Source organism: Bradyrhizobium frederickii, from assembly GCF_004570865.1.
Classification (GTDB): domain Bacteria; phylum Pseudomonadota; class Alphaproteobacteria; order Rhizobiales; family Xanthobacteraceae; genus Bradyrhizobium; species Bradyrhizobium frederickii.
This window is the reverse complement of the sequence record NZ_SPQS01000003.1, coordinates 167,673-394,550: the sequence shown is the minus strand read 5'-3', so window position 1 is coordinate 394,550 and position 226,878 is coordinate 167,673. Positions and strand designations below refer to the sequence as shown.

Here is a 226,878-nt window from a genome sequence, read left to right as displayed (position 1 = left end):
CGCGGCGGCGGCGACCATTATCGCGGCGACTACCGCAGGTACTGAGACGATTCCGGCACGGACATCGCACCGGCTCGCGCCCCGCGCGAGCCGGTTCTATTGCGCCAGCGCCGGATAATCGCGCTGGACGGCCTCGCGGACCCAGCCGGCCTGAATCGCGCGAAACAGGATCTGCGCGGTCTTGGCGTCGTCGGCCTTCATGCAGAGGTCGACGATGCGGCGGACCGCATCGTCGCGCATCAGATCGTCTGCGATCTTCATCGCAATCTCCATCGCGACGCGGGCGGCACGTTCGTAGCGCTCACGCTCGCGCTCGGCAGTCCGTGCGGAGCCGCCGACGGCCTCCGCGCCCGCTCTGGCAGCCTCGCAGATGTGACGAATGCGCTCCGCCGCCTCGATATCGCCGATCGGCCCCTGGATCGGCTCATCCCAGATGTCGGCCGGCTGCCGCCTTGCGAACCACTTCATTGCCCCCACCATTGGTCTTCGTAGGCTTGCGCCGTCAGGACGTGCGGCGCGGCCCGATCGCCTCGAACTGCGCCTTCTGCTCGTCGTTGAGCGTGGCGTAGAAATCATCGAGCGCCGCACGCACCGACTTGATCCCGTCCAGCATCGCATCGAGCCGCTTGCGGATCGTGGCCATGCGGGCCGGCGGTGTCATCACCTCATTGGGCTCGCAGGCCGCCTTGAGCGATGCGCTGACCTTGGCGCTGGTATCCTGCAGCACCTGGAGCGCCGCGCGCTGGGTGTCGCTGGGGCGAAGTCTTTCCTCGATCGTGGCGCCGGGCCAATCGAATGCGGCGGGCACACTGCAGGTCTGCACCGACGATCCGCCCGCATTGTTCGCACGACGCTGATCCTCGGCCAGCGCATTGAAGCGCGCCTTCTGTTCGTCGTTGAGCGAACCATAGAACTGGTCGAGCGCGGGCTGGACCAGATCGACCGCCTTCTGCATCGCCTCGATGCGCTGCTGCATCGCCGCGAGCCGGCCGGGGGCCGTGGCGGCGGCCTGCGTCGGGCAGGACGTGCGGATCAGCGCTGCCGCGTCGACGGAGGCGTTGCCGAGCGCATCGAGAGCGGCGCCCTGCGCATCGGTCGGCTGCACCGCGGATGCAATCTGATCGATCGGCAGCCCGGCGATGGCACGGTGGTCACTGCCGCAGAGCTGATCGAGCGGCGCGCTGCGGGCCCGCCGTCGTCCCTGCGGCTGCTGCGGCAGATAGGCCGACAGGCGATCATAGCCGTAGGGGCCGAATATTCCGGCATAGATGTCCGGATAGCCGTAACCCCAGAAGCCGAGCCCGTCGCCCCAGATCGTGTAGTCGTAGAGGTCGTTATAGGCGAACGGCCAGAACAGCGGCCCGACCCAGCCATAGCCGCCCCCCGCATGTTGCCACCATCCGCTGCTTGCGCCGCTCCAGCCGGCCAGTGCGGCCGCCGCGGCGAGCTGCGCACGCGCCGCCGGATTGCTGATCAGCCGGCCATTGCGGAATGCGCCGGCGTTCAGAGCGTTGCGGAAGTGCGCCGGCCGGATCGCGGCATTGCGGATCTGCCCGAAATTGGGGCCGCCGCGTCGGGCACCGCTGGTAAACCGCATGCCGCGATGATGGCCGCCGCCATGCGCGTGGCCATGGCCACGGAAATGGCCGCCGCCATGATGGCCGCCACCGTGATGGCCGCCGCCGTGCCCGCCTCCATGGCCCCCGCCATGTCCGCCCTTCGCCAGCGCCGCGCCCGCCAGCATGCAGGCAAGTGCCATCGCGGCAATTCCAACGACCGGTCGCACCATCGCACCCTCCCGCGCAAAGCCCTGCCATCCAGGCATCGGAAATTGGCGGGAATTGGAACCAGCAGGATTGCCGAAAGTTCCCGGTCTCCCCGCGGGGGCCGCGCTACGCCTCCGGCACGATCTTGCCGGGGTTGAAGATGTTGAGCGGATCGAGCGCCTTCTTCAGCGCCCGCATCGCATCGAGCGCCTCGGGGCCGAGCTCCGCCTTCAGATATTTCTGCTTACCCTGTCCGATGCCGTGCTCGCCGGTGCAGGTGCCGTCCATCGCCTGCGCGCGCTCGACCAGGCGATGCATGAATTCTTCGCCGCGAGCCATCTCGTCCGCGTCGTTGACGTCGCAGACCAGCGAGCAATGGAAATTGCCGTCGCCGACATGGCCGACGATCGGCGACAGCAGGTTGAGCCGCTTGAGATCCTCCTCAGTTTCGCTGACGCAATCGGCAAGCCGCGAGATCGGCACGCAGACGTCGGTGGCGACCACGCCGATGCTGTCACCGGGCCGCAGCGCCTTCACGGACCAATAGGCATCGTGCCGCGCCTGCCACAGCTTGGTGCGATCCTCGGGCTTGGTGGTCCAGGAGAAATCGCCGCCGCCGCACTCCCGGGCGATCTCGCCGAACGCCTTGGACTGCTCGGCGACCTCGATCTCGCTGCCGTGGAATTCCATCAGCAGCAGCGGCGTCTCCGGCAGCGTCAGCTTGGAATAGACGTTGCAGGCCTGCACCTGCGCGGCGTTGAGCAGCTCGATGCGCGCCACGGGAATGCCGGTCTGGATCGCCAGAATGACGGCCTGACAGGCCCCGTGCACGCTCTCGAACGACACCGCGCCCGCCGCGATCGTCTCGGGGATGCCGCGCAGGCGAATGGTCAATTCCGAGATGATGCCGAGCGTGCCCTCGGCGCCGACGAACAGATGCGTCAGGTCGTAGCCCGCGGACGACTTCTTGGCGCGCGTGCCCGTGGTGATGATCTCGCCGTCGCCGCGCACCACCTTCAGCGCCAGCACGCTGTCGCGCATGGTGCCGTAGCGCACCGCGTTGGTGCCGGAGGCGCGGGTCGAGGCCATGCCGCCGAGCGAAGCATCGGCGCCGGGATCGATCGGGAAGAACAGGCCCTGGTCGCGCAGATGCTCGTTCAGCGCCTTGCGGGTCACGCCGGGCTGGATCACGCAGTCGAGGTCCTCGGCATGCACCGCGAGTACCTTGTTCATGTCGCGCAAATCGATCGAGATACCGCCGGCGGGCGCGTTGACCTGGCCCTCGAGCGAGGTGCCGGTGCCGAAGGCAATGACCGGCACGCGGTTCTTGGCGCAGATCCGCACCACGTCCTGGATGTCGGCGGTCTCCTGCGCCATCACCACGCCGTCGGGCGGCTGGTTGGGAATCCAGGTGGTGGTATGGCCGTGCTGCTCGCGCACGGCCTGCGAGGTGATGAGGCGGTTGCCGAAGCGTGCGGCAAGCTGCTCCAGCGCGCTCGCGAGGGCTTTCGGCTCCGGCCGCGGCGGATTATTGGTGATGGTCGTACCCACGGAATTCCTCCCGAAAGAAGAACCGTGGCAAAGGACATAAAACCGGTCAAGTCAAGCGACCGGACGCATAGCTGGAAGGAAACATGCCGGAGACCGCCGCCCTGACGCCCAAAGCCGAGCCGTTCCGCGCCTCGATCATGCAGATCGAGCCGCAATGGATCGACTATAACGGCCATCTCAACATGGCCTATTACAACGTGATGTTCGACCGCGCGATCGACCAGCTCTGGAGCGAGCTCGGGATCGGGCCGACCTACATGAAGGAGCGAGGCGGCTCGACCTTCACGGCCGAATGCCACGTGCGATATTTGCGCGAGATCCACCTCGGCGATCCCGTGCAGATCCTCGTCTGGCTGCTGGGGGCCGACGACAAGCGGCTGCACACGTTCGAGGAGATGCGGCACGCGAGCGAAGGCTGGCTGTCGGCCACGTCCGAGAACATGTCGCTGCACATGGACATGAATGCGCGGCGCGTCGCGCCGTTTCCGCCCGATATAAGCGAGCGCATCGCTGCGGTCACCAAGGCCCACAGCGTCGTGCCGCGGCCTGAGGGCATCGGCCGGAGCGTGGCGATGCCCGCGAAGCGGTAGTTTCAAAGCGCTGCCGCAGCGTTATGGCCGCGGTCTGAGCGCGCGCCTCGCCCTTCGAGACGACCGCGGAGCCTGTCATCGGGCCGCGCCTTTGCGCGGACCCGGTGGCGGTCTCCTCAGGATGAGGCTAAGCAGCATTCGCGCTCTTCGAGACTGCTGCCGCACACTCTGCCTCATCCTGAGGGCCCGCCGAAGGCGGGCGTCTCGAAGGATGCGCCGCGGGGAAAGCGCTATATCCTGTTGCGGCCGCGCGCCAGGCCGACGACGGCCGAGACCAGGAACAGAACGATCGCGATGAAGAAGATGATCTTGGCGATCTCGATCGAAGCGCCGGCGACGCCGCCGAAGCCCAGGATGCCGGCGATCAGTGCGATAACCAGAAACGTCACAACCCAGCCTAGCATGGTCAAACCCTCGTCTTGATGTTGTCTGCGTCCGGCGCGGCTCGCCGCACCACCTGCCCAGACAATCTCAAGGCGGGAACGATGGTTCCGACCCCGGCAGGGAGGAAATTCGCAAGGCGCGCGGGAACAAATTGGCCCGCCGCGCACGTGGAAAACCTCTTTTCGGCGCCCCATATAGGCACCATCCCTGTTAGAAGGCTCCCTTCCGCCACCCCGCGGTGCCATCGTGGGGCCAATGATTCGCATGACCGAGCCGAGCAAGATCACCAGCGTACCCGATCACCAGCCCGCAGCCGGCGGCATCGCCGCGCGTGCGCGCGCCTCGGTGGGCCCGAAATATCTGTCCGGGCTCAATCCGGAGCAGCGCGAGGCTGTGGAGACGCTGGACGGCCCGGTCCTGGTGCTGGCCGGCGCCGGCACCGGCAAGACCCGCGTGCTGACGACGCGCATCGCCCATATCCTGAGCCAGGGCCGCGCCCGTCCCGCCGAGATCCTGTCGGTGACCTTCACCAACAAGGCCGCGCGCGAGATGAAGCACCGGCTCGGCCAGATGCTCGGCCACGCCGTCGAGGGCATGCCGTGGCTCGGCACCTTCCACTCCATCGGCGGCCGCATCCTGCGTTTCCATGCCGAGCTGGCGCAGCTCAAGTCGAACTTCACCGTGCTCGACGTCGACGACCAGGTCCGATTGCTGAAGCAGCTACTTCAAGCCGAGAACATCGACGACAAGCGCTGGCCGGCGCGCATGCTCGCCGGACTGATCGACGGCTGGAAGAACCGCGGCCTGATGCCCTCGCAGGTGCCCTCGGGCGAAGCCGCCACGTTCGCCAACGGCAAGGGCGGCAAGCTCTATGCGAGCTACCAGGAGCGGCTGAAGATTTTGAACGCAGCCGATTTCGGCGATCTCCTGCTGGAGAACATCCGCATCTTCCGCGAGCACCCGGATATCCTCCGGCAGTACCAGCAGCGCTTCAAGTACATCCTGGTCGACGAGTACCAGGACACCAACGTCGCGCAATATCTGTGGCTGCGGCTGCTGTCGCAGGCGCCGTCTTCTCCTTCCTTCGCCTCTCCCCGCGTGCGGGGAGAGGCTGACGCACCCGGCAGCGCAATTGCGCGCCAGAGTGCGGCGGGTGAGGGGGACTCTCCGAGCACCGCGCTCGTGGAGACTCCCCCTCATCCCGACCTTCTCAGTGCGAGCGAAGCTCGTCACGGCCCCGCATCCGCCTTCGCCAAGGCTTCGGCGGACATGAGCGGGGAGAAGGAGAAAACCAAGAACATCTGCTGCGTCGGCGACGACGACCAGTCGATCTATGGCTGGCGCGGCGCCGAGGTCGACAACATCCTGCGCTTCGACCACGATTTCCCCGGCGCCAAGGTCATTCGCCTGGAGCGCAATTATCGCTCGACCGGCCACATCCTCGCCGCCGCCTCGCATCTGATCGCACACAATGAAGGCCGGCTCGGCAAGACGCTGCGCACCGAGGACCAGGACGGCGAGAAGGTCACGGTCACCGGCTCGTGGGATTCCGAGGAGGAAGCGCGCGGCATCGGCGAGGAGATCGAGCAGCTGCAGCGCCGCGGCGAGAAGCTCAACGAGATTGCGATCCTGGTGCGCGCCTCCTACCAGATGCGCGAGTTCGAAGACCGCTTCGTCACGCTCGGCCTGCCCTACCGCGTCATCGGCGGCCCACGCTTCTACGAGCGCGCGGAAATCCGCGATGCGCTGGCCTATTTGCGCGTCATCAACTCCCCGGCCGACGACCTCGCCTTCGAGCGTATCGTCAACGTGCCCAAGCGCGGCCTCGGCGATGCCACGGTGCAGATGTTGCACGACCACGCCCGCAAGCGCCGCATTCCGCTGTTCGAAGCGGCCCGCGCCGTGGTCGAGACCGACGAGCTGAAGCCGAAGGCACGCGGCTCGCTTCGCGACGTCGTCGCCCAGTTCGACCGCTGGCGCGCCCAGCGCGAGGTCACCGCCCACACCGATCTCGCCCAGATCGTGCTCGACGAGAGCGGCTATACCGAGATGTGGCAGAAGGACCGCTCGGCGGACGCGGCGGGCCGGCTGGAGAACCTGAAAGAACTGGTGCGCTCGATGGAGGAGTTCGAGAACCTGCAAGGGTTCCTCGAGCACATCTCTCTGGTGATGGATCGCGAGGGCGGCGCCGAGGAGGATGCGGTGTCGCTGATGACGTTGCATTCGGCCAAGGGGCTCGAGTTCGACAATGTGTTCCTGCCCGGCTGGGAGGAAGGCCTGTTTCCGAGCCAGCGCACGCTGGACGAACAGGGCCGCGCCGGCCTGGAAGAAGAGCGCCGGCTCGGCCATGTCGGCCTGACCCGCGCGCGCCGCCGCGCCATGATCTATTTCGCCACCAACCGGCGCATCCACGGCACCTGGTCGACCACGATCCCGTCACGCTTCCTCGACGAATTGCCGGCGGCCAATGTCGAGATCACGGAGTCGAAGGGCGGCTCGGCCTGGGGCGGCACCGGCGGCTACGGTGCCTCGCGCTTCGACGACATGGAGGCGTTCGGCTCCAGCTACACCACGCCGGGCTGGCAGCGCGCCCAGGCCAACCGCAACCGCGGCGGTGGCCGCTCTGGCGGCGGCTTCGAGGACGAGACCGCGACGTTCTCATCCTCCTCATCGGCCGGCCCCGATTTCGGCAGCTTCTCCTCGCGCCGTCGCGGTCCCCTGACGATCGAGGGCGAGCTGGTCGCCAAATCGACCGGCACGACGTCCGAATTCTCGCTGTCCGACCGCGTCTTCCACCAGAAGTTCGGCTACGGCCGCGTCACCAAGATCGACGGCAACAAGCTCACCATCGCCTTCGACAAGGCCGGCGAGAAAAAGGTCGTGGACAGTTTCGTGCAGCGGGCGTGAGGCCCGATTTGGCTCAGTACGTCGCCATCATCGAGGATACCGATCCGGACGAAGCCGTGAGCCTGTGGTTTCCCGACCTGCCCGGCTGCATCTCCGGCGGAGACGACGTCGAAGAGGCCCTGGAGAATGCGCCCGAGGCGCTGGCGTTCTACGCGCAGGAGCTGAGCGCGGACGGCCGCCAGCTTCCCCCGCCACGGACCCTGGACGAGCTCAAGGCCGACCCGGAATTTGCGGACGACCTCAGGAACCACACGGCCGTCCTGATCGAATGGCCGGCCCGCTCCGACGCCGCCGAGTGAGGACTGTTCGCCGCACTCCCCTAGCCTTCGACGGTCCTCCCCCGAACAGGTCTTGACCATCGCGAACTTCCCCGTATCAGATAAAGCCATGGTCCGGGGCTCCATCACACTGATCTTGCTGGCATTGGGGATGCCGTCGCTCAGCGCGGCGGAGACCATGAGCTTTGGCGATTCGATCGGGCTTCTGGCCAAGAGCTGCGGTGCGGAAATCGTCGCCAATTGCCGTGGCGTCAACCCGGATTCGACCCGCCTGAAGGAATGCCTGTCGCGCAACCGCGACGTGCTCTCGCCGCAATGCGCGAGCGATTATCTCGGCGCCTTCGACGCCATCCAGAAGCGCGTCGCCGCGCGCGTCACGGTGGCGAATGCCTGCCAGCGCGAGATCGTCAAGGTCTGCGGCGGCTCGACCAAGGAGACCAGCAAGTCGGTCCCCTGCCTGGTCTCGACCCCCAAGGGCATCAGCAACAACTGCCTGAAGGCCGTCGACGAGGCGGGGTACCGCTGATGCGCGCGACGAGGCTCTTCATGGCCCCGGCTCTTGCGTTCGGCCTCGCTCTGCTCGCGGGCGCAGCCGGCGCCCAGACCGCGGCGCCGACCCGCGACGACATCGTCGGCAAGCTCAACCATTTCGAGGAGCCCGCCGAGGTCGATCTTCCCGCGCTGAAGCAGCAGGTGATGGAGCGCGCCAAGGCCAGGATCAAGAACGATCCGGGTCCGGTGAACCGGCCGCTGATCGCGCCCGATCTCGCCAAGCTGCCCGCCTTCAACGCGCAGATCCAGTTCGATGCCGACACGCCGATCATCCAGCCGGCCTCCTACCAGACCGTCGGCCGCATCGCGGACGCGCTGGTTCATTCCTCGCTGCTGCCCTACACGTTCCTGATCGTCGGCCATGTCGAGTCCAATTCGAAGACGCGCGAGGCCAATGCCATCCTGAGCCAGCGCCGCGCCGACGCGATCCGCGACGTGCTGGTAAACACGTTCAAGATCTCGACCAAGCGGCTGCATCCGATCGGCCTCGGCGAGGAGCAGTTGCTCGACCGGGCCAAGCCGACGTCGGCCGTCAACGGCCAGTTGCAGATCCTGACCTATGCCAAGCTGCCGGAGGAGGCGCCACGTCCGGCGGCGCCGGCGCCTGCGGCGAAAAAGCCCGCCAAGAAGCGCTGAGCGGAGACGGCTTCGCGCCTTTCGGAACCTTTTGAAATCCCGATCGTTTTGGTGCCTGTCCAGTACGCACCAATACGGCTTTGCGCGACAAGAGTGCCGGTTTGTGCACCGCCCGGTCCAGTGCTATAGCGACTGTTCGCCCTTCCCGATCCCGTGCTGCATGAGACCAAAATGGGTGGCTTTTTTCAGCGCCAACTTGCCGTTTACGTCGAGTACCATCGCGATCCCCGGAACACGGCGATGCATGTGGTCGGTATTCTCCTGTTGTTCACCGGCGCGGTGCTGCCGCTGACGCTGGTCAGGCTTCCGCTGTTCGGTTTCGATGTCAGCCTGGCGGTGATCCTGGCCTTGCCGGTTCTGATCTATTGGCTGCTGCTCGACGTGGCGCTCGGGATCGGCATTCTGGCGGTCTCCATCGTGCTGTTTTCGGTTGCGACCAGCATCGCGGCGCAGGTCAGCACCGCGACGATGTGGGCGATCTTCGCCGCGCTGGTGGTGCTCGGCCTCGCCGCGCAGACCATCGGCCACAAGGTTTTTGAGGGCCGCGAAGCCTCGCTGTTCACTTTTCCTTCGCATCTTTTGCTTGGGCCGATGTTCGTGATGGCAAAATTGTTCATTGCATTGGGCTTCCGTCGCGACCTTGCCGCGATTCTGGCGCCTCTTCCGACCAATTCCCTTTCAACCCGACAGCTCTAGAAGCGAAACAGCAACCTTCTGCATGGCTCTCGTCCTGGTTACCGGTGGCAGTGGCTTCATCGGACATCATCTCGTCGAAGCGCTCCGCGCCCGTGGGCAGCGGGTGCGTGTTCTCGACGTCCGTGCGCCGGCGGCGGCGAACCCCGACGTCGAACACGTCCACGGCTCGGTGCTGGACGGCGCCGCGGTCGATGCTGCGCTCGCCGGGGTCGATGAGGTCTATCACCTCGCCGGCCTGCCCGGCATGTGGGTCGCCAACAAGCAGGACTTTCATGAAGTCAATTGCCGCGGCACCGAGATCGTGCTTGCGGCCGCAATGAAGCGCGGCGTGTCGCGCTTCCTGCACTGTTCGACGGAATCGATCCTGTTCCCCTATTCCGACCTCAAAGGCGTTCCCGCCGAAGAGGCGCTGCAGCCGGCCGACGCCATGCCCGGCGCCTATACGCGCTCGAAGTCGCTCGCCGAGCATTGCGCCGCCAAGGCTGCGGCCAGCGGCTTTCCGCTCGTGATCGGCACGCCGACCATGCCGATCGGCGCCGCCGACCACAATCTGACGCCGCCGACCGCGATGCTCTGGTACTTCCTCCAGAAGAAGGTGCAGCCGCATCTCAACTTCCTGGTCAACCTCGTCGACGTTCGCGACGTCGCCATGGGCCTGGTGCTGACCATGGAACGCGGCCGCCACGGCCAGCGCTACATCCTCGGCGGCGACTGCGTTCCGCTCGGCAACATCCTGCGGATGATGTCGGCGATGAGCGGCCGCCGCCAATACCCGGTAATCGTGCCCGGCAAGCTCGCCGAGCTCTCCGGCATCGTGCTCGAATATCTGGCCAACAACTTCACGCGCAGGCCGCCCAACGGCACCGCCGAGGGCGTGCGCATCGCGCTCGCCGCGAGCGATCTTTCAATCGGCAAGGCGCGCACCGAGCTCGGCTATTCGCCGCGTCCGATCGAGCCGGTGCTGCGCGAAACCATCACCCACCTGCTCGCCCGCAACGGCCAGCAGCCCACCGGCGCCATCGAGCATCGCGCGCTGTCCTCGCGCGCGGGCTGAAACCGCCGCCCAACGCAAAGAACCTTCATGTCCTTCGATTTCAGCAAGCTTCTCTCTGTCGCCTGGGGTGGCTGGACCACGACCTGGCCGACGCAACTGCTCGCCCTGATCTGGCTGGCCTGGCTGGCCAGCTGGATCGGCGCCTCGTTCTGGCAGGGGCGCACGCAGAAGCAGGTCATGACGCTGGAATCCGGCCGCTATCGCATCCCGATCCTGGTCGGCGGCATCCTGTTCACGCCGTGGACCGCGGAAGTGCTGAACGAGAAGCCGCTCTGGGTGTTCAGCAACACCGCTGTCTACATCACGGCGCTGATCGTGCTTGCCGGCATCTCCTTCACCTGGTGGGGACGGCTGCATCTCGGAAAGTTCTGGTCCAACACCATCACCCACAAGGAAGACCACCGCGTCGTCGACACCGGCCCGTACGGCATCGTGCGCCATCCGATCTACACCGGTCTGATCGCCGGCATGCTGGCCACCGGCATCGCGGTCGGCACCGTGACCGCGATCCTCGGCGCGATCCTGATCTCGCTCGGCATGTGGCAGAAGGGCCGGATGGAAGAGGTGTTCCTCTCCAAGGAGCTCGGCGAAGACGCCTACGGCGCCTATTGCCGCCGCGTGCCGATGATCATCCCGTTCCTCTCGCCGCGGTAAGCGGGCAGTCGCCCAACCAGCAGCGCTGCTACTAGCTCCGTCATCCTGAGGTGCGAGGTTTGCGATGCGCATGCATCGCGAGCCGAGCCTCGAAGGATGCACGGCCGAGATGTAGCCGGGCCCGGGATAAATGGGCGCGGTTGGAACATTGCGTCAAGGAACCGCCCCTCCTCCCGCCCGTTAGCCCCTCGACACCTGCAACATTTGCAGAGCATCGAGCCATGTCGGATGCCTACGATTACTTTCGCGAGCACGCGATCGCCGCCCTGCGCAAGGCGCGGGCGCTGCCGCCTGGGCGGACGAAGCAGAAGCAGCGCACGGTCGCGCGGGTCTATCATCTGCTGTCCAGGGAGGCCGCGCTGGCGCCGAACATCCATCACCTCGACGATTTTCGCACGGCACGGCAGCTCGAGCGGCAGATCGGCCGTTGATCTCCGGGCACTCCTCGTCGCCGCTCGTCCCATGCAAATTCGATCGGCTGCCATTCCGCGGGAATAGGCCCTGGCGGCAGCCCGCACCGGTTGACGTCTGCCCCGTCAGCCAGTTGGATGCGCGCGCAAACAGGGGCTCCTCATGACCTTCTCCAGCATCTTCGCGCAGTTCGTCGCGATCCTCGGCGGCATGGCGCTGCAATGGCGCAAGATGACGGGCACCGAGCCCGCGCCGGCCTGGGGAGAGACCCCCGCCATTCCCGAAGCGAAGCCGCAGGGCGCGATCCCGACCTTGAAGATGCCGACCGCGCGCGGCTGGAGCGAGGGCCGGAAGCCGACCGTCGCGCCGGGTCTCAAGGTCAATGCGTTCGCGACCGGCCTCGACCATCCGCGCTGGATCGAGGTGCTGCCCAACGGCGACGTGCTGATCGCGGAGGCGACGCAGATCGCGGGCGCCCCGCGCAACGTGTTCCACTATGCGATGCAGGCGACGATGCGCCGCGCCGCCGCGCTTGGCGTGTCCGCCAACCGCATCACGCTCTTGCGCGACAAGGACGGCGACGGCGTCGCCGAACACCGCGGCGCCTTCATGGAGAACCTCAACCAGCCCTTCGGCATGGCGCTGGTCGGCGACAGCTTCTATGTCGGCAACACTGACGGCGTGATCGCGTTTCCCTATGTCGCGGGCGCCGACCGCATCACCGCGCCGGGCAAAAGGCTCACGACGTTCAAGCCGGGCGGACATTGGACGCGCAGCCTGCTCGCCAGCCCCGACGGCAAGAAGCTCTATGCCGGTGTCGGCTCTCTCAGCAACATCGCCGAAATGGGCATGGAGGTCGAGGAAGGTCGTGCCGCGGTGTACGAGCTCGACCTCGTCGCCGGCACGCATCGCATCTTCGGCGCGGGCCTGCGCAATCCCGTGGGCCTTGCCTGGGAGCCGAATACGAATGTGCTCTGGACCGTCGTCAACGAGCGCGACGGGCTCGGCGACGAGACGCCGCCGGACTATCTCACCTCGGTGCGCGACGGCGGCTTCTACGGCTGGCCCTATTGCTACTGGGGCAAGACGGTGGACGACCGCGTGCCGCAGGATCCGGCGATGGTCGCCAAGGCGCTGCAACCGGACTATGCGCTCGGCGGCCACACCGCTTCGCTCGGCCTGTGCTGGATGCCCGCAGGCACCCTGCCCGGCTTCGGAAACGGCATGGTGATCGGCCAGCACGGCTCGTGGAATCGCAGCAAGCTGTCCGGCTACAAGCTGGTGTTCGTCCCGTTCGAGAACGGCAAGCCGTCCGGTCCCGGTCGCGACATCCTGTCGGGCTTCCTGTCACCCGACGAGAAGGAATCCTATGGCCGCCCGGTCGGCGTTGCGATCGGCCCCGACAAGAAGTCGCTGCTGATGGCCGACGACGTCGGCAACGTGATCTGGCGCGTGGCGGGCGGCTAAGACGAATGGTTCGAGGCCAGCGCCGCGGCATTTTCGTCCCGTCATCCTGAGGTGCGAGGCAAGGGCGCACCGCGTCCCATGGTGAGCCTCGAAGGATGCACGGCCGACTTGCTGCAGCCGGGCCGTCACCCTTCGAGGCTCGCCGAAGAGGCGAGCACCTCAGGATGACGGTGATAGGCGCGCCGCCATGGGCGGATCGCGCCTCACCCTTCACGTCCCGACGCACAGCGTGGCGCGCTGCTTGCGCAGCAGCGCGATCACCGACAATGCCGTGATCAGCCCGGTCTTGGGATTCTCGGACGGGATATTCTCGATGCCCATAGAGAACCGCGCCGAATCCGCTTCGACCTCGATGCGGTGAACGTTGCGCGTCACGGTCGGGTCGGCCCAGACCTGGATCCGGGTCCGATCGGGCCCGATGCCCGCCAGCGACAGCGCAACGGCGACGTTGACGTTCGCCGGAAAGCCCTTCGCCGCTTCGCGCGCGCTGCCTTCGAACAGCTTGAGCGGCTCGCGCAGATTGTCGATGTCGATGTTGTTCTGCACGATGAACGGCGCGCCCTTCAGCCCGTCGATCGGCTTGCGCGTCACCATCTGGACCGAATGGATGGTGCCGATCGCGGCGGCGTTGACGGCATCGAGCCCGATCAGCGCGCCGGTCGGCACGATGATGCGGCCGCCGTTGGCGCGGGCGAGATCGACGAGATCGAAATTGTCGAGCAGGCCGCCGACGCTGACCACGACCGCGGCCTTACCGCGCTTCACCGCCGGCTCGACGATGGAACGCAGATGATTGCTCGGCGCGCATTCGACCACGATATCGGCGGCCTCGCCGAGCTGCTCGATCGGCAGCACTTGCGGCGGGCGGCGCAGGCCGCCGATGAAAGCCTGATGCTTGGCGGGATCGCGCACGGCGACAGCCGACAGGGCTAGCCCCTCGATGCCCCGATCGAGCGCGGTCGCGACCTTGGTGCCGATCGAGCCCAGGCCCGCGATGGCAACCCGCAATGCGTTGGAGGCTTTCTGTCCGGACATAGCATCCTGCTTTCTCGTTGGCTGATGTCATAGCGCAACATTTTCTGTATAAGCCAGCCCGAATTGGTTTGCCTTGCCAACCCGCCGAGCCTGGCCGCGGCCTGGACTGATCCCCTGCCGCGAACCGCTGATGTTTCCCGATGGAGGTCCTTATGCGTACTCATTCGATCGCAGCCATTCCCGCCGACGGCATCGGCCCCGAGGTGATCTCGGCCGGAATCCGCGTGCTGGAGGTTCTCGCAAAGCGCAGCGGCGATCTCGCCTTCAACGTCAAGACGTTCGACTGGGGTTCGGACTATTACAAGAAGCACGGCGTCATGATGCCGGCCGACGGCCTCGCTGAGCTGAAGAAGTTCGACGCGATCTATTTCGGCGCGGTCGGCGCGCCCGATGTGCCCGATCACATCACGCTGTGGGGCCTGCGCCTGCCGATCTGCCAGGGCTTTGATCAATACGCCAATGTGCGGCCGACAAAGATCCTGCCCGGCGTCGCCTCACCGCTGCGCAATGTCGGCGTTGGCGATCTCGACTGGGTGATCGTGCGCGAGAATTCGGAAGGCGAATATGCCGGCATGGGCGGCCGCGCGCACAAGGGCCTGCCGGAAGAGGTCGGCACCGAAGTTGCCGTGTTCACCCGCGTCGGCGTCACCCGCATCATGCGCTATGCGTTCCAGCTCGCGCAGTCGCGCCCGCGCAAATTCCTGACCGTCGTGACCAAGTCGAATGCCCAGCGCCATGGCATGGTGATGTGGGACGAGATCGCCGCCGAGGTCGCAAGCGAATTCCCTGACGTGACCTGGGACAAGATGCTGGTCGACGCCATGACGGTGCGCATGACGCTGCATCCGAAGAGCCTCGACACCATCGTCGCGACCAATCTGCACGCCGACATCCTCTCCGATCTCGCCGGTGCGCTGGCGGGAAGCCTTGGCGTCGCGCCGACCGGCAATATCGATCCGCAGCGCCGCTTCCCCTCGATGTTCGAGCCGATCCACGGTTCGGCCTTCGACATCACCGGCAAGGGCATCGCCAACCCGGTCGCGACCTTCTGGACCGGAGCGCAGATGCTCGAGCATCTCGGCGAGAAGGACGCCGCCATGCGGCTGATGGCGGCGGTCGAGCGCGTCTGCGCGGCCGGCGTGCTGACGCCCGACGTCGGCGGCACGGCAACGACGAAGGAGGTCACGGACGCCGTGATCGACGCGATCCACGGAACGAATGTTTGAGAACGCCCTGCGTCATGGCCGGGCTTGTCCCGGCCATCCACGATCTTTCGTGCGGCACCGAGAACGTGGATGCCCGGGACAGGCCCGGGCATGACGAATTAGGAGAGATCGCCCGCCCCATAAGCACCGCTTTTGCAGTGGCAAAGCGCCCTACTTCCGCTTCGCCGGAGCCGGCGGCGGCGCCGCCATTGCGGCTGCGGGCTCGGGCGGCGTCAGGTGGCGCGGGACGATGATGGTTTGCCCGGGCGAGAGCTGTGCGTTCTCTGCAAGCGAATTGCTCTGCGCGAGCGTCCACAGCGGCACGCGGTTGGCGGCGGCGATGCTCTCCATGGTGTCGCCGCGGCGCACCGGGACTCGCACACCGGAATCCCACAATTCGACCAACGTATCCGCAGGCACGAGATAGCGCAGCGGCACGGCATCGGCCTGGGTCTGCGGCGGAATGCGCGGCAGCCGCGTCACCATCTCGACGATCTGGCGATGGATGTCGTCGGACTTCTCGATATTGATGTGCGAGACGCGCGCGTTCTCCTTCAGGTCGTAGCTCGCGTAATGGCCGCGAAAGCCGGGGACCGCGACGACATCGCCGCCACCGAGGACGCTGTCGGACAGGAAGATGTTGATGAAGCGCTCGACATTGAGCGGCACGTCGCCGGTCGCGTGCGCGGGATCGATGGCGATGACGAGGCTGATCGGGATGTTCTCCTTGGCCGCCATCTCGGAGATGACGATCGAGCACAGCCCGCCCATGGAGTGGCCGATCAGCACGATCGGCGCCGCCTGCTCCTTGTAGCTGGCGATGACGCGATTGCCGATGAGCCGGCACAGGGTGAATTCATAGACGTCAGCGGAAAAGCCGGCCTGGGTCAGTTTCTCGCCGAGCCGGTCCATGCCGGTCGAGAAGATCGGCCCCATGGCGCCGCGAAACAGGTAGACCTTCGGCGGCGGCAACGGCTCGAACGGCGGGGGCGGCGGCGCGGCGGGGGCAGCCGCGGTGGCCTTGGCCTTGGCTGGTGAGGCAACGGCCGTGCCGGTGCCGAAGGCGAGCAGTGCAACGGCTGCCAGCGCGAGGAGTCGCCTCAGATCAATCATCAGTCCAGCAGTCCCACCGCGGGAGGCAGAGGCCTCCCCCGTGGCTTCATGACCGCGGATTTGGCGGATTTTGCGGCGCCGAAACCGAGCCGATTTGCCTCAGTTCCTCGCCGGAGCGGTCGCGGCCGCCGCGCGCGCCTGCCCCGGAGCGCCGCGTTCGGCGACCGGCAAGGCCGGAGCGCGCGAGCGCATGATCGCGGCGTCGATCTCGGCGATGACCCGGCGCTGGATCGCCTCATTTTTGTCGATCGAGATGTGGCCGACGCCGGAGCCGCGCACATCGACATTGTCGAGCTTGCCGCGAAGGCCCGCCGCGGCCCGCACCGGCTCTCCGGGACCATCGCCGATATAGATGTTGATGTAGCGCTCGGCGCCGGTCGAGAGCTTGGTCTTGAACACGGAGTCGAGACCAATCGCGAGCTTCACGGGCACGCCGAGCTGGTTGAGCTTGGCGATCATGTCGGGCAGCGCGGTCGCGCCGGAGGAATGGCCGACCAGGATGATGGTCTTGAGGCGGCCGGCCTTGTAGGCGGTCGCGGCCTCGTCGGCGAGCGAAGACCAGGACACGAAATTGGCGACGGTCACCGGAATGCCCTGCGCCTGGAGCCTGGCGCCGATCGTGTCGAGCCCGAGCGAGAAGATATTGAGCACGCCGCGGAGCAGATAGACGTGCGTGGTCGCGGCCGCGGCCTGGCTCGGCGCGGCCCTGGCAGGGGTCGGATTGATGGCAACAGCTGACAGCAGGACCAGGCCCACCGCCCATACACGGAGGGCGGATAATCGGCTGGCGCCGGCGGTGTGACGGCCGTTCGGTCTCATCGATGTTTTCCCTGGGGACATACGCTTCGCGATTGGCCGGAATCGTAGCCATGGCCTGCTCGCACACGCAACAAAGAGCCGCGTGAGCGACAATCTTAGCCGCAAGCAGTGACCATCGCGCAACACTTGCCTGAAACCTGCCACTGAAGGGCCTGTTTTGAGACCATTTTTCTCCGGGGAATTGCGGGCAGGCAAGTGCGTTCCTATTTCAGGGCTCCGCTGACCTCCCTCCGGGACCGGTCCGGCCTCCCCTCCCCAACCTTTGCCCCTCAGCCTCGCGGCCATCATGTCCTCCATCATCTCCGTCGCCAATCTGTCGAAGACCTATGGGTCCGGCTTCAGGGCGCTCAAGAACGTCAATCTCGATATCAAGCGCGGCGAGATTTTTGCGCTGCTCGGGCCCAACGGCGCCGGCAAGACCACGCTGATCTCCATCATCTGCGGCATCGCCAATCCGAGCGAGGGCCGCGTGCTCGTCGGCGGCGAGGACATCCAGACCTCCTACCGCAAGGCGCGCTCGCTGATCGGCCTCGTGCCGCAGGAATTGCACACCGACGCGTTCGAGAGCGTGTGGGCGACCGTCAGCTTCTCCCGCGGCCTGTTCGGCAAGCCGAAGAATCCTGCGCACATCGAGAAGGTGCTGAAGGATCTCTCGCTGTGGGACAAGAAGGACAACAAGATCATCACGCTGTCCGGTGGCATGAAGCGCCGCGTGATGATCGCGAAAGCGCTGTCGCACGAACCGCAGATCCTGTTCCTGGACGAGCCCACCGCGGGCGTCGACGTCGAGCTGCGCAAGGGCATGTGGGAGGTGGTGCGCACCCTGCAACAGTCCGGCGTCACCATCATCCTCACCACGCATTACATCGAGGAAGCCGAGGAGATGGCCGACCGCATCGGCGTCATCAACAAGGGCGAGATCGTGCTGGTCGAGGACAAGACGACCTTGATGCAGAAGCTCGGCAAGAAACGACTGACCCTGCATCTGCAGGGCAGGATCGCCGCGCTGCCGGAAAGCCTTCATCATTACGAGCTCGAGCTCTGCGATAACGGCGCGACGCTCGTCTACGACTACGACACCCAGGGCGAACGCACCGGCATCACCAGCCTGCTCGGCGATCTCCGCACCGCCGGCATCCGCTTCAACGATCTCGACACGACGCAATCGTCGCTCGAGGACATCTTCGTCGACCTCGTGAGGACGTCATGAACCATCGCGCCATCCGCGCCATCTACCTGTTCGAAATGGCGCGCACCTGGCGCACGCTGCTGCAAAGCATCGTCTCGCCGGTGGTCTCGACCTCGCTTTATTTCGTGGTGTTCGGCGCCGCGATCGGCTCGCGCATCAGCCAGGTCGAGGGCGTCAGCTACGGCACCTTCATCGTGCCGGGCCTGATCATGCTCTCGGTGCTGACGCAGAGCATCGCCAACGCCTCGTTCGGGATCTACTTCCCGAAATTCACCGGCACGATCTACGAGATCCTGTCGGCACCGATTTCCTACTTCGAGATCGTGCTCGGCTATGTCGGCGCCGCCGCGACCAAGTCGATCATTCTGGGCCTGATCATCCTGGCGACCGCCGGCCTGTTCGTGCCGCTGCATATCCACCATCCCATCTGGATGCTGGCCTTCCTGGTGCTGACGGCGGTGACGTTCAGCCTGTTCGGCTTCATCATTGGCATCTGGGCCGACGGCTTCGAGAAGCTGCAGATGATTCCGATGCTGGTGGTGACGCCGCTGACCTTCCTCGGCGGCAGCTTCTATTCCATCGACATGCTGCCGCCCGCCTGGCGCACGGTGGCGCTGCTCAACCCGGTGGTCTACCTGATCTCGGGCTTCCGCTGGAGCTTTTACGAGATTGCGGATGTCAGCGTCGCCGTCAGCATCGGCATGACGCTGGCGTTCCTGGTGATCTGCCTGGTGGTGATCTGGTGGATCTTCCGCACGGGGTATCGGCTGAAGAATTGACCCGTGATTCCGGAGCCGCAGGCGCCAGGGGCGACCATGACCCACGCGGGAGCCGGCCGGATGGTTGCGCCTTTGTAACGAATTGTCGGCGTCGAACGCGCGTCCGGCTCGCGAAAATGTCAGCGCCGCCGCGCGCGGCGCGGCACAAAGCGGCCTTGCTTACGCCCCGCATCGCGTTAACGATGGGCAGGCAGGCCGCTGGAACCAAAGCCGGATTGCAGGCATATTGCACGCCGGGGACGGAGAGCCGCGGCGGCTAGCGAGAAGAGGCCGGAGGCCAGGATTCAAATGCGTTTCCAGATGCGTTCATTTTTCATTGCTTTGACGTCCATGATGGTTTTGAGCGCGGGCACCGCGCAGGCCAAGGTCGAGATCACCGTCGACAAGGACAATCAGCAGATGACCGTCGCGGTCGATGGCGTGGCTCGCTATCGCTGGCAGGTATCGACAGGCATCCCCTCGCGCGAGACGCCGAATGGCGCGTTCCGCGCCTTCCGCATGGAAGAGGATCATTATTCCAAGGAATTCGACGACGCGCCGATGCCGCACGCGATCTTCTTCACCAAGGTCGGCCACGCCATCCACGGCACCGACTCGGTCGGCCGGCTCGGCTCGCCGGCGTCGCATGGCTGCGTGCGGCTGTCGCGTCAGAACGCATCGACACTCTATGCGCTGGTGCAGCAGCAGGGCGTGCTCAACACCACGGTGACGCTGTCCGGATCGGCGCAGGTGGCCTTGGCGCGCAATCCGCGCGGCCGCGCCAACGCCGCGGTGGCCCGCGCTCCCCAGCAGCCCGCCGCCGAGGAGCAGTACGCCACAGCGGGCGATCCCGTGAACCTGATGCCGCCGGCGCAGCCCGCCCGCCGCTACGTGCCGCAGGACGACAATTACATCTATCCCGCCGACGGCAGCGACTCCGTCGCGCGCTATCCGGCTCCGCGTACGGCCACCCGCCCGCTCTATGACGCGCAGGTCTATCAGCAGCAGCCGCGTCCCTATTACGACCAGGGCTACGGCCAGCAGGGTTATTATTATCAGCCACAGCCCCGGCAGGTTTATCAGCCGCGCGGCTATTACTATCAGAACTGACGCGATCGCACATCCATCGACCTCACCGGCCGAGGCACCATGCCGTCACGCGCCGCAACGATCCTGACCGTGCTCGCGTTTCTCGCTGCAGGACAAGCCATTGTAGGACCAGCCATTGTAGGACGAGCCTTGGCCTTCGATCTCGAGGCGCATCGCGGCGGGCGGGCGCTGCTGCCGGAAAACACCCTGCCCGCCTTCGCTGGCGCGCTGTCGATGGGCGTGGACACGCTGGAGCTCGACGTCGGCGTCACCGCGGACGGCGAAATCGTCGTGTCGCATGAACGCGGGCTCAATCCTGATCTCACACGCCGCGCCGACGGCGCTTACATCACTCCGCCGGGCACGCCTTTCGTCAAGCTGCGGCTGGACCAGGTCAGGACTTATGACGTCGGCCAGATCCGGCCGGACAGTGCTTACGCGAAACAATTCCCCGACCAGCGCGCGGTGCCGGGGACGCGCATTCCGACCTTGCGCGAGCTGTTCGCGCTGGGACGAAAATCCGGCAACGCGCGTGTGCGCTTCAACATCGAGACCAAGATCGACCCGAACCATCCGGACGAAACGCTCGATCCGCAGGCCTTTGTCGCGAAGCTGCTGGGCCTGATCGAGACCGAGGCGTTTTCCGACAGGGTCATGATCCAGTCGTTCGACTGGAGGACCTTGCAACTGGTCCAGCAGCAGGCGCCCAAGATACCGACGGTGTACCTGACGCTCCAGCGCGGCTCGGCTCCGACGGCGGCGCTGGACAAGGCGACGAACTGGACGGCCGGCTTCAATCCGGCCGATCACGGCGGCTCGCTGCCGCGGACGATCAAGGCGGCGGGCGGCACGATCTGGTCGCCCTATTTCGGCGATGTCACCGCTGCGCTCGTCGCGGAGGCCCACGGGCTCGGATTGCGCGTGGTGGTCTGGACGGTCAACAAGCGCGAAGACATGACGCGGATGATCGAGCTCGGCGTTGACGGGATCATTTCCGACAGACCCGACTTGCTGCGGCAGGTCGCCGGCGAGAAGGGAATCGCGTTGCCGGCGGGGACGCCGGTCGAGCCGTAAGACGGTCTCGTGTCCCGGACGCGGCGCGGCATGAAATGACGCGACGCTGAGCCGGGACCCAGGACGCCGGGGCACGGGATTCGTCCGGGCGACGGAGCTTCCCTACTCCCCGTCCCGCCAGCGCCGATAAAGCGCGCCCAGGATGTTGGAATAGTCGTCGGTCCAGACCCGCACCCTGTCATCGGCTTCGGTCTGCTCCCACGACTTCGAGGCGGCGAGCCGGCCGATGTCGGCTTCCTCCCGCGCCGAGATGACGACGTCGGTCGAGAAGATGTAGTCGCCATCTCGCCCGGAATCCTCGTTGAAGACCCAGCTCTTGAGATCGTTGGCGTCGGCGATGCCGACCACCACGGTCTCGAGATCGAGATGCCGGTTGGAGACGTGCATCACCACGGCGCCGTGTGGCGCGAGCTTGTCCTTGTAGATCTTCATCGCCTCTTCGGTGGCGAGATGGATCGGGATCGCATCCGACGAATACGCATCGACGATGATGAGGTCATAGGCGCCGTCGGGCTCCTTGGCGAAGGTGAGGCGCGCATCGCCGATCACGGGCTTCATGTCCGGCATGCAGCTCGAGATGTAGCGGAAATTTCTGGGATCGCGCGCGGCATCGACCATCGACTGGTCGATCTCGAAGAATTTCCAGTCCTCGCCAGGCGCGGCGGCACAGGCGAGTGTGCCCGAGCCGACGCCGATCGCGGCGACCTTGAGCGGTGCGCCCTTGCGTTCGCGGATGGCGCTGACGGCCTGACCGATGCCGCCGTCCTTGTGATAATAGGTGATCGGCTCGGGACGGCCGGCGACGGGCGTGCCGTCGTTGTTGCGGAAGCGCTCGGCGCCGTGAATCGTGGTGCCGTGCATCAGCACATGGAAGTACCCGCCGGGCGCCACCACGATCTTGTGCACGCCGAAGAAACTGCGCACCGTCGTGACGCGGCCCTCGTCCGCGGGATAGACGCGGATCAACGCCAGCGCGAGCACGACGGTGGCAAAGATCTTCCAGCGGCCGGCATTGAGCATCAGTGCCAGCAGCGCGGCGAGCACGCCGACGCTGCCGGCGACCCAGACGCGGTGATCCTCGAACCAGGTCGAGAGATTGCCGGTGGCGTATGACGGTGCGACCAGCGCCACCGCGAGCGCGGCGAGCGCCAGCCAGTACCATTTGACGACTCCGGCAAGCCGTTCGTTCGCAATCGGCCGGCACAGCGCGGCAAGCGCGACCAGGATCGGATATTCGGCGATCCACGAGAAGGTGAAGGGGGCGAGGAGACCGGCAAAGAGGCCGCCGACCATGCCGCCGAACGACAGCGCGACATAGAATCCGGTGAGATATTTGGCGGCCGGACGGGTCCGCGCCAGCTCGCCATGGCAGGCCATGGCGATGACGAAGAAGCACAATTGATGGCCGCCGAGCGTCAGCAGCAGATTCTGTTCGCCGCCGAAGGCGAGCAGGACGACAACGCCCGCGATCGCGACCGGCTGCAGCATCAGCATCCATTTGTGCGGCAGCAGCGGCCGCGACTGGAACACCACGACCCAGGTGAGCAGATACAGCGACAGCGGCAGCACCCACAGCAGCGGCGCCGCCGCAACGTCGGTCGAGATATGCGCGGTGACGGCGATGAGCAGGCCCGAGGGCACCGCGGCGAGGAAGATCCACCGCAGCCGCGTCAAGAACCCCGGCGCCGGCGCATTCGCGTCCTCGGTTTTCGCGTCGACCACTGCCAGTTTCGGCGAGCGCAGCAGCAACACACCGCAGGCGGCGATCAGGAGAATCAAGAGGGCATAGCCGCCGGTCCAGAGCCGGTTCTGCGTGTGCAGCGTGAACACCGGCTCCAGCAGGAACGGATAGGACAGCAGCGCGAGGAAGCTGCCGATGTTGGAGGAGGCATAGAGGAAATAGGGATCATGTCCGGCGGGGTGACCGGTGCGGACGAACCAGGCCTGCAACAGCGGATTGTTGGCCGCGAGCGCAAAGAACGGCAGGCCGATCGAGACCACGAACAGGCCGAGCAGCCAGAACGCATAGCCGGAAGCCGGCGGCTCGCCATAGCCGGAGGCGATGCCGAGCGGCAGCGTGGCGAAGGCCGCGATCAGCAGCACCAGATGCACGGCCACCGGCACGACGCGGCTCCTCGCCTGCATCAAGAGATGCGCATACGCATAGCCCGCCAGCAGCAGCGACTGGAAGAACACCATCGCCACCGACCACACCGCCGGCGAGCCGCCGAGCCGCGGCAGCACCATCTTCGTGAACAGCGGCTGCACCGAGAACAGCAGCAGCGCGCTGACGAAGATCGCGGCGGTGTAGACCGTCAGCACCAGCCGGTTGCGCGAGGCGGACGGCTGCTCCGTGGCGGCGGGTTGCACGATCGAATCCATGGAAGCTCCGGCTCAAAACCCGGCGGGCGCCGGACGCGCGCAATGGAGCACAAGGCGCCTGAACGGGCAATAAAGGGGGGTGTGATGTTGCAGCGTGAATTGCTTGATATAGAGATGTCATTCCGGGGCGATGCGGAGCATCGAACCCGGAACCTCGAGATTCCGGGTTCTCGCTTCGCGAGCCCCGGAATGACGGTAGACTGGGCCTTGCATCTTCATGACCGAAACCGACGTCGTCATCATCGGCGCTGGCCATAACGGCCTCACTTGCGCGGCCTATCTCGCGATGGCCGGCCTGCGCGTGCGCGTGGTCGAGCGCCGCAAGGTGGTCGGCGGTGCCGCGGTCACGGAGGAGTTTCACCCGGGATTCCGCAATTCGGTGGCGGCCTACACGGTGAGCCTGCTCAATCCGCAGGTGATCCGCGACCTCAAGCTCACCGAGCAGGGCCTGCGCATCGTGGAACGGCGCGCCCAGAATTTCCTGCCCGCGCCCGATGCCAGCTATCTCCTCGCCGGGGAGGGCCGGACGAAGGCATCAGTCGCACGACTGAGCGCGCATGACGCAGGCGCGCTCGACGGGTTTTCACGCGAGCTGGAAGAGATCGCCGACGTGCTCAGGCAGTTCGTGCTGCGCGCGCCGCCGAACCTCGTCGAGGGTTTTGGCACGGCGGCGTTGCGCGAAGGCGTCAACGCCTGGAAGACCGCCAGCATCCTGCGCGGCCTCACGCTGGAACAGAGCCGCAGCCTGCTCGATCTCTTCACCCGCTCCGCCGGCGAGATGCTGGATGAGCGCTTCGAGCATGATCTGGTCAAGGCGCTGTTCGGCTTCGACGCCATCGTCGGCAATTATGCCAGCCCCTACGCCGCCGGCTCGGCCTACGTGATGCTGCATCACGCCTTCGGCGAGGTGAACGGCAAGAAGGGCGTCTGGGGCCATGCCATCGGCGGCATGGGCGCGATCACGCAGGCGATGGCGCGCGCGGCGCGCGACCGCGGCGTCGTGATCGACACGGATGCCGGCGTGCGCGAGGTGATCGTGGAGCGCGACCGCGCCGCCGGAATTGTGCTGGAGAACGGCGAGGCGATCCGCGCGAAATATGTCGCGGCCAATGTCAATCCAAAGCTGCTCTACACGCAGCTGATCGCGGCCGAGGCGCTGCCTGCGGACTTCCTCGCCCGCATCCGGCACTGGAAGAACGGCTCCGGCACCTTCCGGATGAACGTGGCGCTGGATCGCCTGCCCTCGTTCACGGCGCTGCCGGGCGAAGGCGACCATCTTTCTTCCGGCATCATCCTGGCGCCGAGCCTTCCCTACATGGACCGCGCCTATCTCGATGCGCGCTCGCGGGGCTGGAGCCGACAGCCCGTGGTCGAGATGCTGATCCCCTCCACGCTCGACGACACGCTGGCGCCCGCGGGAAAGCATGTCGCGAGCCTGTTCTGCCAGCACGTCGCGCCGGAGCTTCCTGATGGAAAGTCGTGGGACGACCATCGCGAGGAGGTCGCCGATCTCATGATCGCGACGGTGGACGAATACGCGCCGGGTTTTGCGGCGAGCGTGCTCGGCCGCCAGATCCTATCTCCGCTCGACCTCGAGCGGCAGTTCGGCCTCGTCGGCGGCGACATCTTCCACGGCGCGTTGACCCTGAACCAGCTGTTCTCGGCACGGCCGATGCTGGGCCATGCCGATTATCGCGGGCCGTTAAGAGGCCTCTATCATTGCGGCTCAGGCGCCCATCCCGGCGGCGGCGTCACCGGTGCGCCCGGCCATAACGCCGCGCAGGCGATCCTGAGGGATCACCGCTCGCTGTTCGGAAGCCGTGGATAGATCTGGGGATCCCTTGTGGACAGGTTGTTGAACGGTCTGTGGACAGGCCGCGGATGCTTGGGACCGGAGCATCGCAACGGCCGGGGGAAACGCAGTGGAAAATCGGAGGGACAATTGCGGGAAAAACCGGTGGATAGGGTGCCGGTGAGCAGCGGACAAGCTGTGAATATCAAAGCGCCAGCAGGAAATGACCTCGCCCGCCAGGGGGAATTCCCCTCGCGGGCGGTGATCAGGTCAGCCCAGAAGAAAAAGCAGCCCCCGCTGGGAAATGGAGGCGGAAATTACTTCAGGTTGGTGCTAATCGACGTGAACTTGTCGTTCATGGTGCTGCCCAGGCTGTTCACCACGGTGATGATCGCCAGGGCGATGCCCGCGGCAATCAGACCGTATTCGATCGCCGTGGCACCGGATTCATCCGACCAGAACTTCTGGATTATGCTCTTCAAGACTCGCCTCCGTTTCAATTCCAAGCTGTGTTGGCTTAATTCAACACCCGAGAATGTACGGGGGCGCAGCCTTCAGCCGGGTTAACCCGGGAACTGCAACTTGCGCGGAAAATTGGCGGCAAAAATCCCAAAAATTCAACTCAACGGAACCCTGAATGCAGCCTGCTCCAACCCATCGCGCCAGCTTTTCAATCGGCAGCGAGGCCGACGCCCGGCGCGTCGTCGACGTGCTCACCGAGGTGTTCTTCGAGGGGGATGCGGCGGTCGCCGCCTTCGAGCGGCCGGACGGACAATGGGACGTCACGCTCCATTTCGCCGAGGCGCCCGATCAGCCATGGCTGCGCGAACTTATTGCAATTTCAGCGGGAAATGAGATCGCCGCGACGCTCGCCTTCGATACTGTCGAGGCCAAGGACTGGGTCAGGGCCAGCCTGGAGGATCTCGTCCCGGTCCCGGCCGGGCGCTTCGTCGTGCACGGCAGTCATGACCGCGACCGCGTGGCACCGAACAAGCTCGCGATCGAGATCGAGGCGGCGCTCGCCTTCGGCACCGGCCATCACGGCACGACGCGTGGCTGTTTACTGCTGCTTGACCATGTCCTGAAGAGTTCCCGCCCGAGGAACGTGCTCGACCTCGGCACTGGGACCGGCGTGCTGGCGATCGCTGCGGCGAAGGCGCTGCATCGCGCCGTGCTCGCCTCCGACATCGATCCGCCCTCGGTGCGGGTGGCCTCCGAGAACGCCTGGCTGAATGAAGTGGGCAACCATGTGCGGGTGATCCGCGCGACCGGCTTCGCCGCGCCGGATTTTGGACGGGCCGGCCCGTTCGACCTGGTGCTGGCCAACATCCTTGCCAATCCGCTGAGGCAATTGGCGGGCCCGATGGCACGGCATCTCGCGCCCGGCGGACGCGTCATCCTCTCCGGCCTGCTGACGCATCAGGCCCCCGCCGTGATCGCCGCCTATCGCGCCCGCGGCCTCGTGCCGTTGAAGCATCTGCGGATCGAGGGGTGGAGCAGTCTGTTGCTGCGGAAGGTGGGATAGCCAGCACAGGTGCCTTAGGCGGGCAAAGCGACTTGTCCGCCACAGCTCGAAGGGCGACGGCGAAAGCGAGCCCACCATGACGTTCGCAAATCCGGGAAAGATGGCGGGCACGGCGCTTCGCGCCTTTGCTCGCCCTACGGCATCAGCAATGCCGCTACTCCGCCGGCTTGTCGTCGCGGTGCGCCGTACGCTCGACCTGCAACGCGCGCTTGGCGCGGCGCTCGGCGATGCGGTTGATCATCTGGCTGATGACGCTGCGCGGCTTTTTCGGTGCCGACGCCGTCGGGGCTCGGCGCGCCGGCGGCGAAATCTTCTCAAACGTGAATGCTGGCATCGTGTGTCCCCTCGCCGTTGAGATGAACCACCTGCTCGAATTTCGCTGTCATCCGGACGAAGCGCGGCTGCCGCATCCTTTACTCCACTCAATTCAAGTGGAACCATTCAAGCACAGTCCATGCCACATGCGACGTAAATGCGTCCAGATTGCGGACTCATCCCCATGATCCTAAAGTGATCCACCATGTTCGAAGCACACTTCCAGACATTCGAGGAGCCGGAGGCCGGCGTCGCATTGACGGCACGGCTGGCCGCACTTCGCGAAGAACTCGCCCGTCGCAAGCTCGCCGGATTCGTCGTTCCGCGCGCCGATCAGCAGCAGAACGAATATGTGCCGCCGTCGGAAGAACGGCTGGCCTGGCTGACCGGTTTCACGGGCTCGGCGGGATTCGCGGTGGTTCTGACGCAGGAGGCCGCATTGTTCGTCGACGGCCGCTACACGCTTCAGGCCGCCAAGCAGGTCGATGCAAAGGCCTGGGTCGTGGAATCGCTGATCGACCCGCCGCCGGAGAGCTGGGTGTCGGCGCATCTGAAAGCCGGTGACCGCCTCGGATTTGATCCGTGGCTGCACACTTTTGCGGCAGCCGAGCGCCTGTCTGCCGCCTGCGCCAAGGCCGGCGCCGAGCTGGTTGCCGTCGACAGCAATCCGATCGATGCGATCTGGCAGGACCGCCCGCAGCCGCCGCTCGCCCCCGTCGCCGTGCACGGGCTCCAGCATGCCGGCATCACGGAAGCCGAGAAGCTGACGCAGATCAGAAGCGAGATCGGCAAGCTCGGCGTCGACGCGCTGGTGCTGTCCGACAGCCACGCGGTCGCCTGGACCTTCAACATCCGCGGCGCCGATGTCGCCCATACCCCGCTGCCGCTGTCCTATGCGCTGGTGCCGAAAGACGGGCGTCCCACCATCTTCATCGATAACCGCAAGCTCTCCAACCTGACGCGCGACCATCTCGAGCAGTCCGCCGACGTGCGCGAGCCCGACGCGATGGCGCCGACGCTGATGGCGCTCGCCAAAGGCGGCGGGTCGATCGCACTGGACAGCGCCACGGCGGCCGACGCGCTCAGCCGGCTTATCGCGGGCGCCGGCGGCAAGCCGGTGCGCGGCAGCGATCCGATTGCGCTGCTCAAAGCGGTCAAGAACGCGACCGAGATCAAGGGGACGCAGACGGCGCATCGGCGCGACGCCCTGGCGCTGGCGCGCTTCCTGGCGTGGGTCGACCGGGAAGCGCCAAGCGGCAAGCTCACCGAGATCGACGCGGTCGAGGCGCTGGAGACGTTTCGCCGCGACACCGGCGCACTGAAGGACGTTTCGTTTCCCACCATCTCCGGCACCGGCCCGAACGGCGCCATCGTGCACTACCGCGTCACGCGTAAGAGTAACCGGCGCATCGCGCCCGGCGACCTCTTGCTGATCGATTCTGGCGCGCAATACGAAGACGGCACCACCGACGTCACCCGCACCATGGCCGTGGGCGAGCCCACGAACGAGATGCGCGACCGCTTCACCCGCGTGCTGCGCGGCCATATGGCGATCGCACGCGCGGTCTTCCCGGACGGCACCACCGGCGCGCAGCTCGACACGCTGGCACGGCAATACCTCTGGGCCGCCGGCGTCGATTTCGAGCACGGCACCGGCCACGGCGTCGGCAGCTATCTCTCGGTGCACGAAGGGCCGGCGCGCATTTCGAAGCTCGGCACCACGCCGCTGAAGCGCGGCATGATCCTCTCCAACGAGCCCGGCTACTACAAGACCGATGGTTTCGGCATCCGCATCGAGAACCTCGAGCTGGTCGTCGCCGCCGACATCAAGGGCGCCGAGAAGCCGATGAACGCGTTCGAGACGCTGACGCTCGCGCCGATCGACCGCCGGCTGATCGACGCCGCGATGCTGAGCAAGGATGAGCTCGACTGGCTCAACGCCTACCATGCGCGCGTCCGCGCCGAGGTCGGGCCGGCGCTCGACGAGGCGACCCGGGCCTGGCTCGATCAGGCCACGGCGGAGCTGAAGGCCTAAGCTCGTCATCGCGCATGGCACCACGCGATTTGCGCAAGGCTGCATCCCCAACACAGCTGTCATTCCCCGCGAAAGCGGGGAATCCAGTACGCCGCACCCCCTCGGGTCAACCGCGACCGTCTCGGCGTACTGGATCGCCCGGTCAAGCCGGGCGATGACACCGAATTTGTGGCGTGAAGATCGCGCCCAATGGGTCGCCTCACGCCGTATCATAACCATCCCGGAATCCGTATAGCCGCATTCCGAAATGCCGATATCCGCCTTGCGTAACGACGTTACAGTCGGTTCGAATTCAACGAGACGAGCACGCATGCACGGCATCATCAGCAAGCCGCCGGAAGGGACGCGCAACCTCGCGACATCGCGCGGGGTGCTGCTGCTGCTGGTCGTGATGACCGGGATCGCGCCGATCTCGCTGTACATCCTGGTTCCGGCGCTGCCGGTGCTGGCGACGAATTTCGGCAGCGACATCTCCATCGCGCAGATGACGGTGTCGCTCTACATGGTCGGCATCGCGTTGTCGCAGCTGATCATGGGACCGCTGTCCGACCGGTTCGGACGGCGCCCCGTGCTGCTCGGAGGGTTGGCGCTGATGGTCGCGGCCAGCGTCGGCTGCATCTTCGCCGAAACCCTGCCGCAGCTGATTGCAGCCCGCTTCTTTCAAGCCCTGGGCGGCGCTTCCGGCATGGTGATCAGCCGTGCCATCATCCGCGACATCTATGAGCGCGACCGCGTCGCCTCGATGATCAGCCTGGTGGTCGCGGCGCTGATGATCGGACAGATGGTTTCACCGCTCACCGGCGGCCTGATCGAGACGGCGTTCGGCTGGCGCGCGATCTTCTACGCCATCACCATCGCTGCGGTCATTGTCGCCGTCGGCATCGCCCTGGCGCTGCCCGAAACGCGCCGCGGCCGCGCCGGCGGCGGCGGCTTCCGTGGCGACGTCGGCATCCTGATCAAGAGCCGCGCCTTTGTCGGCTATGTGATGTGCCAGGTGCTGGCCTCACAGATCATCTTCACCTTCGCGGGCGGCGGCCCTTATATCGTGGTGACGCAGATGGGCCGAACCAGCGCCGAATACGGCGCCTGGTTCGCGACAACGGGATTTGCATTTCTCGTCGGCAACCTGCTCTGCGTGCGCTTTGCGCCCAGGCATTCGCTGGAGAAGTTGATCTGGTTCGGGCTCGCACTCCAGCTCTGCGGCAGCCTGCTGAACCTGCTGTGGAGCTTTACCGGGTGGAACGAGGCCCCAAGCTGGCTGTTCGGCACGCAGATGATCGTCATGGTCGGCAACGCCTTCGTGATGGCGAATTCCGCCGCCGGGGCGATCAGCATCCGTCCTGAAGCGGCCGGCACTGCCTCGGGCGCGATGGGCTTCCTGCAACAGGGCATCGGCGCGCTGATGTCGCAATTCGGCGCCTATCTCGGCGGCCACTCCGCAACGACGCTGCCGCTCACCTCGGCGGTGCTCGCGATCTCGCTGCTCTGCGCCTGCGTGATGATCTTCGTCGTCCCCCGCCGCGAAGTGACGGTGAGCGAGGCGCTGATCGAGCAGGCGGAAGAGGAAGAGAGCGGGATGATGTAGCGGTTGCCGTAGGCGACGGCCTTCAAAGCGTACTCGCTGTCATCCCCCGCGAAAGCGGGGGATCCAGTAAGCCGCGGCCTACCGGTTCAATCACAGCTGCCTCGGAGTACTGGATCGCCCGGTCAAGCCGGGCGATGACAGCGAAATAAGAGGAGAAGAAAGTGCCCCTCACTCCCCGATCAGCTTCAGCCACTCGTCCTCGGTCAGCACCTTGACGCTGTGCTTGTTGGCCTCGGCGAGCTTCGAGCCGGCGCCCGGACCGGCGACGACGAGATCGGTCTTCTTCGACACCGAGCCCGACACCTTTGCCCCCAAACGCTCTGCCGTGGCCTTGGCCTCGTCGCGCGTCATCTTCTCCAGCGATCCGGTGAACACCACCGTCTTGCCGGCGACGGCCGAATTGCTCCTCGGCTTCTCGGCGTCGACGATCTCGACCTCCCCGGTCAGCCGCTCGACGATGCCGCGATTGTGGCTCTCGCCGAAATAATCGGCGATGCTCTTGATCACGGTGTCGCCGATCTGGTCGAGCGCATCCATCTCGGCCATCGCCTCCTCGTCGCCCTTGGCGACCTTGAGGCAGGCATCGTGGAAGGCATCCCAGGAGCCGTAGCCGCGCGCCAGCGCCAGCGCCGTGGTCTCGCCGACATGGCGCATGCCGAGCGCATAGACGAAGCGCTCCAGCGCGATTCTGCGCCGGCTCTCGATGGCGCCGAACAGATTGCGCACCGAGGTCGCGCCATAGCCCTCGACCTCTTCGAGCTTGAGCCTGGAATTGCGCTTCTCCAGCGTGAAGATGTCGGCGGGCTCCTTGACCCATCCCTCGTCGAAGAAATACTGGAGCTGCTTCTCCCCGAGACCGTCGATGTCGAAAGCACGGCGCGAGACGAACAGCTTGAGGTGCTCGATCTTCTGATAGGGGCAGGCGAACTCGCCAGTGCAGCGGGCGCGCGAGCCCTCCTCGCCCGCCGCCGTCTCCTCGCGCACGACGTCGGTGTGCAGCGGGCATGGGCACTTCTTCGGGAAGTGGAATTCCTTGGCTCCCTTCGGCCGCTTGTCGAGCACGACATCGACCACCTGCGGGATGACGTCGCCGGCGCGCTGGATCACGACGGTGTCGCCGATCCTGATGTCGCGCCCCTCGCGCAGCACCTCGCCCTTGTTGCCGATGCCCTTGATGTAGTCCTCGTTGTGCAGCGTGACGTTCTGCACGATCACGCCGCCGACACCGACCGGCTCGAGCTTGCCGACCGGCGTGAACGAGCCGGTGCGTCCAACCTGGATCTCGATGTCGCGCAGCACCGTCATGGCCCGCTCGGCCGGGAATTTGTGCGCGATGCCCCAGCGCGGCGTGCGCGAGACGAAGCCGAGCCGCTCCTGCCAGTCGATGCGGTCGACCTTGTAGACGACGCCGTCGATGTCATAGTCGAGCCTTGCGCGCTGCTCCTCGATCGCATGATGGAAGGCGAGCAGTCCCTCGACGGAATGACAGAGCCTGGTCAGCGGGTTGGTCTTGAAGCCGCAGCGCTCGAACCAGCCGATCATGCCGCTCTGCGTCTCCTCCGGCATCGCGCTCATCTCGCCCCAGGCATAGGCGAAGAAGCCGAGGGGACGCGAGGCGGTGATGGTCGGGTCCTTCTGCCGGAGCGAGCCCGCGGCCGAGTTGCGCGGATTGGCGAAGATCGTGCCGCCTTCGGCCTTCTGCCGTTCGTTGAGCGCGAGGAACGCCTTCTTGGTCATGTAGACCTCGCCGCGCACCTCGCAGATCTCGGGGACGTTGCGGCCCTTCAGCTTCTGCGGCACGTCTTCGAGCGTGCGGATGTTGGCGGTGACATCCTCGCCCACCGCGCCGTCGCCGCGCGTCGCCGCAGTGACGAGCTCGCCGCCTTCATAGCGCAACGACATCGAGAGGCCGTCGATCTTCGGCTCGGCGGAGAAATCGACCTTGCCGTCATCGAGCTTCAGGAAGCGCACGATGCGCCCGATGAAGTCGCGCACGTCCTCTTCGGCAAAGGCGTTGTCGAGCGACAGCATGGGAACGGAATGCCGCACCTTCTTGAAGCGCCCCGACGGCGCGGCGCCCACCTTCTGCGAGGGCGAGTCCGCGCTGACGAACTCCGGGAAACGCTTCTCGATGGCGTTGAGGCGCTGGCGCAGCGCGTCGTATTCGGCGTCGGTGACGGTCGGCGCGTCCTCCTGATAATAGCGCTCGTTGTGCCCCTCGATCTCGAGCGACAACCGCATATGCTCGACCTTGGCCTGGGCCTTGGTGAGATCGGCGACGTCGCGAAGCGGTTTCGATTTTGCTGCTCTGGCCATGGGTGCTTGGATACGACGGAGCGGGCGGGAGGGTAAAGTCGGTAGAACTCTCGTGCCCCGGACGCAGCGCAGCCCTTCTTCAGCGGTGCGCTGCAGAGCCGGGGTCCACGGGGCGGCATTCTGGGTCCCGGCTCGCGCTACGCGCGTCCGGAACACGGCTTAAGCCGTGGCCGCCTTCAGCAACCTCTCCGCAGCCGCCCTCGCCTCTGCCGTGATCTCGGCACCGGCCAGCATGCGGGCGATTTCCTCGCGGCGGTGGTCGGCGGCGAGCGCATTGACGCGGGTGGCGACGCGCTTGCCCTTGTCGAGGGCGTCCTTGGAGATCAGCAGATGCTGGTCGGCGCGGGCCGCGACCTGCGGGGCGTGGGTCACGGCCATCACCTGAACCTTGCCGGCCAGCCGCGCCAGGCGCCCGCCGATGGCGTCGGCGACCGCACCGCCCACGCCGGTGTCGATCTCGTCGAACACCAGCGTCGGCGCCGAACCGCGGTCGGACAGCACGACCTTGAGCGCGAGCAGGAAGCGCGACAGCTCGCCGCCGGAGGCGACCTTCATCAGCGGCCCCGGCTTGGTGCCCGGATTGGTCTGAACCCAAAACTCGACGCGGTCGAAGCCTTGCGGCCCCGGTGCGGCCTCGTCGGTCTCGACCTGGGTCATGAACTTGGCGCGTTCGAGCTTGAGCGGCGCGAGCTCGGCGTTGACCGCCTTGTTGAGCTTCTCGGCCGATTTCTGCCGCGCCAGCGACAGTTTCTTGGCGGCGGCGGCATAGCGGCTATCTGCCTCGATCGCGGCCTGCTCCAGCTTCTTCAATTGCGAGGCACCGGCATCGATCAGCACGACGTCGGCGGCATATTTGGCGGCGAGCGCGGCGAGCCCGTCGACCGGCGTCGAATATTTGCGGGAGGCGGCGCGCAATGCAAACAGCCGTTCCTCGATGCGTTCGAGCTCGGCCGGATCGAAATCGGTTGCGGCGAGCGCTGCCTGGAGATGCTGGTCGGCCTCCTCCAGCGCGTTGATGGCGGCGTCGATCGCCTTCACGGCCGGCTCGACCAGCGCCGGCGAATTGACGCCGCGGCGCTCCAGCCGGCGTACCGCGGCCGAGAGGGCTGCGACCGGCGAATGGTTGCCGCCGACCGCCTCCTGCGCCTCGCGCAGATCGGAGGCGATCTTCTCGCCCTGCATCATGGTGCTCCGGCGATGGGCGAGTGAGGTCTCCTCGCCGTCCCTGGGCGCGAGCTGCTTCAGCTCGGCGGAGGCATGGCGCAGATAATCGGCCTCGCGCGCGGCGCGTTCCATGCCGGCGCGATGCTCCTCCAGCGCGGTGTTGGCGGTCCGGCGCGCGTCCCAGAGCGCCTCGACCGCGGCGACGTCCTTCTCCAGGCCGGCGAAGGCGTCGAGCAGGCGGCGATGGGTGGCGGCATCGACCAGCGCGCGCTCGTCGTGCTGGCCGTGAATCTCGACCAGGGCGGCGCCGACCGCCTTCAGCGTCTGCACGCTGATCGACTGGTCGTTGATGAAAGCGCGGGTGCGGCCATCGGCGAGCTGCACCCGGCGCAAGATCATCTCGCAAGATTCTTCAACGCTCGTGTCGTCCAGCCCGTTCTCGGCGAGAATCTTCGCCGCGGGGTGATTCTTGGGGACATCGAACACGGCGGTGACCTGCCCCTGCTCCGCGCCGTGACGCACGAGGCCTGCATCGCCACGGCCGCCGAGCGCCAGCGCAAAGGCATCGAGCAGGATGGATTTGCCCGCGCCGGTCTCGCCGGTCAAAACCGCGAGGCCCGCCGCGAATTCGATATCGAGCCGTTCGATCAGGACGATGTCGCGGATCGATAGACGCGCCAGCATGGAACCAAATTTCCTAGCCGAGGCCCATCTTCTTGAAGGTCTTGCTGATCCAGGACCCCTGATTCTCGCTCGGCTCGAGACCGCCGGATTTTACAAGATTATAGGCGTCCTTGTACCAGCGGCTGTCAGGAAAATTGTGGCCGAGCACGGCCGCCGCGGTCTGCGCTTCCCCGACGATGCCGATCGCCATATAGGCTTCGGTCAACCGGTAAAGTGCCTCCTCGACATGACGGGTGGTCTGGTACTGGGTGACGACGGCCTTGTAGCGGTTGATCGCCGCCGTGTAGTCGCGCTTCTGCGCATAGTAGCGGCCGACGTTCATTTCCTTGCCGGCAAGCTGATCGCGCGCACCTTCAATCTTGGCCTTGGCGGACGTTGCGTATTCCGAGTTCGGATATTTGCGCACCACCTCTTCCAGCGCGGCGATCGCCTTCTCGGTACGGGTCTGGTCGCGGCTGATGTCCGGGATCTGGTCGTAATGAGAGGCCGCGATCAGATATTGCGCATAGGCCGCATCCGGACTGCCGGGATGCAGCGTGACGTAGCGGGTGGCCGCGCCGATGCAGCCGTCATAGTCACCGCCCTGATAGGACGCATAGGCGGACATGAGCAGCGATTTACGGGCCCAGTCGGAATAAGGATGCTGGCGGTCGACCTCTTCGAACTTCTTGTTCGCCGCCTTCATGTCCTTCTTCTCGTTCATGAGGTACAGGCCCTCATTGTAGATCTTGTCGGCGGGCTCCTCGACGAAGGTGTCGTCCTTGGCGGTGAACTTGTCCCAGAGCGAGCCGGTGCCGCAGCCGGCAAGCGGCAGCGCGAGCAGCATGAAGGTGACGGCCTGAAGCAGCCCACGAGCTCGCAAGGAGATCGAGAAATATCCGCGCGTCATACGCTGTGCCGACATGAGTTTAAGCCCTGACGCCCTGTGGTGCGGTGCCCGCCAGCCCATGACCCCGTCACGGGCGCGATATGGTGCCGTGGTGCCTGCCATGCGACCACGCCGATGGATCCGAAAAGCGATCTCTGACCAACCGGATAGGCAGGCATTTCGCCCGGATTAAGGCGAACTTGCCGCAATCCTAGCCGATCATGGTTACCAGGAGTTTCCCGGGGGGTGTGCCGCGGCCAAAGGCCCGCGGCAACAGCCTGTTCAGGACACGTCCGGCCCGTAGGCCGCGGCGACCCGGCCGCCGACGATACCGCGGCCGACTTCGCCCACGGGACGCGTGGTACGGCGGACCGCCTCGCCCTCGACCACCCGCCAGGCGGTCCGGTCAGCCAGCAACGCGGTCAGGACGGCGTGGTTGAGCTTGTGGCCGCCACGCACCGAGCGGTAGGCGCCCAGCAGCGGCAGACCGGCCAGCGAGAGATCGCCGATCACGTCCAGCACCTTGTGGCGGGCACATTCGTCGGCGTAACGCAGGCCCTCGGTGTTGAGCAGCCGCTCGTCGTCGAACACGACGGTGTTGTCGAAGGAGGCGCCGAGGGCATAACCCGCGCTCCAGAGCCGCGCGACATCGGACATCAGACCGAAGGTCCGGGCCCGGCCGACTTCGCGGCGGAAACGTTCCGGGCTGAGGTCGAAAGTGTAGCTCTGCTGGCCGATGACGGGGTTGGTGAAGTCGATCTCGACCTCGACGCAGAACCCGTTGGCATGGGGCCTGATTTCGCCGAAGGAATCGCCGATCTTGACCGAGATCGGCTTCAAAACCTGAATGAAGCGGCGCTGTGCCGGCTGGGTCACGATGCCGGCCTGGTCGATCGCCGCAATGAAGGCTGCGGCGCTGCCGTCCATGATCGGCACTTCCGGACCGTCGATCTCGATGGTGGCGTTGTCGACACCCATCCCCCGCAGTGCAGCAAGCACGTGCTCGGCAGTGGAGACCAGCGGACCGCTGCGGTCGCCAAGGACGGTGGCGAAGTCGGTCGCGATCACCTGATCGGCCGTCGCCTGAACTTCGCGATCACTTCCCTCGAGGCCTGTCCGGATAAAAACAAAACCCGCGTCGACAGGCGCGGGCCCAAGCGTGAGAGTGACGGGAAGACCGGAATGAACGCCCACGCCTGCCACCGAGGCTTGCGCACCAAGCGTTGTTTGCCGGCTAAATTTCATCAGGAACCCGCCCCACTACGACCCACTGCGACTTATACGAGACCCACTTGGCCGGCCAGTGCCGGCGCCCGCGAATCCGTATCCCCAAGTCACGCCAAACCATAGTCACTGCCTGAAACAGCGCCAACTCACGCTTTTTTACCGATTGTTACCCCAAACCCGCCGTATTCGCGCCAAGGCTTAACCAAATTGCGCCGAGCTTTTGGGCCGCTGCCGGCAATTCTACCGAACATCCGAATGCGTGATTAATGATTTAAAATCAGTTGCTTGGCTGCACAATCCGGGCATGCACGGGACAAAAGGAAAGGTCCCGGCAAGCTTGTTGCCGGGACCTCTTTTCGTCTGCCTTATTGTAACAATCCTCAGGTCGCCTGCCGCCGCAGGAAGGCCGGGATATCAAGATGGTCGTCGCCCTGTGGCGCCGGCGCAACAGGCGCGGGACGGCCATGCATGTCCAGGCCCTGCGGAGCGGGCCGCCGGGCATACTCGGATACCGGTTCACTCGATGCGATCTGCTGCGCCACGGACTTCTGCGGACGGCGCTCGGGCAGTGGCGGCATCGCGGGGCCGGCGGTGCGGGCCGCGACCGGCGGCTCGCTTTCCTCGTCGCGACGGCCGAGGCCGACATTGGCGAGGCGCTGCAGCAACGACAGGCGGCTCTTCTGCGGCGCCTCCTCCTCGACCTCACCGCGAGCCTGGCGAAGCTCGGCCTGGGCCGGCATCGGCAGCTCGTCGATGCGCGGCATCCGCGGCGCACGGACCGGGCGCTCGGCCTGCGGCGGGATGAAGGTCTCGGGCGTCATCGGCTCCTGCATCGCGACCGGGGCCTGCTCGGGCTCCGGAAACAGGGTCGGCTTCTGCGCGATCGGGCGCACGGTGACGTCGCCGTAGGTCTGCATCGGCGCCGGGGACTGCGGAACGTCCGCAACGGCAGCCGCGATGGCGGCGAGCGCGGCGCGCTCGACGTTCGGACGGGGCGCCATCGGCGCGGCACCGGCTTGAGCCTGGCCTGCGGCCGGGATCTGCGCTTCCAGCTTCTGGGCGCGCTCGGCCATGCGCTGATTGTCGGCGCGGAGCCGCGCGGTCAGGTCGGCGAGACGGCTCTCGGCGGCCGCGGCCGGAGCTGCGGGCGCCTGCTGCGCCTGCGGGGCCGGGTTTGCGACGGGGGCGGAGGTGGCCTGGCTGTTGCGGGCGATCGCGGCCTGCTCGATGCCGGTGGCGACGACCGAGACGCGGATCAGGCCGTCGAGCGCTTCGTCGAAGGTCGCGCCGACGATGATGTTGGCGTCCTGGTCGACTTCCTCGCGGATGCGGGTGGCGGCTTCGTCGACCTCGAACAGGGTGAGATCCTTGCCGCCGGTGATGGAGATCAGGAGGCCCTTGGCGCCCTTCATCGAGCTATCGTCGATCAGCGGGTTGGCGATCGCGGCTTCCGCGGCGGTCAGCGCGCGCTTGTCGCCGGAGGCTTCGCCGGTGCCCATCATCGCCTTGCCCATCTCGCGCATGACGGCGCGGACGTCGGCGAAGTCGAGGTTGATGAGGCCTTCCTTGACCATCAGGTCGGTGATGCAGGCGACGCCCGAATAGAGCACCTGGTCGGCCATCGCGAAGGCGTCGGCGAAGGTGGTCTTCTCGTTGGCGACCCGGAACAGGTTCTGGTTCGGGATGATCAGGAGCGTATCCACGACCTTGTGCAGCTCGGCGATACCGGCTTCGGCGGTGCGCATGCGGCGGCCGCCCTCGAAGTGGAACGGCTTCGTGACGACGCCGACGGTGAGGATGCCCATGTCCCGCGCGGTCTTGGCGATCACGGGAGCCGCACCGGTGCCGGTGCCGCCGCCCATGCCGGCGGTGACGAACACCATGTTGGCGCCCGAGAGATGGTCGCGCAGCTCGTCGATCACCTCTTCCGCCGCAGCGGCGCCGACGTTCGGCTGCGAACCGGCGCCCAACCCTTGCGTGACCGCGGTGCCCATCTGCACGATGCGCTGCGCCTTCGACATCGTCAGCGCCTGCGCGTCGGTGTTGGCGACCACGAAGTCGACGCCCTGAAGGCCGGCCGTGATCATGTTGTTGACGGCGTTGCCACCGGCGCCGCCGACGCCGAACACGGTGATCCGGGGCTTCAGTTCGTGAATATCAGGAACATTGATGCTGATGGTCATGGTTGCCTCTCGATCACGCGCGCGTGGGTTCGCCCCGGCCGGCGGCCGCGGGAGTTGGTGAAAGTCGGGAATTGCGGAAATGAATCATCAGAAGCCCTCGCGTAGCCATCGTCCGACCTTTCCGAAATAACCGCCGGTCCCTGTCTTGACCTGGTGCCGCGTATGCCGCGGTTCGACATGTTCGAGGTGAACATATTGCGGGTAGACGAGGAGTCCGGCCGGCACCGCAAACGCGGCGTTCTTCGCCTCGTTGGGCAGCCGGCCGAAGCCGAGCGGACGTCCGACCCGCACGGGCCGGCCGAGAATCTGGGTGCCGAGCTCGACGAGGCCGGTGAGCTGCGAGGCGCCGCCCGAGAGCACGACGCGGCCGTTGGGCTCTGAGGCGAAGGGCGAATCCTTCAGCTTGTCCCGAACCATTTCGAAGACTTCCTCGGCACGGTGCTTGACGATGTTGGCGATGGTGGCGCGAGAGACGATCTGCGGCAGATCCTGCTCGTCACCGGCTGTCGGCACAGACATCAGCTCACGCGAGTCCGATCCGCCGGTGATGACGGTCCCGTATAACGTCTTGATTCGCTCGGCATCGGCAATGGTCGCGGAGAGTCCGCGCGCGAGATCCATCGTGATGTGTTGCCCGCCGACCGCAAAACCCGCCGCATGCACGAAACGGCCGCCTGAATAAACGGCAATCGTGGTGGTGCCGGCGCCCATCTCGACGACGGCAGCGCCCAGATCGGCCTCGTCGTCGGTCAGCACCGACAGGCCGGCGACATAAGGGCTCGCCGCCATGGCTTCGACATTGATGTGGCAGCGTTCGACCGCCAGCATCAGGTTCCGCGCCACGGTGGCGTCGCAGGTGACGACGTTCATGTCGACGCCGAATTGATGGGCAACCATGCCGCGGGGGTCGCGGATGCCCTTGACGCCATCGAGCGTGTAGCCGACCGGCAGCGCATGCAGCACGGTGCGGCCCTCGCCGGTGGCATGACGCATGCCGGTGGAGGTGACGCGGCTGACGTCGGCCTGGGTCACGGCACCACCCCGGATGTCGGCGGCGGCCTCGACCAGCTGGCCGGAAAGCCGGCCGCCGGAGACCGAGAGCAGCACGGACTCGACCCGCACCTTGGCCATCTTCTCCGCGAGCGCGACGGCCTGGCGCACCGCCTGCTCGCATTCACCGAGATCGATCACCGCGCCGGACTTCATGCCGCGCGACTGGATCTGGCTGTAGCCGATCAGTTCCACCGCATGGGTGCGGCCGCGCAGCGCCTCGCTCGGCGGCGACGGCTTCAGCCGCGCGATCATGCAGGCGATCTTGCTGGTGCCGATGTCGAGGCAGGCGACGAGGCCGCCGCGCTTGTGCGGCATCTGGCGCGTCTTCGGCGTCTGGGTGCGATCGAGACCGGTCATGCGGAATCCCCGGCCTTCTTTTTCTTCTTGTCCTTGAACAGATCTTCTCGCGCCTTGGCGGCGTCCTCGGACAGCTGCACCACCAGCCGATCGGGCAGGCGCATGTCGACGGCGACGATGTCGCGGGAGAACAGCCTGTCCTCCTTGTCGAGCTTGGACAGCATCGCGAGCGCCTTGCCGACGTCCTGCTCGGGCAGACGGATGTCGAGGCCGTCCTTGAGCCTCAGATTCCAGCGCCGCTCGCCGACGTAGATCGCGGCTTTCGTCACCGCATTGACCTGCGGATAGCGCGCCAGCAGCGCCAGGAAATCGCGGGCCTGAGTCTCGGCGCCCTTGCCGACCACGAGCGGCAGCGACAGGAAGCGGCGAGAGACGTAAGGCTCGAGCACGGCGCCGTCGTCGGCGATGACCGAGAGCCGGCCGGCCTCCTGCCACAGCGCGAACGCCTTGCGCTCGGTGAGCTCGATCATGAGCTGGCCCGGATAGAGCTTCAGCACGGTCGCATCCGCGATCCAGGGATTGGCCTTGAGCTTGTCGCGCACCGCGTCGGCATCGAGGAACAGCAGGGAGGACCGGCCGCTGACGCCGCCGATCGCCAGGATCTCGTCCTGGGTGAGCTGCTTGCGGCCGTTGATCACGACGGAGGTGATGCGGAAGCCGGCGGAATTGGCCAGCGCGTTGCGGGCATCGCTGACCGCGGTGATGAAATCCTGGAGATGGCCGCCCTTGACGATGCCGAAGCCGCAGCTGCCGATCAGCAGCAGCACGGTCATGCTGATCCCGACCCGGCGCGGCAGATAGCGCTCGACCAGCGCGACCACACGCGGCGGCGGCTCGCGCTCGACGACGGCCCTGGCCCTGGCCTTGGTCTTGATCTTGTCCTTGGCGGCGGCGCGCGCCTCGGCGCGCTTGTCCTGCAGCCACTCGCGCAGAAGCACGACCGCTCCGACAGCGGCCGCCTTCAGGTCAGCTTGGGGCCTCAGCGATCTGAAAAGGGACCGGGTGAGGCTTCCTGCTCCATCCATTGCACGAGCTCGTCAACAGTTTGCCCGCGACATCGCGCGGATCCTGGCGAACATGACGTCCTGGACGTGCCGGGCCGGGTGCTGGTCTTCAGCAGAAGAAAACCTCTCCCCTTCAAAGCGTTCGCTGGAGGTGACATCACCCGCGACAGCTCACGCGCCGGCAGCCAAAGCGCCATATGCGCCGCCAGCGTTAACCTTCGGACGTCCTGGTAAACAAAAGGTAAAATTCGTTAACGACGTGCGCATTTTGCCCCGTTATGTGAGGCTGTTATGCCGCGATATCCGGCATTTTACCGGTTTTGGGCGCCAAACCGGCCCGTTTCGCCGATCCGGCCGTTAACCAGTCCTAATTATTTCCGGACGCCCCGCTCCGCGAGCTCCACCAGGTCGCGCAGGAAGTCGACGAATGCGATGCCCTCGGCTTTCAGCGCCTTGGGGTAGAGCGAGGACTTGGTCAGCCCGGGCAGCGTGTTGGTCTCGAGATAGACCAGGCCCCTGTCCGAGACGATGAAGTCCGACCGGGAATAGCCGGTGCAGGACATCGCGCGGTGCGCCAGCATCGCCTGCGCCTTCAGCGCGGCGGTGATCTCGGGTGCGAAACGGCCGGGGCAGATCTCCTGAGTCGACTTCAGGAGATATTTTGCGGCGTAATCGAAATTGCCCTCGCCCGGAATGATCTCGATCGGCGGCAGCGCGATGATGGAGCCATCGGTGCGCTCCAGCACGCCGCAGGTCGCCTCGACGCCGGCGATGTAGGGCTCGATGACATAATCTTCGTGCTTGGCGGCGTTCCGGACGGCGACGAGATCCTGCTTGGCGTTGACGAAGATCAGGCCGTAGCTCGAGCCGTCGCGCGCCGGCTTTGCGATCAGCCTGCCGTATTCGGCAAAGGCCTCGTCGATGTCGTCGAGCGCAATGTTTGCCGGCGGCGTCACGCCGCCGAGGGCGGCAAACCGCTTAGCCGCGAACTTGTCGAAGGCAAGATGCGAGGAGGCCGAGCCCGAGCCGGTGAAGGGCACGCCGCGCGCCTCGCACATCACCTGCAATTCCCCGTTCTCGGCACGCCCGCCATGCAGGCCGAGCACCAGCACGCGCCCCTCGGCCTTGGCCTGGTCGAGCGCCTGCTCCAAGGGGATGCCACGCGTGCCCGGCTTGAACTCGTCCTCGAACGGGCGAGCATGCTCGAGCAGTTGCTTGGACTGCACGACATGCACCTTGTCCTCGATGTCCCACCACCAGAGATCGGCCTCGGGCAGCGCCTGATGCAGCGCCTGGGCCGAGGCGACCGAGACCAGACGTTCCCGGTTGGAGCCGCCGAAGAGGATGGTGATGCGCATGGTCATAGCCCGAAATCTCTCCATTTCGTCATTCCTGGGCGCGACGAAGTCGCGAGCCCGGAATCCATTTCTCCACCGTCTCTGCGGCCCAATGGATTCCGGGTTCTCGCTTCGCGAGCCCCGGAACGACATTCACGCGGACACCCCGATCCGCTTGATTTCCCAGTGTAGCTCGATTCCGGAATTCGCCTTCACCCGTTCGCGCACGGTCTCGCCCAGCGTCTCGATGTCGTGCGCGGTGGCATCGCCGGTGTTGATCAGGAAATTGCAGTGCATCTCCGAGACCTGCGCGCCGCCGACACGCAGGCCCCGGCAGCCGGCGGCGTCGACCAGCTTCCAGGCGGAATGGCCCGGCGGATTCTTGAAGGTGGAGCCGCCGGTCTTCTCGCGGATCGGCTGCGCCGTTTCGCGATGGCTTTGCACCTCCGCCATGCGCGCGCGGATCGCCTCCGTGTCCCTGATCTCACCGCGAAAGCGCGCCGAGGTGAAGATGATGGAAGGATCGACGCCGCTGTTGCGGTAGACGAACTTCATGTCGGCATTGGAGAACACGTGCTTGGCGCCGTCGCGCCCGACACCCCTCGCCTCGATCAGCACGTCCTTGCTCTCGCCGCCATTGGCGCCCGCATTCATGCGCAAGGCGCCGCCGATCGTGCCGGGAATGCCGAAATAGAATTCGAGCCCGCCGATATTGGCGGAGGCTGCCACTTCCGCCACCCGCTTGTCGAGTGCGGCCGCGCCCGCGGTGACGACATCGCCGCTCGCGCTCACCTCACCAAAGCCGCGCGGCGCCAGGCGGATCACGATTCCCGCGATGCCGCCGTCCCGCACGATGAGGTTGGAGCCGACGCCGACGACATAGACCGGAATGTCGGGTGAAAGATGCGCGAGGAAGTAAGCGAGATCGTCCTCGTCCGCCGGCGTGAACAGCACCTGCGCCGGGCCGCCGACGCGAAACCAGGTGAGCTCGGCGAGCGATTGGTTGGCGAGCAGCCGGCCGCGCAAGTCTGGCATCGCGGCTTTGAGAGCGGGCGTGATGTCGGGGAAGCTCATGCCGCAAGCCCCAAGCGAAGTCGGAGTTTGTGGCTACCCCTCTCCCCAACCCTCCCCCGCAAGGGGGGAGGGAGCCTGACGGGCGTGCTCACCTCACCTGGTATTACAGCTACAGTCTGATGCTTTGGGAGAGTGAGGGACGCACGGGCGGAAGGGTTCCCTCCCCCCTTGCGGGGGAGGGGTAGGGAGAGGGGTAGCCACACGGGCGGTGCTCGACGATGACGCGACATTCTCTCGATCACCCCAGCGCCTTCAATTCGCCCGGCAAGGCATAGGCCCATTGCGTGATGTTGCCGGCCCCGAGGCACACGACGAGATCGCCGGACTTTGCCAGTCCCTTGACGATGGCCGCGAGCTCCGAAGCCGCCGGCAGCGGGATCACTTCGCGATGGCCGTGGGCGCGCAGACCTTCGACGAAATGGTCGCGGTCGATGCCCTCGATCGGCACTTCGCCGGCGGCATAGACGTCGGCCACGATCACCGCGTCGGCGTCGTTGAAGCAGGTGCAGAATTCCTCGAACAGCGATTGCAAACGGGTGTAACGATGCGGCTGCACCACGGCGATCACCTTGCCGGTGTAGGAATCGCGCGCTGCTTTCAGCACGGCTGCGATCTCCACGGGGTGATGGCCGTAATCGTCGATGACGGTGACGCCGTTCCACTCGCCGGTCTTGGTGAAGCGGCGCTTGACGCCGCCGAAGCCGGCCATCGCCGTGCGGATCGCCTCGTCCGACACACCGAGCGCATGCGCGACCGCAATCGCCGCCGTCGCGTTGGAGGCGTTGTGCCGGCCCGGCATCGGCAGCGCGAGATCGGCGATCTCGTGCATGGTGCCGGCCTTGCGGTCGCGGATCACGACCTTGAACTTCGAGCCGCCGCCGCCCGCGGTGAGATCGACCAGCCGCGCATCGGCCTGCGGATTCTCGCCGTAGGTGATGATGCGGCGATCCTCGATCTTGCCGACGAGGCTCTGCACCACGGGATGATCGATGCACATCACGGCAAAGCCGTAGAACGGCAGGTTCTCGACGAAATGGCGGAAGGCGTCCTGCACGGCCTCGAAGGTCTTGAAGTGGTCGAGATGCTCGGGGTCGACATTGGTGACGATCGCGACATCGGTCGGCAGCTTCAGGAATGTGCCGTCGCTCTCGTCGGCCTCCACCACCATCCAGTCGCCGGCGCCGAGACGCGCGTTGGAACCGTAGGCGTTGATGATGCCGCCGTTGATGACGGTGGGATCGAGTCCGCCGGCGTCGAGCAGCGTTGCAACCATCGTCGTCGTGGTGGTCTTGCCGTGGGTGCCGGCGATGGCGACGCAGCTCTTCAGCCGCATCAGCTCAGCCAGCATCTCGGCGCGGCGCACCACGGGAATGCGACGTTCGCGCGCCGCCATCAGTTCCGGATTGTCGCGCTTGATCGCGGTGGAGACCACGACCACCTCGGCGCCGTCGACATTCTCGGCCTTGTGGCCGACCGAGACCTTCGCACCCTTCTTGCGCAGACGGTCGAGATTATAATTGTCGGAAGCGTCGGAGCCCTGCACGGCATAGCCGAGATTGACCAGCACCTCGGCGATCCCGCTCATGCCGATCCCGCCAATCCCGACGAAGTGGATGGGTCCGATCTCGCGCGGCAGTCTCATGGCTGTATCTCTGTCTATTCCGGCTGCGGCCGCAACATCGCCCCTGTCGTGGCCGGCCAGCGGCGAATCTCCTCCACTTCATGCAAGACCGGGCGGATCGGGACAAGCCCGGTGCGGCCTCCAAACGAGGTAATTTCCCGCTTGGATGCCCCATTTTGGCCGGTTTCGCGGACCGCGAGGCCCGCGCTCGGAGCACGGGGACCCAAGTCGCCGCTTCGGTCAGAGGGAGGCGGTTCGCGCGGCCGCCTCATCCTGGAGATCGAGCACGCGAAGATAGTTGCGCAGGCGATTGGCCTCGAGCGCGCCAATGAGCTTGTTCTGATGATACGGCAACAGGAGATCGGCGAGCGGCGCGCTCCACGACGCGTCCAGATCGAAGATCACGCCGAGCCCGAATACGGCCGGGACCTCTGCAAAGCCGAGCTCGCGGCCGCCCCTGAGCGCCTCGGCCAGAAAGTCGTCGATCGCCGTCATCACGCCGTTGCGCGCACCGCCGGAGACCTCGGCAAACGCGAACTGGCCCATGCCGCGAAAGCCGCGCCCTTTGATGAGGGCTGCCTGACCGGGAACCGCGCCGGCGTCGAAGCTGTAGGCATGGCGATAGTCGGGTGGAATTCGCTCGGGCGCATAGTAGAAATCGCGCCGACCACACGGCCAGCCGATGTCGTGCACAAAGACCAAAAGCGGCTTGCCGGCGCGACGGCTGATCGCATCGATGTGGCCGAGCTCGTTGTAGACCGTGTACCAGTTGTGATCGCCATCGACGACCCAGGCATCGGCCTCGTCAACATCGGCGAACGCCTCCAGGCTGGTTTTTGCAAGATGGCGAACGTCCGGACTGATCTTCAGCCACTCCATGAATTCGTGCTTCGGCGCGGGATCTATGGCGGTGAGGCGGCCGCCGCACCCACGACAATGCGCGGCAAGAAAAGGCGACATGCCACCATATTCCGAGCCGATCTCGACGATCTCGCGCGCATCCGCGAGCCTGAGCGCCTCGAGGACCAGATCGGAAAACTCCGCGAGGGAGTGAATCAGCAGGCCTGCCACCAACAAATCCTCCGCCGGGCACGAACGTGCCGCGCGTGCGACCATCGAGCCGAGCGACCCATGTGCAAGCTTGAACGGCGCCGACGCTAAATTCCGGCGGTCTTCACCACGAGGTCCGCAAGCCTCTCGGCCGCATCGAGCCGCCCCGCCCCCTTCGCGGCCGCAGCCATCGCGGCGAGGCGCGCGGGCTCGGCGGCCAGGCCGGAGATTTCGGACGCCAACCGGTCGGAAGTGAACTCGGTCTGCGGGATGCGGATCGCGCCATCGACCTTGACCAGCACGCCGGCATTGGCGAACTGGTCCTGGTCGATCGAGCCCGGCAACGGCACCAGGATCGAGGGCCGGCCGATCGCCGCGAGCTCGGCCACCGTGCCGGCGCCGGAGCGCGATACCACAAGATGGTTGGAGGCGAGCCGCGCCGGCAAATCGGTGAAGAACGGCGCGAGCTCGGCCTTGATCTTGAGCTTGTCGTAGACGGCCCGCACGCGGCTCATGTCCTCTTCGCGCACCTGCTGGGTGAGGACGAGGCGGCTCCATAGCGCAGGCTCGAGCCGCTCGATCGCACCGGGCACGATGTCGGCCATGATGCGCGCGCCCTGGCTGCCGCCGACGACGAGCAGGCGCAGCGGGCCGTTCACCTCGGGCGCGGCATATTTCACCGCCGCGGCCGCGAGGATCGCCGGCCGCATCGGCGTGCCGACGGTCGTGGTCTTGCCCGCTAGCGCGGGATCGCGGTCGAGCACACCGGGCAAGGAGGTTGCGATGGCGCGCACGCGGCTCGACAGGAACCGGTTGGCGCGGCCGAGCACCGCGTTGGCGTCGTGGATGATCCCGGGCACGCCGGCGAATTTCGCCGCGACCAGCGGCGGCAGCGTCGGATAGCCGCCGAAACCGACGACGGCGACGGGCTTCAACCGCTTGATCAGGGCGTAGGCTGACAGCGTGCCGGCCGCGAGCGTCAGGCCGGCATAGGCGAGTTGCAGCGGATTGCGGCCGCGCGCGGTCTCGCTCGCCACGACGTCGATCATGTCCTTGCTGAACAGCCCGCTATAACGCAGCGCGCGCTCGTCGGTGACGAGGCGGACGCGATAGCCGCGCCGGATCAATTCGACACCGAGTGCCTCGGCCGGAAACAGATGGCCGCCGGTGCCGCCCGCGGCGAGAAGAATCAGGGGGGAATTGTCCATGGTGAGGGAGTTTTACAGGCTGTCAGCGGTCATTGCGAGCCGCAACGACGGTGCCCGCGCCCCGGGAGCAGCGCAGCGCGCCGCCGTTTGCGGCGTGGTGCGCTGCTGAACCGGGGCCCATGGTTGCGGCATTCTGGGTCCCGGATCTGCGCTTCGCTGGTCCGGGACACGAGCGCGGTTACGCGTAGCTGCGCATCGCCTCGGCGTGGCCGCTGGCTTCGACCTCGGTGCGCGGGCGGAGCCGCGTCAGCGCCAGCATCATACCGACGCCATAGGCGAGCGACACGATCGAGGAGCCGCCATAGGAGATGAACGGCAGCGTCATGCCCTTGGCCGGGATGAGCTGGAGGTTGACCGACATGTTGATCGCCGCCTGCACGCCGAACAGAATCGCAAGACCCGAGGCGGCGAAGCGCGAGAACATGTCCTCATTGGCATAGGCGCGCGACAGCGTACGGATCACGACGAAGGCGAACAGCGCCAGCATGGCCAGGCACAGGATGATGCCGAACTCCTCGGCGGCGACCGCGAACACGAAGTCGGTATGGCTGTCCGGCAGGCTGCGCTTGGCGATGCCCTCGCCCGGTCCGAGCCCGAACCAGCCGCCGTTGTAGAAGGCCTCCATGGCGGTATCGACCTGGAAGGTGTCGCCGGAGGCCGGATTCATGAAGCGCCTGATGCGCCCCGCCACGTGCGGGACGAACAGATAGGCGCTGAACAGACCGGCCGCGCCGAGACCTGCGAGGCCGAACACCCAGATCATGCGCATGCCCGCGATGAAGAACAGCGAGCCCCACACCATCAGGACCAGCATGGTCTGGCCGAAGTCGGGCTCCATCACCAGCAGCGCGACCAGCATCATGAGCAGCACCAGCGCCATCGTGGTCGCCGGCATCTCCGGGCGCCTGGTCGATTCCGCGAACAGCCAGGCGGCGATCACGACGAACGACGGCTTTGCGATTTCGGACGCCTGGATGTTGACGCCGAGCAGCGTGATCCAGCGCCGCGAGCCCTTCACCTCCGGGCCGATGGCGAGCGTCAGCACGATCAGGATGATGCTCGCCGCGAAGATGATCAGGGCCGAGCGGCGGATCGCGCGCGGCGACAGGAAGGACACCCCGAGCAGCACGATGCAGGACGGCAGCAGGAACAGCACGTGGCGGCTGAAGAAGTGGAAGGGATCGAGCCCGATGCGGGTCGCAACCGGCGGGCTCGCCGCCAGCGACAGGATCACGCCGGTCAGCATCAGCGCCACGATGGCGCCCATCAGCGGCTTGTCGACGGTCCACCACCACTCGGAAAAGGGGGTGCGTTCTTCACGGGAGAGCATGGGCGACCGCTTTCGGACAGAGGTCCGTCCATTGGTCGCCGAGGTTGGTTACCGGGGGGTTAACATGATGGATCAAGTTGTAGAGAGTCTCGTGCCCCGGACGCAGCGCAGCGCGCCGCCCCTTTGCGGCGTGGTGCGCTGCAGAGCCGGGGCCCATATCGCGGCAGTGTGCAGTGTATCGTGTAGCGGCCTGGGTCCCGGCTCTGCGGAGCGTCACTGCGTGCCGCACCGCGTCTGGGACACGCGACCTCTCACACCACCGGCTTTACGCCCGGCAGCGCCTGCACCAGCTCGCGGAACTTGGTGCCGCGGATCTCGAAGTTGCGGTACTGGTCGAAGGAGGCGCAGGCGGGCGACAGCAGCACGACGGCATCGTTGAGGCCGGAGGCTTCCGCATCGCGCGCGGCGTGCTCGACGGCGACGTCGAGGGTGTGGCTGATCTCGTGCGGCACCTGCGCGCCGAGCGTGCCGGAAAATTCCGGCGCGGCCTCGCCGATCAGATAGGCTTTCCGGATGCGCGGGAAGAAGCCAGTCAAACTGGTGATGCCGCCGGCCTTCGGCTTGCCGCCGGCGATCCAGAAGATGTCGGCAAAGGACGACAACGCATGCGCGGTGGCGTCCGCATTGGTGCCCTTGGAATCGTTGACGAACAGCACGTTGCCGCGGCGGCCGACCTGCTCCATGCGGTGGGCGAGACCAGGAAAGCTGCGCAGGCCGTTTTGCAGCACCTCCAAGCTGATGCCCATCGCGAGCGCGGCAGCGGCGGCGCAAGCCGCGTTCTGCGCGTTGTGCTGGCCGCGCAGCGAACCGATGCCGCCGAGCGCGGCGACCTCGCTGCGGGCGCCGCCCGCGGTGCGCACGATATTGCCGTGCTCGACATGGATGCCTGATGCCAGCGGGTTCTTGACGGAGATGCGCACCACGTTCTTGCCGGCACGGTCGAGCCGGTCGGCGACATCACGGCAATAACCGTCATCGACGCCGACGATCGCCGTGCCGCCGTCCTGCACGCCGGCCACGAGGCGCTCCTTCACAGCGGCATAACGTTCGATGGTGCCGTGGCGGTCGATATGGTCCTCGCTGACATTGAGCAAAATGCCGACCGAAGGATCGAGCGAGGGCGTGAGGTCGATCTGGTAGGACGACATCTCGATGACGTGGACGCGGCCCATGCGCGGCGGCTCCAGCGACAGGATCGCGGTGCCGATATTGCCGCCCATCTGGGTGTCGTAGCCTGCGACCTTCGTGAGGTGCGCGATCAGCGCCGTCGTGGTCGACTTGCCGTTGGTGCCGGTGATGGCGACGAAGGGCGCGTCCGGCGCATGGCGCCGCCGCTCGCGGCAGAACAGCTCGATGTCGCCGATCACCTCGCAGCCGGCCTCGCGCGCCTTCAACACGCTCCAATGCGGCACCGGATGAGTCAGCGGCACACCGGGCGCCAGCACGAGGGCTGCGAAATCCGCCCAGGACACGCTGCGCAGATCGGCGGTGATGAAACCGGCCTGCGCGGCCTTGGCGACGTTCTCGGCATTGTCGTCCGCGGCGATCACCTCGGCGCCGCCCGCTTTCAGCGCGTGGCAGGAGGCGAGCCCCGAGCCGCCGAGGCCGAACACCGCGACGGTCTTGCCGGCGAAGGAGGTGATGGGGATCATCGAGCGATCACCGCAGCTTCAGCGTCGACAGGCCGGCGAGCGCCAGCATCACCGAGATGATCCAGAAGCGGATCACGATCTGCGGCTCGGTCCAGCCGAGCTGTTCGAAATGGTGATGGATCGGCGCCATGCGGAAGATGCGTTTTCCGGTGAGCTTGAAGGAGACCACCTGCACGATGACGGAGACCGCCTCCAGCACGAACAGGCCGCCGATCACCGCGAGCACGATCTCGTGCTTCACCGCGACCGCGATCGCGCCCAGCATGCCGCCGAGCGCGAGCGAGCCGGTGTCGCCCATGAAGATCGAGGCCGGCGGCGCATTGAACCAGAGGAAGCCGAGACCGGCGCCCAATAGCGCGCCGCAGAGCACCGCCAGCTCGCCGGTGCCGGCGACATATTTGATCTGGAGGTAATCCGCGAACACCGCGTTGCCGGCGAGATAGGCGATCATCGCAAAGCTCGCGGTGGCGATCATCACGGGCACGATGGCGAGGCCGTCGAGACCGTCGGTGAGATTCACCGCGTTGCCGGCGCCGACGATGACGAAGGCGCCGAACACGACGAAGAACCAGCCGAAATGCAGCACGGTGTCCTTCAGGAACGGAATCGTCAGCGCGGTCGACGCGGGATCGCGGTTCAGCCGCACCAGCGCGTAGCAGGCCACCAGCGCGATGATCGCCTCGATCAAGAGGCGAAGCTTGCTGCCGAACCCGGTCGTGGTCTGCTTGGTCACCTTGAGGTAATCGTCATAGAAGCCGACGAAGCCGAAGCCGAGCGTCACCGCCAGCACGATCCAGACATAGGGGTTGAGCGGATTGGCCCACAGCACGGTGCCGACGGTGAGGCCGGACAGGATCATCAACCCGCCCATCGTCGGCGTGCCCTTCTTGGCGAGATGCGATTGCGGACCGTCGGTCCGGATCGGCTGGCCCTTGCCCTGGCGGATACGCAAATGGTCGATGATCCAGGGCCCGAACAGGAACACGAACAGCGCGCCGGTGACGACGGCGCCGCCGGTGCGGAAGGTGATGTAGCGGAAGACGTTCAGGAAGGTGCGAACGGCACCGAAGCCCGGAAATGTGTTGGAGAGCTCGATCAGCCAGTAAAACATTCAATCGGTCCTATGGCGCCAATGCGCGCGGTTTTGGCCTGGATCTTGGCTTCAACGTGCCTCACGCGCATTCGCTGGTCTTCATCATGGGTCGCGCGCCCCCAGGGAAACCGGATGGCTTCGCGCCGCAAAGGGTAGGATTCGGGAACGGCGCCTTCCAAGCAGTTTACGCCTTCGCCTGCAAGGCGGCCACCAGGCCCGGCACAAACTTGTTGACCCAGAACATCTTCTTGCTGCCCTTGACAACGACCACATCGCCTGCCTGCAGCAGATTTGCGACCTCGTCCGGCTTCAGCGTGGCCGGATCGTCGTGCCAGCCGAGGCCCTTGCCTGACGGCAGCACATCGTAGAGGTGGCGCATCAGGGCGCCGACGCAGTAGACGCCGTCGATCCCGTCGAGGTGCTTGGCAAGGGCGGTGTGGTAGTCTGGCGCGTCATCGCCGAGCTCCAGCATGTCGCCGAGCACCGCAATGCGGCGGCCGCCGGTCACATGGCGGGCCTGCAGGCTTTGCAATGCGGCAGCAACGCTGGCCGGATTGCCGTTGAAGCTGTCGTCGATCACGGTGATGCCGCCGACCGCCTGCTCGACGCCGCGGCCGGTCATGATGCCGACGCGGTCGAGCTTGATCGCGAGCGTCGCCGGATCGAGATGGGCCGCGCGGATCGCGGCGAGCGCAGCCAGCGCATTCTGCACGCGATGCGGCGCGCCCGGCGTCAGGCTGAAGGCGATCTCCTTCTTGCCGATCATCGCCACGACCTGCCAGCTCTCGCCATGGGGCGCGTGCGCGACCTCATGCACCTCGGCATGCTCGCCGAAGCGCACGACCTTGCCTTTCCATTCGGACGCCTTGAGTCCGGCGGGCAGCACCAGCACGCCGTCCTCGGGCAGGCCGAGCGCGATCGAGACTTTCTCGTGCCTGATAGCTTCGAGCGAGCCGAGCTTCTCCAGATGCACGGGCTGGACGTTGACGACCAGCGCCACCGTCGGCCGCGTCAATTCGCTGAGCCGCGCGATCTCGCCTTTCTGGTTCATGCCCATCTCGACGACCCAGAGGCTGGCGTTGGGCCGCGCGTTGCACAGCGTCAGCGGCACACCCCAGAAATTGTTGAAGCTCGAGGGGCTGGCATAGGCGCTCGGATAGGCCGCCAGAAACTCCTTGGTACTGGTCTTGCCCGCGCTGCCGGTGAGCCCGATCACCGGCCCGCTGAAGCGCTCGCGCGCGGCGCGTGCGAGCGCCCAGAGGCCGTCGATCAGCGTGTCCTTGACGACGATCTGCGGAATGCGGATGCCGGCGATCTCGTGCGGCACGATCATCGCGACCGCACCGGAGGCTTCCGCCTTGTCCGCGAATTCCCAACCGTCGCGCGCACTGGCGAAGGCCGAGACGAAGCCGCCGCTCGGCGTGCCGCTCAGCGCCACGAACAGGCTGCCTGGTTTCACCAGGCGGCTATCCTGCGTGACCAAATCGATCGGAGTGTTCGGGAACGATCCGTCCGCGCCCAGCGCGCGCGCCACTTCGGCAACCGTCCATATCGGCGCGCTCATGCAATCCTCGACGCTAATGCGGCGGCGACCGCCTCGTGATCACTGAAGGGCAAGATCTCTTTGCCCACGATCTGCCCGGTCTCGTGGCCCTTGCCGGCGATGAGCAGCGCATCGCCCTCCTGCAATTCCTCGATCGCGGCGCGGATGGCCTCAGCGCGGTCGCCGATCTCACGGGCGCCCTTGGCGGTCGCAAGGATCGCGGCGCGGATCGCTTCCGGCTTCTCGCTGCGCGGATTGTCGTCGGTGACGATGACGCCGTCGGCGTTCTCGGCCGCGATCTCGCCCATGATCGGACGCTTGCCGGCATCGCGGTCGCCGCCGGCGCCGAACACGACCACCAGCCGGCGCTTGGCATAGGGCCGCAGCGCCTGCAGCGCCTTCGCCAGCGCATCGGGTTTGTGCGCATAGTCGACGAAGATCGGCGCGCCGTTGCGCTCGCCGACGCGCTCCAATCGTCCCTTGGCGCCTTCGAGATGCTCAAGGCTTGCGAACACGTCGGCTGCATCGCTGCCGGTGCCGATCGCAAGCCCCGCCGACACCAGCGCGTTCTCGATCTGGAATTCGCCGACAAGCGGCAACCGGATCGCATGGCGCTTGGCGCGGTGTTCGAGCGTCAGCCATTGCGAGAAGCCCTCGACCACGGCCTCGCTGAGACGGATACCCTCGCCCGCCCCGTCGCCGTTGCGGCCGACCGCCATCACGCGCAGGCTGCGCGCCTTCGCAGCATCGATCGCTTCCGCCGAGCAATCATGATCGGCCGAGATCACCGCCGCGCCGCCCGGGGACACGAGCTCGCGGAACAGGCGGAGCTTCGCGGCGAGATAATGCGCGACGGTCGGATGATAATCCATGTGGTCGCGCGACAGATTGGTGAAGCCGGCCGCCGAGACGCGCACGCCATCAAGGCGATACTGATCGAGCCCATGCGACGACGCCTCGAAGGCAAGATGTGTGACGCCCTCACGCGCGATTTCGTCGATCTGCCGGTGCAGCGCGATCGGATCCGGCGTCGTCAGCGAGCCATAGATGGTGCGCTTGGGCGAGACGAGGCCGATGGTGCCGATGCTGGCGGAAGCATGCCCGAGCCGCTCCCAGATCTGGCGGGTGAAGGCTGCGACCGAGGTCTTTCCGCTGGTGCCGGTCACGGCCGCGATGGTCGCCGGCTGGGCGGGGAAGAAGTTTGCAGCGGCCAGCGCCAGCGCGCGGCGCGGATTGGTCACGGTGACGAACGGCACCCTGCTGCCATCAGGGGCATGGTCACCGACCACGGCCACGGCACCCGCTTCAATCGCAGCATCGATGAAGCGCGCGCCGTCGGTCTTGCTGCCCGCCAGCGCGAAGAAGACATCACCCGGCTTGACCGCGCGGCTGTCGAGCGCAAGGCCGGTCACGTCGAGCGCGGCGGCAGCGGGCTCGATCGCGGCATCATTGCCCAGAATATCCTGACCCAGGAGGTCGCGCAGCTTCATGGTCTTCCAGTCGACATGCCCTGCCGGAAAGCCGAATCCAGGGGAAAATCCCGACTCAGCCGCGGCGATGGCTCACCCCGTTGATTACTGGGTTGTCCTGGATGCTGCAAGAATAAGGCGCTCCGCAGGCGGCAGGTCGAACCGCGGCTCGACGCCCAGAAGCGGCGCGATCCGCTCGATCACCTTGCCGCCGGTCGGCACCGCGTTCCAGCCCGAAGTGATGAAACCCTTCGTTTCGGGAATCGCCTGCGGCTCGTCCAGCATGATCAGGATCTGATATTTCGGATCGTCGCAGGGCATGATCGCGGTGAAGGAATTCAGCACGCGCTTCTTGGCATAGCGGCCGTTGATGACCTTTTCGGACGTGCCGGTCTTGCCGCCGACGTAATAGCCCTTGACGTCGGCGGTCTTGGCGGTGCCGATCTCGGCGTTGAGCCGCATCAGGAACCGCATCTTGTCGCTGGTCTCCGTCTTGATGACGCGCTTGGCGATCGCCGCGGCTTCGGATTCGCTGCGCTTCATGAAGGTCGGCGGAATCAAATAGCCGCCGTTCACCAGCGCGTTGATGCCCATCACCGCCTGGAGCGGCGCCACCGACATGCCCTGGCCGAACGCGATGGTGACCGTGTTGAGCTCACCCCAGCGTCGCGGCACCAGCGGCGCCGCGCTTTCCGGCAGCTCGGTGCGCAGCCGCGTCAGCTGCCCCATCTTGGCGAGGAACGCCTTGTGGGCCTCCACGCCCTGGCTCAGCGCGATCCGCGCGGCGCCGATGTTGGACGAGAAGGTGAACACTTCCTTGGTGTTGATGAAACGTCCGAGCGGGTGGCTGTCGTGGATGGTGAACTTGCCGTAGTGCAGGTTTCCACGCGCGTCCCACGACGAGTTCAGATTGACCTTCCCGGAATCGAGCGCCATCGCCAGCGTGAACGCCTTGAAGGTCGAGCCCATCTCGTAGACGCCGGTGGTCAGGCGGTTGATGCGGTCGGGATCGTGCGCTTCCTTCGGATTGTTGGGGTCGAAGTCCGGCAAGGACACCATCGCCACGAGCTCGCCGGTCTTGACGTTCGAAACGATGCCGGAGGCCGCCTTGGCGTGGAACTTGTCCTTGGCCTTCAGCAGCTCGTCGCGCAGCGCGTGCTCGACCCGCAGGTCGATCGAAAGCTCGATCGGCTTCTGCAGCCGGTCGGTGGCAAATCCGGCGCGGTGGAGATCGGCGAGGCCCTGATTGTCGAGCCACTTCTCCATGCCGGCGATGCCCTGGTTGTCGATGTTGACGAGGCCGATGAGGTGGGCGACCTCGTTGCCGGTCGGATAGACGCGCTTGTTCTCGCGCAGGAAGCCGATGCCCGGAATGCCGAGCTTGTGAATCGCCTGCTGCTGCTGCGCCGTGACCTCGCGCTTGAGCCAGACGAAGCCCTTGCGCGTCCTCAGGCGCTCGCGCACCTCGGCCTCGTCGAGGTCGGGCACGGTCGCGGTGAGAAGCTCGATCGCCTCGTCCTTGTCGATGATGCGGCGCGGCTCGCCGAACAGGCTCGCCGCCTTGACGTCGGTCGCGAGGATCGCGCCGTTGCGGTCGACGATGTCGGGCCGTGCGGTCGCAACCACCTCCTGCGAGGCCGCTCGACGCGCACTGTGGGCATCGGCGCCGATCGCGAACATCACGAGCCGGCCGCCGATCAGGGCGTAGACCGAGGCGAAGGCGAGCATGGCGAGACCGACCCGCGCGCGCGCCTTCGCGGCGCGGTCGACGTTGCGCCCGTAGAGCAGGCTGCGGATCAGACGCTGCCGCCAGGGTTCTGCGGGTTTGGGCGGAGTCGCAGCGCTCATTGCTTGTCCTCGGGCTGAGGCACGGAGCCCGTCACAGTGTCAGGATCGCTGGCGGCTTCGATCGTGTTGAGCATGGCCCCGATCGGATCGGGCTCGCCCGGCCTGAACATCCGCGGCGGACGCTCCGGCAGGTTCTTCAGCGAGTCATATTGCGTGCCGTTGACCGGCCTGAGCTGCAGATGCCGGTCGGACAGGCCTTGCAGCCGCAGTGGCGCATCGAGCTTGGCCCACTCGGACCGTAGCGCCGCGATCGCGTCGCGCTGCTCGCGGATCTCCGCATGCAGCCGCAGCACCTTCTCGGTGCGCGCGGTGGAGTCCATCTTGATCCGGTAGACATAGGCCGCCGCGAAGATCAGCGCGCCGATGACGAGGAGGTGGATGATGCGCATGCGCTACCCGCCCCTCATCACGTCGGAGAGTCTCGGCCAGGACGATTGCTCGCCATCCTGATGCGCCGGCGCCGAGGTGCGTTCGGCCGCGCGCAATTTCGCGGAACGCGCCCGCGGATTATGCGCGACTTCGTCGTCGCCGGCGACGATGGGCCGCCGCGTCAGCAGCTGGAAGCTCGGCGGAACTTGCGCCACCTCCGGCAGATGCCGCGAGCCGCCGCCGGTCTTCGAGCGCTCGGAGAGGAAATTCTTGACGATGCGGTCTTCCAGCGAATGGAACGAGACCACGACGAGGCGGCCACCCGGCGTGAGCACGCGCTCGGCGGCGGCCAGCGCGGTCTGCAGCTCCTCGAGTTCCTCGTTGACGAAGATGCGCAGCGCCTGAAACGTCCGCGTCGCCGGATGAATGTCGCCGGGCTTCGAACGCACCACCCTGGCGACGAGTTCGGCGAGCGCGCGCGTGGTCGTGAACGGCGTGTCCTTCCGGTCGGCCACGATGGCGCGGGCGATGCGGCGCGAATGCCGCTCCTCGCCGAGCTGATAGATGATGTCGGCGAGATCGCCTTCGGAGGCACGGGCGACCACGTCGGCCGCGGTCGGCCCCGATTGCCCCATCCGCATGTCGAGCGGACCGTCGAGGCGGAACGAGAAGCCGCGGCCGGCCTGGTCGAGCTGCATCGAGGACACGCCGACATCCATCACGACGCCGTCCACGGTGTCGATGCCCTGTGCCGCGCAGACGTCGGCGAGATTGGAGAAGCGGTCCTCGACCAGGGCCAGCCGGCCGGCGGAGCGTTCGACCAGTTCCGCACCGCCCGTGATCGCCGTGCGGTCGCGATCAATGGCGATGAGCCGGGTTCCCGGCACCTCCAGGATCGCACGGCTATAGCCGCCGGCACCAAACGTGGCGTCGACATAAATGCCGCCATCGCGCGGAGCGAGATGGGCGATGGCCTCGCGGCCAAGAACGGGAATGTGCGGGGCCGAGCTCATGCGCCACGCCTGCCGAAGGCGCTGCCTGACGTCCAAGCGAGATCGGGGACGAACCAGCCCATAACGCCTCGAATCATTCCGCGTCGCGGCGGTTCCACGACAAAGCCCCAGTCCGGCATGGTTACCGAGCCCCGTCGTCCCGGGCCGCAGACCGAGTGTTCCCAGCGGAATTTGTCGGGCAGCCATGGGATTTCGAGCCAAAATACGCTTTGGCCGCCTCCGGACGCGGGTCGGCTCTTCATCTCTCAGTAACGGCCCTTAGCGTTAAGAAAGCGTTGATCGGCTCGTTACAAGTCGCAAAGGTGAAGCGGCGGTGATGCTTCTTCCACACACATGCGCAAAATGCATCCGTTAACCGCGCCGCGCGATTGCGCGCGGTGGAGGGTAAAGGAATAGTAAAGAGAAGGGCTTGGCCCATTCGCGTCCGACCTGAGTTTTCCATGCCGCCGTCCGGTTCGTCCACACCGCCTGGAACTGATTCGAAGCGCCAGCGCGTTCTCCCGGTTCCCAAGGCCGCGGCGAACATGCGGACGTTCGAGCCGGACTCCTCGATCGTCTCCGACATCATCCCTTCGCCGAACTACGGCGAGCGCAGCAAGGGACGGCAGCCCGACATGATCGTGCTGCACTACACCGGCATGCCCGATGTCGAGGGCGCGCTGGCGCGGTTGTGCACGGCCGGCTCCGAGGTCTCGGCGCATTATGTCGTGCTGGAGGACGGGCGCATCGTGCAATGCGTGCCCGAGACCAAGCGCGCCTGGCACGCCGGCGTGTCGTCCTGGGCCGGCGAGGACGACGTCAACTCCTGCTCGATCGGCATCGAGATCGTCAATCGCGGCCACGACTGGGGCTATCCGGAGTTTCCGCTGCGCCAGATCGCCGCCGTGATCGCGCTGTGCCGCGGCATCATGCTTCGCCGCAAGGTGCCGTCCCACCGGGTGCTCGGCCATTCCGACGTCGCGCCCGCGCGCAAGAAGGACCCCGGCGAGAAGTTCCCGTGGCACTCGCTCGCCAATTCCGGCGTCGGTCACTGGGTCACGCCCGCCCCTGTCGTGCGCGGCGAGACGCTGATGCTCGGCACCATCAGCGACGAGGTGCTGAGCCTGCAGCAGGCGCTCGCCAGATACGGCTACGGCGTGCCGCTGACCGGCAAATACGACGCCGCGACCATGGAAGCCGTCACGGCCTTCCAGCGCCATTTCCGCCCGGCGCGGCTCGATGGCGTCGCGGACCACTCGACGCTGTCGACATTGCAGGCGCTGCTGGCGAGCCTGCCGACGGAAGGGACGACCGTCGCGTCGAAGTGACGGGGTAGACCACGCAGTTCACTCTCGTGTCCCGGACGCGCGAAGCGCGAGCCGGGACCCAGCCGGCGAGACGAGTCCGCTGCGGCGAGATGGGCCCCGGCTCTGCAGCGCACCGCCAAGAGGGCGCTGCGCTGCGTCCGGGACGCAAGCGCCCTACCCCATCTCCCTCATCCTTCGCGCATACAGCCGCCGCAGCGGCTCGAGCTGCGTCGCCTCCGTCGCCGCGCGGTAGGCCTCGCGCGCTTCGACGTTGCGGCCAAGCCGCCGCAACAGATCGGCGCGCACCGCGGGCAACAGCTCGTAGCCGCGCAGCCCGCCTCGGGCACTGATCGCATCGACGAGATCGAGCGCGCGGGCCGGCCCATCGACCATCGACAGCGCGGCCGCGTGGTTGAGCTCGATCACGGGCGAGGCACCGATGCGCAGCAAGACCCCGTAGAGCCCGGCGATTTGCCGCCAGTCCGTCTGCTCATAGCTCGGCGCGCGAGCATGCAGCGCGGCGATCGCGGCCTGCACGGCGTAGGGTTGCGGCGGGCCGGGCACGCGTAGCGCGTCGTCGACCAGGCGCAGCCCCTCCTCGATCTGCGCGCGATCCCACAAAGCGCGGTCCTGCTCTTCGAGCAGCACGATGTCGCCGGCCACGGTCTCGCGTCCCGCGCGACGCGCGTCGTGCAGCAGCATCAGGGCCAGCAAGCCCTTGATGCCGGCGCGATCCGGCATCAGCCGGTCGAGCAGGCGGGCGAGCCTGATCGCTTCGATCGCGAGATCCGGACGCATCAAATCTGCACCCGACGTCGCGACATAGCCCTCCGTGAAGACGAGATAGATCACCGCGAGCACGCCCTCGAGCCGCGCCGCCAGCGCCTCGCGCTCCGGCACCTCGTAGGGGATCCCGGCGAGTCTGATCTTCTGCTTGGCACGAACCAGCCGCTGCGCCATCGCCTCCTCGCCGACGAGAAAGGCCCGCGCGACCTGTGCGGTGGAAAGGCCGCAGACGGTGCGCAGCGTCAGCGCGACCTGAACCTCCGGCGCGAAGGCGGGATGGCAGCAGGTGAAGATCAGCCGCAGCATGTCGTCGTCGAGCAACAGCGGCGGCTCGTCGGCGGCTTGCGCGTTCAGCTCCAGCTCATGCATCAGCGCCCGCTGCTTGCCGCGGAACACCGCCTGGCGGCGGATGCGATCGATCACCTTGTGCTTGGCGACATTGACCAGCCAGGCGCGCGGATTGTCGGGGACCTCGCACGCCGCCCAGCGTTCCAGAGCGACGGCAAACGCATCCTGAAGCGCGTCCTCGGCGAGATCGAAATCGCCGACGAGACGGATCAGCGTGGCCAGCGCCCGCCCCGCCTCGTCGCGGAAGATTCTTTCGATCTCGTAAGGGGTCATCGAATGATGCTTTGCACGTCATCCCGGGGCGGGAGGCAGTCGCGAACTCTGGTGCGCAATTGCGCACCTGAGAATCTCGAAATCGCGGCACGAGATTTCGGATGCTCGCTACGCGAGCCCGGGAATGACGGCTTCGCCGTCACTTGTCGTAGACCCAGATCGGCCGCACCTCGATCGAACCGACGCGCGCGCTCGGAATTCGCGCGGCGATCTCGATCGCAGCGTTGAGATCCTTGGCCTCGATCAGATAGTAGCCGCCGAGCTGCTCGCGCGTTTCCGCGAACGGACCGTCGGTCGTCAGCGTCTTGCCGTCGCGCACGCGCACCGTGGTCGCGGTCGTGGTCGGGCGGAGCCGATCGCCGGCCTTGAAATTGCCGCTCCGGATGATGGATTGCGTAAAGGCCTCATACTCCGCCGACATCTTCTGGCTTGTTCCCGTGTCAATCTTCGCGTACTCGACCTCGTTCTGGTAGATCATCAGCAGATATTGCATCGCTTCACTCCTGTTGTTCGGCTGTGTCGCCGACATCCAGTCGAACGGGGCACGCTCCAGACGACATCTTCAGGATAAATTATTTGCAGGCCGTGCGCGCGGCGATATCGGCTTGACGGGACCGTCACAAATGCCCCATGCATGCCCCCGTCAGTCGGCCGGACGGCCGCTCCGGCAGGTGCCGAAAGGCCGCCGGGGAGGAAAGTCCGGGCTCCCTTGACATGCGGTGCCGGATAACGTCCGGCGGGGGTGACCCCAGGGAAAGTGCCACAGAGAACGAACCGCTTCCTCCTCGGAGGAAGTAAGGGTGAAAAGGTGCGGTAAGAGCGCACCGCGGCTACGGCAACGGAGCCGGCATGGCAAACCCCACCGGGAGCAAAACCGAATAGGGACGGCGTAGCGGGCTGTTCGCGAAAGCGATAACGCCGCGGGGCGATGTCAGGCCCGCCGTCCGGGTAGGTTGCTCGAGGCCGTGTGCAAACACGGTCCCAGAGGAATGGCCGTCACGTATCGTCCGCGCAAGCGGGCGGTGCCCTACAGAACCCGGCTTACAGGCCGGCTGATATCTTGCAACGAGGGGTTCGGCGCCAACGCGCCGGGCCCCTCACCATTTTGGCCGAGCACGTCGCCCTCAACGGCGTCATTCCGGGGCGCGCGCAGCGCGAGCCCGGAATCCATCGCGCGGCAGAGTTGGTGGAAGAATGGATTCCGGGCTCGCGCCTTCGTCGCGCCCCGGAATGACGAGCGAGAATTAGGCGACGATCTCGTCCAACACCGCCATCAGCGCCTCCGGCGCGGTGACATTCGGGGCATGACTGGCGTCGAGCTCGAAATAACGCCATCCCTTCTCGTTCTTCGTGCGCGTCGCGAATTGCCCGAACACATCGCCCGGCGGGATGCGGGTGCAATAGATGTAGCTGCGCGGGATCGTCGGCTCGCCATGTTCGAGCCTCAGCTTCGTCTCGAAGCACTTGATGGGCATCGGCACCCGGCGCGCGTTCAGCCAGTCGAGATCGGGCTGCGGCGTATCCGGCGGCGGCGGGTTCGGCGGAATGCGATAGCCGTCGCCAGAAGCTGCCGCCCTTCGCATCGGCTCCCGCCCACCCTCGTTGAGATCGAACAGCGACTGGCCGTCGCGTGGCACGAAAGCATCGAGATAGATCAGTTGCCTCACGCGCTCGCGGGCGCGGTCGGCGACACCGGTCGCGACCATGCCGCCATAGCTGTGGCCGAGCAGCACGATGTCGCCGAGATCCTCGAATTTGATGACGTTGAGGATGTCCTGAATGTGCGTGTCGAGATCGATCGCCGGGCTGGCGAGATGCGCACGTTCGCCGAGGCCCGTATAAGTCGGAGTCACCAGGCGGTGACCGGCTTCAGCCATCAGCGGATGCACCTTCTTACAGGCCCATCCGCCGGACCATGCGCCATGACAGAGCAGGAAGGTCTTCGCGCGTGCGGCCATCGGCGTTTCCATCGTTGCTGTTTCGTCGATGGAGTGTAGCGACCGGCCGCGTGATGTAAACGCCGCCTCAGGCGGCGCGGGTGTCGGCCTTCACCAGCACAGGCGCGAGCTCGCCCGCCTCGCGCCGCTGCTTGCCCGTCTCGAATCCGTGCATGCCGAGCTGCCATTGCAGCCCGACGATGGCGCCCTTGGTCGGCTGCAGCAGTGCGAGCGAGGCGAACAGCGTCACCGGAAGCCATACCGCCAGTTGCAACCAGACCGGCGGCGCATAGGCGGTCTCGACCGCGAGGATCGCCGGCACCACGAGATGGCCGACCACGACCATCACGAGGTAGGCGGGAAAGTCGTCGGCACGCTGGTGGAACAGCTCCTCACCGCAATGATCGCAACTATGGGCGACTTTCAGGAAACGGCCGAAGAGATCCCCTTCGCCGCAATTCGGGCACTTGCCGCGAAAGCCGCGCCACATCGCCTTCCCAAGAGAGACTGAACCGGCCGCCATGACCACACCTCTTCCTTTTCGACGATCCATACAATAATAGGCTGTATCCATACATTCAAAGGATACGGACCCAAATTGCATGGATTGGATCCCGACAATCTCGGAGCTGTCAGGCCCGCGCTACCAGCGCATCGTCGATGCCATGGAGGCGGACATCGCCGCCGGCCGGCTGGTGCGCGGCCAGCAATTGCCGACCCAGCGCGCGCTGGCCAAGGCGCTCGACGTCGATCTCACCACGGTGACGCGCGCCTACACCGAGGCGCGGCGCCGCGGCCTCATGGAGGCGCGGGTCGGACAGGGTTCGTTCGTGTCGGAGACCAGCGCGCGCCGCGCGGTCGACCTGCCGCATCCCGTCGCGATCGATCTGTCGATGAACGTGCCGCCGCATCCGCTGGAGGCACAGCTCGACGAACGCATCATCGCCGGGCTGGAATCCATCCGGGCGCAATCGGGCCTGACGGCGTATCTCAACTATCAGCCGCCCGGCGGCAGCGCGCATGAGCGCGAGGTCGCGGCGCGCTGGATGCGCGCGCGAGTGCCGCACGCGCATGCCGACAGGCTCGTGGTCTTTCCGGGCGCGCAGACGATCCTGTTCAACCTGCTCGCGCACCTTGCGAGGCCCGGCGATGTCGTGCTGACGGAAGCGCTGACATTCCCCGGCATCAAGGCCGCAGCCGCGCAGCTCGGCATCAGGCTCGTCGGGATCGCCATGGATGATGGCGGCATCCTGCCCGATGCGCTGGCAAGGGCCTGCCGCGCGCACAAGCCTAGGGCCGTCTATCTCATTCCGACGCTGCACAATCCGACCACCGCGACGCTTTCTCCCGAACGGCGCGGTGCCGTCGCAAAGATCATCCGCGACGCCGACACGATCCTGATCGAGGACGACGCCTACGGCCTGCTCGACCGCTCGGCATCGCCGATCGCCAATCTCATTCCCGAGCGGACTTATCTTGCGACCACGCTGTCGAAATGCATCGCACCGGCGTTACGCGTTGCCTATCTGGTGACGCCCGATGGCGGCGCGCAGCGACAGATGCGTACGTCTCTGCAGGCGACGGTGCAGATGCCGGCGCCACTGATGGTCGCACTGGTGACGCATTGGATCGAGACCGGCGTTGCCGATCGCATCATCACCGCCATTCGCAACGAAGCAGTCGGCCGTCAGCAGCTCGCGCAACGCACGCTGAAGGGCTTCCAATTCCTGGCGAGGCCGGCAGCGCATCATCTGTGGCTGCGACTGCCCGAGCGCCGGCCCGATGTGGCCGCAGATCTCCTGCGGAACGGACTTGCGATCGTCGCCGCCGACGCCTTCACAGTCGGCGGGACACCACCGCAGGCGGCCCGGGTCTCGCTGGGGGCGGCCCGGAACAGATCTGAATTGACGGCAGCGCTGCGCATCCTGGTCGGCGCGCTGCAGAAGCCCGCCGACACCAGGCAGATCGTCTAGATCATCGACGATGACGGCGATGGCCGGAGCGCACGATCGTCGCCGCGACGTAGGGCTGTAGCGAAAGCCCGACGCGCCGCAGATCACGCTTGCATGCGGGATGGATTGACTTGCACGGCAGCATGCGTGCTATGCGGGCGACGGCGATCAACTTTCGGGATCGCCGCGGCGAAGGACAATCTGTTGGAAACGCTCACCTACGTCATGCTGCTCCTCGGCGCATTGGCCGGCGGCTTCGTCTCGGGGCTGGCGGGGTTCGGCACGGCGCTGATGGCACTCGGCATCTGGCTCTACGTGCTGCCGCCCTCGCTCGCGGTGCCCCTGGTGCTGATCTGCTCGGTGATCGCGCAGACCTCGACGCTGCCTTCGATGTGGAAGAGCTTTGACCTCTCGCTGGTCTGGCCGTTCCTGATCGGAGGGCTGCTCGGCGTGCCGCTGGGGACCATGATGGTCGCCTCGGCCGATCCCAAAGTGTTCAAGCTGAGCGTCGGCATTTTAATTCTGGTCTTTTCAAGCGCGATGTATCTGAACAAGAGGCCGCTCGCGATCACGTTCGGCGGCCGCTTCGCCGACGGCGCGATCGGCTTTGCCGGCGGTATCCTTGGCGGCCTCGCCGGATTATCGGGTCCGCTGCCGATCCTGTGGGCCAACATCCGCGGCTGGAACAAGCACGAGCGGCGCGGCATCTTCCAGCTCTTCAATTTCACGGTGCTTGCCACCGCGCTGGTGCTGCAGACCGCATCGGGTCTCGTAGAGCTCAAGGTGGTCTGGCTCGCGCTGGTCGCCTTTCCAGGCACCTTGATCGGCGCCTGGGCCGGCGCACGCGTCTATCACGCCCTCAACGACAAGCATTTTGGCGATGTCGTGCTCGGCCTGCTGTTCCTGTCGGGCCTGACCCTGGTCTGGAACAGTCTCGGCGCGCTCTAGCTCCTCCCAGCGAAGAACAAGCTGTCGTCACACCGGCTCGCGGGCGAGAGGCGCAACGGGTTCGGGGCTCCCCTGCTCTGGGCCCTTCTCCTTCGGCGCCAAACTCAGACGCTTGTTGAATTCGCGGTGCAGCAGCCACAGGCTCAAGCCGGCCTGCAACGTGGTCGTTGCGACCGACAGGTACCAGACGTGCTCCATGCGAAAGCCCGGCAGCGTCGAGAGCCAGATCGCCGGCAGCGAATAGGTGAACACGCGCGTCGCCGAGCTCAGGAGCACCGGCTTGGTGTTGCCGAGGGCCTGGAACATGCTCGAGCAGGTGAAGATCAGCCCCTGCGCTACCATGTTGAGCGAGATGATCCGCAGGAACAGATAGGCGATCTCCATGGTCTCGCGGTCGTTCGAGAATCCGCCGAGCAGCAAATCCGGCTCCACCTGCGCAAGGGTCATGAAGCCGGCCATCACGAGCGTGACGATCAAGGCGGCCTTGACGAAGGTTTCCCGCACGCGCGCAGCGTTGGCTGCGCCGAAATTCTGGCCGGCGATCGGCCCGGCCGCCAGCCCGACCGCAAGCGCAGGCATGTTGATCAGGCCGAGCACGCGCTGCCCGATGCCGAAGCCCGCCTGCGCCGCCGCGCCGAAATCGCGCAGCACGTAGTAGACCACCGCCATGAAGATGAACATCATCGCGAACTCGCCGCCGGCCGGCAGGCCGACATTGAGAACGCGCATGAGATGACGCGGCTGTGGACGCCACTGCGCCGGATTGAAGGCGACATAGCGCTCGACCTTGCGGAAATAGACAAGCAGCATCAGCGCGCCGACGGCGACCGCGATCGAACTCGCCAGCCCTGCGCCGGCAACGCCGAGCGCATAGCCGGTGCCCCATCCCGAGATCAGCACCGGCGCCAGCGCGATGTTGATGACGACGGCAAGCGTCTGCACCAGCATGACAGGACGAACGATACCGGTGGCACGCAGCGCTGATCCCATCACCTGGGTCGCGAACTGCAGCGCGAGCGCCGGCATGAACCACAGCAGGTAAGTGGTCCCGGCCTCGATCGTGGCTTGGTCCGCCGCGATCGCACGCATATAGGCGCGCGACAGCGCAGCACCTGCGATCAGGGTCAACAATCCGAACAGCACCGACAGCACCATCGCCTGGTTGAAGATCAGGTTTGCATCCGCCCGGTCCTTGCGTCCCACGGCATGCGCGATCAGCGCCACCGCGCCGACGCCGAGCACCTGCATCAGCCCGTTGACGAGGAAGCCGGCATTGCCGGCCGCGGCAACGCCCGCGACCGCGGCGTCGCCCAGGCCCGACACGAAGTAGAGGTCGACCAGCTGGCAGATCATGATCGTGACCATGCCGACCATGATCGGAGGGGCCATGGCCAGGATGTGTCTCACGATGGAGCCGTTCGTCAGGTCTTTCATGTCGTTCACCTATGGCGGCGCGACGTCGGGACCTTCGCCCCGTCGCCGCGCGCCTCACTCCGCTGCGATCTGTCCGAGCTCCACGACCTGTCGCTCGAACAGGCCGCGATAGACGCCGTCTTGCTTGGCTGCGAGCATCGCATGCGTGCCTTGCTCGACGATCTCGCCTCGGTCGAACACCAGAATGCGGTCGAGGCTCCTCACCGTCGACAGCCGGTGCGCAATCACGATCGAGGTGCGGCCCTTCATCAACCGCTCCATCGCCTGCTGGATCAGCGCCTCCGATTCCGAATCGAGGCTCGACGTCGCCTCGTCCAGGATCAGCACCGGCGCGTCCGCCAGGAACGCACGCGCCAGCGCCACGCGCTGCCGCTCGCCGCCCGACAGTTTCACCCCGCGCTCGCCGACCAGCGTGCCGTAGCCCTTTGGCAGGCGCAGGATGAAGTCGTGCGCGTTCGCCAGCCGCGCCGCCTGCTCGATTGCCTCCAGGCTGGCACCGGGCCGGCCATACGCGATGTTCTCCGCAAGCGTGCGGTGGAACAGGATCGGCTCCTGCTGCACGATGGCGATCTGGCTGCGCAGCGATTGCTGCGTGGCGCGCGCGATGTCCTGCCCGTCGATCAGCACGCGGCCACCGCTGACGTCGTAGAGCCGCTGCACCAGCTTGACGAAGGTGGTCTTGCCGGAGCCGGAGCGGCCGACCAGGCCGACGCGTTCGCCGGCGCGGATCCTGACCGACAAGCCGTCGTACAGCGGCGCACGGTGGCCGCCATAGTGGAACGTGACGTCGTCGAACACGATCTCGCCGCCCTCGATCGCGATCGGCCGCGCATCGGACGCATCCGCAATCCCGATCGGCTCGTCATGGATCGCCACCAACTCATCCATGTCGTTGACCGAGCGCTGGAGGTTGTTGATGTGCATGCCGACGTCCCGCAGATAGGCATGGATGACGTAATAGCTCGTCAGCACATAGGTGACGTCGCCGGGCGAGGCATGCCCAGACATCCACAGCAGTACCGAGCCGCCGATCACGGACCCCCGCAAGCATAACAGCAGCGAGAGCTGCGCCATGGACGTGTAGTTGTAGCGATACCAGGTCCGCCGCACGCGCACCCGCCAGCGGTTGATGACGCGGGCGAGCCGCGCCTCTTCGCGCATTTCGGCGCCGAAGGATTTCACCACCGCGTTGCAGGTCAGCGCGTCCGCCAGCGTGCCGCCGACCTTGGTGTCCCAGGCATTGGAGACGCGTGCGGCCGGCGCGATGTAACGCGTCGAGAACACCACCGTCGTGATGACGTAGAGGATCGCCCCGATCGCGATCACCAGGCCAAGCGAGGCCCAATGCAAGCCGAGCAGGATCATCGAGCCGACCAGCACCAGAAGCGAGGGCGCCAGCGCCATCAGGATGGTGTCGTTGAGCAGGTCGAGCGCCCACATGCCACGGGTGATCTTGCGCACCGTGGAGCCTGCAAAGGAGTTCGCGTGCCAGTCGGTCGAGAATCGCTGTACGCGCGTGAACGCGTCCTGCGCGACGTCGGACATGATCTTCAGCGTGAACGGCACGATCGCCTGCAGGCCGACGAGCCGCAGCACCATCGAAGCCGCGCCCAGCGCCACGATGGCGCCGAATGCCACCAGCGCCGCGTGGCGCGCCTCGGGATCCGACGGGCCGCGCGTCAGCGCATCGACCAAGTGTCCCGAGAACACCGGCATGAACAGATCGGCGACGGTCGCACCGAGGAGGCCGCCGGCCACGATCAGGCCGCGCCCCGGCTGCTTCAGCCAGTGCCGGAATACGAAGGGCAGCACCACCCGAATGGCGGCGGGTCTCTTGGACAGAGCGGTCATGACATCATCCGGCCGCACGCGCGGGCCGGCTCCATCGATGGACACAGGCCGGCCGCGAGGGCCGAAACGGCGTCACTCAAAACTGACTTTGACTTGGGAAGCGGAGCGATCGGGACGCCAGGTCGAAACCTTGGCCCAATCGAAGCTGGCGGAAGAGGCCTCTAGCAGGCCGCGTACATACCGAACCAGATCATCATCGAGCGCGGGCGTACGATCTGCGAATGCGACGAAATCATGCAAATCCCTCCCGGTTCGATTGAATGAGGTGCGCTTTATAGATGTGTCGCTCGCGCTTTGCAACGGGGCCGGTGCGAGATCACGGACGAGTGTTGCAAATTAGTGCGCATCGCCCCCGGCACCGAACGGCGACGGCGGCCTCTTCAGCAGCATCACCAGCAAGCTGAGAGCGAGATAGAACAGCGTCAGGATGAAGAAGGCATCGCCGAAGCTCATCACCACGGCCTGGCGATGAACCAGCTGGGAAAGCTGCTTCATCGCCATCAGCGTGGAATCGCCAAGCCCCTGAAACTTCTGCATGAACATGCTCAGGGTTTCGGTGGCGGTCGCGTTGCCCCAGGTCACGCGCTCCTGCAGGCGGCTGATGTGAAGGTCGGTGCGGTCGTTGAGCACGGTGTTGATGACGGCGAGGCCGAGCGCGCCGCCGAGATTGCGCATCAGGTTGAACACGCCGCTCGCGTTCTTCACCTTGTCGGGTGGCAGGGTGCCGAGCGCAACGTTGTTGGTCGGGACCATTGCGAACATCATGCCGACGCCGCGCAGGATCTGCGGCACCAGCAGTTCATAGAAATCGTAGTCCCGCGTCATCCAGGTCATCTGGTAGGAGCCGAGCGCGAACACGACGAGGCCGAACGCAATCATGTAGCGCATGTCGACTTTCGCCATGAGCCGGCCGACCAGCGGCGCGACCAGGAACATGGTGATGCCGGAGACGAACATGGTGTCGCCGATCATCAGCGCGCTGTAGCCGCGCACCTCGGCGAGATAGCGCGGATAGATGTAGGTCAGGCCATAGAGCCCGATGCCGATGCAGAACTGCAGCGTACAGCCGACAGCGAAATTGCGGTCGGTGAAGGTGCGCAAATTGACGATCGGCTCGGCCGCGGTGAAGACGCGCCAGAAGAAGGCGATCGCCGAGAGCCCGCAGATCCAGGCGCAGATCGCCACCGAAGTGTCCTGCATCCATTCATATTGCGGGCCTTCCTCCAGCACGTATTCCAGCGTGCCGAGGAAGCCGGCCATGAACAAGAGGCCCCACCAGTCGAAGCGGTCGAGCAGCTCGAAATGCGGCTCGTCGAAATCGACCAGCGCCAGCACGCCGACGGTGATGCCGATGCCGGGCACGACGTTGATGAAGAACAGCCAGTTCCACGACATCAGGTCGGTGATGTAGCCGCCGACCGTCGGTCCGATCGTGGGTGCGAGGGTCGCGACCAGCCCGATGATGGGGCCGACGATGTGGAATTTCGATCGCGGGAAGACGGTATAGGCCGATGCGAACACCGTCGGGATCATGCCGGCGCCCAGGAATCCTTGCAGCGCGCGCCAAAGGATCATCTCCTCGATGGTGGTGGCAAAGCCACAGAGCAGGCTCGAGGCGGTGAAGCCGGCCGCCGAGATCGCGAACAACAGCCGCGTGCCGAAGGCGCGCGACAGGAATCCCGACAACGGAATCGCGATCACCTCGGCGATCAGATAGGCGGTCTGGACCCATGAGACCTCGCTGGAGCTTGCCGACAGGCCGGCCTGGATCTCGCTGAGGGACGCCGAGACGATCTGGATGTCCAGGATCGACATGAACATCCCGAACACCATGATGATGAAGGCGAACAGCCGCTTCGGCGCGATGCGCTCCGACGCCGGGTCCGCCATCATGGCAGGTGAAGCGGTGGTGGAGTCTGCCATCGTGTCAGCTCGGAATCCTGCCAGCCGCGGGGTCGGTGCACCTCTCCCGCCTGCGGGAGAGGTCGGCGCGCAGCACCGGGTGAGGGTTCTCTCCGCTTGGGGACTGTCCCATTGCGGAAGCACCCTCTCCCCAGCCCTCTCCCGCAAGCGGGAGAGGGAGCGCGGCATCGCTCGGGGCTGGCGTCATCGCAGCCGCGCCTACTGCGGATGGACCGCGGGATCGTCGAGATCGACCTCGCTGTCGGCGTCGGCCGCGCCCTTGTTGGTGTCGACGGTGGCATAGACCGACATGCCGGCACGGAGCAGGTTCTGCTTGGCTACCGACTTCGGCACGCGGATGCGGACCGGCACGCGCTGCACGATCTTGGTGAAGTTGCCGGTGGCGTTGTCGGGCGGCAGCAGCGTGAACACCGAGCCCGCGCCCGCCGCGATGCTGTCGACCACGCCGGAGAACTTGCGCATGCCGTAGGCGTCGACCTTGATCGTCACCGGCTGGCCGGGACGGATGCGCTTGAGCTGCGTTTCCTTGAAATTGGCGTCGATATAGACGTCGTCCAGCGGCACGATGTTGCCGAGGCGCTGACCGACCGCGACGAAGTCGCCGGTGTTGACCAGGCGATTGGAGAACGTGCCGTTGACCGGCGCACGCACCGCCGTGAAGCTGAGATCGCGCTCCGCCTTGGCGAGCGTGGTCTTGAGCTCGGCGAGCTGGGCCTGCGCTTCGGCCTGCTGCGCCTTGGCGACATCGACATTGCTGACGGCAACGTCGTAGGCCGCCTGCGCGGCCTTGACCGCGGCGGCCCCCTGGTCGCGTCCGGCTTCCGAGCTCTCGAACACTGCACGCGAGGCAAACCCCTTGGTGCTCAGCGCCTGCTGGCGCTCGTAATCGAGATCGGCGCGTTTGAGGCCCGCTTCGGCCGAGACGAGCTGGGCCTTGGCCTGCGCGACCTGGCTGTCGAGCGCGGCGACCTGGCGGCCGATGCGATCGATGGTGGCCTGCTGGGTCGCGATCTTCGTTGCTGCCGCATCGACCGCGATCTTGTAGTCGCCGTCGTCGATGCGCAGGACGACGTCGCCGGCGCGTACCGGCGTGTTGTCGCCGGCGAGGATCGCGGCGACGTGTCCGGAGACGCGCGCGCCCAGCATGGTGTTGTTGGCGCGGACATAGGCGTCATCGGTGGAGACGTAGAAGCGGCCGACCAGCGTGTAATAGCCGGCGTAGCTCGCGGCGGCGAGCGCGAGCGCCAGACCGACGCCCATCAGGACGAATTTGCGCTTGCCGGATTTGGGAGAACCGGCAACGGGTGCGTCCGGTGCAGGTGCGGCCGGCTTGTCGGCCACGGGCTTCTCCGGCGCCTCGGCGGGGCGGCGCTTGGCCTCCTCGGCCTTTTGATCGCGCAGTTGCTCGGCAAGCGGAGCAGAGTTCTCGATCGCAGCGTTACCGGCGGCGTGCTCCGCCGCTTCCTGGCGAAGGACTCGCGCAGCCTGGTCTCTCGATGCCGCCATCAAGGCCTCCCAAAAAAGGCGATCGAGGACGGCCGGCCCGAAGCCCCATTTCCTGTCGCTGATCTCAAATATCATTGACCGAACGGTTCGGTCAATCTATATAATAGTTCCGAGTAGGACCCTACTGGTCCGAATCCTTATTTGCATCTCACCGTTCAGCACCTTGTCCAGAAAACTTCCGAGACCCTAAACCAATGGTTGTAGCCGACCGCGACCATCTGCACGTCATCCAGGAGGAGGACGGCTCCAAACGTCGTCAGATCCTGGACGGTGCCCGCAAGGTGTTCATGAATCTCGGCTTCGACGGCGCCAGCATGGGCGAGATCGCGCGCGCGGCGCAGGTCTCCAAGGGCACGCTCTACGTTTACTTCGCCGACAAAACCGCGCTGTTCGAGGCCATCCTCGAGCAGGAGGCGCTGCAGCACGGCCAGGTCGTGTTCAATTTCGATCCCGCGCGCGATGCCGAGACCACGCTGAAGGAATTCGGCCTCGCCTATCTTCATCTGGTCTGTCGGCCCGGTGGCGGATCGGCGATCCGTACCGTGATGGCGATCGCCGAGCGCATGCCCGATGTCGGCCGCCGCTACTATGCGCGCGTGCTGGACAAGAGCATCAACCGCCTTTCCGGTTATCTCAACGCCCGCGTCGCCTCGGGCGATCTCAGGATCGACGATTGCGATCTTGCCGCCTCCCAGTTCATGGAGCTTTGCAAGGCCTCGCTCTTCCTGCCCTTCGTGTTCCAGGCCGCCCCCGCACCGTCGGAACAGCGCATGAGCGAGGTGGTCGGCAGCGCGACGCGGATGTTCCTGGCGGCCTATAAGGCGACGTGACGGCCAGCGGGCCGCGCGTTGCGCAGGCCGGTCCGGCAGCATTATATTGCGGTCATGTCTCGTGATCTTCGCCCGCCGGTCGATATCCTCCATTATGAGATCGTCCAGGAACAGGCCTCGGCGCTCGGACGGATGGGCCGCGCACTCGAACAGAGTCTCGCGCGTTTGCGCGAATTCGACGCTGCTCACGCACCCTCGGAGGTTCCGGCCTCAATGCAACCGGCCAGGCGCAAGCTGGTGATGGAAGCTGGCCACGCGCTTTGGATGTTCGTCGTCCAACGTGAGGCGTCCGGCTTGCGCGACAGTCGCCATATCATGCGCACCTACAACGTCCCGGGCGAGGTGCAGCGCTGCATGGGGCTGGCCCCCGCACCGTCAAGCCGGCCTCGTAGATCGTAGCCTGCACGGAGCGAAGCGGAATGCGGCAACAATTTTCCCGGACTGCGCTTCGCTCCATCCGGGCCACGGGTGAAACGCGCCACTACTCGTCGATGTACTCGTCTTCCTCGTGCTTGCGCGCCATGCTCCTGCGCGCCCCCAGTGAACCGGTCACCGATAGCTCGCGCGCACTCGCATAGGGTCTGCGCGACTGCGCGCGCGCGGCGACCTCCTCGCCGGACGCGGCGGCGGGCTGGCAGATCAGGCGGCGACTGGCACGGCGCATCAGATCGACGTGGATGTGATCGTAGTGATAGACGTTCGACCCCGGCGCCAGAACGGTCGTGAAATGCGCGCAGGCTCCCGATTGCACGTCGCGCAGGAAACCCTGTTCCTCCGGCATGCCGCGCCAGCCGTCCTTGATGGTGACGCGGCGTCCGTCGGCGAGCACGAAGGCGGAGATGTCGAGCGCGTTGCCGAAGGCGTGTTCGGAGATGTGAGCACGCGAATTGCCGTTCATGCCGCGGCAGGAATAGGCGGAGATCTGCTTGATCTCGGCGACCCGGACGCCGAACCAGCGCATCGCCGAAGGCTGCACGGTGTCGGCGAGCCAGCGATCGAGCTCGGACACGATCGGGCAGGCCAGCGTCGCGGTCGGCTTGATCGCGACCGGACCGACGGCCGTGACGGAATTGCCCTGGGCGGGGCCGAGGCGCGGCAGCGGTTGCTGCGCAGGCGCCTGCGAGTAAGGCGCCGGCCGGGCCGGATAGCTCGGCGCATTCATGTAGCGCGCCGCGCCCTCGGCATCGGTGCCATCGGGCGGCAGGTCGATCTCGTCCTCCTGCGCCGCCACGCCCGGTGCGTTCAGCGACATCGGCCCGGACGAAGCACCGTAGCCGGCGGGTTGGCGCACCGCGCTTTCGGGATAGTTCGGCCGTTGCGGAATGGACGACGCCGGGTAATTCTGGCTCTGCGGATAATTCGACCGCGGCTGCGCCACCGGCCAACGCGGCTGGCCGCCGATGCTGCCGGGCGGGCGCAGCTCCTCGTCGGCAAAGCCGTAGCTGCCCGAGGCTTCGCCGATGGCCGCGACCTTCAGCGGAAACTCGGCGCCGCACATGCCGGGCCCGGAAATCGGGTCGATGCGGACGAGATCCGGCCCCTCCTTCACCGCGCCCGATTTCAGGCATGCGGCTTCCGCCTCGGCCCGCCACGGTTCACGTTCGGCCTGGAAGAAGCCGCGTCCGCAACCCGCTAGCGAAACAAGGACGATGGAGCCGACGAGATACAAACGAACTCCGCGCGTCATGCACGCACGTTCGGTGAATTTACTTAAAGACTCTTCAACACGTTGATTTCAGTGTTCTTTAACCATGCGGGCTCGTCCGCGCCGCCACCCGGCAGGAACCGAGCGACAGCAGGGCTGACTTTATTGAGACGAGACTCTCTGTTAACCATGATGCTCGCGCGCAGACTGGCGCGCGTAGAGGGAGCGACCTCATGACGTTCGCCGGGAAACTGAGCGTAGTCACCGCCTACCTCGCCATGGCCTTCGTCGGCGCCATCGTGCTCGGCATGATCTAGCAGCTCATCAAGCGCATCGAAGGCGGCTTCCCCTTCTCCCCTTGGAGGAGGTGGCGCGAAGCGTCGGATGAGGGGTTCTATCCTCGCGCGCCGGCGTTCGCTGACAGACCCCTCGCCCTGCAAGAAGATGAAAGAGACAATCCGGCGCGACGCTACGACCGTGCACTCAATTGCCGCGAGGTCGTGATCAGTTGCTCGCGCGGCGCCTCGACCCGCGTCCAGTCGTTGCCGGAGCACCAGAAACGCCAGAGCGCACAGGCCTCGACGTGCAGCCTGCCGGAGCTCTTCAGGGTCATCGTCGCGTAATAGGTGTTGCCGCTGGAGCGGCTGTAGATGCTGCCGGTCCAGACCTCGTGCGATTTCGGCTTCATGTTGACGAGCACGCTCTCGCCCCGGTTCGAGGCCTCGGTCAGCGCGTAACCGCACAGCCCGGGCCCGCAGCGCTCGATGCGGACCGTGCCCTTGGCGCCGTTGCTCTCCCATTCGCCGAGCGGCGTATGGGCCTGCTCGCCGTCGTTGCGCTGTGCGACCGCCACGGTCTGCTTGATCTCGGGGCTCGGGACAGGCGGCGGCTCCATGCGCGGCGGATCGAGCGTCACGGATTTCTGCAGATCGACGCGCGGCACCTCAGCGCGCGGCGGATTGGAATCCGGCGCCTCAGCTCTTGGCAGCTCCGGTCTGAGTGTCTGCGGCGGCACGACGGGCTGCGATGTCGTGGCGGCCAGCGTCGGGGCTGGAGCAGCCGGCGGCGGCGCGACCACGGTCGCCGGCGGCGGCCGAACCGAGATGGCCGGAGCGACCGGCGGCGTCTGGACAATTGGCGCCGGCGGCGGGACCGGTCTCGTCGCGGCGTCTTCCACCGGCCGAAAGCTGCGATTGGACGAGATCGACACGCAGGATGTGGATCGGCACGTTCTGGGCGCCTCGACATGGAAGCGATGGCCGCCAATCGAGATGGAATAGGAACCGGCCTCGGCCGCCGGCGCGATCGCCATCAGCGCGATCAATGTGCCAAGCGAAGTCGCAAGCCGTTGCATCGCCCTCTCCCTCAATGTCGCGACGACCTTACGCAGAGGAATTGCGGCTGAATGTGCGCTGCCTCACCCAAAGGGCGCGCCGCCGTTGTGACCCCCGTCACAGAACACCGGGCCGGTCCGGCATAGGGTCGAACCACGCTTCATCCACCGGCGACTTCAGTCCATATCGGGACCGCGCCATTTTCGGAGGTTGTCATGAACAAGCTCACCGTCGCCGCCACCGCGCTCTTCCTGGCCTCGACCGCCGCTGCCCATGCCGGTGGCAATACGATCTCGTTCCAGATCGAGGGCCAACACATCCGGATCGAGACGCCGCGCAACTGCGCCTCGCTCAACTGCGTGACCATCGTCGCACCGGGCCTGTCGGACAAGCCGATCAAGCTGAACAACATCAACCTCAAGGGCCTCGGCGGCTCCAAGGATGATGACGTCGACACCACGCCGGCTCCGGCGACGACCGCGCAGCCCGCGCCGGCTCCGGTGCAGCAGCAGCCCTTGCCGCAGGCGCCGGTTCAGGCGACCGCACCGGCCGCACCAATTGTCGCCCCCGCCGCGCCCGCGTCGACCGTTGCTGCCGCGCCGTCCGTCGATACGACGACGCAGCCCGCGCCCCTCGCGGCGCCAGCTCCCGTTACTGCGCCCGCTCCGGTGGCGGCTGCTCCCGCTCCGGCTCCGGTGGCCGCCGCGCCTGTGGCCGCACCGAACTCGCCGATCGGCGTGTGGGCGACCGAAGAGGGTAAGGGCAATGTCCGCGTCGAGCCGTGCGGCGCCAATCTGTGCGGCTATGCCGAGAAGACCAACGAGCGCATCCTGATCAACATGAAGCCCGAGGGCTCGAAGTGGAGCGGCCGCATCCACGATCCCAATTCCGGCCGCAACTACGACTCGACCATCGCGATGAAGGGCCCGAATGCGATGCGCGTGCAGGGCTGCGCCTTCGGCGGCATGTTCTGCGGCGGCCAGACCTGGAAGCGCGTCAGCTGACGCGCGGAGCGCGTTAGCTCCGACACATGCGCTATCTTCGTCATGCCCGGGCTTGTCCCGCCTGCGCGGCCGAAGCCGCTTCGGCGAGGCGAAGGCCCGGGCATCCACGTTCTTGGTGCCGCGCGTCGAGACGTGGATGGCCGGGTCAAGCCCCGCCATGACACTGGAGAGATAGCGAGTCCCGTTAGCATCGCGCACGCTACAACAGGCGCGCGCTTGTTGTCCGGCACACGTTCATCCGCCATTCAGGTCCCCCCGGCTGAAATCGGCCGATCTCGCCTCGCGTTCTCACCGGGACTTCCTCGTGACATCAATGCTGGCTTGGCGCCGCTTCGTGTTCGCGCTTGCGCTGCTGGCATTGCCGCTGGCGGGCGGCGGCATGGCGCATGCATCCGATGCAATCGAGCTTGCTCAGGCGCAGCCGCAAGGCCAACCGGCGCCAGCACCTGCCCCGACGCCCTCGGCCTCCCCGACGCCGGCTACGGACGCACAAACCACCGCCGTCGAGCCGATCGGCAACGTCGCGACCGTCACGGGCATCGCGACCGTGATCCGCGACAAGAACTCCTATCCTTTGCGCGTGCGCGACGACATCTATCTCAACGACGTCGTGCAGACCTCGTCGAACTCCTCGCTCGGCATCACCTTCAGCGACGCGACCACGTTCAATCTGTCCGCCAGCTCCAAGATCACGATCGACAATTACGTCTATGAGGACGGCGGCAGGCAGAACTCCGGAATCTTCGACATAGGCAGGGGCACGGTCGCCTTCGTTGCGGCGGCAGTGGCGAAGACAGGCAACATGAAGATCACGACGCCCACGGCGACGCTCGGCATCCGCGGCACCACCGGCGTCGTGGAGGTGCCCGAAGGCGCGGCCGCGAGCGGCGCGCGCAACGTCAACATCAAGCTCTATCCCGACGCCGACGGCCGCGTCGGGCACATCGACGTCGACGACCGCACCAGCGGCACGCGCCTCGGCGCGCTGACGCAAGGCGCCAGCGGCTTTGCGATCCGGCCTGGCGCGGGCGGCATGCGCTTTGCCGCCGTGCCGATCACGATTCCCGCACGGCAGATCGCGCGCGACCGCGGCTTCGTCAGCCAGGTCCATCTGGCGCAGACCACCGGCCGCCAGATCGTCACCGAGCAGCGCGACTTCCGCCGCGCCAATCCAGGCGCGCTCAGCCGCATCCCGCCGCCGGCGCAACCGCCGCAGCAACAGCAATTGCGACCGACGACCGCGCCCGGACAGCAGCCGCAGCGCCCGAACGGCCAGGACAACCGTCCAGGTCAGCAGCAGCCGGGCGCGCCGGGCCGGCAAGGCGCCCAGCCGCCGCAGCGGCAAGGCGGCGCGGTGCAGCCGGGGAACCCACGTGCGGGCCAGGGGCCGCAGCGAGGCCAGCAGCAACAGGGTCAACCGCAACCCGGTCAGCAGCAAGGTGCCGGACGTCCAAGTGCACCGCGCACGGAACAGAACACGGCTCCCAGCGGCACGCCGCAAACCCAGCCGCCGCGCCGTGGACGAATTCAGCCCGGAGGAATCGTGCCACCGCAGTCGCCGAACACACAGCCGCAACTGCCGCGTACCGGCATGCAACCGGGCCAGCCGCCCGCGGCTCAACCGCCAAGCTTGCAGCGCCCCGGCGGATTCCAGCAGCGCCTCCCGGCCGCACAGCGCCCGGCAGCTCCGCGCAAACCGGCGCCAGCCCCGAAGGAGAAGGAGCGGCGGTGACAGTGCCGCCCCTCACCCTGAGGAGCTTGCGAAGCAGGCGTCTCGAAGGACGAGGCCACAGTCGGGCCGCATGGTTCGAGACGCGCGCGATGCGCTCCTCACAGGGTCAACGTCAAGCACGCCGCTCTATCCTCCGTGGAAGGAGCTCAGGCTCTTACAGGTCCGTCAACTCGCGGATGTCTCCAGACTCGCAAGCGGCGTGACTCAAGACTTCACGCCTCGCCGCGCAGCCAGGCCTTCACCTTTTGCAACAGGCCGTGCCGCAACTCCTCGACGGAGACGGCTTCGGCGGGTGTCAGCGTCTGCAAGGCCGCATCGATGTCATCGGCCGATTGCGCCGGCGATGGCGCCAGCCCGGCGGCAAGCGCGATCGGGCCGGCCTGGGTCAGGAACGCGCGTTCATATTCGCGCGACAGCCGGCCGATCGCATCGTCCAGCGAGAGCCAGTCGACCGCCTTGATGTCATTCGTCAGCTTGCGGACCGGCCCGCCCTCGGCCTCCATGCGCCAGAAATGCACGACCTTCAAGCGTCCGCCGGACTGGTAGGCGAGCGTGCCGAGGAATTCGTGCACGGCGACGTCGTGGCCGGTCTCCTCCAGCACCTCGCGATGCGCGGCCTCTTTCGGCGTCTCGCCGTCGTCGAGCTTGCCCTTGGGCAGGACCCATTCGTTGCGCTTGCGTTGGCGCACGACCGCGATCAGCGGCGTCGAACCACGCCGCAGCACGATACCACCCGCCGCCATCACCGGCGCCCGCGCCATCACCAAATCCGTCGTCGTCGAATCGTCCCCACCGACGATATAGGCGGCGGGGACGGCGGATTGAAGGCTACTTTCTTCTGAGCAGCGCCTGGCCGGCACGGATGCGCGTGCCCTCGGCGATACCGTCGCAGAAGGTGAAATCGCCGGGCGCCAGGATGATGATGGTCGAGCCGTGCTCGAACCAGCCGAGCTCCTCGCCCTTGGCCACCTTGACGTCGCAGGGGAAATTGACCGGGCCGCGCGTCTGCGCGTTCAGCACCCTATCGAGGAAATGCAACCGGATGCTCGCGACCAGGATCGCTGCGACCGGCACCAGCGTCACGGCCTCGCCGGTCGAAAGATGCGTGCGGATCACCGCGCGCTCGTTCTTGCAGAACAGCCGCTCGACCCGCTTCAGGGCGATCGGGTTGACGTTCCAGACGTCGCCATGGATCAGCGTGACGCCCTCGATCTGCGCATCATAGGGCGCATGGAAGCGGTGATACATGCTCGAGGTCAGCCGCAGCGTGACGAAGCGGCCGTTGCGGTGCCGGTCGACCAGCGCGGAATCGCCGACGAGGTCGAGCAGCGAATAGGGCGCGCCCTTGACCTGGAATAGCTCGGTGTCGGCGATCCTGCCATGCGCGCCGACGATGCCGTCCGACGGGCTGGCGACGATGGAAGGGTCCGGATCGAACGGCCGCAGGCCCGGCTTCAGCTCCCGCGTGAAGCAATCATGCAGGCTCCTGAAATGGGTCTTCTTCGCCTCCGACAGATCGAGGTCGGAGAACAGCTTCCACAGCGCGATCGAGACGTCCCGCACGAAGGGATTCTCGATCTTGGAGAACCAGCCCATGAAGCGGGTCAGTGCCGCGCGGGGGATGCGGTTGGTCAACAGGAAGTTGATGTCTTCCTGCTGGGTGAAAGAGGCGATAAGGGCTTTGACTGTCATGAATCTGTCAGCTCACAGTATTAGCGCTTGTTGTCATGGAAACGACACTCCCGATTCTCTCGATGTCCGTGGCCGCCGCAGCGTCCGCTGCCGCCGTCTTCCCGAAGATCAAGGCGCGGGTCGAGTTGTCCCGCGCCAAGCACCGCTCGCTCGCCGGACACTCCAAGATGTCGCGGCGGGTGGCAAAGCTGCTCCCGTTCTACGAGTTCGGAGAGAACGACTACTTCGCGTGCGACGGCGCGCCGGCGAACATCGCCGCGCAGCGCAAGGACGGCTTCTTCCGTCTCGCCGCCCTCTACGCCGAGCGCTACCCGAAGGGCCGCGCGATGACGAAGGAGGCGGCGGACAAGATCTCCGACCTGAACTTCACCGAGAGCTATCGCGTGCCGTTCCAGTTCACGCGCCTGGTCCGCGAGCATCTGGGCACCTCGACCTTCGTGGAATCCTCCAGCGGCGTCACCGTCACCGATGTCGACGGCAACACGTCGTACGATCTCACCGGGTCCTACGGCGTCAACATCTTCGGCAACGACTTCTACAAGGAGTGCATCGAGGGCGCCGAGAAGCGCGCGCATGCGCTCGGCCCGGTGCTCGGCCCCTACCATTCCGTCATCCTCGACAACGTGACCCGGCTCTGCCGGATCTCGGGCCTCGACGAGGTCTCGTTCCACATGTCCGGCACCGAAGCGGTCATGCAAGCGGTGCGGCTGGCGCGCTACCATACCAAGCGCACGCATCTGGTTCGTTTCGCCGGCGCCTATCACGGCTGGTGGGGCGACGTGCAGCCCGGCGTCGGCAACCCGATTCCCGCGCACGAGACCTACACGCTTGCCGAGATGTCGGAGAAGACGCTGCATGTCCTGCGCAAGCGCCGCGACATCGCCTGCGTGCTGGTCAATCCGCTGCAGGGCCTGCACCCCAACGCCAACGCGCCCGGCGATTCCGCGCTGGTCGATTCCTCCCGCGGCGGCAATTTCGACCGCGCCGCTTACACCGAATGGCTGAAGAAGCTGCGTGAGGTCTGCGACCAGCGCGGCATCGTGCTGATCTTCGACGAGGTCTTCGTCGGCTTCCGTCTCGCCGCCGGCGGCGCCCAGGAATATTTCGGCGTCAAGGCCGACATGGTGACCTACGGCAAGAGTCTCGCCGGCGGCCTGCCGGTCGGCGTCGTCTGCGGCAAGCGCGAGCTGATGCGCCGCTTCCGCGACGACCGTCCCGCCGATATCTGCTTCGCCCGCGGCACGTTCAACTCGCATCCCTATGTCATGACGGCGATGGACGAGTTCTTGAGCCGCCTCGCCAGCCCGAATTTCCGCGCGGTCTATGAAGGCCTCGACGAGACCTGGAACGGCCGCTGCGGGAAACTCAACCGGATGATGGAGGACGCCGACCTGCCGGTGCGGTTCGCCAACTTCTCCTCGATCTGGACGGTGAAATACACGACGCCCTCCCGCTACAATTGGATGCTGCAATATTATCTGCGTGCCGAAGGTCTGGCGCTGAGCTGGGTCGGCACCGGCCGGTTGATCTTCAACCTGAACTACACCGACGCCGACTTCGCCGAAGTCGCCGAACGCTTCGTCCGCGCGGCCGCGAAGATGAATGCCGACGGCTTCTGGTGGCACGACGGCGTGCTCACCAACAAGCAGATCAAGCGGCAGATTCTGAAAGAGATGCTGGCCAAGCGCTTCGGGCGCTGAGGCTTCATACTCCGAAGCCGTCATGGCCGGGCTTGTCCCGGCCATCCACGCGTCTCCGCACGATGGCTTCAAGACGTGGATGCCCGGGACAAGCCCGGGCATGACGTAGACCATAAACATTCGCGACCTGGGCAGGGGCCGTATCAGGCGTGCTGCTCTTCGAGCGTGGGCTCGCCGATCAGGCCCAGCGTGTGCTCGGGGTTGAGGTGCAGGCCGGGATCCATCAGCTCGCCGCGCATCAGCGCCAGCGGAGCCTTGTGATACAGCATCAGATCGTGGAACGGATCGGTCAGGATCTTGGTCATCCAGACGAGGCCGGTCTCGACGTCGCGGATGAAGAACAGGTGCACGGTGCGGAACAACAGGCCGCCGCCGCCGACCACGAGCCAGATCTTGGCGACCTGCCGCGTGAAGTCGGTCGCGCCTTGCCACGGCGTGAACAGGCCGAACAGGGTCGGATCGAGGAACAGAACCAGCGGCGAGGCCGCCCAGATCGCCATCAGCACGACCTTGCGCTGCAGGTTGTAGCCGACCTTGATCTCTTCCTTGTATTCGTGCGTCGCCTGGTTGACGTGATCGTAGGTATGCGGCTCGAAGAAGAAGTGGCCGGCCTGGCGCGAGGTCATCGAGACCAGCCAGCCGACCAGCGCGGAGACGACGGGATCGACAAACAGCCAGACATAGGCGAACAGGAAGCTCAGCGCGCTGACGAAGTGCAGGCTCTGGTTGATGCGGCTGTGGTGATAGTAGCGATGGTCGTCCCAGCGCTGGATCCGCAGCTGCTCGAGATAATTCTTGATCATGCTCTTCCCCAAAATGCTTTCCGCTACGGGGTTAAAGGGATTCGATGTACGCCGTGTGACAACATCATCTTGTCATGTGATGGCACGCAGCGGCGCGATGACGCACGACACTTGCCTCGAGGTCACGCCGCCTTGGCGACGTCGACCTTGCGGAAGCGCACCAGCGAAAAATGACCGAGCGGCGGAATCAGGCGGCGTTCGGCGAGCTCCATGCCGTGAGCTCCGGCCAGCCATTTCGTGTAACGCGACCAGGCGAACTCGGCGGTGCGGAAGCCGAGCGGACGCACCACCGGCTGCAGCTTCTGCTCGATGAAGCGGCGCATGCCGGCATCCGCGCTGACGCGGGTGAGGATGATGAGCTCGCCGCCCGGGCGCAGCACGCGGGCGAATTCGTCGAGCGCCTTTTCGGGGTTCGGCACCGCGGTGACGACATATTGCGCCATCACCACGTCGAACGAATTGTCGGGGAATTCGAGCTTCTCGGCGTCCATCACCGCGAGGCCCTCGACATTCTTCAGCTTGCCCTCGGCGACGCGCTGGCGCGCCTTGTCGAGCATCGCTTCCGAAATGTCGGTGCCGAAGACGCGCAAATGCGGCGCGTAGAGCGGCAGCGAGATGCCGGTGCCGACGCCGACCTCGAGCACGCGACCGCCGATCTTGTTGGTGGCCGCGATCGCGGCCTGCCGGCCCTTGGCGAACACGCCGCCGAACACGAGGTCGTAGACCGGGGCCCAGCGGTCATAGGCCTGCTCGACCGTGCCGCGGGTGAGGTCGAGCTGCTGGGTGCCGTCAAGGTTCATGATCTTAGCCATCGATGAGGTTCTCGCTGTGGTTCTAACGAAAGTTCAACCGCGCACCGGCCGCCGCGCCATGCGAGGCGAGGCGCGCAAGGCGCGGCTGGGCTGAAGTGAGGTCAGGTTGCCGACGAACTGGCGCGCGCTGTTCTCCCAGGAACGCTCCAGCGCGAAGTTGCGGCAGGTCTCGCGCGACATGGTGAGCGCGCGCAGGCAGGCGCTGCGCAAATCGTGGTCGATCGCGCCGATCGGATGATCGGCGATGACGTCCTTCGGACCCGTGACCGGAAACGCCGCAACCGGCGTGCCGCAGGCGAGGGCTTCGAGCTGCACCACGCCGAACGTATCGGTCAGGCTCGGAAACACGAACACGTCGGCGGCGGCGAGATGTGCGGTGAGATCGCCCCCCTTCTTCTCGCCGAGGAAGACGGCATCGGGATATTTTCTTTCGAGCGCCGCCTTCTGCGGGCCGCCGCCGACGACGACCTTGGTGCCGGGCAGGTCGAGCGAGAGGAACGCGTCGAGATTCTTCTCCACCGCGACGCGGCCCATGGTCATGAAGATCGGACGGGGCAGATCGAGCCTGGCCGGAGAATCGGGATGAAACAGCTCGGTGTTGACGCCGCGGGTCCAGAAGCCGAGCCGCTTGAAGCCGCGCTCGGACAGCTCCTGCCGCAGCGACGGCGTCGCCACCATGGTCATGGCGGCGGCATCGTGGAAATAGCGCAGCACGGCATAGCCGACGCTTGCGGGGATTCCGGTCCGCACCGCGACGTATTCCGGAAAGCGCGTCGTGTAGGAGGTGGTGAAGGCGAGCCGGTTGCGGCGGCAATAGGCCCGCGCCGCCCAGCCGATCGGGCCTTCGGTCGCGATGTGCAGGGCATCCGGCGCCGCGGTCTCGATCCGCCGCACGATCTCCTTCGCCGAAGGCAACGCAAAGCGCAGGCCCGGATAGGTCGGCAACGGCCAGGACGGAAAGCCGTCCGGGGTCAGGAAGTCGATCTCGACATCGAGGGCCTTGGCCGCATTCGCCAGCGAAGTCAGCGTCCGGACCACGCCGTTGACCTGCGGATGCCAGGCGTCCGTCGCAATTAATACCCGCATGGGAAAATCCCGAGAGTTTGATGATTCTCGGTTTCCGACCATCAACGAAGGATATTTCAGGCGTGTGACGTCATAGAAGTGTCGGCCCGTCGTTTTGTTCGTTAACGGGCGCCTGCGGCCACGAAACTGTCATGAAACAATTCTTGCCGCGGTGAAACCGTTTTCGGTTTTCCGCGCAAATGTCCCGAAACGTTTTGCCGTTAGTGATCTTCGCAACGGAGCACCGCAACGGTGCCGCGGTGGCCGAGACCACCGAGCAAACAGGGGCGATCACATGTTCAATCCGGACACGTTCAAGACGTTTTCGCGCGCCGTTGCTATTGGCGCAGTCGCGGTCTCCGCCATCGCGTTCGCAGGTGCAGCCAAGGCGGCGCCAGTGCAGATCTTCCCCTTCTTCCAGCCGCTGCCGCCGATGGCCGCGCCGCAGCCGTTCCAGCCCTATCAGCCCTATCAGGCGCCGACCTATCAGACCGAGCCGTCCGAGGATCAGGACGCCGTCGAGATGCCGGCCCGCTTCCGCCGCCAGACCGTCGCTTACGCGACGCGCGAAGCGCCGGGCACCATCATCATCGATACGCCGAACACCTATCTCTATTACGTGCTCGGCAACGGCCAGGCGCTGCGCTACGGCATCGGCGTCGGCCGCGACGGCTTCACCTGGTCCGGCATCCAGTCGGTGACCCGCAAGGCCGAGTGGCCCGCCTGGACGCCGCCGCCGGAGATGATCGCCCGCCAGCCCTATCTGCCCCGCCACATGGCCGGCGGCCCCGGTAATCCGCTCGGTGCGCGCGCCATGTATCTCGGCGGCACCATCTACCGCATTCACGGCACCAATGCCCCCGAGACCATCGGCAAGCGCGTTTCGTCCGGCTGCATCCGCATGACCAATGACGACGTCACCGACCTTTATTCCAGGGTCAACGTCGGCACCAAGGTCGTGGTGCTGCCGATGACGGAGCGCCGCGCCGAGCTCGGAACCGCGACGCGCTGAACCGGCAGGACATTGTGACGCAAACGGCCCCGGAACCCGCCGGGGCCGCTTTCGTTTGCCCTCGGCATGTCGGCGCGCTTGCTGCGGCGCGGGTGCCTGATGGAGGCGCAAATGCAATCACGCCTGCAATCCTTGCCGTATCAGTGGCTGCACGCGATCGCCGGCGCCACCACACTGGCGCTGCTCGTGTCCGCGCCCGCCTCGCTCGCGCAGCAGCCTGCGGGCGATCAGGCAGGCAAGCAGGCCTTCAACAATTCCTGCCGCACCTGCCACTCCATGAAGGAAGACGACAACCGCCTCGGCCCCAACCTCAACAAGATCGTCGGCCGCAAAGCCGGCTCGCTGCCGGACTACAGCTACTCCTCGTCGATGAAGGAAGCCGGCTTCGTCTGGGACCAGGACAAGCTGACGCGCTTCATGGTCAAGCCGGACGAGGTGGTGTCGGGCAACAAGATGCAGCCCTATGGCGGCGTCTCGGCAGAGGAAGCGGCAAAGGTGGTTGCGTATCTCCAGGCGGCTTCGCAGTGACGGCCCAGTTTGGTTTCCGGTGATTGCGGCGCATCCTTCGAGACGCCCGCCTGCGGCGGGCCCTCAGGATGAGGGTTGAGTGTGTGGCTCGCAGTGCAGGAATTGAGCCTCATCCTGAGGAGCCGCGTCAGCGGCGTCTCGAAGGACGAGGCGGGCGCGAGGGCTCGCCGCCTATTCCCGCCGTCCCGCCATCAACCGCAGCCACGCCGACGAATGAAACGCGCTCATCAAGAGATACATCGGCACCATGCCGCCGAGCAGCGATCCCTGCCCGGCGGCGCACAACATGTCGGCCGGCCCACCCCCGGCCATGGCCGTCAGCACGGCCATGATCGCGAAGGTCGGTGTCGCCGCCAGGGACAGCCACCTGGCAAGGTGGCGTGCCGCCACAACGCCATTGCGGCCGGCGCCGGCCATTGCGCCGACGGGGCTAGTCACGTCCTTGCGCCGCCTCCTGGCGGAACGCCTTCTCGCCGGCGTCGGAGATCTCGACCCACTTCTTGTCGGGCGCGGCGCCCTCCGTGTAGCTGTCGTGCCAGTTCCACCATTTGTAGGTCGGCGTCTGCGGATAGCCCTTCGGCGAGTCCTCCCAGACCTCCTGACGGCCGAGCGGCGTGATGTCGAGGTAATTCCAGGTGCCGCCCATCTGCTCGTCGCCACGGCTCTTGACGAAATAGGTGCGGAAGATGCGCGTCCCGTCGCGGTAGAACACGTTTGTCCCGTGCCATTCGTCGACGCCGAAATCGGCGTCGAAACTGTCGGTGATGGTGACCCACGGCATGGTCCAGCCCATCCGTTGCTTCAGCCTGATGATATCGGCCTGCGGCGCGCGCGAGGCGAACACCAGCGTGGTGTCGCGGGCATTCAGATGCGCGACGTGGGCGACCTGGTCGGCCACCATGGAGCAGCCGCGGCAGGCGTGATCGGGCCAGCCGAACACGCCGGGCTCGAAGAACGCGCGGTAGACGATCAGCTGCCGCCGGCCCTGGAACAGGTCGACGAGACTGAGCTTGCCGCCGGGCCCCTCGAACGCATAGGTTTTGGAAACTTCCATCCACGGCATGCGCCGGCGCTCGGCGGCCAGGGCGTCACGGGCACGGGTATGCGCCTTCTCCTTCACGAGCAGTTGCTGACGGGCGGCCTCCCAGTCCTGCGGCGACACCACCGGAGGTGTCTGCATCACGGACTGTCCGTTATTCGGTTCGTTCTGGGCTAATGTCATCATGACTCTCCAAATTCTTCGCTTGGGCGATCAGCCTGCGTGTTGCGGAACCGCCCGCCCCCCACCGCACATTGGCCGTCGACAACGATTTCTGGCACCGCGCGGTTGCGCGGTGGGAGTAACAAGTGTGGCGGGATTTGAATGGAGTCGCTGATCACGGCCGCCGCGCGCGCGTTGGAGGCGGGCGATCCGCTCGGTGCCCTGAACCGCGTTGCGCTGCGCAACGACGCGCCGTCGCTGGCGCTGCGCGGCATCGCGATGGCGCAGCTCGGCGACCTCGCCAAGGCCAAGTCGCTGCTGCGAAGCGCTGCGCGCGCGTTCGGGCCGCGCGAGGCGGTGGCGCGGGCAAGATGCGTGGTGGCCGAAGCCGAGATCGCGCTGGTGTCGCGCGACCTGAGCTGGCCCGACAAGACACTCGCCGCGGCGCGCGCGACTCTCGAAAAGCACGGCGATCTCGCCAACGCGGCGCATGCCGGCCACATCGCCGCGCGGCGTCTTCTCCTGCTCGGACATATCGAGGAGGCGGAGCGCACGCTCGCCGGTCTCGCCCCCTTCCCGCTCCCGCCTGCCTCACAAGTCGTTCGCGAGCTCGTGCTGGCCGGCATCGCCATCCGGCGGCTCCGATCGGAGGATGCGCGCGCAGCGCTCGCGCGGGCAGCCCGCGCAGCACGGCAGGCCGCCATCCCCGCACTCGCCGCCGAAGTCGAAAGCGCGAGCCGCGTGCTCGACACGCCGGCGGCGCGCCTGATCACGCGCGGCGAGGAGCGGCCATTGCTGCTTGCGGAGGTCGAGCAGCTGGCGGCATCCGAGGCGCTCGTGGTGGACACGTTCCATCATTCGGTTCGCAGGCGCGGCACCGTCGTGCCGCTCGGCACCCGGCCGGTGCTGTTTGCCCTCGCCCGCATCCTGGCCCAGGCGTGGCCTGCGGATGTCTCGCGCCAGACGCTGATCGCAACCGCGTTTCGCGGCAAGCATCTTGATGAATCGCATCGCGCGCGGTTGCGCGTCGAGATCGGCCGGCTCCGCACCAAGCTCAAACCGCTCGCAGACGTGAACGCGACGAAGCAGGGATTTGCGCTGGCGCCGCGCAGGACGCGCGACATCCTCGTGCTGGCGCGGCCGGTGGATGAAAAGCACGCCACCGTCCTCGCTCTCCTCTCCGACGGCGAGCCGTGGTCGAGCTCGGCGCTCGCGCTGGCGCTGGGAACGAGCCCACGCACAGTGCAGCGGGCCCTCGACGAGCTGGCGCGCGCGAACAAGGTGCAATGCTTCGGGCACGGACGGGCGCGGCGCTGGATGACGCCGCCGGTCCCGGGTTTCCCGACAGGCTTGTTACTCCCCACGCCGCTCCTGAAGACGTAACGTTAGGACCACATCACAGGGAGCAAAGCAGATGAAGCGTTCAGCCGCCGAGATCATCAGGGAGTACGGGCCGTTTGAGGGCGTCGAGGCCGTGCATGGGGTCACCTATGACGGCAGCCATGTCTGGTTCGCATCCGGCGACAAGTTGAACGCGGTCGATCCGGCCAGCGGCAAGGTCGCGCGCTCCATCGATGTCGCCGCCCATGCGGGAACGGCATTCGACGGGAGATACCTGTTCCAGATCGCCGAGGACCGCATCCAGAAGATCGATGCGGCCTCTGGCGAGGTGCTCGGCACCATCCCGGCCCCCGGCGGCGGCGGCGATTCCGGCCTTGCCTGGGCCGAGGGCTCGCTTTGGGTCGGACAATATCGCGAGCGCAAGATCCATCAGGTCGACCCGGAAACCGGAAAGGTTCTCCGCACCATCGAGAGCAAGCGCTTCGTCACCGGCGTCACCTGGGTCGATGGCGAGCTCTGGCACGGCACCTGGGAAGGCGAGGACAGCGATTTGCGGCGGATCGACCCCGAAACGGGAAAAGTGATCGAGCAACTCGACATGCCCGACGGCACGATCGTGTCAGGCTTGGAGTCCGATGGCGGCGACCGCTTCTTCTGCGGCGGTGGCACTAGCGGCAAGGTGAGAGCGGTCCGGCGCCCGCGGCAAAGCTAGTCCTGCGTCCTGCGTGACCGCGCGGCGACGGTGCCTTCTCAGCCGTTAACCCATTCGCCGCAATTCCACCCCACCGGTGCGCTCTAGCGCCCTGCTCGCTCGCCCTGTAGAATCCCGGCCGGGGCGGCTTGGGGGATTGATGCGACTTTCGTTGAATCTGAAGACCATCCTGGTCGGCATCGCCGTGCTCGCGGCGTCCTTCTTCATCAGCCTGAAGGCGATGGACCTGCTGTCGCCGCGCGCGACGAATTCCGCCCCGCCGGTCGCACAATTGCCGCCGTTGCCGCCCGCCGCCAAGAGCTCGATCGTGATCGCGCCGGTCGCCATCGCGCTCTCGGCGATCCGCGAGCAGGCCGAGAAGGCCGCGCCGCGCAATTTCGCCGGCAAAGCCGACAACCCGATCTCGCAGATCCTGGAGAACGCCGACATCGGCTGGTCCGCCGTGCGCGGGCCGATGGCCGCGGCCGGCGACAAGGACGTGCTGACGATCTCGACGCCGCTCTCCGGCAAACTGAACGTGACGGGCTCGCTGTCGGCGAAGGCCACGGGCGCGCTCGGCGACGCGCTCGGCAGCGTGCTTGGCGGTGACGCCGCGAAACGGATCGGCGCAGTCAACATCAAGAATTTGAACGCCAGCGCGGAGATCAAGGGCAACGTGGTCGTCACCTCGCGCCCGAAGCTCGCAGCCAATTGGCATCTCGAGCCAAATCTCGGCGCCCAGGTCAACCTCGGCGACACCAACCTCAATGTCTCCGGCGCCAAGGTCAACGTGCCGGCGCAGGTGAAGCCGCTGATCGACAAGAATGTCGGCGAGCAGATCAACATCGTCTCCGAGCGCATCCGCAACGATCCGAGCCTGCGCGAGAATGCGAAGCTGCAATGGGCCAAGGCGTGCCGCTCGATCCCGCTGCAGGGTTCGGGCGCCTCGGCCGCGCTGCCGCCGCTCTGGCTGGAGATGAAACCGATCCGCGCCATCGCCGCGCAGCCGCGCGTCGACGCGCAGGCCGTGACGCTGCTGTTGGGCCTGGAAGCCGAGACGCGCGTCACCTCGACGCCGACCAAGCCGAACTGTCCGTTTCCCGACAAGATCTCGATCGTGCCGCCCACCGGCACCGGCGTGAACATCGGCGTGCCGATCGACGTGCCCTTCACCGAGATCAACAAGCTGATCGCCGCGCAGATGGTCGGCCGCACCTATCCCGAGGACGGCTCGGGCCCGGTCGACGTCACCGTGAAGAGCGCCAACGTGATCCCGTCGGGGGACCGGCTGCTGATCTCGCTGCTGGTGCGCGCCAAGGAGAAGAAGAGCTGGCTCGGCCTCGGCGCCGAAGCGACCGTGCACATCTGGGGGCGCCCGGTGCTCGACCAGGCGCAACAGACGCTGCGGCTCACCGACATCCAGCTCGCGGTGGAGTCCGAGGCGGCATTCGGCCTCTTGGGCGCCGCGGCGCGCGCCGTGGTGCCGCAGATGCAGCAGGCGCTGCTGCAGAAGGCGACACTCGACCTGAAGCCGATCGCCGCCAACGCCCGCGAGAAGATCGCCGCCGCAATCGCCGATTACCAGAAGAGTGAGGACGGCCTCAAGGTCGATGCCAAGATCGACAGCCTGACGCTGGCCGACATCGCCTTCGATTCCAAGACCTTGCGCGTGGTCGCTGAAGCCGGCGGCTCGCTGAATGTGTATGTGAGCAAGCTGTCGGGGATGTAGCGCGCTTTCACTCGCTCTCACGGCTATCGCATTTTGAGAGCTTTTCCCTGCAGCCATCCTTCGAGACGCCCGCTTTGGGCGGGCTCCTCAGGATGAGGACGGAGCGAGGGGCAGCAGTTTCAAAAGGGCACTCACGCCGATTAGCCTCATCCTGAGGAGGCGCGTAAGCGCCGTCTCGAAGGACGAGGCGCGCGCGCAGGCTGCCGCCCCGGGCCATATGCGATAGCCTACACTCGCCGGAAGCGCACGCCTCTTCATCGGTCGGCCCGCTGGCATTCTCATCGGAGGATGCTAAGCTGCCCCCAGCCACCTCGAACGAGGTGCTGACAAGCATTGTAGCGGCAAGCCGAGGACAACATGGAAGCCGGCATGGTGACGCCCGCGCCGGCATTGGTGCGCTTTTCCGGCATTCAGAAGACCTATGATGGCGAGCACCTCGTGGTGAAGAACCTCGACCTCGACATCAGGAAGGGCGAGTTCATCACCCTGCTCGGCCCGTCGGGCTCGGGCAAGACGACCACGCTGATGATGCTGGCCGGCTTCGAGGTGCCGACCCATGGCGAGATCTATCTCGCTGACCGGCCGATCAAGACCATGCCGCCGCACAAGCGCGACATCGGCATGGTGTTCCAGAACTATGCCTTGTTTCCGCACCTGACGATCGCCGAGAACATCGCCTTCCCGCTATCCGTTCGCAAAACGAGCAAGGCGGACGTGCAGGAGCGCGTGGCTGCGGCGTTGCGCATGATCAAGATGGAAAACCTGGCGCACCGGCGGCCCGGACAGCTGTCCGGCGGCCAGCAGCAGCGCGTGGCGCTGGCCCGCGCGCTGGTCTTCAATCCGCAGCTCGTGCTGATGGACGAGCCGCTCGGCGCCCTCGACAAGCGCCTGCGCGAGCAGATGCAGCTGGAGATCAAGCAGTTGCACGAGACGATGGGCATCACGATCGTCTACGTCACCCACGATCAGAGCGAAGCGCTCACCATGTCCGACCGCATCGCCGTGTTCAACGACGGCATCGTGCAGCAGATCGACAAGCCCGACGCGCTGTACGAGCACCCGGTCAACAGCTTCGTCGCCCATTTCATCGGCGAGAACAACGTGCTGGCCGGCACCGTCGAGACGGTCGACAAGGACTATTGCCGCGTCGCGCTGACCGGTGGCGGCGCCGTCACCGCCCGGGCGGTCAACGTCTCGGGCGCGGGCGCGTCCACCGCGCTCTCGGTGCGGCCGGAGCGGATCGCCATTGTCACGGACGACAGCTCCAGCGACGGACCAAACCGCCTGCCGGCGAGGGTGCAGAACACCATCTATCTTGGCGACCACGCGCTGGCCGTGCTCGACGTCGCCGGCAACGGCGAGTTCATGGTCAAGCTTCAGCCGGGCGCACATGGCAGCCTGAGACATGGCAAAAGCGTGTTCATCACCTTCCGCCCAGAGGATTGCCTCGCCCTCGATCCGGTCTGATCCAACGCACGCGGACTTGAAGTACGCAACCTCAACGCAACTCGCACGAAGAAGGAACCAAGACCATGATGAAGCGCAAGATTGGCAGGATTGCTCTGGGTTTCGCCGCGGCGCTCGGTGCCAGCGCTGCGCTGGCGACGGTCGCACAGGCGCGTGACCTCACCGTCGTGTCGTGGGGCGGCGCCTATCAGGAGGCCCAGAAGAAGGTCTACTTCGAGCCGTTCAAGAAGGCGGCCGGAATTGCCATGAACGACGAGTCCTGGGACGGCGGCGTCGGCGTGCTGCGCGCCAAGGTGCAAGGCGGTGCCGCCACCTGGGACGTCGTCCAGGTCGAGAGCGACGAGCTCGCGGTCGGCTGCGAGGAAGGGCTGTTCGAGAAGCTGGACTATACCAAGATCGGCGGCGAGGCCGCCTATATCCCGCCATCGGTCAATCCGTGCGGCGTCGGCGCCATCCTCTACGACTTCGTGCTCGGCTACGACAAGGACAAGCTGAAGGAAGCCCCGAAGGGCTGGGCCGACTTCTTCGACACCAAGAAGATTCCGGGCAAGCGCGCCCTGCGTCAGGGCCCGAAGACCACGCTGGAAATCGCGCTGATGGCCGACGGCGTCGCACCGAAAGACGTCTACAAGGTGCTGGCCACCGACGAGGGCGTCGAGCGCGCCTTCAAGAAGCTCGACTCCATCAAGGGCGACATCGTCTGGTGGAAGGCCGGCGCCCAGCCGCCGCAACTGCTCGCCTCCGGCGAGGTGGCGATGACCTCGGTCTACAATGGCCGCATCGACACCGCGAACAAGAACGAGAAGAAGAACTTCGGCATGGTGTGGGACGGCGCGCTGTTCACGCTCGACAGCTGGGTCATCCTGAAGGGCAGTCCGAACAAGGACGCCGCCTACAAGTTCCTGGACTTCGTCGGCAAGGCGGAGAACCAGGCGAAACTGTCGGAGAACATCGCCTACGGCACCTCGAACAAGGACGCGGCCGGCAGGCTCGCCCCCGCCGTTCTGAAGGACCTGCCGACTGCGCCTGACAACATCAAGAACGCGGTCGAGATCAACGTCGCCTTCTGGCTCGAGAACATCGACCGCCTGACCGAGCGCTTCAACAAATGGGCCGCGAAATAGCGCCTTGCCGAATAGGTAAGAGATGCGTGGCGGACGACTCGTCCGCGGCGCATCCTTCGAGACGCCCGCCTGCGGCGGGCCCTCAGGATGAGGTCTGAGTCTGTGGCAGCAACTTTGCAAGCAGCGATGTCGATGAGCCTCATCCTGAGGAGACCGCGAAGCGGTCGTCTCGAAGGACGAGGCGCTTGCCCAGGCCACTCCAACAGGCCCTCTCCATGACGACAGCGTACCTGACCGGCGCCAATACCCAGACCGAGGTGCCGCTCAAGCGCCGATTGAGGCGTGCGGAGCGGACGCGCCAGGTCAAGGCATTGGCGCTGGTCGCGCCGCTTCTCGTCTTCCTGCTCTTCACCTTCGCCGGGCCCATCGCCGGCATGTTGTGGCGCGCGGTCGATGACAGGGAGGTGCGTCAGGTTCTGCCTCAAACCATAGCTGCTCTCGCCGATTGGGACGGCAAGGACCTGCCGGACGAAAAAGCCTATTCAGCACTGGCAAGCGACGTGCTGGCGGCGCGCGCCGCCGGCACCATCGCCATCGCGGCGAAGCGGTTGAACTACGCGCTGAACGGTTTTCGCACGATCCTGACCAGCACCGCCCGCAATCTGAAGGCCGCGCCCGAGCCCGGCACCGCCAAGGAGACGCTGAGCAAGATCAATCCGGCCTGGCGCGAACGCGCCACCTGGACGACGATCAAGGACGCCAGCGGCCCCATCACGGGCTTCTACCTTCTGGCGGCGCTCGATCTCGTGCAGAACGTGGACGGCGCGATCGTCGCGGCCCCGCCGGACCAGGCCATCTACCGCAGCCTGTTCGTCCGCACCTTCGTCATCAGTCTCAGCGTCACCGTCCTCTGCCTGATCCTCGGCTTCCCGGTCGCTTACCTCTTGGCGACGCTGCCGCAGGGTAAATCGAACCTCCTGATGATCTTCGTCCTGCTGCCGTTCTGGACGTCGCTTCTGGTCCGCACCTGCGCCTGGATCGTGCTGCTGCAGAGCAAGGGCGTCGTCAACGACAGCCTGCACTGGCTTGGCATCATCGACGAGCCGCTGCGCCTGATCTACAACCGTTTCGGCGTCTGCGTGGCCATGACCCACGTTCTGCTGCCGTTCATGATCCTGCCGCTGTACAGCAGCATGAAGGCGATTTCGCCGGCTTACTTGCGCGCCGCCGCCTCGCTTGGCGCACCGCCGGTCACCGCCTTCCTGCGCATCTACCTGCCTCAGACCCTGCCGGGGATCGGCGCGGGAAGCCTGCTCGTCTTCATCCTGGCGCTCGGCTATTACATCACACCGGCCCTGGTCGGCGGCGCCGCCGACCAGATGATAAGCTATTTCATCGCGCTCTACACCACCGACACGGCCAATTGGGGCCTCGCTTCGGCGCTCGGTGCCGTGCTGCTGCTCGCCACCATTCTCCTGGCGCTCGTCTACGGCAAGCTGGTGCAGGGCCAGCAGGTCACCGGAGGCATGAAGAATTGAGCGACAATTCCGCCCTGCGCACGCCCAGCCAACGCATCGCGTGGACCGCGACCATCGTCGTCTCCACGCTGGTGTTCGTCTTCCTGATCGCGCCGATCCTCGCGATCATGCCGCTGTCCTTCAGCTCGGGCTCCTACCTCACCTATCCGCTGCCCGGGCTGTCCTTGCGCTGGTACGAGGACTTCATCACCTCGCCGCGCTGGATGAATGCGCTGAAGAACAGCGTGATCATCGGCGTCGCCTCGACCGCACTGTCGATGGTGCTTGGCACGCTGGCCGCGCTGGGGCTGGCGCAGTGGAAGAGCCGGTTCAAGCCGCTCGTGCTGGCTTTCGTGCTGTCGCCGGTCGTCGTGCCCGGCGTCATCACCGCGGTTGGCCTGTATTTCTTCTTTGCGCCGATCGGACTGACCGGCAGCTATCTCGGCTTGATCCTGGCCCACACCGCGCTGGCGACGCCCTTCGTGGTGATCACGGTCGGCGCGACGCTGCAAAGCTTCGACACCAACCTGGCGCGCGCCGCCGCCTCGCTCGGCGCCTCGCCGCTCGAAGCGTTCCGCCGCGTGATCCTGCCGCTGATCCTGCCCGGCCTCGCCTCGGGGGCGCTGTTCGCCTTCGCGACCAGCTTCGACGAGGTGGTGATCGTGCTGTTCATGGCGGGGCCCGAGCAGCGCACCCTGCCGCGCGAGATGTTCAGCGGCATTCGCGAGAACATCAGCCCAACCATCACGGCCGCGGCATTGATCCTGACCAGTGTGTCGGTCATCCTCCTCGCCACCATGGAAGCCCTGCGCCGCCGCAACGAGCGGCTCAAGGCCGGCGGCTGAGCGGAGGGTTATCGTTCCCTCTTCCCGCAAGCCGGGCGACGCAAAAAACGACACGACAGCGCGCCCGGTGAAAACCGGGCGCGCTTCGTTCAGATGGCTAGAAGCCCATTACTCCGAATACTTGAACTGCGGCATGTTCTTCAGCTCGTCCTTGCTGGCGTTGAACACGGCGTGATCCGGATACCATTTCGACGCGGACGACGTCGTGGTCGCGGCGGGCTTGTCGGTGCCGGTGGCGGCGCCGGTGGTCGTCGTCGTCGCGGGCTTGGCGCCCGGGTTCGTGCCGGTGCCGGTATAGGCCACGGCCTCGTTGACGAACTTCAGCTTCTCGTAGGGCACGGCGACCAGATGCTCGCCGAGGCCGAGGAAGCCGCCGACGCCGATCACGGCGATCTTGATGTCGCCGTTCTTGTCCATCAGCAGGTCGTTGATGGTGCCGATGTTCTCGTTGGCTTCGTTATAGACCTTCAGGCCGTCCATCTTGGACGTACGCCACTGGCCGGACGCCGTGGTCGTAGCCGTGGACGTCGTGGCGGAAGGCGCCGCCTTGTCGGTGGTGGCGGTCGGTGCTTGCGCGAACGCAACGGTCGTAAGCAGTGCGGTGCCGGCAAGACCGGCGACGATCGACTTCATCATGTTGTCCTCTCCTTCAACGAAACTCGTGCGGAGAAAACAGCGCTGACCACGCGCAGTTCCGTGCACGCCGCAATTTCGTCGCGTTGCGCGCGCGCACGCGCGGCTGTTCCTGCGTCACTCAGGAACATATTGCGATGCACGGTTCCCCGCCGACGACCGTGCGCCCTGGGTGAAGCACGATCGCGGCGAGGAGCCGCGCCGACCCGCGTCGCTCGGGGTCAGCTCTTGTGGTCGATCAGAAGATCTTGGCGGGTTTCGCCACTGACCACGCCACGGTACGGTTAACGGCCTTAACGAGAGCTTGCCGCTGCGCGACGGCGCGATTGCGGCCTGTTGCGGCAAGCCGGGCAGAAACAATCCGAAACAAAAATCCTCGCCATTTGGCCCGAATCTTGGACAAACAAAGGGCATGGCCATTCCCAATCCCAACATCCTCGTCGTCGAGGACGACCGCGAAACCCGGACGTTGATTGCGAAGTACCTGCGCAACAACGCCTGCAACGTCACCGCCGTGAGCGATGGCCGCGAGATGTCGCGCGCCATGGCCGATCACCGCGTCGATCTCATCATTCTCGACGTCATGCTGCCCGGCGAGGACGGCCTCAGCCTGTGCCGCAAGGTACGCGCCGAGGGACAGACGCCGATCATCATGCTGACCGCGCGCGGCGAGGACGTCGACCGCATCGTCGGCCTCGAGATGGGCGCGGACGATTATCTGCCAAAGCCCTTCAACCCGCGCGAGCTGCTCGCCCGCATCAACGCGGTGCTGCGCCGCCAGGCCGCGGCGCAAGCGGCAAGCTCGATCGAGGGCGCCTCCACGCTCACCTTCGAGGGCTGGCACATCGATCTGCGGCTGCGCGAATTGCGCAATCCGGAAGGTGCGCGCGTCGCGGTGACCAGCGCCGAATTCGATCTCTTGCGCACGTTCTGCGAACGGCCGGGCCGCGTGCTGTCGCGCGACAGCCTGCTCGACCTCACGCAGGGACGCAACACCGGCTCGTTCGAGCGCTCCATCGACGTGCTCGTCAGCCGCATCCGCCGCAAGATCGAGCCCAACCCGGCCGATCCCACCCTCATCAAGACGGTGCGCTCCGGCGGCTATCTGTTCACGCCGCGAACGCAGGTCGCAAACCTTCAAGCGACAGGCCTTCAGGCGGCAAGCCCTCAAGCCGCGAGCACTGAAGCGGTCGCAGCGCCCCTGAGCAATTGACGGGGACGCCGACGATGAAGCCGTTCGGGTTCTTTCACCTCAAGGGGATCGGCGGGCAGATCGCCGCGCTGGTGCTGGCTTCGACCGTCGCGCTCCATCTCGTCGTCACCACCGCCTTCCTGATCAGCCGGCCGGACCGCTCCGACGCGCCGCCGGACGGCGCGCATCAGCTGACCGATGCCGCGCTGCTGCTCGGCGCGGCCGAGGCCGGCGAGCGCCCGCGCCTCCTCGCCGATCTCGCGCGCGCCTTCCCCAAGCTCGGCATCGAAATGCTCGCCCCTGGCACCGCAAGTGTCGAGGAGAGCGACAATCAGCCCCTGCGCGGGATGCGCCGCCATCTCGGGCGCGGCTACAAGGCGGTCCAGCTTGCCTCGCGCGGCTCCCAATCCCGCATCGGCGTCGAATTGCCCGACGGCACCATGATCGCCGGGCATGTCGACGGCGGGCCGCGGCCATGGTTCTGGGGCGCGCCCTGGCTGATGGCGCTGATGACCGCCTTCATCTGCGTCACCGTGCTCGGCCTGTGGGCGGCGCGCGCGCTGGCCGCGCCGCTGTCGTCATTCGCCAAGGCCGCCGAGAATTTCAGCCTGGACGGCGGGGCCGAACCGCTGCCCGAGCGCGGTCCGGAAGAGATCCGCTCGGTGGCGCGCGCCTTCAACCGCATGCACGAGCGGATCGCCCTGCTGATGTCGGATCGCACCAGGATGCTGGCCGCGATCAGCCACGATCTGCGCACGCCGATCACGCGGCTGCGGCTGCGTGCCGAGTTCATCGAGGACGAGGGCCACCGCAAGCGCATGCTGATCGACCTCGACCAGATGCGCGCGATGCTGGAATCGGTGTTGTCGCTGTTGCGCAACGACCGCAAGGTCGAGGCCGCGACGCTGGTCGACATCGCGAGCACGCTCCAGCTCATCGCCGATCAGTTCGGCGACATGGGCCATGTCGTGCGTTACGACGGGCCCGCATCCGCGACCGCCGCCGCGCGGCCCGACGATCTGCATCGCGGCGTCACCAACCTCGTCGAGAACGCGGTGCGCTTCGGCGCCGAGGTGACGATCCGCCTCGACGTCTTGGGCAGCAGGTTGGTCATCGACGTCGAGGACGACGGCCCCGGCATTTCGGATGCGCGCAAGCAGGAGGTGCTGGAGCCGTTCGTCCGGGGCGACGATGCGCGCACCATGGACGAATCCACCGGCTTCGGGCTCGGCCTGTCGATCGCGCGTGCCATCGCGCTCGCCCATGGCGGCGAGCTGTCGCTGCACGACCGCGTCCCGCACGGACTGATCGTGCGGATGCAATTGCCGCTCTGGCAGCAGCCCAGGCTCGCCGCCTAATGCATGATCCGGAAAAGTGCGCAGCGGTTTTCCGAAACGATCATGCTTAAACAACAACCTAAAGCGCGATGACGATTCATCCTAATCGCATCGCGCTTTAGGCGCTTGCTTCACCTCTTCCCAGCGGGGAGAGGTGAAGACGACCGTGCTACATGGCGGAACGTCCTACGCCGCGAGCGGCGGGTGCTCGACGGCCGCCTCGTCGTAGACCGCCACCGCCTCGAAGCGATAATTGCAGACGTGGCAGGTCCAGAGATAGGAGACGCGGCCCTCGCCCGGCTCGATCCAGTCGGGCCGCGGGATCGGCGTGCCGCACTGGGCACAGGGATTTTGCCTGGGGGTGTCGCTGAGGATTGCTTTCGTCATGGCACCTCTCCCGTTTTGCAGCGTTTTCTTATTCGCTTTCGCGCGCCCGCGCGAATAGACAGGCTTGCTGCCGCGAGCGGGCATCCGCCTGAGGGAACCCGTAACCCGCCATTGCGTCGTCACAGTGGCCCTGCGCCGCAAAATCGCCATTGGCGGCGTTTGGTCACATCATCGCCGCGTTCGGAAGGCCTAACGGCGGCCGGGCGCGGGTCACACCAAGGGCCTCAGGAATATCTGATGAAAATTTTACGCATTGCCGCGCTGCTCGCGGCCGGACTGACATTGCCGCAGGCCGCGTTCGCCGGCCAAGCCGAATATGCCGAGATGGTCGCGGCCCACGCCCGTGCCAACGGCGTGCCGGAAGCGCTGGTGCACCGCGTGATCATGCGCGAGAGCCGCTATCAGCCCCACCTCGTCGGCCGCGGCGGCACCATCGGCCTGATGCAGATCAAGCTCGCGACCGCCCGCGGCGTCGGCTACACCGGCGACGCCGCCGGCCTGCGCGATCCCAACACCAACCTCACCTATGCCGTGAAATACCTCGCCGGCGCCTATCGCGCCGCCAATGGCGACCACGCCCGCGCCGTGCGCTATTTCGCCGGCGGCTATTACTACGCCGCCAAGCGCCAGCGGCAGGAAGCCGTGCAGGTCGCAAACATCGGCGAGACCAATATGGGCCAGCCGTGGCTCGAGCCGAACGGCAATCCGCAGCCGATGTTCGGCAACGTCCCGCACCGAAAGCTGGCTCAGCGCGTCCGCAACGCGCGGGCGCAGGCCTCGAAGTAACTCCCGTGTCCCGGACAAGCGGCAGCGTGCAACGCTGCTGCGCAGAGCCGGGACCCAGTGCTCTCTCCGCAAATGGGCCCCGGCTCTGCAGCGCACCACTGCGTGATGCGCTGCGTCCGGGGCACGTCGGGTTCCCAGCAACACGCGTTGACCGCCCCGCCCCACTGTCCTACATTAGCACCGTTCCGAGGGGTGCTCCGAGGAGGAGCTGAGATACCGCTAAATGGGCAATCCTGCCCAGGACCGCGGTGACCCTTTGAACCTGATCCGGGTCATGCCGGCGAAGGGACAGGGATGTTGCAGAAGACCAAGCGACCGGATTCCCCGGTATCCATCATCGGCGCAGGCATCGCGGGAGCTTGGCAGGCCCTGCTGTTCGCGCAGGCCGGTCATGCCGTGACCTTGCACGAGCGCGGTGACGAGGCGATGACGGACGCCACCAGCCATTGGGCCGGCGGCATGCTCGCGCCCTATTGCGAGGCGGAAATCGCCGAACCCATCATCAGCCGCCTGGGGCTGCGCTCCCTCGACATCTGGCGGCGCGAGCTGCCCGACACGCCGTTCAACGGCTCGCTCGTCGTCGCCCATCCGCGCGAGCGCAACGACTTCGAGCGCTTTGCGCGCATGACCGAGGACCACCGCCGGCTCGACGCCGCCGGCCTCGCCGAGCTCGAGCCATCGCTGGAAGGCCGCTTCCGCGACGCGCTGTTCTTCCCGGCCGAGGGCCATGTCGAGCCGCGCCGCGTGCTGCCGCAGCTGCATGAGCGCATCCGCGCCGCCGGCGGCACCATCAAGTTCGAAAGCGACGTGACCGCGAATGATCTCGCCAAGGACCCTGACCGCATCGTGATCGACTGCCGCGGCCTCGGTGCCCGCGACGAGCAGAGCGAGCTTCGCGGCGTCAAGGGCGAGATGATCCTGATCGAGACGGCCGAGGTGCAGCTTGCGCGCCCGGTGCGGCTGATGCATCCGCGCTGGCCGCTCTACGTGATCCCGCGCGAGAACAATCTGTTCATGCTGGGCGCGACCTCGATCGAGTCCGAGGACACCGGCGTCAGCGTCCGCTCCGCGCTGGAGCTCCTGGGCGCAGCCTACACCGTGCACCCGGCGTTCGGCGAAGCCCGCATCGTCGAGTTCGGCTCGGGGCTTCGTCCCGCTTATCCCGACAATCTGCCGCGCATCGGCATTCGCGGTAGGACGATCTCCGTCAACGGCCTCTACCGCCACGGCTTCCTGATCGCGCCTGCGCTCGCCGAGCTGACGCTCGCCTATGTCGAGCGCGGCCAGATCGACAATGAGGTGATGCAATGCGGGTGATCGTGCCATGCGTTTGATCGTCAACGGCGAGCAGCGCGAGGTGAACGCGGCCAGCGTCGATGCGCTGCTCTCCGAGCTCGACTACGAGGGCACCCATTTCGCGATCGCGCTCAACTACGACGTCGTGCCGAAGAGCCGCTGGGCCGAGACGAGCTTGAAAGCCGGCGACGAGATCGAGATCATCACGCCGCGGCAGGGAGGGTGAGCGGGATGCTCTCACCAAGCACTCCGCTGTCATCGCCCGGCTTGACCGGGCGATCCAGTACGCCGCGGCTTCACGTTTCTAGCCGCGCTGCCGCGGAGTACTGGATCCCCGCCTTCGCGGGGATGACAGCAACATCTGGGCTGACACCGTCCTTCAAGGAGACACCTTCAACATGGTGACCTTCTACGGCAAGACCTTCGCCTCGCGCCTTTTGATCGGCAGCGCGCTCTATCCCTCGCCGGCGATCATGCAGGAAGCGATCCGCGCCTCCGGCGCCAGCATCGTCACGGTGTCGCTGCGGCGCGAATCCGCGGGCGGCAAGACCGGGGATGCGTTCTGGAAGCTGATCCGCGAGCTCGACGTGACAGTGCTGCCGAACACCGCGGGATGCCGCACCGTGCGCGAGGCGGTGACCACCGCCAAGCTCGCGCGTGAGCTGTTCGGCACCAATTGGATCAAGCTCGAGGTCATCGCCGACAACGACACGCTGCAGCCCGACGTCGTCGGCCTGGTCGAAGCCGCCGCAATCCTGATCAAGGACGGCTTTGAAGTGTTCCCCTATTGCACCGAGGATCTCTCGGTCGCCAACCGCCTGGTCGATGCCGGCTGCAGGGTGGTGATGCCGTGGGCAGCGCCGATCGGCAGCGCGAAGGGCATCACCAATCGCGATGCGCTGAAGCTGATGCGCGACCGGCTGCCCGACATCACGCTGGTGGTCGATGCCGGCCTGGGCGCGCCCAGCCACGCGGCGCAGGCGCTGGAGCTCGGCTTTGATGCCGTGCTGCTCAACACCGCGATCGCAAAGGCCGCGGACCCGGTCGCGATGGCCAAGGCCTTCCGCCTCGGAATCGAGGCCGGCCGCACCGCCTTCGAGGCCGGGCTGATGAACGCCCGCGACTTCGCCTCCCCCTCCACCCCTGTCGTTGGGACCCCGTTCTGGCATGCCGTATCCTGATCGATTCTATCCCGTCGTCGACAGCCTGGCGTGGGTCGAGCGCCTGACCAGGCTCGGCGTCGGCACCATCCAGCTGCGCGCCAAGGAGCTTGACGACGGCCAGGCCTTGCAGATGGTCACCGACGCGCTGGCGATCACCCAGGGCACGCAAGCCAAGCTGGTCGTGAACGATTATTGGCGCGCCGCGATCGTCGCCGGCGCCAAATATCTGCATCTCGGCCAGGAGGATCTCGCCGAGGCCGACCTCAAGGCGATCCGCGAGGCGGGCCTGTCACTTGGCATCTCCACGCATGACGATGCCGAGCTTGAAACCGCGCTCGAAGCCAAGCCCGATTACGTCGCCCTCGGCCCGATCTTCTTCACCACACTCAAATCGATGCGCTTCGAGCCGCAGGGCATTCCGAAGATCACCGAATGGAAGCAGCGCATCGGCGATATCCCGCTGGTCGCCATCGGCGGCATCAAGTTCGAGCACGCCGCGGAGATCTTTGCCGCCGGCGCGGATTCGATCGCGGTGGTCAGCGACGTCACGCAGAACCCCGACCCGGACGCCCGCGTGCGGCAATGGCTCGGCCTGTCGCAGGAGGCGGCGTGATGCATGTCCGGCTCTCCCTAAATACTCCGCCGTCATCGCCCGGCTTGACCGGGCGATCCAGTACGCCGCGGCTTCTCGGCTCTGGCCGCACCGCCTCGGAGTACTGGATCCCCGCTTTCGCGGGGATGACAGCTGGAATCGACGCCCGCGCAGCGAAACTAACGAATTAAGGAGGATCCCATGAACATCCGCTCCAATCCCGACAAGACCGTTCCCGCCGTCACCACCGGCCCCCTTCCCTCCTCGCGCAAGATCTTCGCGAGCCCCGACGCCGCGCCCGATCTGCGCGTGCCCCTGCGCGAGATCATCCTGTCCGAAGGCGCGGGCGAGCCCAACCTGCCGGTCTACGACACCTCGGGCCCCTACACCGACCCCTCCGTGACCATCGACGTCAACGCCGGCCTTGCGCGCAATCGCAAGCAATGGGTGCTGGAGCGCGGCGGCGTCGAGGAATATGAGGGCCGCCAGGTCAAGCCGGAAGACAATGGCAGCGTCTCCACCGACAAGGCCGCGCGCGCCTTCTCGGCCTATCACAAGCCCTTGCGCGGCCTCGACGGCCACAAGATCACCCAGCTCGAATTCGCCCGCGCCGGCATCGTCACCAAGGAGATGATCTACGTCGCCGCGCGCGAGAATCTCGGCCGCAAGCAGCAGCTCGAGCGCGCGGAAGCCGCGCTCGCCGACGGCGAGAGCTTCGGCGCCTCCGTGCCCGCCTTCATCACGCCGGAGTTCGTGCGCGACGAGATCGCGCGCGGCCGCGCCATCATTCCCTGCAACATCAATCACAGCGAACTCGAGCCGATGATCATCGGCCGCAACTTCCTGACCAAGATCAACGCCAATATCGGCAACTCCGCGGTGACCTCGTCGGTCGAGGAGGAGGTCGAGAAGATGGTGTGGGCGATCCGCTGGGGCGCCGACACCGTGATGGACTTGTCGACGGGCCGCAACATCCACACCACGCGTGAGTGGATTCTGCGCAACTCGCCGGTGCCGATCGGCACCGTGCCGATCTACCAGGCGCTGGAGAAGTGCAACGGCGATCCGGTGAAGCTGACCTGGGAGCTCTACAAGGACACCCTGATCGAGCAATGCGAGCAGGGCGTCGACTATTTCACCATCCACGCCGGCGTGCGCCTGCAATACATCCACCTCACCGCCAGCCGCGTCACCGGCATCGTCTCGCGCGGCGGCTCGATCATGGCGAAGTGGTGCCTGGCGCATCACAAGGAAAGCTTCCTCTATACGCATTTCGACGAGATCTGCGACCTCATGCGCAAGTATGACGTCTCGTTCTCGCTCGGCGACGGCCTCCGTCCGGGCTCCATCGCCGACGCCAACGACCGCGCGCAGTTCGCGGAGCTGGAGACGCTCGGCGAGCTCACCAAGATTGCGTGGGACAAGGGCTGCCAGGTCATGATCGAAGGCCCCGGCCACGTGCCGATGCACAAGATCAAGATCAACATGGACAAGCAGCTCAAGGAGTGCGGCGAGGCGCCGTTCTACACGCTGGGACCGCTGACCACCGACATCGCGCCGGGTTATGACCACATCACGTCGGGCATTGGCGCTGCCATGATCGGCTGGTTCGGCTGCGCCATGCTCTGCTACGTCACGCCAAAGGAGCATCTCGGCCTGCCCGACCGCAACGACGTGAAAACGGGCGTGATCACCTACAAGATCGCCGCCCACGCCGCCGACCTCGCCAAGGGCCACCCCGCCGCGCAACTGCGCGACGACGCGCTCTCCCGCGCCCGGTTCGAATTCCGCTGGACCGACCAGTTCAACCTCGGCCTCGACCCCGACACCGCGAAGAGCTACCACGACGAGACCCTGCCGAAGGAAGCCCACAAGGTCGCCCATTTCTGCTCGATGTGCGGCCCAAAGTTCTGCTCGATGAAGATCACCCAGGACGTGCGCGACTACGCGGCGACGCTGAACGATCCGAACAGCGTCGGCATGTCGATGGCCGGCACCGCCGAAGACGGCATGGCCAAGATGAGCGCGAAGTTCAAGGAGATGGGCTCAAGCGTGTATCTCGATGCGGAGAAGGTGAAGGAGAGTAATCGGGTGTTGTGAGGGCCCTCCGTTCTTCATGCCCGGGCTTGACCCGGGCATCCATCTAGAAGGCCGGGCGGACAGCCCGGCTTTTTTGCGAGACGTCGCTTCAAAGAACCATGTTCTTCAACAATGGCTGCTGCCCTTTGACAGCGGACGAGCATTCCGCTTCCCAAGGGAAACGCCGATCGACGTCCTGCCAGATGACCTGGAGACAGGGGAATGCGAGCCGGGATTTCCAGTAGAACCAGATCGCGGTGCCGAGATACTCGGGATAGGCCGCGAACGGCACCTGCCAGAAGCCGAGCTTGTAGTCGTTCTCCAGCATGTCGTCGGAAATGTCGCCGTCGGCGAATTTCTGACCAGACGCCACCCGATCGCGAATGAGATTGATGATGGCCGACGCATTTTCGGAACTCTGGCCGAACATGATGAGCTCGGGGTGGCCATAGTTCAGATACAGGCCAATTGAAAAGGCAAATGGTGGACTGGCGCCAGGGATGCCAACGATATGACAACCAAAATCGCGGACGTTGCGAAGAATGACCTTGTCCGCTTCGTGCTCTGGCTCGGGCCAATCGAATTGATCTTGCATCCTTTACCCCGATGAGGCTGGCGGGCATGCCTCACGCATCTTGCCCAACCTACCGCAACAGCGTGAAGGATAGATAGAACACTCGTGGGGCGAACGAAACGCACGACAGCTTTAACTGCCAGTTCCACGCCACGGACCCGCAACTTGTCTGATACCACCTCCCACCGGCTCCCCGACCAGCTCCATCCCAACCTCCGCCTCGTCTTCGTCGGCACCGCCGCCTCGACGCGCTCGGCCGAGCTCGGGCACTATTACGCCCATCCCGGCAACCGCTTCTGGCGCGCGCTCCATGAGGCCGGGATCACGCCGCGGCGCTATCAGCCGAGCGAGTTCGCTAGCCTGATCGAACTCGGGATCGGCTTCACCGATCTCTGCAAGACGGGCGCGGGGATGGATCACCAGATCGCGGCGGAGACGATCGACGTGCCAGGCTTCAGGGCGAAGATGCAAACATATCGGCCGCGGACGATCGCGTTCACGAGCAAGAAGGCGGCGAGCTTGTTTTACGGCCGGCCGTCGCGCGCGATTGCGCTGGGGCGGCAGGCACGGGATGAAAGCTGGCCGGAGATCTTCGTGCTGCCGTCGCCGTCGGGTGCAGCCTCCGGGCATTGGACGCTGGAGCCGTGGCGGGAGCTGGCGGCGTGGATCAAGTCGTAGGGTGGGCAAAGGCGCTCTTGCGCCGTGCCCACCATCTCTCGGCACGATCCGGCAGAACCGTGGGCACGGCGCGCGAGAGGCGCGCCTTTGCCCACCCTACGGCAGCTCGCTTTACCGCATCGTGATCGCAAGGCCGCTGAGATCGGCGTTCGCCATCAACCCGACCTGCGTGCCCGACAGCTCCAGCACCGCGCCCTTCTGGTTGGTCAGCACGATGGCGCGGGCGCCGGCGCCGACGGCAAGGCCGGCACCGGCGGCGCCGTAGACTCCGGCGACGTCGGAGGGGCGGTTGATGTTGCTGACGCGGCCGCGCAGCACGGTCTTGGAGCCGCCGAACACGAGGCCGTAGTCGAGGCCGCCGGTCGAGAGCCCATAATTGCGGCCGCGGAAGTTGAGGACGCCCGAGCCGCCGGAGCCGCCGATGATCCAGCCCGCCTTGTAGATCGTCAGCGTCACGAAACCGCTGTCGGCCTCTGCCGCGGTCGAAAGTCCGGCCAGGGCGGCGATGGCGACCAGCGCGGCGCGGAAGGTGGATGCGAGCTTCATGGATGTCTCCGGGGGCTGTCTTTTAGGGGGAATCGAATCAGTCGCGGCGAATCTACCCGATCGATCGGGGCGGCAACATGATGGGGTGAGGCGCAAGGTGCGCCCGGTCGGCTCCCTCGCCCCGTTCTTGCGGGGAGAGGGCTGGGGTGAGGCGCTCTCTCCGCATAAGCGGTGACAGCGGGACTCGCGGAAGCTCCCCTCACCCGGAATCTGCTCACGCAAATTCCGGCCTCTCCCCGCACGCGGGGAGAGGCGAACTTCCGCGACACTGCCGCCATTGTGCCAGCGCTTTGCCCGACGGGTCAAAGGTCTACTTCCTTATTTCCGAACTCATTGACACGCCTCTTTTTTTCTACTGTGCATGGGGTTGTTTTCGCATTTTTCGGTTTGAGCGCCCCGCGCCTGCCGCTACGCTTCTGGCGTCAACGACCGTCCGAGGTGATCCCATGCCGATCCAGCATTTCGCGCCCCCGCCGCACGTCAAGGCGCCGCCGCTGTCCTTTGCGACGCGGGTCGGCGATCTCCTGTTCATCTCGGGCATTCCCGGCTTCGATGCCCATGGCGCGCTGCCGGACGGTTTCGAGGCGCAGTTCGCCAATGTCGTCGTCAACATCAAGCGCGTGCTGGACGAGGCCGGCGCCACCTTCCGCGACCTCGCCAAGGTCAACGTGCTCTTGACCCGCGGCTCCGACGTCGCCGCCATGAACGCGCTCTATGCCGGCGCCTTCGGCCCGCCGCCCTACCCGGCGCGCACCACCTGCGTGGTGCAGGCGCTGCCCGATCCGAAGATGCTGATCGAGATCGAGGCGGTGGCCTCGCTGGCGAAGGGCTAGCCCGAACGGCGGGCGCCCGGCTGACATATCTGTGATCGACCGCCGCCCGGCTTGCCAGCCGCACTGTTTTGCCGCACCAGTTTTGCTCTCACCTTCCCTTCAGGAGATATTTCATGCGTCGCGTTCTCGCCCTCTGTGCCGTTGCCGGAATTTTTAGTTCCGTGTTCGCCGTGCCCGCGTCCGCCAAGATCGGCTATTACGTGATCCGCTGGGACAACACCGGCATCTGCCAGGTCTGGAACGAGGACCTGCAGGTCAAGCCGTTCCAATGGGGCGTGTCGACCTACAAGGTCGTCAGCAAGCCGGTCCCGACCTTCCAGCAGGCGTCCGACCTCCAGATCAAGTTGCGCGGCGAGCGCCGCTGCACGCTCTAGGCTCGCCGCGACAGACGCGGATCTCAAGGGCGGATCGCGCGGGCGGTCCGCCCTTTTCCTTTTGCGGGACCCGCGCATTTTCGTCCGATACCGGCCATCTCCCGCGCGCGTTCGTTGAACCTGATCGGCAGGCGGAACTACTCACATCTTGTCCGGGGCGCATCCACCAAGAGCGTCCGGCACCAGCCCTCCCCGTCATTGCCGGGAGGCGCATCACATCATTCATTTGAGGAGCTGATCATGCGTCGTATTTCCCTGCTGTGCGCTGCCGCCGGCCTCGCCGTCACCGCCTTCGTCGCGGCGAGCCCCGCCGAGGCCAGCTATCACCTGATCCGCTGGCAGGACACCGGCTTCTGCCAGATCTGGGACGAGAGCATCCCGACCACGCCGTGGCCGGCCGGCTATCATCGCGCCAGTGCAAGCGTACCGACCTTCATCGACGCGCTCGCGGTGAAGGACGCCGCGCTCAAGAGCGGCAGCTGCACCTGGTAAGAATTCGATCGGCGGACGAAGAGCCGGGCAAGGACGCGGGCATGCGTCCTTGCCCGGTTTGATTTCCGAGATGTCGTTGGGTGGGCAAAGCGACTTGTCCGCCGTAGCTCGTAGAGCGAAGGCGGAAGCGTGCCCACGAATGCCTCTCGTGACGAACATGGTGGGCACGGCGCGTCGCGCCTTTGCCCACCCTACGAGATATCGCCAAGCACGCTCACGCGTCCTTGTGCGCGCCGGGATGGATCAGGAGATCGCGCGCGGCGGCGAGGTCGATGAAGGCTTGCGCGCTGCCGCCCTGGTCGGGATGCATGCCCTTGGCCGCGCGGCGATAGGCCTGGTTGATGTCCTCGCAGGTCAGCTGCACCGCGAGCGGCAGGCCGAGCACCTTGCGCGCGCGGTCCTCCCTGGACATCTGCTTCGGCATGGCGTTGCGGCGGCCGAAGCGCGGCGCGGTCAGATCATGGACGACCTCGAGCACCACGCCGAGACGGCGCTGCGCCGCCAGCGTGACGCCGTGATCGTCATTGTCGACCGCCTGGCGCAGCACCGGAAGCGCCTGCTCCGCCGCCTGACGCAGCGTGGCGTCGACGCTCGACCGCGCGATCTCGGCCACGAGCCGGCCCGCCTCGGCGAAGTCGGCGGATGGCGCCGACCGCAGCCGTTCAAGGGCGAGTTTCCAGGAGTCGAGCCGTTCCATCATGCGCGCAACGTTTAGCAACCAAGATCAGTATGCCAAGGCTGCCGTTTCCGACCCCTTAATTTCGAGTTAGCGTTTCGTGAAACTTGTAAACGAAATCGGGAGGAAAATGTCATGGCATTGCTTGCAAACCACGTCGCCGTCGTCACGGGCGCCGGTTCCGGCATCGGCCGCGCCATCGCCGCCGGCTATGCGCGCGAGGGCGCGCAGGTGGTGCTGCTCGACGTCAACGCCGAGACCGTCGCGGAGGCCGCGCAGGAGATCCGAAAATCGGGCGGCAAGGCCGAGAGCTTTGCACTCGACGTCACCAGGCGCGAGGATTGCTTCGCGCTGGCCAAGCAGGTCGAGGGCAAGGTCGGGCAGGTCTCGATCCTCGTCAACAATGCCGGCATCACCCGCCGCAACGCCTTCACCGCCGAGACCGAGACGGTGGCGAAGGACTGGAACGACATCATCGCGCTCAACCTCAACGGCGTCTTCAACATGACGCAGGCGTTCCTCGCCCCCTTGCGGGCCAGCAAGGGCCGCATCGTCAATATCGGCTCGATCCAGTCCTTCGTGCATCTGCGCACGCCGAGCTCGGCGGCCTACACCACCTCGAAGCACGGCGTGCTCGGCTTCACCAAGGCGCTCGCGGTCGAGCTCGGCAAGGAGGGCGTGCGCGTCAACGCGATCGGGCCGGGATTCATCGAGACCAACATCAACGCCAATGTGCGCGCCACCAATCCGGCGCTGGTGCAGGCCTTCGTCGACCACACCCCGCTGGCGCGCACCGGCAAGCCCGAGGATATCGTCGGACCCGCGCTCTTCCTCGCCTCGGACCTGTCGGCCTTCGTCACCGGAACGATCGTGATGGTGGACGGCGGCTATCGGACGGTGTGACGGAGAACGCTTTCACCACATACACGGTGTCATCACCCGCGAAGGCGGGTGATCCAGTATTCCAGAGACGCCAAACATCCCACGAGGGGCCGCGGCGTACTGGATCGTCCGCTTCCGCGGACGATGACACCGTACTTGTCGCGCGAGATAGGCCCGCATCGCGATGCATCCTGCGCCAATCGCGGCGGCTTCGAGGCATTCTTGGGGTCAATTGGTGGGCTCGCTCCCGATTAACCCTTCATTAACCAAACAGGACCACCGTGAAATTACGGCTTGGGGGTCGTTTGTTCTCGATCCGCTTTCAACGATGGAAGCGGGCGTTGATCGGGGAGTATATCGATGACCACTGTTCACGTCGCTGCGTCCGGGCCGGGCGCCCAATTTCTTGCCCCCAACCAGATCGTTCCAATGCTGATCGGCGCCACTGTCGGCGAGGTCGAGCGCGAGCTCGTGCTGCAGACGCTGGCACGCTGCGACGGCAACCGCACCCGCGCCTCGCGCGTGCTCGGCCTGTCGGTGCGCACGCTGCGCAACAAGATCAAGCTCTACGCCGCCTCCGGCATCGACGTGCCCGCCTATCAGGATTAGCGCGCGAGCACGCGCCGCTGGATCAGTCTGCCGGCGATCACCGCGAGCGCGATCACCGCGACCGAGCCGGCGATCAATTCGATCGCACGGAGGAAGAAGGCGGTCATGACGGCCCATGACGGCTGCGGCTCGTCGGCGAATGCGACCGGCACGATGTCGGGCACAAGCAGGCGAGCGAGGCCGATTGCTGCCACCAGAACGGCGGCGAACAGGCAAAACACTTTCCACGCTGCGCGCATCGGTCGCTCCTCGCAATGGGTGTGGCCGCGTGCGATCGATGGCACGAGGCGTCGCGCCGCAGATTGATGTTGGTCAAGCTTGGCACGACGCGCGGGCGGAATTGCTGCTGTCGTCAAACGACGCTAAGTAACTTGCTTCCGGTCAAGGGAGCAGCGGCGTGGCAGACGATCAGGGACGACGGCAGGGACCTCAAGGGCCGCGCGGACGACCGGGCGAGCCGGGACGGCCGGGACCGCAGGGTCACCCGGGCCGGCGCGGCCCCGATGGCGCGCGCGGCAAGCCGGGTCCGCAGGGCAAGCCGGGACCGATCGGAAAGGCGGGACCGCAGGGCAAGCCCGGTCCGCAAGGCAAACAGGGCGAAGCCGGGCCGCGCGGGGCGGTCGGCGCGCAAGGTCCCGTCGGACCGCAGGGGCCCGCGGGGCTCCAAGGCCCGCGCGGCGAGCCGGGACCAGCCGGTCAATTGCCTTCGATCGAGCAGGTGCTGCCGTGGCTCGAACAGCTGTTCGACGCCTGGGACGAGCGCCGCCGCCAACGCGAGCGCGAAGCCGCCGAGCGCGAAGCGCTGGAGGCCGCCGTGCACGAGCCCGATGAGGCCATCGTCGACGACGAGAGCGACGATGGCGATGGCGACGGGCACAAGAAAAAGAAGAAAAAGAAACACAAGGACTAGCCGAGCGCTCATGCCCCGGACGCCGCGCTGTGGAGCGGCACTTCGCACCGCGTCCGGGACGCGAGCCGATCAGGACGCGCCGGACGCGTCATCCTTGCCCGGCAGCAAGCCCATGCGCTCGAACTGCCAACGCATGGCGCGATACCAGAGATAGCCGACCGCCGCGCCGCACAGCGCGAGGATGATCACGTCGGCGCTCGAGAACGAGCCGCTCCACCACATCATCCACGCTGTCCATAGCAGCGTGAAAACGATGGCACCTGCTTTCAGAGGAAGAAGGGGGCGGCTCATGATCGTGCTCCGGGTTGTCAAAACCCCGGCCGACATCATTGCAAGGTCAGACGCTCCATACCGTGAGCCAGATCACGGAACGAGGCGCCGGCGCTCCTAAAGCGCTGCGCACTTTTCCGGATCATGCTTTAACCGAAGCGCAGCCGCGAGCGCTCCCTGGCCCTCTCCGCCTCGATCTCGCGGTCGCGCGCCGGCGCATGGGTGTGCAGCGAGCTCAGCAGTTTCCGCGCGGCCTCCGAGACCTCCGCCACCGCACGGTCGAACGCCGCCTCGTTGGCCTGCGACGGCTTGTTGAAGCCGGACAATTTTCGCACGAATTGCAGCGCGCTGGCGTGGATCTCGTCCTCCGTCGCCGGCGGCTCGAAGTTGAACAGCGTCTTGATGTTGCGGCACATGCAGGCCTCTCTCCGGATGTTTCCATGAAGACGATCGGCGGAGCCGAAATCCTACATCCTTCCCGGCATTTCTGCTAAGTTCCGTCGCAACGCGGCCGCTGACGACGAGCCGCAACGGGGAGAGAGACATGAAGGTGCTTTGCGCGGCGCTATCGATCGTCCTGTTGTCCTTTTCGATATCGGCGACGGCCGCCGATTATCCCGCCCCCAAGCAGGGCGACTGGATTGCCAAGGATTTCAAGTTCCACACCGGCGAGGTCATGCCTGAGCTGAAGCTGCATTACACCACCGTCGGCGAGCCCTCAGGCCAGCCGGTGCTGGTGCTGCATGGCACGGGCGGCTCGGGCACCGGCATGCTGGGGCCGTCCTTCGGCGGTGAACTGTTCGGCCCTGGGCAACCGCTCGACGCCGCCAAGTACTACATCATCCTTCCCGACAGCATCGGCCACGGCAAATCGTCGAAGCCGTCCGACGGCATGAAGACGAGCTTTCCGAAATACAATTACGACGACATGGTCGAGGCGCAGTACCGCCTGGTGACGGAGGGCCTCGGCGTCAAGCATCTGCGGCTCGTCATCGGCAATTCGATGGGCGGCATGCATACCTGGCTGTGGGGCGAAAAATATCCGAACGCGATGGACGCGCTGATTCCGATGGCCTCGCAGCCGACCGAGATGGCCTCGCGCAACTGGATGATGCGGCGGATCATGCTCGACACCATCCGCAACGATCCCGACTACAATGGCGGCAACTACACCAGCCAGCCGCGCATGATGAAGTACGCCGTCACGGCCTACGGCATCGCCAGCATCGGCGGCACGCTGGCCTATCAGCAGCAGGCGCCGACCGCGGCCAAGGCGGACAAGATGGTCGACGACCGGCTGGCGACGCCGATCACGGCGGATGCCAACGACTTCGTCTACCAGTGGGAGTCCTCACGCGACTACAATGCCGGCGAGAAGCTGGAGGCCATCGAAGCGTCGCTGCTCTTGATCAATTCCGCCGACGACGAGCGCAATCCGCCCGAGACCGGCATCACCGACGCGGCGATGAAGCGGGTCAAGAACGGCAAGCTGTATCTGATCCCCGCAAGCACCGAGACGCGCGGCCACGGCACCACGGGCAATGCCAAATTCTACGCCGAGCAGGTCAGGCAATTGCTGCAGACCGCGCCGCAGCGGACGATGTAATACGAACAGCAAGACGGCATGTCGAAATCTCGCTTTCGCAAGGCTGCACTCGCATTTCCCGGCGTCATCGAGGGCGCACATCACGGCCACGCCGACTTCCGCATCGGCAAGCGCGTGTTCGCGACGCTGGGTTATCCCGATGACACATGGGGCATGGTGAAGCTCACGCCGGACCAGCAGACCATGCTCGTCGACGCCGAACCGGAGCTGTTTCGTCCGGTCCCCGGCGCCTGGGGCAAGAACGGCAGCACGAATGTAAAACTGGCAAAGATCGATCCGGTGACATTGCGGAGCGCGCTCGAGATGGCCTGGCGCAACGTTGCACCGAAATCGCTGCTCGCGTCGATCGAGACGCGATCGCGAAGCTGATACCGCATCGCATCATGTGCGGCGCCCAGGGGCCGCATATTATTTGAGCATGCAATGCGCTGACGGCTCGGGCTTAATCGCGTCAACGATACGAATCGGAACGCGACGGAGGATCGCATGCGCAGGCTCGCATTGTGCGTTTGGCTGGCCGCGATGACGGCGCTGACGAGCGCTGCGTTCGCGTTCGACAACGGGCAATACGACCACGTCCCGCCCGACATCCGTGCCTGGTTCAAGAGCGTGATCGCGCCGAACGGCGTGCCCTGCTGCGACATCTCCGACGGCCATCGCACCGACTACGATGTGCGTGGCGGCGCCTATTGGGTGCCGATCGAAGGGCAATGGATGGAGGTGCCCGGACGCGCGGTGATCCGCGATCAGGGCAATCCGGTCGGTCAGGCCGTTGTGTGGTACGTCCACCACCGCGGCGCCATCATCATCAGCTGCTTCGTGCCGGCGGATGCCGTGTAACGCGTCTTGATCGATTCCATTGGCTGGCGGCGGCCCGATCGGATAGGTTGCCGCCAATCCGTGCGGAGGTACCCCGTTGACCGATCTTTGCGCCGAAGACCTCGCCGCCATCTATGCCAAGCCGAGCCCGCGCGTGATCGCGAAAGCGCGTCCGGCGATCGACGCGCATGCGAAGAAGTTCATCGAGATGTCGCCGTTCTGCGTGCTCGCGACATCCGGAGCGGACGGCAGCGTCGATGCCTCGCCGCGCGGCGGCGGCGTCGGCTTCGTCCACGTCGCAGGTCCGGGCCAGCTGTTGATGCCCGACCGCTCCGGCAACAACCGGATCGACAGTTTCCGCAACGTCGTCGAGGGCTCGGGCTCCGTGCAGCTGCTGTTCTTCGTTCCCGGCATCGACGAGACGCTGCGCGTTGGCGGCCGCGGCACGCTGTCGGCCGATCCGGATCTGCTCGCCTCGATGATCGAGTTCGGCAAGCCGCCGCGCGCGGTGCTGAACGTTGCCGTCAGCGAAGTCTATTTCCACTGCGGCAAGGCGCTGATGCGCTCGAAGCTATGGTCGTCGGACAAGGTGGAGCGCTCGGTGATGCCGAGCATCGTCACGGTCATTCACGACCAGACCGGCCTCGGCGAACCGGCGAGCCAGGAGTCCGTGGAAGAGCTCTACAAGACGCAGTTGTGAGGGCCGTTACAATGGGATGTCGTCCCGGACAAGCGCAGCGCAGATCCGGGATCCATAACCACAGGGAGTGGTTTGACGAAGATTCGGAGTGACCAGCCTCACGCCGCAACGGCACCCTGTGGTTATGGGTCCCGGCGTTCGCCGGGACGACACCGAGTGTAGGGCCGCGTTAGCGCGTCGAATTAATGCCCCTCGCCCTCGAGCCCGCCGACGTGCTTCTGGGTGTAGAGTTCGAGGCCGATGCGGCCGATCAGGTCGAGCTGGGTTTCGAGGAAGTCGATGTGATGCTCCTCGTCGCTCATCAGCTTCTCGAACAGGTCGCGCGTGACGTAGTCCTTGGCGCCGTGACAATAGGTGGCCGCTTCCTGGTAGAGCGCCCGGGCGCTCATCTCGGCGGCGAGGTCGCACTCGATGATCTCCTTGACGTTCTGCCCGATGCGCAGGGGATCGAGCACCTGCATGTTCGGGAAACCGTCGAGGAACAGAATGCGCGCGGTGAGCTTGTCGGCGTGCTCCATCTCCTCGATGGACTCCTTGCGCCAGACCTTGGCCATGTCGAGGAGGCCCCAATTGTCGAGAAAGCGGTAGTGCAGCCAGTACTGGTTGATCGCAGTCAGTTCGTGACGCAGCGCCTTGTTGAGATAGTCGATAACTTTTGCGTCGCCCTGCATGATTCACTCCAGCTCTTGCATTCCAACTCGGGCCTAAACCGAATTTAGAACGTTTCTAAGTCAGTTTGCGGATGAGGGCAACTGGCTACCGAGACGCAACCGGGGAAAAGCTCTGCCGATCCGGCGGGAAGAGGTCAGCAGGCCGCGAGGGCGAACTGGGCCTGCTCGGCCGTCTCGTCATTGGCGGCCATCGTGTGGCTGTGCGGGCAGCCCGTACAGCAGGACTGGGCGCAGGGGCCAAGGGCTTCGTCGATGATGGTCTTGATCGTCCGCGCACAGCGGCCGCATTCGGCGCTACAGCCGAGGCACCCATAGACCTGCTTGGCATGGCGCACGGCATCGTCGGACTCGGCGACAGCGGCGCGGATGTCGTCATCGCTCAGCACGTTACAGGAACAAACGATCATGGAAGCGATAGGCCCTTCGGTGATGCGTCATCATCGATATTTAACGGGCCGGCCGGATGCAAAAGGAAAAACCGGTATTTCAAGCTATTCCAAACTGGCCCACGAACAGCCTAGAACGGCTTCAAAACCCGGCGTTGCGCTGAATCAAGATTAGAGCAGATCTAGTCGCCGCCGCCCCCACCACCGTCGCCGCCACCTCCACAATCCCCGCCTCCGCCGCCGCTATCGCTGCTGGAACAAGTGCCGCTATCGGTCGAGTTCCCCGAACTGTCGCCGGAAAACCAGCTTCCCAGCGAGAACCCGTCATTGGTCCCGCTGTAGGAGGTGTCGCTGCTGCTCCCGCCGTCGCCACCAGCCCCGGCGCGCGAGCGTCGGCGGCGGTTCTGGAGGTGGGTCAACCAGCCATAGCCAATCGCAAAAACGATCCCGGCGGCGATCAATGCATTTGCCATCGCGTTGCCCATCGTCGCCTCCCTGGCAGAGCCCCGGTTCCTATGAATTGGTAGCGCCCGGCAAAGGTGCCGTTCATTGATCATTCGGACGAAGTATGGAACTCTGCCCAAAAGGGTTCCAGCGTGTTTGTACGAAAGGTCAAGCCAATGAAGAAATTGCTCCTGGCGGTCGCGGCCGTCGCCACCCTGGCCGTTACCGCCGGAACTCCGGCCCAGGCCCAGCGCGGTGTCGCCGCGGGCGTAGCGGCGGGGATCATCGGCGGCGCCATTGTCGGCGGCGCGCTGGCCTCTCCGTATTATTACGGACCCGGCCCGGGCTATTACGAACCCGGCTATTACCCGCCCCGCTACTATGCGCCGGCTCCCGGCTATGTCGCCGACGGCTATTATGGCGGCGGCTGCGTCTGGCAGAAGCAGCGTTTCTGGGACGGCTATGGCTGGCGCGTCCGCCGCGTCAGGGTCTGTGGCTGAGCCGCCTTGAACCGGTTCACTGCGACGGCTTTCAGCTGCACCGGTTCACTACCGATGCGCTGTTCATCTCGGGGCCTGAAAAACACCGCTTTTTCTCGTCACAGCTCCGTGCGCGTTTACCGTGGATTGACCATTTGCGCGCTTCCTAGCCCGACGGCCAATTCCATCAGAGTGTGCGTGAACCTTTGAAACCCGGGCGCCTCTAACCAGAGGAACCCATCTCCCAGGAGAGCCCTGAGCATGAAGAAGACTCTAGTTGCCGCCCTCACGGTTGCGACGGTCGCCGGTTCGCTGGTCACCGCCACGCCACCCGCGAAAGCCGGTGACGTCGGCGCCGGCATCGCGGCCGGCCTGATCGGCGGCGCGATCGTCGGCGGCGCCATCGCCTCGAGCCGTCCCGCCTATGGCGGTCCCGTCTACATCGCCGAGCCCCCGCCGCCCGCGCCCTGCTACTGGCGTCGTGAGCGCTATTGGGATGGCTACGGCTGGGTCAGCCGTCCGGTTCGCGTCTGCTACTGATCTGATCGCCCTGGCGCAGGCGCGCCGCGATCAGGAAGCCCGGCCGAGCGCATCGGCCGGGCTTTTTGTTGCTCCCGCTATAAAGCAGAGTGTGTTTGGTTGAATCGATGCGTGCGGAGAACTCAGATCACCTCTCCCGCAGGGACAGGTAATCGCCCGCGCCGATCGAGCCTGACCCCATCATGCTTCAGCGCGCTGCCTGGATCGAGCGCAGCACCTCTTCGCTCGGCCAGCAATCAACCTTGAGGCCGGCCGACTTCTGATAGGCGCCCAGCGCCGCGCGCGTCTGCATGCCGGCCTTGCCGTCGATCTTGTCCTTGTAGAGCCCGATCCGCGTGAGGCCGCGCTGCATCGTCTCGACATCCCTGGTGCGCAATTGCTTGGAGGCCGACCAGGGCGTTGCGAACGGCTGCGGGTTCGTCATGCGATCGCTGAGATGGCCGACGAACAGCACATAGAGGTCGGAGAAATTGTATTCCTTGATGACGAAGTAGTTCTTGGTGGTCAGGAATGACGGGCCGTAGATGCCCTCGGGCTGCAGCAGCGAGGCCGGCTGTGCCTGTTCAGTAGCGCTCAGCTTCTGCCCACGCACCGGGACAAAACCTTCGCGCAGCCACTGGCCGATCGGCTTCGTCACCTCGGGCACGCCAGCGGTGCAATCGACCTTGGCGGGCGCCTGCACCTCGTAGGCCCAGCGCACGCCGCTCTGCCAGCCCTTGTTGACGAGCTGCTGCGCGGCCGAGGCCAGCGCATCCGGGACCGAGTGCCAGATATCGATGCGACCGTCGCCGTCGAAATCGACGCCGTGCTTGTAATATTCGGACGGCAGGAACTGCGTGAGCCCGGTGGCCCCCGCCCAGGACGAGCGCATGTCCTTGCGCGTCACCACGCCCTCGCCGAGGATCTTCAGCGCAAGGATGAACTCGGTGCGGTATTGATCCTTGCGCCGCCCGACATAGGCCTGCGTCGCCAGCACGCGGACCAGATCGTAAGGCAGCGTGTAGCGGCCATAATCGGTCTCCCGGCCCCAGATTGCGAGCATCATTGTTGCCGGCACGCCGGACTTCTTTTCGATCTCGCTCAGCGCGGCGCGATATTTTTGCAGCAGGCGCTGCCCCTCGCCGGCCAGCCGCGCGATCGAGGCTTCCCTGACGTAGTCGGCCGGCACTTGCACGAACTCGGCCTGCGACGGCGCGCCGGTCGCAGGCCGGCCCGGCAGAAGCAGGTCGGGCAGCTTGTAATCAGGCTCGAGCCCGCGCGTCTCTCGCTCGAACGTCGTGCGCGAGACGCCTTCGGCCTGCGCCTCCGGCCACAGCGAGGCGATGAACTGGGTGAAGGCGGCATCAGTGGCGCGGGCGGACGACCAGCCGCAGGTGACCGCGATCACCGCAGCGATGAGCGCCCGCCGCATCATGCCGCCATCACCGCGTCAGCTTCTTGTACTTCATGCGGTGCGGAATGATGCTGTCCTGGCCGAGCCGGCGCATCTTGTCCTTCTCGTAGTCCTGGAAGTTGCCTTCGAACCATTCGACATGGCTCTCGCCCTCGAAGGCCAGGATGTGGGTCGCGATGCGGTCGAGGAACCAGCGATCATGGCTGATGATGACGGCGCAGCCGGCGAAATCCTCCAGCGCCTCTTCGAGCGCGCGCAGCGTGTCGACGTCGAGGTCGTTGGTCGGCTCGTCGAGCAGCAGCACGTTGGCGCCGGACTTCAGCATCTTGGCCAGATGCACGCGGTTGCGTTCACCGCCGGAGAGCGCACCGACCTTCTTCTGCTGGTCCGCGCCCTTGAAGTTGAACGACGAGCAGTAGCCGCGCGAATTCACTTCCTTCTTGCCGAGCAGGATCAGCTCGTTGCCGCCGGAGATTTCCTCCCACACGGTCTTCTTGCCGTCGAGCGCATCGCGCGACTGGTCGACATAGCCGAGATGCACGGTCTCGCCGACCGTGATCGTGCCTGAGTCCGGCTTCTCCTGGCCCGTGATCATCTTGAACAACGTGGTCTTGCCGGCACCGTTGGGGCCGATGACGCCGACGATGCCGCCGGGCGGCAGCTTGAAGTTGAGATTGTCGATCAGGAGGCGATCACCGAAGCCTTTGCTGAGCCCCTCGAAATCGACCACGTTGGCACCGAGCCGCTCGGCAACGGGAATGATGATCTGCGCGGTCTGCGTCTGCTTCTCGCTCGCCTGCTTGAGCAGCTCCTCATAGCGCTGGTAGCGCGCCTTGGACTTGGCCTGGCGCGCTTTCGGCGAGGATGCGACCCATTCCTGCTCGCGGGCGAGCGTCTTCTGGTGCGCGGCGTCCTCGCGTCCCTCCTGCTCCAGGCGCTTCTGCTTCTGCACCAGCCAAGACGAGTAATTGCCCTCATAGGGGATGCCGCGGCCGCGGTCGAGCTCGAGGATCCAGCCCGTGACGTTGTCGAGGAAGTAGCGGTCGTGGGTCACGATCAGGATCGCGCCGGGATAGTTGCGCAGGTGTCCTTCCAGCCACGACACCGACTCGGCGTCGAGATGGTTGGTGGGCTCGTCCAGCAACAGGAGTTCGGGCTGGTCGAGCAGCAGCCGGCACAGCGCGACGCGGCGGCGCTCACCGCCCGAGAGCTTGGTGACGTCGGCATCATCGGGCGGACAGCGCAGCGCGTCCATGGCCTGGTCGACCTTGCTGTCGAGATCCCAGAGGCCCTGGGCCTCGATCTCGTCCTGCAGCTTGGTCATCTCGTCGGCGGTCTCTTCCGAGTAGTTGACCGCGAGCTCGTTGTAGCGGTCGAGGATCGCCTTCTGCTTGGCGACGCCCCGCATGACGTTCTCGCGCACCGAGAGCGCAGGGTCGAGCTGCGGCTCCTGCTCGAGATAGCCGACGCGGGCGCCCTCGGCGACCCAGGCCTCGCCGGTGTATTCCTTGTCGAGCCCGGCCATGATCTTGAGCAGGGTCGACTTGCCCGAGCCGTTGACGCCGAGCACGCCGATCTTGGCGTCCGGGTAGAACGACAGATGGATGTTATCGAGCACCTTGCGGGTCGGGTAGCTCTTGGTCAGGCCCTGCATGAAGTAGATGAACTGGCGCGCCATCGGTCCCGAAAACCTTCGATTTGAGGAAATTTGCTTCGCCAGCGATGTAGCGATCCCGTCCCGAAAGGGCAACGTTTTCCATCCGTTCACCACGGGTGATTACGGACCGGACACCATCTCGCCCCTGATCCGGACAATTGAAACTATCTTTTAATGAATTAGGCAAAAGCTCGGTTTCGCGCGGAAACAGCGCCACCCGCCAGAATGAACGGGAGCACAGCGAGGCCGCATCATGGCTCTGATCGAGACCCATTCTCTTCCTGTTCCGGCAGAAGCCGGCCACGTCTCCGACTTCGCCTCGGAGATCAAGGGATTCTGGAAGCGCTTCTTCGCCACCGCCTTCAATCCCTACCGGCCCGAACTGCACTACATGCGCGGCCCCGGCCCCGCCTGGCGCGCCAAGCACGGCATGAATGCGCCGTTCCGCCTGAAGCCCCGCGACCTCTAAAGCGCCCGCTCTGCTGTCGGATTTTTGAAGACGCAGGCGGCTTGCGCGCTGGTGCGATTGCGCGCAACCATGGCCCGGTTCCGACGACGGCGCTGGCCCGGCGCCCTCACCTCTCGCCATGGATGAACGCTGATGAGCCGGCTGCGCTGTGCAATTCTCGATGACTATTTCAACCTCGCGCTCGACGTTGCCGACTGGCAGAAACTGTCCGACCGCGTCGACGTCACCGTGTTCAGCCATCCCTTCGCTTCCGAACGGGCCGCGGCCAGCGCGCTGGCCGACTTCGAGATCATCTGCGCGATGCGCGAGCGCACAGCATTCCCCGGGAGCCTGTTCGAGAGCTTGCCGAAGCTGAAGCTGCTCTTGACCTCAGGCATGCGCAACGCCGCGATCGACCTGGAGACCGCCAAGGCGCGCGGCATCGTCATCGGCGGCACGCAATATTCCCGCGATCCCACCGCGCCGCTGACCGTGGGCCTGATCCTGGAGCTGACCCGCGGCATCGGCCGCGAGAATGCGCGCATGCATGCCGGCGAGCCCTGGCAGACCTTTGCCGGCGTCGAGATCGAAGGCATGACGCTCGGAATCGTCGGACTCGGCAAGCTCGGCAGCAAGATGGCCGGGATCGCCAAGGCGTTCGGCATGAACGTGATCGCCTGGAGCCCGAACCTGACGCCGGAGAAATGCGCGGGCACCGGCGTCGGCTACGCCACCAAGGAGGAGCTGTTCGCCAAGGCCGATATCGTCACCATCCATGTCGTGCTGAGCGAGCGCTCGCGCGGTCTCGTCAGCCGCGAGGATTTGGCCCGGATGAAGCCGACGGCGTTCCTCGTCAACACCGCGCGCGGGCCGATCGTGGACGAGCAGGCACTGCTCGAGGCGTTGCAGCAGCGCAGGATCGCAGGCGCCGGCCTGGATGTGTTCTCGGTCGAGCCGCTGCCGGTCGAGCATCCCTTCCGCAAGCTCGACAACCTCGTGCTGACGCCGCATCTCGGCTACGCCACCAAGGACGGTCTGGGCATCCATTACAGCCAGATGGTCGAGGCGATCGATGCCTTCACCAAGGGTGGCGAGTTGCCGCGCAGGCTGGCCTGAAACGACAATGGGCGTGCCAAGGCACGCCCATTGCAGTTCGCACTCTATCTCGCAGCGTTCAGCGCACGGTCACCGGCGCGGGCAGCGGCGGGACCACCGTCGGCTGCGTGCCCGGGACAGGCCCTGCCTGGGCGGCCATCGGAGCCGGACCGGCAGCAGCACCGGACGCTGGCGCGGCCGACGCGGTCGCCGTTCCCGGCGGCGGGCCGCCCGGCATCACGACCACGCGGGTGCCGACCTTGACGCGATCGAACAGGTCGGAGACGTCCTCGTTCAGCATGCCGATACAGCCCGACGAGACGAACTTGCCGATGGTCGAGGGCTGGTTGGTGCCGTGGATGCGGTAGACCGTCGAGCCGAGATACATCGCGCGCGCGCCAAGCGGATTGCCGGGGCCGCCGGCCATGAAGCGCGGCAGATAGGGCTGGCGTTCGATCATCTCGGTCGGCGGATGCCAATCCGGCCACTCGGCCTTGCGGGTGATCTTCTGCACGCCGGTCCAGGTGAAGCCGTCGCGGCCGACGCGCACCCCGTACCGGATCGCGCGGCCATTGCCGAGCACGTAGTAGAGATAGGTGTTCGGCGTATCGACCACGAGCGTGCCGGCCGGCTCCTTGGTCTGGAACGAGACCTCCTGGCGGCGCAGGTTCGGCGGCAGCTGCACCGGCGCAGCATCGGGCTGCTCCTCGGGCGGCAGCGCGGCCAACGTGATCGGCCTTCCATCGGCGCCGACGGGCGGCTGGCCGGCCTGGACCGTTCCGGTGGCGGCGGGACCGCCGACGGCCTCCGGCGGACGCAGGCCATCATTGACAGGAGCCTGCTGGCCTGGACGATCGGCGTAGATCACCGGCGGCGGACCGGCGGGGCGGCCGTAGCGGGGATCATCGGGCGACATCACGGGGCCCTGCGGCGGCGCGGCCGAATAGACCGGCGCGCCAGCGGGGCGGCCATAACGCGGATCGTCCGGCGACATCACCGGGCCCTGGGGCGGGGCTGCCGAGTAGACCGGGGGCGCGCCGAGCGGGCGGCCATAGCGCGGATCGTCGGCCGGGCCGGGCGGCGGCAACGATGCATGCGGCATCGCGTCGTCGTCATCGTCGAGCGCGTCGAAATTGGGCGTGCGGTCGCCGGGCCGATACTCGGCCGGGGCGCCGTAGCCCGGCACCTGCTGGACCGGATAGCTCTGAGCCTGCGCGAGCGAGGTTCCCGCCGCAGCGACTGTTGCGGCAGCGCATATCGTCAGAAAATGTTTGATCATCATCGCTCTTGTATAGTCCCCAAGCCCGACCGGCCCGTTAACGGCCAGATGACGGAAGATAGCGGCACATTCAAGACATATCAGGCTTATTTGAGCCGGATTTGCCGTTTTGTGATCCGCAAGACTACCGTTGCCCCGTTGCATCACGGGGCGAAAATCGCTTCGCGCCCCGGATTGCCTGACACATCGGCACCGAATTTAACGGAACGGGTCGAAATCGTTGCGGTATGTTCGAATCAGCCTGATTCGCCGCCGATTTGAGCTCCCGCTCCCCGCGCGGCGAACACGGCAAACAGTACCGTCACCGCGTTCAGATGGCTCATGGGCCCTGGCACCCCACGCCGCCGGGGCGGAAATTCGCAACCCTTCGATGCTTCCCGGCTTTCGCTTCCTGTTTGCCGCGATCCTGCTGTCAACCTCCATCCTGGTGTTCGGCCTGGGCGCCGCCGCGCTGCTGCGCGCGAGCCACGAGCAGTATGTCAGCAACCCGTCCTGGCGGAACGGCCCGCAGGAGCAGATGTTCGCGCAAGCTTCCGAGCCTGCCCAGCCGGTGCTCGCGGTCCTCCGCGCCGAGCCGGAGATCACGGCCGAACCCGAGCCGTCGGTCCGCGACCAGGTGCCGACCATTGGACTGCCGGTAACCGAGCCGGAGCAGGTCGCCGCGCTGACCGCGGCTGACGTCCCGACGCAGGCCGCTGCGCCTCCGGCGGAAGCGGCGGCCGTGGAGCCGGCCAAGTCCGCGACCACCGCGGACGCCACTGCGCCCGCCCCGGCCGACACGCTCACCCAAGCCGACACGACGGCCTCGATTCCCGACGCCAAGCCTGACTCTCAGCCTGCCGCTGTCGCGACCGCCAGCGAGCCGGCACCGGTCGATCCCAGTGCCGCCCTCGTCTCCTCGGCGCCCGAGGTCGCTTCAAGCAAGCTGGCCGCGCTGAACGATCCGGCGACGACGGCCGTGAAGGACGCGCCGGCGAAGGCCAAGGTCGATAGCAAGGCCGACGACAAGGCGACCAAACGCAAGGCGAAGGCGAAGAAGCCGCACCGCGTGGCGCGGCGCCCGCCGCCTCAGCAATTGCAGCAGCAGCTCGATCCGTTCGGTCAGCAGCAGCCGGCGTTCGCGACGACGACCGCGCGCACGCGCTGACTCTCTTCCTTCGCCTCTCCCCGCTCGCGGGGAGAGGCCGGAATTCGCGCGGAGCGCGGATTCCGGGTGAGGGGGACTCTCCGCGAATCTCGCTGTCACCGTCCCCGTGGAGACTCCCCCTCACCCCAACCCTCTCCCCGCAAGCGGGGCGAGGGGGCGCACCGCCATCGCGGCGTTACGCCGGCCCGGTCGCGATGGCCGGGCCGCCCTCCTGGCCCCATTCCGACCAGGAGCCGTCATAGAGCGCGGTGTCGGTGATCCCCAGGCGGTAGAGCGCGAGCGTCAGCACGCCGGCGGAGACGCCGGAGCCGCAGCTCGTGACGATCGGCGCATCGAGCTTGACGCCGGCGCCCGTGAAGGCGGCGCGCAGCTCCTCGAGCGACTTCATTGTGCCGGTCGCGGCGTCGAACAGCAGATTATACGGCACGTTGCGGGCGCCCGGGATGTGGCCGGAGCGGATGCCCGGACGCGGCTCGGGCGCGCGGCCCTCGAAACGGTCGGCGGCGCGCGCGTCGATCACCTGCTCGGCACGGCTTTCGACATTGGCGATGAGCTGCTGCATGCTGCGCACGCGCTTCGGGTCAAAGCTCGCCTTGAACGTCGCCGGCTTCGGCTTCACCTCGCCGCTCTCGACGGGGCGCCCCTCGGCGCGCCATTTCTTCAGGCCGCCGTTGAGGATGCGCACGTTGCTGTGGCCGAACGCCAGGAACATCCACCACGCGCGCGGCGCGGCGACCCAGCCGCCGGCATCGTAGAGCACGACGGTGTCGCTATTTCCGACGCCGAGATTGCCGACGTCGCGGCCGAACTGCTCGGCGCTCGGATACATGTGCGGCAGCGGGTTGGAATGGTCCGACACCGCATCGACGTCGAAGAACACAGCGCCCGGCAGATGCCCGGCGAGATAATCGTCCTTCGGCAGCGGCAGCACGCCCGGCAGCTTGAAGCTGGCGTCGAGGATCTTGACGTTGGCCTCGCCGATATGGGCGGCGAGCCATTCGGTGGAGACGAGGGGGTCGGTGGCGGTCATTCGCTATTTCCTTGTCATTCCGGGGCGTGCGCAGCACGAACCCGGAATCCATCGTGCGGCTGAGTCAGTGGATGAATGGATTCCGGGTTCGCGCTACGCGCGCCCCGGAATGACGGGTGGGGGGAGCGAGGCTCACCCCTTCTTCTTCGGCTCCCACTTCTCCGTCGGGCCGCCGGCATCGCGCCAGGCGGCGTAGCCGCCGGCGATGTGGGCGACGGGCTTGAGGCCCATGTCCTGCGCGGTCTTGGCGGCGAGCGCGGAGCGCAGGCCGCCGGCGCAGTGGAAGACGAACTTCTTGTCCTCCTGGAAGATCGGCTTGGCGTAGGGACTCTGCGGATCGATCCAGAATTCGAGCATGCCGCGGGTGCAGGCGAAGGCGCCGGGAATGCGGCCGTCGCGCTCGATCTCGCGGGGGTCGCGGATGTCGACGATGACGACGTCGCCGTTCTTGGAGATCTCGATGGCATCCTTGGCGGTGAGCGTCTCGATCTCGGCATTGGCCTCGTCGATCAGCGCCTTGATGCCGCGCGTGATGTTTTGGGGCATGTGGTTCTCCCTTCTCGTTGTCATTCCGGGGCGATGCGCAGCATCGAGCCCGGAATCCATTTATCTACACGGACTGCGGCCCGATGGATTCCGGGCTCGCGACTTCGTCGCGCCCCGGAATGACGACGGGAGGCATCAGTGCGTCAATTCCTTCATCGCAGCTTCCAGCCCCTCGATGGTGATCGGATACATGCGGCCCGCGAAGATGCGCTTGATGATGGTGGTGGATTCCGAATAGTCCCAGTGCTTCTGCTGCACAGGGTTCAGCCACACTGCATGCGGATAGGTGCGGATGATGCGGTCGAGCCAGACCGAGCCGGGCTCCTCGTTGACGTGCTCGACCGAGCCGCCGGGCACCATGATCTCGTAAGGCGACATCGAGGCGTCGCCGACGAACACGATCTTGTAGTCGTGCGGATATTTGTGCAGCACGTCCCAGGTCGGAGTGCGATCGGTGAAGCGGCGCTTGTTCTGCTTCCACACGCCTTCATAGAGGCAGTTGTGGAAGTAGAAATACTCCATGTGCTTGAACTCGCTCTTCGCCGCCGAGAACAGCTCCTCGACCTGCTCGATATGCGCGTCCATGGAGCCGCCGATGTCGAAGAACACCAGGAGCTTCACCGCGTTGCGCCGCTCGGGGCGCATGTGGACGTCGAGATAGCCGTGATTGGCGGTCTCGCGGATCGTAGTGTCGAGATCGAGCTCGTCCGGCGCGCCGGTGCGCGCGAATTTGCGCAGGCGCCGCAGCGCCACCTTGATGTTGCGGATGCCGAGTTCGACATTGCCGTCGAGGTCTTTGAACTCGCGCTTGTCCCACACCTTGACGGCGCGGTTGTTGCGGTTCTTCTCCTGGCCGATGCGGACGCCCTCGGGATTGTAGCCGTGGGCGCCGAACGGCGAGGTGCCTGCCGTGCCGATCCATTTCGAGCCGCCCTGGTGGCGGCCCTTCTGCTCCTCGAGCCGCTTCTTCAGAGTCTCCATGAGCTTGTCCCAGCCCATGGCCTCGATCTGCTTCTTCTCTTCTTCCGTCAGGTATTTCTCGGCGAGCTTCTTCAGCCATTCCTCGGGGATCTCCGCCTTCTCCATGGCATCCAGGAGGTTCTCAAGCCCCTTGAACACCGTGCCGAAGACGCGGTCGAACTTGTCGAGATTGCGCTCGTCCTTCACCAGCGAGGCGCGCGACAGGTAATAGAAATTCTCGACCGTGTAGTCCGCAAGGTCGGCGTCGAGCGCCTCCATCAGCGTGAGGTATTCGCGCAGCGTCACAGGGACCTGCGCGTCGCGCAGAGAGGTGAAGAATTGCAGGAACATGGGCGACAGATTGCCCGTCGGGGGACGAACGTCAAGAGGCGCTCCACCTCTCCCCGCGGGGGAGAGGTGAGCTGCGCCGATGGATCGATCGGGCGATTCAGCGTGGACCCGGGTGCTTTTTGCTCTAGAATTGGCACCCTCACGGGGTTGTTTTGGGGACGTATATGGGAATTCTCGCAGCGCTCATCATCGGGGCGATCGCAGGCTGGCTCGCGGGCAAGATTGTCCACGGGGCGGGATTTGGGCTGGTCGGCAACATCGTCGTCGGCATCATCGGCGCGCTGGTTGCGAGCTGGGTGCTGCCCCAGCTCCACATCCAGCTCGCCTCCGGCACGGTCGGCGCCATCGTGGACGCCACCATCGGCGCGGTGATTGTGCTCGTCATCCTTTCGCTGATAAAACGGGTCTGAAAGCCTGACCGAACCAGGAACGGCCGCCATGTGCGGCCGTTCGCTTGTCGTGACCAAGGCAACGAAATTGGCATTGCCTCACGACGACGACCAACAAGGACGCGCGATGAAATTTACCGGCACCAAGGACTATGTTGCGACCGACGATCTCAAGGTGGCCGTCAACGCCTCGATCGTGCTGGAGCGCCCGCTGCTCATCAAGGGCGAGCCCGGCACCGGCAAGACGGTGCTGGCGGAGGAAGTGGCGAAGGCGCTGAACGCGCCGCTTCTGACCTGGCACATCAAGTCCACCACCAAGGCGCAGCAGGGCCTCTACGAATACGACGCGGTGTCGCGCCTGCGCGACAGCCAGCTGGGCGATGCGCGCGTGTCCGACATCAGGAACTACATCAAGCGCGGCAAGCTGTGGGAGGCCTTCACCGCCGAACAGCGCCCGGTGCTCCTGATCGACGAGATCGACAAGGCCGACATCGAATTCCCCAACGACCTCCTGCTCGAGCTCGACCGCATGGAATTCCATGTCTACGAGACCGGCGAGACGATCAAGGCCAAGCAGCGCCCGATCATGATGATCACCTCCAACAACGAGAAGGAGCTGCCGGACGCCTTCCTGCGCCGCTGCTTCTTCCACTACATCAAGTTCCCCGACGCCGACACGATGGGCCGCATCGTCGACGTTCATTTCCCCGGCATCAAGAAGCGCCTGGTCGAGGAAGCGCTGCGCATCTTCTTCGAGGTCCGCGAGGTCCCCGGCCTGAAGAAGAAGCCGTCGACCTCGGAGCTGCTGGACTGGCTCAAGCTGCTGCTCAACGAGGACATGAGCGTCGAGCAGCTGCGCGAGCGCGACCCGCGAAAACTGATCCCGCCGCTGCACGGTGCGCTGCTCAAGAACGAGCAGGACGTGCATCTGTTCGAGCGGCTGGCGTTCTTGAGCCGACGGGAAGTGTGAGCGCGAGCTCGCCTGTGATAGCTCGGCTGCATCCCCACCACCGGTGTCATGCCCCGGCTTGACCGGGGCATCCAGTACGCCGCAGCTTCTCGGCTCAATCACAACCGCCTCTGGAATACTGGATCGCCCGGTCAAGCCGGGCGATGACGGCGAGTGCGGGGTTGCAGACACGCCTTCGCAGCCTCGCGGCGCATTTCGCCCGAGCTTTGTTTGCATCCTCGCCCCAAAGAAAGAGGGCGCAGGGAAGGCCGGGTGCTGACCTCGCACCCGCGGTCTGCTGCGCAAAAGGTGCACGCAGAAAACCGCACAGCAGCATACAGGTGTGGCCAATCACTCGGCCTTCCCTGCGCGATGGTCGGACGGCTTATGCCGTGCTCTCCCGGGAGCCGAACTTTCCTTCTGGCCTCCCTCGCCCCGCGAATTGGATGATGCCGTCTGCCCGGTCGGGCTCGCGCACACCTCCGCGGACAGCTTGACCGTAGCAACGACGGCCAGGACCACACGGTTTTGCCGTACGCACGGCTCGCCCTTTCGCCGCAGTTTTCCCAGCCCTGTCGACAAAGCCGGAAACTTACAAGCGAGACGGAGCCTAGCAGCGCCGTTCGTCACACGCGGGGTTCAGGCTCACAGGGACTACCCGCCCTGCCCGTCCCATCTCGTGCCGACGCTGCCGCGTCCACCGCAACCCGGCCCGCGTTTCGAACGACTCGCGAACCGCCCCTCTTCCTCGGGCCGGGCTGTGTCGATCTATGCCGCAATTCCGAATTTCGGTAAAGTGGAATATTTTTGCGCGGAGGGATTGACGCGGTGGCGGGTGTTTTGCCCGACGGGCTACGGGCCGTGAAGCATCGCGGCCCACTCCAGAGCCGGAAGCACCGTGCCGACGAGCAGGCCATATGAAAAGGCCTTTTGAATTGGTGTGCCCCGAGGAAACCATCCTATTCCTCCCATGAAGTACATGACCGCCCAAAGGCCGGCAAACAGGGTCCAATCCCGCCAGCCCACGCGCAGCAGCAGGCCGACCGGAATAGCGGTGCAGAGAAATACGAGGCCGCAGAAGGCAATTTGGCCAACGGATTGCCGCTCAGTGCCGGATTGGGGCATTTCGCGTTCTGCCTATCGATGAAATGCGTGGGGCGGATTCGCCCAACAAAGATATCACGCCACCGCCGCGTCCGGAATCCTTGCGGCTTCCATCGGCTGCTTACCGCGGATCAGGTCCGAGGCGCGGTCGGCGATCATCATGGTGGAGGCGTTGAGGTTGGCCGAGATCATGCGCGGCATGACGGAGGCGTCGATGACGCGGAGGCCTTCAAGCCCGTGCACGCGGAGCTGGTCGTCGACCACCGCCCAGGTGGACTCCGCCGGGCCCATGCGGCAGGTGCAGCCGGGGTGGAAGGTGGTGGTGCCGCGCTCGGTGGCGGCGTGCAGGAATTCGTCGTCGGTGTTGACGTTGGGGCCGGGGAAATCCTCGTAGGCGTAATAGGGCGACAGCGGCGCGGACTTCAGAAGCTTGCGCGCCAGCTTCATGCCGCCGACGATGACGCGGCGGTCGAGCTCGGCATCGAGATAGTTGGTCTGGATGATCGGCGGCGCGAACGGATCGTTCGAGCGGATGCGGACATAGCCGCGGCTCTCCGGGCGCTGCTGCCAGGAGGCCACGGTCATGCCGGGCTCGTCCTCGAGCTGGCCCTGCACGCCTTCCTTGTAGGACGCCGGCGTGAAGGTGAGCTGCAGGTCGGAGCTTTCGGCGCTCTCGCCGGAGTGCCAGAAGCAATAGACCATGGTCGGCGACAGCGAGAGCAGGCCGCGGCGCGCGGTCGCCCATTTCAGCGCCTCGATCCACAGCGAGAGGCCGCGGCGGAGCTCGTTGATGGTCTTGATATCCTTGACGCGCGCCACCGTGCGCGGGGCGTAATGGTCCTGCAGGCCCTCGCCGACAGGCAGCGCGTGACGCACGGCAATGCCGTGCCGTTGCAGCAGATCGGGCGAGCCGATGCCGGAGAGCTGCAGGAGCTGCGGCGAATTATAGGTGCCGCCGGACAGGATCACCTCCTTGTTGGCGCGCACCTCTACCGGCGTGCCGCCGCGGCCGCCCTTGCTGTAGCGCACGCCGACGGCGCGCTTGCCTTCGAAGATGATCTCAGTCGCGTGCGCATGGGTGCGCACATGCACGTTCGGCCGCTTCATCGCCGGCTTGAGGAACGCGGTCGAGCCGGAGACGCGCAGGCCCCTCTCGATGGTGCGCTGGCAATAGGAGACGCCTTCCTGGGTCTTGCCGTTGTAATCGGGGTTGCGGGGAATGCCGAGCGAGACCGCGCCTTCCATGAAGGCTTCGCAGAGCGGATCGCGCCAATCCATGGTGGTGACGGTGAGGCTGCCCTCGCGGCCGCGATAGGTGTCCTCGCCCTCGCCGACGCGCTTCTCCAGCCGGCGGAAGTAAGGCAGCACGTCGGCATAGCCCCAGCCGCGATTGCCCATCTGCGCCCAGGTGTCGAAATCCATGCGCTGGCCGCGATTGTAGATGTGGCCGTTGATCGAGGACGAGCCGCCGAGCGTCTTGCCGCGCGGCGCATAGATGCTGCGGCCGCCGGTCCAGGGCCCGGGCTCCTGCTGGTAGGCCCAGTTGATGCTCTTCATGTGGAAGGTCTTGATGAACCCCGCCGGCAGATGGATGTAGGGATGCCAGTCGGACGGCCCGGCCTCGAGCACGCAGACGCTGACGTTCGGGTCTTCGCTGAGCCGGCTGGTGAGCACGCAACCGGCGGAGCCCGCGCCGATGATCACATAATCAAATCTATCCATGGTGGCGTCCTTAGCGCGCGATGATTGCCGAACGGATGGTGCCGGCCACGAGCTCGCTCCAACCTCTCCCGCTTGCGGGGGAGGTCGGCGCGAAGCGCCGGGTGGGGGCTCTCTCCACGCGGGGAGTCCCACCGCGGAGGCACCCCCTCCCCAAACCTCCCCCGCAAGCGGGAGAGGGAGCGCAGTGCGGCCGCGGATGCACCGAACCAATCACGCTCATGACTAGCGCGGCTTGTCGTTGAGCTGGAATTCCAGATGCGCCTGCACCGTCGGCCATTCGGCGGCGGTGATGCTGTAGACCACGGTATCGCGCAGCGTGCCGTTCGGCGCGATCTGGTGGCTGCGCAGGATGCCGTCCTGCTTGGCGCCGAGGCGCTCGATGGCGCGGCGGCTCTGGTGGTTGAAGAAATGCGTACGGAACTCGACCGCGATGCAGTTCAGCGCCTCGAAGGCGTGCCGGAGCAAGAGCAGCTTGCACTGCGTGTTGAGCGGGCCGCGCTGCGCGCTCTTGCCATACCAGGTCGAGCCGATCTCGACGCGGCGGTTCGTGGCATCGATGTTCATGTAGGTGGTCATGCCGACGATGTTGCCGCCGGCATCGAACACCGTGAAGGGCAGCATCGAGCCCGCGGCCTGCAAGGCCAGGCGGCGGTCGATCTCCTTGCCCATGTTCTCCGGCAGCGGGATCGCGGTGTACCAGAGCTTCGAGAGCTCGCCGTCCTTGACGGCCTCGACCAGCCCCGCGCGATGATCATGCGACAGCGGCTCGAGACGGGCGTGCTGTCCGCGCAGGGTGACGGGATCGGGCCAGGGCATTGCTCACTCCATAGTAGGGGCCGTCATTCCGGGGCGCGACGAAGTCGCGAGCCCGGAATCCATAATCACGGTTCAGGGTTATGGATTCCGGGCCTGCGTGCTGGCGCACGCATCCCGGAATGACGACCGATGTATTGGCACACTTCGTCCAGATACATTCACTTATTCAAAAAATTCAACGGCAATCCGCCGCGCGGCCAGTCTATGGCGACCAGCTCGCCCTTGCCCGATAGCGTGATGTAGGCGGTCTTCAGCTCGGGGCCGCCGAAGGCGATGTTGGTGGTGACGCGGTCGCCGGTCGGGACCTGCTCCACCAGCGTGCCATCGGGCGCGATCACCGAGATGCAGCCGGAAACGAGCGTGGCGACGCAGACATTGCCGCCAGCCTCCACCGCGAGCGAGTCGAACATCTGGTAGCCGCCGAGGCCGCAGATCGGCTTGCCCCGCTCGCCGCGATAGATCGGATCGCGCGGCTTCAGCGTGCCGGGCGCCGAGAGCTCGTAGGCCCACAGCCGCCCGGTCGGCGTCTCCGCGATGTAGACGGTATTCTCATCCGGCGACAGCCCGATGCCGTTCGCCGGCAATATGCCGTGCACGATCTCGACCAGCTCGGTCATGCCGGGCTTGAGATAATACATGCCGCCGACGTCCATCTCGCGCGCGCGGCGCTTGCCGAGATCGGAGAACCACAGGCCGCCCTGCTTGTCGAACACCAGATCATTCGGCCCGCGCAGGTCATGCGCGCCGCATCTGGTCACCACGGTCTCGACCTTGCCGGATTGCAGATCGACGCGCTGGATCGAGCCGCCGAGATAGTCGTCCGGCTGCGGGCCGGGCATGATCATGTTGCGGGTCGGGATCCAGGAGAAGCCGCCATTGTTGCAGATGTAGATCTTGCCGTCGGGCCCGAGCGCGGCGCCGTTCGGGCCGCCGGGAATCTTCGCGACGATCTCCTTGCGGCCGTCAGGATGGACGCGGGTCAGGCGCTGGCCGCGGATTTCCACCAGCACCACCGAGCCGTCCGGCATCACGACCGGCCCTTCGGGAAATTCGAGGTCGGTGGCGAGAACGCGGACGTCAGGCATTGTGAGACCCTCCCGGCTTGTTATGACTTGCACGGGATGTCCGGCACGGCTCCACACGCAAGCTTTGCCTGCGGTTATGGCAAAGTCGCCGCGGCTTGCCAAGCAAGCGGGACGGTATGCCAGCGTTGCGGAAGCTCTACTCCCTCACCGGCAGCCAGATCTCGAAGCCGCCATTGCCGGTCGCGGGATCGAAGGCCTCGTCATAGCGCTCGAAGTTCGGCGCGTCCGCGGCCTCTAGACCCGATGCCGGCAGCCACTGATTCCAGATCGTGTTGACGGTGCGGCGGATCGAGGCGACGTGATCGGTATGGGTGAACACCGCATAGCGCTGCCCGGGAATGCGGATGCGACCGAAACGGCGCGGCAGGTCGGAGAAATCGGCGACCTCGACGCCGGCGATGTAGTCGAAATTGCCGGCATCGTCGCCATTGCAGCAGACGCCGTAAGCGACTTGATCTTTCCCTTGGCCGACACGTGCGGGAATGTCGGCGACCTCCTGATGGAAGCGCCGCCACAGGCCCGGGATCATGGCGCCGTTGTCGCAGGAGATGCGCTCGGCTGGACCGGCGACGAGAAATGCCTTCACGGTTTCGAAACGCGGCGGGGCGAGATGGTCGAGCATGGTGGAATCCATGAGGATCGGCTCCTGAAGCTTGAGGTGGCTGACGCACGTTGCCGCCCTCACCGCTTCGGGCGTGGCACCGAACTGGTCGCGGAACGCGCGGGTGAATGCTTCGTGCGAGCCGTAATCCGCCTCCAGCGCCAGCGACAGGATGTCGGGCGCGCCGTTCGCGAGGCTGCGCGCGGCCTCCGTCAGCCGGCGGGCGCGCACGTAGCGGATCACCGGAAGGCCCGTGGCTGCGGCAAACGCCCGCACGATGTGGAACCGCGACACGCCCGAGACCGCAGCGATGTCATCCAGCGTCATCGGCTCGGCCAGATGGGTCTCGATATACCAGAGCGCGCGCTGCGCTGGATTCATGGCGGCTCAACCCTCGTTCGAAGCGCGGCCATGATGCGCATGCCATCGGCCGCTCCGCTTGATCGGCATTGCTGTCCCGGCATGAGGATAGACCGGGAATGGCCACTGGCAACGCCCGGCGGTTCACGGTTACATTCCCAGGGAACCGCTCACCAGAAGGCACGGAGGAACCGCGTCATGGAAATCACCGATGTGCGGGCGCACCATATCCGCATCCCCTATGACGCCGGTGCCGCCAGCTTCCGCCAGGGCGCCTCCGCAATCACCGCCCTCGACATGGTGCTGGTCGAGGTCTTGACCGATGCCGGACTGACCGGCTGGGGCGACGCTTTCGCCTATGTCTGCCCGCGCACCACGCGCAGCGCGGTCGAGGAGATGATCGCACCGCAGGCCCGCGGGCTGAAGCTGCCCGATGCCGCCGGCATCCCCGCCGTCATGGAGCAGATCCAGCGCAATCTGCATCTGTTCGGCCGCTACGGCATCACCATGTTCGCGATCTCGGGGCTCGACATCGCGCTCTGGGACCTTGCCGCCAAGGTCGAGGGCGTGCCAGTGCATCGCCTGCTCGGCGAGACCAGGCGCACGGCCATTCCGGCTTACGCGAGCCTGCTGCGGATCGGTACGCCCGACAACATCGCCGCCGAATGCCGGAAGGCGCTCGCGCTCGGCTATGGCGCGATCAAGCTGCACGAGACCACGGCGCCTGCGGTGTTCGCCGCACGCGAGGCGATCGGACCAAGCATTCCGCTGATGGTCGACATGAACTGCCCGCTCACGGCCGCGCAGGCGATCGCGTTTGCGCAGACGTGCCGCGACGCGCTGCCGATGTTTCTGGAGGAGCCGGTCTGGCCGCCGGAGGACTTTGCCGCGCTGGCCGAGGTCCGCAGCAAAGGCGGGCTCGACATCGCCGCCGGTGAGAATGCCTGCACGGACTATCAATTCCGCCAGATGATGGAGGCGGGCGCGGTGAGCCACGCCCAGCCCTCGGTGACCAAGGTCGGCGGCATCACGGAATTTGTGAAGGTCGCGGCGCTCGCCGATCGGCGCGGCGTCAAGATCGTGCCGCACTCCCCGTATTTCGGGCCGGGCCTGCTCGCGACGCTGCATCTGCTGGCGACACGCGACGACGGGCTCGTGGAGATATTCCATCTCAAGCGCGAGGCCTGCCTCTGGGGCGGCCGCGCGGATGCCGATGCCACCGGCCACGTCGCGGTGCCCTCGGGACCCGGGCTGGGCTATGAGCCCGACCCCGGCGTGATCGAGCGATATCGCGTGACGTGATGGCCAAGCTTATTTCGCGGCGTCCTTGGCCGGCGGCACGTCCTGCTTCTTCTTCAGATCCTCGGCCGTCTTCGCTTGGGCGGCCTGGAGATCGAGAAGCGTCTTCTGCAGGCCGGCGAGGTTCGTCTTCAGCGCGTCGATCTGACGGTTGGCGGCGTCCAGCTTCTGCTGATGATCGAGATTGAGCTTGGTGATCGTCTTCTGCAGGAAGTCGACATTGCTCTGCAGGCAGGAGGTGCGCCGCTCCATGGTCTTCTCGACCGTGCAGATCTCGATGCCGGGCACGTCCTGCGCGTGCACCGGCGCATGCGCCAGCGTTGCGAGCAGCAACATCGCGAAACAAATGCCGGCACCTCGAAGCAGCATGAAGGTTCCTCGTCCGATCGATCACGGCAATGTGCGCTGTTTGCGCACAGCCGGCAAAGGCTACCACACTCGTACCGCATTCTCGCGTTGAGCTTGCGCCGTTCCCTCGGACGGGGAACGATGATCCGCATGCGGAAGAAGTGGGCGCTCTTTCCGCGGCTTTGTTTAGGGGAGATTTTCGGAATGGCAACGCGCGATAGACGACTGGCGGAATTCGACGGCGCCGGAGAACCGCCGCCGGGCCTGGCGCTCGAAGTGCTGTGCGAGGACCATAGCGGAACGTATCAATTGCCGTTCGCCTGCCGCTATGTCGAGGGACGCTGGCAGAACCACGAAGCCGGCATTGCGGTCGAGGCCACCGTCATCGGCTGGCGCCTGCCGCGCGTGAAGCAGCGCGGGGCCGCCTGAAACCCATATCTGTTCCAAAATGCAACGGCGCCGCGCTCCGCCTTAACGAATGGAACGCGGCCCGAACGAATCGCGTCCGAATCAGCCGGTTGGCCGTGTACGCACCTGTTCACGGCTAGATGTCGATGCGGCTGTGCAGGTGCGTACAATATCTGTGCGGCGGGGCGAACGGCCTCGGCCGCGCGGGAGCGCCAAAGGTTAATCCTGACAAGGGGATAGCCGGCTCAGGCCGATCCGCCCGGTACCGCCCCCGAAACAGGCAAGGCCGCACTCGCCTGCCTAATATTCGACCTCGAGCTCCTCGATCTCGGCGGGCTCCTCCCGCGCCGCTGCGATCCATTCCTGCATCTCGGGCATCGCCATGATGGTGTCGGCATAGGCCTGCAGCTGCGGCTCCAGCTTGACGTCGTAGGTGACGAAGCGGGTCACCACGGGCGCGTACATCGCATCCGCCATGGTGCGCTGCGCGCCGAACAGGAAGGGGCCGCCCGACCGCTCCAGGCAGTCGCGCCAGATCGACGAGACGCGGTCGATATCGGCCTGCGCACGCGACCAGATCTTGAAGCCGGGAAAACGTCCCTTCAGATTCACCGGCAGCGAAGCGCGCAGCGTGGTGAAGCCGGAATGGATTTCGCCGCAGATCGAGCGGCAATGGGCGCGCTGGATGCGGTCATCGGGCAACAAGCCGGCCGACGGCATCACCTCGTTGAGATATTCGGCGATCGCCAGCGTATCCCAGACCACGGCGCCCTCGTGCCGCAGGCACGGCACCAGGATCGACGAGGACAGCAACAGGATCTCCGCGCGCGCCGACGGATCGTCCGGCGCGGTGACGATTTCCTCGAAATCGAGCCCGGAGAATTTCGCCAGCAACCAGCCGCGCAGCGACCAGGACGAATAATTCTTGCTGCTGATGGTCAGTGTCGCCTTTGCCATATGGCCCCTTCCCTGATCCCGCTCTCCGCCGGCCCGCGGACGTGCCCTGTGCCTGCCGTGAGGTGAACAGCAAGCGACGTGCCAATTTTGCGGGCGGCCCGGCCGCCGGTTTGGCGTCGTTATTGCATGGCACCGCGGGACGGGGTGGGCGTTTCAGTTATGATGTCGATGAATTATCAGGCCTTTCAGAACCACATGGACCTGACGGCGCCGTGGCGCGCGGGGGCCTCGTCTGCGCTCAGGTTTCTCAACCTGGTGCCGCAGGGCATGTCGGATCAGCTCGTTGGCCGGCTCTCGGCCGCGCTGGAGCTGATCTCACGCTCGACCCTGACGTATCACCGGCCGGCCTACGGCATCGAGCGCGTGATGGTGGGAAATCGCGAAGTGGCCGTCGCCGAGGAGATCGCCTACGCGACGCCGTTCGGCTCGCTGCTGCACTTCAAGAAGGACGGCGTCGGCGAGCAGCCGCGCATGCTGCTGGTGGCGCCGATGTCCGGCCATTTCGCCACGCTCTTGCGCGGCACCGTGCAGACGCTGCTGCAGGACCACGACGTCTACATCACCGACTGGCACAATCCGCGCGACATTCCGCGCAGCGAAGGCCGCTTCGGGCTCGACGACTACACCGAGCATCTGATCGAGTTCCTAGGCCAGCTCGGGCCGCGCCCGCACATGGTCGCGATCTGCCAGCCCTCGGTCTCGGCGCTCGCGGCCGCCGCGATCATGTGCGAGGACAACCATCCCTCGCGCCCGGCGACGCTGACGCTGATGGCCGGCCCGATCGACACCCGCATCCAGCCGACCCGGGTCAACGAGTTCGCCAAGAGCAAGCCGATCGAATGGTTCGAGCAGAACCTGATCAACTACGTGCCGGTGCAATGCCGCGGCGCCCTGCGCAAGGTCTATCCCGGATTCGTGCAGCTCACCGCGTTCGTCTCGATGAATCTCGAGCGCCACATCAAGCAGCATCTCGACCTCGCCAACCACATCGCCAAGGGCGAGAAGGACAAGGCCGCGACCATCAAGACCTTCTACGACGAATATTTCGCCGTGATGGACCTGCCGGCCGAGTTCTACATCGAGACCGTGCGCGACGTGTTCCAGGAGCACCTGTTGCCGCAGGGCAGGCTGATGCATCGCGGCCGTCCCGTGAACACCAGGGCGGTCAGCCGCATGGGGCTGATGACGGTCGAGGGCGAGAAGGACGACATCTGCTCGATCGGCCAGACGCTCGCCGCGCAAGATCTCTGCACCGGCGTACGCGCTTATCGGCGCGTCCACCACATGCAGGCCGGCGTCGGCCATTACGGCGTGTTCTCAGGCCGGCGCTGGAACAACGAGATCTATCCGCTGTTGCGGGATTTCGTGCACGTCAATTCGTGAGCGTCATCCCCTGCCCCAAGACGCCCGGCCAGGGGAAGCGTCACGTGCCTCATCCGCCTGCGTGAGCAGCTCCCTGGCTTCAACGAACTCCGGAAGATTTCGCTCCGCCCCGAATTCAGCGAGCACGGGATCGAGCACCCGGGATATCGCATCCGCTCGGCCATTTGTCTTGTGCAGCCGGGCAAGTTCGAGCGCGCTGCGCAGCTCGAAAGTCCTGGTCTGCTGGTGTCGCGCGATTTCCAACGCTCGCTTCAGGGCATCTTCGGCACTGGATCCGTCATGGCGCGACAAGAGTTTACCGCGGACACGATGCAGCTCGGCATCAAGCCAATGCTGGCCGGACTGGCCTGTCCCGGCGATCAATTCGTCCAGGATGTCCAGCCCGGTCTCGACTTCGCCCAGCTCCGCATTCGCTACGGCGACATGCATCCCCCAAAACGGTTCGCAGAGATAGCAATCGTTCTCGCGCAGCGAGGTCCAGCCGTGACGCATGTCCGCCAGTCCAGCCATTCGGTCGCCGGCACGCCACTTGGCCAGGCCATTCAGGTAGGTGCCCGCGGCCACGTATAGCGGCATCGTGTGGTCGCGCGCGAGACCGAGCGCCAGGATCGTCTCTGTTTGCTGCAACATGCCCCCGCATACCCCGTCGAACACCGCGCGATGAACCAGCGCATTGGCCTGGGACAGCGCTCGTTTTTCTGCCGGAGCACCCACCGCTTCCGCGGCGAGCTCGCGCGCACGAGCGGTGCTGCCCAGCGGCCAGAGCACCAAGGCAAGAAATCTCATGATCACGAACGGCAGATCCAGCGCCGAAGCCCTGAAGGTGGCGGGATCCGGCTCGGCACCATAGATCGCCAGCGCGCGCTCGAGATGCGTTCTCGCATTCAAGTAATCGCCGGCGAACCAGCAGGTGACGCCGCCTGCCCAATGGGCAACGACGGCGGCCACCGGCGAGTCCGGTCGTCGGTCAGCGGCGCTCCTGATGGCGTCCGCCAGCTCCCGCATCGGAGCGAGTTCGCCATGCGTCAGGCAGGCATTGAAGAGTCCCGAATGCACCGGCGCCAGCTCGACGGGATCATCGATGTCGGCTGCGAACTGGCGCGCACGCGTCCATGCCGCGACCGTTTCGGGCGCACTATGACCGAGGCTGCCCCTGAGTGCACGACCATATGCGATTTGAAGATGCAGCCTGCTCATCATCCGGCGCGGCTCGTCAGGCAACTGATCGGCGATCGCAATGGCCTTGCCGAGATGCGCGATCGCCTCGGAATAGGCCGAGCGTTTCAGTGCCTGCTGGCCCGCCTTGCGCCACCATTCGAGGGCGGCCTCGCTCAGCCCCGCCTCAGTGAAGTGATGCGCCAGGACTTCCGGCTCGGTCTCGGCAACGGCTGGAAAGTTCTCGCGCAAGATCTCGCCAATTCGGGTGTGAAGCACTTGCCGTTTGCTCTTGAGCAGGCTCTCGTAGGCCGCTTCCTGAACGAGGGCGTGCTTGAAACTATAATTTGCCTCGGGCGGAGTGCCACGGCGCAGGAGTAATTCGGCCTCTTCAAGCTGTTCCAGCGCGGCGCTCAGGGTCAGATCATCGCGTCCTGCCACGGTCTTCAGCAGCGCGTACGAAAAGTCGCGGCCGATGGCCGCGCCTATCTGTGCCACCTCCTTGACCGGAGCGAGCCGGTCGAGCCGTGCCATCAGCGAATCCTGCAGCGTCGCGGGGATGGCAAGCGGCGGCAGCGGACTGTTCAGCCGGTAGCGTCCGGCATCCTCGACGAGCAAGCCGGACTCCAGCACCATCTTGGTCAATTCCTCGACGAACAGCGGGATGCCATCGGTCTTGTCGATGATCTGCTTCATCATCTCGCGTGGCAGCTGGCGGCCGACGACCACCTGCTCCACCAGCGCGCGCGTGTCCTGGCGGTCGAGCCGGTCGAGCCGCAACAGACTGACATTGGCAAGGCCCGACCAGGAGGGCTCGAACTCCGGCCGGGATGTCATGAGCACAAGTATCGGCAGGGCCCTGATCCGATCGACCGCGAGATCGAACAATTCGAGCGTCGTGGCATCGGCCCAATGCATGTCCTCGCAGATGAGCAGCAGAGGCTGGCCTCGCGCCAATCCCTCAAGCTGATCGAGAAGGGCGGCAAACGTCTGTCTCCGCTGCTGCGCCGGGCTCAAGCCGAGGGGCGGATAACGGTCGCCAATGGGAATCGAAAGCAGAGCCGCGATCAGCGGGGTTGCTCGGGCGACCTGCTGGGTTCCCAGCGCCAGCATGGCCTCGAGCTTGCCGAGCTTCTGTTCCGGCGTATCGTGCAAGCGAATTCCGGCGGCGCGCTCGAGCTGCGCGACAAAGGGATGAAGTGCGCTGTTGGTGTGATAAGGCGAACACTGATACCGCACCCGACGGTGTGTCCCCAGCGAGGGGCTTTCGGACAATGTTGCCACAAGGCGCGACTTGCCGATGCCCGCTTCGCCGGAAATCAAGACGATCTGGCCCAAGCCCTGCCATGCCTCCCGCTGGCGCGAGAGAATGAATTCGATCTCGTCCTTGCGGCCGACAAAACCGATCGAGCGCGCGGCGCGGACCGCCTCGAAGCGGCTCTCCGATGCGCTCGCTCCTTCCACCGCCCAGACCGCGATCGGCTCGCTTATCCCCTTGACCTCGCGCCGGCCGAGATTGCGGAAGGTGAAGAGGTCGCCAAGCAGCCGGCGTGTCGATGAAGCAACGACGACCGCCCCCGGCTCCGCCAGACTCTGCAGCCGGGCAGCGAGGTTCGGCGTATCGCCGATGGTCGCGTGTTCCTCCGACGCATCTCCGCTGATGAGGTCGCCGACCACCACGAGCCCGGTCGCAATTGCGATCCGAAGTTCAACCCGTTCGCCCGCGCCTGTCTTGAGCTGGCAAATCGCAGCAATGATATCGAGGCCCGCTCGCACTGCGCGCTCCGCATCATCTTCGTGGGCGCGCGGATAACCGAAGTAGACGAGGATTCCGTCACCGACGAACCTGGCTATCCTGCCGTCATAAGCGGCGATGACGCGCGCGCATGCGACGCGGTAGGCCCGGATCACTTCCCACATATCCTCGGGATCGAGACGCGCTGAGAGTGCAGTGGATCCGACCAGATCGCAAAACATAACGGTGAGGTGGCGCCGCTCGGCGTCGTGAGGAGGAGACGGCGACGCGATCAACGCGGCTGGATCGAGCTCGGCAATGGCACGCAGCATCTTGCGGCGATGACCGAGCAAGACCCCGAGCTTGTCAAAGTCCTCGTCCATCAGTTCGGGGAGGATATCCACGTCGATGCCATTTTGGGCAAAACGCTCCGCGTATTGCCCAAGCCCCAGCTTCTCGAGCCACTCCGCAATCTGCATGGCTCCCACCGATCTTATGACTGGCAGTTAGCAGAATTCTGGACCACGGACGCGCGGGAAGAATATCCCAACGCCGCCATGATGGCACGTCTTGTTTGTTGTGCGAAAATCTAGGTTACTCAGTACCGCTACGATTTCGATCGGGATACTGCTCAATACAAACGGCTGCGCTACCAAACATCGCTCGCGCGCAGCGTTGGACAGCAGAGGTTGCGATGAGTCGTCATTGCTCATTCCAGACCTAAAGCCAAACCAACACTGCGGCTTGTGCTGACGTACGATGTCAAGCGGACGCATTTCCGTGAGCGCACGTCCTTCATTGCTCGTTGATGGGCGTTTCGTCGTTGCGAGCCATCGTGCCCGCCGCAACCTGAAGCGAAGAACCAACCACCCAACAGCCGGCTACAAAGGCTATCAGGCCGTTAGGCAGATTTTGATCAAGGACAAGGATGCTGACGGACAGAGTCGCGGCGATCGCTGCGCTAAACGTTCCGGCTGCACTCATGATCTCGGCCGGCTCGGAACCGTTCCATTCTTCCGAGATGCTCGATGTCGACTTCCGCGCGAGATTGCCGGCCAAGTCGATGCCGACATAATAACTGAGAGCTCCGTAGAGCATTGTTATCAGCACGATCCAGCCGCTTTCAAACAGTCCGCCTTTCTGACGCAACAGAGCCGCACCCACATAGAGGCCGCAAGAGGCTCCAACGGCTGCCAGTCCAATTCTTTCAAGGAGATGGGCCGACTTGATCAGGCGGGAACGGGGGATCCGAAGACTGCCGACGTGCCTTGTGAAGGAAAATGCGTTGGAAAATGCGCTGCTCATCTTCATTGGGGGCTCCTTCTGAGTAAGTGGCAGCCTACCGACCGACCCGAATAGAGGCTGCCAGGACGCGTTTCTCGATGCCCTTGATTCCAATTCCTGAAAAATCTGTGCTGAGTGATGGGGTTGGCTTGCTCGTGAGCGAGACGAGGAGCCAATCCAAAGCTGCGAGCACGCGGCTGCGCAGGCATTGCATCTCACCCGTGGTCGTCAATCAGGTCCGGGTGCGGCAATTTCTTGCGGAAGTGGTAATTCAGAAAGGGAGTGATGGAGTATGAAGCGGTTCACATGCCGCTGTTCCCTGTCGCTCCATCCGCTCACGATTTCCGGAGGACATGTGAACCTCGCGCCTCAGCCCAGCCACTCCTCGCCCCAGACCTGCACCACGTGGCCGGGCGAGACTTCGCGATATTGCCGCACCGGCGGCTGGTAATCCGGCGCGCGCACGGGACTTCTGATCTCGTCGTTCGACACGTCGCGACGCGTGCCGCGCCGCGAGGGATCGGGCACCGGCACGGCGGCCATCAGCTTCTTGGTATAGGGATGCTGTGGATTGCCGAACACGGATGCGCGCGGGCCGATCTCGACGATCTCGCCGAGATACATCACCGCGACGCGGTGGCTCATGCGCTCGACCACCGCGATGTCGTGGGAAATGAAGAGATAGGCAAGGCCCATGCTAGCCTGCAAGTCGAGCATCAGATTGACGACTTGCGCCTTGACCGAGACGTCGAGCGCGGAGACCGCTTCATCCGCGACGATCAGCTTCGGCCCAAGCGCGAGCGCACGCGCGATGCAGATGCGCTGGCGCTGGCCGCCTGAGAATTCGTGCGGAAAACGCGCCGCCATGTCGGCGGCAAGACCCACGCGCACGAGGAGGTCGGCGACCTTGTCGCGCGCCTGCGAGGCCGAAGCGAGGCCATTGGCGAGCAGCGGCGCCGCGATCGCCGTCCCCACCGACATGCGCGGATTGAGGCTCGCGAACGGATCCTGAAAGACGATCTGCATGTGCTTTCGAACGTCGCGCAAGGCGCGGCCATTCATGGCGAGGACGTCCTGGCCGTCAATCAGCACGGTGCCGCTGTCCGGCTCCGTCAGCTTGAGAATCGAGCGTCCGGTGGTCGACTTGCCGCAACCGGACTCGCCGACCAGCGCCAGCGTCTCCCCGGCCCGCAAGGTGAAGGAGACGTTCTCGACCGCATGGACGCGGCCCGAGACCTTGCCGAACAATCCGGAACGGATCGGAAAGCGCGTGGTGAGGCCAGCGACTTCGAGCAGCGGCCGCTGCGCCGTCGAGACGGTGTCGGGCGTCTCCGCCGGCTCGTCCGAGCTGCCCGTCACCTTGTCGACGATCGGAAACCGCATCGGCCGCGCCCGGCCGTCCATCGAGCCGAGCCGCGGCACCGCGGCGAGCAGCGCGCGGGTGTAAGGATGCGAGGGCGTTTCGAAGATGCGCGCAGTCGTATCCGTCTCCACCGCCTGGCCGCCATACATCACCACGGTGCGGTCCGCGATCTCGGCGACCACGCCCATGTCGTGGGTGATGAAGAGGATCGACATCCCCTCTTCCTGCTGGAGCTCTTTCAAGAGCTCGAGGATCTGGGCCTGGATGGTGACGTCGAGCGCGGTGGTCGGCTCGTCCGCGATCAGGAGCTTCGGCCTGCAGGCCAGCGCCATCGCGATCATCACGCGCTGGCGCATGCCGCCGGAGAAGCGATGTGGATGCTCGTGGAAGCGCGATTGCGCCGCCGGAATGCGGACGCGATCGAGCAGGCGGATGGTCTCGGCTTCCGCCGCCGCGCGCGACAGGCCGCGATGCTGGATCAGCGCTTCCGCAATCTGGAAGCCGATGGTGAGCACCGGATTGAGGCTCGTCATCGGCTCCTGGAAGATCATGGCGACATCGTTGCCGCGGATGCTGGTCATGCTCGCCTCGGGCAGCGCGAGCAGGTCGCGGCCGGCCAACATGACGCGGCCCTCGACGCGACCGATCTCCTGCGGAATCAGCCGCATGATCGAGAGCGCGGTGACGCTCTTGCCCGAACCGGACTCGCCGACGATCGCCACAGTCTCGCGCGGCGCCACGTCGAAGGAGACGTTGCGGACGACGGGAATCCATCGCCGCTCGATCATGAAGGAGGTGACAAGGCCGGCAACCGACAGCACGGGTGCCTGCGCGTCGGCGATCACTTGGTGAGCTCCGCTCGCACCGATACTCATGCAAAGCCCCCTGCACATGCCGCGCAGACGGTGCGCTCCCTCCCCCGCTTGCGGGGGAGGGTTGGGGAGAGGGTGTCTCCACAATCGAGAACCCCCAAGAGGAGAGAACCCTCACCCGGCGCTACGCGCCGACCTCTCCCGCATCCGCCTTCGCCAAGGCTTCGGCGGACAAGAGCGGGAGAGGTAAACTGCGCTCGTGGCTGCACCGACGTTCCCATCATCACCTCAATATCCACGCGTGCGGTCAACGAGCCCCGGCAGCTTTTCGCTGCGGCGGTGGCGGGCGATGACGTCGAGCACGAAATCGACCGCGGTATCCGGCGTCGTCATGCTGGCATTGTGCGGCGTCAGCAGAATGCGCGGATGGCTCCAGAACGGATGGCCTGGCGGAAGCGGCTCGGGATCGGTGACGTCGAGCACCGCAGCTGACAACGCACCGCTGTCGAGCGCCGCAAGGAAATCAGCCTCGACGAGATGCGGACCGCGGCCGACATTGACGAGCCCCGCCCCGCGCGGCAAGCGCGCGAACAGATCCGCGTTCAGGATGCCGCGCGTCTCGTCGGTGAGAGGCAACAGGCAGATGAGAATGTCGGCTTGCGCAAGAAATTCGGGCAGCGCTTCTGCGCCCGCGTAGCAAGTCACGCCTTCGATCTCGCGCGGCGAGCGGTTCCAGCCCGATAGCGGGAAGCCGAATGCCTTGAGGCGATCGAGCACGGCCTGCCCGAGCTGGCCGAGCCCCATCACGCCGACGCGCCGGCGCCTGGCCGGCGTGATCCGGATCTCGCGCCAGACCCGCTCCTTCTGCTGGCTGATGAAATGCAGGAGGTCGCGATGCAGGGCCAGCACGGCCATGGTGACATATTCGACCATGGTCTCGGCGATGCCGGGCTCCAGCATGCGGACCAGCGGAATGTGCGCCGGCACTTTCGTTGTATCGAACTGGTCGACGCCCGCGCCGACCGAGAAGACGAGCTCCAGGTTCGGAAAGGTCGCCGCGATATCGTCCGGCGGCACCCAGGCCACCAGATAGCGCACCGCGGCGGGATCGCCGATATCGGGCCAGAGCCGGAACGGCAGACGCGGCGCGCGCTCCGCGAACAAACGCGCCCATTCGGCGCCGCGCACCATGTTGGCCTTGTAGAGAACCGTCATGCCGCTAACGCCCTCAGAACGGGCTGACCGGCGCGAGCCGACGGCCGTCGATCATGCGCTTGTGGCTGTAGGCGGCGGGATCGACCAGCGGCGTCGCACCGGTGACGATGTCGGCGGCGAGCTTGCCGGCGGCGGGGCCGATGCCAAAGCCGTGGCCGGAGAAGCCGGTGGCGAGGAAGAAGCCCGGCAACGCATCGACCGGCGAGATCACGGGGATCGTGTCAGGCGTGCAGTCGATGGTGCCGCCCCAGGCTTCCGCGATCTCGATGTCCTTCAATTCCGGATTCGCCTTGATCAACGAGGCCAGCGCGGCATTGACCAGCGACATGTCGGGCTCGGGATCGCGCACGCGCTCGGTCTCGAACGGCGACGGCTTGTCGAAGCTCCAGCTGGTGCCACGCACGATCTGCTCGAAGAAGGACTTGCCGAACGAGAGCTTCAGCCCGTTCTTGCGATGCAGATAAGTCGGCCAGAACGTGCGGGCGTAGCGGAACAGATCGGGCGACAGCTCGACCGTGCCGCGGTTGCGCAGCGCCAGCGTGAAACCGCCGTCGAGGCGGCGACGAATGCAATAGAAATCCGTGCCGAGCGCGCCGGAGGTGATCTCCGGTCCCGGCGTGGTCCGGCATGCGGTGGCGTTGACGAGACCGATCGGCAGCTCGATGCCGTGACGGCGGCAGAACAGCGACGACCACGCCCCGCCGGAGAGCAGCACCGATTGGGTGCGGATGGTACCCTTCTCGGTGACGACGGCGCTGACGCGCCCGCCGGTCGTCTCCAGCCCGCGTGCCGCGCAGCCCTGATGGATGGTGACGCCATGCTTGCGCGCGGCAGTGGCCAGCGCGGGCACCGCCATCGACGGCTCGGCGCGGCCGTCGCTCGGCGTGTGCAGGCCTCCGACCCATGTGTCGGTATTCCCCGGCATGCGCTCGGCGACCTCGGCCGGCGTCAGCACGGTGGAATGGACCTGCATCTCGCGCGCGACCGCGGCCCAGCGCTCCCAGCTTGCGAGCTCGTCCTTGCTCTTGGTCAGGAACAGCACGCCGGTGCGACGGAAACCGGCGTCGACGCCGGCATCGTTCTGCATGTCCTCCCAGAGCCGGAGCGCCTCGCGCGCCAGTGGAATCTCCTCGCGCGCGCGGCCCTGCTGCCGGCACCAGCCCCAATTGCGGCTCGACTGCTCGCCGCCGACATGGCCCTTTTCGACCAATGCGACCGAATGGCCCTTCTTCGCCAGATGATAGGCCGCGGACACACCGATCACGCCGCCGCCGATGACGACGACGTCCACCTGCGCCGGCAGGCGTTCGTCGCTATTGATGCGGTTGAGCGGCGGGGACATGGGGCACTCCTGGCGTCGGTTCGATCGAGGTCTGGTTCGTCATGGGATGTTCATGCGCGGGTCGAGCGCATCGCGCAGGCCGTCGCCGAGGAAGTTGAAGCTGGTCACGGCCAGCGTGATGGCGAGGCCCGGCGCGATCGCGAGCCACGGCGCGCTGGTGAGATAGATCTGGGCGTTGTTGAGCATGTTGCCCAGGCTCGCGGCCGGCGGCTGGACGCCGTAGCCGAGATAGCTGAGATAGGATTCCAGCAGGATCGCCTTGGCCACGTTCAAAGTCGCCGCCACCACGATCGGCGCGATCGCGTTGGGCACCAGCTCGCGGAACATGATGCGCAGGTTCGACGAGCCGAAGGCGAGTGCGGCGACCGCAAACTCACGCTCCCGCAGCGAGCGGACCTGGGCCTCGACGACGCGGGCCACCCACATCCAGGCGGTCGCCGCGATCAGCACCGTGGTGGTGACGAGACCGGGCTCGGTGAGCGCGGCCAGCGCGAGCAGCAGAAAGATGGTCGGGAAGCACAGCACCGCATCGACGAGCCGCATCAGGACAGCGCCGACCAGGCCGCCATAGAAGCCGGCAAAGGCACCGACGACGATGCCGACGACCATGGCGATCACCATCGCGACGATGCCGATCGTGAGCGAGACGCGTGCGCCCATCATCAGCCGCGCCAGCACGTCGCGGCCGAGCTCGTCGGTGCCGAGGACATGAGCCCCGGAGAGCGGCGGCGCGAACCGCTTCATGATGTCGATATAGGTGTCGTCGAACGGCAGCACATAGGGGCCGAAGACCGAGCCGAGCACGAGCACGAGAATGATGACGGCGCCGGCGAGCGCCAGACGATGCCGGCGGAAGCGCCGCCAGGCGGCCTGGCCGGGCGCGAGCTGGACGGTGGAGATGGTCGCAGCCGTCATCGCCTAGCCCACCCTGATGCGCGGATCGACGACGGCATAGAGGATGTCGGCCAGCAGCGAGCCGATCAGCACCATCGTCGCGGAAAACATCAGGATGCCCATCACCACGGGATAATCGCGGTAGCCGATGGAATCGAGGAACAGCCGCCCCATGCCGGGCCAGGTGAACACGGTCTCGGCCACCAGCGCGCCGCCGAGCAGCGTCGGAAACTGCAGGCCCGCCACCGTGATCATCGGCAGCAGCGCGTTGCGAAGCGCGTGCACGGTGAGAATGCGCCATTCCGGCATGCCCTTGGCGCGCGCGGTGCGGATGTAATCCTGGTTGATCACCTCGAGCATGGAGGAGCGCATGAAGCGGCCCCACATCGCTGTCTCCACCAGCGCCAGCACCATCGCCGGCGCGATTAGATGATGCAGCAGATCGAGCAGCGAGCCGTCACCGATGGTGTGCCGGTTGCCGGCCGGCAGCCAGCCGAGCTTCACCGAGAACACGTAGATGGTGACGAGGCCGAACCAGAAGGTCGGGATCGACAGCGCGATCATGGCGCCGACGGTGGCGAGCGTGTCGAACAGCGAATAGCGGCGCAGCGCGCCGAGGATGCCGATCCAGCAGCCGAGCAGCACCGCGATGATGGTCGCCGTCGCCATCAGCTCCAGCGTGGCGCCGAGATGCGAGGAGACCACCGACAGCACCGCCTCGCCGTCGCGATAGGACTTGCCCCAATCGCCCCTCAGCATGCGGCCGAACCAGTCGAGATATTGAACCGGCAGCGGGCGATCGAGCCCGAGCTGCCTGGTGACGCGATCGAGATCCTCCTGCGTCATCTGCGCGGAGGCCGCGAATTGCGACAGCGGACCGCCGGGCGCCAGATGCAGGATGGCAAAGCCGATCGCCGAGACGATCACCAGCAGCATGATCGCCTGTGCCAGGCGGTTGACGACGTAACGGGCCATCTCAGGCTGCCCTGCGCACCCGATCCGTCAGGCCCAGTACCATTCGCGGATGTTCCAGCAATTGATGGAGGTGTTGATGTTGGGGCGGAAGCCTTGCAGCCCCTCCTTCACGCCTTCGGCGATGAAGCCCTGGAACATGGGCAGGATGGCGAGATCGTTGCGGATCAGCTTCTGCAGCTCGCCATAGGTGGTCTTGCGCTGTGCGATCTCGAACTGCCTGGCACCGTCGGCCAGGAGACGATCGGCCTCCGGGTTGTTGTACTGATAGGTGTTGTAGCCGCGGCCGCCCTTGGCAGGGATGGCGCCGGAGCCGAAGCGCGGCGTCACGTCGGGATCGCTGCCGAGCATGAAGTTCACGGAGACCAGCACCGAATTGAATTTCGACTGCTGCCAGAAATCGCCCCAGATTACGGCCGCCGGCATGTTGTTGACGCGCATTGCAGCGCCGATCGCGCGCCAGTCCTGGATCAGCAGCTGCTGGGTCTGCTCGCGCACCGCATTGCCCGATGTCGTCGAATTGGTGAATTCGAGCTTGACGCCGCCCTTCTCGCGCACGCCACCGGCGCCGCGCACCCATCCGCTCGCATCGAGCAGCGCGTTGGCCTTGGCGGGATCGTATTTGTGCTGCGGCAGGCCCTGCTGGAACGACCAGGCCTGTTGCGGCACGAAGCTCTCGGTCTGCGTCGGCAGGCCGTAATAGAGCGCATCGATGATCGCCTGCTTGTTGATGGCGAGGTAGAGCGCCTCGCGCACCGCGCGGTCGGCGAAGGGACCGAACTCCAGATTGGGTGCGATATGCTCCACCGAGGAGGTCGAGGAGACGACGATCTTGCGGCCCTTCAGCGTCTTCGCCTCCTGCACGAAGTTCGGCAGGATGCCTTGCAGGCCGGTGTAGTCGACCTGGCCGGTGCGGAACTGGGTGTAGAGAACGGTGAGATCCGGAATGTATTTGAAGACCACGCGTTCGACGTAAGGCCCCTTGCCGTGATAGCCGGTGTGGGCGTTGAGCAGGATGTGATCGCCGGGCACGCGCTCACCCCAGCGGAACGGGCCGGTGCCAACCGGCGCGTTGTGGAACGGCGAGGCGTTCGGATCGGACACCTTCTCAAGGATGTGCTTGGGCACGATGAAGGTCAGCGATCCCAGGATCGACATGTAGGGCGAATAAGGCGCTTCCATGCGCCAATGGATCTCGTCCGCCGCGACCACCTTGATGTCCTTGACGAGGCTGTGGCCGACGCGGCTGCGCGCGCGGAAATTGGAATCGTTGATCAGCTCGAGCGAGAACTTGACGTCGTCGGCCGTGAACGGGGTGCCGTCATGCCACTTCACGTCGCTGCGCAGCTTGATCTTCCAGGTCAGGCCGTCGGCCGACAGGCCGCCATTCTCAATGGTCGGGATTTCGCGGGCGAGGTCGGGAACGAACTTGCCGGCGGGGTCGATGTACCAGAGCAGCGAGAACACCTGCCACCAGACGCCCTGATCGACCTCGATGCCGGGCATCAAGGGATGAAAGACCGTCGGCTCCTGCGACAGCGCCGCGATCACCTGACCGCGCGGCTTGTCCGGCGGATTGGAGGGACGTTCGCTCTGGGCATAGGCGTAGCCTGGAAGCGTCAAACCCGCCGCGGCGCCCGCACCGAGCTGGAAGAATTGCCGGCGGCTTGGAATGCCGAAGTGGACTCCGCCAACGCCGAACCTGTCGGTGCTGTCTGCCATCACCAGTCTCCGTTTCCGCACGCGGCACCGTCTCCCGCGCCCCGAGACCCCGGCAAAGGGACAGGAGTGGGCTTTAGTGCTTCTAAATTTTTCAGTCAAAATTTCATCACGACTAATTACACCTGTCAATCGCATTGCTAGTATGCGCGACCTTTTCACTCCGACTGATGCCTCGGACCGACACGGCCGGGGCTCATGATGATGCATGGGAGAGCGACATGAATGGTCGCGGCGGCACCAACAATGCGAAGGACGCCCCGGGAAACGAGGCGGACGATGGGGTCGACCAGCGGCTCGGCGAGACCGTGCGGCTGCTGCGTCAGCGCGCGGGCTTCTCGATTCAGGACGTCGCCAACAAGACGGGCCTGTCCACCGGCATGATCAGCCAGCTCGAACGCGCGCGCGCGATGCCGTCGATCCGGACGCTGCGCCTGCTCAGCATCGCGCTCGAGGTGCCCATCTCCTATTTCTTCGAGACCAGCGATCCCGCCGAGGTGCCGCGCTACATCGTGCGCAAGAACAGTCGCCGGCTGCTGCGGCTCACCGCCAGCGGCGTCGTCAAGGAAGCCCTCACTCCCGAAGGCAAGGGCCAGCTCGAGCTCTACGAGCTCACGCTCAATCCCGGCGCCTCCTCCGGCACCGACTTCCTGCAGCACACCGGCGAGAAGGCCGGCTACATCCTGTCCGGCAGCCTGCGGCTATGGCTCGACAACCAGGCCCACGTGCTGGAAGCCGGCGACAGTTTCCGCTTTCCGAGCACCGTGCCGCACATGTTCGACAATCCGACCCAGCAGGCGGCGCGCGTGATCTGGGTGACGACGCTGCGCGAAGATCGCGGGACTCCGTCGCAGGTCTAGCCCATCCTTCAGCTCAGCCGCCGCCGCAACGTGGCCGAGGGCGTCTCGCCGAATTTGTCGCGGTAGGCGCCGGCCATGCGGCCGAGATGAGTGAAACCGAGATCGAACGCGATGTCGGTGACGGAGGCATCGGGCGATCCTTGCGCGAGCCGGGCATGCAGAGCGGCAAGGCGCATGTCGAGCAGCATCTGCGAGATCGACTGGCCGAAATGGCGGCGGAAGCCGAGCTGGAGCGCGCGGATGCCGATGCCGGAGGCGTAGGCAAGCTGCGCGAGATCGAGCGGCTCGGCGGCATTGTCCGCAAGATGGTCGCGCGCCGCGCGGAGCGCGCGCGGCAGCCGCTCGGCCCGGCCGGAGAATGTCGTGATCGCATCCGACAGGCCATGCCGCTGGCCATTGAGCAGATGGTCGAGCAGCAGCTCGCGCCAATCGGCCATGGCGAGCGCCGACAGCCTGCCGGACGGACCAAGACGCTCGGCGAGTGTCATCAGCTCGGCAAGACGGGTTCGCAGGACCCGCCCGGCCGACGTCTCCAGGTCGATCACCGGATCGAACTCGACCGTGCCCGATGCCCTGCCCGACAGCGCCGCGGCGCGCTGCTCGACGATGCGGCGGTCGAGCAGCAGGATCGCCTGCGCGCAGTCGCGCCACATCATCCGGGTCGGGATCGTCGGCGACAGCAGCGACGCCGTCCGCTCCGGCGCGACCTCGAGCTCGGTGATTCCGGCGCGGATATGGGCTGTGCCCGTGAGCGGAATCTGCACCAGGAAGAAGCGCTCGAGGCAACCGGGATCGATGCAGACCGATCCGCCGTAGGCAACGTAATTGATCGAAAACCCGTCGAAGGCCGCACAATTGTGCCGGGCCGAGAAGCCGTCCGCGCGCGCCTGTGCCGGCTTGAGGTCGTGCGGGCAGAAGATGCGTCCGATCTGTTCGGCCGCTTCGTCGACGTCATCGGTGGTGACGCGGGCGAAATCCGCAAGCCGTTCGGCTGCGGACGCCCTTACGCCCATTTCCAGCACGGCTGCGGACATCGTCGACCACGCTTCGCGTCACGGAATTGCTTTAAGCCTATAATAATTCTGCAGACGCGAAAAGGCCGGCCTTGCCAAAATCGTCATGCTGCACGGCAACAGGCGCTCCGCGGATTCGTTTAGCGGATAGACAACCTCCCCGTGTCGACGGAAGCTCCATCCCCGCCGGAATCCAATGGGAGCGCGCCATGACTGCACTCGAAAAAGGCATTACCGCTAACGGCACAGGCTACGGCGGCAAGAGCTGGAACATTCTGGGCCAGGTCTATTTCCCCAAGGCCGTCACCGATTCCACCTTCGCGTTCGAGACCAACAGCGATCCCGGCCAGTTCGTGCCGGTGCACATCCATCCGACCCAGGACGAGTTCATCCTGGTGCAGGAGGGCACGCTCGACCTCAAGCTCGACGGACAATGGGTCAAGGCCCATGCCGGCGATCTGGTGCGGATGCCGCGCGGCATCCCGCATGGCTATTTCAACAAATCCGACAAGCCGTGCCGGGCGCTGTTCTGGGTCTCGCCGATGCAGAAGCTGGAGGCGCTGTTCAACCAGCTGCACAATCTGACCGACCCTGCCGAGGTCGTGCGCATCTCGGCACTGCACGAGGTCGATTTCCTGCCGCCCGAGGCCAACGACTAGGTTCCTCGTCCACTGCATCTGCTTGCTGGCCCGCCGGCCGCGCCTTGCGGCGGAACGTGGCCGCTTGCGTCCGAAACACATTGCGAGCAAACCCATGGTCAGTCCCAAGCATGTCTGCGTGATCGGCGCCGGCGTCTCCGGCCTTGCCGCCGCCAAGGCGTTCTCCAACCGCGGCCACCGCGTCGCCATCGTCGAGCGCAGCAGCGATCTCGGCGGCGTCTGGGAGCCTGCGCGCTCCTATCCCGAGGTGCAGACACAGAGCCCGAAGGAGCTCTACCGCTACACCGACCGCGCCATGCCGGAGGATTATCCGGAATGGCCGACCGGGCCGCAGGTCCATTCCTATCTCGCCGACTACGCCAGGAGCTTTGGCCTCGACCGCATGCTGCGCCTCGACACCGAGGTTGCCGGCATGGCGCGGCGTGCCGACGGCAAGCCCGGCTGGACGCTCGCGCTGAAAACCAGGGACGGCGCCAGCACGCATGAGGACTTCGATTTCGTCGCCGTCTGCACCGGCCAGTTCAACGAGCCGCGCGAGCTGCATTGCCCGGGCGAGGATGCCTTCCTGGCACAGGGCGGCCAGATTCTGCACTCCTCGAAATATTGCGATCCCTCGCTGGCGAAGGACCGCCGCGTCGTCGTGCTCGGCGGCTCGAAATCGGCGACCGACATCGCGGTCAACGCGGTGAAATCGGGCGCGCGCGAGGTCACCATCGTGATGCGCGAGCCGGTCTGGCGCATTCCCTATTTCATCGGCGGGCTCGTGAACTTCAAGCGCATCCTCTATATCCGCGCGCAAGAGGAGATGTTTCCGGGCTGGGGCATGAGCGCGATGGGGCGGCTCGCGCATCGCATCGCCGCGCCGCTGGTCTGGGCAAACTGGCGCGGGCTGGAAAGCCTGTTGAAGGCGCAGCTCAAGCTCGGCCGCTGCAACATGGTGCCGAAGGAGCGGATCGAGGACGGCGTCAACTGCTCGGTGCCGATCGCAACGCCGGGCTTCTATCCGATGGTCGCCGACGGCCGCATCAAGGCGGTGTTCGGTACGTTCGACCATTACGAGGGCGAGCGCATCGTGATGAGCGGCGGCGAGCGGGTGGACGCCGACGTCGCGGTGCTCGCGATCGGCTACAAGCTCGGCGTGCCGTTCCTGCCCGAGGCCTACAGGCAGAAGCTGGTCGATGCCGACGGGCAGTATCGGCTCTACCGCCTGATCGCCAACCCCGATCTGCCCGAGCTCGGCTTCGTCGGCTTCAACTCCTCGTTCTGCACCGTGCTCTGCGCCGACCTCGCCGCCAACTGGCTGGTGCGCTCTGCCGACGGCCAGCTCGCCAAGCAGCCGACGGCGCAGCAGATGCGCGACAACATCGAGATGATGCTGCACTTCAAGCGCGTCGAGCGGCCGGCCGCGGGCGTCTATGGCGGCCTGTGCGTCGCGCCCTATCACTACCGCCATTTCGACGAGCTGATGGCCGACATCGGCGCGAAGAACCAGAAGCGCGGCGGGCTTGCCGGCCGCTTCCAGCCGCCAGATGCGGATGCCTATGCGAAATTCCTGGCGACGGCGCCGGACTATCGGGCGGCATAAGAATTCCGGTTGAGCGGGATTTGTGTCTCGCCAGCTCGCGCCTCTGTTGCTTACGATCTCCCTGGCCAGCGAATCGACAGGAACCGGCCATGGGATTCAGACGTCTCGCAATCTTTGCGGCTGTTGCCTTCTTCGTCGCGGGGCCTGCCCTCGCGCAGAAGGGTGCGCTCACGGCCCAGCAATCGGAGGCGGTCGCCGCCTATGACCGGGCGCTCGCCGGGTTCAAATCGATCCTGGCCGAGCGCCGGCGCCAGATCGACGCGAAGGAGCCGCTGCCGAACCTGCCGGGACAGGCGCTTTATCTGGCGCGCGTCGCGGTGATCAGCACCTACAAGGATCTCACCGACGCCATGCCGTCGCGGATCGGCCGGCCCAACAAGTTCGAGATTCCCCCGGCCTATTTCGATGCCGATATCGAACCTCTGATCGACGAATATTCAAGACTGTTCGACGTCATGGAGGCGCCGCCCGCCAACGCGCAGAACTCGGCGACGCCGTTCAAGGACGTCGTCGATCTCGCCACGGTGATCGCGCGCGCCAGGGGGCTCGCGCCCGAGCACGCCGACGCTGCAGGACGCATCAGCCTCGGGCTGTTCTTTGCCGAGACCAACGGCAAGCAGAACGTTCGCAACGGACGCTCGAATACCTATATGGGCAGCTTCCAGACCGGCCCCTCCGAGGACCGCAACGGTCACAGGAAATGGCAGGCGATCAAGAGCGAGGTCGCTGCGATCGATCCGGGCTTGAACGCGCGCGATGACAAGGAGGAGGCACGGGCGCGCGGCACCGACCACCGCTTCAACCACTGGACCAACGTGCGCAACGGCTTGATGAACGCGCATGCGGATGTGTTCCGCGAGATCCCCGCCATCGTGAAGACGCTGCCCGACCCGATCGACCAGATGAAGCTGTTCGAGCTGATCCAGATCGTGCCGACCCCGACGCGGGCCGCACTCAAATCCGGCGATCTCCTGAACTACAGGGTCTCCAGCCCCATGGTCATGAAGCACCTGCGCAACAACAGCATCTTTGCCTTCGGACAGGCCGACCGGGCGCGCAGCTCCGCAAGCTTCCGCGAGATTCTCGCCGCGATGTGGCTGTTCAACCGCAAGTTCGAGAAAGCGATGGCGAAGTATGCGGAGATTAGGGGGCGCTAGCCGGCGGTCGACACTGCGATCAGACCGCAAGCGGACGAGTGAGCGGGACTAACGCATTTGCTTCGCGGCGGCAGCGAAGCAAGTGCCTCGTCCTTCGAGACGACCGCCTTGCGGTCTCCTCAGGATGAGGCTAAACGGCAGTAGTGCTCGTGGAAATTGGCGCCGCGCACTCGGTCCTCATCCTGAGGGCCCGCCAACGGCGGGCGTCTCGAAGGATGTGCCGCGGAGCACACTAACCCGTCCGGATCGGCGCGTCCTTCAGGCCGTTGTCGTCGTAAGCTTTGCGCAAAGTGCCGTTCGTCACCGCCTCGGTCATGAATTTTGTGACGAAGGTCAGCGCCTGGCTGTGGCCGAGCGGCACGGCGACGGCGGTCACCGTTTTCTTGAACGTCTCGTCCAGCACGCGCGTGCCCGGGATCTTCTGCGCCATCTTGTTGAGCTGGTCGCGCGACAATGCGAAGGCCTCGATCTCGCCGCTTCCGAGCAGGCCGAAGATCTCGTCATAGGTCTGATAGCCCGTGACCTTGGCATGCTTCAGATGCGCGATCGCGCCGCGCATGGTCGTGGTGGCGTTGACGGCGGCGACCTTGATGCCGGGCTGGTCCAGCGTCGCAAAATTGGTGACGGCAGAGCCGGCCTTGACGATATAAGTGGCGTCCGCGACCTCGTAGATCGGGCCGAACAGCATCTTGGTCTCGCGCTCGGGATCCTTGGGCAGCCAGGTGACGTCCCATGTCCCTTTCGACGCGGCGTCGGTGATCTGTCCGGAATTCTGGTGCACGACATATTCGACGGGGACGCCGAGCTGGGCGGCCATTGCCTTGCCGAGATCGACCGGGACGCCGGCATAGCCGGCTTCGGTCTTGGTCGACCAGAACGCCCCGCCTGCGGGGCTGATGGCGATCGCGACCCGCAGCTTGCCGGTCGGCTCGATCTCGTCCTTCAAGCCGTCTGCTAGCGCGGGCATGTCATGGTCTCCTCACCTTTTCTTCTTCCCTACCGCTGCGTTTGTCTCGCGCGGCCTACAATTCCGGTCGATCACGCCGCCGATGAAAAGCGGGTTGTCATGATAAACCTGTCAAAGGCCACATCGCTCGTTGCAGGGCAAGGCCGGTGACTGCCATGGCTATGGTGTTCCACGGCCAATCGTTTATTGCTAGCCTGCCGCACCGACAGACAGCAATCGGGGGCTACCGAATGACCGCAACGAATCCCGCCACTGCCGCACGACGCGATGGAGCGTGGAGGCATATCGGGCGGGTCCTTTCCGCTGCGGCGTCCGTGGCCTTGCTCGCCGGCTGCGAGGACAAGAACACGTTCGTGGCCCCGCCGCCGCCCAAGGTCGACGTGGCAACCCCCGTGCAGCGTCCGGTGACGCGCTACATCGAGGCCACCGGCAACACCGCGCCGATCAAGAGCGTCGATCTGGTGGCGCGGGTGCAGGGCTTTCTGCAATCGATCGACTATCAGGACGGCAGCTTCGTCAAGCAGGGCACCCAGCTCTTCACGATCGAGCCGGAGACCTACAAGCTCAAGCTTGAGCAGGCGCAGGCGGCCGAGATCGGCGCGCAGGCCTCGCTCCGGCAGTCGGAAGCCGATTACAAGCGGCAGGCCGAGCTGGTGCAGCGCCAGGCGGTCTCGCAGGCCACGCTCGACACCTCCACGTCCAACCGCGACAATGCCCAGGCCAATCTGCAACAGGCCCAGGCCAATACGAAACTCGCCGAGGTGAATTACGGCTACACCAAGGTGACGGCGCCGTTCGACGGCATCGTCAGCGCCCACATGGTCTCGGTCGGCGAACTCGTCGGGGTTTCCTCCCCGACCCAGCTCGCCACCATCGTGGCGATGGACCCGATCTACGTGAACTTCACCGTCAACGAGCAAGACGTGCTGCGCATCCGCGCCGAAGCCGCCCGCCGCGGACTGACCCCCGCCGACATGAAGCACTTCCCGATTCAGGTGGGGCTGCAGACCGAGACCGGCTATCCGCACGAGGGCAAGCTCGACTACGTCTCGCCGACCCTCAACCAGTCGACGGGCACGCTGGCGGTGCGCGGCCTCGTCCCCAACGACACGCGGTTGCTGCTGCCCGGCTATTTCGTCCGCGTCCGCGTGCCCTTCAGCCAGGAAAAGGACTCGCTGCTCGTTCCCGACGCCGCGCTCGGCAGCGACCAGGGCGGCCGCTATCTGCTGGTGGTGAACGGCGACAATATCGTCGAGCAGCGCAAGGTGCAGATCGGCCCGGTCGACAACGGGTTGCGCGTGATCGAAAGCGGCTTGAAACCGGACGACCGCATCGTCATCGCGGGGCTGCTGCGGGTGATCCCGGGCCAGAAGATCGATCCGCAGGTGACGAAGATCGAGCAGCCGCAAGCCTCGAGCAAGTAAGGGGCCAGCCATGATCTCAAAGTTCTTCATCGAGCGGCCGGTCCTCTCGAACGTCATAGCGCTATTGATGATCCTGATCGGCGGCGTCGCGCTGTTCAACCTCGCCGTTGCGCAATATCCCGACGTCGTGCCGCCGACCGTGCAGGTCACCACGCGCTATCCCGGCGCCAGCGCCAAGACCGTGATCGACACCGTGGCGCTGCCGATCGAGCAGCAGGTCAACGGTGTCGAGGACATGCTCTACATGCAGTCCTACAGCGGCTCGGACGGCACCTATACGCTGACGGTAACCTTCAAGATCGGCACCGACCTCAACTTCGCGCAGGTGCTGGTGCAGAACCGCGTCTCCAGCGCGCTGTCGCAGTTGCCGCAGGCGGTGCAGAACCAGGGCGTCACCGTGCAGAAGCGGTCGACCTCGATCCTGTTGTTCGTGACGCTGACCTCGCCGGATTCGCGGTACGACAGCCTCTATTTGAGCAACTACGCCACCATCAACATCCGTGACGAGCTCTCGCGCCTGCCCGGCGTCGGCAACGTCACCGTGTTCGGGGCCGGCCAGTATTCGATGCGGGTCTGGCTCGATCCCGACAAGCTGCAGGTCCGCGGGCTGGTGCCGCAGGACGTCATCCAGGCGATCCAGCAGCAGAGCCAGCAGGTCGCCGCCGGCCAGGTCGGCGCGCCGCCGACGCCGCCGGGACAGGCGTTCCAGTACACGCTCAACGTCAACGGGCGGCTCGACGACACCAGCCAGTTCGAAAACATCATCGTCAAGTCCGGCGGCAGCGGCGACGTCACGCGCGTGCGCGACGTCGGCTGGGTCGAGCTCGGCGCGCAGACCTACAGCCAGATCTTCTCGCTCAACAAGCAGCCGGCCGTCGGCATCGGCGTGTTCCAGTCGCCCGGCGCCAACGCGCTCCAGGTCGAGCAGGCGGTCGAGAAGAAGATGGCCGAGCTCGCCAAGCGGTTTCCGGAAGGCATCAAATACGACACGCCGTTCGACACCACCAAGTTCGTCGAGGCCTCGGTGCACGAGGTCTACATGACCCTGATCGAGGCCGGCCTTCTGGTGCTGGTCGTGATCCTGGTGTTCCTGCAGGACTGGCGCGCGATGCTGGTGCCGGCGACCACCGTGCCTGTCACCATCATCGGCGCCTTCGCCGCGATGGCGGCGCTCGGCTTCACCATCAACATGTCGACGCTGTTCGCGATCGTGCTCGCGATCGGCATCGTGGTCGACGACGCCATCGTCGTGGTCGAGGGCGCCGCGCACAACATCGAGCAGGGCATGAACGGCCACGATGCCGCGATCAAGGCGATGGACCAGCTGTTCGCGCCGATCGTCGGCATCACGCTGGTGCTGATCTCGGTGTTCCTGCCGGCCTCGTTCCTGGCCGGCCTCACCGGGCGGATCTACTCGCAATTCGCGCTGGTGATCGCGGCGACCGCGCTGCTGTCCGCCATCAACGCGGCGACGTTGAAGCCGACGCAATGCGCGCTGTGGCTGCGGCCGGCGGTGCCGCCGGAGCATCGCAATTTCTTCTATCGCGGCTTCAACGCGGTCTATGACCGCGTCGAGCGCGGCTATACCCGGCTGATCACGTTCCTCGTGAGACATGCCACCGTCTCGGTCGCCTTCGCGCTGCTGATCATCGGCGCCAGCGCCTACGGCCTGTCGCGGGTGCCGACCGGCTTCCTGCCGATCGAGGACCAGGGCTATCTGATCGCCGCCGTGCAGCTGCCCGACGGCGCCGCACTGGAGCGGACCCAGAAGGTGCTCGACCGGGCGAGCGAGATCATCAAGGACACCCCTGGAGTCCAGCAGGTCATCACCATCGCCGGCATCTCGGCGCTCGACAACAGCGCCAGCCTCGCCAATGCCGGCGTCGCGTACATCATCTTGAAGGACTGGGACGCCCGCAAAGGGCCCGGCGAGGATCTGCGCTCGCTGGTCTACGGTCTCAACGACAAGCTCGCGACTATCATGGAGGCGCGCACCATCGTGCTGCCGCCGCCGCCGATCCAGGGCATCGGCAACGCCGCGGGATTCTCGATGCAGGTGGAGCTGCGCGACGGCAACAGCGATTTCGCCAAGCTGCAGGCCATCACCGGCGCGGTGGTCTCGAACGGCCAGAGCCAGAGCGCGCTGCAGCGCGTGCAGTCCTCGTTCCGCTCCTCGGTGCCGCAATTCAACGTCGAGATCGACCGCGTCAAGACCCAGACCCTGCACGTCACCACCGATCAGGTGTTCTCGGCGCTGTCGACCTATCTCGGCTCGTCCTATGTCAACCAGTTCAACAAGTTCGGCCGCGTGTTCCAGGTCTATACGCAAGCCGACCCCGCCTTCCGCGTCACCGAGCGCGACATCGCCAACATGCAGGTGCGCAATTCCAACGGCGACATGATCCCGATCGGCACCGTCGCCAAGATCACGCCGGCCACGGGGCCGTCGCTGATCAGCCTCTACAACCTCTATCCCTCCTCGACCGTGATCGGCCTGCCGGCACAGGGCTATTCCTCCGGCCAGTCGCTGAAGCTGATGGAGGAGATCGCGGACAAGACGCTGCCGCCCGGCACCGGCTACGAATGGACCGCGATGTCGTATCAGGAGAAGGCGGTCAGCAACCAGATCTACTGGGTGTTCGGCCTTGCCATGCTGCTGGTCTATCTCGTGCTCGCCGGCCAGTATGAGAGCTGGTACGCGCCGATCTCGGTGATCCTCGCCGTGCCGCTGTCGCTGCTGGGACCGATGCTGATCCTTTCCGGGCTCAAGATCGACAACAACCTCTATTGCCAGATCGGCCTGATCCTGCTGATCGCGCTGTCGGCCAAGAACGCGATTCTGATCGTCGAGGTCGGACTCGAGCTGCACGGCCGCGACGGCAAGCCGGTGCTGGAAGCCGCGATCGAAGCGGCGCGCGCCCGCTTCCGCCCGATCCTGATGACCTCGTTCGCCTTCATCCTCGGCGTGGTGCCCCTGGTGCTCGCCACCGGCGCCGGCGCCAGCGCTCGCAAGTCCATCGGCATCACCGTGTTCTCGGGCATGCTGGCCTCGACCTGCCTCGCGGTGCTGTTCGTGCCGGCCTTCTTCGTGGTGGTGCAGCGCTTCGAGAACTGGCGGGCGAGCAAGAAGACGCCGAAGGCGCAGCCGGTGGAGGTGAAGCCGTAGGCGTTGGTTTGGAGTAGCGGCGCCGCGAGCGCGGTGTAACCTCTCCCGCTTGGGGGAGAGGGAGCGCACTACCCGCACATCGGACTCAAGCCTTCTCCGCCGGAGCCTGCCTTGCCTCGCCGCTCGACACCAGCAGCACCGAGACCTTCGACTGCCGCAGCACGGCGTCGGCGACGCCGCCGAAGGAGAGGTGGTCGGCCTGGATGCGGTCGACGCCCATGACGACGAGATCGACATCGGTGGTGTCGATCTCGCGCAGGATCGCGGCTTCCGGCGCACGGTTCACCCGCAGCGTGGTGGTGATGTCGACGTCGTAGCGGGCGGCGAGATCGCTGGCGTCCTTCAGGATGCCCGCCTCCTGGCCGAGGCCGCGGGAAGCGCCGCGCTGCGCGCCCTTGTCGCGCGTGGTCGCGACATAGATCACCCGGAGCGTGCCTGATCCTGCTTGCGCCAGCGCGACCGCGACCTCGGCGCCGCGCTTGGAGATGCCGCTGCCGGAGACCGGAACGAGGATGTTGAGCCCATCGGGGTTCGGCTGCTTCAGGTGCTTGCCCTTGGCCGCGGCGATCGCGAGCGGTCCCTCAAACGTCGCGGCGATGTCCTCGATCTTGCGGTCGAAGCGATCCTTGGTCGCGGCAACCTTGTCGATGCCGACGACGAGGAGATCGAAACCCTTGCGCGCCTCCTCGGTGATGGTCTCGCCGAGCTCGGCACGCCTTGCGCGGGTGGCGACGTCGATGCTGCCGGCCTCGTTCTCGCTGCTGACGGATACGGCCGCCTTCTTCACCACTGCTTCGTGGCTCTTCTCCTCCTCGCGGCCCTTCTCCTGCTCCTTCGCGTTTCGGCCGATATGCAGCACGGTGATCGGCAGGCCGCGCATGCCGGCGATCAGGCCCGCGAGGTGGGCGGCAAAGGTGGCATTGACGCTTTCGTCCACCGCCAGCAGGGGCCGCTCGAGATTGGCGAGGAAGCCGCGCTTCTCGAATTCCTCCCGCTCCAGCCGCTCCTTCTCCTCCTGGTTCATCGGCAGCCTCGCCAGCGCTGCGCGCAGCATCGGGGGCATCGCCATCGTGGTCACGATCGCCATGGTCACGATCATCGTGAACAGGTTCTGGCTGAGCACGCCGATCGACAGGCCGATGGTGGCGATGATCACCTCGGTCGAGCCGCGCGCGTTCATGCCGCTCGCGAGCGCGAGCGATTCCCGGTTGTTCAGGCCGCCCAATGTGCCGCCGACGAAGGCGCCACCGAACTTGCCGACGCTGGCGATCACGACCAGGAGACCGGTGAGCATCAGGAGATTGGGATCGCGCAGCACCGAGAGATCGGCGGCAAGGCCGGCGAGGCCGAAGAACACCGGCATGAAGAAGCTGGAGATCAGGCCGCGCAGGCGCTCGTCGATCTGCCGCGTCAGGATCGGGGATTCCCCGACCAGGATGCCGGCGACGAAGGCGCCCAGCACGGTGTGGACGCCGATGGCATGCGTGATCATCGCCATCACGCACATCAGCAGCAGGATCACCGTGATGACCGCCGCGGCGCTGACGAGGTTGTCGTTGGCCCAGCGGATCAGCTGAAACACCAGGCGGCGGCCGATCGTGAAGCTGACCGCGAGAAATAGCAGCGTCCCCAGCACGGCCTTCGCCACCGAGGCAATGTCCAGCGTGCCGTGCGAAGCCAGGCTGAAGATGACGGCGATGAGGATCCAGCCGATGGTGTCGTCGATGACGGCGGTCGCGACGATGATCTGCCCGACATTGCGGCGCATGAAGTTCATCTCGCGCACGACCACCGCGACGATCTTGACCGAGGAGATCGACAGCGCCGTGCCCATGAACAGCGAAGCCACCAGGCGCTGTTCCGGATTTGGCAGCAGCGCATCGGGCAGGAACTCGCCGAGCGCGAAGCCGCAGGCAAAAGGCACGACGATGCCGGCGATCGAGATCGCGATCGCGGCCCTGCCGACCTTCCGGACCAGCTTGAGATCGGTCTCCATGCCGGTGAGCAGCAAAAGGAGCAGGATGCCCACTTGCGCGATGCCGTCGATCATCGCCTTCTGCTCGGGCGACTTGGGGAAGATCGCGTGCTGCGCCTCCGGCCAGACCCAGCCGAACAGCGACGGCCCGAGAATGATGCCGGCGAGCAATTCGCCGATCACCGAGGGCTGACCGATGCGCTGCATGATCTCGCCGAGGCCGCGGCCGACCGCGATCAGCAGCACGATCTGCGCCACCAGCAGCAATTCGGACGGGCCGGCCGATTTGCCCGTTTCAGCGACGGCCGCGATGGTGGTGAGGACGAGCGCCGCGGGGACAAGCCAGGCCGATCGGAGCAGGCGCGATAGCATGCAGATGATTTCCCCCTTCACCCCCGGCGTCGGGGCCATGGGAACAGAACCCGCAGGAGGTGGAGCCGGTTCCAGACGTGTGCGGGAGCCGGCGACAGCAAAAACGCGAAAACAACCCCATGCACAGTATGGATGGGATTGAAAACGCTGGGGAAAATTTCGGCCTTGCCGAAGCGGTTTGCTTCGTCGGGCAAAACAGGGGCGTCATTGCGAGGGAGAGAATTGCAGCCTTACGCCACGCTCGTGCCGCGGACGCAGCGCTGTGCCACTTCGGCGGTGCGCTGCTGAGCGGGGGCCCATGCGACACGGCGACTCCTAGTTTCTGGGTCCCGGCTCTGCGCTCCGCTTCGCTGCGCTGGTCCGGGACACGAGGGCCCTCACACCGCCTGCGGGGTGCGGATCTCGCGCGGCAGGATGATGGCGGCTGCGATCGCGAGCAGGCAGAGGCCGGCGAAGGCGTGCAGCATGGTGACGAAGCCGCCCTGCTCGTAGAGCCATGCGACGAGGCCCACCGAAGCCCCCGCCGCGGTGAAGCCGATGAAGTAGCGCACGGCATAGGCGCGCGAGCGCCATTCCTCGCTGGTGTACTTGCCGACCATGGCGTCGTTGACCGTGACCTGCCCGAACGCCCCCATGACGATGCCGATCGAGACCAGGATCAGCGGCAAATTCTCCAGGCTGGCGGCCAGATACAGGAACGGCGCCAGCATGAAGGACAGCGGCAATGCCACCGTCTTCAGCGAATAGCGGTCGAGCAGCCGGCCGATCGTGTATTGCGTCATCGCGCCGAACACGTAGACGCAGGCGGCGATGACCCCGAGCAGCGCCGGGCTCTTGGTCAAGTCCGCCAGCCGCTCCGCGAACAGTTTTGGTAGCGCCACGGTGACGGCGTTGAACGTGGTCGAGATCGCGATCACGACGATCAGCAGCGACAGCACCACGCGCCACATGTCCTGCTTGGCCACCCGCGCCTGCGCCGCTGCCTGCCTGGCGCCCTTGCGGTCCTCGTGCACGACCATCATCGCAAAGGCGATGCCGATCAGGATCGTGACCGCGCCGGGAATGATGAACGCAAAACGCCAGCCGAGATATTGCCCGATCACGCCGGTGACGAGCGCGGAGGAAGCCACGCCGAGATTGCCCCAGACCCCGTTGATGCCCATCTCGCGGCCGAGCCGGTCGGCGTAGGACACGATCATGGCGGTGCCGACGGGATGATAGATCGAGGCAAAGATGCCGATCGCAAGCAGCGCTGCGCCGAGCTGCGCCGAGGTCTGCACGAAGCCGACCGCGACCATGGATGCCCCGATGCCGACGAAGAAGATCAGCATCATGTGGCGGCGGCTCCAGCGGTCGCCGAGCCAGCCGGTCAGCAGCGAGCCGGCGCCGAAGGCAACGAATCCCGGCGTCGCGTAAGGCAAGAGTTCCGAATAGGCCATGCCCAGCGCCGGGCCCATGATGATGACGGCGGCGGCGAAGATCAGCATCGAATAATGGTCGATGAAATGGCCTGCGTTGACGAAACTGATAACCCGACTGGGGCTGTTCATTCCCGAATCCTCTCCTGCTCCGAAATGAGTTATATGTCCTCCCCATGACGGGATGCCGCCAATGACTGTCTTTGAAACGCCAATTTTGGAGACGCCAATCCTGCGGGAGGTCCGCAGCAACCATCGCTCGCCCGCGGGCGTGCACCTGGTTGCGCGCGACTTTCCCAGGGGCATGCGGATCGAACCGCACCTGCACCGCGAGGCGCAGCTGATCTATGCGGCGAAGGGCACCATGCAGGTGACGACGCCCGAGGGGCGCTGGCTGGTGCCGCCGGACCGGGCGGTGTGGGTCCCGGCCGGCCTCGAGCACGCCATCGACCTGCTCGCCGACATCGAGATGCGCACGCTGTATTTCGACCTGTCCTGGCTGAAGCGCGAGCAGCGCTATGACGGCCTGACCAGGGAATTCGTGGTGCGGGTGTCGCCGCTGCTCAACCAGGCGATCCTTGCGCTGTTCGACGCGCGCAACACCGAGGAACGCACCGAGCTCCTGGTGCGCCTGGTGATGCTGGAATTGCACCAGGCCGAGGATTCCACCACCTTCGTGCCGCTGCCGCGCGAAGTGCGCTGCCGCCGCGCCGCGATGATCGTGCTCGACGACCCCACGGGGCTACACGACATCGATACGCTGGCGCGGGAGGTTGGAACCTCGGCGCGGACGCTCTCGCGGCTGTTCTCGACGGAAACGCAGCTCAGCTTCAAGAGCTGGTGCCAGCGCGCAAGGATCGCAGCAGCGATCCAGCGGCTGTCGACCGATGCGAGCGTGTCGGTGAAGCAGCTCGCGACCCAGCTCGGCTATGCCAGCGTGCCGGCGTTCTCGGCCGCGTTCCGGCAAGTGACGGGGCGGACGCCGACGGAGTTTGCGGGGAAGTAGGCTACCAACATACACAAGAGGTCGTCATGCCCGGGCTTGTCCCGGGCATCCACGTTCTTCGTGCCGCGTGGAGAGGCGTGGATGGCCGGGACAAGCCCGGCCATGACGATGTGGAAGTTGGAACGCCTCAAACTGCAGAAATCGTAGGGTGGGCAAAGCGACTTGTCCGCCATAGCTCGAAGAGCGACGGCGGAAGCGTGCCCACGTCTTTCCCTGTCATCGACAGAAGGTGGGCACGGCGCTTTGCGCCTTTGCCCACCCTACGGCGGCGCAGCCCTCGGTGACATTGTCCGCATTCAACGGCATGCCGGCATTCTCCAAACGCACGGCCCGACTAAAGTTGCCGCATTCCTCCGCTTGATTGTGATCGGCTTCCACCCAAATCCCGTGTAAGCTTCCGCAACGGACAAACCTGATACGAAAGCCCCTATGGCCAACGCCTTCTTCTCCGACCTGCTCGCCACCATCTCCGAGCGCGGCCGCACGCTGCTTCGTCGCGGCGAATCCGCCGACACCGGACGGGATGCCGACGGACTGCTCGAGCTGTGCGACGCGCTGCTGTCGGGCCGCGGCGAAGCATCGGGTATCGCCATCGCGCGCGAGGTGCTCGACATCTACCGGGAGCTCGATGCGGCGGGACGCCGCGCCTTCTTCGAAGGCTTGGTGCGCGATTTCGGCCCGGACCGGGAGCGCCTGTCCAGGGCGATCGAGACATGGCGCGCCGCGCCGAGCGACGAAGACGCGAGCTCACTGCATTTCGCCTCGGAGCCGCGGCGGCAGGAGCTGATCCGGAGGCTCAACCGCGCGCCCGGCGGCACCGGCGACCTCGTCGCCATGCGCGCCGACCTGCTCGACATGATGAACGGGCACACCGACCTCGCCGCGCTCGACCGCGACGTCTCGCATCTTCTTTCTTCGTGGTTCAACAGGGGGTTTCTCGTGCTGCGCAGGATCGACTGGTCGACCCCGGCCAACATCCTCGAAAAGATCATCCGTTACGAAGCCGTGCACGAGATCTCCGACTGGGACGATCTGCGCCGCCGCATCGATCCGGTCGACCGCCGCTGCTACGCCTTCTTCCACCCCGCGATGGTGGACGAGCCCCTGATCTTTGTCGAGGTGGCGCTGACCGAGACGATCCCGGGCGCGATCGCGCCGCTGCTTGCGGTCGACCGCCAGCATCTGCCGATCGAGCGCGCGCGCACCGCGGTGTTCTATTCGATCTCCAACACCCAGCGCGGCCTTGGCGGCATCTCCTTCGGCAGCTTCCTGATCAAGCAGGTGGTGGAGGAGCTGCGGCGCGAGACGCCGAAGCTCGACACCTTCGTGACGCTGTCGCCGGTGCCCGGCTTCATGGCCTGGATGAAGCAGGACAAGGATCTGCCGCTGTCGGACGAGGACCGCGAGGTGCTGAAGCGCCTGGACGATCCCAAATGGTTCGAGAACCCCGAGACGACGACGCTGCTCCGCGGCGTGATCGAGCCGCTCGCCGCGCATTACTTCCTCAAGGCGCGCACGCCGAAGGGCAAGCTGATCGATTCCGTCGCCCGCTTCCATCTCGGCAACGGCGCACGGCTCGAACGCATCAACTGGTTAGGCGACCTCTCACCGAAGGGGTTGCGCGAATCCGCCGGCGTGATGGTCAACTACCTCTACCGCCTCGACGACATCGAGAAGAACCACGAGGCCTACGCCAATGACGGCGAGGTGGTGGCGTCGAGCGCGGTGAAGAAGCTGCTGAAGGGCGAAGGGCGAAGGCTCTTGGATATGCGGTTGTCGTAGCGACAAACTCAACTGTCGTCCCGGACAAGCGCAGCGAAGCGAAGCGCAGATCCGGGATCCATAGCCACGGAAGAGCGTGGTTATGGGGACTCGGAGTGATCAGCTTCGCGAAACAACCTCTCCCTGGGGCTATGGGTCCCGGATCTGCGCGCGCTTGGGGCGCGCTTGTCCGGGACGACAGCGAGTGTGGAGCGGCCCGTCTCCCGCCCTACTCCGCCAGCGCCTTCATCTCCTTGTAGAGGTCCGACTTGCCTTCGAAGCCGATGCCCGGCAAATCCGGCATGGTGATGTGGCCGTTCTCGACGCGGACGCCGTCGGGGAAGCCGCCGTAAGGCTGGAACAGGTCGGGATAGCTCTCGTTGCCGCCGAGGCCTAAGCCCGCTGCGATGTTGAGCGACATCTGGTGGCCGCCGTGAGGGATGCAGCGGCTGGGCGACCAGCCGTGGGTCTTCAGCACTTCCAGCGTGCGCTGGTATTCGCACAGGCCGTAGGACAGCGCGCAGTCGAATTGCAGCCAGTCGCGATCCGGGCGCATGCCGCCGTAGCGGATCAGATTGCGGGCGTCCTGGTGGCTGAAGAGATTCTCGCCCGTCGCCATCGGGCCGGGATAGAATTCGGCCAGCGCGGCCTGCAGCGCGTAGTCGAGGGGATCGCCGACCTCCTCGTACCAGAACAGCGGATAGTCGCGCAGCATCTTGGCGTAGGCGATGCCGGTCTCCAGGTTGAAGCGGCCGTTGGCGTCGACGGCGAGCTGCGCGTCCTTGCCGATCTCTTCCAGCACGGCCTCGATGCGCTTGCGGTCCTCGCCGATATCGGCACCACCGATCTTCATCTTCACGACATTGTAGCCGCGATCGAGATAGCCGCGCATCTCGCCGCGCAGCATCGACAAGCCCTTGCCCGGATAGTAATAGCCGCCGGCGGCGTAGACGAAGACGCGCGGATTGGCTTTGACGCCGTGCCGTTCGGCGAGCAGGCGGAACAGCGGCTTGCCGGCGATCTTCGCCACCGCGTCCCACACCGCCATGTCGATGGTGCCGACCGCGACCGAGCGCTCGCCATGGCCGCCGGGCTTCTCGTTCGTCATCATCGCGGCCCAGACCCTGTCGGGGTCGAGATTGCCGCCGGCTTCATCGAGCAACGACTTCGGATCGGCCTCGAGGATGCGCGGGGCAAAGCGCTCGCGGATCAGGCCGCCCTGGCCGTACCGGCCGTTGGAATTGAAGCCGTAGCCGACGACGCGCTTGCCGTCGCGCACCACATCGGTGACGACGGCGACGAGGCTCGTCGTCATCCTGGTGAAGTCGATATAGGCGTTGCGGATCGGGGACGAGATCGGCTTGGTGATCTCGCGGACGTCGACGATGCGGACGGACATGGGGTGGCCTTCGGTGGTCGAGAGGAAGTTCGTCAGACTGTCTCCCCGTCATCCTGAGGTGCTCTCCGTGGGACGCATCGCGTCCCGCGGAGAGCCTCGAAGGATGAACGGCCGAGGTGCAGCCGGGCCGTCGCCCTTCGAGGCTCGCCGAAGAGGCGAGCACCTCAGGGTGACGGTGATGCATTTGGACGCGAGGCGCCTCCAGATCGTCATTGCAAAGACGGCATCGCCGTCACTTCTTGTCCCTGAAATACGGCTCGACCGGCCCGTGCACCTTGATGGTCAGCGGGTTGCCGTGGCGGTCCTTGGCGTTGCCGGCGGTGACGCGGACCCAGCCTTCGCTGATGCAGTACTCCTCGACATTGGTCTTCTCGATGCCCTTGAAGCGGATGCCGACGTCGCGCGACAGGATGTCCGCGTTGTAATAGGGGCTGTTCGGATCGACCGACAGGCGGTCCGGAAATTCGTCGCTCATGATTGTCTCGCTCACAACAGTGTTTCGATTTGAGTCCGCAATCCTTCCGGCCGGGCGGTCGGCGCGTAGCGTGCGACCACGCGGCCCTCACGGTCCACCAGGAATTTGGTGAAATTCCATTTGATGGAGGCCCCTAGCAGGCCCGATTGCTGGCGTTTCAGGTACTCATACAGAGGGTGCGCATTTGCGCCGTTGACGTCGATCTTCTCGAACAGCGGAAAGGTGACGTCGTAATTGCTCGAGCAGAACGCCTGGATCTCGCTCGCCTGCCCCGGCTCCTGCGCCCCGAACTGGTTGCAGGGAAAGCCGAGCACGGAGAAGCCGCGCGGCGAGAGATCGCGGTGCAGATCCTCGAGGCCGCGATATTGCGGCGTGAAGCCGCATTTGCTCGCGGTGTTGACGATCAGCAGCACCTGTCCCTCGAAACGCCTCATCGGCACCTCCTCGCCGGCAAGCGAGTTGGCCTTGAAGTCGTAAATGGCAGACATCGCTAGCCCACGGGGTCGATCGGCGACGGCGGCACGCCGCCGGCCTCGATCGCTTCGCCCGCGAGCAGGCAAAGGTCTTCGCGGTAGCGGCCGGACACGACATGCACGCCGACCGGCGCCTTGCCGACCAGGCCGGTGGAGACGACGAGGCCCGGCAATCCCATGAAGGGAATGGCGATCTGCGGCAGCTGCGCTTCCCAGACCCGCTTGAAGGATTCGTCGTCCTTGCGGTCGAGGTGATCCGGGAACGGCAGCTCGCCCGAGACCGGCGTCAGCAGCACGGCATATTTTTCGAAGAACAGCATCCACTCACGGGTCAGCGTGGCGCGTCGGGTCAGTGCCTTGGCGTAATGGGCCTGGTCCATCGGCGTCACCCTGGCGCGGTTGCCGCGCAGACACGCCAGCGCGCCGGGATCGCCCTCGCGCTCGGCCATCTCAAGCTGCGCCTCATAGCCGTCGCCGAGCCAGAGCTTGATCTGCCACTCCACCGCCTCGCGCATCGGCGGCGTGTCCTCGATCACATCGACGGTCCAACCGGCGCGCTCCAGCCGCTTGCCGGCATCGCTCACAGCCGCCTTCACCTCCGGTGTGGCGGCAAGGCCGCCGGGATTGAGGCAAAGCGCGGCGCGCTTGTCCCGAGCGGGGCCTTGCAGCGGCACCGGCACGAACCAGGGATCGCGGATGTCGCGGGCCGCCATCGCTTCGAGCGAAATCCTGAGGTCGTTGACGGTGCGCGCCAGCGGACCCGACACCGCCATGATCTGCGGCCCGATCGGGCGCTCCGGCAGCGCGGGATTGAAAGCGGGGATGCGGCCGAGGGTCGGACGCAGGCCGTGCACGCCGCAGGCATAGGCGGGATAGCGGATCGAGCCGGCAATGTCGGTGCCGTGGGCGATATGGCCGATGCCGGCCGCGACCGCCGAACCGGCGCCGCCGGAGGAGCCGCCCGGCGTCAACGATGCATCGCGCGGGTTCTTGGTGTCGCCGTGGATGAGATTGGTGGTGAACCAGCGATAGGAGAAGGCCGGGCAATTGGTGCGGCCGAGCAAGATGGCGCCGGCCTTGCGGAAATTGGCGACGACCGGATTGTCCTCGCGCGCGATCACGTCGCGCTGCAGCTTCAGGCCGTTGGTGGTGGCAAAGCCTTCCTGGTCGACATTGGCCTTGATGGTGACGGGCACGCCGGCGAGCACGCCGGGGTCCTCGCCCCGCGCAATTGCGGCATCGACGGCGTCGGCCTGCCTGAGCACGTCGTCCGGCCGGTGGTCGATCACCGCATTGAGCTGCGGATTGACGGCATCGAGCCGGGCAAGACCGGCCTTGGCCGCCTCCCTGGCGGAGACTTTCCTGGATTTGACGAGGGTGGCGAGGTCGGCGGCCGACAGGCGCCAGAAATCTTGCATGGCTTGCTCCGTGTATCCGGCGTCTTTTAGCGCCGGGAACGCGGCAAAGCCATGCGGATTTCGCAGGGGTGAACGGGGCTGGCGCGGGACGACGCCACATTCTCCGTCATTGCGAGGAGCCCTTGCGACGGAGCAATCCAGACCCCCTCCGTGGCGGCAGTCTGGATTGCTTCGCTACGCTCGCAATGACGGGAAGAGAGCGGGTTTCAATGCCTTGTCGCGGACGGATCGGGCAGGTCCAGCAGCGCCTCGGTGAAGGGAAACTCCAGCACGACCTCGCCTTCGTCGTCGGTCACCTCGATCACCGCCTCGAGCAGGGCCCGCTGGGCGCCTTCCGACTTCACCACCTCCAGGATCATCTGGCGGGCGACCTCCCAGGCGCCATCGGGGTTGCGCAGGTCCTCTCCGTCAGGATCTACGATCAGTTCGTCGCCGATACGGGTGTTGAAGAAATATCTGGGCATGCCTGATCCAATGGGGTCGCCAGCAGACGATTGGAAGCCGTTCTAAACTCACAACTCGTTTATCCCGACAGGGATCACGACCTATCGGCGGTTCTTGCCTATGTCCATTGCGGATTTTTAGGGCCGCAATGCGCTCTCTTTGCAGCGCAACAATTCCGCAGGCCTACTACCTAGGTCCGGGAAAATTTCACTAGCGAACTTCTCCGCCCGCATTAACTTAGCGGGTGGGCGGATACGTCCGAATTCGAGAAATGGAGAGCCAAAATGGCATGGAAAGCCCCGAAGATCGTCGAAGTGCCCTGTGGCATGGAAATCAACATGTATGTGAGCGCCACCCGCAAGTAAGCCGGTCGGCGATCTCGCGTTCTGCGGCGGTGGATCTTTCGGTCACGAGGCGTTTCCGAAGGAAAGAATCTGTGTCGGCATTTGCGTCGGCCTGAGATCCACCGCGCGTGTTCCTTCCAGGAGACGGATCATGCTTCGCGTCGTCGTCCTGGGCGCCGCCGCCGGCGGCGGAGTTCCCCAGTGGAATTGCGGCTGCGAGGGCTGCCGGGCGGCCCGCAAAGGCGGGCCCGAGCTGCACCGGACGCAGGCCTCGGTCGCCTTCAGCGGCGACGGCGAGAACTGGTTCCTGATCAACGCCTCCCCCGACCTGCGCCAGCAATTGAATGCCACGCCGCAACTGCACCCCAGGGCCGGGGCGCTGCGCCATAGCCCGATTGCGGGCGTGATCCTGACCAACAGCGAAGTGGATGCGGTGGCGGGCCTGCTCTCGATGCGCGAGAGCTCGCCGTTCACAATCTATGCGCATGACAAAGTGCTGGCGATCCTCGCCAGCAACAGCATCTTCAACGTGCTGAACGAGAAGCACGTGCGGCGCCAGCCGATTTCGATCCGCGAGCCGTTCGAGCCGCGCCTCACGCACGGCGCACGTTCCGGACTGGAAGTGCTGCCTTTCGCGGTCTCGGGCAAGTCGGCCTGGTATCTGGAAGGCAAGGCGCATCCCGGCGGGACCAACGGCGACGGCGATACGCTGGGCCTGAAGATCACCGACAAGGCGACCGGCAAATATTTCTACTTCATCGCGGCCTGTGCCGACGTGACCGACGCGCTCAAGGCCGAGATCGACGGCGCCTCGCTCGTGTTCTTCGACGGCACGGTCTGGCGGGACGACGAGATGATCAGGGCCGGCCTCGGCCACAAGACCGGCAAGAGCATGGGACATGTCGCGATGTCCGGCGACGACGGCGCCATCGCGCGACTGGCCGATCTCGATATCGACAGGAAGATATTTCTGCATATCAATAACTCGAACCCGGCGCTGCTGCCTGCCTCACCCGAGCGCAAGGCCGCTGAGGCGGCGGGCTGGCAGATACCGGCGGATGGAACGGAGATCGTGCTGTGAATGCGGCATCAATGACTGGAATGACTGCGCTCTCGATCGGCAGGGATATCAGGCTCAACTCGGCCGAGGAGCTCGAGGCGACGCTGCGCCATATCGGGGCGACGCGCTATCACAGCCTGCATCCGTTCCATAAGCTGCTGCACGGCGGCAAGCTGAACAAGGGCCAGGTGCAGGCCTGGGCGCTCAACCGCTACTATTACCAGAGCACGATACCGATCAAGGACGCGGTGGTGATCTCGCGCTTCCGCGACCGCGCCACGCGCCTGGAATGGCGTCACCGCATCGAGGACCATGACGGCGATGTCGGCGCCGAAGGCGGCATCGAGCGCTGGATCAAGCTGACCGAAGGTCTCGGCCTCGACACCGCCTACGTGGAATCCACCGAAGGCATCTTGCCGGCGACGCGCTTCGCGGTGGAGGCTTACGTGCACTATTGCCGCGAGAAGAGCCCGCTGGAGGCGATCGCCTCCTCGCTCACCGAGCTGTTCGCGCCGAGCATCCACGAAGAGCGCATCGCGGGCATGCTGCAGCACTACGATTTCGTCAATCCTGACACCATGAGCTACTTCAAGCGCCGCCTGACGCAAGCGCCGCGCGATGCCAATTTCGCGCTCGACTATGTCAAGACGCATGCGAGGACGCCGGAGGAGCGCGCCTCCGTCTGCAATGCGCTGATCTTCAAGACCAACGTGCTCTGGGTGCAGCTGGACGCGCTCCAGCACGCCTATGTCGAGGGCCACATTCCGCCGGGCGCATTCGTGCCCAAAGCGAGCTGAAGGACTAGCGATGGCCGGGCCGCGTCACATCAGCGTCAGCGAGGCAAGCCGCCCCGTGCTGCCGCGGCATGCCAAGCTGAAATATGACGAGACCCGCAAGGTCTGGGTGATCCTGGCGCCGGAACGCGTGCTGGCCCCGGACGAGATCGCGGTCGAGGTCCTGCAGCTCTGCGACGGCAAGCGCAGCGTCGGCGACGTCTCCGATCAGCTGGCGGCGAAATACGCAGCTCCCCGCGAGGCGATCCTGGCCGACGTCATCGTTATGCTGCAGGATCTCGCCGACAAGGGCTTTCTCACCGAGATCAGGGAGAAGACGTCATGAGCGACGTGACCATCCCACCCAGCGACAGCCTGGCGGTGCTGGAGAAGCAGCGCTCGACCGCGGAGACGTTCGGCATTCCGCTTGCGGTGCTGCTTGAGATCACGCATCGCTGCCCGCTGCAATGTCCCTATTGCTCCAACCCGGTCGAGCTCGACCGCTCGGGCAAGGAGCTGACCACCGAGGAATGGAAGAAGGTCTTGAGCGAGCTCGCCGAGATCGGCGTGCTCCAGGTGCATTTCTCGGGCGGCGAGCCGACCGCGCGGAAAGATCTCGTCGAGCTGGTGAAGCAAGCGAGCGAGGTCGGGCTCTACAGCAATCTGATCACCTCGGCCGTGCTGCTGACGCGCGAGCGTTTGAGTGAGCTTGCCGATGCCGGGCTCTGCCATGTGCAGATCTCTTTCCAGGGCATCGAAGAGGGCCTCGCCGACCGCGTCGCCGGCTACAAGGGCGGGCATCGCAAGAAGCTCGAAGTGGCGAAATGGACGCGCGAGCTCGATTTGCCGCTCACCGTGAACGCGGTGATGCATCGGCAGAACCTGCACCAGCTCCCTGACATCATCCAGATGTCGCTCGATCTCGACGCCGACCGGCTCGAGGTCGCCAATGTGCAATATTACGGCTGGGCGCTGAAGAACCGCGCCGCCTTGATGCCGACAGTGGCGCAGCTGGACGAGTGCACTGAAATCGTCGAGGCGGCGCGCGAGCGGCTGAAGGGTCGGCTGACGATTGACTATGTCGTTCCCGATTACTACGCGCTGCGGCCGAAGAAATGCATGGGCGGCTGGGGCCGGCAGTTCTTCAACATCTCGCCGGCCGGCAAGGTGCTGCCCTGCCACGCCGCCGAGAGCATCACCGGGCTCGAGTTCGAGTCGGTGCGCTCCAACCATTCGATCGCCTGGATCTGGCAGAATTCCGAGGCCTTCAACCGCTATCGCGGCACCGGCTGGATGAAGGAGCCGTGCAAGTCTTGCGAGTTCCGCGAGATCGATTTCGGCGGCTGCCGCTGCCAGGCCTTTGCGCTGACCGGGGACGCCGCCAACACCGATCCGGCCTGCGCGCTGTCGCCGCTGCACGAGACCATCTTCAAGCAGGCCGAGCGCGAGGCCGAGGGCGAGACCAGCCGCTTCCTCTATCGCAATTTCGCGGGCGGCACCCTGGAATCCGAGAATGGGACCTGACGCCGACGCAGGCTCGGCGGCGAGACGCGCCGATCCGTTTGCGCCGCTGACTTCCGAAATGCTCGATGTCGGCGACGGCCATGAGCTCTACGTCGAGAGCGTCGGCCGCAGCGACGGCATTCCCGCGATCTACCTGCATGGCGGACCCGGCAGCGGCTGCCAGCCGGACCATCGCCGGCTGTTCGATCCTGATCGTTTCTGCGCCGTGCTGTTCGATCAGCGCGGCTGCGGCCGTAGCCGCCCCAAAGGATCGCGCGCCCACAACACCACCGCCCATCTGATCGCGGACATCGAGACAATCCGCGAGAAGTTCGGCATCTCACGCTGGATCGTGGTCGGCGGCTCCTGGGGCGCGACGCTGGCGCTGGCGTATGCGCAGGCGCATCCGGAGCGCGTCTCGGGCATTGCCCTGCGCGCAACCTTTCTGGGCACGCGGGCGGAGGTCGAGACGGCCTTCATCTTGCGCCTGTCCCAGTTCTATCCCGCGCTCTACGAGGATTTTCTGAGCGTGCTGCCGCCTGAAGAGCGCGACCGGCCGGTGGACGCCTATTGGCGCCGGATCCTCGATGCCGATCCAGCCGTGCACGGACCTGCGGCGCGGGCCTGGCACGACACCGAGCGCGCCTTGTCCGAGCACAAGGCGGCCAAGACGCGGCTCGACCTCGCCTCGCTGAACGTCTGGCGCACGCTGCCGGCGACGCCGTTCATGGAGGCGCATTATTTCGTCAACGATTCCTTCATGAGCGAAGGCCAGCTGTTGCGGAACGCGGGCCGGCTCGAAGGCATTCCCGGCATTATCGTGCAGGGCCGCTACGACCTGCTCTGTCCGCCGCAGACCTCGCAGGCGCTGGCAAAAGTCTGGCCGGGTTCCGAGCTTCGCATCGTGGAAGAAGCCGGACATTCGCTCTATGATGCCGGCGTGAGGGATGCGGTGATGAAGTCGATCGCGGACCTCGCATCGAAGATCGGGCATTAGGGTCTATCTTCTCATCCTGAGCAGCGCTCGGAGAGCGCGTCTCAAAGGATGAAAGGCCGAGATGCACCAGCGCGGGCCTGCATGGTTCGAGACGGCGCTTACACGCCTCCTCGCCATGAGGGTCTGGGTTCGCATGGGAAGGACAACAAGAAAATGCCGCTCGCCGGGAAGAGCATGTTGCTGACGTCGATGAATGTCGACGTCTCGGATGAAGCCGATTTCAACCGCTGGTACGATCGCGAGCATCTGGAAGAGCGGGTCGCGATCGACGGATTTCTCGAAGCGCGGCGCTATGTCGCGCATGCCGCCAATCCCAAATATCTCAGCCTGTACTCGACCGCGACGCTCGAGGTGCTCGACAGCCCCGCCTACAAGGCGCGGCTGGCAAACCCGACCGAATGGTCGCGGCAAACCATGGCGCGCTTCAAGGACATGCTCCGCGTCGTCGCGCGGATCACCGTCAGCAACGGCAGCGGACGCGGAGCCGCTCTCGGCCTGGTGCGGCTGCGGCCGACGCCGGACAATGCCGCGGCATGGCGTGATGCGCTGCAAGAAAAGCTGACGCCCGAGCGACGCGACGGCATCGTCTCGATGCACCTCTTGGAGAGCGAGCCCGAATTGTCCGGCGCGACGGCGGGAATTCCGGCGGTGCGCAACGAAGGCGCGCGCGATTGGTTCGTGCTGATCGACGGCACACATGTCGGCGCGGTCTCCACCGTGATCGCCGAGCGCTTCACCGGCCCGGCGGCGGCGCCCCTCCCGCTCCCGGTCTCGGTCGGCACCTATTGCCTGATGTGGGATCTCGCGAAGAGCGATCTCGCGTGCGGCTGACGCGCTCGCACGCATCGCAACATGCTGCACCGCACGCGCGCCGTTAATGCTGTGAACGCGTAGCTCCCATGAAAGCGGGCGCGCGCGAAACTTTGCCGTTGTACTTGGGAACGGTTCTAATAAGCTAACCCAATGACGTCATTCAGAAACCAGATCGACGCGCGTTAAGCGTTCGCCAAGCTCAGAAGAGGCCGCCGGGTCTTTGAGCCTGCGCGGACAGGGTAGGAATGAAACCGACCGATATTGCGGCCCCCGACTACTTTCACAAAGTGGTCGATTGCCAATGGGCCTGTCCTGCGCACACCCCGGTTCCCGAATACATCCGACTGATCGCCCAGGGCCGCTACAGCGATGCCTACATGATCAATTGGAAGTCGAACGTGTTTCCCGGAATCCTGGGACGCACCTGCGATCGTCCGTGCGAGCCGGCATGCCGGCGCGGACGCGTCGAGGAAAATCCGGTCGCGATCTGCCGCCTGAAGCGCGTCGCCGCCGATTTCAAGGACGACATCAAGCACCGCCTGCCGCGCCCCGCGCCGAACAACGGCAAGCGCATTGCGCTGGTCGGCGGCGGGCCCGCTTCGCTGACGGTGGCGCGCGATCTGGCGCCGCTCGGCTATCACTGCACCGTGTTCGATGCCGATCCCGAAGCCGGCGGCATGATGCGCACGCAGATCCCGAAATTCCGCCTGCCCAATTCCGTCATCGACGAGGAGACCGGCTACATCCTGGGTCTCGGCGTCGAATTCAAAGGCGGTCACCGCATCGAGAGCATGAAGGCGCTGCTTGCGGAGAAATACGACGCGATCTTCGTCGGCTCCGGCGCACCGCGCGGCCGCGAGCTCGACATTCCCGGCCGGAAAGAGGCAGCGGCCAACATCCACATCGGCATCGAATGGCTGGCCTCGGTCTCGTTCGGCCATATCGACAAGATCGGCAAGCGCGTCATCGTGCTCGGCGGCGGCAACACCGCGATGGATTGCTGCCGTACCGCGCGCCGGCTCGGCGGCGAGGACGTCAAGGTCGTCGTCCGCTCCGGGTTCGAGGAGATGAAGGCCTCGCCCTGGGAGAAGGAGGATGCGCTCCACGAGGACATTCCGATCCTCAATTTCCTGGTCCCCGTCGCCTTCGTCCATGACAACGGCAAGCTCACCGGCATCACCTTCCAGAAGGTGAAGGCCGAGTACGATGCCAAGGGACGCCGCAACCTCGTGCCCTCGGGTGAGCCGGACCAGACCATCGCATGCGACGACGTGCTGGTCGCGGTCGGCCAGGAGAACGCCTTCCCCTGGATCGAGCAGGATTGCGGCATCGAGTTCGACAAATGGCACATGCCCAAGGTCGATCCGAAGACGTTCGTCTCGACCAATCCAAAGGTGTTCTTCGGCGGCGACGCCGCGTTCGGCCCGAAGAACATCATCTGGGCGGTCGCGCACGGCCACGACGCCGCGCTGTCGATCCACAGGATGCTCTCGGGCGAGGACATTACCGAGCGTCCGCTGCCCGACGTGCAGGTCTCGTCGCAGAAAATGGGCATCCACGAATGGAGCTATGACAACGACATCTCTGTCGACAAGCGCTACAAGGTGCCGCATCGCGACAAGGTGATCGCGCTGAAGGACATCCGCGCCGAGGTCGAGCTCGGCTACGACGTCAAGCTCGCGCTCGGCGAAGCGCACCGCTGCCTGAACTGCGACGTGCAGACCGTGTTCTCGACGTCCCTCTGCATCGAGTGCGATGCGTGCGTCGACATCTGCCCGATGGATTGCATCACCTTCACCGCCAATGGTGAGGAAAGCGACCTGCGCCAGCGCTTGAAGGCACCCTCGCTGCATCCCGACCAGGACCTCTACGTCTCCTCCGATCTCAAGACCGGGCGGGTGATGGTGAAGGACGAGGACGTCTGCCTGCATTGCGGGCTGTGCGCCGAGCGCTGTCCCACCGGCGCCTGGGACATGCAGAAATACTACATCGAGATGACCCACGCAGGTTCGACATGTCCGACAAAAAGCCGATCAGCAGCGTAAACGACTTCGTCGTCCGCTTCGCCAACGTCAACGGCTCGGGCTCGGCCAGCGCCAACGAGATGTTCGCGCGCGCGATCCTGCGCCACGGCGTTCCGGTCTCCCCGCGCAACATCTTTCCCTCCAACATCCAGGGCCTGCCGACCTGGTACGAGGTGCGGGTGACCGAAGCCGGCCATCTCGGCGCCCGCGGCGGCGTCGACATGATGGTGGCGATGAACCCGCAGACCTGGGACAAGGACGTCGCCGGGATCGAGCCCGGCGGCTACCTGTTCTACGATTCGACCAAGCCGATGCCGTCGACCAAGTTCCGCGACGACATCACCGTGATCGGCGTCCCCTTAACCGCCATCACCAACTCGACCTACACCGATCCGCGCCAGCGCCAGCTGTTCAAGAACATCATCTACCTGGGCGCGCTCTCGGCCCTGCTCGACATGGACCCGAAGCTGGTCGAGCAGCTGATCGGCGAGCAGTACAAGGGCAAGGAGAAGCTCTTGTCCTCCAACGTCCACGCGCTGCATCTCGGCCGCGACTGGGCGCTGCAAAACCTGAAATGCCCGATCGGGCTTCGCGTGAAGAAATCCGACAAGGTCGGCGACCGCATCTTCATCGAAGGCAACAGCGCCGCCGCGCTCGGCGCCGTCTATGGCGGCGCCACAGTGTGCGCCTGGTATCCGATCACGCCGTCCTCGTCGGTGGCGGAGGCCTTCACCGCGCATTGCAAGAAGTACCGGCACGATCCTGAGACCGGCAAGGCGAAATACGCGATCGTGCAGGGCGAGGACGAGCTGGCCTCGATCGGCATCGTGATCGGCGCGTCCTGGAACGGCGCCCGGGCCTTCACCGCGACCTCAGGTCCCGGCATCTCGCTGATGACCGAGTTCATCGGCCTTTCGTATTTTGCCGAGATCCCGGCCGTGATCATGAACATCCAGCGTGCCGGCCCCTCGACGGGCATGCCGACCCGCACCCAGCAATGCGACATCATCGCCTGCGCCTATGCCTCGCATGGCGACACCAAGCATGTGCTGCTGTTCCCGGAAGACCCGGCCGAGGCGTTCGAGTTCGCGGCCGCCGCCTTCGATCTCGCCGAGCGGCTGCAGACCACGATCTTCCTGATGCTCGACCTCGACATCGGCATGAACCACCGGCTCTGCCGTCCGCTGAAATGGGACGATGCCAGGCAGTATGACCGCGGCAAAGTGATGACCGCGGAGATGCTGGAAGAAGGCCGCGACTTCGGCCGCTACCTCGACGTCGACGGCGACGGCATTCCCTATCGCACCTATCCCGGCACGCATCCGACCAAGGGCTCCTATTTCACCCGCGGCACCTCGCGCGACCGCTATGCGCGCTATTCCGAGGAGGGCTCGGTCTACGCCGACAACATGCAGCGCCTGATGCGCAAGTTCGAGACCGCGCAGGATCTGGTGCCGCGGCCGCTGCAGGCCAATGCGGAACGGCCGACCAAATTTGGCGTGATCTATTTCGGCTCGACTTCGCCTGCCATGGACGAGGCAATCGGCCTGTTGGAAGCGCGCGGCCATCAGCTCGACCGGCTGCGAATTCGCGCCTTCCCGTTCCATTCGAGCGTGGCGAGTTTCCTCGCCGAGCACGACTTCGTCTACGTGGTCGAGCAGAACCGCGACAGCCAGCTGCGTCAGCTCATCGTCAACGAGAACGGCATCGATCCCGTTCGCCTCGTGCCGATCGTGCACTACGACGGCACCCCGATCACCGCCCGCTTCATCGCCAAAGCCATCGGCGACCATCAGGATCACCTCAAGGTGACCCCGCTCCGCAAGGCCGTGTCATGACCGGCGCCTTGCGATCTCTTCCGTCATGCCCGCGCTTGTCGCGGGCATCCACGCCTTTCTTCCGTGCCGCCAAGACGTGGATGGCCGGGACAAGCCCGGCCATGACGCTGCGGAAGCTCCAGGTGCTCTCATGACCTACATCGCAAAACCGAAATTCCATCATCCCGGGCTGAAGCCGAACGAGCTCGGCTACACCCGCCGCGACTACGAGGGCAAGATCTCGACGCTGTGCGCCGGCTGCGGCCACGATTCGATCACGGCTTCGATCATCGAGGCGTGCTACGAGCTGTCGATCGAGCCGCACCGGGTGGCAAAGATCTCCGGCATCGGCTGCTCCTCGAAGACGCCGGACTATTTCCTCGGCAATTCGCACGGCTTCAACTCCGTGCATGGCCGCATGCCATCAGTGCTGACCGGCGCCAACCTCGCCAACCGCGACCTGATCTATCTCGGCGTTTCCGGCGACGGCGATTCCGCCTCGATCGGCTTCGGCCAGTTCGCGCATTCGATCCGGCGCGGCGTCAACATGACCTATATCGTCGAGAACAACGGCGTCTACGGCCTGACCAAGGGCCAGTTCTCCGCGACCGCCGATCGCGGCTCGAAGAGCAAGAAGGGCGTCACCAACACCGACAACGCCATCGACCTCGTCGCCATCGCGCTGCAGTTAGGGGCAACTTTCGTCGCCCGCTCGTTCTCCGGCGACAAGACCCAGCTGGTGCCGCTGATCGCGGCCGCGATCCGCCACAAGGGCGCGTCCTTCATCGACGTCATCAGCCCCTGCATCGCCTTCAACAACCACGCCGGCTCGACCAAGAGTTTCGATTATGTCCGCGAGCACAACGACGCGGTGAACCGTCTCGACGTGCTGGTCGGCCGCGATCCGATCGCGGTCGATTACGCCCCCGGCACGGTGCAGGTGGTCGAGCAGCACGACGGCAGCAAGGTCGCGCTGCGCAAGATCGACGCGGATTACGATCCGCACGACCGGCTGGGAGCCCAGACCTTCCTGGCAAGGCACGCCGCCAGGGGACAGATCGTCACCGGGCTACTGTACGTCGACCCCGAGGCGGAAGACCTGCACGAGCACCTCAACACGGTCGAGACGCCGCTCAACACGCTGGAAGCGGATACGCTGTGCCCGGGCTCGGCCGTGCTGGACAAGATCAACGCCAGCCTGCGGTGATCATTTGCTCCGCGCTGAAGCCGACGACCTGACGCGGATCGTAATCTTCTCCGACACGATCGGCGGTTCAAACGGATAGTGCTTGGCATCGCCGAGCACCAGCTGGAGCGTGTGCGTGCCCGGCGCAAGCTCAAGCATGGTTTCGGTCTGCCCTGCGCCGAAATGCAGGTGCGACTTGTCTTGCGGGATCGGCTCCTTGGGATCGATGGGGTCGTTGACGTCGACCAGCAGATGATGATGGCCGGCGTTCTGGTAGTCGTCGCCAGCATGCGTCACGCCCATGTTACGCAGGCCGAACCGGACCCAGAACCCACCGCGAACCTTCTGCCCGTCATGCGGCGTGATGAAATAGAGCTTGGCGTCCTTGGGCGCAGCCTTGCCCTGCGAACAGGCCGAGCCCGGTAGCAATGCGATCGCGACTACCAGCGCGACACCGGCAATGATCTTCATCAAACTTACTCCAGCACTTACGGACTGAGTGCGACACGGAATCCATGTGTGGGGTAACGGACATTGGTGTCGTAACCATCGCGGTTTGACGGCCGCACATATCTCGAATCGTTCTTCCAGGAACCCGAGCGCAGGACGTGAGAGCTGCAGTCGCCGCTGCTCCATGCCGAGCCGTCACCCGGCGCGCCCTGATAGGTCTTATGCCAGCAGTCCTCGACCCACTGATCGATGCCGCCGCCCATGTCATAAAGCCCGAATGGATTGGGCCTGAAGCTGCCGACCTTGGCCGGCTGCTCGGCCGCAAGATCACCGCAATCCTTGCACCCGGCCATGCCCGGCTGGAGCTTGTCGCCCCACCAGTATTTGGTCTGCGTTCCTCCGCGCGCCGCATATTCCCATTCGGCTTCGCTCGGAAGGCGGTAAGGCTTCTTCGTCGTCTGCGCGAGCCAGGCGGCATATTGTTGCGCATCGGCCCAGCTCACATTGCTGACGGGAGCATCGTCCTTGCCGGTGGCCGTGAATCCGCACGCCCTGGCGGCGGCGCATTCGTTCCACTCCTGCACCGTCACCGGATATTTTCCGATCGAGAACGGCTTGATCGCGACCTGGTGGACAGGCCGTTCGGTCGGGTCGTCATTGCTTCCCATCGCGAAGCTTCCGCCGCGAATGGCGACCATCTCGGGTTCGCGAGGCGGCGTCGCCGATGGGCTGGGCGCCGGCGACGGCGACGGCGAGGGAGGGGCAGAAGCCAATGATGGGGAGGGTTGTGGCGCCTGCGTCGCGGCCTCTTGCGGCGACGCGGCCGGGGCAGCGGTGGGCGTGGCGGCCTGCTCGTTGATCCTGCCGGGCTGCGCCAGCAAATACCAGAGCACGCCGCTCGCGATAATCAGCAGCGTGATGGCCAAAAGGAAGATAAGGGTATTTTCGCGCCGGCCTCGCGTGCTGCCGACCGCATCTGCATCCGGCAGCACGCGATACACACGCACCGGGTCGGTGATGTTCTTGACTTTGCGGTCTCCGAGCGACTCATAGCCGCACACCACCTTGTGCTTGATCTGCTCGTAGATCGCGCCTGAGATAAAGACCTGACCAGGCTGCGCAATGCCTTCGATACGGCTGGCGATATTGACGCCGTCGCCGTAGATATCGTCCGGCTCTACGATCACGTCGCCGAGATTGACGCCAATCCGGTATTCGAGCCGCGAATGCTTTGGAAGCGAGGCATTGCGGCCGATGAGGTTCTGCTGGATCACGATGCTGCAGCGAACGGCCTCAACAGGACTATCGAAAATAGCGATGAAGCCATCGCCCGTCGTCTTCACCAGACTTCCATGGTGCTCGATGATGCTGGGCTGGATGATATCGCGCTCGATCCGCTTGACGCGGACATGCGTTCCCTCCTCGTCCGCTTGCATGATGCGGCTGTAGGAAGCGATGTCACCGACAATGATCGCGGCGAGACGGCGAGGCATGGGGCCGTGTGACGGCGGCTCATCCTGATTGCCGGATTTGAAGTTGCGAATTTCGCCCATGCGGGGGACTCCACAAGCTTACAAGGCAGTCCCAGCTTACGACTGCCAAAGGCGGTCGTCTGTGAACGCTACCACATTGACGAACCGAGACAATGTCGCCGCCATCGCCGACATCGAGTTCCGGAGGAATCAAGGAGTGCACCAGTTGAACCTTCTTAATCCCATCAATGACTAAGGCCCGGCGTGAGACGACGGCCCCCAAGTCGTACCGGGATAGTCGCAGGGGTGACCGTGCCGAAGGCTTGAACGCCATGCGCTGGCGCCGCGACTAATGGCAGGCCTGCGCCGCCCTGCCGGGGCGGGCCTTTGCCGCCAAGCGCCCGGTGCGATCATGAAGCTTGCTCTTATTGTTCCGCTTGCCCTTGCCGCATTCATCGGCGCGGCCCAGGCCGAGGAGGGCGACGACATCCGCGAGGCCAGCAAGGCTGAAGCCGAGGCCTTCAATGCGCGCATGTATGCGGGCACCCCCGGCGACAAGGCCTATGCCTGCTTCGTCCGCCGCTAGGATGCCGACCATCTTGCGCGGCATCCGAAGCAGAAGGTCGCCTCGATGAAGCTGCTGATCTCGGCGGAACTGGACAAGGAGGACAAGGAGTTGCACAACTCCTTCCGGCTCGGCTTCAGGTATCGGCATCGCTCCGGCGACTTCGACTCGAGCGGTTCGTGCAACCACGCTGTGTTCACCAAGAGCGGCAACGAAGTCCGCCTGGGGTGCGGCGTCGACTGCGAGGGCGGCGGCATCGGCGTTGCACTCTCGAAGGACGACAGGTCGGCGATCGTGCGGCTCGAACGCGTCAGGGTCTGGCAGAACAACAAGCCGGACGACGATGCCGAGCGATCGCTCGTCGGCGGCGCCGACGACAGGATTTTCCGGCTCGATCGCACCGATACCAGCGAATGCGCTTCGCTGGTGACCGACCGCAAGGAACTCGCGGCACTGCGCCACAAGTGATATGCGTCCTGCGTATAGAGGCTAGTCGGGGGAGATCGCCATGAACCGCCGGAACATGTTGTGGAGCGCCATCTCGGCTCTGGGTGCGGCGCTCGGTGCCTCCAGCGCGAAAGCTGCGAGCGAGGCGACGCCGTCGAGCAAGCTCAAGGTGGCTTATCACCTCAGCGACGCCGAGAAGGTCAATTTCGTGCTCGGCAGCATCCAGAACCACATCGACGGGGTCGGCGGCCCCGAACATGTCACGATCGCGCTGGTGATCCACGGACCGGCGCTGAAGGCATTCCACGCGGCGCAAGCCAACCTCGATCTCAGCAAGCGGATCGGCGAATTCTCCAAGGACGGCGTCGAGCTCGCCGCTTGCGGCAACACGATGAAGGCACAGAACGTCACGCTGAAGGAGCTGCTGCCGGGTTTCGTCAGTGCGGAAAAGGGCGGCGTGGTCAGGCTGGCCGAGCTGCAGTCGCAGGGGTACTTGTATCTGCGGCCGTAGCGGTAGCTGCTGGAGGCACACCTTCTCCGCCGTCATTGCGAGCGCAGCGAAGCCATCTCCGCGAAGGCAGTCTGGATTGTTTCGCTGCGCTCGCAATGACGGCGGAGGGTGCGCGCGCCGCTTCCCACGTCCTTTGATGCCCGCTTGACTTACCTATAACTCTGCGGTTATGAATAAACCCATAACTTCCCGGTTATGGATCTCCATGTCCCCCGCCCCCGATATGCTGTTCAGGACGCTCGCCGACCCCACGAGGCGGGCGATCTTCGAGCGGCTGTGCCGCGAGGGCGAGCAGACAGTCGGGGCGCTGACGGTGCGATCCGGCGTTTCGCAGCCGGCGGTCTCGAAGCATCTCGGCGCGCTGAAGCAGGCTGGTCTCGTGCGCGACCGCCATGAGGGACGCCAGACCCATTACAGCGCGCAGCCCGGCGCGCTCAATCCGCTGATCGACTGGACCAGCCAGATGTCGTCGTTCTGGCAGCGGCGGCTCGACGCGCTCGACGATCTCCTGAAGAGGATGGACCAATGACTGAACCGGCGACGGAAACACGCTCCGTGATCGTCGAGCGCGAATTTGCCTTTCCCGCCGAGCGGCTCTGGCGCGCGCTGACGCAGCCGCACCTGATCGAGGAATGGCTGATGAAGAACGACTTCAAGCCGATCGTCGGCCATCGCTTCAATCTGCGCGGCGAATGGGGCGGCGTGCTGGACTGCGAGGTGCTCACCATCGAGCCGCAGAAGACGCTCGCCTATACCTGGAATTTCTCGCATGAGGACGCCGCCTTCGACCTCAGAAGCGTCGTGACCTTCACGCTGACGCCGACCAGCGCGGGCACGCATCTGCGCGTCGAGCAGGCGGGATTCAGCCCGACGCAGAAGCAGGCCTTCGGCGGCGCGCATGCCGGCTGGAAGCAGTTCTTGGCAAAACTGGACGAGGTGCTGGCGCGAGGAGACTAGTTCGTCCGCCGCGTCTATTTCCAGACATTCGCAAGAGAGGACCCAATGAGCACGCAGATGTGGATTCGGCAAATTCATCGTTGGCTGTCGATGGCGTTCACGCTTGCCGTCATCGCCAACATCGTCGCCATGATCATGCAGCTCCAGGCCGTGTGGATCGGCGTCCTGGCGCTCGTGCCGCTGATTCCGCTGCTCGCGACGGGGCTGTATCTGTTCGCGCTGCCCTATCTCAACCGCAGCAACGCCTGAGGCAAGAGGATGAAGAAGCCCGTGACCGCAAAGAAGGTTGGCGCGACGGAAGCGAATGAAGCCTCGCCCTCCAAGCTGATCGACAGCAGGATCAAGGAGCTCGGCGACTGGCGCGGGGACATGCTGAAGCGGATCCGCGCACTGATGAGGGAAGCCGACCCCGACGTCGTGGAAGCGTGGAAATGGCGCGGCGTTCCCGTGTGGGAGCACGACGGCATCATCTGCACCGGCGAGACCTACAAGGAAGTGGTGAAGCTGACCTTTGCCAAGGGCGCGGCACTCGATGACCCCTCAGGCCTGTTCAATTCCAGCCTCGACGGCAACGTGCGGCGCGCGATCGACATTCGCGAAGGCGAGAAGATCAACGAGAAGGCGTTGAAGGCGCTGATCCGCGCGGCGGTGGAGCTGAATGCGAGCAAGGCGAAGAAGGCGGCGAAGCGACCGGGATAGAAGTGCCGGCGTCTCGCCACACCGACGCCTCTCTCCGTTCCCTCCCCCCTTGTGGGGGAGGGTCAGGGAGGGGGGGCCACACGGGGATTCTGTCTGTCGGCACCGCCTCCCGGCGCATCGTCAGCAACCGGCACCTTTTGCTGGGCTACCCCTCTCCCTAGCCCTCCCCCACAAGGGGGGAGGGAACGCACCGTCGTCGGAGCGCTAGTCGAGTTTCACCTCAGAGGAAAATTCCCTCACGCCACCGCGGCGGCGATCGGGCGCGGGCTCACGACGTATTCGCGCAGGACCTTGTCGTTGGCATCGACCTCGATCAGCGCGACGTCGTAAGTCCAGAGATCGGCGAGGTGCTGCAGCACCCGTTTGGCGTCGGTCTCGTTGAGCTGCGAGCCCTTGATGACGTGGTGATGCAGGATCAGGCGGCGGTCGCCTGAGAGATCGACGTCGACCACCTCGATATTGGCGTCGATGTAGCCGACATCATGCTGCCGTGCCAGCTCGCGGCGGACGCGGCGGAAGCCGCGCTCGTCGTGGATGGCGTCGACCCTGATGCCGGCGCGCTCCTCGGGATCGTCGTGCAGGTGGAACATGCGGAAGTGCCGCATCAATTTCGGGCTCAGGAACTGCGCGATGAAGCTCTCATCGCGGTAGTTGGCCCAGACGTCGCGCAGCACGCCCATCACGTCGTTCTTGCCGGCGATGTCGGGGAACCATTCGCGGTCCTCGTCCTCCGGCCTGGTGACGATACGCTCGATGTCCTGCATCACGGCAAAGCCGAGCGCGTAAGGGTTGAAGCCGGAGAAGCGCGGATCGTCGAACTCGGGCTGGAACACCACATTGGTGTGCGAGCCCAGGAATTCGAGGAAATTGCCGTCGGTGATGCGACCCTGCTGGTGCAGCTGGGTCATGATGCGATAATGGACGTAGGTCGCCGTCCCCTCGTTCATCACCTTGGTCTGGCTCTGCGGATAGAAATATTGCGCGATGTGGCGGACGATGCGGAGCAGCTCGCGCTGCCACGGCGCTAGGCGCGGCGCGCTCTTCTCCAGGAAGTAGAGCAAATTCTCCTGCGGCAGGCCGAGCAGCTTGCGGCGGCGCTCGATGCTGAGCGCAGAGCGGGTCTTGCTCTTGCCGGCCGGCACGGTGCGCCAGAGATCGTTGAAGACCTCTTCCTCGTGCTGACGGCGTCGCCCGGCACGTTTCTCCTCGGCGCGCAGGTCGAGCTTCTTCTTGCCGGGATAGCGGTCGATGCCGTGCGACATCAGCGCGTGCGCAGCATCCAGGGTGCGCTCGACCTCGGTGCGGCCGTAACGCTCCTCGCATTGCATGACGTAGTTCTTGGCGAAGTCGAGATAGTCCAGGATGCCGTCGGCGTCGGTCCACTGCTTGAACAGATAATTGTTCTTGAAGAAGTGGTTGTGGCCGAAGGCGGCATGCGCGATCACCAGGGTCTGCATCGTCGCCGTGTTCTCCTCCATCAGATAGGAGATGCAGGGCGAGGAGTTGATCACGATCTCGTAGGCAAGCCCCATCAGGCCCTTGCGATAGGACGCCTCGTGGAAGGCGAAATGCTTGCCGAACGACCAGTGCTTGTAGAACAAGGGCATGCCGACCGACGAATAGGCGTCCAGCATCTGCTCGGCGGTGATCACCTCGATCTGGTTCGGATAGACGTCGAGCCCAAGATCCTTCAGCGCCACCTCCTCGCAGGCATCGGTGATGCGCTGCAAGGTGTGGAAATCCCAATCCGCGCCTTCGAACAATCGTTCCGTCATGGAGCGGCCTTCTCCTGGGAAGTTTCGCGGCGCTGAAACAGATCGTGGAACACCGGAAAGATCTCGCTGCGCTCCGAGACCTTGCGCATCGAGAGCGGTGCGCCGCTGTTGCGCAGGCGCTCATAGAGGCTCCAGAGCGAGGAATCGGAGAGATCGAAGGCGCTGCCGCCGGACTCCCCGACCTCGAGATAGGCAAAGAACTGGCAGACCGGCAGGATCTTGTCGGTCAGCAGCATGCCGGTGAGCTCGCCGTCGGAATAGGAATTGTCGCCGTCGGAGGCTTGCGCGGCGTAGATATTCCAGTCCGCCGGGTTGAAGCGCTCGCGCACGATCTCGTGCATCGCCTGCAGGGCGCTGGAAACCAGCGTGCCGCCCGAGGCCGGGCCGTAGAAGAAGGTCTGCTCGTCGACCTCCTCGGCACGGTCGGTGTGGCGGATGAAGACGATCTCGACGTGCTTGTAGCGGCGCTTCAGGAACACGTAGAGCAGCATGTAGAAGCGCTTGGCGAGATCCTTCATGTGCTCGGACATCGAGCCCGAGACGTCCATCAGGCAGAACATCACCGCCTGCGCCACCGGCCGCGGCACCGTCTCGAAGCGGCGGTAGCGGATGTCGATCGGATCGATGAAGGGAATGCGCTTGGATTTCGCCTTGAGCTTCTCGAGCTGGGCGAGCAGCACCTCACGCTCGTCCTCGTCGGTGCAGGCCGCGATCGCAGCTTCCAGCTCTTCGATCTCGTCCTTGCGGGGACGCTTGAGCGCGATGCGGCGGGCCAGCGCGAGCTTCACCGTCCGGCTCACCGAGATGTTGGCGGGCGAGCCCGACGTGGTGTAGCCGGCACGCTGGATGCCCTCGCTCTCGGTCTGCGCGATCTTGCGCTTGGCAAGATCGGGCAGCTCGAGATCGTCCAGGAACAGATCGACGAATTCGTCGCGGGAGAGCACGAAGCGGAACGCGTCCTCGCTGTCGCCCTCGCCCGGGCCGGAATCCTTGGCGCTGCCCTGGCCGGAGCGCTGCAGATAATCGCCCTCGATAAACTTCTTGTTGCCGGGCAGCACCATGTCGCGCGTGCCGCCTTCGCGGCGGAAGCGCGGCTCGTGCATGCCGTCGAGGGGGATCGTGACCTCGCCCCCCTCCAGGACGTCCTTGATGTCGCGCTCCTGCGAGGTCTTCTTGACGGCGCCCTGCACCAGGGATTTGGCCCGACGCAAGAACCGCTGGCGGTTCTCAAGACTCTTGCCGCCTGGATTCAGGCGCCTGTCAATAATGTGAATGGGCACTTTACCATTCGCCTCCCATCCGCCTCAACCGGCCTGCTTCACGCGCATGTACCATTCGACGAGCCGGCGAACCTGACGCTCGGTGTAGCCACGCTCCACCATGCGTGCGACGAACTCGCCGTGCTTCTTCTCCGTCTCGCCGTCCTTCTTCGACCCGAAGGAGATGACCGGAAGCAGGTCCTCGACTTGCGAGAATATCCTCTTTTCGATCACGTCGCGAATCTTCTCGTAGGAGGTCCAGGCCGGATTTTTGCCACCATTCTGGGCCCGCGACCGTAACGAGAATTTGACGACCTCGTTGCGGAAGTCCTTGGGGTTGGCGATGCCCGCCGGCTTCTCGATTTTCGTCAGCTCCTGGTTCAAAAGCTCGCGATCGAGCAGCTGGCCGGTGTCGGGATCCTTGAAGTCCTGGTCCTCGATCCAGGCGTCGGCATAGTCGACGTAGCGATCGAACAGGTTCTGGCCGTAATCCGAGTAGGATTCCAGATAGGCCTTCTGGATCTCGTTGCCGATGAACTCGGCATAACGCGGCGCGAGATCCGCCTTGATGAATTCGAGATAGCGCTTCTCGACTTCCTCCGGCAGCTGCTCCCTGCGGATCGCCTGCTCCAGCGCGTACATCAGATGCACGGCGTCGGCTGCAACCTCCTGCGGATCGTGGTTGAAGGTCGCAGCCAGGATCTTGAAGGCGAAGCGGGTGGAAACACCGTCCATGCCCTCGTCGACGCCCGCGGCGTCGCGATATTCCTGGACGCTGCGCGCCTTCGGGTCGGATTCCTTCAGGCTCTCGCCGTCGTAGACCCGCATCTTGCCGAACAGGGTGGAATTCTCGTGCTTGCGCAGGCGCGACATCACCGAGAACCGCGCCAGTGTCTCCAGCGTCGACGGCGCGCAGGGCGCCGCGGCGAGCTCGGAGCCCTGGATCAGCTTCTCGTAGATCTTCTGCTCTTCGGTGACGCGCAGGCAGTACGGCACCTTGATCACGCAGATGCGGTCGATGAAGGCTTCGTTGTTCTTGTTCGCCTTGAAGCTCGCCCACTCGGCTTCGTTGGAATGCGCCAGGATCACGCCGGTGAACGGGATCGCGCCGATATTCTCGGTGCCGATGTAATTGCCCTCCTGCGTCGCGGTCAGGAGCGGGTGCAGCATCTTGATCGGCGCCTTGAACATCTCGACGAACTCGAGCACGCCCTGGTTGGCGCGGTTGAGGCCGCCGGAATAGCTGTAGGCGTCGGGATCGTTCTGGGCGTAGGTCTCGAGCTTGCGGATGTCGACCTTGCCGACCAGCGAGGAGATGTCCTGGTTGTTCTCGTCACCCGGCTCAGTCTTGGCGATGCCGATCTGACGCAGCCGCGACGGCTGGATCTTCGCGACCCGGAACTGGGAAATGTCGCCGCCGAAGGCTTCCAGCCGCTTGTAGCACCATGGGCTCATCAAGCCGGTGAGACGCCGGCGCGGAATGCCGTATTTCTCTTCCAGCATCGGGCCGAGCTGTTCGGGATCGAACAGGCTGAGCGGGCTCTCGAACACCGGGGAGAGTTCGTCGCCGGCCTTGAGCACGTAGATCGGATGCACTTCCATCAGCGACTTCAGCCGCTCGGCGAGCGAAGACTTGCCGCCGCCGACCGGCCCGAGCAGGTAGAGGATCTGCTTGCGCTCTTCGAGGCCCTGCGCCGCATGACGGAAGAAACCAACGATGCGCTCGATGGTTTCTTCCATGCCGTAGAACCCGGCGAAGGCCGGATAGGTCCGGATCGTGCGGTTCAAAAAAATACGGCCAAGGCGTGGGTCCTTGGCCGTGTCAATCGTCTGAGGTTCACCGATCGCTGCTAGCAGTCGTTCGGCCGCGTTCGCGTATTTCATGGGATCGCTTCGACACGATTCCAGATATTCCGCCATCGACATGTCGTGCTGGCTTCTCGCCTCGAACGACCGAGCGAAAGCGTTGAATAGAGAATCGTTGTACATGATCCCTCTCCGCGTGAGTTCCGCTACAAGCTGAAACGAAAGCAGTTACCGGACCGTTCCTCAGGCCATTTCGAATCAGCGTGAGCACATGACGATCATTGGACACCCGGGTGCCGACACGACGCAACGCACAACGTAGGCACTCATTGAGTTACGAACAGGCACCTGCCCGTAATTTGTGCGAATCTCCGTCTATATTGGCTCATTTCCAGAAAATGTCACTTGCTCGCAACATCCGGGCATTACCGGGGTTACACGTTCATCCGGCGTTGCAGCATAGCGATCCGCCAGCGGCGATCTTGTGACGCTTGTACGGCGAAGCCTTGAGCGCCGTCTTGGAAAGCCGCGTTCATCTTCCTGATCGAATCCCCGGGCAGAAATTCCTGGCCGATGCGGAGATCGCGGATGCCGAAGGGATTGACCACGGCCACCGCGCCGCGCTGGGTGGGGAGCATCCGGATCAGCCCGATCGTCATCAAGGCGAGCGCCGCGACGCCGGCATGTCCGGCCACCGTGCCGTATTCGCCAAGACCATCCCACCAGTCGAAGCCGAGGGTCGCACTGAGCAGGGTCATCGTAAAGCCCGCCGCGACCAGCAGTCGCAGCAGGGTCCTCCATGGGCTGATTTCGAGATCGTGCGATCCGTCGACGGATCCGGCTTGGCCGCCCGGCGGCGCAGTGTTGCCGACAGCCATCGCCAAGCCTTCGATCGCCAAGCCTTCGATCGCCAAGCCTTCGTGACGAGCGGGCATGCTTTCCCCCAGCACGGCCATTCGCGACCCCGACGACTTTTTGCGCGACAACCTCTACTGCCGCCCGGATCGCCATGATCGCGACGGAGTTACACTGGAGGGTAGGACGCCTGTACCCTTGATTGGTTCCCTCCCGGGAGCAGGTAAGCTAGAGGATAGCGCGTCAGGACCGGCGCGGAAACCCCTCGCCCGCAGGCTTGGAGATAAATAAGCATCATGAATCCCGTCAAAGAGCTGGAAAAGCACGGACAAGCCGTCTGGCTGGACTTCCTGGCCCGTGGCTTCATCGCCAAGGGCGACCTGAAGCGGCTGATCGACACCGACGGCGTCAAGGGCGTCACCTCCAATCCCTCGATCTTCGAGAAGGCGATCGGCAGCTCGGACGAATACGATGCCCCGATCGGCAAGGCGCTGAAGCGCGGCGACCGGACGGTGGCCGATTTGTTCGAGGCCGTCGCGGTCGAGGACATCCAGAACGCCGCCGACGTGCTCCGCCCGGTCTATGACCGCCTCAAAGGGGGTGACGGCTATGTCAGCCTGGAAGTCTCGCCCTATCTCGCCATGGACACATCGGGCACGGTCGCCGAAGCGCGGCGGCTGTGGAAGGACGTTGATCGCAAGAACCTGATGGTAAAGGTGCCGGCGACGCCCGAGGGCCTGCCGGCGATCGAGACCCTGATCGGCGACGGCATCAGCATCAACATCACGTTGCTGTTCTCCAGGGCGGTCTACCTCCAGGTGGCCGAAGCCTACATCGCCGGTCTCGAGAAATACGTCGCCGGCGGCGGCGACCCCTCGCATGTCGCGAGCGTGGCGAGCTTCTTCGTCAGCCGCATCGACTCCGTGGTCGACAAGCAGCTCGACGACAAGATCGCCCGCGCCAACGACCCGTCCGAGAAGGAGCGGCTCGCCGCGCTGAAGGGCAAGATCGCGATCGCCAACGCCAAGGTTGCCTACCAGGACTACAAGCGCCTGTTCTCGGGCCCGCGCTGGGACAAGCTCGCCGCCAAGGGCGCCAAGCCGCAGCGCATGCTGTGGGCCTCGACCGGCACCAAGAACAAGGATTACAGCGACGTCCTCTATGTCGAGGAGCTGATCGGCCCGGACACCATCAACACGGTGCCGCCGGCAACGCTGGACGCGTTCCGCGACCACGGTAAGCCGCGCGACAGCCTGGAGGAGAACGTCGACGAGGCGAGGCGCGTGCTCGAAGAGCTGGAGCGCTCCGGCATCTCGCTCGACGCCATCACCGAGGAGCTGGTCAAGGACGGCGTCAAGCTGTTCGCGGACGCCGCCGACAAGCTCTACGGCGCGGTCGCCCACAAGCGCGCCACCGTGCTCGCGCCGGCGCTTGATCGGCAAGAGCTCTCGCTCGGCGACGGCCTCGGCAAGGCCGTGGCCAAGAGCACGGAGGAATGGCGGGCGTCCGCCAAGATCCGCAGGCTGTGGCAGCGCGACAAGTCGGTGTGGACCGGCGCCGACGAGGACAAATGGCTCGGCTGGCTCGACAGCCCCGCCAAGGCCGACGTCGCCGATTACGAGGACTATGCGGGCCGCGTGAAGGGCCAGAAATTCTCCGACGCCGTCGTGCTCGGCATGGGCGGATCGAGCCTCGGCCCCGAGGTGCTGGCCGAGACCTTTGGCAAGAAGCCCGGCTTCCCGAAGCTGCACGTGCTGGATTCGACCGATCCGGCCGAGGTCCGCGCGATGGAGGCGAAGATCGACATCGCCAACACCGTGTTCATCGTCTCCAGCAAGTCCGGCGGCACCACCGAGCCGAACGCGATGAAGGACTATTTTCATCAACAGGTTGCAAAGGCGGTGGGTGCGAAGGTGAAGACCGGCCACCGCTTCATCGCGGTGACCGATCCCGGCTCCTCGCTGGAGAAGGCGGCGAAGAAGCTGAGCTATGCCCGCATCTTCCACGGCGAGCCGTCGATCGGCGGCCGCTATTCGGTGCTGTCGCCGTTCGGCCTGGTGCCGGCGGCAACCGCCGGTATCGACGTCAAGACCTTCGTCAAGCATGCGCTCTCGATGGCCCGCTCCTGTGGACCGGACGTGCCGCCGAGCGAAAACCCGGGCGTGCAGCTCGGTCTCGCCATGGGCCTCGCCGGCCTCGAGGGCCGCGACAAGGTGACGATCCTGGCCTCGAAGAAGATCGCCGATTTCGGCGCCTGGGCCGAGCAGCTCATCGCCGAATCGACCGGCAAGGAAGGCAAGGGCCTGATCCCGATCGAGGGCGAGCCGCTGGGCGACCCTTCCGTCTACGGCAACGACCGCTTCTTCATCGACATCCGCATCGAAGGCGAAGCGGACGCCGCCCACGATTCCAAGCTCGCCGCGATCGAAGCGGCCGGCCATCCCGTGGTGCGCATCGTCATGAAGTCGATCGACCATCTCGGCCAGGAGTTCTTCCGCTTCGAAATGGCAACCGCCGTGGCGGGCTCGATCCTCGGCATCAACCCGTTCGACCAGCCGGACGTGGAAGCGGCCAAGATCAAGACCCGTGAGCTCACCGCCGCGTTCGAAAAGACCGGCGCGCTGCCGGAAGAGCAGCCGGTGATCAGCACCGACGAGGCCGATCTCTACACCGACGAGGCCAACGCCACCGCGCTGCGCGCCGCCGGCGCCAATGGCGACCTCACCTCGTGGCTGAAGGCGCATCTGTCGCGCTCGGGCCATGGCGACTATGTCGCGCTGCTCGGCTACATCGCGCGTGACAAGGCGACGATCGATGCGCTCCAGGCCATGCGGCTGGAAGTGCGCGAGAAGCGGCACGTCGCGACCTGCGCCGAGTTCGGGCCGCGCTTCCTGCACTCGACCGGACAGGCCTACAAGGGCGGACCCGACAGCGGCGTGTTCCTCCAGATCACCGCCGACGATGCCAAGGACCTCGAGGTGCCGGGCCAGAAGGCGAGCTTCGGCGTGATCAAGGCCGCCCAGGCGCGGGGCGATTTCGACGTGCTGACCGAACGCGGCCGGCGCGCGCTGCGCGTGCACCTGAAGGGCGGGCTCAAGAAGGGCCTCGCCGCGCTCAATGCAGCGCTCAACGACGCGCTGAACTAGGGAATATTGCCAATGCAACTCGGCATGATCGGCCTCGGCCGGATGGGCGGCAACATCGTTCGCCGCCTGATGCGCCAGGGACATTCGACCGTGGTCTACGATAAGGACGCCAAGGCCGTCGCGGGCCTTGCCGCGGACGGCGCAGTCGGCTCCGCCTCGCTCGAGGACTTCATCTCGAAACTCGAGCGGCCGCGCACGGCCTGGGTGATGCTGCCGGCCGGCCACATCACAGAGACGACGATCGACACGATCGCCGGCGTGATGCAGGAAGGCGACGTCATCATCGACGGCGGCAACACCTTCTGGCAGGACGACGTCCGCCGCGGCAAGGCGCTGAAGGCCCGCGGCATCCACTATGTCGACGTCGGCACCTCAGGCGGCGTCTGGGGGCTCGACCGCGGCTATTGCATGATGATCGGCGGCGAGAAGACCGTGGTGGACCGGCTCGACCCGATCTTCGCCGGGCTCGCGCCCGGCGCCGGCGACATTCCACGCACGGAGGGACGCGAGGGCCGCGATCCCCGCATCGAGCAGGGCTACATCCACGCCGGCCCCGTCGGCGCCGGCCATTTCGTCAAGATGATCCACAACGGCATCGAATACGGCCTGATGCAGGCCTATGCCGAAGGGTTCGACATCCTCAAGAACGCCAATATCGAGGCCCTGCCGGCGGATCACCGCTACGATTTCGACCTCGCCGACATCGCGGAAGTGTGGCGGCGCGGCAGCGTGATCCCGTCATGGCTGCTCGACCTCACCTCGACCGCGCTCGCCGACAGCCCGCAGCTGTCGGAATATTCCGGCTTCGTCGAGGATTCCGGCGAAGGACGCTGGACCGTGAATGCCGCGATCGACGAGGCCGTACCGGCCGAAGTCCTGACCGCCGCGCTCTACACACGTTTCCGTTCCCGCCAGGAACACACCTTCGCCGAGAAAATTCTCTCCGCGATGCGCGCGGGATTCGGCGGCCACAAGGAGCCGAAGCAGCCGGGCACGAAGCCGAAATAAGACGTAACAAGCGAAGGCTCATCATTCGTGACAAAAGATCCGCAGCCAAAGCGCAAGCCTGAGAATTGCGCCTTCGTCATCTTTGGCGTGACCGGCGACCTCACCCATCGGCTGGTGATGCCGTCGCTCTACAATCTCGCCGCCGAGAACCTGTTGCCGGAAAAGTTCTGCGTCGTCGGCGTCGGCCGCAAGCGCCAGTCGGATGACGAGCTGCGCGACAGCCTGATGACGGGCTTGCGCGAATTCGCGACGCGGCCGGTCGACGACGACGTCGCAAGACAGCTGCTGCAATGCGTCACCTTCGTCGAGGCCGATCCGAAGGACCCGCCGTCGTTCGACCGCTTGCGCGAGCACCTGGACTCGCTGGAGTGCTCGCAAGGCACCGGCGGCAACCGCCTGTTCTACCTTGCCACCCCACCGGCCGCGTTCGCGCCGACCGCGCGCGAGCTCGGTCGCACCGGGTTGACGAAGGAGAACGGCGCCTGGCGGCGGCTGGTGATCGAAAAACCGTTCGGCACCGACCTCGCTTCGGCGCGCGCGCTCAACGCCGAGCTCTTGAAGATCATGGAGGAGCACCAGATCTACCGGATCGATCATTATCTCGGCAAGGAGACGGTGCAGAACATCCTGGTGCTGCGCTTTGCCAACGGCATGTTCGAGCCGATCTGGAATCGCAACCACATCGACCACATCCAGATCACGGTGGAGGAGAAGCTCGGTGTCGGCCATCGTGGCGGCTTCTACGATGCGACCGGCGCGCTCCGCGACATGGTGCCGAACCATCTCTTCCAGCTGATGTCGCTGGTCGCGATGGAGCCGCCCGCGCGTTTCGATGCGCATTCCGTGCGCTCCGAGAAGGCCGAAGTGCTCACCTCGATTCAGCAGCCGAGCCGGGAGGAAGCCTTGAGAAATTCGGTGCGCGCGCAATATCTCGCGGGGCGGATCGGCGACGAGGAGATCCCGGACTATCACAAGACCGAGGACGTCAAGCCCGGCAGCACCACCGAAACCTATGTCGCGCTGAAGCTGATGATCGACAATTGGCGCTGGGCCGGCGTGCCGTTCTATCTGCGCACCGGCAAGGCTCTGGCGCACAAGCGCACGGAAGTTGCGATCAAGTTCAAGCAGGCGCCGCTTTCGATGTTCTCGGGCACGACGATCGATCGCCTGTCGCAGAACTTCCTGACCATCGGCATCGCACCGACCGAGACCATCGAGCTCCAGTTCAACGCCAAGATCCCGGGGCCGAGCGTCACCATCGACGGCGTCGAGATGAAGTTTCGCTATGGCGACTATTTCCGGGCCGATCCCTCGACCGGCTATGAGACGTTGATCTACGACTGCATGATCGGCGACAACATCCTGTTCCAGCGCGCCGATGGCATCGAGGCCGGATGGCAGGCGGTGCAGCCGTTCCTGGACGCCTGGAAAAGCGCGGGCACCAACGGCATCGAGACCTATGAAGCCGGCAGCGACGGGCCGAAATGCGCCGACGAGCTGCTGCGGCGCGACGGGCGAAGCTGGCGGAAGTTTACGTGATGGCCGCGGCGGCCCAGCCGAAGCTGATCGTGGAGGCCGACGCCGAGGCTCTGGCGCGGGCCGCGGCCGAGCGGGTGATGGCACGGATCGCGGCCAATCCCGGCCGCATCGCCATCTGCCTGACCGGCGGCTCCAGCCCGAAGAAGCTCTATCAATTGCTGGGCAGCGAGGCCTGGCGCGGCAGGGTCCCGTGGCAGCGCGTGCACTGGTTCATCGGTGACGAGCGCTTCGTCCCCGCGAGCGATCCCCTCAACAACATGGCGGTCGCGCGCGCGACGTTTCTCGACCGCAACGCAGCCTCGAGCCACATTCACCCGATTCCGACCGCGACCGAGACTCCCCAGCAGAGCGCCGAAGCCTATGCGCGCGAGCTGCAAGCCTTCTACGGCTCCGAGAGCCTCGATCCCTCGCGGCCGCTGTTCGACCTGGTCCTGATGGGCGCGGGACCGGACGGCCACACCGCTTCGCTGTTTCCCGGCTTCCCCGAAATCGAGGAGGGCGAACGCTGGGTCGTTGGGGTGCCCAGGGCCAATGTCGCGCCTTTTGTGCCGCGGGTCTCGCTCACCCTGCCCGCTTTGGCGTCCTGCCGCGAAATGCTGTTCGAGATTGCCGGGCGCGACAAGCAACCGATCTTGACGCGCCTCCTCAATGGCGAGACTTTGCCGGCCTTGCGCGCGCGCTCGGCTGGCGAGACCGTCTGGCTGGTCGATAGGGCCGCGCTTCCGGAGGGCATTCGTGGGCCGCGTTGAAGCACCTTGTGCGTTGATCGTGATGGGCGTGTCGGGCTCGGGCAAGAGCACGATCGCCGAAGCGCTCGGCCAGCGGCTCGGCTGGCGCTTCGAGGACGGCGACAGCTTCCATCCCGCCAGCAATGTCGAGAAGATGCGGGCCGGCCACCCGCTCACCGACGAGGACCGCTGGCCCTGGCTCAATGCCATCGCCGACGAGATCGGGCGGGTCTGCGGACGCGGCGAGCACATCATCATCGCCTGCTCGGCGTTGAAGCACGTCTACCGCGACGTGCTGCTGCGCGGGCGCGACGACGTCCGCTTCGTCTTCCTGAAAGGCACCCGGGAGCTGATCGCCGAGCGGCTCGCGCACCGCAAAGGCCACTTCATGCCGCCCGGGCTGCTGACGAGCCAATTCGAGACGCTGGAGCCGCCCGAGGCGGGCGAGCACGTCATCACCGTTTCGATCGACGAAACCGTCGAGGCGATCGTGGACGGCATCGTACGGCAACTGAAACTGGGCGGCACGAACCGCTGAGGCGCGAGAAACGTTAGGGCCTGTCATGACGCAAATCTCACTCGTGGTGTCCGACGTCGACGGCACGCTGCTGACCAAGGACAAGACGCTGACGGACCGCGCGAGGGGTGCGGTGCAGCGGTTGCACAAGGCCGGCATCGGCTTCACCATCACGTCCAGCCGTCCCGCGATCGGCATGCGCTTCCTTATCGAGCCGCTGGCGCTCTGGCTTCCGGTCGGCCCCTTCAACGGCTCCTCGATCGTCGACCCGGAGATGCGGCCGGTCGAGCAGCACCTGATTCCCGCGAGCGCGGCCGAGCGGTCCTTGCAGATCCTTCGCGAGTTCGGCGCCGACATCTGGCTTTTCACCACCGATAAATGGCTGATCGACAATCCCAGCGGACAATACGTCGCGCATGAGCGGCACACGATCCGCTCCGACCCGACCATCGTGACGGATTTTTCGCCCTACCTCGCAAGCGCCTGCAAGATCGTTGGCGCCAGCGCCGACGCTGCCCGCCTCGCGGCTTGCGAGAAAGCGATGCAGGAGGCGCTCGGCAGCGAAGCCAACGCGGTACGTTCGCAGACCTATTATCTCGACATCACCCCGCCCGGTTTCGACAAGGGCACTTTCGTGAAGGCCATGGCAAAGCGCCTGGGCATCGGCACCGACGCGGTCGCCACCATCGGCGACATGCAGAACGACCTTGCGATGTTCGCCGTCAGCGGCACCTCGATCGCCATGGGCAACGCCGCCGACAACGTCAAGGACCAGGCGACGCACGTCACCGCGACCAACGAGCAGGACGGCTTTGCGGAAGCGATGGAGATGATCCTGAAGCGGAACGGGGTGGGCTGAGCTTCGATAGCCTCAGCACTGCTGCATGTGGGAAGAACTCAGCGCGATTGGTGCTTGTGGCCATCCTTCGAGATGCCCGCCATTGGCGGGCCCTCAGGATGAGGACCGAGTGCGTTGCGCTAGTTTCAACGAGTACCGATGCCGCTTAGCCTCATCCTGAGGAGACCGCGAAGCGGTCGTCTCGAAGGACGAGGCGCGCGCTCAGGCCGCGTAAGGCGCCACATGGATGGCGGGGACGAAACGGAAAGAGAGCCGCCAGCTTCACTTCGACCGCTGCATCGCCGGCTTCTCGCTCTTCTGCCTTGCCGCGGACAGATTGTGCGCGGTGTTGACCAGCGCGATGTGGGTCAGCGCCTGCGGGAAATTTCCGGTCTGGCGCCGGGCGACTGAATCGTATTCCTCGGCGAGCAGACCGAGGTCGTTGGCGATGCCCGCCACGCGGTCGAGCAGGCCTTGCGCCTTGTCGAGATCGCCTGACAGCACATGAGCATCGGCCAGCCACAATGTGCAGGCCAGGAACGCGCCTTCGAGCGGCGGCTGCCCAGCGGGCAGCTCGCGCGGATCGTGCCGCAGCACGAAGCCGTCGCGCATCAGGCACTTCTCGACCGCCGCGATGGTGCCGCGGATGCGCGGATCGGACGCCGGCAGGAAGCCGACCGCCGGCAGCAGCAGCACGCTGGCATCGAGCAGCTTCGAGCCGTAGGACTCGACGAAGGTGTTTTCGTCCGCGTCGAAGCCGTTGTTGCAGACGTCGCGATGAATGGACTCGCGCAAGGCCTGCCAGTGCAGCAGCGGTGCCTTGAAGCCGAAGGTCTCGGCACTCTTGATGCCGCGGTCGAAGGCGACCCAGGTCATGACCTTGGAGAAGACGTAGTGCCTGGGCTGGCCGCGCCGCTCCCAGATGCCGTGATCGGGCCGGTCCCAGACCTCCGCGAGATGGTTGAGCACCGCGCATTCCAGCGCCCATGTCGTTTCATCGTCGAGCTTGAGCTTGGCCATGCGGGACTGGTGGAAGGCGTCGATCAACTCGCCGTAGACGTCGAGCTGGAGCTGCGCATGCGCGGCGTTGCCGACGCGCACCGGCTTTGCGCCCTCGTAGCCGTCGAGCCAGCCGGCCTCCCATTCCAGGAGCCGGCGTTGGCCCCAGATGCCGTACATGATCTGCATGTTCGCCGGCGAGCCGGCCGCCGCGCGCAGCAGCCAATTGTGCCAGGCCAGGGCTTCCTCGGTGTAGCCCGAGTTCATCAGCGCCAGCAGCGTGAAAGTGGCATCGCGCAGCCAGCAGAAGCGGTAATCCCAGTTCCTGGTGCCGCCGAGCTTTTCCGGCAATGACGTGGTCGGCGCCGCGACGATGCCGCCGGTCGGGGCGAAGGTCAGCGCCTTCAGCGTGATCAGCGAGCGCATGATCAGATCGCGATAGTCGCCGTCGCGGGTGCAATGGCCGCACCAATCCCGCCAGAATGTCTCGGTCTCCTGAAGCGCGATTTCCGGATCGATCGGCGCGGGCGGCGGCAGATGCGAGGGGCCATAGGTCAGCACGAAGGGTACGGTCTCGCCCGCGCTCACCTCGAAGTCGGAAACCGTGGTCAGGTCCTCGCCACGGGTCTCGACCGGCGTGCGCAGCACCGTCATGTCCTGGCCGGCGATTGCCATCAGGGAATGGTCGATCCGCCGCACCCAGGGAATATCGGCGCCGAAGCCGAAACGGATGACGAGCTCCATCCGCATCTTCACCGTGCCCTTGACGCCGCGCACCAGCCGCACGACGTCGGATGCCTTGCCGCGCGGCGGCATGAAGTCGATCAGCGCAACGGTGCCGCTCTTCGTCTCAAAACGCGTTTCGAGGATGAGGGTATCGCCGAGATAACGTCGCGATGTCTTGGTGACGTCCCCGCTCGGTGCGATCAGCCAGCGGCCGTTCTTGTGGGTGCCGAGAATGGCGGCAAAGCAGGCGTCGGAATCGAAGGCCGGCCAGCACAGCCAATCGATCGAGCCGTTGCGCCCGACCAGCGCCGCGGTCTCGCAATCGCCGATCAGCGCATAGTCCTCGATTCTCTGAGACAATGTCGTGCGAGCCTGAGATGCCCCGGCCGGTCAACTCCCGCCGTTCAATGAACGTTCCCGCGTTGCCGCTCGCAAGGCCTTGAGGTTGACTTTCGAGGCGATCTTGTCGAGTGGGACGGGAAGACGCTGGCGCCAGTTCGGATGTTCGTCGATCGTTCCGGGAATGTTGGGCTGGTCGATCACGCCGAGCAGATCCTCCATCGACACAGCGAGCAGCCGCGACGGCGTGCGCGACAGGAAGGCGAGCACCGAATAGAGGTCGTTGGCCTTGATGCCGTTCTGTCGCAGGATCTCGTCGAGCCTGCCGAGCGCATCCCAGCGCGCCTGGTCGTTCTCGCCGGGATCGAGCCCGAGCGAGCGCTTCATCTTGAGGTCGCCGAAGGAGCGCCAGCCGGCATAGGTCGACAGGTCATGCGTATTCAGCGTGACGAGCGCATTGGGCCGGTAATGCTCGACGTTGCGGAAGCGGCCGGTCTCGTCGCGCTCGAACATCATGACGAGATAGGACCAGATGCCGAAATCCTGCATCATCTCGCGGAAACCTTCCGGCACGGTGCCGAGATCCTCGCCGATCACGATGCATTTGTGGGCCGCGCTCTCGCGTGCCACGACGCCGAGCAGCGCCTCGAACGGCATCTGCACATAGGCGCCGTTGTCCGGCTTGAAGCCGCGGGGCACGAGGTAAAGCCGCTTCAGGCCGAGCACGTGATCGAGCCTGATCGCCCCGGCATGGCGCATTGAGGCCGCCAGCATGTCGGCGAACGGCACGAAGGATTGCGCCTCGAGGCCGCCGGCGTTGAAGCCCGCAAGGCCCCAGTCCTGGCCGATGGTGTTGAGCACGTCGGGCGGCGCGCCGACGGCGAGATGGCGGGAGATCGCCATCTGCTCGTTCCAGGCATCGAAGCCGTTGGACTGCACGCCGACGGCGACGTCGAGATAGAGCCCGACGCGCATGCCGAGCTGGCTGGCGAGCTCCTTGGCGGCATGCAGCTGGTTGTCCGCGGTCCATTGCACGAATTCGACGAATTCGACCTCGCGCTTGTCGGGTCCGTTGCGCAGCCCAGCGCATTTGGCCTCGTCCGGTTGCTGCCATTCCGCCGGCCATTCCCACCACGGCGCAGCGAAACGATGGCGCAGCACCTCGAAGCAGGCGAAGCGGGACAACAACGGCGCGCGGGCGGCGCGGAAGGCGTCGAACGCCTTGCGGCGCGCTTGGCTCGCGCTCGCCACGAAGCTGTTGAACGCGGCGCGCAAGGCCAGCCATTTCAACGCCGCCATGTCGGCGTAAGGCACGCGATCGCCTTGGCGCAGACGGGCAGCGGTCGCGGCCGCGTCGGGCACGAGGTCCGCCGAGAATTCGGGAATGGCCTCGACGTCGATATAGAGCGGATTGAGGAACAGCCGGCTGTTCGGCGAATACGGACTACAGTCGGACGGATGGTCGTCGAACAGAACGTGCAGTGGATTGAGCCCGACGCCGTCGGCCCCGAGCTGCTTGGCGAGCCGGACCAGATCGGCGAGGTCGGTGAAGTCGCCGATGCCCCAATTGCGGTCCGAACGGACGCCGTAGAGCTGCACGGCGAGCAGCCAGCCGCGGTCGAAATCGCCGCCGAAGGCCCGCTCGGGCGCCACGATCATCGGCACCACTTCGGTCACACCTTCGGCATCGGTCAGCGTCAACCGGTGATAACCGAGCGGTAGGCCGGCGGGCCAGGCGATCACGGGCTCGCGTGTCTCGCCTTGGGCTGTCGACTTGCCGTTTGCGGTCAATTTCCATTGCAGCGGCGGCGCGCCGATGGCCGCCAATTCCGTGCGCGGATGCCCGAGCGCGCGAACCACGACCGGCCCGTTGACGAAGCGGTAGACCCGCTTTTCCGGCAGGGCGTCGAGGATGGACTTCAGGGCCACGGGGTCGGTGACCCGCAGCTTTCCGAGCGCATCAATGAATTCGGATTGAACGCCCTTGATCCGGGCTTGTGCTAAAAGATCCATACGGCACGCAGCTTGCAGGCCATTCTGTGGCCGGGGGCATCGATTTTAACGAGGCAGCGGAAGACGTTAGTCTGGGTCAACTCACAAACCACGCCTGCCGTTCCCAGGGGGAACTAATGACACACAAGCGGCTTTCTATATAGGTATCAAGCGTAGGTTCCCGACAAGGGAAACGGGCCCCTGCTTTCTTGTCAATGGCATCACCGTGAACAAGACAATTCAAACTGTCGAAAGTGCCGCAGCCGGCAGCGCTTTCCTCGTCGAGGACGTCTATCCCGCGATCGATTGCGGCCGCTTCGCCGTGAAGCGGATGGCAGGCGATCGCGTCGAGGTGTGGGCCGATGTCTACCGCGATGGCGACGCCGTGATCGGGGCCGCGCTGCTCTGGCGCCCCGAGCAGGACCGGGATTGGCGGCGCGAGCCGATGATCCATCAGGGCAACGACCGCTGGTCCGGCGCTTTCACACCGGTGGAGCCCGGCCAATATTTCTATGCGATCGAGGCCTGGACCGACGAGTTCGCCACCTGGTCCCACGGCATCGCGCGCAAGCAGCGAACGGGCGCCGACGTCAGCCTCGACGCGCTCGAGGGTGCCAGCCTCCTGACCAAGGCACACGGCGCGCCACAGGCCGCGGCGACGATCATTGTCAGACAATGCGAGGATTATCTTCAAACCGGCGAGGTCAGCTCGCTGCTGGCGACCGAGCTCGGCAATGCCATGGCCGAGAGCCAGTCCCGTCCCGACCTGACCCGCTCGCAGTCCTTCCCGCTTGTCGTCGATCGCGACAGAGCGCGGTTCGGCGCCTGGTATCAGATGATGCCGCGCAGCCAGAGCCCGATCCCCGGCCGGCACGGCACGCTGCGCGACTGCATCGCACGCGTGCCCGACATCGCGGCGATGGGATTCGACGTGCTCTATTTCACGCCGATCCACCCGATCGGCCGCAGCCGCCGCAAAGGCCGCAACAATGCGCCGGTGGCGAGCGAAGGCGAACCCGGCTCGCCCTACGCGATCGGCGCCGCCGAGGGCGGCCACGACGCGCTGCATCCCGAGCTCGGCACCATCGAGGACTTTCGCGCGCTGGTCGCGACCTGTCTCGAGTACGGCCTCGAGCTGGCGCTCGACTTCGCGGTGCAATGCTCGCCGAACCATCCCTGGCTGACGCAGCATCCGGAATGGTTCAAATGGCGGCCGGACCGCTCGGTGCGGACGGCGGAGGGACCCTATTCGGACATCGTGATTCCCGATTTCGCCTCGGTCGACCGCATCGGCCTGTGGAACGCCTTTCGCGACGCCATGCTGTTCTGGATCGACCACGGCGTCACCATCTTCGCCATCGACAATCACGACACCGCGCCGTTTGCGTTCTGGGACTGGCTGATCGGCGACATCCGCCGCCGGCATCCCGAGGTGATCCTGTTCTCCAAGACGTTTGCGCGGCCAAAGCTGATGAAGGGCCTCGCCAAGCTCGGCTTTGCACAGTCCTTCACCTATTTCCCCTGGCGCACGTCGAGGGGGGAGCTGGAGCAATATCTCGGCGAGCTGACGCGCTATCCCGAGCGCGACTTCTATCGTCCGAACCTGTTCGTCAACACGCCCGACCTGCTGCCCTATCATCTCCAGAGCGGAGAAGCCTGGGCGTTCAAGTCGCGCGTTGCGCTGGCGGCCACGTTGTCGGGCAGCTACGGCGTTTACAGCGGGTTCGAGCTGCTCGAACACGAAGCGATCCCCGGCCGCGAGGAATATCTGGATTCCGAGAAGTACCAGATCAAGCAGCGCGACTGGGACCAGCCCGGCAACATCAAGTCCTACATTGCCGAGCTCAACCGCATCCGCAACGACAACGCCGCGCTCCAGCAAACGGCGAATTTGCGTTTTCTAGGCGTTGAAGACGGCGAGACCATCGCCTTCGTCAAGGAGGCGGCTGAGCCCGCCAACATTGTCGTGATCGTGATCGCACTCTCCGGCCGGTTGCGCGAATGCTGGCTGCCGCTCGGCGACGTCACCGTTGACGCCGGCGGGCAGCGTCACCATGTGACGACACTCGAAAACCTCCTCACCGGCGAACGGTCCCGCATCGAATGGGGCGGGATCAGGGTGCGTATCGATCCCGACCGCGATCCGGCGCTCTTGTTCCGCTGCCTGGCGTAAGGGGCACGCCATGAATGTTCTATCTTCCGTCGACACCCAGAAGGCCGAGGCTGCCGAGATCGTGGACGAGCTCTGGTACAAGGACGCCATCATCTATCAGCTGCATGTCAAGGCCTTCGCCGACAGCAACAATGACGGCATCGGCGACTTCGTCGGACTGACCGAGAAGCTGCCCTATCTGCAGGAGCTCGGCGTCACCGCGCTGTGGCTGTTGCCGTTCTATCCCTCGCCCGGCCGCGACGACGGCTACGACATCGCCGATTACGGCTCGGTCAATCCCGATTTCGGGACCATGAAGGACTTCAAGCGCTTCATCCAGGAGGCGCAGAAACGCGGCTTGCGCGTCATCACCGAGCTCGTGGTCAACCACACCTCGGACCAGCACAAATGGTTCAAGCGCGCGCGCCGCAGCCATCCCGGCTCGAGCGCCCGCAACTGGTATGTCTGGAGCGACACCGACCAGAAATACCAGGGCACGCGCATCATCTTCACCGACACCGAGAAGTCGAACTGGACCTGGGACCACGAGGCCGGCGCGTTCTACTGGCACCGGTTCTTCTCGCACCAGCCGGACCTCAATTTCGACAATCCGCGCGTGGTCAGCGCGCTCATCCAGGTGATGAAGCGCTGGCTGGACGCCGGCGTCGACGGCTTCCGGCTGGATGCCATTCCCTATCTGTGCGAGCGCGAGGGCACCTCGAACGAGAACCTTCCCGAGACGCATGCCATCATCAAGCGCCTGCGTCAGGAGCTCGATTCCTACTCCAAGGGCAAGCTGCTGCTCGCCGAGGCCAATCAATGGCCGGAGGACGTGCAGGAATATTTCGGCCGTGGCGACGAGTGCCACATGGCCTATCACTTCCCCTTGATGCCGCGCATCTACATGGCGATCGCGCAGGAGGACCGCTTCCCGATCACCGATATCCTGCGTCAGACGCCGGACATTCCGGCGAGCTGCCAATGGGCGCTGTTCCTGCGCAACCATGACGAGCTGACGCTGGAGATGGTCACCGACGTCGAGCGCGACTATCTCTGGACCACCTACGCCAACGACCCCCGCGCCCGCATCAATGTCGGCATCCGCCGGCGCCTCGCGCCGCTGATGGACAACGACCGGCGCAAGATCGAGCTGATGAACTCGCTGCTGCTGTCCTTCCCCGGCACGCCGATCATCTATTACGGCGACGAGATCGGGATGGGCGACAACATCTATCTCGGCGACCGCAACGGCGTGCGCACGCCGATGCAGTGGAGCCCGGACCGCAACGGCGGCTTCTCGCGCTGCGACCCGGCGCGCCTCTACGCGCCGCTGATCATGGATCCGGTCTACGGCTACGAATCGGTCAACGTGGAGGCGCAGTCGCGCAGCCTGTCGTCGCTGCTCAGCGCCACCAAGCGGCTGATCGCGGTCCGCAAGTCGACGCTTGCCTTCGGCCGCGGCACCATGACCTTCATCCGCCCGGCCAACCGCGCCGTGCTGGCCTATGTCCGGCAATATCGCGACGAGGTGATCCTCTGCGTCGCCAATTTGTCGCGCGCCGCGCAAGCCACCGAGCTCGACCTGTCGCCGTGGAAGGACCGCATCCCGCAGGAGATGCTCGGCCGCACCCGCTTCCCGGCGATCGGCGAGCTGCCCTACATGATCACGCTGGGGCCCTACGGCTTCTACTGGTTCCAGCTTCAGGAGCGCGACAAGTCCGAGCCGGTGACACCGCGCGCGGTGCCGGAATTCGAGACGCTGGTGGTGCCGGTGAATTCGAACTGGGTGTCGTTGGCCCGCGAGCGCGGCGTCTTCGAGCGTGACGTGCTGCCGGGATTCCTGTCACGCACAAGGTGGTATCACGAGCACAATCCCAAGCACATCAAGACCGTGCTGACCTCGGCCGTGCCGTTCTGCGACATCGGAGACAACCGGCCCTGGATTGCGTTCTTCGAGACCAAGCAAGCAGACGTGGCGACACGCTACGTGATGCCGCTCCAGATCGAATGGGTGCGCTTCGACCGCGAGCGCTTCAACCCGAAGGCGCTCGCCGCCGTGCGCCAGGGCGCGCGCGAAGGCACGCTGCTTGACGTCGCGACCGACCAGATCTTCATCGGCCTGTTCCTGCGCAATTTGTCGCAGAATTTGGTGGTGGAGGAAAACAATCTGCGGCTCGAATTCAAGGCGACCAGCCGCTTCGCCGATTACACCATCAAGGAGCCCGAGCGCATCCGCGCGATCGAGCAGTCCAACAGCACCGCTCTGGTCGACAACCAGTATGTCGCCAAGATCTACCGCCGGCTCGAACGCGGTGTCAGCCCCGAGATCGAGATCGGCCATTATCTCACCGAGGTCGTGCGCTTCGCCAACACGCCGGCACTGCTCGGCAGCGTCGAGCTGGTCGAGGGCGACCGGCACAGCGCGCTCGGCGTGCTGCATGCCTATGTCGAGAACCAGGGCGACGGCTGGACCGTGACCACGGGCTATCTCGATCGCTATATCGACGAGCAGCGCGTGTTGTCGGCCGATGAGATGCCGCGCGAGACCCAGGAGCAGGCGCCCTATCTGCATTTCATCGCGCAGATCGGCCGGAGGCTCGCCGAACTGCACGTCGCTCTCGCCGCGGCAAAGTCGGACGATCTCGCCCCGGTGCCGATCGACTCTGCCCAGACCAAGGCCTGGGTGTCCGACCTCAAGGCGCGTGCCGAGCGGGTTCTCGATCGGCTGGCCGACAGCCGCGACGGGCTGCGGGAGGCAGACCGGCCGCTGATCGACCGGCTCACCGCGATGCGGAGGAGCCTGTCCGACGACCTGAACGCGCTCTTGCCTTCCGGGATGGGCGGGTTGAACATCCGTCATCATGGCGACTTCCGTCTCGGGCAAACTCTGATCGTGAAGGACGATATCTTCATCATCGACTTCGACGGCGACCCACGCCAGCCGCTGGCCGACAAGCGGCGCAAGCTGCCTGCCGCGCGCGACGTCGCCAGCCTGATCCGCTCGATCGATGCTTCGGTCAATGCGGCGCTGGGCCACGCGCTCACGGGCGCTTCCGACGAGCAGGGCCGGCTCGCGGCCGCGCTCGACGAATGGCGCGAGCGAGCCGCTGCAACCTTCCTGTCCAACTATCGCGAAGCCATGACCGATCGCCGGCTATGGCCGGCGGACCGGCAGTCCGCGGAAGGCCTGTTAAGATTTTTCCTGCTTGATCAGGCCTTCAATGACGTAGAGTACGAGCTGTCCCACCGGCCTGAGGGGCTCCATGCGCCGCTGACCGGACTGCTTCGCATTCTGTCCAGTACCGAGAGCGAAGCCCATGCCTAAACTTCCTGCCGAGGCCTATGCGATCATCGAGGGCCGCCACTCCGATCCCTTCCACTATCTCGGGCTGCATCCCGAGGGCGGCAAAAGCGTGGTGCGCGCGTTTCTGCCCGAGGCCTCCAACGTCGAGGCGGTCGGCGAACATGGCGAGGTCGCGCCGCTCGACCGCGTGCACGATGCCGGGCTGTTCATCGGCAATCTGCCCAACGGCTCGAAGCACTACCAGTTGCGCGTGAAATTTGGCAACAACGTCGTCGAATTCGAGGACGCTTACCGCTTTCCGCCGATCCTGACCGATTTCGACCTCTATTTGCTCGGCGAGGGCACCCACCAGCGGCTCTATGACAAGCTCGGCGCCCATCCGATGCGGCTCGAGGGCATCGACGGCATCGGCTTCGTCGTGCTGGCGCCGAACGCACGGCGCGTTTCCGTGGTCGGCGATTTCAATTTCTGGGACGGGCGGCGCCATCCGATGCGGGTGCGCGGCGCCGGCTATTGGGAATTGTTCATCCCGCACGCCAAGGCCGGCGATCACTACAAGTTCGAGATCATCGGGCCGCATGGCCACCTGCTGCCGCTGAAATCCGATCCGATGGCGTTTGCGAGCGAAGTCCGTCCGAAAACGGCCTCCATCGTGTTCGACGAGGCCCATCTGCCGCGGCCGCGTCCTGCGCCGGACGGCATCAACGCGCTGTCGGCGCCGATGTCGATCTACGAGGTCCATCTCGGCTCGTGGCGACGCAAGAACGGCGGTGAATGGCTGAGCTATCGCGAGCTGGGCGAGCAGCTGCCGGCCTACGCCCGCGACATGGGCTTCACCCATCTCGAATTCCTGCCCGTGAGCGAGCATCCGTTCGACGGCTCGTGGGGTTATCAGCCGACCGGCCTCTATGCGCCGACCAGTCGCTTCGGGACCCCCGAGGATTTCGCCGCCCTGGTCGATGCCTGCCACCGCGAGGGCGTCGGCGTGCTGCTCGACTGGGTGCCGGGTCATTTCCCCGACGATCCGCACGGGCTCGGAAGTTTCGACGGCACCGCGCTGTACGAGCACGCCAACCCGCTCCAGGGCCGCCACCTCGACTGGGGCACGCTGATCTACAATTACGGTCGCACCGAAGTGACCAACTTCCTGGTGTCGAACGCGCTGTTCTGGATGGAGCGCTATGCCATCGACGGACTGCGTGTCGATGCCGTCGCGTCCATGCTCTATCTCGACTACAGCCGGCCACCCGGCGCGTGGATCCCGAACCAGTATGGCGGCCGGGAAAACATCGAGGCGATCAACTTCCTGCGCCGCTTCAACACCGAGGTCTTCGCCCGCTTCCCGCAGGCGACCACGGCTGCGGAGGAATCCACCGCCTGGCCGCAGGTCTCGCGTCCGGTCGAGTTCGGCGGGCTCGGCTTCGGCTACAAGTGGAACATGGGCTGGATGCACGACACGCTGAACTACATCAGCAAGGATCCGATCCACCGCAAATACCATCACGACGAGATCCTGTTCGGCCTGCACTACGCGTTCTCGGAAAACTTCATCCTGCCGCTCTCGCATGACGAGGTCGTGCACGGCAAGCGATCGATCCTCGGCCGCATGCCCGGCGACGAGTGGCAGCGCTTTGCGAATTTGCGCGCCTATTACAGCTTCATGTTCGGCCATCCCGGCAAGAAGCTCCTGTTCATGGGCGCGGAAATCGCGCAGAGCCGCGAATGGAATCACGACCAGTCGCTCGACTGGCACCTGCTCGACTACAAGTACCATTCCGGCACCCAGGCGCTGATCCGGGACCTCAACCGCCTCTATCGCGCGGTGCCGGCGCTGCACCAGATGGACTGCGACCAGGCCGGCTTCGAATGGCTGATCACGGATGACGCCAACCGCAACGTGTTCGCCTGGCTGCGCAAGGGGTTTGACGAGCACGCGCGCTGTCTCGTGGTCGTCAACTTCTCGCCGAACGTCTATCAGAACTATCGCGTTCGCGTGCCCTTTGCCGGCAAGTGGAAGGAAGTGCTCAACTCGGATTCCGCCCACTATGGCGGCAGCAATGTCGGTAATATCGGCGAAGTCCATGCCGAGGGCGGCGAGCTCCGCCTCACCATTCCGCCGCTCGCCGCGATCTTTCTCGTTCCGGAAAGCTGACACATGCGCCTGACTGCCGGATCGCCTGCACGCCTCGGCGCAAGCTGGGACGGACGCGGCACCAATTTCGCGCTGTTCTCCGCGAACGCACAGAAGGTCGAGCTCTGCCTGTTCGACACGCAAGGCCGCCGCGAGCTCGAGCGCATCGAGCTGCCCGAGAAGACCGAGGACGTCTGGCACGGCTATCTCAACGACGTCTCGCCCGGGCAGCTCTACGGCTATCGCGTGCACGGCCCCTACGAGCCCGAGCACGGCCATCGCTTCAATTCCAACAAGCTGCTGCTCGACCCCTATGCCAAGCGGCTCGCCGGACGCCTGGTCTGGAGCGATGCGCATTTCGCCTATCGCACCGGAAGCCCGCGCGAGGACCTCTCCTTCGACCGGCGCGACAACGCGCGCGGCATGCCCAAGGCCGTGGTGGTCGACGAGACCTTCAACTGGGGCCGCCGCGAGATCCGTCCCAACATCCCCTGGGAAGACACGATCATCTACGAGGCTCACGTCAAGGGTTTGACGCAGAAGCGCGACGACGTGCCGCCGAATTTGCGCGGCACCTATGGCGGCCTGTCCTCGCCGGCGATGATCGAGCATCTGAAGAAGCTCGGCGTCACCACGGTCGAGCTGCTGCCGGTGCACAGCTTTGTCGACGACCGCATCCTGGTGGAGAAGAAGCTCGTCAATTACTGGGGCTACAACACGCTGTCCTTCTTCGCGCCGGAGCCGCGCTACGCCCAGGACAATGCGCTCGATTCGTTCCGCACCACGGTGGCGCGCCTGCACGATGCCGGCATCGAGGTGATGCTCGACGTCGTCTACAATCACACCGCCGAGGGCAATCACCTCGGCCCGACGCTGTGCTACCGCGGCATCGACAACGCCTCCTATTACTGGCTGAACCGCGAGAACCCGCGCTATTACGACGACTTCACCGGCTGCGGCTCGTCGGTGAACCTCACTCACCCGCGCGTGCTGCAGATGGTGATGGATTCGCTGCGCTACTGGGTCGAGGTCTGCCATGTCGACGGCTTCCGCTTCGACCTCGCCACCACGCTGGCGCGTGGGCCCAACGGCTTCGATCGCGGCAGCTCGTTCCTGACCGCGATCCGGCAGGACCCGGTGCTGGCGACCGTCAAGCTCGTCGCCGAGCCCTGGGACCTCGGCCTCGGCGGCTACCAGGTCGGCGCATTCCCCTCGCAATGGTCGGAATGGAATGATCGCTATCGCAGCGCCATGCGCCGCTACTGGAGCGGTGAAGGCAGCCTGATCGGCGACATCTCCAGCCGGATGACGGCATCGTCCGACCTGTTCAACCATGACGGACGGCGGCCGCGCGCCAGCATCAACCACATCACCGTGCACGACGGCTTCACCCTCGCCGACCTCTTCAGCTACAACGAGAAGCACAACGAGGCCAACGGCGAGGACAACCGCGACGGCTCCAACGACAACCACAGCAACAATTGCGGTGTGGAGGGACCGACCGACGATCCTCAGATCCTCGGCCTGCGCCGCCAGCTTCGCAAGAACGTGCTGGCCTGCCTGATGCTGGCGCAGGGCGTTCCGCTGATCCTCGCCGGCGACGAGGTCGGCAACTCGCAATCGGGCAACAACAACGCCTATTGCCAGGACAACGAGATCGGCTGGGTCGGCTGGGCCAATCTCGGCAAGGAGGGGGACGACATGGTCGATTTCGTCGCCCATCTCGCCGAGATCCGCCGCCGGTTCTCGCAGCTTCGCAGCCATCGCTGGCTCGACGGCCGCCCCGCCGACGGCGTGTCCTACGGCGCGTTGTGGCTGACGCCTGCCGGCGACGAGATGACGGAGAGCGACTGGAAATTCCCGGAGGGAAGATTCCTCTCCTACGTGATGGGACCGATGGAACCCGGTGGAGCCGCGATCTTTATCGTACTGAACGCCGCCCCCGAAGAGATCGCATTCAAATTGCCGAAGATGACCGAATACAAGAGCTGGCAGCAGATCCTGAACACGACGGATGCCAAGCTGAACACGATCGACTTCCCGCCCGGAAGCGACAGCAAGGCGCCGCCGCGCTCCGTGCTCGCCTTCGCGGGGGCGCTATGAGGCCATCCTTCGGGGCGAAGCCGACGAAGGACGGCGTGTCGTTCCGCCTGTGGGCGCCTGGCGCGCGCCGTGTCGACCTCCTGCTCGACCGACGACACGCGATGCAGCGCCGACAGGATGGTTGGTACGTGACCGAGATTGCCGGCCTCGCCGCCGGCAGCCCCTACAAGTTCAGGATCGACGACGAAATCGACGTGCCCGATCCGGCTTCGGCTTTCCAGCCCGACGACGTGTTCGGCCCGAGCGAGGTGATCGATCACGACGCCTTTTCATGGCGCGCGCGCGATTGGCGCGGCCGTCCCTGGGAAGAGACGGTGCTGATCGAGACCCATGTCGGCACCTTCACCTCCGAAGGCACTTACCGCGCCATGATCGACAAGCTCGATCATCTCGCCGCAACCGGCATCACCGCGCTGGAACTGATGCCGCTGGCGGATTTCGCAGGACGCCGCGGCTGGGGCTACGACGGCGTGCTGTGGTATGCGCCCGACAGCGCCTATGGCCGCCCCGAAGACCTGAAGACGCTGATCGACGAGGCGCATCTGCGCGGCCTGATGGTGTTTCTCGACGTCGTCTACAATCATTTCGGCCCCGAGGGGAATTATCTCGGCCGCTATGCGCCGGCCTTCTTCACCGATGCGCACACGCCCTGGGGCAGCGCGATCGATTATCGCGTGCCGCAGGTGCGCGCGTTCGCGGTCGAGAATGCGCTGTGCTGGCTCAGCGACTACCGTTTCGACGGCCTGAGGCTGGATGCCGCCAATCACATCATGGCGGTGCCCGGCGAGCAGTCGATGCTGCAGGATCTCAGCGTCGCCGCCGGCGAACTCGCCAAAGCGACGGGACGCCACATCCATCTCGTGCTGGAGAACGGCGACAATCGCGCCAGTCTGCTCGACGCCGCACAGGAGCCGCCGAACGGCAAATATCGCGGTCAGTGGAACGACGATTATCACCACGTCTGGCACGTGATGCTGACCGGCGAGCTCGCCGGATACTACGCGGATTATCAAACGCCGCGCCTCGATCTGGCGCGCGCGCTGGCGTCCGGCTTCGTCTACCAGGGCGAGGTCTCGGAGTTCTGGGGCAAGAAGCCGCGCGGCGAGCCGAGCGGTCAGCTGCCGCCAGCGACCTTCGTCAATTTCCTGCAAAACCACGACCAGATCGGCAACCGTCCGCTCGGCGACCGGCTCGAAAGCCTGGCATCGCCGCAGCAGATCGAAGCAGCGCTCGCGGTGACCCTGCTCGCGCCGATGGTGCCGATGCTGTTTCAGGGCGAGGAATGGGGCTCGACGGTGCCCTTCCCGTTCTTCTGCGATTTCCAGGGCGGGCTCGCCGACGCCGTCCGCAAGGGGCGCAAGCAGGAATATGCGTGGGCCTACGAGAAATACGGCGACGAAGTGCCCGACCCGCTCGATCCCGCGACGCTGCAATCGGCGGTGCTCGACTGGACCGGCCGCACGCCGCAGCAGGACGCGCGGCTTGCGCTGGTCCGAGAGCTGCTCGCTCTGCGCCGCAAACAGATCATGCCGCGGCTGAAGGGGGCCAGCTTCGGGGATGCCGAGGCGGCCGACAACGGCCTGCTCACCGCGCATTGGCGCATGGGCGACGGCATGACGCTGCGGCTCCTCGCCAATCTCTCGGACAAGGACATCGCGCGTCCCGAAGCTGCCGCGGGCACGCCGATTTGGGGAGAGGCAAGCGGCGACCGGCTGCCGCCCTGGTCAGTGGTCTGGCATTTCGGAGGTTAGCATGCCTCCTGCTATTCCGCTTGCGACCTACCGGCTCCAGCTCACCGCGGATTTCGGCTTCGACAAGGCCGCCGCCGTCGTGCCTTACCTCAAGGCGCTGGGGATCACCCATCTCTATGCCTCGCCGGTGATGAAGGCGCGCAAGGGTTCGACCCACGGCTACGACACTGTCGATCACAGCCAATTCAATCCGGAGCTGGGCGGTGAGGCCGGTTTCGCGCGACTGAGCGAGGCACTCAAGGCGCACGACCTCGGCCTCATCATCGACTTCGTGCCGAACCATGTCGGCGTGCATTTCGCCGACAATCCATGGTGGCTCGACGTGCTGGAATGGGGCCAGGCCTCGCCCCACGCCGTTTCCTTCGACATCGACTGGGACCTGCTGCCCTATCGCGCTCGCGGCGGCGTGCTGCTGCCGATCCTCGGCAAGTCCTACGGTGAAGCGCTGGAGGGCGGAGAGATCGAGCTGCGCTACGATCCGGATCAGGGCAGCCTCTCCGCCTGGTATTTCGAGCATCGCTTGCCGATCGCGCCGGAGCGGTATGGCGAGATGCTGCGCATGATCGTGAAGGACGCGGATGCCGCCGAGACGGAAGCGGGCAAACGCCTGCTCTCGCTCGCGGCGCGCTACACCGGACTGCGCCGTCCCAACCGCAAGGAAGCCCCCGCGTTCAAGGCCGAGCTCAAGGAGATTGCGGGCGCCGCCGAGATCATCGCACGCGGTCTTGCCGCCTATCGTGCCGCCAAGGATCGTCCCGCGCAGACGCTGGCGTTACACCACCTGCTCGAGCGGCAGCACTACAAGCTCGGGCACTGGCGGCTCGCCTCCAGCGACATCAATTATCGCCGCTTCTTCGACGTCAACGGACTCGCCGGTCTGCGCGTCGAGGATCCCGGCACGTTTGCCGCCACGCACCGGCTGGTAAAGCAGCTCATCGCCGACGGCAAACTGCAAGGCATCCGGCTTGATCACATCGACGGCCTGCGCGACCCCGCGCAATATTGCCAGCGGCTGCGCCGCCTGGTGCGCGACGCGCAGGGCAACACCAAGCCGTTCTACACGGTAATCGAGAAGATCCTGTGCGAGCACGAACGCCTGCCGCACTTCGCCGGCGTTCAGGGTACCACCGGCTACGAATGGATGAACGTCATTTCCCAGGTCCTGGTCGACACCAAGGGCATGGCGGCGCTGGACGAGACCTGGCGGCAGGTCAGCAACCGTCCACCGCGGCTTGCGCCTTATGTGAAGGACGCCAAGCGGCGCGTGCTGGAGACGCTGCTCACCAGTGAATTCACCGTGCTGACGCGCCTGCTCGCGCGGATCGCCAACGGGCATTACTCCACCCGCGATTTCTCCGCCGACAGCCTGCGGCAGGCGCTCGAACTCTATGTGCTGCATTTCCCGGTGTACCGCACCTATCTGACCAACAGCAGCCCGACGGCCCCCGACCGCAAGCTGATCGACGACACCATCGCGCGCGCCCGCGCGGAATGGTTCGCCGCGGACGAAGGCATCTTCGATTTCCTGCGCGATGCCCTGACCATGGACCTGCTCAAACCCGGCCGCCCTCCGCACAGCGCCACGCGCGTGCGCCGCTTCGCGCTGAAGGTGCAGCAATTCACCGGGCCGATGATGGCGAAGTCGCTGGAGGACACCGCGTTCTATCAATTCCACCGCCTGCTCGCACTGAACGAGGTCGGCGGCGATCCCGCCAGCAACGGTCTTACGGTTTCCGCCTTCCACCAGACCATGCAGGCCCGCGCCAAGGAATGGCCGCAGGGAATGACGGCAACCGCCACACATGACACCAAACGCGGCGAGGATGCCCGCGCGCGAATCGCGGCGCTCAGCGAGATTCCGGGCGAGTGGACCAGCGCGGTTTCGCGCTGGAAGGTGTTGAACGCGCCGCACCTCACGCTCGAGGGCAATTACCGAGCGCCCTCGGCGACGTTCGAATACATGCTGTATCAGGCCCTGCTCGGCGCCTGGCCGCTGGTGGAGACGATCGACGCCGGCTTCGTCGAGCGTATCCAGGCCTATGCGCTGAAGGCCGCGCGCGAGGGCAAGGAAGAGACCAGCTGGCTCAACCCGCATGAAGCCTATGAGAGCGGCATCAAGAGCTTCATCGACAAGATCCTCGACCCCACATTGTCAGGCGAATTCCTGGAGGCGCTGCAAACGCTGGCCCGCCGCGTCGCACTGCTCGGCATGTTGAATTCGCTGAGCCAGCTCACGCTCAAGGCGACGCTGCCCGGCGTGCCCGACTTCTATCAGGGCACCGAGTTCTGGGACCTGTCACTGGTCGACCCCGACAACCGCCGCCCGGTCGACTTTGGCGCGCGGCAGGCGGGGCTGAACTCGCTGGACGACCCGGACTGGAGCGGCCTCATGACGCGCTGGCCGGACGGCCTGATCAAGCTGGCCTGGACACGGCGTCTTCTCAAGCTGCGCAATGCGCTCGCCGACGTCTTCGCTCAAGGCGATTACCAGCCGCTGGCGGTGCACGGCACAGATGCGGACCATGTCGTCGCCTTCGCCCGCCGCCATGGCCGCAGCGCGGCGATCGTCGTGGTCGGGCGTCACTTCGCGCCGCTCACGCAAGCGGGCCGGGAATGGCCCGCGCCGGAGAGCTTTGACGCCACCATCGACCTGGCCGGCTACACCGCGCCCGGCCTTGCCGGTGGTGGATTGCCGCTGGCGCAGGCGTTCCGGGATTTTCCCGCCTTCGTCGTCGAAGCCCGCACGGCAAGCGCCATCAGGCCGGCGCGACAGCGCCGGCGCGCCTGAAATTACTTTCCCCCATCCTTGGTCAGCAGCAACTGCCCGCGCTTCTTGATCGTCGCCTGCGCCATCTCGGCAAAGCGCTGCAACAGCCAGGGCAGCACCACCTCGACCCGGACTTGATCGTCGCCGACATCGACCTGCCCCGTCGCAATCTGCCCGAGCGCGCGAATGCGAAACGCCATGCTGTCGCCGGTCCAGCGCTCCTCCTCGACCTGCATCACGGGAATGCTGGCCGCGGCGCGGCTGAGCCCGGTCTTGAGGCGGCGCACCGCCTCCTCGCGGCCGAGACGGTGCGGAATTGAAACGACAAGCGGTGCTGACATGGCCCTCCCCCTACAGTGACTGATCCTCACATAGTCAACGCCGGCCGCCTCCACAAAGGTTCCATGCAAGTTGATCCGCCAGCCGTGTTTCAATGCGGGAACTTTACAACCTGCGGCAAGTTGCCTCCGCACAACGGGACAGGTTGCAAGGACCCTTCAAGGAAGGGCTGGAGGAAATTCGCATGTCTATCGGTACGATCATTCTGATCATTCTCGTGATCGCCCTACTCGGCGGCTTCAGCGGCATCGGCGGCGGCCCGTTCTACGGCACCGGCTATTACGGCGGCGGCGGCCTCGGGCTCGTCATCGTCATCCTGCTGATCCTGCTGTTGATGGGCCGGATCTAGCGGCATCCACGATGTCGTCGGGTGGGCAAAGGCGCACAGCGCCGTGCCCACCTGTTCGTCAGGAAAGAGATCGTGGGCACGCTTCGCTTTGCCCACCCTACGTCTTCCCCGCGAGCTTCTTGATCGCGGCTTTGATCGGTGTCGCCGCGTCGTCATAACCCTGCCACGCCTTCGACCGCGACAGCAGCCCCGGCACGGTCCGCAGCGTATAGCGCTTCGGGTCGAGATCGCCCTTCACCTGCGACCAGGTCAGCGGCATCGAGACCGTGGCACCTGCGCGCGCCCGCGGCGATAGCGGGGCCACCGCCGTCGACATGCGGTCGTTGCGGAGATAGTCGAGGAAGATCTTTCCCTCGCGCAGCTTCTTCGACATGTTGAGCAGATAGCGCCCGGGATTGTCGTCGGCCATCCACTGGCAGACGCCCTGCGCAAAGGCCTTGGCCTCTTTCCAGCTTACCTTGTCGCGGGCGCCGTGAAGCAGCGGCACCACGACATGCAGGCCCTTGCCGCCGGTGGTCTTGCAGAAGCTCTCCATGCCCAGATCGGCGAGCCGCTGCCGCATCTCCCTGGCCGCCTCGACCACGTCGGCGAACGCGACGTCAGGCGCCGGATCGAGATCGAACACCAGCCGGCCCGGCGTGTCATAGGCATAAGGCGCGCAATTCCAGGGATGCAGCTCGACGCCGCCGATCTGCGCCACGGCGGCGAGCCCCTCGATCCGGTCGATCTGCAGATAAGGCTTGCGGTCGCCGGAGACGCGCGCGAGCTCCAGAAGGTTGGACGTGCCCTGCATGGCGTGGCGCTGGAAGAAGCATTCGCCCTTGATGCCATCAGGCGCGCGGATCAGCGAGCATGGCCGGCCCTTCAGGTGCACGATCATCCACGCGCCGACGGCTTCGAGATAGCGCGCGAGATCGAGCTTGGTGACGGGAGCGCCCTCGCCATCATCAGGCCAAAGCTCCTTGTCCGGCTTGGAGATGATGACGCCCATCACCTCCGCGGTGCCGGCGTCCTTGGATCGCTTGGCTGTCTTCGCAGCTCGCTTCCCGGCTGTAGGTTCGGCAAGCTCCGTATCGACGGGCGTCTCCGCCTCTACCTCCCTGGCCGGCTTGTCCTGCCGCAGCCCCTTGAACGCGGCCTGGCGGATATTGCCGTCGGCCGTGAAGCCGGCGAACTCGATCTCGGCGACGAGCTCCGGCTTCAGCCAGTGCACCTCGCGCGTCTTCTTCGGGGCATTCTTGCCGCCGAACGGGCTTTCATTGGCGGCCATCGCCTTCAACGACGGCATGATGTGCTTGACCTTGTCCGCGCCGAAGCCGGTGCCGACCATGCCGACGAAGGCGAGATGATCGCCGCGCTGCACGCCGGCCATCAGCGAGCGGAATTTGCCGTTCGTGGTCTTGTAGCCGCCGATCACCACTTCGTGGCCGGCGCGACATTTCGACTTGACCCAGCTCTCGGTGCGTCCCGAACGATACGGCGCATCCAGCTTCTTCGACACCACGCCCTCGAGCTCGAGCTTGCAGGCCGATTGCAGCACGGCATCGCCGCCGCTCTCGAAATGCTCGACATAGCGGATCTGGGTCGATTTCCGCTTGCGGGCGTCCAGCAGCTGCTTCAGCTGCGCCTTGCGCTCGCCGAGCGGCAGCCGCCGGTAATCCTCCCCTTCCGCGAACAGCAGGTCGAAGGCAAAGAAGATCAGCTCTTCGGTCCTGCCATCGGACAGCGCAGCCTGGAGCGAGGAGAAATTCGGTGCGCCGTTGTGGTCGAGCGCGACGATCTCGCCGTCGATCATCACGTCCGGCAGCGCGGCCGCCTCCTTGGCGATGGCGCCGAACTTGCCGGTCCAGTCGAGACCCTTGCGCGTCTTCAGCGTCGCCTCGCCGTCCTCGACCCGGAGCTGCACGCGATAGCCATCGAACTTGATCTCGTGGCACCAGCCCTCTCCGGCCGGCGGCCGCTCGACCAGCGTGCAGAGTTGCGGCGCCACGAAGTCCGGCATCTCAACGACCTTCTTCGCATTGGTCGCCGTCGCGGCCTTCTTCTTCGCCGTCTTGGCCTTGGGGAACTTGCCGGCCTTCAACGCCGCGCGCGGTGCCGGCTTGACGGTGCGCCCCTTCGCATCCTCGGCACGGTTGGACTGCCAGACGGCGTCGGCCTTGGCCCTGGCGCCCTTCGCCAGCATGAACGGCTTTGGCGCGCGCCCCTTGCCTTCGGCGATCTGCTCCATCGCCCGCCCGGAGGCGACCGACTTGTCCTCGTCGAGGATGTCGTTGTCCTTGCCCTCGCGGGCATATTCGTCGCGGTGCTTGATCAGCAGCCAGTTGGTGCGCTTCTCGCTCCCGCGGTTGCGCATGCGCACCAGCACCCAGCTGCCCTGCAGCTTGTCGCCATGCAGGGTGAACTTCAGATCGCCCTTCTTGAATCCGGCTTCCGGGTCTTCGGCCTCCCAATAGCCGCGATCCCACAGCATCACCGTGCCGCCACCATACTGGCCTTCCGGAATCGTGCCTTCGAAATCGCCGTAGTCGAGCGGATGATCCTCCACCTCGACCGCGAGGCGCTTGTCATGCGGATCGAGCGAGGGGCCCTTGGTCACCGCCCAGGACTTGAACACGCCGTCGAATTCGAGCCGGAGGTCGTAGTGCAGCCGGCTCGCATCGTGCTTCTGGATCACGAAGCGCCGCTGCTGCGATGGTGCTACTGCGGTCTTGCCCGACGGCTCGGGCGTCTTTTCGAAGTCACGCTTCTGTCGGTAAGTGGAGAGTTTTTGCAGCACGACCGGTCCCGCTTCTCTTTCGGCATTGAGCCTATCACGGCCAAAGTCCCACCCGGAACCAAAACCCTGTGGGAGGGTTGGGGTTCCAAAACGCCTTGAAAACGCTGGAGAATGGAATGGCCCCGCGCGCCTATTGGAAGGGAACGTTGAAGCTCTCGCTGGTCAGCTGCCCGGTCGTGCTCTACCCCGCGACCACGGCGGCGGAGAAGACGCGGTTTCACCTGATCAACCGCGAGACAGGGAACCGGCTCAAGCAACAGATGATCGATTCCGAGACCGGCGACGTCGTCGAGAGCGACCAGAAAGGCCGCGGCTACGAACTACGCAAGGGCAAGTATGTCGAGATCGAGCCGGAGGAGCTCGAGGCGGTCCAGATCGAGAGCAACCACACCATCGACATCGAGAGCTTTGTGCCGCGCGAGGAGATCGACCAGCGCTATCTCAACCATCCCTATTACATCGCGCCCGACGGCAAGGCCGCGGTCGACGCCTTCGCGGTGATCCGCGACGCCATGAAGGACCAGGACCGCGTGGCGCTCGCCAAGATCGTGCTCACCAACCGCGAGCATATCATCGCGATCGAGCCGTTCGGCAAGGGTCTGCTCGGCACCACGCTGCGCTTTCCTTACGAGCTGCGCGACGAGGACCAGTTCTTCGACGACATCAAGAGCCCGAAGATCACCAAGGACATGGTCGAGCTCGCCGGTCACATCCTGCACACCAAGGCGGCGCATTTCGACCCCGGCAAGTTCAAGGACGAATACGAGACCGCGCTCAAGGCGCTGGTGAAGCGCAAGGCCAGCGGCAAGACAATCGAGCTGCCCGAGCCCGAGGAGCGCCCCAGCAACGTCGTCAACCTGATGGACGCGCTGAAGCAGAGCCTGAAGGGACGCGGCGGCAAGAAGGCGGCAACGAAATCTCATGCGCGCCGTGCGACCGGGCGACATCGCGCCGCGAAGAAGGCGCACCGGTCGACGGCAAGGCATCGGAAGGCGGGGTAGCTCGTCATTCCGGGGCGATGCGTCAGCATCGAACCCGGAATCCATCATGCCAAGCGTGACGGGCGGAGACATGGATTCCGGGCTCGCGCTGACGCGCGCCCCGGAATGACAGACATCGTAGGGTGGGCAAAGCGAAGCGTGCCCACGTCTTCTCTCTTTGGAATCACTGAAAGATGGTGGGCACGGCGCCTTGCGCCTTTGCCCACCCTACGGTCTGTGGAACGTCAATCCCCCGCCTTCAGCCGGTACCCGATCCCCGTCTCGGTCAGCACGTATTGCGGCCGTTCCGGGTCGGCTTCGATCTTCTGCCGGAGCTGGCGGACATAGACGCGCAGATATTGCGCGTCGGTCAGTTCGTCCCACAGCTCCTTCAGCAGGAACCTGTGCGTGAGCACCTTGCCGGCATGCTGAACCAGCACACGCAACAGGTCATACTCCTTCGGCGACAGCTTCACCTCGCGGTCGCCGACCTTGACGATGCGGCGGACGAGATCGACCGAGAGGTCTCCGGTGCGGAACACCGGGCGTTCGCCCTTGACCTGGAGCTGGTGGCGCAGCGCGGCGCGCAGGCGGGCCAACAGCTCGTCCATACCGAACGGCTTGGTCAGATAATCGTCGGCGCCGAGATCGAGCGCCTGCACCTTGCCGGCCTCGTCGCCCCGGCTCGACAGCACCACGATCGGCACCCCCTCGTCGCGGGCGCGGATGGTGCGCAACAGTTCATGCCCCTGAATGTCGGGCAGGCCGAGATCGAGAATGATCAGCGCCGGCGCCTCCTCGAGCTTCTCCAGCGCGACCTTGCCGTTCGACGCCTCCAGGATTTCGTAGCCTTGCGTCGTCAGCCCCATCCGCAGCAATTTGCGGATCGGCGGCTCGTCGTCGATGACCAGGACCTTGATCGGCGCAGCGTTCATGCGGCGGTATCCAATGTGCGGCTCTCTGCCGGAACGGGAAGACGGACGGTAAGGACAGCGCCGCGCCGGTCGCTGCGGTTGGCGGCCGAGATCGTGCCGCGCATCGCCTCGACGAAGCCGCGGGAGATGGCGAGGCCGAGCCCGGTGCCGGGACGGACATGATCGCCCTTCTGCACGCGGTAGAACTTGTCGAACACACTGTCGAGTTCGTCGGGCGG

Annotated in this window: 204 protein-coding genes, 1 other RNA gene, 1 pseudogene and 1 riboswitch (2 of these 207 running past the window's edge); of the genes and pseudogenes, 106 read left to right on the top strand and 100 right to left on the bottom strand. The window is 65.6% G+C overall.

Annotated features, from left to right (window positions below; translation table 11 throughout):
• On the top strand, window positions 1-45 hold the 3' end of the coding sequence (locus tag E4K64_RS07380) for a caspase family protein (protein ID WP_135162997.1). Its footprint begins 1,428 nt before the window's first position; 45 of the gene's 1,473 nt are visible here — the last part of the coding sequence; its start codon lies beyond the left edge, outside the window; the stop codon is at window positions 43-45.
• Between the two features lie 51 nt (window positions 46-96).
• Here the strand turns inward: E4K64_RS07380 and E4K64_RS07375 are convergent, their stop codons facing one another.
• The 3 genes from E4K64_RS07375 to E4K64_RS07365 form a co-directional block, all read right to left on the bottom strand.
• Window positions 97-468, bottom strand: a complete 372-nt coding sequence (locus E4K64_RS07375; RefSeq protein WP_135162923.1) for a hypothetical protein — start codon at window positions 466-468, stop codon at window positions 97-99.
• A 34-nt stretch (window positions 469-502) separates the two neighbouring features.
• Window positions 503-1,789, bottom strand: coding sequence for a Spy/CpxP family protein refolding chaperone (locus E4K64_RS07370; RefSeq protein WP_167771860.1), 1,287 nt, complete (start codon window positions 1,787-1,789; stop codon window positions 503-505).
• 103 nt (window positions 1,790-1,892) lie between these two features.
• Window positions 1,893-3,317, bottom strand: coding sequence for an FAD-binding oxidoreductase (locus E4K64_RS07365; protein WP_135162921.1), 1,425 nt, complete (start codon window positions 3,315-3,317; stop codon window positions 1,893-1,895).
• Between the two features lie 83 nt (window positions 3,318-3,400).
• Here E4K64_RS07365 and E4K64_RS07360 point away from each other — a divergent pair, with 83 nt between their 5' ends.
• Window positions 3,401-3,907, top strand: coding sequence for a thioesterase family protein (locus tag E4K64_RS07360; protein ID WP_135162920.1), 507 nt, complete (start codon window positions 3,401-3,403; stop codon window positions 3,905-3,907).
• 230 nt (window positions 3,908-4,137) lie between these two features.
• On the opposite strand, the gene E4K64_RS07355 is transcribed toward E4K64_RS07360, so the two are convergent.
• Window positions 4,138-4,311, bottom strand: coding sequence for a DUF1328 domain-containing protein (locus tag E4K64_RS07355; RefSeq protein ID WP_135162919.1), 174 nt, complete (start codon window positions 4,309-4,311; stop codon window positions 4,138-4,140).
• 235 nt (window positions 4,312-4,546) lie between these two features.
• Here E4K64_RS07355 and E4K64_RS07350 point away from each other — a divergent pair, with 235 nt between their 5' ends.
• From E4K64_RS07350 to E4K64_RS07310, 9 genes are all read left to right on the top strand, one after another.
• A complete protein-coding gene (locus E4K64_RS07350) occupies window positions 4,547-7,198 on the top strand; it encodes an ATP-dependent helicase (protein ID WP_135162918.1) in 2,652 nt (883 codons plus the stop codon).
• An 8-nt stretch (window positions 7,199-7,206) separates the two neighbouring features.
• Window positions 7,207-7,497, top strand: a complete 291-nt coding sequence (locus E4K64_RS07345) for a type II toxin-antitoxin system HicB family antitoxin (protein WP_135162917.1) — start codon at window positions 7,207-7,209, stop codon at window positions 7,495-7,497.
• A gap of 88 nt (window positions 7,498-7,585) precedes the next feature.
• Entirely contained in the window at window positions 7,586-8,002 is a 417-nt protein-coding gene (locus tag E4K64_RS07340; RefSeq protein ID WP_135162916.1) for a hypothetical protein, read from the top strand.
• Entirely contained in the window at window positions 8,002-8,664 is a 663-nt protein-coding gene (locus tag E4K64_RS07335) for an OmpA family protein (RefSeq protein ID WP_135162915.1), read from the top strand. Before E4K64_RS07340 ends, E4K64_RS07335 begins: the two co-directional genes overlap by 1 nt.
• Window positions 8,665-8,835: 171 nt before the next feature.
• A complete protein-coding gene (locus E4K64_RS07330) occupies window positions 8,836-9,360 on the top strand; it encodes an Mpo1 family 2-hydroxy fatty acid dioxygenase (protein ID WP_167771859.1) in 525 nt (174 codons plus the stop codon).
• Window positions 9,361-9,382: 22 nt separating this feature from the next.
• Window positions 9,383-10,414, top strand: coding sequence for an NAD-dependent epimerase/dehydratase family protein (locus E4K64_RS07325; RefSeq protein WP_135162913.1), 1,032 nt, complete (start codon window positions 9,383-9,385; stop codon window positions 10,412-10,414).
• A gap of 27 nt (window positions 10,415-10,441) precedes the next feature.
• A complete protein-coding gene (locus E4K64_RS07320) occupies window positions 10,442-11,068 on the top strand; it encodes a methyltransferase family protein (RefSeq protein ID WP_126255298.1) in 627 nt (208 codons plus the stop codon).
• Between the two features lie 221 nt (window positions 11,069-11,289).
• Window positions 11,290-11,499 carry a hypothetical protein gene (locus tag E4K64_RS07315; protein ID WP_126255297.1) on the top strand — a complete coding sequence of 70 codons (210 nt, stop codon included), beginning with the start codon at window positions 11,290-11,292 and terminating at the stop codon, window positions 11,497-11,499.
• Window positions 11,500-11,641: 142 nt separating this feature from the next.
• Window positions 11,642-12,946: a PQQ-dependent sugar dehydrogenase gene (locus E4K64_RS07310; protein WP_135162912.1), complete on the top strand. Its 1,305-nt coding sequence runs from the start codon at window positions 11,642-11,644 to the stop codon at window positions 12,944-12,946.
• 210 nt (window positions 12,947-13,156) lie between these two features.
• On the opposite strand, the gene E4K64_RS07300 is transcribed toward E4K64_RS07310, so the two are convergent.
• Window positions 13,157-13,981 (bottom strand): aspartate dehydrogenase, encoded by an 825-nt coding sequence (locus E4K64_RS07300; protein WP_135162911.1) that lies wholly within the window; start codon window positions 13,979-13,981, stop codon window positions 13,157-13,159.
• Window positions 13,982-14,133: 152 nt separating this feature from the next.
• On the opposite strand from E4K64_RS07300, the gene E4K64_RS07295 reads away from it, so the two are divergent.
• On the top strand, window positions 14,134-15,207 hold the full coding sequence (locus tag E4K64_RS07295; RefSeq protein WP_135162910.1) for a tartrate dehydrogenase: 1,074 nt from the start codon (window positions 14,134-14,136) through the stop codon (window positions 15,205-15,207).
• A gap of 150 nt (window positions 15,208-15,357) precedes the next feature.
• Here the strand turns inward: E4K64_RS07295 and E4K64_RS07290 are convergent, their stop codons facing one another.
• Entirely contained in the window at window positions 15,358-16,299 is a 942-nt protein-coding gene (locus E4K64_RS07290; RefSeq protein WP_167771858.1) for a LysM peptidoglycan-binding domain-containing protein, read from the bottom strand.
• A gap of 99 nt (window positions 16,300-16,398) precedes the next feature.
• Window positions 16,399-17,118, bottom strand: coding sequence for a hypothetical protein (locus E4K64_RS07285; protein ID WP_135162908.1), 720 nt, complete (start codon window positions 17,116-17,118; stop codon window positions 16,399-16,401).
• A gap of 286 nt (window positions 17,119-17,404) precedes the next feature.
• On the opposite strand from E4K64_RS07285, the gene E4K64_RS07280 reads away from it, so the two are divergent.
• The 4 genes from E4K64_RS07280 to E4K64_RS07260 all read left to right on the top strand — a co-directional run bounded on the left by E4K64_RS07280 (window position 17,405) and on the right by E4K64_RS07260 (window position 21,228).
• Window positions 17,405-18,328, top strand: a complete 924-nt coding sequence (locus E4K64_RS07280) for an ABC transporter ATP-binding protein (protein ID WP_126255291.1) — start codon at window positions 17,405-17,407, stop codon at window positions 18,326-18,328.
• Window positions 18,325-19,086: an ABC transporter permease gene (locus tag E4K64_RS07275; RefSeq protein ID WP_135162907.1), complete on the top strand. Its 762-nt coding sequence runs from the start codon at window positions 18,325-18,327 to the stop codon at window positions 19,084-19,086. The genes E4K64_RS07280 and E4K64_RS07275 overlap by 4 nt, the downstream gene beginning before the upstream one ends.
• A gap of 288 nt (window positions 19,087-19,374) precedes the next feature.
• Window positions 19,375-20,175, top strand: a complete 801-nt coding sequence (locus E4K64_RS07265; RefSeq protein WP_135162906.1) for a L,D-transpeptidase — start codon at window positions 19,375-19,377, stop codon at window positions 20,173-20,175.
• Between the two features lie 39 nt (window positions 20,176-20,214).
• Window positions 20,215-21,228 (top strand): glycerophosphodiester phosphodiesterase, encoded by a 1,014-nt coding sequence (locus tag E4K64_RS07260; protein ID WP_135162905.1) that lies wholly within the window; start codon window positions 20,215-20,217, stop codon window positions 21,226-21,228.
• Between the two features lie 102 nt (window positions 21,229-21,330).
• On the opposite strand, the gene E4K64_RS07255 is transcribed toward E4K64_RS07260, so the two are convergent.
• Complete coding sequence (locus E4K64_RS07255) at window positions 21,331-23,610, bottom strand: fused MFS/spermidine synthase (protein WP_135162904.1); 2,280 nt, start codon at window positions 23,608-23,610, stop codon at window positions 21,331-21,333.
• Window positions 23,611-23,827: 217 nt separating this feature from the next.
• Here E4K64_RS07255 and E4K64_RS07250 point away from each other — a divergent pair, with 217 nt between their 5' ends.
• A complete protein-coding gene (locus tag E4K64_RS07250) occupies window positions 23,828-25,438 on the top strand; it encodes a phytoene desaturase family protein (protein WP_135162903.1) in 1,611 nt (536 codons plus the stop codon).
• A 281-nt stretch (window positions 25,439-25,719) separates the two neighbouring features.
• On the opposite strand, the gene E4K64_RS07245 is transcribed toward E4K64_RS07250, so the two are convergent.
• Window positions 25,720-25,884, bottom strand: coding sequence for a Flp family type IVb pilin (locus E4K64_RS07245; RefSeq protein WP_167771856.1), 165 nt, complete (start codon window positions 25,882-25,884; stop codon window positions 25,720-25,722).
• Window positions 25,885-26,039: 155 nt separating this feature from the next.
• Here E4K64_RS07245 and E4K64_RS07240 point away from each other — a divergent pair, with 155 nt between their 5' ends.
• Window positions 26,040-26,927 carry a 50S ribosomal protein L11 methyltransferase gene (locus tag E4K64_RS07240; protein ID WP_135162902.1) on the top strand — a complete coding sequence of 296 codons (888 nt, stop codon included), beginning with the start codon at window positions 26,040-26,042 and terminating at the stop codon, window positions 26,925-26,927.
• A 154-nt stretch (window positions 26,928-27,081) separates the two neighbouring features.
• Here the strand turns inward: E4K64_RS07240 and E4K64_RS07235 are convergent, their stop codons facing one another.
• A complete protein-coding gene (locus E4K64_RS07235; protein WP_135162901.1) occupies window positions 27,082-27,261 on the bottom strand; it encodes a hypothetical protein in 180 nt (59 codons plus the stop codon).
• Window positions 27,262-27,447: 186 nt separating this feature from the next.
• On the opposite strand from E4K64_RS07235, the gene E4K64_RS07230 reads away from it, so the two are divergent.
• Window positions 27,448-29,277 (top strand): aminopeptidase P family protein, encoded by a 1,830-nt coding sequence (locus tag E4K64_RS07230; protein ID WP_135162900.1) that lies wholly within the window; start codon window positions 27,448-27,450, stop codon window positions 29,275-29,277.
• A gap of 310 nt (window positions 29,278-29,587) precedes the next feature.
• The gene (locus tag E4K64_RS07225; RefSeq protein ID WP_135162899.1) at window positions 29,588-30,862 is read left to right on the top strand and encodes a multidrug effflux MFS transporter; all 1,275 of its coding nucleotides are present in this window, start codon (window positions 29,588-29,590) and stop codon (window positions 30,860-30,862) included.
• A 168-nt stretch (window positions 30,863-31,030) separates the two neighbouring features.
• Here the strand turns inward: E4K64_RS07225 and ligA are convergent, their stop codons facing one another.
• From ligA to rsmH, 20 genes are all read right to left on the bottom strand, one after another.
• Window positions 31,031-33,178: an NAD-dependent DNA ligase LigA gene (gene ligA / locus E4K64_RS07220; RefSeq protein WP_135162898.1), complete on the bottom strand. Its 2,148-nt coding sequence runs from the start codon at window positions 33,176-33,178 to the stop codon at window positions 31,031-31,033.
• A 159-nt stretch (window positions 33,179-33,337) separates the two neighbouring features.
• Window positions 33,338-35,026, bottom strand: coding sequence for a DNA repair protein RecN (gene recN, locus E4K64_RS07215; protein ID WP_135162897.1), 1,689 nt, complete (start codon window positions 35,024-35,026; stop codon window positions 33,338-33,340).
• Window positions 35,027-35,039: 13 nt separating this feature from the next.
• Window positions 35,040-35,930, bottom strand: coding sequence for an outer membrane protein assembly factor BamD (locus tag E4K64_RS07210; protein WP_135162896.1), 891 nt, complete (start codon window positions 35,928-35,930; stop codon window positions 35,040-35,042).
• 246 nt (window positions 35,931-36,176) lie between these two features.
• Window positions 36,177-37,139 (bottom strand): UDP-3-O-acyl-N-acetylglucosamine deacetylase, encoded by a 963-nt coding sequence (gene lpxC / locus E4K64_RS07205; protein WP_126255278.1) that lies wholly within the window; start codon window positions 37,137-37,139, stop codon window positions 36,177-36,179.
• 362 nt (window positions 37,140-37,501) lie between these two features.
• Complete coding sequence (ftsZ, locus tag E4K64_RS07200; RefSeq protein ID WP_135162895.1) at window positions 37,502-39,304, bottom strand: cell division protein FtsZ; 1,803 nt, start codon at window positions 39,302-39,304, stop codon at window positions 37,502-37,504.
• An 87-nt stretch (window positions 39,305-39,391) separates the two neighbouring features.
• A complete protein-coding gene (gene ftsA / locus E4K64_RS07195; protein ID WP_126255276.1) occupies window positions 39,392-40,714 on the bottom strand; it encodes a cell division protein FtsA in 1,323 nt (440 codons plus the stop codon).
• On the bottom strand, window positions 40,711-41,739 hold the full coding sequence (locus E4K64_RS07190; protein ID WP_135162894.1) for a cell division protein FtsQ/DivIB: 1,029 nt from the start codon (window positions 41,737-41,739) through the stop codon (window positions 40,711-40,713). The genes ftsA and E4K64_RS07190 overlap by 4 nt, the downstream gene beginning before the upstream one ends.
• A gap of 350 nt (window positions 41,740-42,089) precedes the next feature.
• On the bottom strand, window positions 42,090-43,076 hold the full coding sequence (locus E4K64_RS07185; protein WP_167771871.1) for a D-alanine--D-alanine ligase family protein: 987 nt from the start codon (window positions 43,074-43,076) through the stop codon (window positions 42,090-42,092).
• 132 nt (window positions 43,077-43,208) lie between these two features.
• Entirely contained in the window at window positions 43,209-44,129 is a 921-nt protein-coding gene (gene murB / locus E4K64_RS07180) for a UDP-N-acetylmuramate dehydrogenase (protein WP_135162892.1), read from the bottom strand.
• A gap of 238 nt (window positions 44,130-44,367) precedes the next feature.
• On the bottom strand, window positions 44,368-45,771 hold the full coding sequence (gene murC / locus E4K64_RS07175) for a UDP-N-acetylmuramate--L-alanine ligase (protein ID WP_135162891.1): 1,404 nt from the start codon (window positions 45,769-45,771) through the stop codon (window positions 44,368-44,370).
• Window positions 45,772-45,990: 219 nt separating this feature from the next.
• On the bottom strand, window positions 45,991-46,821 hold the full coding sequence (locus tag E4K64_RS07170; RefSeq protein ID WP_135162890.1) for a class I SAM-dependent methyltransferase: 831 nt from the start codon (window positions 46,819-46,821) through the stop codon (window positions 45,991-45,993).
• 86 nt (window positions 46,822-46,907) lie between these two features.
• On the bottom strand, window positions 46,908-48,008 hold the full coding sequence (gene murG, locus E4K64_RS07165; protein ID WP_135162889.1) for an undecaprenyldiphospho-muramoylpentapeptide beta-N-acetylglucosaminyltransferase: 1,101 nt from the start codon (window positions 48,006-48,008) through the stop codon (window positions 46,908-46,910).
• Between the two features lie 178 nt (window positions 48,009-48,186).
• Complete coding sequence (gene ftsW, locus E4K64_RS07160) at window positions 48,187-49,338, bottom strand: putative lipid II flippase FtsW (RefSeq protein WP_135162888.1); 1,152 nt, start codon at window positions 49,336-49,338, stop codon at window positions 48,187-48,189.
• Window positions 49,339-49,589: 251 nt separating this feature from the next.
• Window positions 49,590-50,990: a UDP-N-acetylmuramoyl-L-alanine--D-glutamate ligase gene (gene murD / locus E4K64_RS07155; RefSeq protein WP_135162887.1), complete on the bottom strand. Its 1,401-nt coding sequence runs from the start codon at window positions 50,988-50,990 to the stop codon at window positions 49,590-49,592.
• Between the two features lie 7 nt (window positions 50,991-50,997).
• Window positions 50,998-52,101, bottom strand: a complete 1,104-nt coding sequence (mraY, locus tag E4K64_RS07150) for a phospho-N-acetylmuramoyl-pentapeptide-transferase (protein WP_135162886.1) — start codon at window positions 52,099-52,101, stop codon at window positions 50,998-51,000.
• Between the two features lie 166 nt (window positions 52,102-52,267).
• Entirely contained in the window at window positions 52,268-53,647 is a 1,380-nt protein-coding gene (locus E4K64_RS07145) for a UDP-N-acetylmuramoyl-tripeptide--D-alanyl-D-alanine ligase (RefSeq protein ID WP_135162885.1), read from the bottom strand.
• Window positions 53,644-55,116, bottom strand: coding sequence for a UDP-N-acetylmuramoyl-L-alanyl-D-glutamate--2,6-diaminopimelate ligase (locus tag E4K64_RS07140; protein WP_135162884.1), 1,473 nt, complete (start codon window positions 55,114-55,116; stop codon window positions 53,644-53,646). Before E4K64_RS07140 ends, E4K64_RS07145 begins: the two co-directional genes overlap by 4 nt.
• Window positions 55,117-55,200: 84 nt before the next feature.
• Window positions 55,201-56,943, bottom strand: coding sequence for a peptidoglycan D,D-transpeptidase FtsI family protein (locus E4K64_RS07135; RefSeq protein WP_135162883.1), 1,743 nt, complete (start codon window positions 56,941-56,943; stop codon window positions 55,201-55,203).
• Entirely contained in the window at window positions 56,940-57,332 is a 393-nt protein-coding gene (gene ftsL, locus E4K64_RS07130) for a cell division protein FtsL (RefSeq protein ID WP_135162882.1), read from the bottom strand. The genes E4K64_RS07135 and ftsL overlap by 4 nt, the downstream gene beginning before the upstream one ends.
• Before the next feature lie 3 nt (window positions 57,333-57,335).
• Window positions 57,336-58,325 (bottom strand): 16S rRNA (cytosine(1402)-N(4))-methyltransferase RsmH, encoded by a 990-nt coding sequence (gene rsmH, locus E4K64_RS07125; protein WP_167771855.1) that lies wholly within the window; start codon window positions 58,323-58,325, stop codon window positions 57,336-57,338.
• Window positions 58,326-58,849: 524 nt separating this feature from the next.
• On the opposite strand from rsmH, the gene E4K64_RS07120 reads away from it, so the two are divergent.
• Window positions 58,850-59,632, top strand: a complete 783-nt coding sequence (locus E4K64_RS07120; protein ID WP_135162880.1) for an N-acetylmuramoyl-L-alanine amidase — start codon at window positions 58,850-58,852, stop codon at window positions 59,630-59,632.
• 153 nt (window positions 59,633-59,785) lie between these two features.
• On the opposite strand, the gene E4K64_RS07115 is transcribed toward E4K64_RS07120, so the two are convergent.
• Window positions 59,786-61,018, bottom strand: a complete 1,233-nt coding sequence (locus tag E4K64_RS07115) for an RNA polymerase sigma factor (RefSeq protein ID WP_135162879.1) — start codon at window positions 61,016-61,018, stop codon at window positions 59,786-59,788.
• 139 nt (window positions 61,019-61,157) lie between these two features.
• Window positions 61,158-61,511 carry a YciI family protein gene (locus E4K64_RS07110; protein WP_135162878.1) on the bottom strand — a complete coding sequence of 118 codons (354 nt, stop codon included), beginning with the start codon at window positions 61,509-61,511 and terminating at the stop codon, window positions 61,158-61,160.
• A 150-nt stretch (window positions 61,512-61,661) separates the two neighbouring features.
• Here E4K64_RS07110 and rnpB point away from each other — a divergent pair.
• Window positions 61,662-62,078: RNase P RNA component class A (gene rnpB, locus E4K64_RS07105), an RNA gene on the top strand.
• Between the two features lie 184 nt (window positions 62,079-62,262).
• Here rnpB and E4K64_RS07100 read toward each other — a convergent pair.
• Together E4K64_RS07100 and E4K64_RS07095 are read right to left on the bottom strand one after the other, a co-directional pair.
• A complete protein-coding gene (locus tag E4K64_RS07100; protein WP_167771854.1) occupies window positions 62,263-62,976 on the bottom strand; it encodes an alpha/beta fold hydrolase in 714 nt (237 codons plus the stop codon).
• Between the two features lie 67 nt (window positions 62,977-63,043).
• A complete protein-coding gene (locus E4K64_RS07095) occupies window positions 63,044-63,508 on the bottom strand; it encodes a DUF983 domain-containing protein (protein WP_167771853.1) in 465 nt (154 codons plus the stop codon).
• A 49-nt stretch (window positions 63,509-63,557) separates the two neighbouring features.
• Between E4K64_RS07095 and E4K64_RS07090 the strand changes: the two genes are divergently transcribed.
• Both E4K64_RS07090 and E4K64_RS07085 read left to right on the top strand, forming a co-directional pair.
• On the top strand, window positions 63,558-64,928 hold the full coding sequence (locus E4K64_RS07090; protein WP_135162875.1) for an aminotransferase-like domain-containing protein: 1,371 nt from the start codon (window positions 63,558-63,560) through the stop codon (window positions 64,926-64,928).
• A 183-nt stretch (window positions 64,929-65,111) separates the two neighbouring features.
• Window positions 65,112-65,855, top strand: coding sequence for a sulfite exporter TauE/SafE family protein (locus E4K64_RS07085; RefSeq protein WP_135162874.1), 744 nt, complete (start codon window positions 65,112-65,114; stop codon window positions 65,853-65,855).
• Between the two features lie 27 nt (window positions 65,856-65,882).
• On the opposite strand, the gene E4K64_RS07080 is transcribed toward E4K64_RS07085, so the two are convergent.
• The 4 genes from E4K64_RS07080 to E4K64_RS07060 all read right to left on the bottom strand — a co-directional run bounded on the left by E4K64_RS07080 (window position 65,883) and on the right by E4K64_RS07060 (window position 72,569).
• A complete protein-coding gene (locus E4K64_RS07080) occupies window positions 65,883-67,289 on the bottom strand; it encodes an MATE family efflux transporter (RefSeq protein WP_135162873.1) in 1,407 nt (468 codons plus the stop codon).
• A 54-nt stretch (window positions 67,290-67,343) separates the two neighbouring features.
• Window positions 67,344-69,140, bottom strand: coding sequence for an ABC transporter ATP-binding protein (locus tag E4K64_RS07075; protein WP_167771852.1), 1,797 nt, complete (start codon window positions 69,138-69,140; stop codon window positions 67,344-67,346).
• A gap of 336 nt (window positions 69,141-69,476) precedes the next feature.
• Window positions 69,477-71,063: a DHA2 family efflux MFS transporter permease subunit gene (locus tag E4K64_RS07070; RefSeq protein WP_135162870.1), complete on the bottom strand. Its 1,587-nt coding sequence runs from the start codon at window positions 71,061-71,063 to the stop codon at window positions 69,477-69,479.
• Between the two features lie 198 nt (window positions 71,064-71,261).
• Window positions 71,262-72,569, bottom strand: a complete 1,308-nt coding sequence (locus tag E4K64_RS07060; protein WP_135162867.1) for an HlyD family secretion protein — start codon at window positions 72,567-72,569, stop codon at window positions 71,262-71,264.
• 194 nt (window positions 72,570-72,763) lie between these two features.
• On the opposite strand from E4K64_RS07060, the gene E4K64_RS07055 reads away from it, so the two are divergent.
• Both E4K64_RS07055 and E4K64_RS07050 read left to right on the top strand, forming a co-directional pair.
• Window positions 72,764-73,399, top strand: coding sequence for a TetR/AcrR family transcriptional regulator (locus E4K64_RS07055; RefSeq protein WP_135162865.1), 636 nt, complete (start codon window positions 72,764-72,766; stop codon window positions 73,397-73,399).
• A gap of 54 nt (window positions 73,400-73,453) precedes the next feature.
• Window positions 73,454-73,798: a DUF6665 family protein gene (locus E4K64_RS07050; RefSeq protein ID WP_135162863.1), complete on the top strand. Its 345-nt coding sequence runs from the start codon at window positions 73,454-73,456 to the stop codon at window positions 73,796-73,798.
• Between the two features lie 82 nt (window positions 73,799-73,880).
• On the opposite strand, the gene E4K64_RS07045 is transcribed toward E4K64_RS07050, so the two are convergent.
• Both E4K64_RS07045 and E4K64_RS07040 read right to left on the bottom strand, forming a co-directional pair.
• Window positions 73,881-75,086: an extensin-like domain-containing protein gene (locus E4K64_RS07045; RefSeq protein WP_135162861.1), complete on the bottom strand. Its 1,206-nt coding sequence runs from the start codon at window positions 75,084-75,086 to the stop codon at window positions 73,881-73,883.
• Between the two features lie 427 nt (window positions 75,087-75,513).
• Entirely contained in the window at window positions 75,514-76,398 is an 885-nt protein-coding gene (locus E4K64_RS07040) for a DUF2147 domain-containing protein (protein WP_135162859.1), read from the bottom strand.
• A 195-nt stretch (window positions 76,399-76,593) separates the two neighbouring features.
• On the opposite strand from E4K64_RS07040, the gene E4K64_RS07035 reads away from it, so the two are divergent.
• On the top strand, window positions 76,594-77,382 hold the full coding sequence (locus tag E4K64_RS07035) for a DUF2147 domain-containing protein (protein WP_135162857.1): 789 nt from the start codon (window positions 76,594-76,596) through the stop codon (window positions 77,380-77,382).
• A gap of 313 nt (window positions 77,383-77,695) precedes the next feature.
• A complete protein-coding gene (locus E4K64_RS07030) occupies window positions 77,696-79,114 on the top strand; it encodes a FecR family protein (protein ID WP_167771870.1) in 1,419 nt (472 codons plus the stop codon).
• A gap of 212 nt (window positions 79,115-79,326) precedes the next feature.
• Here E4K64_RS07030 and E4K64_RS07025 read toward each other — a convergent pair whose 3' ends face one another.
• Window positions 79,327-79,875, bottom strand: a complete 549-nt coding sequence (locus E4K64_RS07025; RefSeq protein ID WP_135162854.1) for an NUDIX hydrolase — start codon at window positions 79,873-79,875, stop codon at window positions 79,327-79,329.
• A 67-nt stretch (window positions 79,876-79,942) separates the two neighbouring features.
• Entirely contained in the window at window positions 79,943-80,806 is an 864-nt protein-coding gene (asd, locus tag E4K64_RS07020; RefSeq protein ID WP_135162853.1) for an archaetidylserine decarboxylase, read from the bottom strand.
• Window positions 80,807-80,841: 35 nt separating this feature from the next.
• On the opposite strand from asd, the gene E4K64_RS07015 reads away from it, so the two are divergent.
• Window positions 80,842-82,506 (top strand): aminotransferase class III-fold pyridoxal phosphate-dependent enzyme, encoded by a 1,665-nt coding sequence (locus E4K64_RS07015; RefSeq protein WP_135162852.1) that lies wholly within the window; start codon window positions 80,842-80,844, stop codon window positions 82,504-82,506.
• 143 nt (window positions 82,507-82,649) lie between these two features.
• Here the strand turns inward: E4K64_RS07015 and E4K64_RS07010 are convergent, their stop codons facing one another.
• From E4K64_RS07010 to E4K64_RS07000, 3 genes are all read right to left on the bottom strand, one after another.
• Window positions 82,650-83,309, bottom strand: coding sequence for a hypothetical protein (locus E4K64_RS07010; protein ID WP_135162850.1), 660 nt, complete (start codon window positions 83,307-83,309; stop codon window positions 82,650-82,652).
• A 122-nt stretch (window positions 83,310-83,431) separates the two neighbouring features.
• Window positions 83,432-84,121, bottom strand: a complete 690-nt coding sequence (locus E4K64_RS07005) for a class I SAM-dependent methyltransferase (protein ID WP_126255240.1) — start codon at window positions 84,119-84,121, stop codon at window positions 83,432-83,434.
• Window positions 84,122-84,154: 33 nt separating this feature from the next.
• Entirely contained in the window at window positions 84,155-85,207 is a 1,053-nt protein-coding gene (locus E4K64_RS07000) for a glycosyltransferase family 4 protein (RefSeq protein ID WP_167771851.1), read from the bottom strand.
• A gap of 274 nt (window positions 85,208-85,481) precedes the next feature.
• Here E4K64_RS07000 and E4K64_RS06995 point away from each other — a divergent pair, with 274 nt between their 5' ends.
• Both E4K64_RS06995 and E4K64_RS06990 read left to right on the top strand, forming a co-directional pair.
• On the top strand, window positions 85,482-86,198 hold the full coding sequence (locus tag E4K64_RS06995) for a L,D-transpeptidase (RefSeq protein WP_135162846.1): 717 nt from the start codon (window positions 85,482-85,484) through the stop codon (window positions 86,196-86,198).
• 111 nt (window positions 86,199-86,309) lie between these two features.
• Window positions 86,310-86,726, top strand: a complete 417-nt coding sequence (locus tag E4K64_RS06990; RefSeq protein WP_167771850.1) for a c-type cytochrome — start codon at window positions 86,310-86,312, stop codon at window positions 86,724-86,726.
• 171 nt (window positions 86,727-86,897) lie between these two features.
• On the opposite strand, the gene E4K64_RS06985 is transcribed toward E4K64_RS06990, so the two are convergent.
• On the bottom strand, window positions 86,898-87,164 hold the full coding sequence (locus E4K64_RS06985) for a hypothetical protein (RefSeq protein WP_135162843.1): 267 nt from the start codon (window positions 87,162-87,164) through the stop codon (window positions 86,898-86,900).
• Window positions 87,157-87,948, bottom strand: a complete 792-nt coding sequence (locus tag E4K64_RS06980; protein ID WP_430642475.1) for a DUF899 domain-containing protein — start codon at window positions 87,946-87,948, stop codon at window positions 87,157-87,159. The genes E4K64_RS06985 and E4K64_RS06980 overlap by 8 nt, the downstream gene beginning before the upstream one ends.
• Before the next feature lie 141 nt (window positions 87,949-88,089).
• Here E4K64_RS06980 and E4K64_RS06975 point away from each other — a divergent pair, with 141 nt between their 5' ends.
• The 7 genes from E4K64_RS06975 to E4K64_RS06945 all read left to right on the top strand — a co-directional run bounded on the left by E4K64_RS06975 (window position 88,090) and on the right by E4K64_RS06945 (window position 96,581).
• Window positions 88,090-89,310 carry a helix-turn-helix domain-containing protein gene (locus E4K64_RS06975; protein WP_135162840.1) on the top strand — a complete coding sequence of 407 codons (1,221 nt, stop codon included), beginning with the start codon at window positions 88,090-88,092 and terminating at the stop codon, window positions 89,308-89,310.
• A gap of 31 nt (window positions 89,311-89,341) precedes the next feature.
• Entirely contained in the window at window positions 89,342-89,980 is a 639-nt protein-coding gene (locus E4K64_RS06970; protein ID WP_135162838.1) for a Vgb family protein, read from the top strand.
• Between the two features lie 139 nt (window positions 89,981-90,119).
• Window positions 90,120-91,688 carry a DUF4403 family protein gene (locus E4K64_RS06965; RefSeq protein ID WP_135162836.1) on the top strand — a complete coding sequence of 523 codons (1,569 nt, stop codon included), beginning with the start codon at window positions 90,120-90,122 and terminating at the stop codon, window positions 91,686-91,688.
• 357 nt (window positions 91,689-92,045) lie between these two features.
• Window positions 92,046-93,155 carry an ABC transporter ATP-binding protein gene (locus tag E4K64_RS06960; protein ID WP_135162834.1) on the top strand — a complete coding sequence of 370 codons (1,110 nt, stop codon included), beginning with the start codon at window positions 92,046-92,048 and terminating at the stop codon, window positions 93,153-93,155.
• Window positions 93,156-93,220: 65 nt separating this feature from the next.
• Window positions 93,221-94,279, top strand: coding sequence for an ABC transporter substrate-binding protein (locus E4K64_RS06955; protein WP_135162832.1), 1,059 nt, complete (start codon window positions 93,221-93,223; stop codon window positions 94,277-94,279).
• A 215-nt stretch (window positions 94,280-94,494) separates the two neighbouring features.
• Window positions 94,495-95,757: an ABC transporter permease gene (locus E4K64_RS06950; protein ID WP_135162831.1), complete on the top strand. Its 1,263-nt coding sequence runs from the start codon at window positions 94,495-94,497 to the stop codon at window positions 95,755-95,757.
• Complete coding sequence (locus tag E4K64_RS06945; RefSeq protein WP_164718322.1) at window positions 95,754-96,581, top strand: ABC transporter permease; 828 nt, start codon at window positions 95,754-95,756, stop codon at window positions 96,579-96,581. The genes E4K64_RS06950 and E4K64_RS06945 overlap by 4 nt, the downstream gene beginning before the upstream one ends.
• A 108-nt stretch (window positions 96,582-96,689) precedes the next feature.
• Here E4K64_RS06945 and E4K64_RS06940 read toward each other — a convergent pair whose 3' ends face one another.
• Window positions 96,690-97,217 carry a PRC-barrel domain-containing protein gene (locus E4K64_RS06940; RefSeq protein WP_135162829.1) on the bottom strand — a complete coding sequence of 176 codons (528 nt, stop codon included), beginning with the start codon at window positions 97,215-97,217 and terminating at the stop codon, window positions 96,690-96,692.
• A 409-nt stretch (window positions 97,218-97,626) separates the two neighbouring features.
• Here E4K64_RS06940 and E4K64_RS06935 point away from each other — a divergent pair, with 409 nt between their 5' ends.
• A complete protein-coding gene (locus tag E4K64_RS06935; protein ID WP_135162827.1) occupies window positions 97,627-98,427 on the top strand; it encodes a response regulator in 801 nt (266 codons plus the stop codon).
• A gap of 14 nt (window positions 98,428-98,441) precedes the next feature.
• Window positions 98,442-99,764 carry an ATP-binding protein gene (locus tag E4K64_RS06930; RefSeq protein ID WP_135162826.1) on the top strand — a complete coding sequence of 441 codons (1,323 nt, stop codon included), beginning with the start codon at window positions 98,442-98,444 and terminating at the stop codon, window positions 99,762-99,764.
• 165 nt (window positions 99,765-99,929) lie between these two features.
• Here the strand turns inward: E4K64_RS06930 and E4K64_RS06925 are convergent, their stop codons facing one another.
• Window positions 99,930-100,130, bottom strand: coding sequence for a hypothetical protein (locus E4K64_RS06925; RefSeq protein ID WP_135162824.1), 201 nt, complete (start codon window positions 100,128-100,130; stop codon window positions 99,930-99,932).
• 237 nt (window positions 100,131-100,367) lie between these two features.
• On the opposite strand from E4K64_RS06925, the gene E4K64_RS06920 reads away from it, so the two are divergent.
• The 6 genes from E4K64_RS06920 (at window position 100,368) to thiC (ending at window position 106,067) form a co-directional block, all read left to right on the top strand.
• Window positions 100,368-100,916: a lytic transglycosylase domain-containing protein gene (locus E4K64_RS06920; RefSeq protein WP_135162823.1), complete on the top strand. Its 549-nt coding sequence runs from the start codon at window positions 100,368-100,370 to the stop codon at window positions 100,914-100,916.
• Window positions 100,917-101,094: 178 nt separating this feature from the next.
• Window positions 101,095-101,223: riboswitch (TPP riboswitch) on the top strand.
• Window positions 101,211-102,233: an FAD-dependent oxidoreductase gene (locus E4K64_RS06915; protein WP_135162821.1), complete on the top strand. Its 1,023-nt coding sequence runs from the start codon at window positions 101,211-101,213 to the stop codon at window positions 102,231-102,233. (Overlaps the previous riboswitch by 13 nt.)
• A gap of 7 nt (window positions 102,234-102,240) precedes the next feature.
• Complete coding sequence (gene thiS, locus E4K64_RS06910; RefSeq protein WP_126255223.1) at window positions 102,241-102,438, top strand: sulfur carrier protein ThiS; 198 nt, start codon at window positions 102,241-102,243, stop codon at window positions 102,436-102,438.
• A gap of 172 nt (window positions 102,439-102,610) precedes the next feature.
• Window positions 102,611-103,393 carry a thiazole synthase gene (locus E4K64_RS06905; RefSeq protein ID WP_135162819.1) on the top strand — a complete coding sequence of 261 codons (783 nt, stop codon included), beginning with the start codon at window positions 102,611-102,613 and terminating at the stop codon, window positions 103,391-103,393.
• Window positions 103,380-103,988: a thiamine phosphate synthase gene (locus E4K64_RS06900; RefSeq protein WP_135162818.1), complete on the top strand. Its 609-nt coding sequence runs from the start codon at window positions 103,380-103,382 to the stop codon at window positions 103,986-103,988. Before E4K64_RS06905 ends, E4K64_RS06900 begins: the two co-directional genes overlap by 14 nt.
• Window positions 103,989-104,168: 180 nt before the next feature.
• Window positions 104,169-106,067 carry a phosphomethylpyrimidine synthase ThiC gene (gene thiC / locus E4K64_RS06895; protein WP_135162816.1) on the top strand — a complete coding sequence of 633 codons (1,899 nt, stop codon included), beginning with the start codon at window positions 104,169-104,171 and terminating at the stop codon, window positions 106,065-106,067.
• 88 nt (window positions 106,068-106,155) lie between these two features.
• Here thiC and E4K64_RS06890 read toward each other — a convergent pair whose 3' ends face one another.
• Window positions 106,156-106,641 carry a DUF4262 domain-containing protein gene (locus E4K64_RS06890; protein WP_135162814.1) on the bottom strand — a complete coding sequence of 162 codons (486 nt, stop codon included), beginning with the start codon at window positions 106,639-106,641 and terminating at the stop codon, window positions 106,156-106,158.
• A gap of 144 nt (window positions 106,642-106,785) precedes the next feature.
• Between E4K64_RS06890 and E4K64_RS06885 the strand changes: the two genes are divergently transcribed.
• Window positions 106,786-107,298, top strand: a complete 513-nt coding sequence (locus E4K64_RS06885) for a mismatch-specific DNA-glycosylase (protein WP_135162813.1) — start codon at window positions 106,786-106,788, stop codon at window positions 107,296-107,298.
• A gap of 111 nt (window positions 107,299-107,409) precedes the next feature.
• On the opposite strand, the gene E4K64_RS06880 is transcribed toward E4K64_RS06885, so the two are convergent.
• Window positions 107,410-107,844 carry a hypothetical protein gene (locus E4K64_RS06880; RefSeq protein ID WP_135162811.1) on the bottom strand — a complete coding sequence of 145 codons (435 nt, stop codon included), beginning with the start codon at window positions 107,842-107,844 and terminating at the stop codon, window positions 107,410-107,412.
• Between the two features lie 446 nt (window positions 107,845-108,290).
• Here E4K64_RS06880 and E4K64_RS06875 point away from each other — a divergent pair, with 446 nt between their 5' ends.
• The 3 genes from E4K64_RS06875 (at window position 108,291) to E4K64_RS06865 (ending at window position 109,543) form a co-directional block, all read left to right on the top strand.
• Window positions 108,291-108,677 carry a RidA family protein gene (locus E4K64_RS06875; protein WP_126255215.1) on the top strand — a complete coding sequence of 129 codons (387 nt, stop codon included), beginning with the start codon at window positions 108,291-108,293 and terminating at the stop codon, window positions 108,675-108,677.
• Between the two features lie 113 nt (window positions 108,678-108,790).
• Window positions 108,791-109,051, top strand: coding sequence for a hypothetical protein (locus E4K64_RS06870; RefSeq protein WP_135162810.1), 261 nt, complete (start codon window positions 108,791-108,793; stop codon window positions 109,049-109,051).
• A gap of 240 nt (window positions 109,052-109,291) precedes the next feature.
• The gene (locus tag E4K64_RS06865) at window positions 109,292-109,543 is read left to right on the top strand and encodes a hypothetical protein (protein ID WP_135162808.1); all 252 of its coding nucleotides are present in this window, start codon (window positions 109,292-109,294) and stop codon (window positions 109,541-109,543) included.
• Window positions 109,544-109,757: 214 nt separating this feature from the next.
• Here E4K64_RS06865 and E4K64_RS06860 read toward each other — a convergent pair whose 3' ends face one another.
• Window positions 109,758-110,243 carry a J domain-containing protein gene (locus tag E4K64_RS06860; RefSeq protein ID WP_135162807.1) on the bottom strand — a complete coding sequence of 162 codons (486 nt, stop codon included), beginning with the start codon at window positions 110,241-110,243 and terminating at the stop codon, window positions 109,758-109,760.
• 111 nt (window positions 110,244-110,354) lie between these two features.
• On the opposite strand from E4K64_RS06860, the gene E4K64_RS06855 reads away from it, so the two are divergent.
• Window positions 110,355-111,122 (top strand): SDR family NAD(P)-dependent oxidoreductase, encoded by a 768-nt coding sequence (locus E4K64_RS06855; RefSeq protein ID WP_135162805.1) that lies wholly within the window; start codon window positions 110,355-110,357, stop codon window positions 111,120-111,122.
• 339 nt (window positions 111,123-111,461) lie between these two features.
• Window positions 111,462-111,710, top strand: a complete 249-nt coding sequence (locus tag E4K64_RS06850; protein ID WP_126255210.1) for a helix-turn-helix domain-containing protein — start codon at window positions 111,462-111,464, stop codon at window positions 111,708-111,710.
• On the opposite strand, the gene E4K64_RS06845 is transcribed toward E4K64_RS06850, so the two are convergent.
• Window positions 111,707-111,949: a hypothetical protein gene (locus E4K64_RS06845; RefSeq protein ID WP_126255209.1), complete on the bottom strand. Its 243-nt coding sequence runs from the start codon at window positions 111,947-111,949 to the stop codon at window positions 111,707-111,709. The genes E4K64_RS06850 and E4K64_RS06845 overlap by 4 nt on opposite strands.
• Before the next feature lie 158 nt (window positions 111,950-112,107).
• On the opposite strand from E4K64_RS06845, the gene E4K64_RS06840 reads away from it, so the two are divergent.
• Window positions 112,108-112,620, top strand: a complete 513-nt coding sequence (locus E4K64_RS06840; RefSeq protein WP_135162804.1) for a collagen-like domain-containing protein — start codon at window positions 112,108-112,110, stop codon at window positions 112,618-112,620.
• A gap of 69 nt (window positions 112,621-112,689) precedes the next feature.
• Here E4K64_RS06840 and E4K64_RS06835 read toward each other — a convergent pair whose 3' ends face one another.
• Both E4K64_RS06835 and E4K64_RS06830 read right to left on the bottom strand, forming a co-directional pair.
• Window positions 112,690-112,911 carry a hypothetical protein gene (locus E4K64_RS06835; protein WP_135162802.1) on the bottom strand — a complete coding sequence of 74 codons (222 nt, stop codon included), beginning with the start codon at window positions 112,909-112,911 and terminating at the stop codon, window positions 112,690-112,692.
• 128 nt (window positions 112,912-113,039) lie between these two features.
• Complete coding sequence (locus E4K64_RS06830) at window positions 113,040-113,306, bottom strand: DUF2277 domain-containing protein (protein WP_135162801.1); 267 nt, start codon at window positions 113,304-113,306, stop codon at window positions 113,040-113,042.
• A 128-nt stretch (window positions 113,307-113,434) separates the two neighbouring features.
• Here E4K64_RS06830 and E4K64_RS06825 point away from each other — a divergent pair, with 128 nt between their 5' ends.
• The 4 genes from E4K64_RS06825 to E4K64_RS06810 all read left to right on the top strand — a co-directional run bounded on the left by E4K64_RS06825 (window position 113,435) and on the right by E4K64_RS06810 (window position 116,015).
• A complete protein-coding gene (locus E4K64_RS06825) occupies window positions 113,435-114,496 on the top strand; it encodes an alpha/beta fold hydrolase (protein ID WP_135162800.1) in 1,062 nt (353 codons plus the stop codon).
• Between the two features lie 18 nt (window positions 114,497-114,514).
• Window positions 114,515-114,865: an MmcQ/YjbR family DNA-binding protein gene (locus tag E4K64_RS06820; RefSeq protein WP_135162798.1), complete on the top strand. Its 351-nt coding sequence runs from the start codon at window positions 114,515-114,517 to the stop codon at window positions 114,863-114,865.
• Between the two features lie 117 nt (window positions 114,866-114,982).
• A complete protein-coding gene (locus E4K64_RS06815) occupies window positions 114,983-115,336 on the top strand; it encodes a hypothetical protein (RefSeq protein WP_126255204.1) in 354 nt (117 codons plus the stop codon).
• 76 nt (window positions 115,337-115,412) lie between these two features.
• Window positions 115,413-116,015 (top strand): MSMEG_1061 family FMN-dependent PPOX-type flavoprotein, encoded by a 603-nt coding sequence (locus E4K64_RS06810; RefSeq protein ID WP_135162797.1) that lies wholly within the window; start codon window positions 115,413-115,415, stop codon window positions 116,013-116,015.
• 182 nt (window positions 116,016-116,197) lie between these two features.
• Here E4K64_RS06810 and bfr read toward each other — a convergent pair whose 3' ends face one another.
• Both bfr and E4K64_RS06800 read right to left on the bottom strand, forming a co-directional pair.
• The gene (bfr, locus tag E4K64_RS06805; protein WP_024339472.1) at window positions 116,198-116,686 is read right to left on the bottom strand and encodes a bacterioferritin; all 489 of its coding nucleotides are present in this window, start codon (window positions 116,684-116,686) and stop codon (window positions 116,198-116,200) included.
• A gap of 134 nt (window positions 116,687-116,820) precedes the next feature.
• Window positions 116,821-117,093, bottom strand: coding sequence for a (2Fe-2S)-binding protein (locus E4K64_RS06800; RefSeq protein WP_135162795.1), 273 nt, complete (start codon window positions 117,091-117,093; stop codon window positions 116,821-116,823).
• On the opposite strand from E4K64_RS06800, the gene E4K64_RS40185 reads away from it, so the two are divergent.
• Complete coding sequence (locus E4K64_RS40185) at window positions 117,092-117,247, top strand: hypothetical protein (RefSeq protein ID WP_167771849.1); 156 nt, start codon at window positions 117,092-117,094, stop codon at window positions 117,245-117,247. The genes E4K64_RS06800 and E4K64_RS40185 overlap by 2 nt on opposite strands.
• A gap of 7 nt (window positions 117,248-117,254) precedes the next feature.
• Here the strand turns inward: E4K64_RS40185 and E4K64_RS06795 are convergent, their stop codons facing one another.
• Window positions 117,255-117,557: a hypothetical protein gene (locus E4K64_RS06795; RefSeq protein ID WP_135162793.1), complete on the bottom strand. Its 303-nt coding sequence runs from the start codon at window positions 117,555-117,557 to the stop codon at window positions 117,255-117,257.
• 135 nt (window positions 117,558-117,692) lie between these two features.
• Between E4K64_RS06795 and E4K64_RS06790 the strand changes: the two genes are divergently transcribed.
• On the top strand, window positions 117,693-118,016 hold the full coding sequence (locus E4K64_RS06790) for a hypothetical protein (protein ID WP_135162792.1): 324 nt from the start codon (window positions 117,693-117,695) through the stop codon (window positions 118,014-118,016).
• A 240-nt stretch (window positions 118,017-118,256) separates the two neighbouring features.
• The gene (locus E4K64_RS06785; protein ID WP_135162791.1) at window positions 118,257-118,535 is read left to right on the top strand and encodes a hypothetical protein; all 279 of its coding nucleotides are present in this window, start codon (window positions 118,257-118,259) and stop codon (window positions 118,533-118,535) included.
• Window positions 118,536-118,722: 187 nt separating this feature from the next.
• Here E4K64_RS06785 and E4K64_RS06780 read toward each other — a convergent pair whose 3' ends face one another.
• Together E4K64_RS06780 and ettA are read right to left on the bottom strand one after the other, a co-directional pair.
• On the bottom strand, window positions 118,723-119,949 hold the full coding sequence (locus E4K64_RS06780) for a lytic murein transglycosylase (protein WP_135162789.1): 1,227 nt from the start codon (window positions 119,947-119,949) through the stop codon (window positions 118,723-118,725).
• 7 nt (window positions 119,950-119,956) lie between these two features.
• Window positions 119,957-121,606, bottom strand: coding sequence for an energy-dependent translational throttle protein EttA (ettA, locus tag E4K64_RS06775; RefSeq protein ID WP_135162787.1), 1,650 nt, complete (start codon window positions 121,604-121,606; stop codon window positions 119,957-119,959).
• Window positions 121,607-121,838: 232 nt separating this feature from the next.
• Between ettA and E4K64_RS06770 the strand changes: the two genes are divergently transcribed.
• Window positions 121,839-122,054, top strand: a complete 216-nt coding sequence (locus tag E4K64_RS06770) for a hypothetical protein (protein ID WP_135162785.1) — start codon at window positions 121,839-121,841, stop codon at window positions 122,052-122,054.
• 132 nt (window positions 122,055-122,186) lie between these two features.
• A complete protein-coding gene (locus E4K64_RS06765) occupies window positions 122,187-123,149 on the top strand; it encodes a D-2-hydroxyacid dehydrogenase family protein (RefSeq protein WP_135162784.1) in 963 nt (320 codons plus the stop codon).
• Window positions 123,150-123,207: 58 nt separating this feature from the next.
• On the opposite strand, the gene E4K64_RS06760 is transcribed toward E4K64_RS06765, so the two are convergent.
• Window positions 123,208-124,407 (bottom strand): L,D-transpeptidase, encoded by a 1,200-nt coding sequence (locus E4K64_RS06760; protein WP_167771848.1) that lies wholly within the window; start codon window positions 124,405-124,407, stop codon window positions 123,208-123,210.
• 370 nt (window positions 124,408-124,777) lie between these two features.
• Here E4K64_RS06760 and E4K64_RS06755 point away from each other — a divergent pair, with 370 nt between their 5' ends.
• Entirely contained in the window at window positions 124,778-125,554 is a 777-nt protein-coding gene (locus tag E4K64_RS06755; RefSeq protein WP_135162781.1) for a hypothetical protein, read from the top strand.
• A 175-nt stretch (window positions 125,555-125,729) separates the two neighbouring features.
• Here the strand turns inward: E4K64_RS06755 and sseA are convergent, their stop codons facing one another.
• From sseA to E4K64_RS06735, 3 genes are all read right to left on the bottom strand, one after another.
• Window positions 125,730-126,584 (bottom strand): 3-mercaptopyruvate sulfurtransferase, encoded by an 855-nt coding sequence (sseA, locus tag E4K64_RS06745; protein ID WP_135162777.1) that lies wholly within the window; start codon window positions 126,582-126,584, stop codon window positions 125,730-125,732.
• A gap of 132 nt (window positions 126,585-126,716) precedes the next feature.
• A complete protein-coding gene (locus E4K64_RS06740) occupies window positions 126,717-127,130 on the bottom strand; it encodes a rhodanese-like domain-containing protein (RefSeq protein WP_135162775.1) in 414 nt (137 codons plus the stop codon).
• Window positions 127,131-127,265: 135 nt separating this feature from the next.
• On the bottom strand, window positions 127,266-128,441 hold the full coding sequence (locus E4K64_RS06735; protein WP_135162773.1) for a vWA domain-containing protein: 1,176 nt from the start codon (window positions 128,439-128,441) through the stop codon (window positions 127,266-127,268).
• A 164-nt stretch (window positions 128,442-128,605) separates the two neighbouring features.
• Here E4K64_RS06735 and E4K64_RS06730 point away from each other — a divergent pair, with 164 nt between their 5' ends.
• A complete protein-coding gene (locus E4K64_RS06730; RefSeq protein ID WP_126255191.1) occupies window positions 128,606-128,851 on the top strand; it encodes a GlsB/YeaQ/YmgE family stress response membrane protein in 246 nt (81 codons plus the stop codon).
• A 106-nt stretch (window positions 128,852-128,957) separates the two neighbouring features.
• Window positions 128,958-129,800, top strand: a complete 843-nt coding sequence (locus tag E4K64_RS06725; RefSeq protein ID WP_028152332.1) for an AAA family ATPase — start codon at window positions 128,958-128,960, stop codon at window positions 129,798-129,800.
• Between the two features lie 831 nt (window positions 129,801-130,631).
• Here the strand turns inward: E4K64_RS06725 and E4K64_RS06710 are convergent.
• The 5 genes from E4K64_RS06710 to E4K64_RS06690 all read right to left on the bottom strand — a co-directional run bounded on the left by E4K64_RS06710 (window position 130,632) and on the right by E4K64_RS06690 (window position 135,488).
• A complete protein-coding gene (locus tag E4K64_RS06710) occupies window positions 130,632-130,904 on the bottom strand; it encodes a hypothetical protein (RefSeq protein WP_135162772.1) in 273 nt (90 codons plus the stop codon).
• Between the two features lie 54 nt (window positions 130,905-130,958).
• Complete coding sequence (locus E4K64_RS06705) at window positions 130,959-132,605, bottom strand: GMC family oxidoreductase (protein WP_135162770.1); 1,647 nt, start codon at window positions 132,603-132,605, stop codon at window positions 130,959-130,961.
• A 222-nt stretch (window positions 132,606-132,827) separates the two neighbouring features.
• Window positions 132,828-133,421, bottom strand: a complete 594-nt coding sequence (locus E4K64_RS06700) for a GNAT family N-acetyltransferase (protein WP_135162769.1) — start codon at window positions 133,419-133,421, stop codon at window positions 132,828-132,830.
• A 158-nt stretch (window positions 133,422-133,579) separates the two neighbouring features.
• Complete coding sequence (locus tag E4K64_RS06695) at window positions 133,580-134,506, bottom strand: SMP-30/gluconolactonase/LRE family protein (RefSeq protein ID WP_135162767.1); 927 nt, start codon at window positions 134,504-134,506, stop codon at window positions 133,580-133,582.
• A gap of 136 nt (window positions 134,507-134,642) precedes the next feature.
• Window positions 134,643-135,488: an AraC family transcriptional regulator gene (locus E4K64_RS06690; RefSeq protein ID WP_135162765.1), complete on the bottom strand. Its 846-nt coding sequence runs from the start codon at window positions 135,486-135,488 to the stop codon at window positions 134,643-134,645.
• A 177-nt stretch (window positions 135,489-135,665) separates the two neighbouring features.
• On the opposite strand from E4K64_RS06690, the gene E4K64_RS06685 reads away from it, so the two are divergent.
• Window positions 135,666-136,769 carry a mandelate racemase/muconate lactonizing enzyme family protein gene (locus tag E4K64_RS06685; protein WP_135162763.1) on the top strand — a complete coding sequence of 368 codons (1,104 nt, stop codon included), beginning with the start codon at window positions 135,666-135,668 and terminating at the stop codon, window positions 136,767-136,769.
• 9 nt (window positions 136,770-136,778) lie between these two features.
• Here the strand turns inward: E4K64_RS06685 and E4K64_RS06680 are convergent, their stop codons facing one another.
• Entirely contained in the window at window positions 136,779-137,135 is a 357-nt protein-coding gene (locus tag E4K64_RS06680; RefSeq protein ID WP_135162762.1) for a coiled-coil domain-containing protein, read from the bottom strand.
• 183 nt (window positions 137,136-137,318) lie between these two features.
• Here E4K64_RS06680 and E4K64_RS06675 point away from each other — a divergent pair, with 183 nt between their 5' ends.
• Window positions 137,319-137,543 carry a hypothetical protein gene (locus E4K64_RS06675; protein ID WP_028138161.1) on the top strand — a complete coding sequence of 75 codons (225 nt, stop codon included), beginning with the start codon at window positions 137,319-137,321 and terminating at the stop codon, window positions 137,541-137,543.
• 279 nt (window positions 137,544-137,822) lie between these two features.
• On the opposite strand, the gene E4K64_RS06670 is transcribed toward E4K64_RS06675, so the two are convergent.
• Window positions 137,823-138,479, bottom strand: a complete 657-nt coding sequence (locus tag E4K64_RS06670; RefSeq protein WP_135162761.1) for a glutathione S-transferase family protein — start codon at window positions 138,477-138,479, stop codon at window positions 137,823-137,825.
• Window positions 138,480-138,638: 159 nt separating this feature from the next.
• Between E4K64_RS06670 and E4K64_RS06665 the strand changes: the two genes are divergently transcribed.
• The gene (locus E4K64_RS06665; RefSeq protein ID WP_135162759.1) at window positions 138,639-139,862 is read left to right on the top strand and encodes a polyhydroxyalkanoate depolymerase; all 1,224 of its coding nucleotides are present in this window, start codon (window positions 138,639-138,641) and stop codon (window positions 139,860-139,862) included.
• A 3-nt stretch (window positions 139,863-139,865) separates the two neighbouring features.
• Here E4K64_RS06665 and E4K64_RS06660 read toward each other — a convergent pair whose 3' ends face one another.
• The 8 genes from E4K64_RS06660 to E4K64_RS06620 form a co-directional block, all read right to left on the bottom strand.
• The gene (locus E4K64_RS06660) at window positions 139,866-143,231 is read right to left on the bottom strand and encodes an adenylate/guanylate cyclase domain-containing protein (RefSeq protein ID WP_167771846.1); all 3,366 of its coding nucleotides are present in this window, start codon (window positions 143,229-143,231) and stop codon (window positions 139,866-139,868) included.
• A gap of 316 nt (window positions 143,232-143,547) precedes the next feature.
• Window positions 143,548-144,063, bottom strand: a complete 516-nt coding sequence (locus E4K64_RS06655; protein WP_135162756.1) for a hypothetical protein — start codon at window positions 144,061-144,063, stop codon at window positions 143,548-143,550.
• Between the two features lie 342 nt (window positions 144,064-144,405).
• Window positions 144,406-146,274 (bottom strand): ABC transporter ATP-binding protein, encoded by a 1,869-nt coding sequence (locus tag E4K64_RS06650; RefSeq protein ID WP_209311945.1) that lies wholly within the window; start codon window positions 146,272-146,274, stop codon window positions 144,406-144,408.
• Between the two features lie 225 nt (window positions 146,275-146,499).
• The gene (locus tag E4K64_RS06640) at window positions 146,500-147,426 is read right to left on the bottom strand and encodes a 2-hydroxyacid dehydrogenase (RefSeq protein WP_135162752.1); all 927 of its coding nucleotides are present in this window, start codon (window positions 147,424-147,426) and stop codon (window positions 146,500-146,502) included.
• A 13-nt stretch (window positions 147,427-147,439) separates the two neighbouring features.
• Window positions 147,440-148,768, bottom strand: coding sequence for an NAD(P)/FAD-dependent oxidoreductase (locus E4K64_RS06635; protein WP_135162751.1), 1,329 nt, complete (start codon window positions 148,766-148,768; stop codon window positions 147,440-147,442).
• A gap of 39 nt (window positions 148,769-148,807) precedes the next feature.
• Window positions 148,808-149,683 carry an ABC transporter permease gene (locus tag E4K64_RS06630; RefSeq protein WP_135162749.1) on the bottom strand — a complete coding sequence of 292 codons (876 nt, stop codon included), beginning with the start codon at window positions 149,681-149,683 and terminating at the stop codon, window positions 148,808-148,810.
• 3 nt (window positions 149,684-149,686) lie between these two features.
• A complete protein-coding gene (locus tag E4K64_RS06625; RefSeq protein ID WP_126255173.1) occupies window positions 149,687-150,637 on the bottom strand; it encodes an ABC transporter permease in 951 nt (316 codons plus the stop codon).
• Between the two features lie 27 nt (window positions 150,638-150,664).
• Window positions 150,665-152,356: a peptide ABC transporter substrate-binding protein gene (locus E4K64_RS06620; protein WP_135162748.1), complete on the bottom strand. Its 1,692-nt coding sequence runs from the start codon at window positions 152,354-152,356 to the stop codon at window positions 150,665-150,667.
• 218 nt (window positions 152,357-152,574) lie between these two features.
• Here E4K64_RS06620 and E4K64_RS06615 point away from each other — a divergent pair, with 218 nt between their 5' ends.
• On the top strand, window positions 152,575-153,213 hold the full coding sequence (locus tag E4K64_RS06615; protein WP_135162747.1) for a cupin domain-containing protein: 639 nt from the start codon (window positions 152,575-152,577) through the stop codon (window positions 153,211-153,213).
• An 8-nt stretch (window positions 153,214-153,221) separates the two neighbouring features.
• Here E4K64_RS06615 and E4K64_RS06610 read toward each other — a convergent pair whose 3' ends face one another.
• Window positions 153,222-154,247, bottom strand: coding sequence for an AraC family transcriptional regulator (locus E4K64_RS06610; protein WP_135162745.1), 1,026 nt, complete (start codon window positions 154,245-154,247; stop codon window positions 153,222-153,224).
• Between the two features lie 188 nt (window positions 154,248-154,435).
• On the opposite strand from E4K64_RS06610, the gene E4K64_RS06605 reads away from it, so the two are divergent.
• The 3 genes from E4K64_RS06605 (at window position 154,436) to E4K64_RS06595 (ending at window position 157,627) form a co-directional block, all read left to right on the top strand.
• The gene (locus tag E4K64_RS06605; RefSeq protein ID WP_024339447.1) at window positions 154,436-154,885 is read left to right on the top strand and encodes a cupin domain-containing protein; all 450 of its coding nucleotides are present in this window, start codon (window positions 154,436-154,438) and stop codon (window positions 154,883-154,885) included.
• Window positions 154,886-154,979: 94 nt separating this feature from the next.
• Entirely contained in the window at window positions 154,980-156,470 is a 1,491-nt protein-coding gene (locus tag E4K64_RS06600) for a flavin-containing monooxygenase (RefSeq protein ID WP_135162744.1), read from the top strand.
• Window positions 156,471-156,559: 89 nt separating this feature from the next.
• Window positions 156,560-157,627 (top strand): hypothetical protein, encoded by a 1,068-nt coding sequence (locus E4K64_RS06595; RefSeq protein WP_135162742.1) that lies wholly within the window; start codon window positions 156,560-156,562, stop codon window positions 157,625-157,627.
• Window positions 157,628-157,859: 232 nt separating this feature from the next.
• Here E4K64_RS06595 and E4K64_RS06590 read toward each other — a convergent pair whose 3' ends face one another.
• The gene (locus tag E4K64_RS06590) at window positions 157,860-158,594 is read right to left on the bottom strand and encodes an ABC transporter substrate-binding protein (RefSeq protein ID WP_135162741.1); all 735 of its coding nucleotides are present in this window, start codon (window positions 158,592-158,594) and stop codon (window positions 157,860-157,862) included.
• 230 nt (window positions 158,595-158,824) lie between these two features.
• Here E4K64_RS06590 and E4K64_RS06585 point away from each other — a divergent pair, with 230 nt between their 5' ends.
• On the top strand, window positions 158,825-160,018 hold the full coding sequence (locus E4K64_RS06585; protein WP_167771845.1) for an efflux RND transporter periplasmic adaptor subunit: 1,194 nt from the start codon (window positions 158,825-158,827) through the stop codon (window positions 160,016-160,018).
• Window positions 160,019-160,028: 10 nt separating this feature from the next.
• Window positions 160,029-163,184 (top strand): efflux RND transporter permease subunit, encoded by a 3,156-nt coding sequence (locus tag E4K64_RS06580; protein WP_135162739.1) that lies wholly within the window; start codon window positions 160,029-160,031, stop codon window positions 163,182-163,184.
• An 85-nt stretch (window positions 163,185-163,269) separates the two neighbouring features.
• On the opposite strand, the gene E4K64_RS06575 is transcribed toward E4K64_RS06580, so the two are convergent.
• Window positions 163,270-165,531, bottom strand: a complete 2,262-nt coding sequence (locus tag E4K64_RS06575; protein WP_135162738.1) for a cation:proton antiporter domain-containing protein — start codon at window positions 165,529-165,531, stop codon at window positions 163,270-163,272.
• Window positions 165,532-165,908: 377 nt separating this feature from the next.
• Window positions 165,909-167,081: an MFS transporter gene (locus E4K64_RS06570; RefSeq protein ID WP_135162737.1), complete on the bottom strand. Its 1,173-nt coding sequence runs from the start codon at window positions 167,079-167,081 to the stop codon at window positions 165,909-165,911.
• A 52-nt stretch (window positions 167,082-167,133) separates the two neighbouring features.
• Here E4K64_RS06570 and E4K64_RS06565 point away from each other — a divergent pair, with 52 nt between their 5' ends.
• The gene (locus E4K64_RS06565) at window positions 167,134-167,955 is read left to right on the top strand and encodes an AraC family transcriptional regulator (RefSeq protein ID WP_135162735.1); all 822 of its coding nucleotides are present in this window, start codon (window positions 167,134-167,136) and stop codon (window positions 167,953-167,955) included.
• Between the two features lie 429 nt (window positions 167,956-168,384).
• Window positions 168,385-169,737, top strand: coding sequence for a malonyl-CoA decarboxylase (locus E4K64_RS06560; RefSeq protein ID WP_135162734.1), 1,353 nt, complete (start codon window positions 168,385-168,387; stop codon window positions 169,735-169,737).
• Window positions 169,738-169,945: 208 nt separating this feature from the next.
• On the opposite strand, the gene tarD is transcribed toward E4K64_RS06560, so the two are convergent.
• The 5 genes from tarD to E4K64_RS06530 form a co-directional block, all read right to left on the bottom strand.
• On the bottom strand, window positions 169,946-171,115 hold the full coding sequence (gene tarD, locus E4K64_RS06555) for a D(-)-tartrate dehydratase (RefSeq protein ID WP_135162732.1): 1,170 nt from the start codon (window positions 171,113-171,115) through the stop codon (window positions 169,946-169,948).
• Window positions 171,116-171,347: 232 nt separating this feature from the next.
• Window positions 171,348-171,590 (bottom strand): DUF3297 family protein, encoded by a 243-nt coding sequence (locus E4K64_RS06550; RefSeq protein ID WP_008559805.1) that lies wholly within the window; start codon window positions 171,588-171,590, stop codon window positions 171,348-171,350.
• 11 nt (window positions 171,591-171,601) lie between these two features.
• Entirely contained in the window at window positions 171,602-172,078 is a 477-nt protein-coding gene (locus tag E4K64_RS06545) for a glutathione peroxidase (RefSeq protein ID WP_135162731.1), read from the bottom strand.
• A gap of 2 nt (window positions 172,079-172,080) precedes the next feature.
• A complete protein-coding gene (locus E4K64_RS06540) occupies window positions 172,081-173,481 on the bottom strand; it encodes an amidase family protein (RefSeq protein ID WP_135162729.1) in 1,401 nt (466 codons plus the stop codon).
• 206 nt (window positions 173,482-173,687) lie between these two features.
• Window positions 173,688-173,945 carry a DUF6894 family protein gene (locus E4K64_RS06530; RefSeq protein ID WP_126255158.1) on the bottom strand — a complete coding sequence of 86 codons (258 nt, stop codon included), beginning with the start codon at window positions 173,943-173,945 and terminating at the stop codon, window positions 173,688-173,690.
• Between the two features lie 264 nt (window positions 173,946-174,209).
• Between E4K64_RS06530 and pqqA the strand changes: the two genes are divergently transcribed.
• The 10 genes from pqqA (at window position 174,210) to E4K64_RS06480 (ending at window position 184,463) form a co-directional block, all read left to right on the top strand.
• Window positions 174,210-174,290 carry a pyrroloquinoline quinone precursor peptide PqqA gene (gene pqqA, locus E4K64_RS06525; protein WP_007595659.1) on the top strand — a complete coding sequence of 27 codons (81 nt, stop codon included), beginning with the start codon at window positions 174,210-174,212 and terminating at the stop codon, window positions 174,288-174,290.
• A 130-nt stretch (window positions 174,291-174,420) separates the two neighbouring features.
• Window positions 174,421-175,350 carry a pyrroloquinoline quinone biosynthesis protein PqqB gene (gene pqqB / locus E4K64_RS06520; RefSeq protein ID WP_135162728.1) on the top strand — a complete coding sequence of 310 codons (930 nt, stop codon included), beginning with the start codon at window positions 174,421-174,423 and terminating at the stop codon, window positions 175,348-175,350.
• Window positions 175,351-175,370: 20 nt separating this feature from the next.
• Window positions 175,371-176,126 carry a pyrroloquinoline-quinone synthase PqqC gene (gene pqqC, locus E4K64_RS06515; RefSeq protein ID WP_430642481.1) on the top strand — a complete coding sequence of 252 codons (756 nt, stop codon included), beginning with the start codon at window positions 175,371-175,373 and terminating at the stop codon, window positions 176,124-176,126.
• Between the two features lie 10 nt (window positions 176,127-176,136).
• Window positions 176,137-176,448, top strand: coding sequence for a pyrroloquinoline quinone biosynthesis peptide chaperone PqqD (gene pqqD / locus E4K64_RS06510; RefSeq protein WP_135162725.1), 312 nt, complete (start codon window positions 176,137-176,139; stop codon window positions 176,446-176,448).
• A complete protein-coding gene (gene pqqE, locus E4K64_RS06505) occupies window positions 176,445-177,626 on the top strand; it encodes a pyrroloquinoline quinone biosynthesis protein PqqE (RefSeq protein WP_135162724.1) in 1,182 nt (393 codons plus the stop codon). The genes pqqD and pqqE overlap by 4 nt, the downstream gene beginning before the upstream one ends.
• Window positions 177,616-178,602: a prolyl aminopeptidase gene (gene pip / locus E4K64_RS06500; RefSeq protein ID WP_135162723.1), complete on the top strand. Its 987-nt coding sequence runs from the start codon at window positions 177,616-177,618 to the stop codon at window positions 178,600-178,602. The genes pqqE and pip overlap by 11 nt, the downstream gene beginning before the upstream one ends.
• Window positions 178,603-178,755: 153 nt before the next feature.
• Window positions 178,756-179,433 carry a DUF4286 family protein gene (locus E4K64_RS06495; protein ID WP_135162721.1) on the top strand — a complete coding sequence of 226 codons (678 nt, stop codon included), beginning with the start codon at window positions 178,756-178,758 and terminating at the stop codon, window positions 179,431-179,433.
• Between the two features lie 227 nt (window positions 179,434-179,660).
• Complete coding sequence (locus E4K64_RS06490; RefSeq protein WP_135162720.1) at window positions 179,661-181,460, top strand: FAD-dependent oxidoreductase; 1,800 nt, start codon at window positions 179,661-179,663, stop codon at window positions 181,458-181,460.
• Window positions 181,430-183,277: a 2-oxoacid:acceptor oxidoreductase subunit alpha gene (locus E4K64_RS06485; RefSeq protein WP_167771844.1), complete on the top strand. Its 1,848-nt coding sequence runs from the start codon at window positions 181,430-181,432 to the stop codon at window positions 183,275-183,277. The genes E4K64_RS06490 and E4K64_RS06485 overlap by 31 nt, the downstream gene beginning before the upstream one ends.
• Before the next feature lie 130 nt (window positions 183,278-183,407).
• Window positions 183,408-184,463: a 2-oxoacid:ferredoxin oxidoreductase subunit beta gene (locus E4K64_RS06480; RefSeq protein ID WP_135162716.1), complete on the top strand. Its 1,056-nt coding sequence runs from the start codon at window positions 183,408-183,410 to the stop codon at window positions 184,461-184,463.
• Here the strand turns inward: E4K64_RS06480 and E4K64_RS06475 are convergent, their stop codons facing one another.
• The gene (locus E4K64_RS06475; RefSeq protein WP_135162715.1) at window positions 184,464-184,913 is read right to left on the bottom strand and encodes a DUF4399 domain-containing protein; all 450 of its coding nucleotides are present in this window, start codon (window positions 184,911-184,913) and stop codon (window positions 184,464-184,466) included.
• Window positions 184,914-184,930: 17 nt separating this feature from the next.
• On the bottom strand, window positions 184,931-186,445 hold the full coding sequence (locus E4K64_RS06470; protein WP_135162713.1) for an SUMF1/EgtB/PvdO family nonheme iron enzyme: 1,515 nt from the start codon (window positions 186,443-186,445) through the stop codon (window positions 184,931-184,933).
• Between the two features lie 331 nt (window positions 186,446-186,776).
• Between E4K64_RS06470 and E4K64_RS06465 the strand changes: the two are divergent.
• The 6 genes and pseudogenes from E4K64_RS06465 to E4K64_RS06440 all read left to right on the top strand — a co-directional run bounded on the left by E4K64_RS06465 (window position 186,777) and on the right by E4K64_RS06440 (window position 189,543).
• A pseudogene (locus tag E4K64_RS06465) lies at window positions 186,777-187,397 on the top strand (hypothetical protein).
• A gap of 40 nt (window positions 187,398-187,437) precedes the next feature.
• On the top strand, window positions 187,438-187,887 hold the full coding sequence (locus tag E4K64_RS06460; RefSeq protein ID WP_135162712.1) for a DsrE family protein: 450 nt from the start codon (window positions 187,438-187,440) through the stop codon (window positions 187,885-187,887).
• A gap of 205 nt (window positions 187,888-188,092) precedes the next feature.
• Window positions 188,093-188,416 (top strand): ArsR/SmtB family transcription factor, encoded by a 324-nt coding sequence (locus tag E4K64_RS06455; protein ID WP_135162710.1) that lies wholly within the window; start codon window positions 188,093-188,095, stop codon window positions 188,414-188,416.
• Window positions 188,413-188,844: an SRPBCC family protein gene (locus tag E4K64_RS06450; RefSeq protein ID WP_126255143.1), complete on the top strand. Its 432-nt coding sequence runs from the start codon at window positions 188,413-188,415 to the stop codon at window positions 188,842-188,844. Before E4K64_RS06455 ends, E4K64_RS06450 begins: the two co-directional genes overlap by 4 nt.
• A gap of 45 nt (window positions 188,845-188,889) precedes the next feature.
• The gene (locus E4K64_RS06445) at window positions 188,890-189,093 is read left to right on the top strand and encodes a hypothetical protein (RefSeq protein ID WP_167771843.1); all 204 of its coding nucleotides are present in this window, start codon (window positions 188,890-188,892) and stop codon (window positions 189,091-189,093) included.
• A gap of 9 nt (window positions 189,094-189,102) precedes the next feature.
• The gene (locus E4K64_RS06440) at window positions 189,103-189,543 is read left to right on the top strand and encodes a DUF1801 domain-containing protein (RefSeq protein ID WP_135162708.1); all 441 of its coding nucleotides are present in this window, start codon (window positions 189,103-189,105) and stop codon (window positions 189,541-189,543) included.
• A gap of 236 nt (window positions 189,544-189,779) precedes the next feature.
• Here the strand turns inward: E4K64_RS06440 and E4K64_RS06435 are convergent, their stop codons facing one another.
• The 4 genes from E4K64_RS06435 to E4K64_RS06420 form a co-directional block, all read right to left on the bottom strand.
• On the bottom strand, window positions 189,780-191,318 hold the full coding sequence (locus tag E4K64_RS06435) for a SpoVR family protein (protein WP_135162706.1): 1,539 nt from the start codon (window positions 191,316-191,318) through the stop codon (window positions 189,780-189,782).
• On the bottom strand, window positions 191,315-192,592 hold the full coding sequence (locus tag E4K64_RS06430) for a YeaH/YhbH family protein (RefSeq protein ID WP_209311948.1): 1,278 nt from the start codon (window positions 192,590-192,592) through the stop codon (window positions 191,315-191,317). Before E4K64_RS06430 ends, E4K64_RS06435 begins: the two co-directional genes overlap by 4 nt.
• 30 nt (window positions 192,593-192,622) lie before the next feature.
• Window positions 192,623-194,566: a PrkA family serine protein kinase gene (locus E4K64_RS06425; RefSeq protein WP_135162703.1), complete on the bottom strand. Its 1,944-nt coding sequence runs from the start codon at window positions 194,564-194,566 to the stop codon at window positions 192,623-192,625.
• A gap of 251 nt (window positions 194,567-194,817) precedes the next feature.
• Window positions 194,818-195,339 (bottom strand): hypothetical protein, encoded by a 522-nt coding sequence (locus tag E4K64_RS06420; RefSeq protein ID WP_135162702.1) that lies wholly within the window; start codon window positions 195,337-195,339, stop codon window positions 194,818-194,820.
• 195 nt (window positions 195,340-195,534) lie between these two features.
• On the opposite strand from E4K64_RS06420, the gene E4K64_RS06415 reads away from it, so the two are divergent.
• The 6 genes from E4K64_RS06415 to E4K64_RS06390 are packed head-to-tail and all read left to right on the top strand — an operon-like array spanning window position 195,535 to window position 203,035.
• Window positions 195,535-198,384, top strand: coding sequence for a bifunctional transaldolase/phosoglucose isomerase (locus E4K64_RS06415; protein ID WP_135162701.1), 2,850 nt, complete (start codon window positions 195,535-195,537; stop codon window positions 198,382-198,384).
• A gap of 12 nt (window positions 198,385-198,396) precedes the next feature.
• Complete coding sequence (gene gnd / locus E4K64_RS06410; protein ID WP_135162700.1) at window positions 198,397-199,392, top strand: phosphogluconate dehydrogenase (NAD(+)-dependent, decarboxylating); 996 nt, start codon at window positions 198,397-198,399, stop codon at window positions 199,390-199,392.
• 27 nt (window positions 199,393-199,419) lie between these two features.
• Entirely contained in the window at window positions 199,420-200,931 is a 1,512-nt protein-coding gene (gene zwf / locus E4K64_RS06405) for a glucose-6-phosphate dehydrogenase (RefSeq protein ID WP_135162699.1), read from the top strand.
• Complete coding sequence (gene pgl / locus E4K64_RS06400; protein WP_167771842.1) at window positions 200,931-201,680, top strand: 6-phosphogluconolactonase; 750 nt, start codon at window positions 200,931-200,933, stop codon at window positions 201,678-201,680. Before zwf ends, pgl begins: the two co-directional genes overlap by 1 nt.
• Window positions 201,667-202,197: a gluconokinase gene (locus E4K64_RS06395; protein ID WP_126255133.1), complete on the top strand. Its 531-nt coding sequence runs from the start codon at window positions 201,667-201,669 to the stop codon at window positions 202,195-202,197. The genes pgl and E4K64_RS06395 overlap by 14 nt, the downstream gene beginning before the upstream one ends.
• A gap of 25 nt (window positions 202,198-202,222) precedes the next feature.
• Window positions 202,223-203,035, top strand: coding sequence for an HAD family hydrolase (locus E4K64_RS06390; protein ID WP_135162698.1), 813 nt, complete (start codon window positions 202,223-202,225; stop codon window positions 203,033-203,035).
• 261 nt (window positions 203,036-203,296) lie between these two features.
• On the opposite strand, the gene E4K64_RS06385 is transcribed toward E4K64_RS06390, so the two are convergent.
• Window positions 203,297-205,099 (bottom strand): glycoside hydrolase family 15 protein, encoded by a 1,803-nt coding sequence (locus E4K64_RS06385; protein WP_135162697.1) that lies wholly within the window; start codon window positions 205,097-205,099, stop codon window positions 203,297-203,299.
• A gap of 30 nt (window positions 205,100-205,129) precedes the next feature.
• Window positions 205,130-207,091, bottom strand: a complete 1,962-nt coding sequence (gene malQ, locus E4K64_RS06380; RefSeq protein WP_135162696.1) for a 4-alpha-glucanotransferase — start codon at window positions 207,089-207,091, stop codon at window positions 205,130-205,132.
• Between the two features lie 205 nt (window positions 207,092-207,296).
• On the opposite strand from malQ, the gene E4K64_RS06375 reads away from it, so the two are divergent.
• Genes E4K64_RS06375 through treY form a run of 6 tightly spaced genes read left to right on the top strand, consistent with a single transcriptional unit; the run spans window position 207,297 to window position 221,299 of the window.
• Complete coding sequence (locus E4K64_RS06375; RefSeq protein WP_135162695.1) at window positions 207,297-209,243, top strand: maltotransferase domain-containing protein; 1,947 nt, start codon at window positions 207,297-207,299, stop codon at window positions 209,241-209,243.
• A 10-nt stretch (window positions 209,244-209,253) separates the two neighbouring features.
• Complete coding sequence (gene treS / locus E4K64_RS06370) at window positions 209,254-212,547, top strand: maltose alpha-D-glucosyltransferase (RefSeq protein ID WP_135162694.1); 3,294 nt, start codon at window positions 209,254-209,256, stop codon at window positions 212,545-212,547.
• The gene (gene glgB / locus E4K64_RS06365; protein ID WP_135162693.1) at window positions 212,540-214,678 is read left to right on the top strand and encodes a 1,4-alpha-glucan branching protein GlgB; all 2,139 of its coding nucleotides are present in this window, start codon (window positions 212,540-212,542) and stop codon (window positions 214,676-214,678) included. Before treS ends, glgB begins: the two co-directional genes overlap by 8 nt.
• Before the next feature lie 3 nt (window positions 214,679-214,681).
• The gene (gene glgX, locus E4K64_RS06360) at window positions 214,682-216,760 is read left to right on the top strand and encodes a glycogen debranching protein GlgX (RefSeq protein WP_135162692.1); all 2,079 of its coding nucleotides are present in this window, start codon (window positions 214,682-214,684) and stop codon (window positions 216,758-216,760) included.
• Window positions 216,757-218,511: a malto-oligosyltrehalose trehalohydrolase gene (treZ, locus tag E4K64_RS06355; RefSeq protein WP_135162691.1), complete on the top strand. Its 1,755-nt coding sequence runs from the start codon at window positions 216,757-216,759 to the stop codon at window positions 218,509-218,511. Before glgX ends, treZ begins: the two co-directional genes overlap by 4 nt.
• Window position 218,512: 1 nt before the next feature.
• Window positions 218,513-221,299, top strand: a complete 2,787-nt coding sequence (treY, locus tag E4K64_RS06350) for a malto-oligosyltrehalose synthase (RefSeq protein ID WP_135162690.1) — start codon at window positions 218,513-218,515, stop codon at window positions 221,297-221,299.
• A 2-nt stretch (window positions 221,300-221,301) separates the two neighbouring features.
• Here the strand turns inward: treY and E4K64_RS06345 are convergent, their stop codons facing one another.
• The gene (locus E4K64_RS06345) at window positions 221,302-221,619 is read right to left on the bottom strand and encodes a polyhydroxyalkanoic acid system family protein (RefSeq protein WP_135162689.1); all 318 of its coding nucleotides are present in this window, start codon (window positions 221,617-221,619) and stop codon (window positions 221,302-221,304) included.
• Window positions 221,620-221,801: 182 nt separating this feature from the next.
• Here E4K64_RS06345 and E4K64_RS06340 point away from each other — a divergent pair, with 182 nt between their 5' ends.
• The gene (locus E4K64_RS06340; RefSeq protein ID WP_018318514.1) at window positions 221,802-221,966 is read left to right on the top strand and encodes a DUF3309 family protein; all 165 of its coding nucleotides are present in this window, start codon (window positions 221,802-221,804) and stop codon (window positions 221,964-221,966) included.
• Between the two features lie 97 nt (window positions 221,967-222,063).
• On the opposite strand, the gene ligD is transcribed toward E4K64_RS06340, so the two are convergent.
• Window positions 222,064-224,745, bottom strand: a complete 2,682-nt coding sequence (gene ligD / locus E4K64_RS06335; RefSeq protein ID WP_135162688.1) for a DNA ligase D — start codon at window positions 224,743-224,745, stop codon at window positions 222,064-222,066.
• A gap of 116 nt (window positions 224,746-224,861) precedes the next feature.
• Between ligD and ku the strand changes: the two genes are divergently transcribed.
• Window positions 224,862-225,746 carry a non-homologous end joining protein Ku gene (gene ku, locus E4K64_RS06330; protein ID WP_135162687.1) on the top strand — a complete coding sequence of 295 codons (885 nt, stop codon included), beginning with the start codon at window positions 224,862-224,864 and terminating at the stop codon, window positions 225,744-225,746.
• A 224-nt stretch (window positions 225,747-225,970) separates the two neighbouring features.
• Here the strand turns inward: ku and E4K64_RS06325 are convergent, their stop codons facing one another.
• Window positions 225,971-226,660: a response regulator gene (locus E4K64_RS06325; RefSeq protein ID WP_126255119.1), complete on the bottom strand. Its 690-nt coding sequence runs from the start codon at window positions 226,658-226,660 to the stop codon at window positions 225,971-225,973.
• On the bottom strand, window positions 226,657-226,878 hold the 3' portion of the coding sequence (locus E4K64_RS06320; protein WP_126255118.1) for a sensor histidine kinase. It continues 2,502 nt past the right edge of the window; the window shows 222 of its 2,724 coding nt (coding positions 2,503-2,724); its start codon lies beyond the right edge, outside the window; the stop codon is at window positions 226,657-226,659. Before E4K64_RS06320 ends, E4K64_RS06325 begins: the two co-directional genes overlap by 4 nt.

Bases quoted from the DNA above. Each gene is read 5' to 3' on its own strand.
- E4K64_RS07375 (WP_135162923.1), bottom strand. From the start codon at position 468: ATGAAGTGGTTCGCAAGGCGGCAGCCGGCCGACATCTGGGATGAGCCG.
- E4K64_RS07370 (WP_167771860.1), bottom strand. From the start codon at position 1,789: ATGGTGCGACCGGTCGTTGGAATTGCCGCGATGGCACTTGCCTGCATG.
- E4K64_RS07360 (WP_135162920.1), top strand. From the start codon at position 3,401: ATGCCGGAGACCGCCGCCCTGACGCCCAAAGCCGAGCCGTTCCGCGCC.
- E4K64_RS07355 (WP_135162919.1), bottom strand. From the start codon at position 4,311: ATGCTAGGCTGGGTTGTGACGTTTCTGGTTATCGCACTGATCGCCGGC.
- E4K64_RS07350 (WP_135162918.1), top strand. From the start codon at position 4,547: ATGATTCGCATGACCGAGCCGAGCAAGATCACCAGCGTACCCGATCAC.
- E4K64_RS07340 (WP_135162916.1), top strand. From the start codon at position 7,586: ATGGTCCGGGGCTCCATCACACTGATCTTGCTGGCATTGGGGATGCCG.
- E4K64_RS07335 (WP_135162915.1), top strand. From the start codon at position 8,002: ATGCGCGCGACGAGGCTCTTCATGGCCCCGGCTCTTGCGTTCGGCCTC.
- E4K64_RS07330 (WP_167771859.1), top strand. From the start codon at position 8,836: ATGGGTGGCTTTTTTCAGCGCCAACTTGCCGTTTACGTCGAGTACCAT.
- E4K64_RS07325 (WP_135162913.1), top strand. From the start codon at position 9,383: ATGGCTCTCGTCCTGGTTACCGGTGGCAGTGGCTTCATCGGACATCAT.
- E4K64_RS07320 (WP_126255298.1), top strand. From the start codon at position 10,442: ATGTCCTTCGATTTCAGCAAGCTTCTCTCTGTCGCCTGGGGTGGCTGG.
- E4K64_RS07315 (WP_126255297.1), top strand. From the start codon at position 11,290: ATGTCGGATGCCTACGATTACTTTCGCGAGCACGCGATCGCCGCCCTG.
- E4K64_RS07310 (WP_135162912.1), top strand. From the start codon at position 11,642: ATGACCTTCTCCAGCATCTTCGCGCAGTTCGTCGCGATCCTCGGCGGC.
- E4K64_RS07300 (WP_135162911.1), bottom strand. From the start codon at position 13,981: ATGTCCGGACAGAAAGCCTCCAACGCATTGCGGGTTGCCATCGCGGGC.
- E4K64_RS07295 (WP_135162910.1), top strand. From the start codon at position 14,134: ATGCGTACTCATTCGATCGCAGCCATTCCCGCCGACGGCATCGGCCCC.
- E4K64_RS07290 (WP_167771858.1), bottom strand. From the start codon at position 16,299: ATGATTGATCTGAGGCGACTCCTCGCGCTGGCAGCCGTTGCACTGCTC.
- E4K64_RS07285 (WP_135162908.1), bottom strand. From the start codon at position 17,118: ATGAGACCGAACGGCCGTCACACCGCCGGCGCCAGCCGATTATCCGCC.
- E4K64_RS07280 (WP_126255291.1), top strand. From the start codon at position 17,405: ATGTCCTCCATCATCTCCGTCGCCAATCTGTCGAAGACCTATGGGTCC.
- E4K64_RS07275 (WP_135162907.1), top strand. From the start codon at position 18,325: ATGAACCATCGCGCCATCCGCGCCATCTACCTGTTCGAAATGGCGCGC.
- E4K64_RS07265 (WP_135162906.1), top strand. From the start codon at position 19,375: ATGCGTTTCCAGATGCGTTCATTTTTCATTGCTTTGACGTCCATGATG.
- E4K64_RS07260 (WP_135162905.1), top strand. From the start codon at position 20,215: ATGCCGTCACGCGCCGCAACGATCCTGACCGTGCTCGCGTTTCTCGCT.
- E4K64_RS07255 (WP_135162904.1), bottom strand. From the start codon at position 23,610: ATGGATTCGATCGTGCAACCCGCCGCCACGGAGCAGCCGTCCGCCTCG.
- E4K64_RS07250 (WP_135162903.1), top strand. From the start codon at position 23,828: ATGACCGAAACCGACGTCGTCATCATCGGCGCTGGCCATAACGGCCTC.
- E4K64_RS07240 (WP_135162902.1), top strand. From the start codon at position 26,040: ATGCAGCCTGCTCCAACCCATCGCGCCAGCTTTTCAATCGGCAGCGAG.
- E4K64_RS07235 (WP_135162901.1), bottom strand. From the start codon at position 27,261: ATGCCAGCATTCACGTTTGAGAAGATTTCGCCGCCGGCGCGCCGAGCC.
- E4K64_RS07230 (WP_135162900.1), top strand. From the start codon at position 27,448: ATGTTCGAAGCACACTTCCAGACATTCGAGGAGCCGGAGGCCGGCGTC.
- E4K64_RS07225 (WP_135162899.1), top strand. From the start codon at position 29,588: ATGCACGGCATCATCAGCAAGCCGCCGGAAGGGACGCGCAACCTCGCG.
- ligA (WP_135162898.1), bottom strand. From the start codon at position 33,178: ATGGCCAGAGCAGCAAAATCGAAACCGCTTCGCGACGTCGCCGATCTC.
- recN (WP_135162897.1), bottom strand. From the start codon at position 35,026: ATGCTGGCGCGTCTATCGATCCGCGACATCGTCCTGATCGAACGGCTC.
- E4K64_RS07210 (WP_135162896.1), bottom strand. From the start codon at position 35,930: ATGTCGGCACAGCGTATGACGCGCGGATATTTCTCGATCTCCTTGCGA.
- lpxC (WP_126255278.1), bottom strand. From the start codon at position 37,139: ATGAAATTTAGCCGGCAAACAACGCTTGGTGCGCAAGCCTCGGTGGCA.
- ftsZ (WP_135162895.1), bottom strand. From the start codon at position 39,304: ATGACCATCAGCATCAATGTTCCTGATATTCACGAACTGAAGCCCCGG.
- ftsA (WP_126255276.1), bottom strand. From the start codon at position 40,714: ATGACCGGTCTCGATCGCACCCAGACGCCGAAGACGCGCCAGATGCCG.
- E4K64_RS07190 (WP_135162894.1), bottom strand. From the start codon at position 41,739: ATGGATGGAGCAGGAAGCCTCACCCGGTCCCTTTTCAGATCGCTGAGG.
- E4K64_RS07185 (WP_167771871.1), bottom strand. From the start codon at position 43,076: ATGCGCATCACCATCCTCTTCGGCGGCTCCAACCGGGAACGTCTGGTC.
- murB (WP_135162892.1), bottom strand. From the start codon at position 44,129: ATGAGCTTCCCCGACATCACGCCCGCTCTCAAAGCCGCGATGCCAGAC.
- murC (WP_135162891.1), bottom strand. From the start codon at position 45,771: ATGAGACTGCCGCGCGAGATCGGACCCATCCACTTCGTCGGGATTGGC.
- murG (WP_135162889.1), bottom strand. From the start codon at position 48,008: ATGGACAATTCCCCCCTGATTCTTCTCGCCGCGGGCGGCACCGGCGGC.
- ftsW (WP_135162888.1), bottom strand. From the start codon at position 49,338: ATGCTCTCCCGTGAAGAACGCACCCCCTTTTCCGAGTGGTGGTGGACC.
- murD (WP_135162887.1), bottom strand. From the start codon at position 50,990: ATGATCCCCATCACCTCCTTCGCCGGCAAGACCGTCGCGGTGTTCGGC.
- mraY (WP_135162886.1), bottom strand. From the start codon at position 52,101: ATGTTTTACTGGCTGATCGAGCTCTCCAACACATTTCCGGGCTTCGGT.
- E4K64_RS07145 (WP_135162885.1), bottom strand. From the start codon at position 53,647: ATGAGCGCGCCGATATGGACGGTTGCCGAAGTGGCGCGCGCGCTGGGC.
- E4K64_RS07140 (WP_135162884.1), bottom strand. From the start codon at position 55,116: ATGAAGCTGCGCGACCTCCTGGGTCAGGATATTCTGGGCAATGATGCC.
- E4K64_RS07135 (WP_135162883.1), bottom strand. From the start codon at position 56,943: ATGAGCGCTGCGACTCCGCCCAAACCCGCAGAACCCTGGCGGCAGCGT.
- ftsL (WP_135162882.1), bottom strand. From the start codon at position 57,332: ATGCGCATCATCCACCTCCTCGTCATCGGCGCGCTGATCTTCGCGGCG.
- rsmH (WP_167771855.1), bottom strand. From the start codon at position 58,325: ATGAGCTCGGCCCCGCACATTCCCGTTCTTGGCCGCGAGGCCATCGCC.
- E4K64_RS07120 (WP_135162880.1), top strand. From the start codon at position 58,850: ATGCGGACGTTCGAGCCGGACTCCTCGATCGTCTCCGACATCATCCCT.
- E4K64_RS07115 (WP_135162879.1), bottom strand. From the start codon at position 61,018: ATGACCCCTTACGAGATCGAAAGAATCTTCCGCGACGAGGCGGGGCGG.
- E4K64_RS07110 (WP_135162878.1), bottom strand. From the start codon at position 61,511: ATGCAATATCTGCTGATGATCTACCAGAACGAGGTCGAGTACGCGAAG.
- E4K64_RS07100 (WP_167771854.1), bottom strand. From the start codon at position 62,976: ATGGCCGCACGCGCGAAGACCTTCCTGCTCTGTCATGGCGCATGGTCC.
- E4K64_RS07095 (WP_167771853.1), bottom strand. From the start codon at position 63,508: ATGGATCGTCGAAAAGGAAGAGGTGTGGTCATGGCGGCCGGTTCAGTC.
- E4K64_RS07090 (WP_135162875.1), top strand. From the start codon at position 63,558: ATGGATTGGATCCCGACAATCTCGGAGCTGTCAGGCCCGCGCTACCAG.
- E4K64_RS07080 (WP_135162873.1), bottom strand. From the start codon at position 67,289: ATGAAAGACCTGACGAACGGCTCCATCGTGAGACACATCCTGGCCATG.
- E4K64_RS07075 (WP_167771852.1), bottom strand. From the start codon at position 69,140: ATGACCGCTCTGTCCAAGAGACCCGCCGCCATTCGGGTGGTGCTGCCC.
- E4K64_RS07070 (WP_135162870.1), bottom strand. From the start codon at position 71,063: ATGGCAGACTCCACCACCGCTTCACCTGCCATGATGGCGGACCCGGCG.
- E4K64_RS07060 (WP_135162867.1), bottom strand. From the start codon at position 72,569: ATGGCGGCATCGAGAGACCAGGCTGCGCGAGTCCTTCGCCAGGAAGCG.
- E4K64_RS07055 (WP_135162865.1), top strand. From the start codon at position 72,764: ATGGTTGTAGCCGACCGCGACCATCTGCACGTCATCCAGGAGGAGGAC.
- E4K64_RS07050 (WP_135162863.1), top strand. From the start codon at position 73,454: ATGTCTCGTGATCTTCGCCCGCCGGTCGATATCCTCCATTATGAGATC.
- E4K64_RS07045 (WP_135162861.1), bottom strand. From the start codon at position 75,086: ATGACGCGCGGAGTTCGTTTGTATCTCGTCGGCTCCATCGTCCTTGTT.
- E4K64_RS07040 (WP_135162859.1), bottom strand. From the start codon at position 76,398: ATGCAACGGCTTGCGACTTCGCTTGGCACATTGATCGCGCTGATGGCG.
- E4K64_RS07035 (WP_135162857.1), top strand. From the start codon at position 76,594: ATGAACAAGCTCACCGTCGCCGCCACCGCGCTCTTCCTGGCCTCGACC.
- E4K64_RS07030 (WP_167771870.1), top strand. From the start codon at position 77,696: ATGCTGGCTTGGCGCCGCTTCGTGTTCGCGCTTGCGCTGCTGGCATTG.
- E4K64_RS07025 (WP_135162854.1), bottom strand. From the start codon at position 79,875: ATGGCGCGGGCGCCGGTGATGGCGGCGGGTGGTATCGTGCTGCGGCGT.
- asd (WP_135162853.1), bottom strand. From the start codon at position 80,806: ATGACAGTCAAAGCCCTTATCGCCTCTTTCACCCAGCAGGAAGACATC.
- E4K64_RS07015 (WP_135162852.1), top strand. From the start codon at position 80,842: ATGGAAACGACACTCCCGATTCTCTCGATGTCCGTGGCCGCCGCAGCG.
- E4K64_RS07010 (WP_135162850.1), bottom strand. From the start codon at position 83,309: ATGATCAAGAATTATCTCGAGCAGCTGCGGATCCAGCGCTGGGACGAC.
- E4K64_RS07005 (WP_126255240.1), bottom strand. From the start codon at position 84,121: ATGGCTAAGATCATGAACCTTGACGGCACCCAGCAGCTCGACCTCACC.
- E4K64_RS07000 (WP_167771851.1), bottom strand. From the start codon at position 85,207: ATGCGGGTATTAATTGCGACGGACGCCTGGCATCCGCAGGTCAACGGC.
- E4K64_RS06995 (WP_135162846.1), top strand. From the start codon at position 85,482: ATGTTCAATCCGGACACGTTCAAGACGTTTTCGCGCGCCGTTGCTATT.
- E4K64_RS06990 (WP_167771850.1), top strand. From the start codon at position 86,310: ATGCAATCACGCCTGCAATCCTTGCCGTATCAGTGGCTGCACGCGATC.
- E4K64_RS06980 (WP_430642475.1), bottom strand. From the start codon at position 87,948: ATGACATTAGCCCAGAACGAACCGAATAACGGACAGTCCGTGATGCAG.
- E4K64_RS06975 (WP_135162840.1), top strand. From the start codon at position 88,090: ATGGAGTCGCTGATCACGGCCGCCGCGCGCGCGTTGGAGGCGGGCGAT.
- E4K64_RS06970 (WP_135162838.1), top strand. From the start codon at position 89,342: ATGAAGCGTTCAGCCGCCGAGATCATCAGGGAGTACGGGCCGTTTGAG.
- E4K64_RS06965 (WP_135162836.1), top strand. From the start codon at position 90,120: ATGCGACTTTCGTTGAATCTGAAGACCATCCTGGTCGGCATCGCCGTG.
- E4K64_RS06960 (WP_135162834.1), top strand. From the start codon at position 92,046: ATGGAAGCCGGCATGGTGACGCCCGCGCCGGCATTGGTGCGCTTTTCC.
- E4K64_RS06955 (WP_135162832.1), top strand. From the start codon at position 93,221: ATGATGAAGCGCAAGATTGGCAGGATTGCTCTGGGTTTCGCCGCGGCG.
- E4K64_RS06950 (WP_135162831.1), top strand. From the start codon at position 94,495: ATGACGACAGCGTACCTGACCGGCGCCAATACCCAGACCGAGGTGCCG.
- E4K64_RS06940 (WP_135162829.1), bottom strand. From the start codon at position 97,217: ATGATGAAGTCGATCGTCGCCGGTCTTGCCGGCACCGCACTGCTTACG.
- E4K64_RS06935 (WP_135162827.1), top strand. From the start codon at position 97,627: ATGGCCATTCCCAATCCCAACATCCTCGTCGTCGAGGACGACCGCGAA.
- E4K64_RS06930 (WP_135162826.1), top strand. From the start codon at position 98,442: ATGAAGCCGTTCGGGTTCTTTCACCTCAAGGGGATCGGCGGGCAGATC.
- E4K64_RS06925 (WP_135162824.1), bottom strand. From the start codon at position 100,130: ATGACGAAAGCAATCCTCAGCGACACCCCCAGGCAAAATCCCTGTGCC.
- E4K64_RS06920 (WP_135162823.1), top strand. From the start codon at position 100,368: ATGAAAATTTTACGCATTGCCGCGCTGCTCGCGGCCGGACTGACATTG.
- E4K64_RS06915 (WP_135162821.1), top strand. From the start codon at position 101,211: ATGTTGCAGAAGACCAAGCGACCGGATTCCCCGGTATCCATCATCGGC.
- thiS (WP_126255223.1), top strand. From the start codon at position 102,241: ATGCGTTTGATCGTCAACGGCGAGCAGCGCGAGGTGAACGCGGCCAGC.
- E4K64_RS06905 (WP_135162819.1), top strand. From the start codon at position 102,611: ATGGTGACCTTCTACGGCAAGACCTTCGCCTCGCGCCTTTTGATCGGC.
- E4K64_RS06900 (WP_135162818.1), top strand. From the start codon at position 103,380: ATGCCGTATCCTGATCGATTCTATCCCGTCGTCGACAGCCTGGCGTGG.
- thiC (WP_135162816.1), top strand. From the start codon at position 104,169: ATGAACATCCGCTCCAATCCCGACAAGACCGTTCCCGCCGTCACCACC.
- E4K64_RS06890 (WP_135162814.1), bottom strand. From the start codon at position 106,641: ATGCAAGATCAATTCGATTGGCCCGAGCCAGAGCACGAAGCGGACAAG.
- E4K64_RS06880 (WP_135162811.1), bottom strand. From the start codon at position 107,844: ATGAAGCTCGCATCCACCTTCCGCGCCGCGCTGGTCGCCATCGCCGCC.
- E4K64_RS06875 (WP_126255215.1), top strand. From the start codon at position 108,291: ATGCCGATCCAGCATTTCGCGCCCCCGCCGCACGTCAAGGCGCCGCCG.
- E4K64_RS06870 (WP_135162810.1), top strand. From the start codon at position 108,791: ATGCGTCGCGTTCTCGCCCTCTGTGCCGTTGCCGGAATTTTTAGTTCC.
- E4K64_RS06865 (WP_135162808.1), top strand. From the start codon at position 109,292: ATGCGTCGTATTTCCCTGCTGTGCGCTGCCGCCGGCCTCGCCGTCACC.
- E4K64_RS06860 (WP_135162807.1), bottom strand. From the start codon at position 110,243: ATGATGGAACGGCTCGACTCCTGGAAACTCGCCCTTGAACGGCTGCGG.
- E4K64_RS06855 (WP_135162805.1), top strand. From the start codon at position 110,355: ATGGCATTGCTTGCAAACCACGTCGCCGTCGTCACGGGCGCCGGTTCC.
- E4K64_RS06850 (WP_126255210.1), top strand. From the start codon at position 111,462: ATGACCACTGTTCACGTCGCTGCGTCCGGGCCGGGCGCCCAATTTCTT.
- E4K64_RS06845 (WP_126255209.1), bottom strand. From the start codon at position 111,949: ATGCGCGCAGCGTGGAAAGTGTTTTGCCTGTTCGCCGCCGTTCTGGTG.
- E4K64_RS06835 (WP_135162802.1), bottom strand. From the start codon at position 112,911: ATGAGCCGCCCCCTTCTTCCTCTGAAAGCAGGTGCCATCGTTTTCACG.
- E4K64_RS06830 (WP_135162801.1), bottom strand. From the start codon at position 113,306: ATGTGCCGCAACATCAAGACGCTGTTCAACTTCGAGCCGCCGGCGACG.
- E4K64_RS06825 (WP_135162800.1), top strand. From the start codon at position 113,435: ATGAAGGTGCTTTGCGCGGCGCTATCGATCGTCCTGTTGTCCTTTTCG.
- E4K64_RS06820 (WP_135162798.1), top strand. From the start codon at position 114,515: ATGTCGAAATCTCGCTTTCGCAAGGCTGCACTCGCATTTCCCGGCGTC.
- E4K64_RS06815 (WP_126255204.1), top strand. From the start codon at position 114,983: ATGCGCAGGCTCGCATTGTGCGTTTGGCTGGCCGCGATGACGGCGCTG.
- bfr (WP_024339472.1), bottom strand. From the start codon at position 116,686: ATGCAGGGCGACGCAAAAGTTATCGACTATCTCAACAAGGCGCTGCGT.
- E4K64_RS40185 (WP_167771849.1), top strand. From the start codon at position 117,092: ATGGAAGCGATAGGCCCTTCGGTGATGCGTCATCATCGATATTTAACG.
- E4K64_RS06800 (WP_135162795.1), bottom strand. From the start codon at position 117,093: ATGATCGTTTGTTCCTGTAACGTGCTGAGCGATGACGACATCCGCGCC.
- E4K64_RS06795 (WP_135162793.1), bottom strand. From the start codon at position 117,557: ATGGGCAACGCGATGGCAAATGCATTGATCGCCGCCGGGATCGTTTTT.
- E4K64_RS06790 (WP_135162792.1), top strand. From the start codon at position 117,693: ATGAAGAAATTGCTCCTGGCGGTCGCGGCCGTCGCCACCCTGGCCGTT.
- E4K64_RS06785 (WP_135162791.1), top strand. From the start codon at position 118,257: ATGAAGAAGACTCTAGTTGCCGCCCTCACGGTTGCGACGGTCGCCGGT.
- E4K64_RS06780 (WP_135162789.1), bottom strand. From the start codon at position 119,949: ATGATGCGGCGGGCGCTCATCGCTGCGGTGATCGCGGTCACCTGCGGC.
- ettA (WP_135162787.1), bottom strand. From the start codon at position 121,606: ATGGCGCGCCAGTTCATCTACTTCATGCAGGGCCTGACCAAGAGCTAC.
- E4K64_RS06770 (WP_135162785.1), top strand. From the start codon at position 121,839: ATGGCTCTGATCGAGACCCATTCTCTTCCTGTTCCGGCAGAAGCCGGC.
- E4K64_RS06765 (WP_135162784.1), top strand. From the start codon at position 122,187: ATGAGCCGGCTGCGCTGTGCAATTCTCGATGACTATTTCAACCTCGCG.
- E4K64_RS06760 (WP_167771848.1), bottom strand. From the start codon at position 124,407: ATGATCAAACATTTTCTGACGATATGCGCTGCCGCAACAGTCGCTGCG.
- E4K64_RS06755 (WP_135162781.1), top strand. From the start codon at position 124,778: ATGCTTCCCGGCTTTCGCTTCCTGTTTGCCGCGATCCTGCTGTCAACC.
- sseA (WP_135162777.1), bottom strand. From the start codon at position 126,584: ATGACCGCCACCGACCCCCTCGTCTCCACCGAATGGCTCGCCGCCCAT.
- E4K64_RS06740 (WP_135162775.1), bottom strand. From the start codon at position 127,130: ATGCCCCAAAACATCACGCGCGGCATCAAGGCGCTGATCGACGAGGCC.
- E4K64_RS06735 (WP_135162773.1), bottom strand. From the start codon at position 128,441: ATGTTCCTGCAATTCTTCACCTCTCTGCGCGACGCGCAGGTCCCTGTG.
- E4K64_RS06730 (WP_126255191.1), top strand. From the start codon at position 128,606: ATGGGAATTCTCGCAGCGCTCATCATCGGGGCGATCGCAGGCTGGCTC.
- E4K64_RS06725 (WP_028152332.1), top strand. From the start codon at position 128,958: ATGAAATTTACCGGCACCAAGGACTATGTTGCGACCGACGATCTCAAG.
- E4K64_RS06710 (WP_135162772.1), bottom strand. From the start codon at position 130,904: ATGCCCCAATCCGGCACTGAGCGGCAATCCGTTGGCCAAATTGCCTTC.
- E4K64_RS06705 (WP_135162770.1), bottom strand. From the start codon at position 132,605: ATGGATAGATTTGATTATGTGATCATCGGCGCGGGCTCCGCCGGTTGC.
- E4K64_RS06700 (WP_135162769.1), bottom strand. From the start codon at position 133,421: ATGCCCTGGCCCGATCCCGTCACCCTGCGCGGACAGCACGCCCGTCTC.
- E4K64_RS06695 (WP_135162767.1), bottom strand. From the start codon at position 134,506: ATGCCTGACGTCCGCGTTCTCGCCACCGACCTCGAATTTCCCGAAGGG.
- E4K64_RS06690 (WP_135162765.1), bottom strand. From the start codon at position 135,488: ATGAATCCAGCGCAGCGCGCGCTCTGGTATATCGAGACCCATCTGGCC.
- E4K64_RS06685 (WP_135162763.1), top strand. From the start codon at position 135,666: ATGGAAATCACCGATGTGCGGGCGCACCATATCCGCATCCCCTATGAC.
- E4K64_RS06680 (WP_135162762.1), bottom strand. From the start codon at position 137,135: ATGCTGCTTCGAGGTGCCGGCATTTGTTTCGCGATGTTGCTGCTCGCA.
- E4K64_RS06675 (WP_028138161.1), top strand. From the start codon at position 137,319: ATGGCAACGCGCGATAGACGACTGGCGGAATTCGACGGCGCCGGAGAA.
- E4K64_RS06670 (WP_135162761.1), bottom strand. From the start codon at position 138,479: ATGGCAAAGGCGACACTGACCATCAGCAGCAAGAATTATTCGTCCTGG.
- E4K64_RS06665 (WP_135162759.1), top strand. From the start codon at position 138,639: ATGATGTCGATGAATTATCAGGCCTTTCAGAACCACATGGACCTGACG.
- E4K64_RS06660 (WP_167771846.1), bottom strand. From the start codon at position 143,231: ATGCAGATTGCGGAGTGGCTCGAGAAGCTGGGGCTTGGGCAATACGCG.
- E4K64_RS06655 (WP_135162756.1), bottom strand. From the start codon at position 144,063: ATGAAGATGAGCAGCGCATTTTCCAACGCATTTTCCTTCACAAGGCAC.
- E4K64_RS06650 (WP_209311945.1), bottom strand. From the start codon at position 146,274: ATGAGTATCGGTGCGAGCGGAGCTCACCAAGTGATCGCCGACGCGCAG.
- E4K64_RS06640 (WP_135162752.1), bottom strand. From the start codon at position 147,426: ATGACGGTTCTCTACAAGGCCAACATGGTGCGCGGCGCCGAATGGGCG.
- E4K64_RS06635 (WP_135162751.1), bottom strand. From the start codon at position 148,768: ATGTCCCCGCCGCTCAACCGCATCAATAGCGACGAACGCCTGCCGGCG.
- E4K64_RS06630 (WP_135162749.1), bottom strand. From the start codon at position 149,683: ATGACGGCTGCGACCATCTCCACCGTCCAGCTCGCGCCCGGCCAGGCC.
- E4K64_RS06625 (WP_126255173.1), bottom strand. From the start codon at position 150,637: ATGGCCCGTTACGTCGTCAACCGCCTGGCACAGGCGATCATGCTGCTG.
- E4K64_RS06620 (WP_135162748.1), bottom strand. From the start codon at position 152,356: ATGGCAGACAGCACCGACAGGTTCGGCGTTGGCGGAGTCCACTTCGGC.
- E4K64_RS06615 (WP_135162747.1), top strand. From the start codon at position 152,575: ATGAATGGTCGCGGCGGCACCAACAATGCGAAGGACGCCCCGGGAAAC.
- E4K64_RS06610 (WP_135162745.1), bottom strand. From the start codon at position 154,247: ATGTCCGCAGCCGTGCTGGAAATGGGCGTAAGGGCGTCCGCAGCCGAA.
- E4K64_RS06605 (WP_024339447.1), top strand. From the start codon at position 154,436: ATGACTGCACTCGAAAAAGGCATTACCGCTAACGGCACAGGCTACGGC.
- E4K64_RS06600 (WP_135162744.1), top strand. From the start codon at position 154,980: ATGGTCAGTCCCAAGCATGTCTGCGTGATCGGCGCCGGCGTCTCCGGC.
- E4K64_RS06595 (WP_135162742.1), top strand. From the start codon at position 156,560: ATGGGATTCAGACGTCTCGCAATCTTTGCGGCTGTTGCCTTCTTCGTC.
- E4K64_RS06590 (WP_135162741.1), bottom strand. From the start codon at position 158,594: ATGCCCGCGCTAGCAGACGGCTTGAAGGACGAGATCGAGCCGACCGGC.
- E4K64_RS06585 (WP_167771845.1), top strand. From the start codon at position 158,825: ATGACCGCAACGAATCCCGCCACTGCCGCACGACGCGATGGAGCGTGG.
- E4K64_RS06580 (WP_135162739.1), top strand. From the start codon at position 160,029: ATGATCTCAAAGTTCTTCATCGAGCGGCCGGTCCTCTCGAACGTCATA.
- E4K64_RS06575 (WP_135162738.1), bottom strand. From the start codon at position 165,531: ATGCTATCGCGCCTGCTCCGATCGGCCTGGCTTGTCCCCGCGGCGCTC.
- E4K64_RS06570 (WP_135162737.1), bottom strand. From the start codon at position 167,081: ATGAACAGCCCCAGTCGGGTTATCAGTTTCGTCAACGCAGGCCATTTC.
- E4K64_RS06565 (WP_135162735.1), top strand. From the start codon at position 167,134: ATGCCGCCAATGACTGTCTTTGAAACGCCAATTTTGGAGACGCCAATC.
- E4K64_RS06560 (WP_135162734.1), top strand. From the start codon at position 168,385: ATGGCCAACGCCTTCTTCTCCGACCTGCTCGCCACCATCTCCGAGCGC.
- tarD (WP_135162732.1), bottom strand. From the start codon at position 171,115: ATGTCCGTCCGCATCGTCGACGTCCGCGAGATCACCAAGCCGATCTCG.
- E4K64_RS06550 (WP_008559805.1), bottom strand. From the start codon at position 171,590: ATGAGCGACGAATTTCCGGACCGCCTGTCGGTCGATCCGAACAGCCCC.
- E4K64_RS06545 (WP_135162731.1), bottom strand. From the start codon at position 172,078: ATGTCTGCCATTTACGACTTCAAGGCCAACTCGCTTGCCGGCGAGGAG.
- E4K64_RS06540 (WP_135162729.1), bottom strand. From the start codon at position 173,481: ATGCAAGATTTCTGGCGCCTGTCGGCCGCCGACCTCGCCACCCTCGTC.
- E4K64_RS06530 (WP_126255158.1), bottom strand. From the start codon at position 173,945: ATGCCCAGATATTTCTTCAACACCCGTATCGGCGACGAACTGATCGTA.
- pqqA (WP_007595659.1), top strand. From the start codon at position 174,210: ATGGCATGGAAAGCCCCGAAGATCGTCGAAGTGCCCTGTGGCATGGAA.
- pqqB (WP_135162728.1), top strand. From the start codon at position 174,421: ATGCTTCGCGTCGTCGTCCTGGGCGCCGCCGCCGGCGGCGGAGTTCCC.
- pqqC (WP_430642481.1), top strand. From the start codon at position 175,371: ATGACTGCGCTCTCGATCGGCAGGGATATCAGGCTCAACTCGGCCGAG.
- pqqD (WP_135162725.1), top strand. From the start codon at position 176,137: ATGGCCGGGCCGCGTCACATCAGCGTCAGCGAGGCAAGCCGCCCCGTG.
- pqqE (WP_135162724.1), top strand. From the start codon at position 176,445: ATGAGCGACGTGACCATCCCACCCAGCGACAGCCTGGCGGTGCTGGAG.
- pip (WP_135162723.1), top strand. From the start codon at position 177,616: ATGGGACCTGACGCCGACGCAGGCTCGGCGGCGAGACGCGCCGATCCG.
- E4K64_RS06495 (WP_135162721.1), top strand. From the start codon at position 178,756: ATGCCGCTCGCCGGGAAGAGCATGTTGCTGACGTCGATGAATGTCGAC.
- E4K64_RS06490 (WP_135162720.1), top strand. From the start codon at position 179,661: ATGAAACCGACCGATATTGCGGCCCCCGACTACTTTCACAAAGTGGTC.
- E4K64_RS06485 (WP_167771844.1), top strand. From the start codon at position 181,430: ATGTCCGACAAAAAGCCGATCAGCAGCGTAAACGACTTCGTCGTCCGC.
- E4K64_RS06480 (WP_135162716.1), top strand. From the start codon at position 183,408: ATGACCTACATCGCAAAACCGAAATTCCATCATCCCGGGCTGAAGCCG.
- E4K64_RS06475 (WP_135162715.1), bottom strand. From the start codon at position 184,913: ATGAAGATCATTGCCGGTGTCGCGCTGGTAGTCGCGATCGCATTGCTA.
- E4K64_RS06470 (WP_135162713.1), bottom strand. From the start codon at position 186,445: ATGGGCGAAATTCGCAACTTCAAATCCGGCAATCAGGATGAGCCGCCG.
- E4K64_RS06460 (WP_135162712.1), top strand. From the start codon at position 187,438: ATGAACCGCCGGAACATGTTGTGGAGCGCCATCTCGGCTCTGGGTGCG.
- E4K64_RS06455 (WP_135162710.1), top strand. From the start codon at position 188,093: ATGTCCCCCGCCCCCGATATGCTGTTCAGGACGCTCGCCGACCCCACG.
- E4K64_RS06450 (WP_126255143.1), top strand. From the start codon at position 188,413: ATGACTGAACCGGCGACGGAAACACGCTCCGTGATCGTCGAGCGCGAA.
- E4K64_RS06445 (WP_167771843.1), top strand. From the start codon at position 188,890: ATGAGCACGCAGATGTGGATTCGGCAAATTCATCGTTGGCTGTCGATG.
- E4K64_RS06440 (WP_135162708.1), top strand. From the start codon at position 189,103: ATGAAGAAGCCCGTGACCGCAAAGAAGGTTGGCGCGACGGAAGCGAAT.
- E4K64_RS06435 (WP_135162706.1), bottom strand. From the start codon at position 191,318: ATGACGGAACGATTGTTCGAAGGCGCGGATTGGGATTTCCACACCTTG.
- E4K64_RS06425 (WP_135162703.1), bottom strand. From the start codon at position 194,566: ATGTACAACGATTCTCTATTCAACGCTTTCGCTCGGTCGTTCGAGGCG.
- E4K64_RS06420 (WP_135162702.1), bottom strand. From the start codon at position 195,339: ATGGCCGTGCTGGGGGAAAGCATGCCCGCTCGTCACGAAGGCTTGGCG.
- E4K64_RS06415 (WP_135162701.1), top strand. From the start codon at position 195,535: ATGAATCCCGTCAAAGAGCTGGAAAAGCACGGACAAGCCGTCTGGCTG.
- gnd (WP_135162700.1), top strand. From the start codon at position 198,397: ATGCAACTCGGCATGATCGGCCTCGGCCGGATGGGCGGCAACATCGTT.
- pgl (WP_167771842.1), top strand. From the start codon at position 200,931: ATGGCCGCGGCGGCCCAGCCGAAGCTGATCGTGGAGGCCGACGCCGAG.
- E4K64_RS06390 (WP_135162698.1), top strand. From the start codon at position 202,223: ATGACGCAAATCTCACTCGTGGTGTCCGACGTCGACGGCACGCTGCTG.
- malQ (WP_135162696.1), bottom strand. From the start codon at position 207,091: ATGGATCTTTTAGCACAAGCCCGGATCAAGGGCGTTCAATCCGAATTC.
- treS (WP_135162694.1), top strand. From the start codon at position 209,254: ATGAATGTTCTATCTTCCGTCGACACCCAGAAGGCCGAGGCTGCCGAG.
- glgB (WP_135162693.1), top strand. From the start codon at position 212,540: ATGCCTAAACTTCCTGCCGAGGCCTATGCGATCATCGAGGGCCGCCAC.
- glgX (WP_135162692.1), top strand. From the start codon at position 214,682: ATGCGCCTGACTGCCGGATCGCCTGCACGCCTCGGCGCAAGCTGGGAC.
- treZ (WP_135162691.1), top strand. From the start codon at position 216,757: ATGAGGCCATCCTTCGGGGCGAAGCCGACGAAGGACGGCGTGTCGTTC.
- treY (WP_135162690.1), top strand. From the start codon at position 218,513: ATGCCTCCTGCTATTCCGCTTGCGACCTACCGGCTCCAGCTCACCGCG.
- E4K64_RS06345 (WP_135162689.1), bottom strand. From the start codon at position 221,619: ATGTCAGCACCGCTTGTCGTTTCAATTCCGCACCGTCTCGGCCGCGAG.
- E4K64_RS06340 (WP_018318514.1), top strand. From the start codon at position 221,802: ATGTCTATCGGTACGATCATTCTGATCATTCTCGTGATCGCCCTACTC.
- ku (WP_135162687.1), top strand. From the start codon at position 224,862: ATGGCCCCGCGCGCCTATTGGAAGGGAACGTTGAAGCTCTCGCTGGTC.
- E4K64_RS06325 (WP_126255119.1), bottom strand. From the start codon at position 226,660: ATGAACGCTGCGCCGATCAAGGTCCTGGTCATCGACGACGAGCCGCCG.